The 230,686-nt window shown below is 33.7% G+C and carries 200 protein-coding genes; 130 read left to right on the forward strand and 70 right to left on the reverse strand.

Annotation, left to right across the window (positions count from 1 at the left end; all coding sequences use genetic code 11):
* Positions 1-106: 106 nt before the first annotated feature.
* The 5 genes from CHB80_RS14735 (at position 107) to CHB80_RS14755 (ending at position 4,759) form a co-directional block, all read left to right on the forward strand.
* Positions 107-613, forward strand: coding sequence for a hypothetical protein (locus tag CHB80_RS14735; RefSeq protein ID WP_089372261.1), 507 nt, complete (start codon positions 107-109; stop codon positions 611-613).
* 169 nt (positions 614-782) lie between these two features.
* Complete coding sequence (locus CHB80_RS14740; protein ID WP_089372262.1) at positions 783-1,598, forward strand: AraC family transcriptional regulator; 816 nt, start codon at positions 783-785, stop codon at positions 1,596-1,598.
* Between the two features lie 74 nt (positions 1,599-1,672).
* Positions 1,673-2,167, forward strand: coding sequence for a VOC family protein (locus CHB80_RS14745; protein ID WP_089372263.1), 495 nt, complete (start codon positions 1,673-1,675; stop codon positions 2,165-2,167).
* Positions 2,168-2,461: 294 nt separating this feature from the next.
* Complete coding sequence (locus tag CHB80_RS14750; RefSeq protein ID WP_179218180.1) at positions 2,462-3,202, forward strand: helix-turn-helix domain-containing protein; 741 nt, start codon at positions 2,462-2,464, stop codon at positions 3,200-3,202.
* Between the two features lie 72 nt (positions 3,203-3,274).
* Positions 3,275-4,759: a serine hydrolase domain-containing protein gene (locus tag CHB80_RS14755; RefSeq protein ID WP_179218181.1), complete on the forward strand. Its 1,485-nt coding sequence runs from the start codon at positions 3,275-3,277 to the stop codon at positions 4,757-4,759.
* Positions 4,760-4,944: 185 nt separating this feature from the next.
* On the opposite strand, the gene CHB80_RS14760 is transcribed toward CHB80_RS14755, so the two are convergent.
* The gene (locus CHB80_RS14760) at positions 4,945-5,784 is read right to left on the reverse strand and encodes an alpha/beta hydrolase (protein WP_089372266.1); all 840 of its coding nucleotides are present in this window, start codon (positions 5,782-5,784) and stop codon (positions 4,945-4,947) included.
* A gap of 333 nt (positions 5,785-6,117) precedes the next feature.
* Here CHB80_RS14760 and CHB80_RS14765 point away from each other — a divergent pair, with 333 nt between their 5' ends.
* The 42 genes from CHB80_RS14765 (at position 6,118) to CHB80_RS14965 (ending at position 45,097) form a co-directional block, all read left to right on the forward strand.
* Positions 6,118-6,639 carry a hypothetical protein gene (locus tag CHB80_RS14765; protein ID WP_089372267.1) on the forward strand — a complete coding sequence of 174 codons (522 nt, stop codon included), beginning with the start codon at positions 6,118-6,120 and terminating at the stop codon, positions 6,637-6,639.
* A 172-nt stretch (positions 6,640-6,811) separates the two neighbouring features.
* The gene (locus CHB80_RS14770; protein WP_089372268.1) at positions 6,812-7,636 is read left to right on the forward strand and encodes a class I SAM-dependent methyltransferase; all 825 of its coding nucleotides are present in this window, start codon (positions 6,812-6,814) and stop codon (positions 7,634-7,636) included.
* Positions 7,637-7,837: 201 nt separating this feature from the next.
* Positions 7,838-9,292, forward strand: a complete 1,455-nt coding sequence (locus tag CHB80_RS14775) for a serine hydrolase domain-containing protein (protein ID WP_089372269.1) — start codon at positions 7,838-7,840, stop codon at positions 9,290-9,292.
* A 260-nt stretch (positions 9,293-9,552) separates the two neighbouring features.
* Positions 9,553-10,242: a hypothetical protein gene (locus tag CHB80_RS14780; RefSeq protein WP_143337152.1), complete on the forward strand. Its 690-nt coding sequence runs from the start codon at positions 9,553-9,555 to the stop codon at positions 10,240-10,242.
* Positions 10,243-10,404: 162 nt separating this feature from the next.
* Positions 10,405-11,220 (forward strand): DUF4304 domain-containing protein, encoded by an 816-nt coding sequence (locus tag CHB80_RS14785; RefSeq protein ID WP_089372271.1) that lies wholly within the window; start codon positions 10,405-10,407, stop codon positions 11,218-11,220.
* 305 nt (positions 11,221-11,525) lie between these two features.
* On the forward strand, positions 11,526-12,692 hold the full coding sequence (locus CHB80_RS14790; RefSeq protein ID WP_089372272.1) for a helix-turn-helix domain-containing protein: 1,167 nt from the start codon (positions 11,526-11,528) through the stop codon (positions 12,690-12,692).
* Positions 12,693-12,777: 85 nt separating this feature from the next.
* A complete protein-coding gene (locus CHB80_RS14795; protein WP_089372273.1) occupies positions 12,778-14,277 on the forward strand; it encodes an alpha/beta hydrolase fold domain-containing protein in 1,500 nt (499 codons plus the stop codon).
* A 158-nt stretch (positions 14,278-14,435) separates the two neighbouring features.
* Entirely contained in the window at positions 14,436-15,074 is a 639-nt protein-coding gene (locus tag CHB80_RS14800; RefSeq protein ID WP_089372274.1) for an elongation factor Tu, read from the forward strand.
* Positions 15,075-15,231: 157 nt separating this feature from the next.
* Positions 15,232-15,747: a hypothetical protein gene (locus CHB80_RS14805; protein ID WP_089372275.1), complete on the forward strand. Its 516-nt coding sequence runs from the start codon at positions 15,232-15,234 to the stop codon at positions 15,745-15,747.
* Positions 15,748-16,052: 305 nt separating this feature from the next.
* Positions 16,053-16,889, forward strand: a complete 837-nt coding sequence (locus tag CHB80_RS14810; protein WP_089372276.1) for a LytR/AlgR family response regulator transcription factor — start codon at positions 16,053-16,055, stop codon at positions 16,887-16,889.
* Positions 16,890-17,013: 124 nt separating this feature from the next.
* Positions 17,014-17,676 (forward strand): CPBP family intramembrane glutamic endopeptidase, encoded by a 663-nt coding sequence (locus CHB80_RS14815; RefSeq protein WP_089372277.1) that lies wholly within the window; start codon positions 17,014-17,016, stop codon positions 17,674-17,676.
* Between the two features lie 247 nt (positions 17,677-17,923).
* The gene (locus CHB80_RS14820; protein WP_089372278.1) at positions 17,924-18,391 is read left to right on the forward strand and encodes a GNAT family N-acetyltransferase; all 468 of its coding nucleotides are present in this window, start codon (positions 17,924-17,926) and stop codon (positions 18,389-18,391) included.
* Between the two features lie 98 nt (positions 18,392-18,489).
* Positions 18,490-19,092, forward strand: a complete 603-nt coding sequence (locus tag CHB80_RS14825; protein WP_229746930.1) for a Crp/Fnr family transcriptional regulator — start codon at positions 18,490-18,492, stop codon at positions 19,090-19,092.
* A 75-nt stretch (positions 19,093-19,167) separates the two neighbouring features.
* Positions 19,168-19,707 carry an NADPH-dependent FMN reductase gene (locus CHB80_RS14830; protein WP_089372280.1) on the forward strand — a complete coding sequence of 180 codons (540 nt, stop codon included), beginning with the start codon at positions 19,168-19,170 and terminating at the stop codon, positions 19,705-19,707.
* Positions 19,708-19,876: 169 nt separating this feature from the next.
* Complete coding sequence (locus tag CHB80_RS25045) at positions 19,877-20,482, forward strand: endolytic transglycosylase MltG (RefSeq protein WP_089372281.1); 606 nt, start codon at positions 19,877-19,879, stop codon at positions 20,480-20,482.
* Positions 20,479-20,910: an endolytic transglycosylase MltG gene (gene mltG / locus CHB80_RS25050; protein WP_089372282.1), complete on the forward strand. Its 432-nt coding sequence runs from the start codon at positions 20,479-20,481 to the stop codon at positions 20,908-20,910. The genes CHB80_RS25045 and mltG overlap by 4 nt, the downstream gene beginning before the upstream one ends.
* Before the next feature lie 98 nt (positions 20,911-21,008).
* On the forward strand, positions 21,009-21,983 hold the full coding sequence (locus CHB80_RS14845; RefSeq protein ID WP_089372283.1) for a polysaccharide deacetylase family protein: 975 nt from the start codon (positions 21,009-21,011) through the stop codon (positions 21,981-21,983).
* A gap of 230 nt (positions 21,984-22,213) precedes the next feature.
* A complete protein-coding gene (locus tag CHB80_RS14850; protein WP_089372284.1) occupies positions 22,214-22,849 on the forward strand; it encodes a hypothetical protein in 636 nt (211 codons plus the stop codon).
* A 132-nt stretch (positions 22,850-22,981) separates the two neighbouring features.
* On the forward strand, positions 22,982-23,374 hold the full coding sequence (locus tag CHB80_RS14855; RefSeq protein WP_089372285.1) for a DUF5367 family protein: 393 nt from the start codon (positions 22,982-22,984) through the stop codon (positions 23,372-23,374).
* A gap of 129 nt (positions 23,375-23,503) precedes the next feature.
* Complete coding sequence (locus tag CHB80_RS14860; RefSeq protein WP_089372286.1) at positions 23,504-24,493, forward strand: hypothetical protein; 990 nt, start codon at positions 23,504-23,506, stop codon at positions 24,491-24,493.
* Between the two features lie 114 nt (positions 24,494-24,607).
* Positions 24,608-25,126: a GNAT family N-acetyltransferase gene (locus tag CHB80_RS14865; RefSeq protein WP_089372287.1), complete on the forward strand. Its 519-nt coding sequence runs from the start codon at positions 24,608-24,610 to the stop codon at positions 25,124-25,126.
* A 139-nt stretch (positions 25,127-25,265) separates the two neighbouring features.
* Complete coding sequence (locus CHB80_RS14870) at positions 25,266-25,595, forward strand: ArsR/SmtB family transcription factor (RefSeq protein WP_089372288.1); 330 nt, start codon at positions 25,266-25,268, stop codon at positions 25,593-25,595.
* Between the two features lie 13 nt (positions 25,596-25,608).
* Positions 25,609-26,049, forward strand: coding sequence for an SRPBCC family protein (locus CHB80_RS14875; protein ID WP_089372289.1), 441 nt, complete (start codon positions 25,609-25,611; stop codon positions 26,047-26,049).
* A 165-nt stretch (positions 26,050-26,214) separates the two neighbouring features.
* On the forward strand, positions 26,215-26,574 hold the full coding sequence (locus tag CHB80_RS14880) for a hypothetical protein (RefSeq protein ID WP_089372290.1): 360 nt from the start codon (positions 26,215-26,217) through the stop codon (positions 26,572-26,574).
* Positions 26,575-26,589: 15 nt separating this feature from the next.
* Entirely contained in the window at positions 26,590-26,766 is a 177-nt protein-coding gene (locus CHB80_RS24695; RefSeq protein ID WP_179218183.1) for a hypothetical protein, read from the forward strand.
* A gap of 136 nt (positions 26,767-26,902) precedes the next feature.
* Positions 26,903-27,748, forward strand: a complete 846-nt coding sequence (locus CHB80_RS14885; protein WP_089372291.1) for a hypothetical protein — start codon at positions 26,903-26,905, stop codon at positions 27,746-27,748.
* Positions 27,749-27,939: 191 nt separating this feature from the next.
* A complete protein-coding gene (locus CHB80_RS14890; protein WP_089372292.1) occupies positions 27,940-28,422 on the forward strand; it encodes a hypothetical protein in 483 nt (160 codons plus the stop codon).
* Positions 28,423-28,442: 20 nt separating this feature from the next.
* A complete protein-coding gene (locus CHB80_RS14895) occupies positions 28,443-29,363 on the forward strand; it encodes an AraC family transcriptional regulator (RefSeq protein ID WP_089372293.1) in 921 nt (306 codons plus the stop codon).
* A 60-nt stretch (positions 29,364-29,423) separates the two neighbouring features.
* On the forward strand, positions 29,424-30,518 hold the full coding sequence (locus CHB80_RS14900; protein ID WP_089372294.1) for a hypothetical protein: 1,095 nt from the start codon (positions 29,424-29,426) through the stop codon (positions 30,516-30,518).
* 51 nt (positions 30,519-30,569) lie between these two features.
* A complete protein-coding gene (locus CHB80_RS14905; RefSeq protein ID WP_143337153.1) occupies positions 30,570-31,295 on the forward strand; it encodes a hypothetical protein in 726 nt (241 codons plus the stop codon).
* 110 nt (positions 31,296-31,405) lie between these two features.
* Positions 31,406-32,077, forward strand: a complete 672-nt coding sequence (locus CHB80_RS14910) for a hypothetical protein (RefSeq protein ID WP_143337154.1) — start codon at positions 31,406-31,408, stop codon at positions 32,075-32,077.
* 43 nt (positions 32,078-32,120) lie between these two features.
* Positions 32,121-32,810: an alpha/beta fold hydrolase gene (locus tag CHB80_RS14915; RefSeq protein ID WP_089372297.1), complete on the forward strand. Its 690-nt coding sequence runs from the start codon at positions 32,121-32,123 to the stop codon at positions 32,808-32,810.
* 46 nt (positions 32,811-32,856) lie between these two features.
* Positions 32,857-33,618, forward strand: a complete 762-nt coding sequence (locus tag CHB80_RS14920; RefSeq protein WP_089372298.1) for a cyclase family protein — start codon at positions 32,857-32,859, stop codon at positions 33,616-33,618.
* Between the two features lie 188 nt (positions 33,619-33,806).
* Positions 33,807-34,892 (forward strand): tetratricopeptide repeat protein, encoded by a 1,086-nt coding sequence (locus tag CHB80_RS14925; protein WP_089372299.1) that lies wholly within the window; start codon positions 33,807-33,809, stop codon positions 34,890-34,892.
* Positions 34,893-34,958: 66 nt separating this feature from the next.
* Positions 34,959-35,657, forward strand: a complete 699-nt coding sequence (locus CHB80_RS14930; RefSeq protein WP_089372300.1) for a DsbA family oxidoreductase — start codon at positions 34,959-34,961, stop codon at positions 35,655-35,657.
* 272 nt (positions 35,658-35,929) lie between these two features.
* Complete coding sequence (locus tag CHB80_RS14935; RefSeq protein WP_089372301.1) at positions 35,930-36,721, forward strand: LytTR family DNA-binding domain-containing protein; 792 nt, start codon at positions 35,930-35,932, stop codon at positions 36,719-36,721.
* Between the two features lie 69 nt (positions 36,722-36,790).
* Complete coding sequence (locus tag CHB80_RS14940) at positions 36,791-37,876, forward strand: serine hydrolase domain-containing protein (protein ID WP_089372302.1); 1,086 nt, start codon at positions 36,791-36,793, stop codon at positions 37,874-37,876.
* A 268-nt stretch (positions 37,877-38,144) separates the two neighbouring features.
* Positions 38,145-40,238 (forward strand): hypothetical protein, encoded by a 2,094-nt coding sequence (locus CHB80_RS24700; RefSeq protein ID WP_089372303.1) that lies wholly within the window; start codon positions 38,145-38,147, stop codon positions 40,236-40,238.
* Between the two features lie 226 nt (positions 40,239-40,464).
* Entirely contained in the window at positions 40,465-41,259 is a 795-nt protein-coding gene (locus CHB80_RS14950) for a helix-turn-helix domain-containing protein (protein ID WP_089372304.1), read from the forward strand.
* 72 nt (positions 41,260-41,331) lie between these two features.
* Positions 41,332-42,669 carry a S41 family peptidase gene (locus CHB80_RS14955; RefSeq protein WP_089372305.1) on the forward strand — a complete coding sequence of 446 codons (1,338 nt, stop codon included), beginning with the start codon at positions 41,332-41,334 and terminating at the stop codon, positions 42,667-42,669.
* A 126-nt stretch (positions 42,670-42,795) separates the two neighbouring features.
* The gene (locus tag CHB80_RS14960; RefSeq protein ID WP_089372306.1) at positions 42,796-43,593 is read left to right on the forward strand and encodes an HNH endonuclease; all 798 of its coding nucleotides are present in this window, start codon (positions 42,796-42,798) and stop codon (positions 43,591-43,593) included.
* A gap of 76 nt (positions 43,594-43,669) precedes the next feature.
* Positions 43,670-45,097, forward strand: a complete 1,428-nt coding sequence (locus CHB80_RS14965; protein WP_089372307.1) for a S41 family peptidase — start codon at positions 43,670-43,672, stop codon at positions 45,095-45,097.
* An 8-nt stretch (positions 45,098-45,105) separates the two neighbouring features.
* Here the strand turns inward: CHB80_RS14965 and CHB80_RS14970 are convergent, their stop codons facing one another.
* On the reverse strand, positions 45,106-46,386 hold the full coding sequence (locus CHB80_RS14970; protein WP_089372308.1) for a DoxX family protein: 1,281 nt from the start codon (positions 46,384-46,386) through the stop codon (positions 45,106-45,108).
* A 132-nt stretch (positions 46,387-46,518) separates the two neighbouring features.
* Between CHB80_RS14970 and CHB80_RS14975 the strand changes: the two genes are divergently transcribed.
* The 4 genes from CHB80_RS14975 (at position 46,519) to CHB80_RS14990 (ending at position 50,249) form a co-directional block, all read left to right on the forward strand.
* Positions 46,519-47,844 carry an alpha/beta fold hydrolase gene (locus tag CHB80_RS14975; protein WP_089372309.1) on the forward strand — a complete coding sequence of 442 codons (1,326 nt, stop codon included), beginning with the start codon at positions 46,519-46,521 and terminating at the stop codon, positions 47,842-47,844.
* 95 nt (positions 47,845-47,939) lie between these two features.
* Entirely contained in the window at positions 47,940-48,668 is a 729-nt protein-coding gene (locus CHB80_RS14980; RefSeq protein ID WP_089372310.1) for a ribosome-inactivating family protein, read from the forward strand.
* 99 nt (positions 48,669-48,767) lie between these two features.
* Complete coding sequence (locus tag CHB80_RS14985) at positions 48,768-49,361, forward strand: aspartyl/asparaginyl beta-hydroxylase domain-containing protein (protein WP_089372311.1); 594 nt, start codon at positions 48,768-48,770, stop codon at positions 49,359-49,361.
* Between the two features lie 120 nt (positions 49,362-49,481).
* On the forward strand, positions 49,482-50,249 hold the full coding sequence (locus CHB80_RS14990) for a dienelactone hydrolase family protein (RefSeq protein ID WP_089372312.1): 768 nt from the start codon (positions 49,482-49,484) through the stop codon (positions 50,247-50,249).
* Positions 50,250-50,254: 5 nt separating this feature from the next.
* Here the strand turns inward: CHB80_RS14990 and CHB80_RS14995 are convergent, their stop codons facing one another.
* Positions 50,255-50,749 carry a YkgJ family cysteine cluster protein gene (locus CHB80_RS14995; RefSeq protein ID WP_089372313.1) on the reverse strand — a complete coding sequence of 165 codons (495 nt, stop codon included), beginning with the start codon at positions 50,747-50,749 and terminating at the stop codon, positions 50,255-50,257.
* A gap of 23 nt (positions 50,750-50,772) precedes the next feature.
* On the opposite strand from CHB80_RS14995, the gene CHB80_RS15000 reads away from it, so the two are divergent.
* Positions 50,773-51,477 (forward strand): class I SAM-dependent methyltransferase, encoded by a 705-nt coding sequence (locus CHB80_RS15000; protein WP_089372314.1) that lies wholly within the window; start codon positions 50,773-50,775, stop codon positions 51,475-51,477.
* On the opposite strand, the gene CHB80_RS15005 is transcribed toward CHB80_RS15000, so the two are convergent.
* Complete coding sequence (locus CHB80_RS15005) at positions 51,464-51,997, reverse strand: DUF2059 domain-containing protein (protein WP_188476206.1); 534 nt, start codon at positions 51,995-51,997, stop codon at positions 51,464-51,466. The genes CHB80_RS15000 and CHB80_RS15005 overlap by 14 nt on opposite strands.
* 38 nt (positions 51,998-52,035) lie before the next feature.
* On the opposite strand from CHB80_RS15005, the gene CHB80_RS15010 reads away from it, so the two are divergent.
* On the forward strand, positions 52,036-52,824 hold the full coding sequence (locus CHB80_RS15010) for a zinc metalloprotease (protein WP_089372316.1): 789 nt from the start codon (positions 52,036-52,038) through the stop codon (positions 52,822-52,824).
* Positions 52,825-52,897: 73 nt separating this feature from the next.
* Here the strand turns inward: CHB80_RS15010 and CHB80_RS15015 are convergent, their stop codons facing one another.
* Both CHB80_RS15015 and guaA read right to left on the reverse strand, forming a co-directional pair.
* Positions 52,898-54,973 carry a LysM peptidoglycan-binding domain-containing protein gene (locus CHB80_RS15015; protein WP_089372317.1) on the reverse strand — a complete coding sequence of 692 codons (2,076 nt, stop codon included), beginning with the start codon at positions 54,971-54,973 and terminating at the stop codon, positions 52,898-52,900.
* Positions 54,974-54,982: 9 nt separating this feature from the next.
* Positions 54,983-56,515, reverse strand: coding sequence for a glutamine-hydrolyzing GMP synthase (gene guaA / locus CHB80_RS15020; protein ID WP_089372318.1), 1,533 nt, complete (start codon positions 56,513-56,515; stop codon positions 54,983-54,985).
* A 145-nt stretch (positions 56,516-56,660) separates the two neighbouring features.
* Between guaA and CHB80_RS15025 the strand changes: the two genes are divergently transcribed.
* The 3 genes from CHB80_RS15025 to CHB80_RS15035 all read left to right on the forward strand — a co-directional run bounded on the left by CHB80_RS15025 (position 56,661) and on the right by CHB80_RS15035 (position 58,478).
* A complete protein-coding gene (locus tag CHB80_RS15025; protein WP_089372319.1) occupies positions 56,661-57,443 on the forward strand; it encodes a CPBP family intramembrane glutamic endopeptidase in 783 nt (260 codons plus the stop codon).
* Positions 57,444-57,534: 91 nt separating this feature from the next.
* Entirely contained in the window at positions 57,535-57,873 is a 339-nt protein-coding gene (locus tag CHB80_RS15030) for a PadR family transcriptional regulator (RefSeq protein WP_089372320.1), read from the forward strand.
* Positions 57,870-58,478: a hypothetical protein gene (locus CHB80_RS15035; protein WP_089372321.1), complete on the forward strand. Its 609-nt coding sequence runs from the start codon at positions 57,870-57,872 to the stop codon at positions 58,476-58,478. Before CHB80_RS15030 ends, CHB80_RS15035 begins: the two co-directional genes overlap by 4 nt.
* Before the next feature lie 2 nt (positions 58,479-58,480).
* Here CHB80_RS15035 and CHB80_RS15040 read toward each other — a convergent pair whose 3' ends face one another.
* Positions 58,481-58,870 (reverse strand): hypothetical protein, encoded by a 390-nt coding sequence (locus tag CHB80_RS15040; RefSeq protein WP_089372322.1) that lies wholly within the window; start codon positions 58,868-58,870, stop codon positions 58,481-58,483.
* Positions 58,871-58,968: 98 nt separating this feature from the next.
* Between CHB80_RS15040 and CHB80_RS15045 the strand changes: the two genes are divergently transcribed.
* Complete coding sequence (locus tag CHB80_RS15045; RefSeq protein WP_089372323.1) at positions 58,969-59,430, forward strand: DUF6265 family protein; 462 nt, start codon at positions 58,969-58,971, stop codon at positions 59,428-59,430.
* An 83-nt stretch (positions 59,431-59,513) separates the two neighbouring features.
* Positions 59,514-61,523, forward strand: coding sequence for a type I pullulanase (gene pulA / locus CHB80_RS15050; RefSeq protein WP_089372324.1), 2,010 nt, complete (start codon positions 59,514-59,516; stop codon positions 61,521-61,523).
* Positions 61,524-61,562: 39 nt separating this feature from the next.
* On the opposite strand, the gene CHB80_RS15055 is transcribed toward pulA, so the two are convergent.
* The 32 genes from CHB80_RS15055 to CHB80_RS15205 all read right to left on the reverse strand — a co-directional run bounded on the left by CHB80_RS15055 (position 61,563) and on the right by CHB80_RS15205 (position 104,851).
* Positions 61,563-62,720: a flavohemoglobin expression-modulating QEGLA motif protein gene (locus tag CHB80_RS15055; protein ID WP_089372325.1), complete on the reverse strand. Its 1,158-nt coding sequence runs from the start codon at positions 62,718-62,720 to the stop codon at positions 61,563-61,565.
* 45 nt (positions 62,721-62,765) lie between these two features.
* Complete coding sequence (locus CHB80_RS15060) at positions 62,766-63,617, reverse strand: N-formylglutamate amidohydrolase (protein WP_089372326.1); 852 nt, start codon at positions 63,615-63,617, stop codon at positions 62,766-62,768.
* A complete protein-coding gene (gene gshB, locus CHB80_RS15065) occupies positions 63,610-64,641 on the reverse strand; it encodes a glutathione synthase (protein ID WP_089372327.1) in 1,032 nt (343 codons plus the stop codon). Before gshB ends, CHB80_RS15060 begins: the two co-directional genes overlap by 8 nt.
* 98 nt (positions 64,642-64,739) lie before the next feature.
* Positions 64,740-65,537, reverse strand: coding sequence for a hypothetical protein (locus CHB80_RS15070; RefSeq protein WP_089372328.1), 798 nt, complete (start codon positions 65,535-65,537; stop codon positions 64,740-64,742).
* 116 nt (positions 65,538-65,653) lie between these two features.
* A complete protein-coding gene (locus tag CHB80_RS15075; protein ID WP_089372329.1) occupies positions 65,654-67,099 on the reverse strand; it encodes a dicarboxylate/amino acid:cation symporter in 1,446 nt (481 codons plus the stop codon).
* Positions 67,100-67,195: 96 nt separating this feature from the next.
* Entirely contained in the window at positions 67,196-68,260 is a 1,065-nt protein-coding gene (gene aroC / locus CHB80_RS15080) for a chorismate synthase (RefSeq protein WP_089372330.1), read from the reverse strand.
* Positions 68,261-68,360: 100 nt separating this feature from the next.
* Positions 68,361-70,973: an eCIS core domain-containing protein gene (locus CHB80_RS15085; RefSeq protein ID WP_089372331.1), complete on the reverse strand. Its 2,613-nt coding sequence runs from the start codon at positions 70,971-70,973 to the stop codon at positions 68,361-68,363.
* Between the two features lies 1 nt (position 70,974).
* Positions 70,975-71,481, reverse strand: coding sequence for a hypothetical protein (locus tag CHB80_RS15090; protein WP_089372332.1), 507 nt, complete (start codon positions 71,479-71,481; stop codon positions 70,975-70,977).
* A gap of 12 nt (positions 71,482-71,493) precedes the next feature.
* Positions 71,494-72,849, reverse strand: coding sequence for an ATP-binding protein (locus tag CHB80_RS15095; protein WP_089372333.1), 1,356 nt, complete (start codon positions 72,847-72,849; stop codon positions 71,494-71,496).
* Positions 72,839-73,762, reverse strand: a complete 924-nt coding sequence (locus tag CHB80_RS15100) for a hypothetical protein (protein ID WP_089372334.1) — start codon at positions 73,760-73,762, stop codon at positions 72,839-72,841. Before CHB80_RS15100 ends, CHB80_RS15095 begins: the two co-directional genes overlap by 11 nt.
* Before the next feature lie 159 nt (positions 73,763-73,921).
* On the reverse strand, positions 73,922-74,449 hold the full coding sequence (locus CHB80_RS15105) for a hypothetical protein (protein ID WP_089372335.1): 528 nt from the start codon (positions 74,447-74,449) through the stop codon (positions 73,922-73,924).
* A 158-nt stretch (positions 74,450-74,607) separates the two neighbouring features.
* The gene (locus CHB80_RS15110; RefSeq protein WP_089372336.1) at positions 74,608-75,429 is read right to left on the reverse strand and encodes a hypothetical protein; all 822 of its coding nucleotides are present in this window, start codon (positions 75,427-75,429) and stop codon (positions 74,608-74,610) included.
* A 22-nt stretch (positions 75,430-75,451) separates the two neighbouring features.
* The gene (locus tag CHB80_RS15115) at positions 75,452-77,449 is read right to left on the reverse strand and encodes a coiled-coil domain-containing protein (RefSeq protein WP_089372337.1); all 1,998 of its coding nucleotides are present in this window, start codon (positions 77,447-77,449) and stop codon (positions 75,452-75,454) included.
* Positions 77,450-77,585: 136 nt separating this feature from the next.
* Positions 77,586-81,779: a contractile injection system tape measure protein gene (locus CHB80_RS15120; RefSeq protein ID WP_089372338.1), complete on the reverse strand. Its 4,194-nt coding sequence runs from the start codon at positions 81,777-81,779 to the stop codon at positions 77,586-77,588.
* On the reverse strand, positions 81,763-84,504 hold the full coding sequence (locus CHB80_RS15125; protein WP_089372339.1) for a hypothetical protein: 2,742 nt from the start codon (positions 84,502-84,504) through the stop codon (positions 81,763-81,765). Before CHB80_RS15125 ends, CHB80_RS15120 begins: the two co-directional genes overlap by 17 nt.
* The gene (locus tag CHB80_RS15130) at positions 84,498-88,427 is read right to left on the reverse strand and encodes a hypothetical protein (RefSeq protein ID WP_089372340.1); all 3,930 of its coding nucleotides are present in this window, start codon (positions 88,425-88,427) and stop codon (positions 84,498-84,500) included. Before CHB80_RS15130 ends, CHB80_RS15125 begins: the two co-directional genes overlap by 7 nt.
* A 9-nt stretch (positions 88,428-88,436) precedes the next feature.
* Entirely contained in the window at positions 88,437-88,850 is a 414-nt protein-coding gene (locus CHB80_RS15135) for a GPW/gp25 family protein (protein WP_229746932.1), read from the reverse strand.
* Between the two features lie 4 nt (positions 88,851-88,854).
* Positions 88,855-89,157 carry a PAAR domain-containing protein gene (locus CHB80_RS15140; RefSeq protein WP_089372342.1) on the reverse strand — a complete coding sequence of 101 codons (303 nt, stop codon included), beginning with the start codon at positions 89,155-89,157 and terminating at the stop codon, positions 88,855-88,857.
* Between the two features lie 13 nt (positions 89,158-89,170).
* Positions 89,171-90,970, reverse strand: coding sequence for a type VI secretion system tip protein VgrG (gene vgrG, locus CHB80_RS15145; RefSeq protein WP_089372343.1), 1,800 nt, complete (start codon positions 90,968-90,970; stop codon positions 89,171-89,173).
* The gene (locus CHB80_RS15150) at positions 90,967-91,641 is read right to left on the reverse strand and encodes a CIS tube protein (RefSeq protein ID WP_089372344.1); all 675 of its coding nucleotides are present in this window, start codon (positions 91,639-91,641) and stop codon (positions 90,967-90,969) included. The genes vgrG and CHB80_RS15150 overlap by 4 nt, the downstream gene beginning before the upstream one ends.
* An 8-nt stretch (positions 91,642-91,649) precedes the next feature.
* A complete protein-coding gene (locus CHB80_RS24705) occupies positions 91,650-91,823 on the reverse strand; it encodes a DUF5908 family protein (protein ID WP_179218185.1) in 174 nt (57 codons plus the stop codon).
* Between the two features lie 19 nt (positions 91,824-91,842).
* Positions 91,843-92,319, reverse strand: a complete 477-nt coding sequence (locus CHB80_RS15155) for a phage tail protein (protein ID WP_089372345.1) — start codon at positions 92,317-92,319, stop codon at positions 91,843-91,845.
* Entirely contained in the window at positions 92,309-92,773 is a 465-nt protein-coding gene (locus CHB80_RS15160; protein ID WP_089372346.1) for a phage tail protein, read from the reverse strand. Before CHB80_RS15160 ends, CHB80_RS15155 begins: the two co-directional genes overlap by 11 nt.
* Positions 92,774-92,835: 62 nt before the next feature.
* Entirely contained in the window at positions 92,836-94,416 is a 1,581-nt protein-coding gene (locus tag CHB80_RS15165; protein WP_089372347.1) for a phage tail sheath family protein, read from the reverse strand.
* A 33-nt stretch (positions 94,417-94,449) separates the two neighbouring features.
* Complete coding sequence (locus CHB80_RS15170) at positions 94,450-95,265, reverse strand: hypothetical protein (RefSeq protein WP_089372348.1); 816 nt, start codon at positions 95,263-95,265, stop codon at positions 94,450-94,452.
* Positions 95,262-95,834: a DUF4255 domain-containing protein gene (locus tag CHB80_RS15175; protein ID WP_089372349.1), complete on the reverse strand. Its 573-nt coding sequence runs from the start codon at positions 95,832-95,834 to the stop codon at positions 95,262-95,264. The genes CHB80_RS15170 and CHB80_RS15175 overlap by 4 nt, the downstream gene beginning before the upstream one ends.
* A gap of 211 nt (positions 95,835-96,045) precedes the next feature.
* On the reverse strand, positions 96,046-96,906 hold the full coding sequence (locus tag CHB80_RS15180; protein WP_089372350.1) for a helix-turn-helix transcriptional regulator: 861 nt from the start codon (positions 96,904-96,906) through the stop codon (positions 96,046-96,048).
* A 270-nt stretch (positions 96,907-97,176) separates the two neighbouring features.
* Positions 97,177-101,451, reverse strand: coding sequence for a T9SS type A sorting domain-containing protein (locus CHB80_RS15185; RefSeq protein ID WP_089372351.1), 4,275 nt, complete (start codon positions 101,449-101,451; stop codon positions 97,177-97,179).
* A 343-nt stretch (positions 101,452-101,794) separates the two neighbouring features.
* Complete coding sequence (gene yajC / locus CHB80_RS15190) at positions 101,795-102,079, reverse strand: preprotein translocase subunit YajC (RefSeq protein ID WP_089372352.1); 285 nt, start codon at positions 102,077-102,079, stop codon at positions 101,795-101,797.
* Between the two features lie 3 nt (positions 102,080-102,082).
* The gene (locus CHB80_RS15195) at positions 102,083-102,544 is read right to left on the reverse strand and encodes a DUF1573 domain-containing protein (RefSeq protein ID WP_089372353.1); all 462 of its coding nucleotides are present in this window, start codon (positions 102,542-102,544) and stop codon (positions 102,083-102,085) included.
* A 161-nt stretch (positions 102,545-102,705) separates the two neighbouring features.
* Positions 102,706-103,650 (reverse strand): transcription antitermination protein NusB, encoded by a 945-nt coding sequence (locus CHB80_RS15200; RefSeq protein WP_089372354.1) that lies wholly within the window; start codon positions 103,648-103,650, stop codon positions 102,706-102,708.
* A 100-nt stretch (positions 103,651-103,750) separates the two neighbouring features.
* Positions 103,751-104,851: a Glu/Leu/Phe/Val family dehydrogenase gene (locus CHB80_RS15205; protein WP_089372355.1), complete on the reverse strand. Its 1,101-nt coding sequence runs from the start codon at positions 104,849-104,851 to the stop codon at positions 103,751-103,753.
* Between the two features lie 136 nt (positions 104,852-104,987).
* On the opposite strand from CHB80_RS15205, the gene CHB80_RS15210 reads away from it, so the two are divergent.
* The 14 genes from CHB80_RS15210 (at position 104,988) to CHB80_RS15275 (ending at position 123,903) form a co-directional block, all read left to right on the forward strand.
* Positions 104,988-106,739, forward strand: a complete 1,752-nt coding sequence (locus CHB80_RS15210) for an ABC transporter ATP-binding protein (protein WP_089372356.1) — start codon at positions 104,988-104,990, stop codon at positions 106,737-106,739.
* Between the two features lie 76 nt (positions 106,740-106,815).
* On the forward strand, positions 106,816-107,208 hold the full coding sequence (locus tag CHB80_RS15215; RefSeq protein ID WP_089372357.1) for a PUR family DNA/RNA-binding protein: 393 nt from the start codon (positions 106,816-106,818) through the stop codon (positions 107,206-107,208).
* Positions 107,209-107,410: 202 nt separating this feature from the next.
* The gene (locus tag CHB80_RS15220; protein WP_089372358.1) at positions 107,411-109,924 is read left to right on the forward strand and encodes a M14 family zinc carboxypeptidase; all 2,514 of its coding nucleotides are present in this window, start codon (positions 107,411-107,413) and stop codon (positions 109,922-109,924) included.
* 9 nt (positions 109,925-109,933) lie between these two features.
* The gene (locus tag CHB80_RS15225; protein WP_089372359.1) at positions 109,934-110,422 is read left to right on the forward strand and encodes a YdeI/OmpD-associated family protein; all 489 of its coding nucleotides are present in this window, start codon (positions 109,934-109,936) and stop codon (positions 110,420-110,422) included.
* Positions 110,423-110,503: 81 nt separating this feature from the next.
* The gene (locus CHB80_RS15230; RefSeq protein ID WP_089372360.1) at positions 110,504-111,094 is read left to right on the forward strand and encodes a superoxide dismutase family protein; all 591 of its coding nucleotides are present in this window, start codon (positions 110,504-110,506) and stop codon (positions 111,092-111,094) included.
* A 110-nt stretch (positions 111,095-111,204) separates the two neighbouring features.
* Entirely contained in the window at positions 111,205-111,705 is a 501-nt protein-coding gene (locus CHB80_RS15235) for a hypothetical protein (RefSeq protein ID WP_089372361.1), read from the forward strand.
* A gap of 6 nt (positions 111,706-111,711) precedes the next feature.
* Positions 111,712-112,305 (forward strand): YdeI/OmpD-associated family protein, encoded by a 594-nt coding sequence (locus tag CHB80_RS15240; protein WP_089372362.1) that lies wholly within the window; start codon positions 111,712-111,714, stop codon positions 112,303-112,305.
* 112 nt (positions 112,306-112,417) lie between these two features.
* A complete protein-coding gene (locus tag CHB80_RS15245; protein WP_089372363.1) occupies positions 112,418-113,668 on the forward strand; it encodes a metal-dependent hydrolase family protein in 1,251 nt (416 codons plus the stop codon).
* Positions 113,665-115,047, forward strand: a complete 1,383-nt coding sequence (locus CHB80_RS15250; protein ID WP_089372364.1) for an amidohydrolase family protein — start codon at positions 113,665-113,667, stop codon at positions 115,045-115,047. The genes CHB80_RS15245 and CHB80_RS15250 overlap by 4 nt, the downstream gene beginning before the upstream one ends.
* A 30-nt stretch (positions 115,048-115,077) precedes the next feature.
* A complete protein-coding gene (locus CHB80_RS15255; RefSeq protein ID WP_089372365.1) occupies positions 115,078-115,947 on the forward strand; it encodes a DUF2911 domain-containing protein in 870 nt (289 codons plus the stop codon).
* Positions 115,948-116,557: 610 nt separating this feature from the next.
* Positions 116,558-119,869, forward strand: a complete 3,312-nt coding sequence (locus CHB80_RS15260; RefSeq protein WP_089372366.1) for an amidohydrolase family protein — start codon at positions 116,558-116,560, stop codon at positions 119,867-119,869.
* A 704-nt stretch (positions 119,870-120,573) separates the two neighbouring features.
* On the forward strand, positions 120,574-120,963 hold the full coding sequence (locus tag CHB80_RS15265) for a nuclear transport factor 2 family protein (RefSeq protein ID WP_089372367.1): 390 nt from the start codon (positions 120,574-120,576) through the stop codon (positions 120,961-120,963).
* Positions 120,964-121,194: 231 nt separating this feature from the next.
* Positions 121,195-122,721: a S10 family peptidase gene (locus CHB80_RS15270; RefSeq protein ID WP_089372368.1), complete on the forward strand. Its 1,527-nt coding sequence runs from the start codon at positions 121,195-121,197 to the stop codon at positions 122,719-122,721.
* Positions 122,722-122,886: 165 nt separating this feature from the next.
* Positions 122,887-123,903, forward strand: coding sequence for a pirin family protein (locus CHB80_RS15275; protein ID WP_089372369.1), 1,017 nt, complete (start codon positions 122,887-122,889; stop codon positions 123,901-123,903).
* 75 nt (positions 123,904-123,978) lie between these two features.
* Here the strand turns inward: CHB80_RS15275 and CHB80_RS15280 are convergent, their stop codons facing one another.
* Both CHB80_RS15280 and CHB80_RS15285 read right to left on the reverse strand, forming a co-directional pair.
* A complete protein-coding gene (locus tag CHB80_RS15280; protein ID WP_089372370.1) occupies positions 123,979-124,887 on the reverse strand; it encodes a M57 family metalloprotease in 909 nt (302 codons plus the stop codon).
* A gap of 300 nt (positions 124,888-125,187) precedes the next feature.
* Entirely contained in the window at positions 125,188-125,826 is a 639-nt protein-coding gene (locus CHB80_RS15285) for an LON peptidase substrate-binding domain-containing protein (protein ID WP_089372371.1), read from the reverse strand.
* Positions 125,827-125,973: 147 nt separating this feature from the next.
* On the opposite strand from CHB80_RS15285, the gene lysA reads away from it, so the two are divergent.
* The 4 genes from lysA to CHB80_RS15305 all read left to right on the forward strand — a co-directional run bounded on the left by lysA (position 125,974) and on the right by CHB80_RS15305 (position 129,866).
* Positions 125,974-127,197, forward strand: coding sequence for a diaminopimelate decarboxylase (gene lysA / locus CHB80_RS15290; RefSeq protein ID WP_089372372.1), 1,224 nt, complete (start codon positions 125,974-125,976; stop codon positions 127,195-127,197).
* A gap of 61 nt (positions 127,198-127,258) precedes the next feature.
* Positions 127,259-128,056 (forward strand): M23 family metallopeptidase, encoded by a 798-nt coding sequence (locus CHB80_RS15295; RefSeq protein WP_179218186.1) that lies wholly within the window; start codon positions 127,259-127,261, stop codon positions 128,054-128,056.
* Between the two features lie 38 nt (positions 128,057-128,094).
* Positions 128,095-129,231 carry a serine hydrolase gene (locus CHB80_RS15300; RefSeq protein WP_089372374.1) on the forward strand — a complete coding sequence of 379 codons (1,137 nt, stop codon included), beginning with the start codon at positions 128,095-128,097 and terminating at the stop codon, positions 129,229-129,231.
* 68 nt (positions 129,232-129,299) lie between these two features.
* Positions 129,300-129,866 carry a PhnA domain-containing protein gene (locus CHB80_RS15305; RefSeq protein ID WP_089372375.1) on the forward strand — a complete coding sequence of 189 codons (567 nt, stop codon included), beginning with the start codon at positions 129,300-129,302 and terminating at the stop codon, positions 129,864-129,866.
* Here CHB80_RS15305 and CHB80_RS15310 read toward each other — a convergent pair.
* The gene (locus tag CHB80_RS15310) at positions 129,863-130,849 is read right to left on the reverse strand and encodes a T9SS type A sorting domain-containing protein (RefSeq protein ID WP_089372376.1); all 987 of its coding nucleotides are present in this window, start codon (positions 130,847-130,849) and stop codon (positions 129,863-129,865) included. The genes CHB80_RS15305 and CHB80_RS15310 overlap by 4 nt on opposite strands.
* Positions 130,850-131,301: 452 nt before the next feature.
* Between CHB80_RS15310 and CHB80_RS15315 the strand changes: the two genes are divergently transcribed.
* Positions 131,302-132,252: a T9SS type A sorting domain-containing protein gene (locus CHB80_RS15315; RefSeq protein ID WP_089372377.1), complete on the forward strand. Its 951-nt coding sequence runs from the start codon at positions 131,302-131,304 to the stop codon at positions 132,250-132,252.
* Between the two features lie 394 nt (positions 132,253-132,646).
* On the opposite strand, the gene CHB80_RS15320 is transcribed toward CHB80_RS15315, so the two are convergent.
* The 6 genes from CHB80_RS15320 to CHB80_RS15345 all read right to left on the reverse strand — a co-directional run bounded on the left by CHB80_RS15320 (position 132,647) and on the right by CHB80_RS15345 (position 139,108).
* Positions 132,647-133,555, reverse strand: coding sequence for a M57 family metalloprotease (locus CHB80_RS15320; protein ID WP_089372378.1), 909 nt, complete (start codon positions 133,553-133,555; stop codon positions 132,647-132,649).
* A 291-nt stretch (positions 133,556-133,846) separates the two neighbouring features.
* On the reverse strand, positions 133,847-136,105 hold the full coding sequence (locus CHB80_RS15325; protein ID WP_089372379.1) for an aminotransferase class III-fold pyridoxal phosphate-dependent enzyme: 2,259 nt from the start codon (positions 136,103-136,105) through the stop codon (positions 133,847-133,849).
* Positions 136,106-136,138: 33 nt separating this feature from the next.
* Positions 136,139-136,996, reverse strand: a complete 858-nt coding sequence (locus CHB80_RS15330) for a M43 family zinc metalloprotease (protein ID WP_089372380.1) — start codon at positions 136,994-136,996, stop codon at positions 136,139-136,141.
* Positions 136,997-137,117: 121 nt separating this feature from the next.
* Entirely contained in the window at positions 137,118-137,588 is a 471-nt protein-coding gene (locus CHB80_RS15335) for a RidA family protein (protein ID WP_089372381.1), read from the reverse strand.
* A 33-nt stretch (positions 137,589-137,621) separates the two neighbouring features.
* On the reverse strand, positions 137,622-138,422 hold the full coding sequence (locus tag CHB80_RS15340) for a Rid family hydrolase (protein ID WP_179218187.1): 801 nt from the start codon (positions 138,420-138,422) through the stop codon (positions 137,622-137,624).
* Between the two features lie 269 nt (positions 138,423-138,691).
* Positions 138,692-139,108, reverse strand: coding sequence for a VOC family protein (locus CHB80_RS15345; protein ID WP_089372383.1), 417 nt, complete (start codon positions 139,106-139,108; stop codon positions 138,692-138,694).
* Between the two features lie 167 nt (positions 139,109-139,275).
* On the opposite strand from CHB80_RS15345, the gene CHB80_RS15350 reads away from it, so the two are divergent.
* Positions 139,276-139,686: an Lrp/AsnC family transcriptional regulator gene (locus CHB80_RS15350; protein ID WP_089372384.1), complete on the forward strand. Its 411-nt coding sequence runs from the start codon at positions 139,276-139,278 to the stop codon at positions 139,684-139,686.
* 169 nt (positions 139,687-139,855) lie between these two features.
* On the opposite strand, the gene CHB80_RS15355 is transcribed toward CHB80_RS15350, so the two are convergent.
* Together CHB80_RS15355 and CHB80_RS15360 are read right to left on the reverse strand one after the other, a co-directional pair.
* Positions 139,856-142,537, reverse strand: coding sequence for a T9SS-dependent M36 family metallopeptidase (locus CHB80_RS15355; protein ID WP_089372385.1), 2,682 nt, complete (start codon positions 142,535-142,537; stop codon positions 139,856-139,858).
* Positions 142,538-143,224: 687 nt separating this feature from the next.
* Positions 143,225-145,879, reverse strand: a complete 2,655-nt coding sequence (locus CHB80_RS15360; protein ID WP_089372386.1) for a T9SS-dependent M36 family metallopeptidase — start codon at positions 145,877-145,879, stop codon at positions 143,225-143,227.
* Positions 145,880-146,429: 550 nt separating this feature from the next.
* Between CHB80_RS15360 and CHB80_RS15365 the strand changes: the two genes are divergently transcribed.
* Positions 146,430-146,633, forward strand: a complete 204-nt coding sequence (locus CHB80_RS15365; RefSeq protein ID WP_089372387.1) for a hypothetical protein — start codon at positions 146,430-146,432, stop codon at positions 146,631-146,633.
* Positions 146,634-146,695: 62 nt separating this feature from the next.
* Positions 146,696-147,364, forward strand: a complete 669-nt coding sequence (locus CHB80_RS15370) for a hypothetical protein (RefSeq protein WP_089372388.1) — start codon at positions 146,696-146,698, stop codon at positions 147,362-147,364.
* Positions 147,365-147,439: 75 nt separating this feature from the next.
* Here CHB80_RS15370 and CHB80_RS15375 read toward each other — a convergent pair whose 3' ends face one another.
* From CHB80_RS15375 to CHB80_RS15400, 6 genes are all read right to left on the reverse strand, one after another.
* Positions 147,440-147,814, reverse strand: coding sequence for a glyoxalase superfamily protein (locus tag CHB80_RS15375; protein WP_089372389.1), 375 nt, complete (start codon positions 147,812-147,814; stop codon positions 147,440-147,442).
* A 3-nt stretch (positions 147,815-147,817) separates the two neighbouring features.
* Positions 147,818-148,711, reverse strand: a complete 894-nt coding sequence (locus tag CHB80_RS15380) for an NAD(P)H-dependent flavin oxidoreductase (protein WP_371874995.1) — start codon at positions 148,709-148,711, stop codon at positions 147,818-147,820.
* 53 nt (positions 148,712-148,764) lie between these two features.
* Positions 148,765-150,381, reverse strand: a complete 1,617-nt coding sequence (locus CHB80_RS15385) for a S8 family serine peptidase (RefSeq protein ID WP_089372391.1) — start codon at positions 150,379-150,381, stop codon at positions 148,765-148,767.
* Between the two features lie 80 nt (positions 150,382-150,461).
* A complete protein-coding gene (gene mnmA / locus CHB80_RS15390) occupies positions 150,462-151,655 on the reverse strand; it encodes a tRNA 2-thiouridine(34) synthase MnmA (RefSeq protein ID WP_229746933.1) in 1,194 nt (397 codons plus the stop codon).
* A gap of 151 nt (positions 151,656-151,806) precedes the next feature.
* A complete protein-coding gene (locus CHB80_RS15395) occupies positions 151,807-153,192 on the reverse strand; it encodes a DUF3179 domain-containing protein (protein WP_089372393.1) in 1,386 nt (461 codons plus the stop codon).
* A 66-nt stretch (positions 153,193-153,258) separates the two neighbouring features.
* Positions 153,259-153,954, reverse strand: a complete 696-nt coding sequence (locus tag CHB80_RS15400) for a toxin-antitoxin system YwqK family antitoxin (protein WP_089372394.1) — start codon at positions 153,952-153,954, stop codon at positions 153,259-153,261.
* 68 nt (positions 153,955-154,022) lie between these two features.
* On the opposite strand from CHB80_RS15400, the gene CHB80_RS15405 reads away from it, so the two are divergent.
* The 3 genes from CHB80_RS15405 to CHB80_RS15415 all read left to right on the forward strand — a co-directional run bounded on the left by CHB80_RS15405 (position 154,023) and on the right by CHB80_RS15415 (position 157,892).
* A complete protein-coding gene (locus CHB80_RS15405) occupies positions 154,023-155,423 on the forward strand; it encodes a fasciclin domain-containing protein (RefSeq protein WP_089372395.1) in 1,401 nt (466 codons plus the stop codon).
* A gap of 350 nt (positions 155,424-155,773) precedes the next feature.
* Complete coding sequence (locus tag CHB80_RS15410) at positions 155,774-157,174, forward strand: fasciclin domain-containing protein (protein WP_089372396.1); 1,401 nt, start codon at positions 155,774-155,776, stop codon at positions 157,172-157,174.
* Positions 157,175-157,397: 223 nt separating this feature from the next.
* Positions 157,398-157,892, forward strand: a complete 495-nt coding sequence (locus tag CHB80_RS15415) for a hypothetical protein (protein ID WP_089372397.1) — start codon at positions 157,398-157,400, stop codon at positions 157,890-157,892.
* Between the two features lie 75 nt (positions 157,893-157,967).
* Here CHB80_RS15415 and yidC read toward each other — a convergent pair whose 3' ends face one another.
* Both yidC and CHB80_RS15425 read right to left on the reverse strand, forming a co-directional pair.
* The gene (yidC, locus tag CHB80_RS15420) at positions 157,968-159,872 is read right to left on the reverse strand and encodes a membrane protein insertase YidC (RefSeq protein WP_089372398.1); all 1,905 of its coding nucleotides are present in this window, start codon (positions 159,870-159,872) and stop codon (positions 157,968-157,970) included.
* Between the two features lie 95 nt (positions 159,873-159,967).
* Positions 159,968-161,584, reverse strand: coding sequence for a CTP synthase (locus tag CHB80_RS15425; protein ID WP_089372399.1), 1,617 nt, complete (start codon positions 161,582-161,584; stop codon positions 159,968-159,970).
* Between the two features lie 243 nt (positions 161,585-161,827).
* Here CHB80_RS15425 and CHB80_RS15430 point away from each other — a divergent pair, with 243 nt between their 5' ends.
* Positions 161,828-162,148 carry a hypothetical protein gene (locus tag CHB80_RS15430; protein ID WP_089372400.1) on the forward strand — a complete coding sequence of 107 codons (321 nt, stop codon included), beginning with the start codon at positions 161,828-161,830 and terminating at the stop codon, positions 162,146-162,148.
* A 61-nt stretch (positions 162,149-162,209) separates the two neighbouring features.
* On the opposite strand, the gene ychF is transcribed toward CHB80_RS15430, so the two are convergent.
* The 6 genes from ychF to CHB80_RS15460 all read right to left on the reverse strand — a co-directional run bounded on the left by ychF (position 162,210) and on the right by CHB80_RS15460 (position 167,588).
* A complete protein-coding gene (gene ychF / locus CHB80_RS15435; RefSeq protein WP_089372401.1) occupies positions 162,210-163,304 on the reverse strand; it encodes a redox-regulated ATPase YchF in 1,095 nt (364 codons plus the stop codon).
* A gap of 141 nt (positions 163,305-163,445) precedes the next feature.
* Positions 163,446-164,834: a glycoside hydrolase family 113 gene (locus CHB80_RS15440; RefSeq protein ID WP_089372402.1), complete on the reverse strand. Its 1,389-nt coding sequence runs from the start codon at positions 164,832-164,834 to the stop codon at positions 163,446-163,448.
* 62 nt (positions 164,835-164,896) lie between these two features.
* Positions 164,897-165,727 carry an alpha/beta hydrolase gene (locus tag CHB80_RS15445; protein ID WP_089372403.1) on the reverse strand — a complete coding sequence of 277 codons (831 nt, stop codon included), beginning with the start codon at positions 165,725-165,727 and terminating at the stop codon, positions 164,897-164,899.
* A gap of 155 nt (positions 165,728-165,882) precedes the next feature.
* Entirely contained in the window at positions 165,883-166,101 is a 219-nt protein-coding gene (locus CHB80_RS15450) for a hypothetical protein (protein ID WP_089372404.1), read from the reverse strand.
* A gap of 92 nt (positions 166,102-166,193) precedes the next feature.
* Positions 166,194-166,403 (reverse strand): hypothetical protein, encoded by a 210-nt coding sequence (locus CHB80_RS15455; RefSeq protein ID WP_089372405.1) that lies wholly within the window; start codon positions 166,401-166,403, stop codon positions 166,194-166,196.
* Between the two features lie 360 nt (positions 166,404-166,763).
* Positions 166,764-167,588: an alpha/beta hydrolase gene (locus CHB80_RS15460; RefSeq protein ID WP_317044278.1), complete on the reverse strand. Its 825-nt coding sequence runs from the start codon at positions 167,586-167,588 to the stop codon at positions 166,764-166,766.
* A gap of 262 nt (positions 167,589-167,850) precedes the next feature.
* Between CHB80_RS15460 and CHB80_RS15465 the strand changes: the two genes are divergently transcribed.
* The 17 genes from CHB80_RS15465 to CHB80_RS15545 all read left to right on the forward strand — a co-directional run bounded on the left by CHB80_RS15465 (position 167,851) and on the right by CHB80_RS15545 (position 184,824).
* Positions 167,851-170,727, forward strand: coding sequence for a M16 family metallopeptidase (locus CHB80_RS15465; RefSeq protein WP_089372407.1), 2,877 nt, complete (start codon positions 167,851-167,853; stop codon positions 170,725-170,727).
* A gap of 357 nt (positions 170,728-171,084) precedes the next feature.
* Entirely contained in the window at positions 171,085-172,548 is a 1,464-nt protein-coding gene (locus CHB80_RS15470) for a BCCT family transporter (RefSeq protein WP_262486187.1), read from the forward strand.
* 140 nt (positions 172,549-172,688) lie between these two features.
* Positions 172,689-173,114: a VOC family protein gene (locus CHB80_RS15475; RefSeq protein WP_089372409.1), complete on the forward strand. Its 426-nt coding sequence runs from the start codon at positions 172,689-172,691 to the stop codon at positions 173,112-173,114.
* A gap of 57 nt (positions 173,115-173,171) precedes the next feature.
* Entirely contained in the window at positions 173,172-173,543 is a 372-nt protein-coding gene (locus CHB80_RS15480; protein ID WP_089372410.1) for a hypothetical protein, read from the forward strand.
* A gap of 41 nt (positions 173,544-173,584) precedes the next feature.
* Positions 173,585-174,148: a Crp/Fnr family transcriptional regulator gene (locus CHB80_RS15485; protein ID WP_089372411.1), complete on the forward strand. Its 564-nt coding sequence runs from the start codon at positions 173,585-173,587 to the stop codon at positions 174,146-174,148.
* A gap of 307 nt (positions 174,149-174,455) precedes the next feature.
* Positions 174,456-174,659: a tautomerase family protein gene (locus tag CHB80_RS15490; RefSeq protein ID WP_089372412.1), complete on the forward strand. Its 204-nt coding sequence runs from the start codon at positions 174,456-174,458 to the stop codon at positions 174,657-174,659.
* Positions 174,656-175,399 carry an SDR family NAD(P)-dependent oxidoreductase gene (locus CHB80_RS15495; protein ID WP_089372413.1) on the forward strand — a complete coding sequence of 248 codons (744 nt, stop codon included), beginning with the start codon at positions 174,656-174,658 and terminating at the stop codon, positions 175,397-175,399. Before CHB80_RS15490 ends, CHB80_RS15495 begins: the two co-directional genes overlap by 4 nt.
* Positions 175,400-175,411: 12 nt before the next feature.
* On the forward strand, positions 175,412-175,783 hold the full coding sequence (locus CHB80_RS15500; protein WP_089372414.1) for a nuclear transport factor 2 family protein: 372 nt from the start codon (positions 175,412-175,414) through the stop codon (positions 175,781-175,783).
* A 66-nt stretch (positions 175,784-175,849) separates the two neighbouring features.
* Positions 175,850-177,412: an amidohydrolase family protein gene (locus tag CHB80_RS15505; RefSeq protein WP_089372415.1), complete on the forward strand. Its 1,563-nt coding sequence runs from the start codon at positions 175,850-175,852 to the stop codon at positions 177,410-177,412.
* A 175-nt stretch (positions 177,413-177,587) separates the two neighbouring features.
* Entirely contained in the window at positions 177,588-178,544 is a 957-nt protein-coding gene (locus CHB80_RS15510) for a CPBP family intramembrane glutamic endopeptidase (RefSeq protein WP_089372416.1), read from the forward strand.
* Between the two features lie 34 nt (positions 178,545-178,578).
* Entirely contained in the window at positions 178,579-178,869 is a 291-nt protein-coding gene (locus CHB80_RS15515; protein WP_089372417.1) for a hypothetical protein, read from the forward strand.
* Positions 178,870-178,947: 78 nt separating this feature from the next.
* Positions 178,948-179,895: a hypothetical protein gene (locus tag CHB80_RS15520; protein WP_089372418.1), complete on the forward strand. Its 948-nt coding sequence runs from the start codon at positions 178,948-178,950 to the stop codon at positions 179,893-179,895.
* 113 nt (positions 179,896-180,008) lie between these two features.
* A complete protein-coding gene (locus CHB80_RS15525) occupies positions 180,009-182,420 on the forward strand; it encodes a TonB-dependent receptor (RefSeq protein WP_089372419.1) in 2,412 nt (803 codons plus the stop codon).
* A gap of 156 nt (positions 182,421-182,576) precedes the next feature.
* The gene (locus CHB80_RS15530; protein ID WP_089372420.1) at positions 182,577-183,140 is read left to right on the forward strand and encodes a TetR/AcrR family transcriptional regulator; all 564 of its coding nucleotides are present in this window, start codon (positions 182,577-182,579) and stop codon (positions 183,138-183,140) included.
* 70 nt (positions 183,141-183,210) lie between these two features.
* On the forward strand, positions 183,211-183,759 hold the full coding sequence (locus tag CHB80_RS15535; RefSeq protein WP_089372421.1) for a carboxymuconolactone decarboxylase family protein: 549 nt from the start codon (positions 183,211-183,213) through the stop codon (positions 183,757-183,759).
* Positions 183,760-183,866: 107 nt separating this feature from the next.
* Entirely contained in the window at positions 183,867-184,280 is a 414-nt protein-coding gene (locus tag CHB80_RS15540; RefSeq protein ID WP_143337155.1) for a hypothetical protein, read from the forward strand.
* A gap of 154 nt (positions 184,281-184,434) precedes the next feature.
* On the forward strand, positions 184,435-184,824 hold the full coding sequence (locus tag CHB80_RS15545) for a group III truncated hemoglobin (protein ID WP_089372423.1): 390 nt from the start codon (positions 184,435-184,437) through the stop codon (positions 184,822-184,824).
* A gap of 2 nt (positions 184,825-184,826) precedes the next feature.
* On the opposite strand, the gene CHB80_RS15550 is transcribed toward CHB80_RS15545, so the two are convergent.
* The gene (locus CHB80_RS15550) at positions 184,827-186,992 is read right to left on the reverse strand and encodes an ATP-binding protein (RefSeq protein ID WP_089372424.1); all 2,166 of its coding nucleotides are present in this window, start codon (positions 186,990-186,992) and stop codon (positions 184,827-184,829) included.
* Between the two features lie 152 nt (positions 186,993-187,144).
* On the opposite strand from CHB80_RS15550, the gene CHB80_RS15555 reads away from it, so the two are divergent.
* A complete protein-coding gene (locus tag CHB80_RS15555) occupies positions 187,145-188,305 on the forward strand; it encodes an aspartyl protease family protein (RefSeq protein ID WP_089372425.1) in 1,161 nt (386 codons plus the stop codon).
* 122 nt (positions 188,306-188,427) lie between these two features.
* Here the strand turns inward: CHB80_RS15555 and CHB80_RS15560 are convergent, their stop codons facing one another.
* Entirely contained in the window at positions 188,428-189,750 is a 1,323-nt protein-coding gene (locus CHB80_RS15560; protein WP_089372426.1) for an amidohydrolase family protein, read from the reverse strand.
* A 323-nt stretch (positions 189,751-190,073) separates the two neighbouring features.
* On the opposite strand from CHB80_RS15560, the gene CHB80_RS15565 reads away from it, so the two are divergent.
* From CHB80_RS15565 to CHB80_RS15615, 12 genes are all read left to right on the forward strand, one after another.
* Entirely contained in the window at positions 190,074-193,271 is a 3,198-nt protein-coding gene (locus tag CHB80_RS15565) for an AsmA-like C-terminal region-containing protein (protein ID WP_089372427.1), read from the forward strand.
* Positions 193,272-193,324: 53 nt separating this feature from the next.
* The gene (locus CHB80_RS15570) at positions 193,325-193,915 is read left to right on the forward strand and encodes a hypothetical protein (RefSeq protein WP_143337156.1); all 591 of its coding nucleotides are present in this window, start codon (positions 193,325-193,327) and stop codon (positions 193,913-193,915) included.
* 1,004 nt (positions 193,916-194,919) lie between these two features.
* On the forward strand, positions 194,920-195,147 hold the full coding sequence (locus tag CHB80_RS24420; protein WP_143337157.1) for a hypothetical protein: 228 nt from the start codon (positions 194,920-194,922) through the stop codon (positions 195,145-195,147).
* A gap of 149 nt (positions 195,148-195,296) precedes the next feature.
* Positions 195,297-195,890, forward strand: coding sequence for a hypothetical protein (locus tag CHB80_RS15575; protein WP_089372429.1), 594 nt, complete (start codon positions 195,297-195,299; stop codon positions 195,888-195,890).
* A 4-nt stretch (positions 195,891-195,894) separates the two neighbouring features.
* Complete coding sequence (locus CHB80_RS15580; protein WP_089372430.1) at positions 195,895-196,935, forward strand: DUF262 domain-containing protein; 1,041 nt, start codon at positions 195,895-195,897, stop codon at positions 196,933-196,935.
* A 207-nt stretch (positions 196,936-197,142) separates the two neighbouring features.
* Complete coding sequence (locus CHB80_RS15585) at positions 197,143-197,742, forward strand: hypothetical protein (protein ID WP_089372431.1); 600 nt, start codon at positions 197,143-197,145, stop codon at positions 197,740-197,742.
* 79 nt (positions 197,743-197,821) lie between these two features.
* Positions 197,822-198,502: a hypothetical protein gene (locus tag CHB80_RS15590; protein ID WP_089372432.1), complete on the forward strand. Its 681-nt coding sequence runs from the start codon at positions 197,822-197,824 to the stop codon at positions 198,500-198,502.
* A 264-nt stretch (positions 198,503-198,766) separates the two neighbouring features.
* On the forward strand, positions 198,767-199,306 hold the full coding sequence (locus CHB80_RS15595) for an RNA polymerase sigma factor (RefSeq protein WP_089372433.1): 540 nt from the start codon (positions 198,767-198,769) through the stop codon (positions 199,304-199,306).
* The gene (locus CHB80_RS15600) at positions 199,303-199,929 is read left to right on the forward strand and encodes a HEAT repeat domain-containing protein (RefSeq protein WP_089372434.1); all 627 of its coding nucleotides are present in this window, start codon (positions 199,303-199,305) and stop codon (positions 199,927-199,929) included. Before CHB80_RS15595 ends, CHB80_RS15600 begins: the two co-directional genes overlap by 4 nt.
* 11 nt (positions 199,930-199,940) lie before the next feature.
* Entirely contained in the window at positions 199,941-200,867 is a 927-nt protein-coding gene (locus CHB80_RS15605; protein WP_089372435.1) for a DUF4097 family beta strand repeat-containing protein, read from the forward strand.
* Between the two features lie 77 nt (positions 200,868-200,944).
* Positions 200,945-202,390, forward strand: a complete 1,446-nt coding sequence (locus CHB80_RS15610; RefSeq protein WP_089372436.1) for a serine hydrolase — start codon at positions 200,945-200,947, stop codon at positions 202,388-202,390.
* Positions 202,391-202,788: 398 nt separating this feature from the next.
* Positions 202,789-206,019, forward strand: a complete 3,231-nt coding sequence (locus CHB80_RS15615; protein ID WP_089372437.1) for a VPS10 domain-containing protein — start codon at positions 202,789-202,791, stop codon at positions 206,017-206,019.
* A 708-nt stretch (positions 206,020-206,727) separates the two neighbouring features.
* Here the strand turns inward: CHB80_RS15615 and CHB80_RS15620 are convergent.
* Positions 206,728-207,081, reverse strand: a complete 354-nt coding sequence (locus CHB80_RS15620; RefSeq protein ID WP_089372438.1) for a 4Fe-4S dicluster domain-containing protein — start codon at positions 207,079-207,081, stop codon at positions 206,728-206,730.
* 62 nt (positions 207,082-207,143) lie between these two features.
* On the opposite strand from CHB80_RS15620, the gene CHB80_RS15625 reads away from it, so the two are divergent.
* The 3 genes from CHB80_RS15625 (at position 207,144) to CHB80_RS15635 (ending at position 210,382) form a co-directional block, all read left to right on the forward strand.
* Positions 207,144-208,211: an acyl-CoA reductase gene (locus CHB80_RS15625; RefSeq protein WP_089372439.1), complete on the forward strand. Its 1,068-nt coding sequence runs from the start codon at positions 207,144-207,146 to the stop codon at positions 208,209-208,211.
* A 79-nt stretch (positions 208,212-208,290) separates the two neighbouring features.
* Positions 208,291-209,355 carry a 3-phosphoserine/phosphohydroxythreonine transaminase gene (gene serC, locus CHB80_RS15630; protein ID WP_089372440.1) on the forward strand — a complete coding sequence of 355 codons (1,065 nt, stop codon included), beginning with the start codon at positions 208,291-208,293 and terminating at the stop codon, positions 209,353-209,355.
* A gap of 76 nt (positions 209,356-209,431) precedes the next feature.
* Positions 209,432-210,382 carry a D-2-hydroxyacid dehydrogenase gene (locus CHB80_RS15635; RefSeq protein ID WP_089372441.1) on the forward strand — a complete coding sequence of 317 codons (951 nt, stop codon included), beginning with the start codon at positions 209,432-209,434 and terminating at the stop codon, positions 210,380-210,382.
* A gap of 77 nt (positions 210,383-210,459) precedes the next feature.
* Here the strand turns inward: CHB80_RS15635 and CHB80_RS15640 are convergent, their stop codons facing one another.
* Positions 210,460-210,681 carry a hypothetical protein gene (locus tag CHB80_RS15640; RefSeq protein ID WP_089372442.1) on the reverse strand — a complete coding sequence of 74 codons (222 nt, stop codon included), beginning with the start codon at positions 210,679-210,681 and terminating at the stop codon, positions 210,460-210,462.
* 318 nt (positions 210,682-210,999) lie between these two features.
* On the opposite strand from CHB80_RS15640, the gene CHB80_RS15645 reads away from it, so the two are divergent.
* The 10 genes from CHB80_RS15645 (at position 211,000) to CHB80_RS15690 (ending at position 222,474) form a co-directional block, all read left to right on the forward strand.
* Positions 211,000-211,632, forward strand: a complete 633-nt coding sequence (locus tag CHB80_RS15645; protein ID WP_089372443.1) for a DUF937 domain-containing protein — start codon at positions 211,000-211,002, stop codon at positions 211,630-211,632.
* A 152-nt stretch (positions 211,633-211,784) separates the two neighbouring features.
* Positions 211,785-212,909, forward strand: a complete 1,125-nt coding sequence (locus tag CHB80_RS15650) for a helix-turn-helix domain-containing protein (protein WP_089372444.1) — start codon at positions 211,785-211,787, stop codon at positions 212,907-212,909.
* 110 nt (positions 212,910-213,019) lie between these two features.
* Positions 213,020-214,462, forward strand: a complete 1,443-nt coding sequence (locus CHB80_RS15655; protein WP_089372445.1) for a S41 family peptidase — start codon at positions 213,020-213,022, stop codon at positions 214,460-214,462.
* Complete coding sequence (locus CHB80_RS15660; RefSeq protein ID WP_089372446.1) at positions 214,459-216,366, forward strand: S9 family peptidase; 1,908 nt, start codon at positions 214,459-214,461, stop codon at positions 216,364-216,366. The genes CHB80_RS15655 and CHB80_RS15660 overlap by 4 nt, the downstream gene beginning before the upstream one ends.
* Positions 216,367-216,400: 34 nt before the next feature.
* Complete coding sequence (locus tag CHB80_RS15665; RefSeq protein ID WP_089372447.1) at positions 216,401-217,924, forward strand: serine hydrolase domain-containing protein; 1,524 nt, start codon at positions 216,401-216,403, stop codon at positions 217,922-217,924.
* Positions 217,925-218,148: 224 nt separating this feature from the next.
* Positions 218,149-218,556 carry a DUF6146 family protein gene (locus CHB80_RS15670; RefSeq protein WP_089372448.1) on the forward strand — a complete coding sequence of 136 codons (408 nt, stop codon included), beginning with the start codon at positions 218,149-218,151 and terminating at the stop codon, positions 218,554-218,556.
* A 15-nt stretch (positions 218,557-218,571) separates the two neighbouring features.
* Positions 218,572-219,093 carry a DUF6787 family protein gene (locus tag CHB80_RS15675; RefSeq protein WP_229746934.1) on the forward strand — a complete coding sequence of 174 codons (522 nt, stop codon included), beginning with the start codon at positions 218,572-218,574 and terminating at the stop codon, positions 219,091-219,093.
* A 2-nt stretch (positions 219,094-219,095) separates the two neighbouring features.
* Entirely contained in the window at positions 219,096-219,428 is a 333-nt protein-coding gene (locus CHB80_RS15680) for a hypothetical protein (protein ID WP_089372449.1), read from the forward strand.
* A 42-nt stretch (positions 219,429-219,470) separates the two neighbouring features.
* On the forward strand, positions 219,471-221,870 hold the full coding sequence (locus tag CHB80_RS15685) for a TonB-dependent receptor (protein ID WP_089372450.1): 2,400 nt from the start codon (positions 219,471-219,473) through the stop codon (positions 221,868-221,870).
* A 40-nt stretch (positions 221,871-221,910) separates the two neighbouring features.
* A complete protein-coding gene (locus CHB80_RS15690) occupies positions 221,911-222,474 on the forward strand; it encodes a type 1 periplasmic binding fold superfamily protein (RefSeq protein ID WP_179218188.1) in 564 nt (187 codons plus the stop codon).
* A gap of 351 nt (positions 222,475-222,825) precedes the next feature.
* On the opposite strand, the gene CHB80_RS15695 is transcribed toward CHB80_RS15690, so the two are convergent.
* Together CHB80_RS15695 and CHB80_RS15700 are read right to left on the reverse strand one after the other, a co-directional pair.
* Positions 222,826-223,656: a peroxiredoxin family protein gene (locus CHB80_RS15695; protein ID WP_089372452.1), complete on the reverse strand. Its 831-nt coding sequence runs from the start codon at positions 223,654-223,656 to the stop codon at positions 222,826-222,828.
* Between the two features lie 324 nt (positions 223,657-223,980).
* Complete coding sequence (locus CHB80_RS15700; protein WP_308489884.1) at positions 223,981-225,696, reverse strand: NAD(P)H-hydrate dehydratase; 1,716 nt, start codon at positions 225,694-225,696, stop codon at positions 223,981-223,983.
* An 83-nt stretch (positions 225,697-225,779) separates the two neighbouring features.
* Here CHB80_RS15700 and CHB80_RS15705 point away from each other — a divergent pair, with 83 nt between their 5' ends.
* From CHB80_RS15705 to CHB80_RS15715, 3 genes are all read left to right on the forward strand, one after another.
* On the forward strand, positions 225,780-226,943 hold the full coding sequence (locus CHB80_RS15705) for a PD40 domain-containing protein (RefSeq protein WP_089372453.1): 1,164 nt from the start codon (positions 225,780-225,782) through the stop codon (positions 226,941-226,943).
* The gene (locus tag CHB80_RS15710; RefSeq protein WP_089372454.1) at positions 226,940-227,395 is read left to right on the forward strand and encodes a DUF2750 domain-containing protein; all 456 of its coding nucleotides are present in this window, start codon (positions 226,940-226,942) and stop codon (positions 227,393-227,395) included. Before CHB80_RS15705 ends, CHB80_RS15710 begins: the two co-directional genes overlap by 4 nt.
* Positions 227,396-227,702: 307 nt before the next feature.
* Positions 227,703-230,558: a beta-mannosidase gene (locus CHB80_RS15715; RefSeq protein WP_089372455.1), complete on the forward strand. Its 2,856-nt coding sequence runs from the start codon at positions 227,703-227,705 to the stop codon at positions 230,556-230,558.
* The last annotated feature ends 128 nt before the right edge of the window (positions 230,559-230,686 follow it).

The following is a 230,686-nucleotide window of genomic DNA, read 5'->3' on the forward strand; positions in this document are numbered from 1 at the left end:
GAAAAAATAAAAAGCGGAATTTGTAAAAATCAGCTTGTGCACAACCGAATGGTAACAGCCATTTTCGCCCGCACTGCCCATATACAATTCCGTTGTACAACATTAGATGAAACGAGAAATCAAAATATCTGACTTTCTAAAAACAGGAAAATTTGGAACTGTAGAAATTAATGACTCAATTAAAACTGTTATTGAAAAACTTGGGGAGCCAGACGGAAATATAAATGTATCTAAACCTAATAAAGGAATTCATTACAGTATGTATGAACTGATTTTCAGCAATGACAAACTTGAATCAATTCAAAATGATCGATTTGACCCTAAATACCCTGAACTAACAGAGTTTGAAAATGATAAATTTAAACTCAATTCAGAGTTTTTAAAAGCAGATAGAATTCAGAGATTAGGTGAAATAGAATCTGAACTCGATAAATTAAATATTGAATATAATATTATTGATTATTGTGATAGAAAAGCAATTAAGACGATTGGAAATGTTGTAATTGACTTCAACGATGAAGTTTGGTCTGATAATCAAAATGGATTTGTAAAAATCGAGAATGTGAAGGATTATGTATTAATTGGAATTAGATACTATCCTAATAATGAATAAAAAACGTTGTACAACAATGTATAACTGCAATTACGGCGGATTCGACTACGCCCGAATCCACTCGGAATTGCTAACGTCAATGCCAAATCGAAAAATAGTACTTTAAAACCCTTAACTGGCGGTTATACGAGACCGTTGTGCGTCACTCTGAAAAAACTTCTGGACAATAATGAACTACCAAACATACGAACCACATTCTGACCTAAAACCACTTGTAGATTGCTATTGGACTTTGGAAATTCCTGAACAGTCCGAACCCCAAAAACAACGAATTGTACCTGATGGCTGTATTGAAATGGCATTTATTCTTGGAAATGACATAAAACGTTACACCTCCGAAAATGAATTTATACTTCAACCACGTGCAATGGTGCTCGGACAAACAATTGAACCTTTTTACATTGAGCCAACAGGGCTTGTCAAAACATTTGCTGTCCGATTTTATCCTTATGGGTTTGCAAATTTTGTTTCTGAACCAATCAGCAATTTGGCAAATAAGGAAACACCAATAGTTCAACTTTTTGGAACAGAAAATGCAGATGATTTGGAGCAAAAGATAATCAAGGCGGAGAATACGGAGCAACGAATAAGTATTATCGAAAAATTTCTTTTGGATAGGTTAAATGATGAAAAGACGATTAATATAATTGTAAAAAACACCGTTGATTCCCTTTTATTCACAAACGGAAGTGCCTCAATAAACTCGATTCTGAAAGACGATTTATCAAAGCGAAGACAACTTGAAAGAAACTTCAAAAAGCAAATTGGAGTAAGTCCAAAGCAATTAGGAAAAGTAATTCGATTACAGACAGCTTTAAAAATGATACTCGATCAAAAGTCGGAAAACCTGACGGATATTGCGTATGAAAATGAATATTTTGACCAAGCCCACTTTATAAAAGACTTTAGAGAATTTACAGGAATAAACCCAAAAGAGTTTCTTACTAACGAAAACTTAACCCTTTCTGCTCTTTTTTATAAATAATTCAGCGTGTCGCATTTTTACAATTTCAAACGACTTTCTACCGTTATTTTTGTTCCGTCAACAAAGAACATAAAATGAAAGGAAAAATATTTATTACAATTTTGGCTTTAACCTTAGGCATTACTTCCTGCAAAAACAAAGGAACTTCTTCCACCAATTTAAATCCTACCACAGAAACAACAATCAAAAACGATAAAAATATGAACAGTTTTATATCAATATTTGAGATTCCAGCAACAGACATTTCAAGAGCGATTAACTTTTATAGAGAAATTTTAGGTGTCGAAATTGAAAAAATGGAATTCCCAGGAATGGAATTGGGCTTATTTCCCTACCAAGACCAAATGGTAACAGGAGTAATTATGAAAGGTGAAGGTTACGAACCTTCTGCCAGCGGAGTTACAATATATCTGAATGGCGGAGAGAACTTGCAAACAATTCTTGATAAAGTAGAAGGAAATGGTGGAAAAATAATTATCCCTAAAACACCTCACGCTGACGAAATTGGATTTTTTGCAATTTTCCACGACTCGGAAGGGAACAAAATCGGACTTCATTCGCCTAATTAAAAAAAAGCGAACGCACAACAATGTATAAAAGCAATAGCGGTTCGGGAGTAAACTCGAATCGTTTTTGCGTTTAATTAAGTATATTACTTACCGAAAAGTAGATGCGTTTTAATCCGCTACTGCTCTTATACTAACCGTTGTAAGTAATAGAAGATGAAGAATATAATAGACTCAGTAGTTTCAAAAGTAAAAGGTATTATTGCAAACTAAATTTCATTCTATTTTAAAATGATAATTCAAGAATTTCAACCAATATCAGACTTGTTAAAAAAGCATATCAAGTCTTTTTACTTTATGAAATCTACAGATAATAAAAAAACAGAATTTGTTTATTATCCACATTTTATTGAAACCATAAATATTTTTTCTAATTCCATAGTTAAAATTAACGATCATACTTTTTGTGTTAAAAAGAGAAAAAATAGTAATTCTATTATTTTAACAGCAACAAAAACAAAATTTAGAACTGCGATTGTAAAAGACGAATATGATATAATAGGTATTCAATTTTTTCCTTTAGCCATCAATAACTTTTTCGATAAAAATACATTTTCGAAGATTGAAAATGGCCTATACAATATTAACTATCAAGATCTTAGTCGTATCACTTTAATTGGTAGTATTGAAGATAGGATTAACGAATTAGAACTATTGTTTATTAAAATTTTTAAGAATGGACAACTAGATTTACTTAATTCAATCATTCAATTAATTCATACCACAAAAGGAAATATTAAAATGAATGACCTTGAAAATCAAATTGGTTTAAGTAGACGAACTATTTTAAGGCAGTTTAAAAAATATTTGCATTGTTCTTTTGAAGAGTATAAAAACACATTGAGATTTAGATTGGCAATAGAAAATTGGTCAAGTCAAAACCAAAATACTTCAAATATTATAGGTGATATTGCCTATTATGATCAATCCGATTTCATCAATCATTTTAAGGCACTTTCAGGTGAATCTCCAAAAAAATTATTAAATAGAATCACAAATAATCCTGAATCCTTAAAATACTTCTGGAAAGTAAAATAAATTTTGAGGATGTCTCAATTCTCCAATCATAGGTCTTCTTTATCAATTAATTTTATAAAAAATTTAGAACCAATGAATACGCTCACATCAATCAATCAAAAATTTGCAACATGTTTATTATTAGCAATTACACTTCTTTTTTGTACGTCTTGCAATAGTCAAGAAAATTTTAAAAAAGAAGCCAGCTATCTATCTCTAATTGAGAATGGACTCCTACCGAAGGTCCAAATAGAAAACGACCCTGTTTATTACCAGCTTGAAGAAAGAATGAAACATTACGGAGCAATAGGCTTCTCATTAACCACTATAAAAGATTTTGAAATTGAAGACTCAAAAGGTTATGGTTTTTGTCAAAAGGAAAACAATATTAAGACCAATACAAATTCAGTTTTTAGAGTTGGGTCCATTAGTAAATCCTTAACTGCCATATTAATATTAAAGCTTCAAGACAAGGGTATTCTTGATATAGACACAGATATTAAAAACTATTTAAAATCATGGAAACTACCAAAGAGTACTTTTATTGAAAACACGCCCGTAACCTTGAGAGCGTTACTTACACATACTTCAGGTTTAAAAAAACAACAGCGTGTAAAGCTAGGAGATCATGGATTTGTTAAAGGTGAACGAATATATACACTCAATGAAATTTTAGATGGTAAAACTGTTTTACAGCCCATTACGTTTACCTCAAAACCAGGAGAAGAATTTAAATACTCCAATCAAGGTTATAACCTCATAGAAAAGGTGATTGAAGATGTTACCAATCAATCTTTTGAAGATTTAGCCCAAGAACTTATTTTAACACCATTCGAAATGACAAATAGTACTTTTAAAACAGTATATCCTGACAAAAGTAATACCACGTATTGCTATGCGTATAAGGATGAAATCGTACATGAAGGCTTTTATAAAAACATAGCGCAAAAATGTGGAGGAGGTCTGTTTTCTACATCGCAAGATTTAGCAAAATTCTCGATAAAAGTAGCAAACATAGTGAACGGGAAAGATGCATTCTTAAGCTCAAAACTAGCAAAGCAAATATTTTCGAAAGAAGATTACGGGTTGGGATTTGATCTTATAAAAAAAGAAGATTTATTTCTATTTTCACATTCGGGAAGGGTACCTGGATTTTATAGCTTTATGGCTATGGATCCTCAAAAAGGTAACGGATTCGTAATGATTGTAAACTCTGACGGCGTCGATGACTTATTCAGAGAAATGTTACGCTCGGTCTCAAAAACATTCGAATATGACCTTTGGAAACCAAAACAAATCACAAAAATTGATATTGATATAAGGGACTATAATAACTATGTGGGCAATTATAAATACGATGGTGCAGATGATAATGAAGTAATAACGGTTATTATTAAAAACAATCAACTATATTATCAAGAATTTGACGAAGATGAAGTTTATGAATACCCTTTAGTTCCCATTTCAAAAAATGTTTTTATTGATGGAATTGATGGTAATAAAATTGAATTCAAAACTAATGGAGATGCGATTTTGGGAGCTATTTATGATGACGAGTATAGCTACACTAAAATTTAAAGTCTGGGTGGCTCTTCTTTAAAGCCTCTAAATCTATAATTAGCATGTTAATTTCGGAGTCTACTACTTACAACAACGTTGTAGCCAATTTGAGAATGAGCTATCATGGTAACTCGAAAATATTTTGAATAGATATTGTATGAGATTTTCCTTGTCTTAACACAATCAGAGACATAAGATTTAAGTCATTTAGTATCATGAAAAAAATAATTAACACCAATACCAGCCGTTAAATAATGGTTCGTTTGATGTGTTGCTTTTGGCATATAGTATGATTTCCAAATTAGGTTATCAGGCGCTTTTTTTTCTAATAGATTAATTGATAAATCAAAAGCTGTTTTCATTTTATCAACTTCATTTTCTCCCATACTCATAAATAGATTAGAACTTAAAGTAGGATTATCTTTCAGAAAATCATCAAATTTCCTCACAAAAGTATTTTCCTCTCTCCAAAGAGCTGGGCTCAATGCAATTCTAGTATTAAAAAGATTAGGTTTTACAGTTAGCGAATAAAGGACCAATAACCCTTCACGAGAATGTCCAACGATAGTTCTTTGATTATTTGTGCTATAGTTTTTCTCAACTAATGATATTACTTCACGTTCTAGATACTCTAAAAAACTATCAGCCTTACCTGTTGGAGAATTAGTTTCATCTAAATCTTGCTTTAAGTAAGGTGGTGTTAAATCGCGTTGCCTTGTCTTTTGGTCAATACTTGGTATTCCAACGACTATGACTTCAGGAATATTGCCAACACGAGAAAGTAAATCAGTGTCTGCTGCAATAGTATAGGTTAGAGAATTACCTCCTAGTACATACACTACTGGATATTGTTTCTTATTTGTATAGTTTCTTGGTTTTTTTACTATTAACTCTCTCTTCTCTTGAAGCACTATTGATTCTATCTCGTAGGTGTCATATGTTGATGGTGTTTCTGATGTATCTAGAATAATGAATGTCGCAAAAGCTGACATTAATGATGCTATACATGCAATCAGTATTGTATAAATTGTTCTTTTTTTCATTTTTATTCATTTCTAATTACTTATTAGAAGACTCAAATAACAAAAAGGTTACAATTAATAGTACTTTTATTTAATGAATGTCATTTTTAGTTTGAAACAGTATCTTACCTAAGGACAAGACCTATTATAGAAAACAAAAAAACTGGCTGCAACAACGTGTATAATTAATTACTTAGTTGGTTAAGACAAGGAAAATCTCCTACAAATTACTATCTTGTCTAGCGGAAACATTTGAGCCCAACAGCTCGCGTCTTTCCTCGAAGCTTCAGTCGCACATGCGAGCTGCAATTCCACAACTAACCTTACACAAACACGTTGTGCCCAATTTCATAAATGAGAAATATTGAAAAATTAATAAAACAAATTATTCCGCCACCAACTCGCGAAGAACGGGAAGGCTTTACTAATGATAAAATCATTGCTGGACTTAATAAAGAAGAGTTTTTGTCAGTTGAAAAAAGATTAATTCAGGAACTTGAAGAAAATGACGACCTTTTAATTGGACAAACATTAGTCGAAATGAAATCCGAAAATGCTCTGCCAGTTCTTTCAAGAAGACTTAAGAAAAAAGATTCTCATTTTGAAAAAATTACTTGGGCTGCACTAATAAATGACTTAAAAAAGGGAGATCCCGAAATGGAAGAAATAGCCTTTGAAGCATTTGAAAAATTGGAATTCATTTATGCTGTACAAGGCAGTATTTTTATGGACTTAATAAAGTTTAACAGCCCAAGAATAAATAAACGAATTGAAAAATTTGTGGACCATAAGTATGACTTGGTAGCTATCCACGCTAAAGCGGTTTTGAATAATAATGGTTATGATTCCAAAAAATGGTGGGAAATTTGGAAATAAAAAAACTGAGTACAACAACGTGTATAATTCATTATTTGTTCTGTGACTATTCGGAAAACCCAACGGATTTACCTATGCTCTTGTTTTATTTATTAATTTAGTTCCTAACCAACACAACGAAATCATACACGAACACGTTGTATGCAATTATAACTCGCGTAAATCTGAAGAAATGGAAGATTTAAATCAAAATATAGAAGACCATTATCTGAAAGAAGATTTATATGAAGAAATTGTCCATCGTCTTAAAGCACAAAACATTGATTTAAATAATGTAAAAAGAGCTGATATTGCAGGTGTAGATGAATTTCATGTACGTGGAGCAACAGTTTCTAGAGAACTTGCCAATAGTATTAACATTAACGGATTAAAAGTTCTTGATGTAGGTTGTGGTTTAGGTGGGCCTTGCAGAATGCTTGCAGATGAATACAATTGTCAGACAACAGGAATAGACCTTAGTAATGAATATATTAGAACTGCAAATAAACTATCTGAACTTGTAAATCTAAAGAATAAGACCACCTTTATTCAAGGAAATGCAACTGAACTTCCATTTGAAGACAACCATTTTGATGTTGTTTGGACTCAACATGTTCAAATGAATATTCCGAATAAGAAAAAGTTCTATTCAGAAATTAATAGAGTATTGAAAACTGGTGGGCATTTTCTTTTTTATGACATCCTAAAAAAAGGAAATGGAGAAGTTAATTACCCAATGCCTTGGGCTAGTGATTCTAATCTCAGTTTCTTATTCAAATCAGAAGAAATGAATGACTTCTTGGAAGAGTTCGGCTTAACAAAGAAGCAATCTACAAATCATACCCAAGCAGGAATAGATTTTTTTGATGTACTTGTAGCTAAATTAAAAGAATTAGGACCACCAAAAATGGGGTTGAACGTCCTAATGGGAGAAACTACCAAACCAAAATTAATGAACCTTTTGACTCATTTAAGATCTGGAGATCTTGAATTGAAAAGCGGAGTCTATAGAAAATAACTATAGCCAACAACGTGTATAGTTAGTAATGTATAATAATGGTTCGGGAAATTCTACCGAATTTCCGCACTCTTCATTCTTTTTTGCTAATTTACTGCTTCAACACTACAAACCATACACGAATACGTTGGCATTAATTAAGAAATCGCAACGTTGTCTAATAATTATCGTCTTTATAAAATATAACTAACAATTAATATTATGAAGACGTTTAAAACTTTACTTATTCTATTACTTCTAATTTTTACTATTTCTTGTTCCAAACAAGAAAAAAAAACTACTTCTACTGAAATAAAAAACAAGATTGATAATTATCTTAATAAAACAATGGAATTACACAATATTCCTGGTATGGCATTGGCAGTAATAGAAGAAGATAAAGTAATCTATAAGAATTATTTAGGACAAGCCTCCTTAGAAAATAATAATCCTGTAGATAAAAATACTTTATTCAGAATTTTTTCTGCAACAAAATTAATCACATCAACAGGTGTATTTCAGTTAATACAAAATGGTAAACTAAATTTAGAAGATGAGATTTCAAAATATCTCGATAATTTACCTATTCAATGGCAAGAAATAAAAATTAAAAATCTATTAAGCCATTCTTCTGGTTTACCAGATATAATACGATATGAAAGTACTTTATCCGATAAAGAATTAATTGAAAAACTATCTGAAGATAAAATGGAATTCGTGACTGGAAATCAATTTAGGTATAACCAAACAAATTACTGGTTACTTACACAAATAATTGAAAATATTTCAGGTATGACATTTGACGAATACATTTTGGAAAATCAATTTGATAATTCTACAAATGGAGTTTTATTTTCTTCTAATTCACAAGAAATTATACCTAATCGAGCCAATAGATATTTCTATAATGGTAAATCAAAAGAATTTGAAAAAGACACTAACAATAGTGGAAAAAGAGGATATTCAGGTAATGGCTTAAATATTACACTTGACAGATTCATAGCATGGAATAAACTATTAGACAACAACAAACTATTGGATAGGCAAACCAAATCTAAAATGTGGACACCATTCAATTTCACAAATCAAAAGGATAACTTCTTATATGGTTGGGGCAGCTATACTGTGAGTGAATCAAATTCTTATGGTTTTTCTGGTGGAAATTTAGCTGGATTTAGAAAGTTCGTGAACAATAAAACAACCATCATTTTATTATCGAATGGCTACGAAATTCCTGCTTATGACATTATTATCAATGACATTGCAAGAATCGCAATTCCTGAATTAAAAGTCAAAGGGTTGACACTTGAAGAAGATGTTATGAGTTTTGTTTTAAATAGTCAATTTAATGAAGCAAAGCGATCATTCAAAAATCTTAAAGAGGAAAATCCAAATTCTGATTTTGATAATTTAAGATGGAATATAAATAGTCTTGGAAATTCATATTTGTATAATGACCAGAATAATGAAAAAGCATTTAAGGTTTTCAAATTTAATGCAGAAGCCAATCCAAATTGGTGGATATCATTAGCAGGTCTTGCGGAAATTTATGAAATAAAAAAAGATACTTTAAATGCACTTGATAATTATCAAAAGGCAATCTTATTGAATGAAAATAATGAGTGGAATTATAATGAACAAATGAAAAATAAAATTGTCAAAATGGAAAATAATTAATGCAAACAACGTGTATAATTAATTGCTTCGAAATTTCCTCGTAGGAAATTCACTTGAATTAATTAACTTGCTAATATGTTGGAAAAATCAGTTATGATTTTCGGCAATTAACTATACACAATACATTGTAGCACATTAAAGAAACTGTTTTCATATTAAACTTAATTTTCAGCACATTAATTTTTGCTCAAAATTCTGAATCGTCTACTCTTTATGAAAAAGAGTATTACGATTTAATAAATTATGTTCCGAAAAACTTGGTGTATGACTCAATTAACAAACCTGAAAGTCAACTATTACAGTCAGAATTAAATACAGTAAGTAGTATTCAAATTTACAGCGGATTTAGAAAAGATTTTAAACTGACCGAAAGTGACAACCAATGGTTGGACAATAAAATTGAGCAAATTGCAACTGCCCTATTTCTTGACGGAAAAAGAATTTTAGTTAGTGCTGTTGGAGGCTATTCAGGATGTCCCGATAAAATGATTGACACTATTCGATTAAACAATATCGAAATTGTCAATTTAAAATTTTGCCATACTTGTACAGATGGTTTTCGAGACGAAAAATTTATCAAAACTTTTAATGACAAAATGTATTCATTAATGCAAATTGAACCACCAAATAGGAAAACAAAACTATTTTATGGAGAATATAAAGAACAAACAAAAGACCGATTTGAAATTAAACTAGTTTTAAAAGAAGATAGAACTTTTAAATTTTGGATAAATAAAGGACATAGTTCAGATTTCACAGAAGGCTTGTGGAAAAACAAAAACGACACACTGATTTTGAATTCTAAAACTTTAGATAAATCTGATGACATAAGTTTTGCTTTATCAAGTGCAAAATGGATTGAATTTAATGATTTAGAATTTCAATTAAAAAAAGGAAAACTGTCTGAATTAAATAGCGGGAATTTGAAATTAAAACAAGCAGTCGAATAAAAAACGTGGGTAACACCGTGTATAAAAATTGCGTAGTTTAATGCTAAACCAAAATCAGTTTCAATTTTAATACGTCTGATTTTCCTGAGAAAAATCCTCGCACACAAAACCACAACTTTCCGTACAAAAACACGTTAGCCATAATATGAAAGCCAAAAACATATGCTCTTTAAAAGAAAAATAGATGAAGACATATTAAAATATCATTTTAGTAAGGACAAGAAACTTATTAGAAAAGAGATTGAAAGTACCAATCTTGGAATTGGCTGGATTCATGTACCAATTAATACTTGGCGAAAATCAAAAGAATTTACAAATGCTGATTTTAAAGAATGCATAAATGAATATTTCCAACCACTAATCGCTACCCAAGGATTTACTGGAAAGGATTATAAATTCTATAAAGAGGATGATAGTAAATTTTATTTAATCAACTTTTTCCCCGATAGAAATGGCGGTGGAACTCAAGTTGACTTATTAGTAAAAGTTAAAGGAATAACATATCCGCCAAAACATTTTAAATTCAATAAAAGTAAAAGCACAAAATATTGCGAATTCAGTAAAAGATTATCACCCATTAACACGTCTGTTTGGCATTGGGCATTTAAATCAAATAAAGACGATAATAAAGCTGTTTTAGAAGATATATATCGAATTATTTTAGAAAAAGGTATCCCCTATTTCAAACAATTTGAAAATCTTGATACAATCTTATCAAAAATTACAATCGGAACTTTTGAGAATTTAAAATACGGAATTCAAGATCCAAAGACTGGTTTTCCTTCATTCTATAGAGAATTTCATGAAGATATTTTCCCTTCAATTTACTTTGTGTTTAAACATGCTGACATAAATGATGATAAAGACAAGGCATTTAAACTTGCCAAATATGGAATTGGAAAACTTCACAAGCCCTATAAAAAGTATCAGAGACCATACACAGAAGAGTTTGAAAATTATATAAAAGAAAATAATTAATACTACAGCTACTATGGCTATGAGTAATTACTTATTCTCTCTCGCTTCTGAAAATCCTTACGAATTTTCAGTTTAGTGTGTGCTTGTAAAATTAAGAGCTAAAGTACATAACCACTCATAGCCGAAGCTGTTCTTTGTTAGTATAAAAAATAACATCATTAAACCTTTACATACTTTCATAGTCAATATGAAAACAAATATGCCTGAAAAAGAAGAAAAATCAACAAAAGAATAGGATTTACCATTTAAAAAAAGAAAACTGAGCACAACAGCATATATAATTTATTACAGTTACAGGATTATATATGGAAATCCTAAAAGGCACATATTCAATAGACCAAACATTAATGAAACTAGCCGTAGACTTTATACTAATAATAGGTATTTTATTGAATATAATAGCATTAATAGGCTTGCTACGTTTAAAACAAAAGAAATTACCGCAATATATATTAATTGTTTTTTGGTTTTTAATTCTCAGTATTTTTATTTTTTTCTATGCGAACTTACATGATTTAAAAACATTACGATTTATTGCCAACTATTTTCAAGGCGGCGCACGCTTTTTAATTCCTCCATTAATATTTCTTTACATAAAATCAATTTTTAGTAATAAACCAGATTTACTTAAAAAGTACTTAATTCATTTCGTTCCTTTTATCCTTTATTTTACATTTTATACGGTGCCTAATTCTTTGGATTTTCAATATGTTCAACTAATTGATGAGTATATAAACAGGGCATTAATAAAAGACATATATGGAATCGTATATCTTAGTCTTTCGCTAAAGCTTTTCTATGTAGTGAATAACACTATGAAACAGAATTATTCAAACATTAAAGAAAAAGATTTTCTATGGATTGAAAAATTTCTAATCTGCTTTCTACTTGTTCTTATCATTGACCTTCTTCTTACGATAAGTGAAATTTCATTTGGATACAATGTTTCTTGGGATGGTTATATTACTGTGTTTTTTATAGTAGTCGCAATGTCATACCTCGGTTATTATGGAGTCACGCAATCTGAAGTTTTCTTACCAGATTTTTTAATTCAAAAGCACATTACAAAAACTATTAAACTAGAAAACAAAACCTTTTACTTAAAAGATGAAGAAAAAGAAGTGTTGAAACAAAAGTTTTCCCAACATATGAATGAGGAAAAATTATATTTATCACCCGATTTGAATTTAAAGATGATTGCAGATAGAATGGAAGTTTCTGAACGTAAGTTATCAGCATTTTTTGGGGAGGTATTAAATAGTAGTTTTTATGATTCTATTAATTCATTTCGAGTAGAAGAAGCTAAAATTATTTTAAAATCTAATGCTGTTGAAAGTCATTCTATTACTGGAATTGGACTTTCTTGTGGTTTTAGCTCAAAAAGTAGCTTCTATAGAATCTTCAAAAATAAAACAGGAATGTCACCTTCAGTTTATAGAGCATTAGCTTTAAAAGAGTCTCATCGCACGTAGTAAGACCATATTCTTTTATTATTCTAAAATTTCTAGTTGCAAAAATTTAATATTTGACATTATTAACAAATCAAGAAATGATACTATGAATACGTTTTTTTTCGTCCCTGTACTTCTTTTATTGTCAAGTTTATTTCAATCCTGTGAGGAAAACCCTGAAAAAAATCCAATTGAAATAGTAGAGGCTCACAACAAACTCCTCAAAAAAAATGATGATTATGTGACTGTTAACCGCGGAAAGATATTCAGTCAAGAATTAGACGGCTTTAACACTACCATTGATTCTTTAGAGCAAACCGTGCTAAAATTGCTCAATAAATACAAAAGAAATTCTGAAGAAATAGATGCGAAAATATTAGATAGCTTATTGACTGAAACTACATTCAAACACAAACGCTATCGGTTGTTGTATCCAAATAACTATCATCGTTTTGCTAACTTTAAAAAAAACGCAGCCGTCTCCAAAGACTATTTTGAAAATGTGATGAAGGGAAGTTTTGAGAACCCTTCCTTAGTTCAATTTAAGGAGTATAAAAGATGTATGAATTTTTATTTTGATATTCTTTCCGCAGGAAAATACAAGTTTTCACATCTTGAATATGTTCCTTTAAAACGTTTAGACAATCGTTACAACGCTATCGTTGAGTTAGACGCTCATCAAAGCGTAAAAGATTTTTTTATTAAGAAACATTTTACTTCCAATATTTGGACCTACCGTGTCGAGGCTTTTGATTACGCTTTCGCGAAAGCTATTAAAGATGTCAAAAATGAAGAATATATCAAGAAAATTAAGGATACCTACCAAATGGGTAAAGATAGAAGGAATGCTGCCAGCGAAATAAAAGCTTTCAAAACGGTAGACGGTATCACGCTTAATGCTCATATTTTCTACCCAGAAAATCATGATAAAACTCAACCAAAACCTGTCCATCTATTTTTTAACGGGGGAGGTTGGGCGATTGGACTACCTGAATGGAGTTATGGAGCTTGTCAAGGTGCAGCAAAAGATGGAAGAGTTGCAATTGCTTTCGATTATCGAAAAAGAAATGTATACGGTACAGACGTAAAAGCTTCGGTAAGTGATGCGCTAACTGCCATAGCTTGGGTACGTGAAAATGCAAAGGAATTAGGCATTGACCCAGACAAGATTTTGGCAGATGGTTTTTCTGCAGGAGCTCATTTAGCCTTGGTTTCAAGTATGATTGAAAACAGAGAAGATTTTGGGGTGACGTCAAAATATAGTTCAAAACCAAATGCTATCATTTTAGGTTCTTGCCCATACGACATTGAAGGTAGAGATGTTTACAACGTTTCTTACGACACGAAAACGATCTCACCTCTTTATCTTATAAAGGACAACCTTCCTCCTATCCTTGCCTTTCATGGTGAGAATGATGATATGGTGGAATTTTCTGAATTTGAAAAATTCAGGGACGCCATTCAAAAAACCAAGAATAGTTTCACTTGGCGTTCCTATGCTGGTGCCGAACATTTTTATTTTGAAGGAAGTTCTCAAAAGGATTCAGATGAAAGAAGAAGACTTACGGAAGAATTTTTACTGAAAAATGGTTTTAAAGTAGAATAAAACCTGCAAAGAACAATGTCTATAAGTAATAGCGGTTTGAGTTCTAGCTCGAGCCGTTATCATTAAATTAAAGTATATTGTTATCCGAATAGCGGTCGCTTAAAATCTGCTACTACTCATACACTAAACCGTTACCCGAAAGCTGAACAAAAAATTACGTGAAACAACTTGATTTTATTGCAGAATTAGAATTTTTGACATCAGAACAAGGTGGCAGAAATACACCTGCACATTCAAATTATCGGCCACATATTGAATTTGAAAATTACCCAGAATACTTAACATCTGGAAACCAAACTTATATCGGAAAAGAAAACGTTGAACCTGGAGAAAAAGTAAAAGCAAAAATCGCAATTTTAGGAACGGAATATTTTTCAAAACGGCTTTATGATAATATGAAATTCAAATTTTGTGAAGGAAGTCGGATTATTGGTTTTGGAAAAATAATCGAGATTATAAATACTGACTTAAAATGCGAATCTGATATTGATCAAAAAACAATAAATCTGAATTTATATCCAACTGATATACTAAAAAGACTTGAATCTGATTTTGGAAAAAACTCTGGAGATGCAAAAAGAAAAATTCAAGAATTAATAAAATCTAATAAAGAATTTAGGAGTCACAGAATTGTTCGTTCATTAATATTTGCAGGAAATAAGGACATAAATCATCTAAAAAAAATGATTGAACTGACTAAAACTGACTGGAGAGACTTACTTATGAATGCTGAATATGAATATCCAGAAAAAAGAGTTCGTGATTTTAATAACGAATTTGGAAATGAAAAAATATAAAAGCCAACATACAACACTGTATCACCACAATTACGGCTGATTCGATTACCTCCAAATCTAATAGGAATTACTAACTATTCATACTAAACCGAAAATAATGGCTAATTTAACCCGTAACTAACGATTAAACGATCCATAACAAACATTTAAAGACAAAATGAAAACAGAGTTTAAGGTTGACTTAAAAAAATATAATTCAACTCGCGAAAAACATAAAAAATTCTTTAATTGGTTTTTTATACTAATTGCGATTATAATTTTTACAATCTATTACCATATTTTCGGAACTGAATCATTAAATACAATAATTTATCTTATCATTTCATTTTTAATAGTTGGATTTTTAATTTACTCTGCAATAAATAAAGGGCTTAAAGATTCGGAGAAACAATGGAAATCATACACTATTAAATTAACGGAAAAAAGCCTCATACGCGAATTTCTTGAGCCAATTCATCTTGAATTTCAAGAAACAAGTTGGAACAAAAAGATTACTGAAATTAAGTGGGAAAATATTGGAATCGAATTAAATCCAGGTTTTGTGATTTTCGACAAATCCATTCCCTCATTAAAAAGAAAATTATTCAATCAAGGGGAAATCCGAATTCCCAGTGAAATGGAAAACAAGAATGAACTAATTGAGTCAATAAAGACGTTTACTAACAATATATAACTGTAATTAAGGTGGATTCGACTACATCCATTTTGCTAGTAATTACGAACTTTAGTACTTACTTAGCCGAAAAAAGTAACTTTAAATCTGTAACTTACGATTAGATGAAGCCGTTACCAAAAACAAGAAATGTTTTTCATAGAAGCATTTTTACAGGATTAGACATTTCTTTTTTAATTTTATGCTAACATTTGATTGGATTTAATAAAAGCACCTACAATGAATCATGCATAATATCATTAGCGAAAATTCTATGGAAAATATATATTTTTACTTTTGAATCTGACAAAAAGAGCTTCTTATTCATGAGTGAAACACAACCATCCAAGAATGCAGTAAAGAAAGTATGGCATAAATTTATAGGTAATTCTAGAGGGGGTTTATTTCAGAAAGCAATTATATTGATCATTTTCTCTTTAGTCGCAAACCATATAGCAGCAAGTGATAATTTTTTAGGTAGTAAATCATATAGATTCCCCATAGAAGGTTTCTTGTTTACTATTGTTTTGTCTTTTTTAGTTGGAATTATAGCAGATCTTAACTTTAAATTTTACAAGAAAAAGTATTTCTCTAAAAAGATAGAAATTCACACTATCGTAAAGTTTATGGCTTCTACTTTAGGGTATATTACCATCCTGTATATTCCAGCAAATATTATTGTAGAAATGGTTGCAGGTGGCCAAATAGCGTTCTATTATATATTGATTGGTCTACTAATTACTTTATTAGTATGTTTTATTCTCATAGGTTTATTATACGCGCAAGACATCTATCATTTATACACATTGTCTATAAGAGATGCAGAAATCACTATTGAAAGTGGCGCAAAAATGACGAAGCTTACCTATGAAAATATTGCATGTTTTTATAGTGAAAATAAGATTGTATATACTGTTCAAAATGATGGAACTACTATTCATACGGATTTTACATTGAATGCGCTAGAAGAAAAAATAAACGATCAATTATTTTTTAGAGCCAATCGACAAATTATCATTCACAAAGATGCGGTAGACCAAATTGAAAAGATTGAAAATGGCAAGTTGCGTATTCGATTAAAAGCTCCTATTGAAAACGATGCGATTGCTGAAATTAACATTAGCCGTTATAAGCGAAAAGCATTTATGGATTGGTTTCAATAAAAGAAGCCAAAAAGGATCAACTATTCAGTTATAAATTTACGACCATTCAGTAAGAACATAGATATTTAAAGAATCTTTTAGAGATTTTGTTCATTATTTCGCTTTAAGCTTAAAATTAAAAAAAATGAACAAAATCAATTTACGACAACTAATAATCCCATTAATTACCGTTTCAGTTATCTGTTTTATATGGTTTAAACCGGTCCAACTAAGTTACCTAACAAATGTTATTGCTTCACTAATAATTATTATAGCAAATTATATAGAATACAAAGGAAAACCATTTTCAGCACTTGGGTTTCAACGTGAAAAATTCACATCTAAAAACATCTTCGTACTTGCTCCATTATTGGCACTTGGACTCTTTGTTTTTTATGTCTTTGCATTGGTTCCTGGAATTACAATACTCACAGGAGTTCCTATAGATTATTCAAGTTTTGATGAGTTAAAAGGTAATCTTCCAGCCTGTTTAATTACTTTGGTTGTTGTGTGGGCTACTGCAGGGTTTGGGGAGGAAATTATCTTTCGTGGTTATTTTATGCGACAATTTGTAAAATTCTTTGGAGAAAGCAAAATCAGTATCGTGCTTAATATTGTGCTGCTTGCTTGCTTTTTTGGCTTTATGCATAGTTATCAAGGGATCACTGGACAGCTTGTTGCAGGAATTGTAGGTGCTATCTTAGCCCTGATATTCTACTTGCGGAAATACGATTTGTGGTTTGTTATTGCGGTACATGGTTTTTTTGACACTATTGCCTTAGTGTGTGTTTATTATGGGTTGGTGTGATGATACACTTAAACCTTGAACTTACTGAATAAACACGTTCTTTCATCAGCTGAGTTAAAAGTTATTTATACACAAAAAATACAGGTTTGAAATTCTTATTTAAAAAGAGATCAAAGCATTATATTTATGGTTATTGAGTTTTTCCTACTCATCGAATTGAATAATATAACATCCAATAATGAGAAAAGAAAAACTCATAAAACGAAGCATAACACATCGCGAGTAAAGGATGTAATTAATTAGTAAGATGAAAAATAGTTTTAAAATTTCTAGAATTCAAGAAAATGATATCAAACTATTCATAGAACTTATAGAACTACTGAATGAGGTTTTTGAGGAGCCTAATCAAGTTGCCTCCGAAAGACAAATAAAGAAACTCTTAAATAAACCTGATTTTTATGCTATTGTAGCAATCAAGGAAGGTAGAATTCTTGGAGGACTGACTGCCTATGAACTAGAACGATATTATACAGATAAAAGTGAACTATACATTTATGATATAGCGGTTAAAACAGAATTTCAAAACCAAGGAATAGGGAAAGCGTTAATTCACTATCTAAAAGATTATTCAACGAATAATGACATTGAAACAATTTTTGTTGAAGCACACTCAGAAGATACACAAGCAGTTAAGTTTTACGAATCTACTTTTGGAAAAGCAGAAAAGGTAGATCACTTCAATTTTGAAGTAAAAACTATAAATAGTAATGTATAAATGCAATTACTACTACAATAGATTCGATTACGTCCTAATCTTATTAGAATTCATATAGTCAGTTAAAATGAAAATTATTTAACTTTAAATTCATTTTAATGAAAGAAACTATGTCGCCGTCTTCTTATGAATTAATTTTAAAAAACATTAGTCGTTTTATAGACTTAAATCTGGAAGAACAAAACTTATATGTTTCTTTATTGAAACAAAGAATCATTAGAAAAAAAGATTTTTTATTAAAACCTGGAGAGGTTATAAAAAATGAATATTTTATTGTTAAAGGTTGTTTAAAGGTGTATCGTATAGATGACAAAGGTACTGAGCGTATTTCTATGTTTGCTATTAAGGATTGGTGGACTGGAGATATGGCTAGCTTTATCACCCAACAACCATCAAACTATTTTATTCAAGCGCTTGAAGAATCTGAAGTTCTCCAAATTTCAAGAGAAAATTATGAACTGCTATTTAAAAAAATACCAAAATTTGAACGTTTTTATAGAATCTTATATCAAAAGTCTTTAGCAAATTATATTCGTAGATCTGATCAAAATATATCATTAAGTGCAGAAGATCGTTATTACAATTTCGTTCAAAAATATCCTTCTTTAGTACATCGAGTTTCTCAAAAAGACATTGCTTCTTATATAGGCGTTACGCCAGAGTTTTTAAGTTTATTACGAAAAAGAATATCATCTAGCTAATTTCTTAATCTAGATTATTTTTTCAGAGAATAAAGTTTCTGTCCTTTGTTTTATAAAACAATAACACTATATAAAATGAAAAAAATAATCGCATTAGGAGGAAGTAATAGTAAAAATTCTATAAATAAATTACTAGCTACTTATGTAGCAAATAAGGTTCAAAATGTAACCGTTAGTATCTTAGATTTAAATGATTTTGAGCTACCCATTTATGGAATAGATATAGAAGCAGAAAATGGAATTCCAGAAAATGCTAAAAAATTAAGTGACCTGATAGCATCAACAGATGGACTAGTGATTTCATTAGCAGAGCATAATGGCTCTTATACTTCCTCTTTCAAGAATACTATAGATTGGTTGTCTAGAATAGATATTAAAGTTTGGAAAGATAAACCCATATTACTATTAGCTACTTCTCCAGGCGCCAGAGGAGGCGCTACTGTATTACAATCTGCTAAATCATATTTTCCATATTTAGGTGGTGATGTAGTTGCAGATTTTTCACTCGCTAGTTTCTATGAAAATTTTTCAGAAAATAAAATTTCTAATCATGAGTTGAAAGAAGAATTACTTCAGAAAATTCGACTTTTTGAGCAAAAAATAACTCATATATAGTTTAAATACGTTAAGAACTAGTACAAACCATTTAAAAAACATAGGTCATTTTGCTAAAGCGAAAGGTGTTTATAATTGAAAGGATTTTCTATTCAGTTTGTATTTGGTAATTTAGTAGATGAAACATCCTATATTCATATACTAAAATCACCCAATAAACGAAAATGAAATGCTAAAAAAAATACTTTGGGGATTACTAGTTGTTGTTATCATTGGTGGCATTTTTGGTTATAATGCCTATGTAAAAATAATGGCGCCTAATGTCCCTGAAAAATTGGAGAGTACTACTGTCACTATTCCTACAAATTCATCATTCAACGACGTTGTTAAGATACTCTATAACAATAATCAAATTATAGATACCGTCTCATTTCGTAAAGTGTCAGAAATGATGAACTATAAAAAAGAGATCATGAGATCTGGAAGGTATAAAATTACTCCATCGTGGAGTAACCGTTCATTAATCAGTCATCTTCGAGCAGGAAAACAAGAAGCAGTAAATTTAGTTTTAACTCACGGTTGGTTATTAGAAGATGTTGCTGGCAAAGCTTCTAAATTTATAGAAAGTGATTCTACAGACTTGATTACCCTTTTTCGAAATAAAGATTATATAACTCAATACGGATACACTACTGAAACCCTTATGAGTTTATTTATTCCAAATACCTATGAATTTTATTGGAATACAAATGAAAAGGAATTCTTTGAAAGGATGATTAAAGAACATAAGCGTTTTTGGAATTCCAATAATAGGCTTGCAAAAGCAAAAAAATAGGGCTAACTCCAAAAGAGGTTTACAATCTAGCTTCCATTGTAGAAAGGGAAATATCAAAAGATGACGAAAAAAAACGCGTAGCAGGATTATACCTAAACCGAATTAAAATAGGTATGAAATTAGATGCAGACCCAACAGCAAAGTTTGCAACGAGAGATTTTAAAGCAACGAGAATTTTATATAAACATACTCGTTTTGAATCTCCATATAATACGTATTTGCACAGAGGACTCCCTCCTGGCCCTATAAGTATGGCCTCTATTACAAGTATTGATGCGGTTTTAAATTCGGAAGACCATAACTTTTATTATATGTGTGTTGACCCAGAAAATCTGGGATATCACCTTTTTGCAGCATCTATTACTGAACATAATAAAAATGCCAGAAAGTATCATCGCTGGTTAGATAGTCAAAGGAATAAGAAGTAGCGTTTAAAACTTAGTTCTATGCCAGAATAAAATATCCGTACCTTTCTTATGTGAAAAACTATAAACAAATACGTTAGCATACATTCCCAACAACAGAAATGAAGCCAGCTCAATTAATCATCTTATTTCTTCTCGCCATCTTTTTAGGGTGTAAAAATCCGACATCTGAAAAAGTGGAAAAAGCGCCAGAAAAATCAGAAAAAGCTATCCAATCAAAACCAGTCGTAAGTTTTACATTTGATGATGGGAATACGTCTAACTTAGCAGGTTTTCAATTTAAGAAATGGAATAGAATGATTTTGTCACATCTTGAAAAAGAAGATCTGAAAGCTGTATTTTTCATTACTGGAAAGAATAAATTAAACACAAAAGGACAATACTTACTTAAAAGTTGGAATGACGATGGACATACCATAGCTAATCATTCCTTTTCTCACCCAAATTTCAATTCCGAAAAAAACACCGCTCAAGTTTTTGAGAATGAACTTATCAAAACGGACATGATTATTTCAAAGTTTAGTAATCATACGAAGCTTTTTAGATTTCCTTACTTAAAAGAAGGACAGCATCAAGCTAAAGTTGACAGTATTAGAAACATACTTAGCAAACATAATTACTTGAACGGCTATGTCACCATAGATGCTTCAGACTGGTATGTTGACCAACGCTTAATTAGAAAGATAAAAGAAGTAGGGCTTGACGCTATAGATATTGATACGTTCAAAGACTTTTATGTACAACATATCTTAGAACGCGCTAGTTATTATGAAAAGCTTTCTTATGAAATGAATGGAAGACATATCAATCACACACTATTGCTTCATCATAATTTGACATCTGCATTATTTTTAGGAGATCTCATTAAAGAGTTTAAAGAACAAGGTTGGGACGTAATTGATGCTGACAAAGCTTTTCAGGATGAAATATTTAAAAGCATTCCAAAATCAAATTTTGCAGGAGAGAGTTTAATTTATTCAATGGCAAAACAGTCCGGCAAGTATGACCATGTATTGAGATATCCGGCAGAAGACAGCAGATATGAAAAGGAAGAAATGGATAAGCTCGATCTTTAATTTATAAGAAAATCATAAATTTTAAATTATGGTTTTATACGCTTTCGCGAAAGCGTACCCATGCATACACCCAAAATGAGATGTAATCTATTTTAAGTAATCATCATATCAGAGCTTGTTGTAATTCATTATCTTTAAAGTACAGTAAATGCATGTATACGTTGATTTTTAATATGCGTAATACATCATAAATAATGATGTTAGTAATCATTTTACAAAAGTAAAATCACATGAAAAATAGAACGTTTGCATTAGTAATTACTATTCTAATTTTAACTTTAATAGGTTGCTCAAATCCATTCATTCAATTTGAAAATGATCAATTGGAAGTCATCAATAGAGACATTGTATCCATAAGCGATTCCAAAAACACTTTGGTCCTAAACAATAAAAAAGGAGATGGAATGGCAATCATCAAAGACCTAGAATTTAAGAAAGGAGTTATTGAGTTAGAAATAAAAGGAGAGAATAACCCAGGGAAAAGTTTTGTTGGAATTGCATTTAATATTCAAAATGACTCTACATACGAAGCCGTTTACTTCAGGCCATTTAATTTTCAATCTACTGAGAAAATAAGAAGAAAGCATGCGGTTCAATATATTCATCATCCTACATATACTTGGCGGTTTTTGAGAACTAACCATGAAGGGCAATATGAAGCAGCATACCCACGTCAACCCTTACCAGATGAATGGTTTGGTATAGAAGTAAGAATTGATGATAAAAAAGTATATGTGTATGATCAAGAAACAAATACAGAATTACTTTCGGTTGAGCGATTAACAAAACAGGTTTCTAATAGAATAGGACTGTGGACAGGATTTGACTCAAAAGGTGCGTTTAGAAATCTTAAAGTAAAAGAATAGATAGCAAACTGGAAACAGCAACTACAGTTCCATTGAGCATTAAATTCTTTTCGAACAAATCATAGTACTTTTGAAGTAAGTGACACATCTAGTGTAACAATAGCTTTGTATCATAATTAAAAACAAAGGATTATGATAACAAATCGATTACTCAGTATTTTATGTGCCATTTTAGTATGGGGTATGGGCGTTACTTTTTACCTCATATCATTTTACATTCCCATTTTAGAAAATCTGGAACGACAAGCCAATATTACAGTAGCATTAGCAATTATCCCAAGTGCATGCTTAGGCACCTATTTATTTTACAGAAAAGGGAAAATGAAACCAACAACGTTAGCACTTACATTTATTATGACTGCTGTTGCATTGGATACATTAATCACTGTTCCTTTATTCATAATTCCAAATGGTGGTAGTTATTCAGATTTTTTTGGAGATCCAATGTTCTATACCATTATCGTTGAGTTTTACTTTATTGTAACATACTTCGGCAAACATCTTACGGAAAAAATCAGAGAATAAAATCCACCTTATTATTTTCATTTTATAAAATACTCCCATGATTATTAGTTTGGAACTAAATAAAAATAATCACTTGTTTTCTGCCCTACTTACCATATATTTAGAGCTGTAACACATTTGAAAAAATACATGAACAAGTACACATTACGTATTCTCACGCTTTTATTTTTAGTGCCAACCATTGCCATAGGACAAATTCCAAATGGATATTTTTTAGATGCAGATGATACTGCAACAAGTGGATATAAAGCAAAACCATATAAGCAAGAGAAAGAAGGCATTTATCATTATGCGGTCTTAACAGAATTACCATTTGAAAATAAGTGTAGTGAGGGGCTTTCAGAAAAAGATCAAAGTGATTGTGCAGAAGCGAGTTTAAGAAATTTAATCTACCCTAATATTCCTTCTGAACTTGACTTTAAAGGAAATGTATACGTGTATTTGACTGTAAAAAAAGATGCGCAAATAGCTAATGTTACTGTAAGTTCGTATCCTACTTCAAAAACAATAAACAGTTATATAAAAGAAGCGATTGAAGCAGTAACATTTAAACCTGGAAAGTTTAATGATAAAATAGTCACCTCAAGGCTTTGGACTTCATTTACGTTTCCGTCTTCATCAAAGGAGCTTTTTTCTGTGTCTTTGAAAAAGATGAAAGAAGATAAAAATCCAACATATGAAGATTATGAAAATTTAGTTTTCGACGCAAGTCAATATATATTTTCAAATCCTGTGTATCCAGATGGAACTGAATTTAAAGCTGCTACTCAGATCGTTGGGTTTTGGATGAATAAAAACACTGGTATGAATTTACCAACCTTTGGTGATTTTTTTACTTCACTCACAAATAGAAACCAACAACAATTTCTTTATACAGTTGCAATGATTAATTATGGGTTAGACCAAAAAATCAATCACGATCGAGTTTTAAAATGTGTAAAAATTGAAGGGCAAAAATATAGTGAACAAGAAGACGTCAAAGAAGTGCAGCTAGAAGGTGCAAAAATCTTATTAGCATTTATTGGAAATGAAAAAAACAATGTTCTTATGAGTTCAAAAGCAAGAAAGTTTTATAAGGCTTATGAAAAGGGAGTATTGGAAGAAAAATTATTTGATTAACAAATGGATGAATCACATGCAGCAATAATTGAATTAATTTTTTGAAATAAAAATACCTAAATAGTAAAAATTACTATTTCTCATATACTATACTGTTGTACTATATCTAAACTTATGAAATCAGATAACAAATTGATTCAACTGAGACCACTCAAACATTCAGATAGAACACAATTAGCAAAGCTTGCAAATAATAAAAATATTTGGGATAATTTGCGAGACTACATCCCCTACCCTTATGATGAAAATGATGCCGATTATTTCATAAATCTAACCCTACAGGAAGAACCAAAACAAAACTTCGGAATAACATATAACAACGAGCTTTGTGGGGTCATTGGAGTTATTCTTCAAAAAGATGTGTATAGGAAATCTGGTGAAATTGGGTATTGGATAGGTGAACCTTATTGGGGAAAAGGAATTGCAACAAAAGCGATAGAATTAATCACTACATATGGGTTTAACAAACTTCAGTTACATAGAATTTATGCTGGAGTATTTGACTATAATACGGCATCTATAAAAGTACTTGAAAAGAATGGATTTCAACCCGAAGGCATATTCAAAAATGCTATTTTCAAGAATGAAAAACTTTATGATGAGCATCGTTTTTATAAACTGAATAATCAATAACGTACAGCGATACTCATCGTTGCAATTTACTTCTCGATAAATACCGTATAATCAATTTCCATCACTGTAATATTTGACAAAAAATTGCGCAAGTGATTACTTTCGTATATATTTGCAAGCAATTACTTGCGTATTTAATATGAGACGAGATATATTTAATGCCATAGCAGATCCAACAAGAAGGAGTATACTTATGTCATTGACAAATGAATCACAGAATGTCAATGCATTGGCAGATAAATTTGATATGACTAGACAAGCGGTATCATTACACATCAAATACTTACAAGAATGTGGTGTTATTACTGTAAAAAAAGAAGGTAGAGAGCGTTACTGCAATCTTGAAGTTCAAAAGCTAGAAGAAATAGGTGATTGGTTAGAGCCCTTCAGAAAAATGTGGACTGGTAAATTAAATCAGCTTGATGAGTTATTAGGAGAATTACAATCAAAACCTATAAAAAAAACCTAAAAACACAATTCTTATGGAAAACCAACCATTACTAATAGAACAGGAATTTAATGCTCCAATAGATCTTGTTTGGAGAGCTATTACAGAAAAAGAGTTAATGAAAAAATGGTATTTTGATATCTCAGATTTCAAACCAGAAGTAGGTAACAAGTTTCAATTTGAAGGTGGTGAAGAAGGCAAACGGTATATGCACCTTTGTGAGGTTTTGGAAGTAGTTCCCTTAAAAAAACTCAAGTATTCATGGAAATATGAAGGGTACGAAGGGATTTCTTTTGTGACGTTTGAATTATCATCTATTGGTAAAAAAACCAAAGTAAAACTCATACATGAAGGTATTGAAACATTTACAAACCCAGATTTTAGAAAAGAGAATTTCGTAGGTGGATGGAAATACTTAATCCATGAGTCTTTAAAAGAATTTATAGAAAATGGAAAAGCCCTTAGATATTGGTAGCATAGAGGGTACATACCAGCATTCAGAATAAAGATGATTCTTAATGATCACTACAATGAATCGGTTTCAAATTTCTTAGTAAGAAAATAAGTAACTTACACATGAAAATTGTCACTAATTGAAGTTAGACCTTTTATCTTAAACATCACATTATAGTTGCAAGAAATGAGAAAAACACTCGTCTTAATCTTTATTTTTATAGGAATAGGTTGCTCCCAAAATTCTTCTGATTTTTTTATTGGAAAATGGCAAATTTTACGTGTAGTTGAAGATACTACGTCCATTGTATTAAATGATAACTGGATACATATAAAAAGTGATGGGACTTTTACTGGGTATGATGGGGAATCTAATACAAACGAAAATGGCAAATGGACGTATAAAATAAATAAAAAAGTATTGTATCTAGATGATGCTTCGGGGGATAGTATGAATAGTAAATGGATTTTATCTTTTAAAAATGACACTTTATTTTTTAAAAATAAAAAGAATAATTCCTACTTAATTTCGAAAAAAGTGAACTAAAACTATTTTACGGTAATGAACAATAAAACAAAAACTTACTTAATTCCAGGAGTCCTTCTCACATACTTTGGATTAAAGGATGATGATTTTTTAATTTGGTACCATGGGGTAGCATTGGCATTAGGAATTACAGCTTTCGTTTTTGCCTATTTGGAATATAATAAGACCAAAAATAAAAAGTCAAACAAATAGTTTAAGAAAAAGTACTTATAGGATTGATCAATAAATACACACCAAGCTTTTTACTTCCTACAACATTGAAAAACAGCACAATAACAAACATTCTAAAAAATATACTGTACTTTTAGTATATAAAACAATATAAATAATGAAGACGCAACTACTTCTTAAGCTGCTAGTAATTACAATTTTAGTATTCTCAATGATATCCTGTGGAGATGCACCTTCATCAGAAGCACAATATGAAGAGGCTGTAGAGACTGCTGAGGTTCCTTCTGATATAGAAGTAGGAACACCTCCACCACCTCCGCCTCCACCTCCAGGCATAGAAGTGGAACCTGGTGATCCAGAAATAGGAAACACCATAGACATTACAGATGAAGAAGTAGGAACTATTGGTAATACTACGGCTCCGGATCTAGAAAACTATAAGGTGGTCTTATCTGTAGATGGAACTATTAATATGAATGAAAATGGGGTCTTAGTCGTGTGGATTGGCGCCGATACAGTGGAGGTAACTTTTGAAGAAGGTACGGTACAAGATGAAACTACCATCCCGACAGAAATAGGGCAATATGCAAAAGTAACTCCCTTTGCTCCTGACTTTGATATCATAAATCCTATAGAAGATTCCTGTTATAAAATACACCCTAGTGGTTCTGAAATACGCTTTTCATTACAACCTAAATCAACAGGCACCTACAATGTGAGCGTTAACATTCAATTATATGAAACTGATGACTGTCAAGGCGCGTTTGTTCCTAAAACATCCGAAACCCTCTCTGTTATAGTAGATGTAAATACCCAAAAAGAAATAGAGAAAAAAGTAAATACTCTTGGAGAAATCGTTTGGGAACAATTTCTAAAATTCTGGGGTGCATTGGTTGCTTTAATTTTTGGGGCTATCCTATTTATTATCAGAAAGAAAATCAAGAAAAAAACGGGGTACGAAGAAAAAATAGATGAGCCTGAAAATGGAGGCGAAGAAGCATAAATAATTGCAAAACCTCCCTATCTAAATTGTACTGTTCGTAATTACGCTTTCGCGAAAGCAAAAACTTATATCTATATAGTATATTCACCATATAGTAATTATATGAGTGTATACTAAAAGAAATCGAAGTGATATTTGAAAAGGTAAACAATCATTTTAACACTTAACAATCCCAAAATGAGTACATCATCATGAAAAAAAATATACCCTATTGGTTATGTAATAAAGGAACCATATGTAGTAGTGATTATTTTGAAGATGGTACAACTATACATCATATAGCAGAAGTACAGCTCATTAAACTAAAAGATGGACGGTATCAATTTTCGCAAGATGGGGTCTTTAAAAGAATCCTTCATGGATATGATTATACACTTATAGATCGTAAAATTGGAGCTGTTTTAAAAACATATGTACCTGATCAAATTGAGATAGCTGATATTGTAATTTTTAGACGTGCAACTAATGAAGAATGGAGTAATTATTGTGAGTTGAAGATGAAACATAAAATTGATTACACACAATATCAATCTACAGAATCCTCAGGTTTAAAAATTTATAGTCTCTTAGATAATTTAATCTATATTTCACCCGATTTAAAACATAAGATCGAAGAAGCATTAGAAGATATCTCAGATATTGAATTTAAAAGAGGCGTACCCGCTATTGGATAAACTTTTTATAGTACTAAAGAATGAACACTGTAAACCCAGAAATAGAAAGCGATTATAAAAGTAGAATCAATAGAGTGTTTCAGTTTATTGATGAAAACTTAGATAGTGACTTATCATTACAACAGCTGTCAAAGATCGCATTCTTTTCTCCTTTTCATTTTCATCGCATCTTTAAATACATTACTCATGAAACTGTAAATGAATATGTAACCCGACGTAGATTGGAAAAAGCTGCAATTACATTATTACATACCCATACACCTATAAAAGACATCGCACTTTTGGTAGGCTTTAATGATATCACTGCATTTTCCAGGGCCTTTAAAAAGTTTTATGGAGTATCTCCTTCTCTTTTTAAAAAAGAACATCCTAATACCTTTAGCAAGATAAGACAACTTCAAAGCAAGAATGGTCAAGTATATCCCGACTATGAAAAATACATTTGTACCATTACAAATCTTAAAAAATGGATACACATGAATGCACACATTGAAGTAAAAGAAACCCCAACATTACAGCTAGCAGGCGTTACACACATTGGAATACAGGGTGTTGAAAATGCTTTTGGCAAACTCATACAATGGGCAAATTCAAAAAGCCTATTAAAAGCTCCCGAAGCAAAACTAGGTAGAGTTTTCTATGACAGCATAAAAGTAACGGCTCCAGACAAAGTACGTATGAGTATCTTTTTGATTACGAATACTCCATTTGAAGCCGAAGGAGAAATCCACAAACTAACCATTAATCAAGGAAGATGTATTGTGGGACGTTTTGAAATCACACCAGATGAATTTGAAAAATCATGGACAGGTCTTTTTATTTGGATGAATGAAAACGGATACAAAAAAAGTTCTGAAAACCCCTATGAAATCTATCATAATGACTACAGAGAGCATCCTGAAAATAAGTTTATCGTAGATTTATACATTCCTGTTGAGTAAGGGTTTCATTTGTAACGAATAGCCTTTTAGCAACACATATATAACAAAGACTACTCCGTTATGAAAAGAATCTTGCTCGTACTATTAATTGTAGTGTTTACACTTTTTTCTTGTAAAACGCATCGATTTTCAGATACGCATTGGATAGCTGTAAAATCTTCACCTATTCCTCTCGAAACAGGAAATAATGTTTATGATGGATTAACCATTCATTTCAAAAATAATAAAGCAATACTAAGTAATGTATATGAAACATACTCTATTGAGTTTCCAATAAATGTTGATAAGAATAAAATATTTTTAAATGACACCTTATTAGGTACTACTGTAACTGAATATAAGGATAGTATTTTTATAGATATTAAAGAAAGTGCACGTGTAAAATTTGTTAAGCTAGATAAGCAACATGCAATTGAAGAAAAAGAGCAACTTTGGAAACATAAGGATTGGATATTATCAAATAATAACTATGTAAGAAACCTCTATTTAAAAGATACAGTGTTTGCTGATTGGAGTGATTTAAGGATTTGTTTACAAAAAGATGTTACAAATAATAGAATGGTTAATAGATTTGATAAGTGGGAGATATTAAGTATAAATGATAATCAATTATTTGTTAAGACATTCAGACAATTTGAAGATGAATTCTACAGAATCAAAAGCTACGATGGGGACTCCATAATCCAATTAGAATCTCTTCGCTATCCTGAGGTAGTTGTTACCATGACTAAAAGACCCTATATCGATAGTGCTGAAAAACAAAACATTATCTCTAAAATTCAGAATACACATTGGAAGATGTCCTCTATTATCAAGCTTGATAGTATTTCAGAAAGTTTTAAGGGATGGAAAAACAAGATTACTAAATTTAAATCCTTAATAGATAAAAAGGTTTCTTTCAAATTTTCTGAAGATAGCTCTTATCAAATCTATGAATCTGATACTATTGTTTCTAAAGGAACTTGGAAATTATCACCTACAGGTAAAGAAATTATTCTAAATAAAGGAATTTCTCCATCTGACTATATAAGCCTTATACAAATGCACTCTGATAGTATTACCATTGGGCATTTAGAAAATTTTAGAGCATTAGATGAATATTCAGGTCTTAATATTCAAGAAATGTATTACGTAGTTACATTAACTAAACAGTAGAAACTTTACATTTGGAAATATAACAAAGCAAAAACCATCAAACACACCTATATGAAATTTAAAATTTGCATGCTCCTTTTTTTCTTTAGTGCTACTCATTTTTATGCTCAAACAGCAAAAGCAAAAATTACCACTTTGGTATGTGACTGTTTTGAAAATGCTCCAAAAACAGGTAAAATCCAATTAGATTTATTAAAAACGTGCTATGACTTTTCTAATAGTAAATATCAAGAATTATTTAAAGAAGTTGCAAAAGAAGAAGTAAATAGGTTAGGCATAGATACACTTAATACAGACGCAGACAATTATCAAAATGGTTATGAATTAGGATACGAATTAGGAAAAAGAATGTTTAATGAAATACAAGAACCTTTAGTAAGAAATTGTGACACCTATTTCTATTTTATGGAAGAAACTAAAAAAGAAATGATATCAAATCTTGATAAAGGTATAACTAAGAAAAGAGTAGATTCATTAAAACGCGTATTTAAAAAAGAAAATTGGGACCCTAATGTACAATGGGAAATAGGTGCCTATTATTTGTTAAAAGGAAAAACTAAAAAAGCTGAAAAAAGCTTAAAAAAATGCTTATCAAAAGACCCTGAACATATCCCATCTATATTCTTTCTAGCAATTATAGATGACATGCATGAGAATTACGAATCTGCTATCAATGGGTTTGACCGGGTTGATGATGATTTAACAAACCCGCTTTCATTTGTTGCAACTATATTCTTAGAAGCTTCAAAACGGAAAAAAAGAGAAAATCGTTCTTGACGCTTTTAAAGATTTACATAAATATTCTTTCAGTATACGCTTTCGCGAAAGCGTATAAAGAAATTGAAACTAGTATATTTACTTTTAAATCTGCAATACATTAATACACTATGAAAAATAATACCCTAATCATTATTTTAATGATGCTTATAAGTTCAACCGTTTTTTCTCAGAAAGAATTTGAAAGAGTTGCAAACAAGCTTTGTAAATGCATTGAAAAAGAAAAAGCAACTACTCAAGGCGACGTAGATTCTTGTTTAGAAAGAACATTTGCTAAAAATATGGACGTATTTTTTAAATATTATGATGCAAAAACTATAGATGACATTGATATGGAAGAAGTTGGAAATGTTATAGGAATTTACATTGCAGAAAATTGCACCTATGCTGCAGAAGCATTTATGGACGAAGCTGGGAAAGAGTCAAATTTTATAGAACCTGCAGAAGACCTTACGTGTTTAGATATTCATCAGGGAGAATACTATTATACAAATGAAGTAAAAGAGCTTAACTTTATTGATACTACGTACGTGAGCTTTAATGGCGATCTGTATTTAGAACGGATGAAAAATGGTAAAACATATTCAATATTAGACATAGAATGGATTAATGATTGTGATTTTGAATTAACGTTTAAAGCAAGTAATGATCCTATGAAAAAAAGGCTCAGTAAACCTGGTGATATATATAAATATCAAATTATAGACAAAACACCTACGTCTATTATTATAGAAACCTTTTGGAACAAAAGGAAGTATCAAGTCACTTTTCATAAAATCTAATCTTATAAAATTTGATTTATATTGTACTCAAAATGAAAACAATATGAATCCATCTTTACTATTACTTCATGGAGCTCTAGGATCTAAAGAACAATTTAATGACCTCAAAGATTCATTATCCAATGAATTTGATGTACATACCTTAGACTTTGAAGGACATGGCGGTAATGCGTCTTCGACTCCATTTAGTATGGAATTTTTCGCCTCCAATGTGAGGGATTATCTGAAAGAACATCATATTTCTAAGACGCATATATTTGGATATAGCATGGGTGGTTATGTGGCATTACAATTAGCCAAAACTCATCCTGAATTAGTAGAACATATTGTCACATTAGGAACTAAATTTGAATGGACTCCTGAAAGTGCTGCCCAAGAACTAAAAATGCTCAACCCTGAAAAAATTGAAGAGAAGGTACCGGCTTTCGCCAAAAAACTAGCAGCCGTACACACCCAGAACGATTGGAAAGAAGTCATGCGCAAAACGGCCCAGCTCATGCACGGTTTAGGAAATGGGAAAAAAATAACTGTGCAAGAATTAACCCAAATACAGCATAATGTACACATCGCAATTGGTCGCAAGGATCATATGGTGAGTATAGAAGAATCTAAAGAAAGTGCAAATGCGTTACCTAATGGTCAGCTACACATTTTAGAAGAGGTCAAACACATGATAGATACAATCCCTATAGAAAAACTGAAAACACTTATTTTGGATGCTATAAAACGTTAATTCAAAATTCATCGCTAAACACACAACAACTCATTAATCGCTCCTTATGAAAATAATAGATTTATCAAAGCCCATTCAATATAATAAAGAAGACCCATGGTTTATGAAGGTGAAGATAAAACATAAACCTCATAAAAAAGCAAAGTGGCTCATTCGTGCGTTAGGATTACCATTCAAATTATTTCCTAAGGGTTTTGAAGGCTGGGCTGATGACACCATTCAAAAAATGGGAGTACACTCTACTACTCACATAGATGCCCCGTGGCACTACTCTCCTACCACCAATGGTAAAAAATCAAAAACCATAGATGAAGTTCCATTAGAATGGTGTTACGGAGAAGGTATTGTAATAGATATGAAACACAAAGAAGATTTTGATGCGATTACTATAGAAGACATTGAAGACTTTTTAAAAGAACAAAACCTTACGATCAAAGAAGGCATGATTGTGTTGATCAAAACAGGTAGAGATATATACAATGGCACCAAAAATTTTCACGAAATAGGAACAGGTATGAGTGCAGCAGCTACAGAATGGCTGATTGACAAAGGAATTAAAGTCATGGGGATTGATTCTTGGGGTTGGGATTTACCACTTCCATACATGCTCAAAAAAGCAAAAGAAACAGGCAATTCAGAATTATTTTGGGAAGCGCATTTGGTGGGTCAAAAGAAGGAATACTGTCATATGGAACAATTGGTTAATCTTGATGCTTTACCCTATAGTGGGTTTAAAGTGGCTGTTTTTCCATTAAAGATTGTTGGTGCATCTGCTGCGCCTGCACGTGTTGTGGCAATGCTAGATTAAAACAAATATTTTCCTATTCTAACCAGCATTCGTTGCATTTTTAAATAGAATATACATCCGTTATATTTTAAGAAGTAAGCACAAAATAACATCTAAGAGTATTGTTATTTATTTAGCATATACTACTGCTAGATATTACAAAAGTTAATGTATTTTTAATTCCTATCACATCATTTGAAATATTATCTATGAGTTTATTTAAAAAGTTATTTGGGAAAAAACAAACGGTTTCAACTTCAAATACAAAACAAGAAAACCCTACACCTTCAAAGAAAGAATCAAATTCATCTATAAATCCTGGAGTTCAAGAAGAGTTAAAAAAAATGATGAATCAGATGCAAGGCCCTAAAAAAAGTGTTGAGCAATTTGAATTTGAATTATTAAATGACTCATTTGCTAGGTATCATAGTAATCCTGGGTATCGCACCGAAATAGAAATACAAAATGAAAAAGGAGAAGTAGTGCCTTTGCATGTTGCATTGCATGAATATTACCAAGAATGGCAAGGAATTTCCTCCTTTTGGGATAGGATGTCGTTATTGTATAAATATTGGGATACTCAGTATTATGAAAAACTAGAAAAATGGCAAATTGTAGAGCGATTAGTAAAAGACAGATATGCCATGAAAGCTATTAAATTTCACGAGTCAGCCATAACTCAAGAAGATTTTCAAGATATGCGATTGGTGGTAGCATTATCAAAGTTATATAGAGCAATGGATTCTTATGAAAATGCGCTCAACTATGCTAAAGGAGCCTATGAACTAAGACCTGACCTCGCTATTGTTAAAACAGAATATGCTACCGTATTACATCTATCAAAAAACCCTGATGATCAAGAGCTAGCACACAAGATGATACAAGAAGTGTTAGAAACTAAAATTAATGAACATATTAAAGACTCTGATGAAAAAGAAATCCCTTTATTAAATTGGTTTTTATTTTCTAATAATTACATTGACTCATCAATATTTGCTGCTGTTTATTTACAAATTGGCGAATGTGATTTAGATACTTGGAGCGCTATAGCAAATGATTATTACTGGTGTCCTGTTTTTAGATATCAACACTCTGTAGCCTTGAGTGATGCTGGAGAAGGAATGAAAGCTATTGCTAAATTAACATCACTTTCTGACGAATTTCCTTGGTATAAACCTGGAGTCCTCGCTTGTATTGATGGTATCAATCAAATAAGGAGTCAATTAAAAAGTGCGGATATGATGGAAGACGCTATGAAAAGAATGGAGCATTATAAAAGTGTATGGAAAAAGTAACCTATACTTCAAGTAAGGAATCATGCTACTACCCTACTAAGATTTCTATAACCATAAAAAAAGAATATGGATAGCGTAGCTCAGACTCCTATTAAAATTGATATTGTATCCGATGTAGCATGCCCGTGGTGTTATGTAGGTAAGCGTAGATTAGAAAAAGCCCTTGCGCAATGGGATGGTGCTGCTGTAGAAATAGAATGGCACCCTTATCAATTAGATCCTAATATGCCTGTAGATGGTCTCAATAGAGACACCTATCTGGGTAATAAATTTGGTGATATTGAACGTGCGCAACAAATGACAGATCATTTGACTACTATAGGAAAAGAAGAAGGCATTGATTTTGACTTTGGAGATACATGGCTTGCTGTAAATACATTGCCTTTACATCAAATGCTTGCCGTTGCTGGGCAAGAAGGTTTTAAAAATGAACTCAAAGAACGTTTCTTAAAAGCTTATTTTGTAGAAACACTACATCTTAATGATATACAAGTATTAGAAACTATTGGAGCTGAATTTGGTTGGACTCCAGAAAAAGTGCAAAGTATTATCCAAAACAAAGAATTAGGGAAAGCAATTCAGCAAAAAATTGCGCAATACCAAGAACGAGGCGTTTCTGGCGTTCCATTTTTTATTATCAATAACAAATACGGCATTAGTGGCGCACAACCGTCAGAAGTATTTTTAGATGCTTTTAAACAAATTACTACTTTAGAAAATACCACAGAGGGAGAAAGCTGTGATATCAACGGAGAGAACTGCTAAAAACCTTATATAACGTATAATATATACAACCACTTCTTTCTAGGAGTGGTTTTTTTGTTCGCTTTCGCGAAATCGAACCTGTGAGATTCACGACCATAGGGAGAGCGAAGTGATAAAAGGCGTAAAGAAATCTATAAAACAAAACAGTGTATTCATTCTATGTATATTTTCTGCTTTTGAAAAAAAATAATTTAAATTTGAAAGAAGATAGGTTACAAAAAAGCTAAAATGACTCTATTAAAAAATATCCTATAGTACATCGTATACAATCCATGGTGAAATCACTACCCCTATATACATCTTATAAATTCCATAGTATTATTGCTACCATTATAAGCATATGGCTGGTTGTCTTTTTAGTGCTTATTGCACCTTTTGATGCATCAGACTTATCCTTTATGATTAGACTGCAAATACTCCCTTTTTATGGTGTTATTTCATTTATAGGTTATATGCTACTCGTTCCTTTTCAGAACTGGGTGTTTAAAAGAATGAATCGTTGGACGATCATTTTTGAAGTGCTATTTATTTTCGTCTTTAATATTCTTGTGCTTTTAGGAAGTTTCTGGTATTATAAAACCGAAATTATTAATGGTATCTATTCCTTTTCTAAATTTTCCATAGAAGTCTATACACCTATTTGTTTTATTTTATTATCCATTTTGATTTTTTCAAGATGGTTTCTCAATAGAAAAGCACCCACAAAGCCTACCTCAAAAATTACATTAACCGGAGATAATAAGTTAGATATTTTACAAATCTATCCTTCCGATCTTGTTAGTATTTCTAGTGCCGACAATTATATAGAAGTAAGTTATCTCAAAGGAAATTTGCTACAAAAAAAATTATTGAGAAATACCTTAAAAAATATTCAAGAAGAAATCCCGAGTTTAGTAAGAGTACATCGTTCCCATCTTATGAACCCTATTCATTTTAAAGAATGGAAAAGTACTTCTGTATTAGGATTGACTCAAAGTGAAATTCCTATTTCAAAAAAATATAAGCAAGCAGTTTTAGACCTAAATCATTCATCCCTAAAAACTGATCATTCGCCCCAAACCTAATAAAATAGATGGTTTTGGTGTTTTTCAAACCTACATTTGAGGCATCGTTTAATTCTTAAAAATCAAACCATGCAAAAATATTTAATTCTTATAAGTGCTTTGTTTATTTTAAATAATGCATCTGCACAAACTCAAAATAAAACAGCAGATTCTTTAGTAGCATCACTCGTATCAGAAAACATTGTTGTAGGTGTTGTTGCGGGATATTCTGTAAATGGAGACGTCAAATGGCAATCGGCTCAAGGGGATGCAGATCGTGAAAATAATAAAAAGATGGAGCTAACCACCATCACAAGACCGGCTTCTATTGCAAAATCAATGACTGCCATTGCAATAATGCAACTTGTAGAAAAAGGACTTATAGACATTGACAAGCCTATACAGACTTATATTCCTGATTATCCTACACAAAAAAAGACACAAATCACGACGCGACATCTATTATCCCACACTTCTGGAATTGCGGGTTATAAAAACGGAAAAGAAGCGCAAAACACAAAAGAGTATGCAACAATGGCGGCCGCTGTAGATGTGTTTAAAGACAGGAAACTACTTTTTGAGCCAGGCGCTCGCTTTAGTTATACGACCTATGGATATGCTGTTTTAGGGCTCCTCATCGAAAAAGTCTCTGGCGTCACTTACGAAGAATACATGCAAAAGAATATTTGGGATAAAGCAGGTATGAAAAACACAGGGATCGAAAAATATGGTGTCAAAATATCTAATAAATCAATGTTATACCATCGTGATAAAAAGGGAAGAATAAAAGAGTCTACACAAAACAATTTGAGTAATAGAATTCCTGGAGGTGGTTTTTATATCACACTAGAAGATATGTTCCTATTTGGAAATGCTGTCCTAGAAAACAAGTTAATATCTGAAAGCACTTTAGATTTGATGAGGCAACATCACAGTTTAGAAAAAGAAGCAAACGCCTATGGTTTTGGTTGGTTTCTATACAATCCAAAGCCCAATGAAGGTGCTATTATTGGTCATAGCGGGGAGCAATCTGGCAGTGCATCACAACTCTTTATCATTCCAAGTACAAAAACAGTTGTCGTGGTATTAGCCAATACTGCTTTATCATGGAATGAAGTATTTGTAACTACGGCAAAACTGATGAATCTTTCACAAAAAGAAGTAAAAAAGGAGTAAGTTATATATCCATTCAGGGTTGTTGTATACGCTTTAACGCTTCGCTCTCTCTATGGTCGTGAATCTCACAAGTACGCTTTCGCGAAAGCGTACTCATTCAAAAGTTAATACTGAATGTCACACAGAGCCTGTCGAAGTGTTCTATCGAAATATGAAAGCGTATATAACCGTTCCCTCAATGAAATAAGGCATTACCTCATTATATGAAACATTCTTAAGCAAAATGAGTTAGGTTTGTGTATTGAATTACAAATCATAAGCTTTTACTTTGAAAAATATAGTTCTCGCACTTTGCATATTAACCTCGGGGCATTTACTAAGCCAACATGATAAATTAAACTTCTTAGACTGGCAACTTCGCAAAGGAGATATAGGTGCATTAACAGAAATTGCAACCTATTTTGATAGTAAAAAAGAAGTGATCACCCATTTAGGATATCATATAATTCATACAGATGAATCTTCTGAGGCTAAAAGAATTCTCAATGAGAACACAATGTTTTTAGATACTGAAATACGTATAGACACCACTACCACCGCAAGACAGTTTCAGGATTTTCTAAATAAAAACAGAGACAAAATTACCTTCTCGACACTCGCAGACGCCTTTATTATGACGCCGTTTGAAGAACGAGAAACCAAGTATGAGATAACTGGATTGACACGATTTAAATCTAATGAATTAGAAAAGAAACGAGCAGAGTTATTGCGTTTAGATTGGGTGATAGATCATAAAATAGATAAACTTATAGCTGCAAAAAATCCGCAGGCACTTCTTAAAATTGCATCCTTATTTGTAAAATCGAGATATCGATTTAATGAATATAAAGATACGCATGAGGAAATGATAGACCTCATTCGTTTATTAACGAATACAAACATTTCAGTTCCTAATATATATAATGAATTAAGTTTCCATCTTGAAAATGAATTTTATACCCCATCAAAAATTAACTTACTTACATTTTTTGTAAATCACTATAAAGAGTATACATGGGACGATACATCGCAGACCTTTAAAAATACTATGTTAGACATAAAGTTTATTGCCCCTGAAGAAAACCTCTTTGAAGAATTACAAAACGAAAATGACACTATAGCATTAAATGCATTTACAACATTATCTCAACTTAATGCGCTTAAGGCACAACCTCTCATTGATAAATACAGTAATTCTGGAGTATCTAATAATTATGAACTTCCAACTTTTGAGTATCGCTTTCTTAAACAATTAGTCCTATTAACAGACTATTGTGATGCAAAAAAGATAGATTATAAAGGAAGTACTCAATTACGAGATCAAATAGCACTTCTTAAAACAAACCTTACGTTTAAAGAACGTCACCAGTTAGAAAATAACATCATTGAAAACTTAACATTAGAAGATATTACAGCTTTTGAATATTGGTCATTAATTGATGAAAAATCCTGGGGCCTCACATACTCTGCTGGGAGAATTCTTGATGTTTTCTATTCTAGAAACTGGCAACAACTTATCAATAATCCAACATATTTAGAAACCTATTTACTAAAGTCTAAGCTTTTTGACGATCTCGGAATTATTGGTTTTTGTAATAGTTACCTAGTAAAATTTACAGGAGCTTCAGATGATATTACAAGTACCTTACAGGCATTTTCTTCTTCGTATCCTAAGGTTCAAAGCCAATTAAAAAAAGCTAAAGAAATAGCATTAAAGCCTCTTGTTTTTAAAGAAAAAGAAAAAAAGGATTGGACGGGTATCTCATCTAAAAAGGTAGCTGATTTTCAGAAAGAGTTTAAAAAAATCAAATTAGCAAACAATGATTCTACTAAATACGAAGAAGATATTGTTTCTCTTCTTTCTAAAATAAAGTATAGTCAGATAGGAGAAGCACTACAAGCCATTGAAAATATTCCTTTTAAGTATGAATACTCAAAATATTCATTTATGAATCGGGATTTTGGATTTTCCTATATCAAGAGTTTTTCAGATCAAAAAAATAGAGAGGAGTTTTTAAAAAAATATACTGAGCTTACAGAGATACAACTTCATACTCACTACGCAAAACAGGCAGGTATTGATTTTATGACTTCTAATAATGTTTTAGATTATGATAAAATCTATGATATTTTAAAATTTAATATAAACAATGCCTTTGTAGGTGGTGGCGGGAGCACAAAAGATAATGGGGCTTATTCTATTATTAAAATTCTCGAATTGACATTTACTACAAGGCTTGGATATCCTCACAAACTTTGTTCTTCTGATAATATGTATGGATGTGATTCTCGGGGTCGTGCTACAGCTTGGATGCACTATTTAGAAACTAATGGACTACTCAAAAAAAAGCATAAAGATCCTGTCTCTTTTGCCTATGAGTAAGTGTCTCTTACAATGCATTTTCTTGACATTTTATAAATATGCTTTAACGCTTCGCTTTCCCTATAGTTGTGAACCTGTCTGCCGGCAGGTGGGTCTTACAGGTTCGCTTTACCGTTTCACTCTTCCTACGGTCGTGAATCTCACAAGTTCGATTTCGCGAAAGCGTACATCAAAATTAAATCATGACCATACATAGGATATAATTTCAATTTAGTAGCTTTACCTAATGATTGTTTTAAACAAAGGAGAATATACCGGTGAAGTCGTACATAAAGCCCATATTGAGGGTAGTACGATTACCAATACGCTGTATTCTGAACGTAAAAACAATCCAGAATGGCATTATCACGAAAATCTCCATATCTGTTTTGTTTTTGAAGGAGGGAAAGCCGAAACGAAACAGCAAACTACCTATAGCAAAAAAGAAGGAAGCATCTTTTTTTATCATGCAGAAGAACAACACCGATGGATCGCTCCTAACCCTATATCCAAAAGTGCGAATATAGAAATCGAGCACTCATTTCTTAAAAAATACGACCTGACGGCACATGATATCAAAGAAGCGATTACGACCAATGTAAGTGCGAAAGCATTGATCTTAAAAATGCAAAAGGAATTGCTACATCTAGACACACAAGATTATCTACAACTCCAAACCCTTTTACTATCCTTAGTTTCTAATCAAAAAGAGCGTTTCTATAAAACCAAACCGCAATGGATCATTCTGCTTGAACAACTATTGCATGATAAATGGAATGATGAGTTGTCATTACAAGAAATTTCAATACTTGTAGGGGCACATCCCGTAACAATCTCTAAAAACTTCAGAAAATACTTTCATTGTACATTAGGTACGTATAGAAGAAGACTAAAAATTGAGAAAAGCATTGATTTGATAAAAAATCCTGAAGTATCATTATCTGAAATTGCTTTTTACTGTGGGTTTACAGATCAGAGTCATTTTATTAGAAATTTTAAAGAACTCACAGGTTTCCTTCCTAAAGATTATCGCAAGTTTTAACGAATTGGCTAATCTCATTCTATTTTAGATAGTACTGCCTATCTACATTTGTGGATATCAAAAAACGAATCCATGAAATCATACCCTAAAAAGAACCTTTTAGTAGTCATGTTATGTGTACTCTGTTTATTTTCAGAAGACATCTATGCACAAAAAGAAGATACAAAAGCAGTCTCTGCATCGGAGGTTAGTACTATTATTGACTCTATCACTTCCATTGTAAATCGATATTATATAGATCCAGAAATAGGAGATCAAATCACTACACGTATCCGTACTAAACATAAAAACGGAGCATATCAACAGCTCACACAACCTCAAGTCTTAGCAGACACACTTAAAAATGATTTAAGAGCGATTAATAATGATTTGCACATGAGTATGGTGTATCGTGCACCTAGAGAAAGAGCTACCACAAATACAGCCCCTATACAAGTAAGCGAGACAGGTCTCTGGACCAATTACGGACTCTCAGAAATCAACGTACTTGATGGTAATGTAGGGTATTTAAAAATTAAGCACTTTACACGTCATCAATACTTAGAGAACATTAAACCTATCGTTACAAGCGCTATTGAGTCTCTCAAAAACACCGAAGCTCTTATCGTAGATGTACGAGACAATGGCGGTGGTTTTGAAGATATGGTGGCTTATTATATCAGTTACTTCTTTGATAGTAAAGCCCCTATTCATCTTTCAGATTATCGCTGTACCTTACATGATCATACATATGGAATCTCTACAGATCCAAATGTGACAGGAACCAAGCTTCCAGATATCAAGTTATATGTTTTGGTCAATGCCAACACAGGATCGGCAGCGGAATCTTTTGCTTATATGTTGAAGCATTTAGGAAGAGCTACTATTATAGGAGAAGTGACTGCGGGAGCGGGTAATGGAGCTTCTGTACATCCTGTTAATGATCGTTTTAGTGTGCAGGTGTCTAGTGAAGAGACCATTAATGCCATTACCAAAACGAGTTTTGAACAGGTGGGTGTGATTCCGCATATAAAAGTGAATAGTCAACTGGCATTCGATGAAGGCTATCGATTAGCGCTTACCTACCTTAAGGAGCATAACAGACAGAATATTCATCCTTCTAATTATGATACCTTATTACAGTTTATTACAACTCCTGAAAAAACACCCGCTATTGATGAGGCATTGTATAAAAAATACATAGGCACTTATAAAGGAGGAGGGATTACCATCACAATTACCTTAGAAAATAATGTATTATACGGTCAGCCGAAATCTAAAGGTGGGAAGATGCGCTTAACGCCCTTAGAAGCACACATATTTAAGGTAGGAGAGATCAAAGAACGGGTTCAATTTACATTAGATCCTAATGGCAATGTGATACAATTGATAGGTCTCGATTCTCCAATGGAACTCACGAAAGTTGAATAACGTCATCGTACCGTTGTAACTATAGCACCACTTCTTTATAAGGAGTGGTTTTTTATACGCTTTCGCGAAAGAGTATATAGTTTTGAAATATGTTTAGTGCTGATAATAAATTAGTTAGATTTGTTCATGCAACAGTTTGCAACTATATGCAACAATACACATATATTGAAAAAAAGAAGTAAAGCATTTTTAGAGGTTGGTTTTTATTTATCCAAATTTGGTGTAATTAATGAAAATGATAAATATCCCTCTCCTCCCATTCGTTTAAAGGTTCATAAGTGGAATGATGCATATAGAGTATTTTATGAAAAAATACATGGAGATAGAACAGTTTTAGCATTCGAACGAAGCTTAAAGAATACGCGAGATGCATTTGACAGCCACTTTCCAAATTCTAAAAGGATCGGTTGGTTATCTGATAATAAATCTCCACATCCATTAGGAAAAGATATGCAAGCTGTCTTCGACTCTTTTATTAATAAATCTGAAGAAGAAGTTTGGATAGCTATTCAAAAGTATGCTGACTTAAAAGTCAAAGAATACAAACAAACTTACGATGATCTTATTAGTATTCAAGAAAGTGAGGCTGAATATATAATAGGTACTACAGAAGGAGGAAAAAAGGTTACAACATCGTATAGTTATGAAAGAAAGCCATCACTTAGGAGTGATGCTGTAAAAATTCATGGACTTGAATGTGTTGTCTGTGGTTTTAACTTTGAGGCATTTTATGGAGATTGGGGAAAAGGTTTCATTGAAGTCCATCATATTCAACCATTATCTGAAAACAAAGGCCAAGAAATAGAAACAAACCCAAAAACAGACTTAACAGTTTTATGTGCAAATTGTCATAGAATGGTTCATAGAAAAAAGAAGATTACATTATCTATTGAAGAACTAAAAAAGAAGATCAGAAAAAAATAAACTTATAAATTTTTAAAACATCTCCCCTACTGTAACGATATTCCATAAGCACGGTCTTTGAATAAACCTTCCATAAATGAAATCAAAGATCATTGCGATAATCATTACGATACTTTTTATTTCTTGTCAAAAGCAAATTCAAGAACCCATCTCTATAAATGGCGTCTGGGAATCTATAGGATCTGGTTGGGTCTTACAGATTCAGGATAGTACACAGTATACACTTTATGATGTAACTGATATTTCATGTCTTCCCAATAGACAGGCATCTTTAGAAGAAATTAGGAGTTCGCTTTCCCTTCAAAAGGATACACTATCATTACAAAAAGGCGTGATGACCTATCGATTTACACGAGCTACAGAAATACCAACACACTGTACAATACCAATATCGACGACCCAAAAACAAGATGTGTTATACAATTTTGAAGTCTTTGCACAGACTGTAAAAGAACATTATGTGTTTATGGAATTGAATCAAATAGATTGGCCCGAGCTTTACCAACAGCAAAAAGAAAAAATCCTCAACAATCCAACAGACCCACAGCTTTATAAAACCATCGAAGAAACCTTAGAACTCTTAGGTGATAATCATGCCTACCTAGAAGCTACTGATGCAGTATATGAAGCCTTAGAAGCACTAGAGGAAGAACAAGAAGAGCCCTCTGCCGAAGAAGCACTCGTTGAATATGGCGATTTCCAAATAGCCAATATGGTCGCCGATACCTACCTTACCGAAGACATGACCAAAGATTCTTGGTTGATCAAATGGGGAACCATGGAAAATAATGTGGGATATATGCAAGTGAAAGCCATGTGGCTGTATGCGGCTTTAGACATTCCACAAGCATTGATTGATGAAGTAGGTTATGTAGATGCCTATGTCACCACGTTTCACACCATGAATGAAGGTACATACATCCAAAAAGAAGTAGCGGGAATTGCCAAGACTATGGATCAAATTATGAATGATCTTAAGGACACACAAGCTATGATTATAGACGTACGCTTTAATGGAGGAGGTCAAGATGCCGTGAGCTTTGAAATATTAAAACGCTTTAATGATCAACGGCGACAAACCGTCAAAACGAAATTAAAACACAATAATGGGTTTTCTCCCGAGCTTCCCTTGTTTATGGATACAAGTCCTACGGCTTATAAAAAACCTGTGTATGTTTTGACTTCCCAACAAACAGGAAGTGCTGCTGAAGCTTTTGCCATTAGTTCAATGAGTATTCCCTATCATAAAAGAATAGGTGCGCATACCCAAGGAGCACTCTCAACTGCTTTAGAAAAAACATTGCCTAATGGATGGTCATTTTCTATTTCTAATGAAATTTATATGGATGTACACGGAAACTCCTATGAAAATAGAGGCGTTCCGGTAGATTATAAATTGGATTACCCAAAAGATAGACAGGATTTCTTTAGATATATCGCACATAATCTAACTGTCGATAAGCAGCAAGTATTGGAAGCGATGAAAGCGTTAGAAGTAAACTAAACAAGAACTTACTCCAAATCTGTGATCCATTTAATTCCTTTTGAAGTAAGCGGATAGTCTTTAAGTGTTTTGGCGGTTGTTTTGATCCAGAAGGTATCCTGACGATGTGTACCTTCAAAAATATAGGTCTTATCTGTTTCTTTCTTATATCTAAATTGATAAATGTCATTGGTATCTCCTCGCATGGGGTGAAACGTTATGGTGCGTGCTAGTGTATCGGCTTTAAAAGAAAAATAGTCATTAAAATTATTCCCTTTGCTCATAGTAAGGGTTTCTGGAAGATAAGAACTACCATTTATAATCATAGATTTCCAAACAGTATTACTTTTATCTAATGAGAGTGTATCTCCATTTTTAATAAGCATTTTAATCGTATGATGGCCTGTTAAAGAAGGGTATTGATTAGCAGTTTGGCTATCTATACGACCTGAAAGATGATAGCTAAACGAAATCAAAGCATACACGAGTAATACACCTTTAAAAACATATCCAATCCTTTTAGATTTTTGAGTAGTAAACAAGGAAGGAAGTACATTAGGCTGAGTTGATTGATTAAGAATCATAAAACGAACTAATCGCTTGTAATCATAGGCAAGAAGCAATAACGTCATTAAAAATAAATGTATCGCAAACATCTTGACACGTACATCATACCCTATATCTATCAAGACTACATTTGCCATCGCAATAAACAGAATAATCGCTCCTATAAAGGTGGTTTTTCTAAATAGTAAAAACAAACCTCCTATTACCTCTATCCATCCACTCGTCATGGTATAAAACTTAGAATAACTCATAAATGTCCATAGGTAACTCATCCCATTATGACTACCTATGGTTCCTTCTAATCGATTTAAATCCATCTCACCAAATTGGAGCATAAATACTTTTGCCAGACCATAAAGAATGAGGGTAAGTCCGACGTGATATCGCAATATCGTATACAGAAATACTTTCAGTTTTTGAGTATATGACACCTTGCGTTTTGCATCTATAAATAACCAAAGTGCCGTACCTAGTATTGAGAGTACGGTAATAAGACCAAAACGACTGTAATCATACTTAGAATCAAACCCATTCATGAGATTAGACCTGTTAAACTCCCAACCAAAAACGGTTTCTCCAAACCAAACTGTCATCCCTTCCCAAAAAGAAATATCACTGGTTGTTAATTCCTGAATATATTCAAATCCGTAGGGATAGATATACAAAACAACATATAGAAATAAGAAGCGATAACCCGCCTTTTTGAAAAGCGTTTCCTCTTGATGGATTATAGTATCAGTCATACAATATTCGTTTTTAATAGTACGAATGTACTAAATGATCTTATGCAAAAATGTTAATGCAGTATACGCTTTCGCGAAAGCGTATATAGTATATTTACAATTCATTAAACGGCTATTGAAACAAAGACAAACATGAATAAAAAAATCGTCCTCCTAGTTATTTTTTCTTTTGTAATGCTTTCTGTAACTACTGTATATTCTCAAGAAGAAAAAAGAGCCTCAGATTTTGCGCCTATGCATCAAAAGGTAGATATCTCTAAATATATAGGCAAAAAATTTAGAGTCTCTGCTCATATACGAAAGGAAACTTTTAATGGAAATGAATCTGTAACAATATGGACACGCATCAATTTAAAGGATTCTAAATCTGGTGTATTCAATCGTGATATGGGAGGTATTCCAGTATCTAAAAACTGGCAAAAATATTCAATTGAAGGAATTCTAGAAAACGAGAATGCACAAAGCCTATCATTTGGGCTAATGTGCACAGAAAATGGGGATTTCTTTTTTGATGATTTTACCCTAGAAATTGAAGAAACTCCAGAAAATTGGGTGTCAATCGCTATTCAGAATCCAGGTTTTGAAAAAGCTCCAGAAATACCAGAACAGATTTGGGGTGATACAGCGATCTCTAAATTAAAATTTTATACGGCAAGCAGAACTACACAAAATCCTTATAAAGGGACTTATGCATTACATATAAAAGGACGAGGGGTCTATGGCCAGAATGATAACCAAGGTGGTTTTATTGAAGTTAATGGTGTAAAAATATACCATGAAATATATGGAGAAGGTGAGCCTCTATTATTACTTCATGGTGCAGGACAGTCTATTGAAGCATTCAAAAATCAAATAGATGTGTTTGCAAAAAATTACAAAGTGATTGCCATAGATAGTCGTGGTAGAGGGAGATCTACAGATAATGAACAAGAGTTAACCTATATGAATCAAACAGAAGACATGAGGTTATTTATGGAAAAACTCAATATAAATAGTGCTCATATTGTAGGCTGGAGTGATGGTGGAATTATAGGACTTATCATGGCTATGAAATATCCAGAAAAGGTTAAAAAGCTAGTCGCAATGGGCGCCAATATTCATCCAGATGGTTTATTTCCAGATAGATTAGAAGAGCATAAAAAAACATTGAAGCGACTAGAAAGTCAAAATAATCCTGATTATAAAATCTATATCAAACTGTATAAACAACTTATCAATTATCCGCAATTACAATTTGAAGAATTAACTAAAATAATAGCCCCAACATTAATCATGGCGGGAGATCATGATGTGATTGAAGATGTACATACCGTAAAAATGTATCAAGCTATTCCAAATGCTTATTTAGCAATTTTACCGGGAGAGACCCATTGGTTACCTAGAGATAACCCTACGTTATTTAATACAACTACACTTGACTTTTTAATGAAAGAGTTTAAAGAACCAAAACGTTATTAATCATCCCTAAAATCAAGTACTTATACGGTAGTACAAATAAGAGTAACCTATTATATTGACCCTATTAATTAGGAACTCAATATAATAGATTCAGCATGACTAGTAATACAGACATCTTTAAAGGCATATCTACTTTACACGGAGAAGTATTAGAAATTCGACTTGATAATGATTTCCAGTTTTCATTAGACGGTTTTCGTAAGGCGACCTCTCGAATTCGATATATCAATAATGAAACCTATCCTGCAGTGTATCTGTCAGAGAATGATTTTGGAGGATTAACAATTACATTTGGCGACAACAAAAAATTACAACTCATTATAAATTTAGAGTTCTATTATGTCTATGGCTTCTTGATAGGTAATGATGTATACGGATTTCAAGGAGAAGGGATTACGGCTTTAGAAAAATTAGGCTTTAACGTTACTCCTATTTCCTACGGAGATGGTTATTCAGATATTAGACGTCAATCTCAAAAAGAACACTTACCAGATGTCACTACCATGAAGGTACGTTTAAGTACCTTACTCACAAGTATGGAAAACATTATCAATCCAACAATCTCTTTTGATCAAAAAAGCAACGATATCCTAGTTACTTTTTGGTCATTGATAGAAGGGATTCGTTTTGCCAAAATATCAAATACCATAGGAGATCTTTTAGAAAATCAACCCGTAACTGCTATTTATGATGACTTCTATAAACTAGCTGTTATATGGGCAAAACTATCGGTTGCGGCTGCAGATAAAGGAATTTTAAACCCTGATATCGCTGTCTATGAATTACACAGAATACATCGTCATACTGGAGAATTAAAAAGCTAAGTATCCTCACATATAAAATCAGGTAGATTTACGGGTATACAAATACTATTAAAATGAGTAATTTAATGCTTCACAATTAACCAAACGATTTTAGTAAACATGGATACTACCGCTACACAAACAAAAGACAGAATTAAACTTCCTTTTACATTTGACACAGCAAAGATGCTAGAGGAATTTAAAAATTTACAGTTTGGACAGTTTGAGTATTATAATGTCATTCCATTACGTGCACCTTCGCACGAAGTAGACACAACACTTCCTTTCCCACCTCCTGCAATGGATTATGCAGATGGTTCATGGACAGACTGGATGGATACACCTGCCTTAAATGCATCTCCATACTTACAAAATGTGATCAATACATTTAAAGAGCATACCAAAGTAACTTTAGTACGTTTACTTAGATTAGCTCCTAACTCAACGGTAAGAGAACATACAGATCCTACTTTAGGCCTAGAAATAGAACGATCAGTGATTAGACTTACGGTACCCATTCTCAATAATGATCAGGTAGAATTTTATCTTAATAATACTACAGTTCCTATGAAACCAGGAGAATGTTGGTATTTACGTCTTACAGATCCACATAGAGTTATCAATGCCGGTTCTGAAGAACGTATTAATCTTACTATCGATATGATTCCAAATGATTGGATTCGAAAAATAATTGCCGATAGCCAAGACGCATAACATCTACTTCACCAGCATCTATTTTTTTTAATTAAATGACTTATAAGATATTATAAGTATATTGAAGCAGGATTGCTTTGCCATAAAGCACCTAATTACTATACAAAAACTATCCAAATTATGAGTTCTATCACACAAATAGATGCCTATCAAAAAGAACCATTTACCAGCACATTACGCAATGGAAAAAAGGTAACTAATACGATTTATACACAAGGAAACGGACCTAAAGTAGTCATCATTATTCAAGAGTTGCCAGGTATAGGACAAGAGACTTTAGCACTTGCCGATCGTTTTGTGAATAAAGGATATACTGTGGTACTTCCACATCTCTTTGGAAAAATAGGAAAAACAGCCACGGCTGCAAATTTTGGAAAAGTACTCTTTTGTATGCGTCGTCAGTTTAGTGCTCTTGCTAGAAATCATTCAAGTCCAATCGTAGATTTTTTATCAGCACTTTGTACATACACCAAAGAAAAACATCAAGTACAAGGCGTTGCAGTGATTGGGATGTGCCTCACAGGCAATTTTGCAATCTCCCTTATGGCAAATGAAGCTGTTCTTGCAGGATTTGCTAGCCAACCATCACTTCCCTTTAAAAGAGGAGGTTTACATATGAGTCCCGAAGAAGTAACACATGTAAAAAACAGACTGGATGATATAGGGCCTATGCACTGTGCCCGTTTTAAAGGAGATAGTATGTGTCCAGCATCACGTTTTGATCTTTATAAGAAAACATTTAATACCGATAGAGAACGTATTATCCTTCATGAATTACCCGGTGATGGACATGCTATATTAACCTTAGACTTTGTAGATGAAGAAGGACATGCGACCAAAGATGCCCTCAACGATGTGATTACGTATTTTGATGGCCAGTTAAATTAATACTTCTATTTAGGAATTCTACGCTTCATTTCTTCTACAATATTAAACGCAGCTGGACACATCGCTACATTCTTAAGCGTAAGATTAGAAATTTGCTGAAATTTTTTACGATCTGTATGTGGGAATTCTCTACATGCTTTTGGACGAACCTCATAGATAGAACAGTAATTATCGGCTCCTAAAAATGTACAAGGAACACTTTGCAACACATAATCATTATCTTCATCAATACGTAAATAGGTATCTATAAACGCTTGTTCTTTCATTCTAAAGTGCTTAGAAATACGGGTAATATCTTTAGGAGTAAAAAGCGGACCTGTCGTTTTACAACAGTTGGCACATTCTAAACAGTCGGTACGTTCAAACTCAGCATCATGCAATTCCTGCATTAAATAATCCAACTTCTTAGGTGGTTTTTTACGCAATTTTGCAAAGAACTTTTTGTTCTCGTTATGTTTATCTTTGGCAAGCTGTGATAATGATTTAAGCAGGTCTTCCATAGCACAAATGTAAGCACTATTTTATGGATATAGACATATTTGGACAAGCCGTCAACGATTACTTTGATAAGCAATACGCTGAAGATATTATAGTTCATTCTTCTATCGCAGAAGACGATACGATTCCTATTCCTTATTTATTTCGCAAGTATCATGAAATGCCTGCCATAGAACAGAAAGCGCTTCAATTGTGTAAAGGAAAAACACTAGACATAGGAAGTGGAGCAGGCAGCCATAGTCTTTGGTTACAAGAACATGGAATTGAGGTAACCGCTCTGGATATTTCTGAGGGATGTGGTACGCTTTCGCGAAAGCGTATGATCAAAAACAGTATTACGAGTCATATTTTAGAACATCAAACTACCTATGACACCTTACTATTACTCATGAATGGTACTGGAATTTTTGAAGAAGTATCAAAAATTGATCTGTATTTACAACACTTAAAAAAGATGCTTACACCTGGCGGACAAATTTTAATAGACGGATCTGATATAAAGTATATGTTTGAAACTGATGATGGAGGCTACTGGATAGATATACATAGTGCCTATTACGGCGAAGTAACGATGGGAATGAGTTATAAAGGACAGCGTTCTCCTGATTTTAAATGGTTGTATTTAGATTTTGAAACACTGGCAGTGTATGCAAAAAAAAATGAGTTCGATTGCGAACTCATTTTAGAAGGTAATCATTATGACTATCTAGCACGACTTACTGTTGCATAACATAGCCTTTCTCTGCTAGTTTATCTACAAGATTTCTATACAAATCACGACTCCAAATTTCAGAGACCTCTCCTACTCTATGTGCAATTTGTTGTTCTGATGTTAATATTTTTTGACCAGTTGGTGAATTATAAAATACAGATGCTTCTTTTTGTTGTTCACTAGTTAATGCCGTTTTATCCGCCAGTAATTGTTTTCCTGTTGAAGTTTCATAAAAAGCGATCATATTCTTGATATCCTCATGCTCATAAATACCTCTGTATGCAGAAACCAACATATTTAAAATCTTATTCAATTCTGGTGTAGACTCCTTTTTAAGTTCACCCCAAACCTCATCAGAGATATTATGCTCTTGATATTGCTTGCCTAATAATTCAAATAGTTGATCTATTGCTGCACTATATTGATTTGCAGTTCCGTTCATAGTTAAATACCTCAAAACATCAGCACGATGTGAAGATTCTTGAGCATTAAAATGCAATGAACTTAAAAAAATTAGTGCAAAAAGTAATTTTTTCATCATTTTTACGATTAAATTAGAGGTTTAAAGATATAAAAATGATATTGAAAAGATTAAAACTTCCCTTTCTAACCCTTTTATGTGTTGCATTTACCGTTGTAGGGTGTGGAAATGACGATGAACAGACAACTACTCCACCTACAAATCCAAATGCTACTGCAAATCAGCAACCGTTGGGAACTTCTGCAAATGAATTATTAGCATCTACAGAATTTAGAAGTTTACGATTAGAACTTGCCTATGCCGAAGGTTTTAGACCTACGCAACAAACCATAGATCTTATTCAAAGTTTCCTTGAGGAACGTTTAGATAAACCCGATGGAATTACTATTGTAGAAAATTTGATTACACCTGATGAAGTAGCTCCTTATGATATCAATGAGATTGTAGCTATTGAAGATGCAAATCGTACCGTATTTAATGATGGTGACGAAATAGGTGTGTGGATGTTCTTCTCTGATGGAGTCTCTGCATCTAATTCTGGAAACTCATTTGTATTAGGGACTGCCTATCGTAACACTTCTATGGTTATTTATGAAAAGACCTTTATAGATCTAGCAAATAACTCTACAACACCTATCAATAGAACATTATTAGAAACATCTACACTTCGTCATGAATTTGGACATATATTTGGATTGGTAAATTCAGGTACGCCACTTACTTCTGATCATGAAGATGAAAATAATGAGAGACATTGTAATGTTGAAGGATGCCTTATGTTTTTCCAAACCGTAACTAGTATATTTAACTCAAGTGATATAGCAACCATTCCAGAGTTTGATCCGCTATGTATCGCAGATTTACAAGCAAATGGAGGTTTATAAAATCTAATAAAACATCAATAAAAAAGGCTGTTACAAAATGTAACAGCCTTTTTTATTTGATATCGATATATAATTAGTCTTCTACTTCTTCTGGAGCATCTTGAGAAATTTCTTCTAACATCAATCCTTCAGAATACTTTATAAGGTATATCGCATTATTATAAAATCCGCCAGCACTTTTTTGATGATAACGGAACTTATTTTCTACATAACTAGTTTCTATACCCGATTTAGCTGCATCATATAAATTTTCTGCGAAAGCAAGGCGTAATAAGGTGTCATACGCAATATCATACCCTCTTATGGCTTCTTTACTAGGCGTAATATCATAACGATCTTCATACGCATCTACAAACTCTTTTGTTGTACTATACGTATACTCTTTATTCATAGAAGGGTAATGAAAATTAAGATTCATTAAATGCATATGTTGTATAGCATCACTATCATATGCTCGCCCTCTGCTTGTAGTAAATAATGAGACTTTACGAGTTGTTATTATGGTATTAAGTTTTGTAGTTATAGAACTTATTAATGGTACATCATTCGTTTCTACAATCACCCAATTTTCTTGAAACTCTGAGATCTTATCTGTAATGTCATATTGCCCTAAATAGGGGCCATTATCCCCTTCTCGTATGGTAACAACTTTTGCACTAGGAAATAATGATTGTAGCCTTGCTTTTATTTTGCTGTTTTTCTTATCTGCTATAATGATGATATTTTTCCCTGCTACTCTAGGCTTTAAATAATCAAGCATGACCTCTCGCATTTGAGCTTCACTAGGCCTAGATTGAAAAACATTGGATCTAAAATCTACCGCTTGTGTTGTTAAAGGAGATATTAAAGGAATTCTTTGACGTGCTAAAAGACTAGAAGCCCTATTAAAATTACTAGCCAATAGAGGGCCTATTACCACATCTACATCAGAAAAATCATTAGCGGTAATAATACGTTCTACTTTTCTAGCATTGGTTGCGGCTCCATCAGATCGTATATATTCTGTATCGAAGATTTGCAAATCTGTAGAAATTCCTCGTTGTTTTGCATGATCCAATGCTAATAAAACACCACTATAAAAGTCTAATGAAATTCTAAGAGCTCTATCTTTCTTAATAATAGTTTCTGCATTAGAAAGTGAATCTGCTGTAGTACGATTCAAACCAAAGGGCAACATTAATACAACTTTCTTAGTAGAAAAGTTAGATAAACTATCTAGTAGACTTCCTCTAGTAGTATCTGAGGTCATTTCGATAGTAGTTCCTGCATCTGCAGTCGTATTTGTTATAGTGCCAGCAACACCCTTGGGAACTTTAAGAATCATTCCTTCTTTTAGTCCATCGGCTACGGTTGGGTTTAACTCGACTAATCTATCTGCGTTTATATTAAATTCTTTTAATAAGCTATAGATCGTATTTCCCTTTTTTACTTCATAAAAAGCATATACATCTTCATTAATGACAGCAGTGTCATCTTTTTCTATTGCAGTATTAGGTACTTTAATAGTCTGCCCAACTTTTAATCCATCTTTCATTTCTGGATTTACGGCTTCCAATTCGGCAATTGTAATCCCATATAAGCGTGCAATACCATATTTCGTTTCTTTTGCTTTTACAACATAAGGTACAAATGCAGCACCTGCATCTTTAGGTGCTTCTTCTTGAGATACCCCTCCACCTGTATTAGTGATGGTTACTTTCTCTTCTACAACACCCACATAATTTAAAGGGATTCTTATTTTATCACCTTTACGCAAGGTTTCGCTATACAGACGCTTATTATATTTTTTTATAGCCTCTTGTGTGACATTATACTTCTTAGAGATACTATATAATGTTTCTTTACGTCTTACTTTATGCGTTTTAAAACGAATATCTTCTTGTTCGGCAGCGGTATCATTTGAGGTCGAAGCAGATGACGGAAGAATCAGAACAAGTCCTTCATAGACTCTCTCTTTTGCATCTGGATTCAATTTAATAATATCTTTTTCTGTAAGCTTATACTTACGGGCGATACTATATAAAGTCTCTCCTTTGGCAACCTGATGTGAAATAAATTCTTGAAAAAATGTAGGTGTTACGGATTCCGCTTTCGCGAAAGCGAACGACACCACACATATACATACTAAAAAAAGATGTTTCAACTTCATAATTTTGGTTTATTCCCACTCAATAGTGGCTGGCGGTTTAGAGCTAATGTCATATACTACTCTATTAACGCCTTTTACTTTGTTTATTATATCATTAGATACTTTCTGCATAAATTCATACGGAAGATGTACCCAATCTGCCGTCATACCATCTGTACTTTCTACTGCTCTTAAAGCGACACATTTTTCATAGGTACGTTCATCTCCCATCACACCTACAGAGTTTACAGGCAGCAACATTGCACCTGCTTGCCACACACTATCATACAGTCCCCATTCTCTAAGACCATTAATAAATATATGGTCTACTTCTTGTAATATACGTACTTTTTCTGGAGTGATATCTCCGAGAATACGTATGGCCAATCCTGGTCCCGGAAATGGGTGTCTACCGAGTAATTCTGCCGATAATCCGATACTTGCTCCTACTCTACGCACTTCATCTTTAAAAATCATACGTAAGGGCTCCACTACTTTTAGCTTCATGTAATCCGGTAATCCTCCTACATTGTGATGTGATTTTATGGTAGCACTAGGTCCTCCTGTTGCACTCACAGATTCTATCACATCTGGATAAATGGTTCCTTGTGCTAGCCAAGTTGCATTTTCTACCAGTTTACTTTCGTCATCAAATACCTCTACAAAAACACGTCCAATAGCTTTACGTTTTGCTTCTGGATCACTTTCTCCTTCTAGCGCATCCAAGAAGCGTGCCGAAGCATCTACTCCTTTTACATTAAGGCCTAAACCTTCATATTGTTTTAATACGTCTGTATATTCATTTTTACGTAATAAACCGTTATTTACAAAAATACAGTGTAAGTTTTCTCCAATAGCTTTATGTAATAATGTTGCCGCCACTGTACTATCTACGCCGCCAGAGAGTCCAAGGATCACGCGATCGTCACCTATTTTTGATTTTAACGCTGCAACAGTAGTCTCTACAAACGCGTCAGGCGTCCATGTCTGGGCAACACCAGCGATTTTCACTAAAAAATTTTCTAATATTTTTTTTCCATCTGTAGAGTGATATACCTCTGGATGAAATTGTATTGCATAGGTATCTTCTCCCTCTATTTTATAACCTGCATTTTCTACATCGTGTGTAGATGCAATACGTATAGCTCCTTCTGGAAGCTTTTTTATCGTGTCACTATGACTCATCCATACTTGGCTATCACTAGAAACACCTTCTAAAAAAGGTTCTCCTTCTTTAACCATAGAAAGATTTGCTCTCCCGTATTCACGTGTATTAGACTGCCCTACTTCACCTCCATTAAAATGAGCTAAGTACTGTGCTCCATAGCATACTCCTAATAATGGTTTTTTACCTTTAATTTCAGAGAGATCTGGATGTGGTGGATTTTCTCCTCGTACCGAATGTGGTGATCCTGATAAAATCACTGCTTTATAGCTTGATAAATCTTTAGGAGGATTGTTATAGGGTTTAATTTCTGAGTAAATGTTAAGCTCGCGTACACGACGCGCTATTAACTGTGTGTACTGAGACCCGAAGTCTAAAATAAGGACGTTGTTTTGCATAGGCAAAAATACCAATTTTAAGATCAGTATTTCAAAATTATAAACCACAAAATAAAAGGAGTTTTTAACATCTTTTAATTACTAGATTCGTAACATTTTAAGTTCTAAATCTTCTATATTCATACAGAATAAACTAACCATACTTATGAAAGCTAAAACTTCCCTTATTCCTCTTGTTGCCTTTATCGCGATACTTATTCTTATCATTAGTAGTAGAGAGTGGACTACAGATCTTTTAATAACACAAGGGATCACTTCCTATACGAGCCATAGTTTATTTTCAACAGGAGTTAATATTGTAATGAGTATCATCGCATTTGTATTTATACGAAAATATCAGTTACAATCATTGGCTGGTATTCGTACTGGAAAAGTGCAGCATATGTGGTTGTTATTATATCCGCTTTATTTAATTCTCATCAATATATTGTTTATGGATGAAATTCCAACTGACAATTTATGGATGAACATCTTAGTACTTCTTATATATTGTATCAGTATTGGGTATTCTGAGGAGTTAAGCTTACGAGGATTTATGCAATCCTATCTTATAAAAGCATACGGTCATTCAAAAAAAGGGATTGTCTTTTCTGTATTTGGAGCTGCATTTATTTTTGGGGTTTTACACCTCTTTAAATTTGATAAAGGAATGTATGGGGAAGTATCTCAAGTATTCTTTGCTTTATTCATAGGCGTTTTATTTGGAGCACTATTACTACGTACCAAGCGACTCTATCCTCTTATTATCATACATGCACTTATTGACTTTTTTGCAAAACTAGATGGAATGGGAATTCCTAAAACAGCTACCGAAGTAACACCACAAAGCTCGTCGCTAATGAGTGCCCTCATCACTACATTAATAGTTGCTCCCTGTCTTGTTTTTGGAATCATTATGTTGCGAAAAGTAACCGTAAAGGAGTTATAGAAATATTCTTTCATAAAAAGAAAATGGAACAAAAATATATTTTTTAATACATAGAATTATGATGTATTGATATTTTATGTATATTTGAACTATGTATTCAAAAGAACTTTTAAAAGGAACCTTATCCGTTATTATATTAAAACTATTATCTGAGCATAAAAGAATGTATGGTTATGAAATTTTCAAACTCGTAAAGGAAAGGTCTGATGAGAAAATTTTACTTAAAGACGGCTCTCTATATCCAGCTTTACAAAAAATGAATCGAGATGGTCTTATTTCATTCGAAAAAGAATATATAGGGAAACGAGTGCGCAAGTATTATTACTTAACACCGGAAGGCGAAAGTGCAAAAACTACTCACATAGAAGAATTAAAAGACTTTATGAAAACACTTGACAAAATTATTTTTAACCAACTTAATCCTATATGAAGTTAACACCTGAACAAGAAGATATGATTAGTGTATCTGTAAAGAATCAGGGAATACAATTACCATCTTTACAAGATGACATCATTGATCATTTATGCTGTGTTATAGAAACTCAGCTTGGTAAAGGAAAAGAATTTGATAAACTTCTAGAAGAAGCTATTCATGACATTGCCCCAAATGGATTAAAAGATATACAACACCAAACATTATTTTTATTAAACGCTAAACGTATTTTTATTATGAAAAAACTTATCTATACTATTGGATTTTTAGGAGCTTTATCATTAACAGCAGGAATAGCTTTTAAATTATTTCGGTATCCTGGAGCAAATACTCTTTTTATAATAGGTATTGTGACCTTATTTCTATTATTTATTCCTTTAATAGCATTTGACCGTTATAAAGTAGCGATTTCTAAAGCTATATCTATTCGATTAAGAATAGTATTAGGCGCGCTTTCAGCAGTAACTGCTGGCTTATCTGTGATTTTTAAAATGTACCATTTGCAAGGAGCCGATATCCTATTAGGAGCAGCGGCTATTATATTTGGGTTTGGATTTTTACCCTTTTTATTCTTTACAATGTATAAAAAATCTATTGCGTAAAACTATAGTTCACTCAAAGAGAAGGATAGATTTTGTGTATCTAAAGTTTCGCATTCGTCATTAAGGCGTCCTACAGTAATGGCATCTGTAACTACCGTTTGAAAACCATCTAATTCAACTACAAGTACATAAGAACCTTCTCTTTCAAAAACACCTTGATATGTTCCTGGTGTTGCAGCTACTTCCGCAAGGACCTCTTCAAAGATATTTCCTTCCCTAGCGGTGATCATCACACCAGATAAAGGATTTCCATTGGTAGCGTTAACCACTCGAATTTCAAAACCTGCAAGAGTAACTGTTGGACATACCACTGGTTCTACTGTTTCTCCTCCATCATCACTTCCACAAGACATTAAAAAAGCACAACATACAATTGCAAATAAGATTCTCATAACTTTTATTTTTTGCTAATATAATAGATTACCACCTAAATTAAAGTTATAAAAATAGTAACTTTAGTTGCTATTGTTATCTTATTAAACAATATTTTATGAAATCCATCTTATATCTTGTTAGTTTTCTTTTCATTATATCTTGCCAGAAAACAAAAACACCTAATTTTCCAAAAGGAGACTTTGATTATCTCATAGGGAATTGGGAACGAACCAATGAGCAAGAAGGCAAAGAAACCTACGAAATTTGGGAGCAAACTGATAAAAATAAATATAATGGTATCGGGTATACCCTTCAAAATAATGACACCATTTGGAAAGAAAAGATGCGACTTACACAGCGTGATACAATCTGGATGTTAGAAATATATAATGGTACTGAACCTATAGTGCCTTTTACAATAGTAAAAAGAACTCCCACTAGTTTTGTAGCTCATAATCCTTCTAATGAGTTTCCTACCCATATTCAATATCGGTATTTTGATGATACGATCACTGCCATCGTTTCTTCTAAAGAAATGGAAATTCCATTTATTTTTTGGAGAGTAGAAGAAGAATAGATAAAAGATATCTTATATATTAGGAGTGTTCTAAAAAGTAACTTATTCTTGAGAACCTTTTGAAAAAACAAACAATCTATCTAATGCGCCGTATTCTATTTTTTTCGTGTATTCTTATGTCCATACTATCCTGCAAAGAACAGCCAAAACATATTCCAGAAATATATGAATCCTATACTGATTATAAAGGACCTGAAAATAAAGACTTATGGCTAGCCTATAGTAAGGAAGCTACTACGTTTAAAATGTGGTCTCCAGTTGCCGCAAAAGTGCAAGTACATTTGTATAAAAACGGCCATGATGGAAAACCTTATGAAACCTACCAGCTAGAACCATCTACAAATAGTATATGGACAAAAACGCTCAAAGGTGATTATGACGGAACCTATTATACCTATCAAATACACGTAGATGGGGCATGGTTAAAAGAGACGCCTGGCATTTATGCAAAAGCAGTTGGGGTAAATGGAAATAGAGCGATGGTTTTGGATCTGGAACGTACCAATCCAGAAGGATGGGCAACAGATAAAGGCCCTTCTTTAAAAAGCCCTAATGATGCTGTAATTTATGAATTACATATCCGAGATATGACTATACATCCTCAATCAGGATCGACGATGCCTGGTAAATATCTAGGATTGGTTGAAAATGGAACGAAAGGACCTAATGGCGAAGCGACAGGATTTGATCATATGCGTGACCTAGGCATTACACACGTACATCTTCTACCTACCTATGATCATTATTCTATAGACGAAACCAAATTAGACACGCCACAATTCAATTGGGGATATGATCCTCAGAATTATAATGTACCCGAAGGTTCTTTCTCTTCAGATCCTTACAACGCCGAAGTGCGCATCAAAGAATTTAAAGAGATGGTCTTACGTTTTCACGAAAGTGGAATTGGCGTTATCCTAGACGTTGTGTATAATCATACCGGAATGCCAAACGATAAAGGAGATACCAACGGCTCAAATTTTAGCTTAGAATTTCCAGGATATTATTATCGCCAAAATGAAGATGGTTCTTATGCAAATGCTTCGGCCTGTGGAAATGAAACAGCCTCTGATCGTGAGATGATGCGCGAGTTTATGGTGCAATCTGTCAAGTATTGGGCGGAAGAGTATCATCTAGACGGATTTCGTTTTGATCTCATGGGAATTCACGATATCGAAACCATGAATATCATTACCGAAACGCTAGAAGAAGTAAATCCTAACATTTTTGTGTATGGCGAAGGTTGGACGGCAGGAGATTCGCCACTCCCCCTTGAAGACAGAGCATTAAAAGCGCATATACAAGGAATGCCAGCTATAACTGCATTTAGTGATGATATCAGAGATGGATTAAAAGGTTCTGTATTTGATGACCAAAGTACGGGGTTTGTAAGTGGTGCAACAGCAACCGAAGAGTCTGTAAAATTTGGTGTTGTAGGTTCCATTCAACATCCGCAGATTGATTATAAAGCGGTTAACTATTCTGATGATCCATGGACAAATGAACCTTGGCAAGCTATTTCATATGTATCCTGCCATGATAATCATACACTCTATGATAAATTACATGTCTCTCGAAGAGATGCTACCGAAGAGGCAATTATTAAAATGGATAAACTAGCAAATGCGATTGTCCTTACATCACAAGGAATTCCTTTTATTCATGCTGGTGCAGAACTTTTGCGTACAAAAAATGAAGAGCATAACTCTTATAACTTACCCGATACCATCAACCAGATAGATTGGAATCGCAAAACTCAACATGCTGATGTTGTCAATTATTATAAAAATCTCATTGCATTACGTAAAGCACATCCTGCATTTAGAATGCCTACAGCAACAGAAGTTCGTAAGAATCTAACATTTAAAACGCAAAAAGAAGGTCTAGTGAGTTACCAACTAAGTAATCATGCAAACGGAGATACTTGGGCAACTATCTATGTGATTTATAATGCACAAACAAAACCCTATACATACCCACTAAAAGGAAATTGGAAAACAGCCGTGCTTGGTGATGATTTCAAAACTACTAAAACAGTTTCAGGAACGATTACTGTTCCAGACCTATCTATGGTTGTTTTGTATCAGGAGTAACTATTTGTGAAGGTCGTTATAGAAATACAGCACAACTCCCTACTTTAAATTCTTAAGTATAAAATCTAATTTGGTATTTGTATTTAGATTTTTAGCATAAGAATCGGTGATATGCTTACTAGGAATGGCTAATCCCATATCCATCATTTTCTTAATTACAGGAAGGTTTTCTAACGTCACTTTTCCTGTAAGTAATAAGGATAAGTCTTCCCCTTTTTGATAATAATCGTAAATCTTTTTAAGTCCTGTTAAGTACAAGAAATCTTTGGTAAACCCACCACCTCTATGAACACGTAGTGTAATCTGCCATGCTTTTTCTTTAGAAACTTTGTACTGATTAAAAAGTAAATCAAAGGTATCTACAAAGCTATACCCTTTTATAAGACTATCTGCTGCAATCACACGGTGCGCCAATTCTTTAAGACGGCTTAGTGTCAAATTACCACTCATGTACTCACTAAAAACGGCCAATCCTTCTTGGGTCTCTGTATTATTTACAAAACCATTAGAGAATATTTTTAATGGCTGTGATTTGCCATTATGAGTAGTCACTAAGTGAACACCTATCTCATGATTTGCCAGCACTTCAATTTGATTTTTACAGAAAGAATGATTCTTCTTTAACAGCATGGTATCTGAAGCATTCAAGACCATAGCCGCTGCAGAGATATGATTACTTTGTTTGATATTGAAATCAAAATCATATCGTTTTCCAAACTCTTCAAAATAAGCTTGTGCTTCTTTTACATTGTATTTTGGAATCATTGCTTCTCCCTCATTTTCATCTGCAAAATGAAGAATAAAACGTGCATTTTCTACATCGCGTTCTTTAGGAGTTCCAAATACTTTCAGATTGTTATAATAGAATTTTTTTCCTTTTCCTATCGTTTCTATACACGCAATAAGTCCCGAATACTCATAGATAATATCGCGGTATAAACGTCTGATATCATCATCTTCTATACGTTCTAGGCGTTGATTAAAAAACAAACGCTGCAACTTAAAAGGACTGAATTTTATTTTGCGATACTTAAACTGAGGTTCTACGGTATATTTACTCGCAAAAAAACGCTTCTTCTCTACCTCTATATTCAAAGGATTGAGATAGTTCAGTAATTCAATATTATGAACTAATCGATCAAGGTTTTGATCAATTTCAAAAATAGCGGCATTAGTGTCAACAGCTTGAAAGTGCATAGCAATATTTAGAACGTCAAAAATATAAAATTCTTACCGACTAGACTAGCTTGGTAGCAATCCATTTTTCAAGATAAAATCATTGTAAAAAGTAGTCGCATGATTGCGCAAGGTAAGTTTTAGTTGTTGTTCTATAGCATCTACCACTTCTGGATATAAAATATAGTCATACTCATCACAATAGATTTTTGAAAACTCTGTCGCAAGTACTAAAGTATTTTGGGTATTTTCAGTAATATATTTCAAGAAATATCCATTGCCTTGAAAGGTATCATTAATGGCAGCAGTGGTTTCTATATCATGAGGTAATGTAATATTTTTTAGTGCGTCGCACCACGCTTTCGCGAAAGCGGAAAAACGTTCATTATCAATATTCTTAGTACCTAGGTTTATAACAGGAACAGGTCTGTCCCATCGTTTCCAGTTATAGGAATGCATATCATATACAATAGCGCCTCCAAATTTTTCTTCCATTTTTGAGACCAATGCATGCACTACCTTGTAGAAAGTAGCATGTTTGGAAAGACTTTTTTGTTTTTGATCTTCTGGTAAGGGAGTTCTCCATAATTGTTTTCCCCAAGCGTCGTCATAAATGGCTGTTTCTGGCGCACGATTAAGGTCATACTCAAATCGGCTATCCATTCCTGCAATCACCATAGGGTTGGATTGAACCATTTGCTTGGTACATGGGTCTTCCTCATACCAACGATCATATTCAGAGTGCAAGCAATTGTCCCATAATTCTTTTCTAAACTGGTGTCCGTCATGTACGGCACCACAAAGAAAGTAAGTGTATTCTTCTATTTTAAGCGTAAATGAATAATCATCAGAAACGGCATGAAAAGGTTCTTCCATTTCAATTTTTGAAATCATGTCGTCACTTGAAAGTCTAAGCATCTGCTACCGTTTTTCTGAGTTTAGCTCTTCGTTCTATACGACTTACGCGTTCTAATACTTTATCTTCTACAAAATTGATCACCTTTTCTTGAAGCTTTGTTTTATAGACTTTATTGATATAGGTAATGCCCCCTGGGCTCATCACATTTACTTCTACAAGCATTCCATTAATCACATCAATACCTACAAAATAGAGTCCGTCTTTTACGAGTTTAGGACCGATGCGACGACATAATTCTTTTTCTTGCTTAGTAAGCGAATGCTTCTGTACACTTCCACCTGCCGATACATTAGATCTATGATCATCATTACCAGGAACACGCTTCATTGCGCCTATAGGTTTTCCATTTAATATTAAGATTCGAACATCCCCTTGGTCGGCACCAGGTATATAATCTTGAAGTATCACATAATTGGTCGTTCCATCTTTATTATCTATATAAAAATCTAATAAGGAACGGATACTTGACATGGCACGTTTTTCTATAAGAATAACACCCGAACCTCCAAAACCATTAAGTGGTTTTAAGATCATTTTATCTTCTTCAGACTCTTTAATCATTTTGATCAGATAGTCTTTATTTTTAGTCACATGCGTACGCGGAATAAAATCACGGGTATTATCTTCAAAGGCTGCTGTATATAATTTATTATTTGCACGTCGTATTCCATCTACATCGTTCATAATAAACACATCATCTTTTACAGAGTCTAAGAAGTTGAGCATGATCATATCCAACGGTGGGTTGCTACGTAGTATAATGACATCAAAACCTGCTAAGGGAAGCATCTCTTCTCGTAAAGTCGCTTTTTTATGAAAGGATTTTAAGTTGCTAGGGACTTTTTCCATTTTGTTGATAGCCCTACAAAACACAAAAGTTTCACTATCTCTAATGGTCAAATTTGCGGGTGTTGTAATCGCAACACCGTGATTACGCTTTACACACTCATGAATTAAAGAAAGGGTTGTATCATTATCTGGGTCCATTTCCTCCCATGGATACATTATGTAGCATACATTCATAAAGTCAAATTTTAGTGTACCTAAAATACTAAAATTGATGAAACAATAAATAAGTTTCCAAATTTTTATATTAAAAATAAATGCTATCCGTTCAAAATTTATTCAAATACACGAAAATTATCAAAACCCGCTTTATCTTCATTTCCATTTTGATTAACGATAATAGTTATACGAACATTAGTAACTGTTATAGGTATATTAATTGTTTCTGTTCCGCTTAAAGAGGCGTCTGCATTTCCTTCAAGAATCGTATATATGCCTTGACTTACATCATCATAAAATAATTGATAGGAAACACTATCTCCAGTATCAAATTCAAAAATGTCATAATCAAAACTTAGTTTAGGTGCTGTAGCAGATGAAATATCTACATTATCAAATACAATCATATGATCTACATTCATTCCTGCGATAGGGTTATCTAAATCACTACACCCTAGAAAATTGCCTGTAAAATCAGTAATATTATCTAATGATCCCACTACCGCCCATATATCTTCTAAAGCAGGAATAGTGTAGCTTGTTGGAGTTAGTGTGAAATTCCAAGAAGTAGTTGCATCAAAATCTTGCGCTGCAAATACAGTAAATCCCGGAAAAAAAGGATCATCTGTACACACCCATGTAGTTCCCGTAAAAAACTGTAAACACTGCACGCCTTCTACCGAATCATTAATAAAAACAAGTAATCCTACATCTGTAGTCGCTGTATTGATTAAGTTTCTTTGTGCTATGGTCATGACGGGAGGCATCAAGCCTCTATACGTAGCTCCTCCATCAGATGTTGAACTTACTTCTAACATAGAAGCTGCCGAAGGGGTTGTGGTTCCTATCCCCACTTGGGCATAAGAAATAGAAATAAAAAATAAGAAGATAAGGTGTGCTATATTTTTTTGCATGGCTATATACGATTAAGTAACGTCCACGCATATAGACATCTACATTTTAATTATTACAATTATACAACTATTTTTAAATCTCGCTTATTCTTTTAAAGTTTTTTTCTAGAAAGAGATTATTTCTCAGGATCAAAAGCGTCATCTGGATCTTTATTTGGATCATAGTTCATCATGCCTTCCCCTTTAGCAATGATAGAAGATACGGTAGCATCTCCTGTTACATTCACAACCGTACGACACATATCTAAAATACGATCTACAGGGAAGATAATAGCGATCCATGCTGGATTGAGTCCTACAGAACCTAAAACGACAATTAACATCACTAATCCTGCACTAGGCACTGCAGCAGAGCCTATAGAGGCTAGAGTTGCCGTAAGAACAATCGTAAGTTGTTGTCCTAAGGTCAAATCTATCATATGAAATTGTGCTAAAAACACCACTACAATTGCTTGGTACAATACTGTACCATCCATGTTTACGGTAGCACCAATAGGTAATACAAAGCTCGTTATCTTTTTATCTACACCAAGATTGTCTTCTACACATTCCATAGTAACAGGAAGTGTTGCAGCACTACTAGATGTAGAAAAAGCAGTAGTTTGCGCTAGTCCCATCGCCTTAAAGAATCCACCATAAGGCACCACACGAACAATTAATTTCATAATAAGCGGGTATACAATAAAGACCATTAATGCTAATCCTAACACAACCGTAAACGAATACCACGATAAACCTTTAAAGATTTCAATTACTTTTCCTACATCATTTCCGGCCATTTTACTAATGACACCTGCTAATAAGGCAAACACAAAAAACGGTGCTGCTTGCATTACAAAATCAATCATCTTTAAGAAAGCTTCCATCATTCCATCTACAAGCTTAATAACAGGTGCAGCTTTCTCTTTAGGAATAAATAATAAACTGATCCCAAAGAAAAGTGCAAAAAAGATCACTTGTAGCATCAAGCCATTATCTGTTAATGACTTAAAAATATTCTGAGGTACTAAATCAACTAAGGGTTTTAAAGGTCCATCCTTCTTATTTTTTTCTACAGTTTCAAGGCGTGAAGCAACGGCTTCGTCTATGGTTTTATTTTTTTCTACTTCAGTCACCGCAGCAACACGATCTTTATATTGCGGGTCTTGTAAAAAATTCAATCCATCTTTCACCTCAACGCCTGCATCTTGCGCCCATAATTCATAACTAATTCGGTTATCAATACGGCTCGATTCATCTACCATTTTACCAGGCATCATGACATTTACCAGTACTAGCCCTAAAGCAACTGCTAGTAGCGTAGTCGCTAAATAAGCAATAAGGGTCTTCCCTCCCATTCTTCCTAAACTAGAAGGGTCACCTATTCCAGTCACTCCATTGATAATAGAAAATAATACAAGTGGTACAGCAATCAATTTCAGAAGATTGATAAATATGGTTCCAAAAGGAGCAATCCAATTGTCTGTAAACGTGCTCCATCCTAGCGAACTAGAGACTAATGCCCATATAATTCCTAGTACTAAACCAATAATAATCTTCCAATGTAATGCTAGTTTTTTCATCTATGTATTTGTTTTCGCGAAAGCGGACAAAAAACCCACTTTGCTTTTAAATTTATGATATTTTCCCAACGTATTTTAGAGTCTTCTAAAGATACATTATAACTTGATTGATTTATCTCTCAACATAAAATCGGCAATGACCAATGCTGCCATGGCATCTACAATAGGCACAGCTCTAGGCACCACACAAGGATCATGTCTTCCTTTTCCTTGCATCTCGACCACATTCCCATTGGCATCTATGGTTTCTTGCTTTTGCATGATCGTAGCCACAGGTTTAAAGGCAACTTTAAAATAGATATCCATCCCATTACTGATCCCGCCTTGCACACCACCACTTAGATTGGTTTTTGTACTGCCATCTGCATTAAAGATATCATTATGATCGCTTCCTTTCATTTTTGCCCCTTCAAAACCACTTCCGTACTCAAATCCTTTGACGGCATTGATGGAAAGCATGGCTTTTCCGAGTTCGGCATGGAGTTTATCAAATACAGGTTCGCCCAATCCTACAGGTACGTTTTGGATCACACAGGTAATCACGCCTCCTATGGTATCACCTTCTTTTCTAATCTCTTTGATTCTGTCTATAAACGCTTTCGCGAAAGCGTCATCAGGACATCTCACATCATTACTATCAATCTTACTAAAGTCGAGGTCTTTGTAGGGAATATCCATTTCCAATTCCCCCACCGAAGAGGTATAGGAATGAATTTTAATATCTTTTAAAAACTGTTTTGCAATCGCACCTGCTACCACTCTACTGGCTGTCTCACGTGCCGAAGAACGTCCACCACCGCGATAATCACGCGTACCATACTTTTGATCATAGGTATAATCGGCATGGCTAGGGCGATAGGTGTCTTTGATATGTGAATAGTCTTTGGACTTCTGATTGGTATTTACAATTTCAAAACCAATAGGTGTTCCCGTGGTAGTCCCTTCAAAGATTCCTGAAAGGAAATCTACAGTATCGGGTTCTTTACGTTGGGTTACAATTTTGGATTGTCCAGGCTTGCGACGCTCTAATTCTTTTTGAATCGCTTCAAAATCAAGTTCTAGTCCCGCTGGGCATCCATCTATAATGCCTCCAATAGCTTTTCCGTGTGATTCTCCAAAAGTTGTGAGTTTAAAAAGGGTTCCGTAGGTATTTCCAGCCATAAAGTAAGAATCGTGCGTTTATTCTAGGTTTAAAAACAAATGTAATTTTAATATACGACACTTGAAAATGGATTTAGAGAGAAAATGAGTATTAAAGTTATTATATCTCCTCGTCTTCTTTTTTCTTTATTTCCCATAATGCGGTGATACTGTCTGCATCTCCCTTTTCTTTTAATTTCTTGTCTTCCACGAGTTTTTGATATCTTAGTTCTAACTCTTTCTGTACTGCATCTACAAATTCTTGATCATCAGGCTCCCATTCCCATTTTATTTCTACATTTTTAAGTTTGCTACTTGCTTCTTTTTCAGATTCAAATATTTGAACATGTCCATCTTCTGGAAACCAAGGATCTATTTCCTTTAAAATAGGTTTTTTATCTTCAGTCATATCTTTAACTAATACAGAACGATGTTTATTAAATTCTTCTGAAGGTGGTGTTATCTCATAATCTTTATCAGACTTTGGTTCATAACTAATCAATACTGGACTTTTCCCTTTATCTACAAGGTTTAAAAATGTAGCAGCCGAGATATGATCACAGGAACCACCTCCAGTTTTCCTTAATACAAAGTCTTTCCATACAATCTCTATGAGATTAGAAAAATCAAAATCAGTATACCTAATCTTTTTTAATTGATCTGCCCTATTTTTTCCTCCTGTATTTTCAGCAACATGTGCTGATACCATCTTTTCATCATCACCTTCCTCTGTCATAAAGTTCTTTCTATACAATGCATCCCTGCCTAGATAAGCCATACTCTGAACATCAATAGTAGAAGAATCCATTGAATTTTTTTGTTCTAATAGTAAACTTTCTAATTGTGACGCTTTAGCAAAACTTTCTTTTGCTTTTTTGGAACTTGTTGTTTGATTTCCTGGACCATCGGACATTTTTCCCCTCACTTCTTTAACAGTATCTTCTTCATCACTAAATTGTATTGGAGCATCACTTTGCAGTTGTGCGACTTGTTGTACTGGTTTACTTAATGCAAGAGTCATAGCATTAGGATATCGATCTACATTCTCACTATGAAAAGATTGTGCTTCTGGACCATACATTCTAAAGAAATAACGAGGATCCGAATCGGCAGGCTCATCAGTACTTGCTTCTTCTTTTTGCCTTACATAATTTTCCATAGTAATATAATCTGCGCCACTCCTAGCAATCACTGTCGCAAAATGATACGGTGCAGGATTATCAATATAATTTCCTGTACGATAATCCATCACACTTATTCCATCTCCTTCTTCATTTTTTATTGAATTTCCTGTTGAAAAAATAGCCATAGCATCTCCTGCATCTGGTGCAGCACTTTCATTAATTCCTAATTGGTCTATGATTGCATTGGCTCCAGGTTGATTTAAAAATTCCTCAGAATACTCCTGTCCAATTATATCTGGCATGTTAGGATCTGTAGATTTTGTTTTATTATCGTAACCAATAATTTTATATATAGATTCATTGGACGAATCTCTTGCCGTATTCATAAGCTGTTCTTCATCACTAGGATCAGTTGTACTAAATATACTAGACATCTTATTGTATGCTCTACTCATATATGAAGAAGCATCGTAATCATTTTTATCTTTAAGATATGCTGGTAGAAATCTCATAAGCCTGGGAACCAAATCTCGCCCTAGTACTCCAGAAGGGGCATTAATATCATTTGTATTATCATTATATTTTACATGGAACCCACCTTGATCACCATTCAATTTTGTAATTGAACAAGCAGCTTCATTACAATTTTCTGGAATTCTAATATTGGTTCCTGTAGCCTGATCTTCAGCGCCTTTATTTTTAATAGGAACAATAAGGTCTAACACATGTGCCAACCCATTTTCATCGTGTACTGTAATCGTAGCAGATCCCATATCAAACGATATAGGAGAGTTAATAGCTTCCATAGCATTATTAGCTTGTTGTAGAATATCTCCATCTGCATAGAAAAATTTTGCTTGCCGAGCTCCTAACTCAGAGTCTTCTATCGCCATCTTTCCAGTAACAGCTACACGTACTTTACTTGTCTCTTTTGTTTCAAGTTGAGCTCCATTTCCTGTATCATCTAAAAATGTTTTCCCTCCTCCTTCTTTATTTCTAGAGACCTGCGATGTAAAACTTCCATCGACCTCAGCATCTGGTACAATATATCGTTGGGTTGTGTTTTTTGAAATAGTAACAGTTTGTAGATTAGGTATTCTATCTATTGACTGTAATTGCAACGCCTTCTCCCCCATCTCATCGGCCTCTTTTTCTAGCCCTTCATCATCATTAATATTCACTTTACTTTTTAGTTGCTTAGTGGGTTGTACGCGTCCTTGCTTTTGTTGTACTACATGCCAAGCCTCATGAGGTAAGTGTTTTTCTTGTCCCGAAGCGAGATGGATATCGGTTCCTTGTGCATAGGCATGGGCATTGAGTTGTGTGGGTTTGTCTGAATTGTAATGCACTTTCACGTCGTCCATAGCATATCCAGAAAGGTTTTCAATACCCGATTTTAAATCATCAGGAAGTCCTGTATTGTTTTCCTTTTTTTGAATAGGAAGCGTACTTGTGCTATTTTCTACTGCACTTAAAGTTTTTTGCTGTATGGTAGTTGAAGGTCTATTATCTTCTAGAAACATGCCGTTTTCTCCAGCATCTCTGATAGTGGTTTCTTGAGAAGAATTTGCTTCTTTATCTTTACCTTGTATGTGATTGTGAAAACTCATCCTATTCTTTTATAGATACTTCTACGGGGCCTTGAACTCCTTTATAATTCATTACAGAACAATAATTATAATCATGTGTGAGTGCTTGCAATCTTTTAAGTTTAGGGCTATAATAGGGCAGCACTACGTCTTTGCCTATAAGCAATTGGATTAAGTATCTATTTTGTAATGTATGTTTTGTAAACATATGATACTTATCATGTAAGTACACCAACTTTTCTTCTTCTTTATCTAATTTCAAATAAGCATATACACCAGCTTCTATTTGTTCAGAAAGAACCGTAAGTATATGATGTATATCATGTTTATGGGAAGTCATAATAAGGCATACATGACTCCGCGTTATTAAATACCCAGTAATTTTAATTTTTTCGTGATATACACAATAATTAAGTGCAATACTAACAATCACCGGTACCTCATCCTTTGGAAGGTCTTCTATCCAAGGACCCAAATGTAAAAGCAAGCTATGCTTTTTATGGGTAGGTTTTTGTTTTGCTGTACTCATGGTGTTTATATACTACTGTAATCGTGTGATTGTTTTATTTTCTTTTTTGAATTCTCTTCGCAAACCTGCTAACAGCTCATGAGATGTAACCACGGTATCATTTCTTTTGATTGCTGCTAATGCGCAGAATCTTAAAATATTAATAATAGCGCCTCCTGCAAGTTCATAGTCTTGCGCGATTTTCCTTAGGTCTATATCAGGATGTAACGTGCAGGTATCTGAAAAGGCCTTTTGCCATAATGTATAACGCTCTTCCGGACTAGGTATACTAAAATGAATCATAGATTGAAAACGCCTTGTAAATGCTTCATCCATGTTTGCTTTTAAGTTGGATGCAAGAATAACAACGCCAGGAAAGTCTTCGATACGTTGCAATAAATAAGACGTTTGCTGATTGGCATGCCTATCATTGGAAGAGTTTGCTTCGGTACGCTTCCCAAACAAGGCATCGGCTTCATCAAAAAACAGAATCCAATCCTGATACTGAGCAATATCAAAAATTTTAGAAAGGTTTTTTTCTGTTTCTCCTATGTATTTTGAAACGATCATAGAGAGATCTACTCGATATACTTCCCTACCTGATGCTTTTCCTAATAGTGAAACAGTTAAGGTCTTTCCTGTACCTGGAGGTCCATAAAACAATGCTCTATACCCTGGTTTTATTTTTCTATATAATCCCCAATCATTCATTAATGTATGCCCATGTTCTAACCATGCATTAATCTCTGATACTTGATCCATTACAATATCATTAAGCACCAAGTCTTCCCAATGTAAATGGGTGTGTAATTGTGTAGCTGGGAAGGTGCTACTATGTTCTAACTTGGGTTTTTCTCCTTTTATAAAAAAATCTAACCAGCGGTTATTGAGTCGTAATACCCCATTATGCTGAGGCGTAAATGACACCATGTTTTCAAGACTTACTACTTGCTCTTTATAAAGAATAGAATCCCCTCCTAGCGCTTTCAGAACTTCCAGTCGTGCTTCTATATCGCTAGAGGTTGCAATAAATAACAAGGTTTGTCCAGTAGGTAAAAAACCACTGTGGTGTTTATCTATAATACCTCCAAACTCTGTAAATCCTCTGTCATAGAGTTTATTTTTACCAAAAAAGATATCTAATACTTCTGGACGTATATGTGGTGCTATTGCTAATGCGAGTGTAAGACGCTCATAGATGGTTAATTCCCATTTTTTAAGAATGTTTGCATATGGAGTATCTACATCTGTATACGCTGGGGCTTCAATTTCTTTCCAATCTGTATAGTTTCCATCTTGTTTTAAATAGATACCTATTGCATGATGTATTACTTCTTGTAACCATTCTATCTCTTGATATAGTGTATATAATGGTGTATTAGTATCCATAAACTGTAAATAGCTTTTCTATATCATCCAGATTTGCATCTTCCCATTTAAAATAAGATAATGCTGTATTAGGATTAAGCTGATTCGCTTGCAACATATCTAAAACACATCCTTGTGCAGTCATAGATACAGAGCTAGGAAAATGTACCGTATCATGGTAAAAATCATACTCATAAAAGTCAGTAGCCCAATTTACTTTTTGCGAATTTTCTTTGATCAAATCACTTATAAACACATCCAATTTCCCTTGTTGCACGACTAATTTTTTGGCTTTAAAAAAGGACGGTTTTTTCTTCGTTTCTTTATGATAGTATTCTATATCTCGTGCTTGAATGGTTTTGGAGTTAGCATCTATAAATAGATCTACCAATCCAAAGCTTTCTGATTCTGTAGCGATCTCCAATTCTGCTTTTTCCGCTCCAGCTATAGCCAGTGTCCAATCTGAAGCAACTGCACTTTCGGTAACAACATATACTTCTCTAAAAGAAAATAAGGTTTGTGTGAGCTTTATAATTAATTCATTTTCGATCTCATTCCAGTTTATCAATTTTACTGCTTCTGGATCTTGCGCACAAAAGAAAAAACTCCCCTTTTCTTCAAATGCTAGTACTTGTTTACTAAACTTAAACTCACCATCTATGATATTGGTACCTTGATCTCTCCCTGAATATGGTTTTGACACACCATCATTAAAATTCCAATTGGCACCATTTAATGCAATCCCATTTTGAAGGACAATATCTTCTTTTGCAATAATACCGTTACGAAATATATTTCCTAGCAAAATCATTTCTCCATTACGAATTTGGAAAAAATCACCTGGATAAATATTCTGGTTGATCGGTTTGGTAGGAATAAATCCAGAGGTTCTACTATAAAAAGATCTATAAAACTTCTTAAATACGTTTTTCATAAGTTGTTTATTAAGTTATTATCTAGAAAGTTAACAAATAAGTAATTATCAGAGTTAGTGCGTTTATTACAATTGACTGGATGCTTCACATGGTTTGTTATGCATCATTAAACGGGTATACGCTTTCGCGAAAGCGTATAAAAGAAACACCTAATTAATTTATAGTGTCGTAGGATCTGCAGGTGCGTTTACAACAACAGCATTAGGTGTGGTAAATTCATAAGCATCAATACCACTTACCCATCCATGACCAGCAACTTTTCTATACCCACCGTGTTGCGCTATATAATGTACATGAGCTCTTAGATTATACCCTAAAACACTCCATTGAAACGTTACGGTGTAATCTTGTGAATCTCCTACTTGAGCTGCAATAGCACTATTCCATGCCGTAGAAGGGTCCCAAGCTGTATAAATATCTGGTCCATCTAAATAGGTTTCATCTTCATCACTATAGTCATCTTCATACAACTGATCTTCATATTCTTCATCATAATAATCATCTACATAGTCTTGTGTTGTTTTTTTATACTTATCTCCTCTTTCAAATTGGATAGGAGTAGTATGCTCTTTTCGTTGAACAACAGCCTGTCGATTATCTTCTAGGAAAACGCCATTATTCTTTTTTTGAACAACTTCCCCTGACTGAGATGTTCTGGCACTTATATTTTTCTTATGTGTATACATATCACTAGCTATTTACGTAAGATATGAAGCTATCTAAAAGTATCATTTTGTCGAATCTGTTTATTTTTTATCGCATTACTATTTACATATTAATGAGATTCTAAAATAAATTAAGAATGACGTATCCAAAATTATTTTTAGATAGCTTCAAAAGAAATTTATGATGCTAATGCTGCTGCATTTGCTGCCGCAAGACCAGCTTCTAACGAACTCAAATTCATCTTTGCGCTGTCTAAAGCAGTAGTTGCGTTGCTCAACTGCTTTGTTGTATCATTTTTAGCATCTAATGCTAGTGCATATAACTCTAATGCATTATCATACATCGTGTCTATTAGTGTCTTGATATTTGTTTTCGGAAGATCTTCATGTGTATTACTTGGGTCTTCTTTAGTCATAAAATCATATAGCTTTTCTGCATGAAAATTTTCTAATATAATGGCAGAATCAGATTCTGTAGTATTAGCGCGTGCTGTAAATACAGAGTCCAATGCAACTAAAGTGAGAGCTACTGCATTGTTTGCATTTGTCCCTGCATTGCCTACCATAGTGACTAACTCATCTGAAATAAGTGGGTTTTTTGCTTTTTCTCTCACTATTAAATTAGAAAGATAGTTTATCTCTTCAGCCGAATAGATTAATAAATCGATCACTTTTTTAATATCAAGTGCAACGGCTCCTATTTTTTCACAAGAACTCTTTATTTCTTTATCAATAATCTTTGAGCTTTTTTCAAGATCTATTACTTGGTCAACTACTTTATCTACTAATTCTTTATTGTTTAAAGCTTTAGTTTTATTTGCATCTCTAGCGGCTAATTGCGCTTCTACTTTTGTTGACTTTTCTGCCAATGAAGTAACGACAGCTTGTAACTCTTCTACTTGATTTTGAGCAGCAAGCACTTGAGAGGTTAAGGCGTCTAGTTCTTTTTTCTTTTCTTCTGTAATGCTCTTTGTTGGCATTAATGTTTGTAATGTACTCATACTTATATTTTTAATACGTTAGTTATTGCTTTTTAAAAGGTGCTGTTTTCTTAAAATCTGACAATGCATTTGTGATGGTCTTATTATTTTTCTCTGAATCACTAGAAATGGCTAATATCACAGGGATATAACTGCTTCCTTTTTTAAGTCTATTTCCAAAATTGTCAGTCATATTTGATTTTAATTCTATAGAATAACCTCCAGTACCTGTAGATGACTCTCCTGCAGGGGTGTAACTTCCTGCTGGAATTTTTTCGGCAATAGAAAGATCAAAACAAAATCCAGGAATTTCATATTCTGTGTGATTATGTTCTGGAACTTCAATACCAGAAGGGTCTTGATGTAATTTTTCCTTTTTCTTTTCTAAGGCTTCAATTTCTATTATAAGTAAATTCAGTGCGTCATCTATTGATGCTTTTTCAGCTTTTAATTTTTCTATAGCTGCTGTTGATTTTGGCGTAGCCTTACCACCTGCTCCTTTTTCTATTTTCTTAATGATTTTCTCTACATCACTTTCAAAGCCTTTTACTTCTGTAGTAAGCTTTGTTATTGTTTCTTCTATATCTTGTATTTGAGATGCTGTAGAAACGGGAGCTTCTATGGCACATAGTTCTCCGATCGTTAACAAGCCTTTTGTTAACTCTTTATTATCTGGCAAGAATATACATCGGTAGTCTACTTTTGTTGTTACCACAGCCTGATTTACACTAAATGTAAGTTTTTGTGGTCCTTTGTCTTCTGAAGATGTATTAGCATCTGTTAGTTTTGTAGGTGGTATACCACTTGGAGTAACAGCTGTATTTGACGGTACATTTAAAAGATTTCTAACGGTAAATGTTGCAGACGGTGCTGTTAAATAATTATCAAATGTGTTGATTTTCTTTTTGTAATCAGCTTTTAAATTGGCATACATAAATACCACATAATTATCACCTAAAACAAATTCTTCACCATCAGAATCCAACAACTTATCTACTACAATTTCTTGTGAGTATGATGCTGCGTCATCTACAGCTGAGATTTCAATAAAAAACTTTTTATCAGTATCATTAGTTTTAGAAATAATATTTTCAGCATTAACGGTAGCAAATGTTTTTTTTGCGTCATTTTTCACCAAGAAGAGATAGTAATTGTCTACAGGTTGTATAGGTGTATATGTAGGAGGAACAGTCGTTTTATCTTCTTTAGGAAAAGGGCTTAAAAAAGCATTAAATGATACTGTATATTTCTCCTTCTCAGCAGATTTAGTGGGTGTTACTGTAGGTAATGCAACACTAAGATTTAAATTGAGTTCTTGGTTACTAACAACATATGAGGCTTCTGCAGCAATTTTTGTTGCGTTTACAGTTTCTAAATCTCCTTCGGCTTTCTTTTCGACATTATTTGCTGTTGCCAAATCTGTTGAAGAAGCTGTTACTGTATCTGTAGCTGCTGTAAGTTCGGCAGTAGCAGTATCTAACAGTGTTTTGATAGATGTATCTGTAGCTGTTGCTTTATCTGCTACAGTACTTGTTGCCACTTCGGCTATTGTTGCTGAAGCTTCCATACTATGTTGCGAAGCTAATTCGGCTTGATAAGCAGTGATATCCATGTTAGCTTTTACCGTCTGACTTTGGTCATAGATTTCTCCACCAAAGTTGGCCGCCTGAACAATACTATAGATACTCCCTGTATCACTAGCAAGTTTTACAATGGCATTGGTAGCTATTTGTACATTAGCAGCAGCTACAGCAGTATTGGTTACTGTAGTAGCCACTTGATCTTTTGCATTGGTAGCAGATCGTACTACATTGGTAGAAATATCACTATCAATTACAGCTTGTTCTGAGATATTTTCTTGGTCTTTGAGCTCGCTATTAGCATCGGCTAATTTTTCTGCAGCGGTCATGCGACTTCCTTCTGCATAATACAGAGATAATAAAGAGGCATCATATTGCCCTTTTAGTTTTTTAAGTTCTATTTCTTGATTGTTCAATGAAGTAACAATTTCAGAATGAAGATTTTCATTGTAAGAATTCATAGAAAATGATTTTTAGATTATTAATTATTTTATCCTCTTATGAGGTTTCGTTTTAGTAAAGAGTAGTATTCCTTTTTGACTTAACTCGTATCTATAAGAATACGCTCTATATATGGTGCTTTCATAAGTATTATTTTTAAAAAGACCAGGAGACATGTAATGGTTTAGTCATCCATGGTAATTTGATTATTGAAAATGAAAATGGTGATTTAAGCATGAGGATATCATATGCTTTTTTTTCTACTGTTAATGTCCAGCGATCTTCTTCTTCTCGTAAGATTCCATCTCTCACCAGCCAATTCCCTCTAAATCCTTCTATAGAAGTATCACCTATTGCCGGCCAGTATCCTATCACTGCTTCTATAAGCCCTTCTATTAATGTTTTATGCTCTTGAGAGATATCTATTCCATCTTTCACTGGTGTCTCTATAGGAATTCCACAGAGCAATTTATTAAGTACAAGGAATGACTCTTCAGTCTCCGTTAGTCCGGTTACGATATATTGTAAATAATGTACTGCGTCTTCTTGTGCTTCTCTAGAATTAAAAGCAGTATTGCTTACAAGGCCTAACCTCTCCATAAGCATTGTAAAATAAGTATTCATCATAACTAATCCTGCATTATGAATAGTAACTCCTTGGTCTAAAATGCTAGATAATTCATCTTGTGTACTCATAGTTTGTTCTTTAATTATAGTTTCTTGTATAGGGCTAGGTTGCGCTATTTTTCTTGTTGTTTGTAATTGCTGATATGTGATTTGAAGAGCGATAGGCATTTGTATTTTAACAGTATCAAAAGCTTTAAAAAAAGAAGTCTTAGATAGGTTTCTTTCTCCGCATAATTCCCATATTAATTCATTCCAAATCATACTATCTGAAATCAATTCCCAATTTGCATTCTTCCAAGCCTTCATGATTTTATAGAATAACAAGAAGGGTAACATGCCAGCTGAAATCCCTGATAGGTGTACAGTTTCTAAAACAACGTAGAGTTTTTTTAGTGTCTCAAATTGTTTTTGTTGTTTTGGGTATCGCTTACTTAATGTATCTACAAAAGAGTTGAAATTCAAAGCTTTATATAAGTATACATATTGAGCTTCTGTAATAGTGTTTCTTCTTAGAATTAATAACAACTGTAGCGGGTAGTGAATTGCTATATCATGTAATAATGCTCTTGCAGATTGATACTTTTTAGTATAAAACCAAGAAGGTATTTTACGATAATTGAATATATATAAACATAAGGCTTCCATTTTGCCCACAGTAATACAGTAATCAATATCTTGTGATATTGTTGTTTCTTCTGTTGTTACTAAGAGGTTTTCAAAAGCCTTATTCTCTTTCATCAAGGTGTTCTTTAAAACAACTGGAATTTCAATATGTCTATCTTTACTAAACTTGATTAAGAAGCTTGTACTTATTCCTTGCTCTTTAGATAATAGATCAAGGGTATATATGGTGAGTTCTTTTAAAACAATAGTAAATTTCTTTTTCCCATTAAACATCATTAATAATTGTTCCCAAAAATGATGTGTAATTCCTGTAAAAGAATGTGTTGGTTTTAGTTCATGTAATAAACGATACAATGCAGAAGTAGCTTTATAAAATTGAGCGATTGATTGATCTTGTATATCGCTAGAAATTAGTGCTACAAACTGCTCAAAATCAATAGATTTTATAAATACTTCTCGTTGTCTTTTTGCTAAGGTCTTAGCAGCAAGTAAGGTTCTTACTTTTTCTGGATTTTGTTCTAGATTTACAAACAATAATGTTTTAAAAGTAACCTCCTTGTTATCAATTGATATCGTTTCTTTTGAAGCAGCAAAACATCGTTCCATATACGTACACACTCCTTTTTCAGATAGCTTAAGAGTTTTATATACAGTCTTTACAGTTTCAATCTCTTCTTTTACACCCTTTGTACCCGCCATAGAAAAACGATATTTGATTGCTTTCTCATAAAGCATCTCAAATTGTTTTACACTTCCTCTGTAAGAGGAATAATCTGCTAAACATTTCCAGAAAAGAAATTCTAAAACGGTTGTTACTTTTTGTTGTTTGTGAGTATCTTTTTCAAAAGCATATAGTGCTATGTATTTTTTTGTATAATCAGCTAGTGTGGTTGTATTCTTAGGTAGTAAATAGTCATAAACAGTTGTTTTAATTTTTGTAAATGCAACGGTTGTTATGATAGTGTTTAGACGGAGAACTTTAAGCAATTTCCCAACATATACTTGCTGAGATTTTGATTGCTTCATGAGCTGTTCTATATGCTCTAAAGGGTCTATATCTTGTATATATATTTCCTGTTCTTCTCTTAGTAACTTTTGTAAAGAACTATTTTTAACACGTTGTTGAAGTATTGAAATGATTTCTGAGATCGCTTTCGCGAAATTTGATACTGTCCCTACTCCATCCCGTACTCGTAATTGTTTTACTATCTGAATCACAAATTGTTCTACTGTAAGGTTTTTAGAACTAAAAATGATTTCAAAAGCAATCATGGTCATACATGATTTTATGGCTTTAAGTGTTTCTGTAGTTGATACAGATTGCCCCATTGCTAACTCAATACTATCCTGAAAATCTTTTAATACAGATGCATACTTAGGATTGGTTTTTTCTAAAAATGCTTGGATTTTATACTCATTTACAAGTACAGGCATACTAGATAATAACTGCTCTTTATCAGGAAGTCCAAGTAATATGTTCCAAGTTTCTGTAGCACGATGATCTATCCATCTTAAAATGATAGATTGTAATTCTTCAATTATATGTTGATGTGAATCATGATTATTTATGATATTTTTTAATCTACGCAATGCAATAACAAATTGCTCTTTTGAGAAAAATGTATCTATCTGCTTGATCTCTTCCCTGTGCATTTTCTTTATAGCATTATACACAGGTATTGCATTTATTTTTTTAGCATCTTGAAGTATTTCTGTTTGCAATAGTATATCAAGCACTTGCATTTTGGATAACGCATGAGAGGTATATATCGATCTGACGACCTGTTTTACAAACGTTTCTTCTGCATATACTTCTGAATGACTCTCACGTAAATACTGAAGTCCTAAGCTCCAAAGTTTTTCTTCTTTAATACGAAATGTTTGTTTTGCTATTAAAACATGTATAAACTGAATTTGGTCAATGATACGTGTTGCATTTTGTGGTGCTATTACATGGGCTATTGCCTTTTTTGTTGTTATTTCTAATTCTTCTAAAATGTATACCCAATTATCAGGCTTTATTTCAGGTGAAATAAGCAGTTTTCTAAATCTAGATAGATCTGTTTTTATAAAATATTGAATCAGATCATTAATCCTAAGTGTATGATGCTGTGTAGCTTTTCGCGAAAGCGGATTTAAAAAGAACGCCTTTAATAATGCCCAACTATTATCTGTTTGTTTCTGAGTTACTGGAGTCTTATGATATTGGTTTTGCTCTTTTGAGAGTGCAATAAGAATGTGTATAAAATCATTCTTTATAGCGGTTTTCCCATGTACTTTATAAATAGCTTCTTCTATGAGTTCAAACAAGGCATAATACTCAACATTAAAATGATTTGCCATTTGTTTGATATTACTTTTTACAAATGACATCTTATTAAACATCGTACCTCTCTCCACAAATAAATAATTGAGAATCCAAAACCATAGATTCTTTTTAAAATCCTGAAGGCTTGTTTTTACAACTGTTTCTTGTTTTTGAATCTTAGTTAATTCATCTGAAAAACTAAATATCTGTTGATGATTACTAGGTTCTATACTCTCTATGATTGTTTTGATATGACGTTCTTTAAATTGCCATGCAATTCTTTTTCTTACATAATGATGTTTACCTATGGCAATAATCATATCCATAAGTATTGATCGATTATGAAGAGTTTGTTCATCAAATAATGTGTGTATACTTTTAGCTAGGGCTTTATAATTCCAAGGTAAGACTCCTTTTAATAGAAAGTATTTAAGAGATTCTATATATGATATATCGTCATGAACGACTTCTAGATATTGTGCATGCATATGAGGATACATAATGATATCTTGTAGTTTTTGATGGAGTTCTGCTTTTAGTTTTAGTGTTAATTCTTCTTCAAAATTATCATAGGAAATACACCCTAAATCGACCTCAAGTGTATTTATTTTAAGGGTTTGTCCTTCTGGGCATATGGTATTAAAAAGTGAGGATAACTCTCTTGACAAATGATGATGACTCCAGTAGCTCACTTTATTTTGTAATTGGACACCAAGTTCTTTTGAATCAAAAGTTGTGTTCCAATTACAATGTGCGATGATATGTTGTCTATGATCAATCATTAAGTTCATTAAGTTTGATAATTTCTATGGCGAGTTTATTAACATTTTCAAGGACTACTTGAGGATCTATTTTAGTAACCCCATTTTTAGGATGTTCAGGAAAGTGTACTAAACTATTATACCATATCACATATAGTGGAATCAATAGTTGTATAGTTTTAAGACAGGTAAAAAAGTTTTTTGGTGTTAAATGAATAGGTAATTCCTGAGCTAGGAAAAAGTCTAATCTCTCTTCAAAATGGGTTTTCTCTCTTCTTGTATGGTTTGCATTAACGTCTTCAATAGGTAGTTTTTCATCTTGCTCGTCTTGAAAAATATCAGGAAAGATGGATACAACAGTATTGCTAAACAAAGGGTCATTGATTCCGATGGTTATCTCATCATTTAAATGAGTGAAAACAGCCCATTCATACATGGTATTACTAGAAGGCGCAAAATAGTCTTCAGGGACAGTTGATGATTCAGATACTTCAAACTGTAAATCTTCTCCAAATACTTCTCTAAAATCATTTTTTATAGTATCAAAATCTTTGTTGTTTGTGTTTTGTAGCACCTCATTAACGATTAATACTTCTTGGTAATTCATCATTTTCTTTATGAGAATAAACTTTGTTGAAAAAGCTATCTTTTTTAGAACAATGGAATACTGAAAAGATTTTTTTAGTAGATCAGTTTCTATAAAGAAGAATCCTTTTCGATTATCTAGAAGCCATAACGCACTTTCATTATCCTGTATTTTTTCTTTGTCTTCTTCATCTACCCTATTATCTATCATGTAGTTGTGATAATATCCATTAATCACAAATAACAAATTAATTTTCAGCGCTATGGTAGGATAGTTTTGATAATCAACAGGAGTTATATATTGTTCTGTATCTATACGTTCTGTATCAAAAATAAAATCAGTTTGATTACCATTTAGTAACTGGTTTATATAGGCATCTGTTACTGGTTTTAGTTTAGCGTTTAATCGTGTTGCTCCAGAATAATTATAGGCTTTACATCTATAATAGGATAAGGTGCCATAGTTCTGTAACAATAAACTTTTAATGATGACTTGATTTTTTTTAGGGTTAGCTGTGTATTGGTGTACACTTATGACATTGTCAATCACAGCAGGAGATTCTCCATGTCTAGCTAAAAGATGATCAAGAATAGTATTACGCCTTTCAAGATTTACATCTTCATCTTCCATAAAAGACATAAGACCATGCATATAAGCATTATAAGGGTCATTTTTATATGCTATCCAACTATCTTCTAATAACTCTTTTTCAGATTTAGCTTCAAAACTATACTTATAAGTATCATTATTTTTAAGTAGGGGTCTTATATGTGGTACTGTATCATATAATGATTGATAGAAGTATGTAGATGAAAAGTTTTTATATGGAGCTGGGTACCTACTATTCTTTTTTTGATACTCATTTTTAATTTCATAAAAATGTTTTTCATCACTAGGAGTACCTGTCATAGGGTTTTTAAAAGAAAAAAGAGTGCCTATGTTTGCTAATTGCGCAAATTGATTACTTAATACCTGATCAAAAAGGGTTAAATATCCTTTTAATTGTCTGGATTGCGATATTTGAAATGAGCTAGCTCCAAGATCTAAACTGTTTAATCCTACTGCATAGATTTCTGGAAATGTATTTTGTATGGAGTAATAATTACTTATGTCTCTATATTTCCCTACAGGAATTTTTGGGGTTAATTGTATTGCTTCAACGGCTTCAAGTTGCGTCCCATGAAGTTTTGCTGGAGTCATACTTTTTATATGATCATTATTACTAATTGAGTCTACTATTTTTCCTTTTTTAGTAATTTTAAAAAGTCCATTACTCCCTATAGAATTGATAAGATCAAGCTCTATAATTTGATCTATTCCTGATCTAACTACATATAACATATCTGTTCCTTCCTTAGCTATAAAACAGATATCGGAAACGGCTACAACTCCTGAAACATTTTGAATTTCTTTTTGAATTTCAAAAGCTTCAATGGTATTTTTTTTTGAATCGGATTGTATATTATGAGTCCATCCTCTTTTAAGTTTTGGACCATTAAAAATTTCATTTATTGAATATCCTTCTGCTTCTAATCTATCATATCCCGTTTGAAGTATTCTAGGGAATATGTAATTATTGATTTTATAATTAATGTTAGTGATAATAACATCAAGATTATAGCCTTCTTCAATTTCTATGCTCCCAGATATGTTGTATTTTAAAGGAATTAAAAGTTTTGGAGTTAGAAAATATGCTCCCAGATTACGTACTTTATTGACTTCATTCAGTACTTCTTTACAAATATCACCAGAGGTATTGAATGATTTGTATGCGTGTACATATATTTGATATACATTAGATGTTACTACTTGTATATCACAATTAAGAGCATCTGGTATTCTATCTATAATATATTTATAATAATCATCCTTAGTGATTGGAGATGTTGTTAATATATCTTCTGGTAAATAAAATTGATTTTCTATTTCTAATACACCTCTATTATTTGTTAGAATATCTTTTATTGGAAAATTAGTACAGTACCCTAATTCAGTAAAAGCATAGCATAATTGGTCTAAGATTGTTACTCCTGGATCACTTGGGTTTAAATTTGTCCATTGATTTCCACTATGCTTTTGGATATAGGCCAATCCTTCCTCTTTAAGAGCTTTAAAGTCAAGTTCTACAGGCAATTTTGTATCTTCGATATAATTTTTTTCGTCTACCATAAATACTGAATTTTTGAAGCATCTAATGATGGAACGAATAAAGTGTTATCGCTATCTGAAGATTGATTTTTTATAGGATCGCTATAGTTTATTTTTTTTGTTATAGGGTCTATTTCACCAATCTCTATAAACACATTATCAATACTGGCAATTTCTTTTTGACTTTTTATAAATAATGCTATTTGAGCTGCACTTATACCATTACCTATCGTGATTTGTTGTTGAGTTGTATGAATCCAAGGTGATAGAAAAACATCAATCTTTGGATTCATTATTTTTTTTACCCCTGAAATTTCAAATCCACTCTTCACATAAATGTCAGCTACTACTCTTATATATTTAAATTCAAAATTGAGCACTTCGACTTTTGCGAAAATTGGAGTACGGTTTTTGAGAAAGTCTTTTATTTCTAATCGCTTACATATCGTTACATAAGGCCTAAAAGCATTTGCATCTGTATATTTATCTTCTTCTTTTGAAACATAAATTTTAATACGCTCCGTAATCCTATCATATGTAGATGTTACCTGATAAATTGAAGGGAAGTTTTCTTTGATTATTCTATAATAATCTGTTCGAGAAACTAATCTATCCTTTGTTTTTAATCGCGTGCTTACACGACAATCCATCTGTATATCTGTTTCTGCCGCTACACCACCAAAAGAAGAAAAAGGTTGTGTTATATTGGTTAATTCTGATATTCCATTAAAAGTAGTCTGAATACTATTTGCTTGTAAAAATGGTACTTCAGTATTGGAGAGATGTTTTGTATCTATTCTTGTAAGCTTTATGCCATTTGTTTTTAAAAATGTAGTTTCTGGGTAGGTATTTATATCGTCTTGAACTCCTATAGAAATGTAATAAGCATTACTTGATTCAGGCATTGTATGATGCCCTAGTGTAATATCATCTGGAATAGTAATGGTAACTATTCCTGAACAACTTAAGCCATACGTTTCATCAGATAATATTTGTAATGGCTTCCATCCTCTCTTTGATAAATAATTATATATAATTTTTGAAGAATCTACTACATTTTTGTTTGTAGTACTTGTTAGTTCAAAATAAAGACTTATTGCTGCTGGAGCGACAAGATTTGAGAGTGCAATAAATAGCTTTCCATTATCTGTAAAGTCATTATAAATAGGAATTTCATTCTCTTTATTCTCTAATGTATTATTCAATCTCCCTTGTGTATTATCATATATTTTATAATTACAAAACATATCATAATAAAAAAGTTCAACCGGGTATGATGTTCTTGATTCATCAAAAGTATATGTTACACAAGATGAATAACTCGCTGTAAATAGATTAACTGTAGGCGTGTATGGTTCATTAGGAGCTTCTACAATTTCTTCTTCACTATCATTATTTGCAAGTTTAGCAATAATGGCCGCATTATATAATGCAATAGCACTTATTACTTTTGGATATAATAAGAGACCAAATCCATCTAAAGGGGCTATTAACTGCATTTTAAAAAACCCTGAAGTGCTTTCATCTGAAAACTCTAAAACTTCTTTTTGAATCGTAGGGTCTATATCTGTTTGGTTATTATATCCAGGAGTATAATTAAAAATACTAGAGCCTTTCCCTTCTTGTATTTCTTGAAATAATGATAAGGAGATGGGTCCTTCTTCGATAATATCGTCCTCTATCACTACAACGATTGGACAAGGAACCTCATCGGGTTTGCTATGATCTTCGTTTGATTGAAAAGAATTCATAAAGACGGGTATCCAACCTCCAGATTGTAATAACTGAAATGTCACCTTAAAGCAATCATTTGTAAAAAGTCCTAAGCGAGACTTTTCATCTTCTTCATTAAATTCATTTCCATCTGTTACGGATTTCTTACCAAGTGAAAAACCTAAAAGAAATCCTTCAATAAAACTTTTTATGGATGATGCAATAGAAGCGTCTTTATTTATTTTTTTATAATCTCCCTTTAAGTAGTTATTATATTTTTCATAATACGTTTCAAAATTATCTAATAGTGTATCTAATCCTATTTGTGGTAAATTATCCCAATCTAGTTGAATAGTAAACGTATTTATTCTTTTACTAAAGATCTCATTACTGCCTATAATAAAACTTTGATCTTTTTCTGGGGTAGGTCCAAAAAGAGGAAACGGGTTTTTAGTTTCTAATTGCCCGAAATCATTATATAATTGAAACGTCTTTAATCCTTTTACATCTACTTTTATATATAGAGATGTAATCTTTGGAGCTTCTACGGCTGTTTTAAAATTAGAAAATTCCATCTTACAAATAGGCCAATCACTAGATATACTATTTATAGGTTCTATAAATGCTTCAATGGAAGGATCAGTATCCAGTATACAAATAGTTAGCGTAACCACATTATTATGTATACTAACTACTTTATCATCTGTATTTAGGCAGTTTTTAGTTGTCACATCAAGCCAACCAGATTGTGTACTCAAATAATAGTGTGCATTCTCAAATAATTCTTTATCTATAACATCATCATTTAGCGTATATTCAATAGTTATTGTGCGTGTACCTCCTTGCAAAAAAAGTATAGGTGAGGCAAATGCAAACCCCAACGTCACTAATTTAGTAGTATCATTTAGTGTAGTGCCAAAAGTTTTCCAGCTTTCAATGATATCATCTTCATTTTTCTTTACTGTATTAACATCTATATGTTCTGTTATATTTAGGTAATAATTATCTTGAATATTTGTCGATTCCTGATTATTCGTTTTTGAGACAGTATACACCTTTTCTATACTAGCAGGGTTAATAGATACTGGCATTTCATTATTAAATAAAATTGGAGTTGTATCCTCATAATTACCACCAAGAAACAACGTATTCTTAGGTAAGGTATAGGTAAGATCTTCTTCTATTAAATCTGTACTTACAAATACTTGATCAGCTTTAGCGCTATTATTCTGTTGTTTTAATATGTCTTTAAAATAAAAATCAAGATGCTTTGAAGAGAGCCCGTTTAATTGATTTTCATATATGGTTAGTAATTCTGTAAATGTGCGTAATAATAGAGTGTCGGGAAATTTATCTTTTTTATTTTTCAAAGATGCAAACTCAACAGAGGCATATTCAATAATATTATTTTGAAAAGAGAAAATTTGATCTCCTATTTCAATAAGTCTTCGATAATAGAGATAAATATTATTCTCATTGGGTTGTTGTTTTTCATTTTTAAATCCAAATAGAATCCAAAAAGGGGTATTATTCTTACCGAGTTGCCAAATCTCTTTATCAAAAGATTGAAAAAATGACCAATTTACTTCCTTCACTTCATCCTGTGTAAAATGAATGGATAAGTATTCTTTTAGAGATAAGATAGCCCATAAATACTTACTATACGTATTCTTAATCTCGTCGTATATATAATATTTTAAGTTATAGGTCTCATCTGATTTCCCAAGATAGTATGCCCATCGTTCTATAGTTATAAATACATTAAGTATTTGATCAAAAAGTACTTCAATTAAATTAATAGGGATTTTTATTAATATAATTTTTTTAAACTTTTTTTCTTTTATCTTATTAAGATTACTTATAACTTTTTTAAAATTTTCATTTTTTTCTAATACTGGAATTTCTATTCTATAAAGCTTAATTATGATATTTATTTCTCTAGGATCTATAATTTTTTTAGTACACTCGGTACTTACTTTAATGTATTTCAGGTACTTTTCATGAAAGGGCATTGTGGCTATTGATGCCATTAAAAAAATAGGGTCTTTTAATAAAAAAGGTGCCCAATTACCATTCACCTTATTTTTATGATCATAAAAATTAATAAGAGAAGCAAATTTTGTTAAAAAACTTAACCTATCTATTTCAGAACGACTATCTATTAAACAAGCACTTGGTTTTAAAGCCTTGTTTAAGGAGGTAATTGCACTATTTTGATCTATTGAAATCATAGGTTAGTATCATAAATTGGTTCCTTCTTTTATATAAAAAGGGTATACATAATTATGTCTTGTATTGGTTTGATTATATTCATAATCAATTGTTATTTCTATTCTTCCAGCTAACATATCTGCAAAAACGACAGCTATATTTAATACTGTTATTCTAGGCTCATTATCTAATAGGGCTGTTTCTACAGTTTTCTTTATTTCCCCTTTTAGAGTTTCATCCATTTTTTTAAAGAAATATTGTTGTAGACCAGAACCAAACTCTGACGCTAAAGGGCGTTCTCCAAATTTGGTTTGCATGATTACATCAATAGAATCTTCAATATTCTTTTCATATCGCGTTAGTACTAATTGGTGATTTCCTACAGAAAATGTCACAGGAAAGGACCATCCAGAGCCTAAAAATTCTTTTTGTCTATTTGTCAAACTATTATCCACCTATCATAACATTTAAAGCCCCCATTAGAATTTTACCGCCATGGGCAGTAGTATCCCCTAACCTAGCCGCTGGCATTCCTCCAATTTTTACAGTAGCCGATCCTTTAACAATACTATCTGGAGGGCCTACACAAACTAACATATCTCCAACTTTAGCTGCCGGTAGTCCTCCTATTAAAACATTAGGTTGTCCTGGGCCTATTATAGGACCTCCTACATGAGGAATAGGAGAAGGTACTGCAGGGGTTTGCATAGGGCATTGATGGAAATCTGTTAATCTAGCTGCTGGTGGCATATCCTTTATATTTTTAATTAATCATTACCATGGCACCTTTTATGGTTGTATTCATACCTCCGTTAATTTGCGCAGACATACTTGCCTTTGCATTAAGTTGTGCACTTGCCGTAAGTTTTACATTAGTTCCTTTTACAGTCACATCACCAGGTGAGGATTCTATATTTACACCTTGTTTTCCTTTTATAGTTACTTTTTGATTTGCTTCTATATTTATATTTTTAGGACTCTTTATATCAATACCAGATGAAGACATAACTATACTGTTATTGCTTTCATCTTTAACTGTAATTTTTTTGTCTTTATCACTTATAATAATGGTGTTTTTATGAGGTGTCTCAATCGTGAAAATTTTATTTTCATCATCAAATTCAATAAAGATTTTTGAATTTGACACAATAGCTTTTTTACTATTTTTCTTATTCGGAGTTAGTCCTTTAAATGGCTTATGTTTTGTATTACTATATACACTTCCAAGTATAATTGGATATCGAGGATCTTCATTTAAGAAACCTACTACTACCTCATCACCTACTTCCGGAAGAAAAAAGACACCTGCTCCATTTGTAGAATAAAAATTAGTCAATCGTGCCCATATTCCTTCTCCTTTCTTATCAAATAGAGGAATTTCAACTAAGATTCGATATTGATTATCTGGATCTTCATCAATCTTTTTTACAGTTGCATTAAACAAACCTTGAGCTCCTGGTAATAATCCTGAAGCTGGAGGAGCCATTACATCTGGTTCTTCTGTAAACCATACAGTAGAAAGTCCTATAGAAGCTTCTGTTATCCAATCTCCATTAGAGATTGTGTGTACAATTCCAGAAACTAAATGATCACCATTAAAACGCTCCCCTAATCCATCTAACGTAATATACTTTCCGGGCTCAACTACTTCTGTGCCTTGAAACTTCATTTCTCCTTGAATTTTGGAGTAACTACTTTTAACCAATTGTGCCTTTGACCAATCTGTTAAGGATTTAGCTTCTATAGGTGTTGAGCTTTGCAAGTCATATTCTGAAAGCCCTACCACCTCTGATAATTTTTTTGAAGAAATATTTCCAGCTCCTGCATAACTATTTGAAGCTTGTCCTATTGCTTTCTTTTGTGTTTTATAATCCCATCCAATTGCTTTTACATTAGATAATTGTGTAATTGCATTCAGGTCTGCATTAAACTCCATGAGATTATTCCCATACTCTATCTCTAATACAGGCTTTGTGTCTTTTGTAGGAGGAAAGACAGCTATCTTTCCATCAAGAGTAGTAACTATCATTCCATTTGCTTCTGCTCTAGCTAACATGAAGTCCCAATCTGTAGTATAATATTGTACTTGCTCTTCCCAAACGATAGAAGTTGCTGTTACACTAGAAGATAAGCCTGAATAATTTTTGATAATTGAACTTATAATATCACTATCCTTCTTTTTAAGGAAAACTTCGCTTTTTCTCCCAACAATCATTTTTATAGCCTCATCCCTACATTCTACTTCGAGTATCGTTCCTTTTGTTTCATCTATTCTAAGGCTTTGTTTTGTAACTATTCCTTTAAAAATGGTGTCATTTTTAGACTCATAGCCGGCTTCAATCGTGATTTTATTACCTGGAACAAATGTATTTGAAGAACTTACTGGAAACGTACCAATATCTACCTGTCCATCTAATATTATAATAGAAGCTTTAGATATCCTATTGAGATATTTCTCAACAGTAATACTTTCTATCAATAATTCATCAGAAATAGCTTTTCCTGAAACTTTGATTGAAAATGTAGCTAAGCCACCAAAGGGTATGTTTGTAGATGCACTCATTCGGGTTTTATTATTGGAGGAAAAATTAATTCCAGCCCTCCTCTTAGATTTCTAAATTTATTAAGATCATTATATTGAGCTACCTGAACATAATAGTATGGAGTATCCCAAATTTTATTTGATAGTTGAGGTAAATTCTCCCCTTCCTCTACATCGACAAGATGTGTTATATCTGGTGATGTTTTCTTTTCTTTCTTCTTTGCCTTTTTTGGAGCTATATATTCACCAAAACTTAAAGACACTTTGGCTCTTAATGGATCCCCATTAGGTTTAAATAGTGTATACTCAGTATTAAATGTTTTAAGTACACTATCAAATATTTGCCCTTGCCCCCATTGAATTCTCACATAATTAGGCCTATGGATTTTACCTTGATAAGTATAAACAACCGTTTCTAGATCTTTTATTTCTTTTATCATATCTAGACGACTCCTATCTACAACACCTGTACAATCTATAATAATATCAAAGTTCAATTCTATACTAGGCGTACTCCTATACTTTTGAGAAGAAGTACTAGAATCTAATGGTTGTTTATTACTGTAAGTGATCTTTCTATTCCATTTAATAGACTTGGGATTAATCATTACTGTGTATGGATTTATTCCAGCAGTAGGATTCATAAAACTCCCATCACTATATGGAGTCATTTTTAAATATTTTAATCCCATGACGTATACTATCTATTAAAGTGTGTCTTCTTATTTAAATCAGAAATCATACGTTTACAAGACTCTAGTAATTCTAGTTTCATAGCCATAAAATCTTCTGTTTTTTTATCATTTTCTATGGTAGAATCTATGGTTGTCCTTACTTCTGTTTTAATAATAAGTTCTCTTATTTCTATAGGCATACTATTATAAATTAAGGCATTAACTTACCGGAGAAATAGTAAAATAAGTATATGCTAGTTCTATGGATTCTATAAGAATTTCACTTTGCTGTGACTTAAGATCAGAAACCGAATACTTCACTGGATATGCTTTATAAAAAACCCATTTCATAGACACTATACCATTCTTGTCTAATAAATTAACAGATATATCTTTTGTAGTAATAGGTTTTGATAATCCTCCATCTATACTATCAACACACCATGTTAACAAGGACGATGTATCTAAAACCAACGCTCTTTTAAGCACTAAATTCTTACTAGAAGACCCTGTAGGAAGTCTATATTTATATTGGTTTTCACCACCTCCTACAATATCTTCTACATTTAGTTCTTTAGAGATACCAGACACTTCTTGAAAATCAACATTAAGTTCATCTCCAAGCGAAACAGAAAAGTAAAACCCTACAGGGTATTTACCTACCTTTTCCTCTTTAGATTTTTGATTATCCTCCATTTGTTATTACAAGTTCTTCATGGGCAATTTCTATCGTATCTATAGCAACTTCATTCCCGTCAGATTTTAAATCTGTACTAGAAATCTTTGTTGGCCATGCATTATTGAGTTGCCATTGCATTGTTACCTCTCCAGACTCATCCAATAGTTTTATAAGAACTGTTCTTCTTTTAATGGTATTCATCTTTATTTCTGCATGCCAATCCCAGAATTTATTATCATTTACAAAAACACCACGTTTCATAGTGACATTTCCATATTTGGCAATACCAGGCATTTTTTCTGTTGAAAAAAGAGGGCTATTACTCTTGCGATATTCAATGATTTGATTTTCGACATCCATTCCAGACACTTCCTGAAATGCAACTCCTTTTAATTCATCTCCTAAATCTACTTCAAATCGAAACTTTGGCATGGGCCACGTTGCGCCTTGTGCGCTTCCATCATCTGCCATAATTATATGTTTTTATATTAATTAATAAATATGTTTTAAAATTAAATTGGGCTAGAACCATTCTAACTAGATTTAGCCATTTGTTGCTGGAATGTCAATACAATAAATTCTGCAGGACGTACAACAGCTACTTTAATAGTTACATTCATAAACCCTTTTAGGATATCTTCAGAAGTCATTGTTGTTCCAAGACCGCACTCTACAGAAAAAGCATCTGCAGCACTAGCACCTTGAAGTCCTCCTTGTTTCCAGATATCATTCAAGAACCCACCTATCATAGCTTTTACTGCTTCCCAGGTATTCTTTGTATTAGGTTCAAATACATATGCATTTGCAGCGAGTTTACACGACTGTTCTAGGAAGTTCATTGTTCTTCGTACAGATAGGTATCTCCAGTCCAAACTATTGGCATCTAGTGTTCTTGCTCCCCATACTAATATTCCTAAACCATTAAAAAACCGAATAGCATTAATAGCTTTTCCTGAAATAGCATCTACATTAAGATCGCCTTGTTGCGCTTCAGATAATTTAATAGGTAATCCTACAGCACCTACAATAGATGTGTTGGCAGGTGCTTGCCAAGGTCCTACTTCATTATCAGTCTTGGTAATCACTCCAGCCATACCGCCACTAGGAGGTAATATATTGGCATCTGCCAGTACTGTATTAATAATCATACTATACTCTGGACTTGCTGTGATTAACGAATTATTATACTGACTCACGGTAAGCGGATCTCCCGGAGGATTTTCTATATTGGAAATAATTGTTTTTACCACCTCATTAGGACTTGAAGCGGGACTCAATAAGGGTTCTAATTGCTTGAGATCACCTCCAAATAAATTAGTGTAATCTATATCACTTCCCTGCATAATGGTCGTTCCTATAAAAGGATAATAAGAAGTTCCATAATCTAAGCCATTAGACCCTGTACCATTTCTAAATGCAGTAATATCATCCATATATTTAATAGGATCTGGATTACGTCCTCCTATAACATCAAATATGCTTACGGCTGTTTGCATCGTAGAACTTTGCAATAACATTTCTTGCATTAAAGCCGCATTATTATCTACAGATAATAAAGTCGCTTCTGGGCAGATATACATGGTAGGTTCTTGCTCATTCTTTAAATAGCCCAACCCATTTGTAAGATCATTTACCTGTACATTAGGATTTACAATTTGATCCCCTGGGGCCATTGGTGTTCCAGAAAGAGGTCCATACGTTCCTACAGAAACAATATAGGCATCTCCTCCTCCATTATTATAAAACAACTTCACACTATTATAGAGATAATAAATAGAGTTTGGGTCTGGAACTATAGAGTAATAGTCTCCAGCAATCATGAGATAATCCCCTTTTTCAGGTTTACTATCTTGTTTTACTAAGTAATACTGTGGTTTATATTGCTTTGCAGCATCTGCTGGTGGTGCTGGATTTGGATAACAAAATATAGTCTCAAAATCTGCGAATGACGTAATCTTTGTGGGTACATTCGTATACGATTTCCCTTCGTACATAGCTTGTGGTGTATATCCAATAAATGCCGGTACAGCTGTTGCAATAGGCACAACCGCATTTGGAAAAGCATTAATCTCATTGATATAAACCCCTGGAGATTTAATAGTTGATAAATTCATAGAACATTGTTGTTACATTGATATTTGTTTTAGTTATATATATATGTATAAAGGCGATGCAAGCTGAGTTATATCGCCTTCTGTATATGTTTCGACAGTAGTACTTGCAATAGGTAATCCATTTATAATAGTTTGTGTACGCGGGTTTCCTAAGTTGGTTGTAGTACCTATCAGATTAAATCTATGGATGACTTTTCTACTTATTGGTAATTTTAGAGTTCCAGAAGAAAACAAAAGTGCTTTTTCATTATTTGGCAATGTCACTTCTGTAGGCCCTTCAAATTGAATATCGGAATCACTTTGTATTTCTAGTTTTTCAAAATGTAGATTGCTCTTATTAATGATATAATAACGCCATTGCGTTTTCTGAGCATCAAATTTGATTTTGTAATCAGGGTTGTTTCCGCTTTCGCGAAAGCGTATAATAGCATCATACCCTATAGTAATTGAAAAAGAAATTGTAGCGGTATTTACAGGGGTGAATTTTGCATTTAAAACAGACACTTCTCCTTCACTGGAAACCTCTGAACTATTAAAAGAGAATATGCCAGTTTTCGAAATAGGATAGCTTGTAAAAACAGTAAAATATGGGTCTAAAGAGGTTACATCAAATGTAAATGATGTTTCATTATCTGTAGTGGTTAGGTAATCTAAAAAGTCTTTTATTGTTTGATCTGTTGTAGCATAAAATGAAAAACCAAGAGGTGTTTTTTGAAGAAGTAAACCATATTTATTCATTAAACGTTGGGTCGCTAAAGACGGCATATACACTAAATCTTGGCATATCCCATCTGCATAATACGTATGCTCAATGGTTATAGAAAACAATAAGGAAAAATGTGATGTCATGGAGTAGAATGATTTGAAATGTTAGTAATCTTAGGGACAAACTCATCTATACCTGTAGATGCAATCGTTATTAATCGCATTTTATAAATAACAGACGGTTGGTATTTTGCACCTAATGCGCTCCATAAGTTATGCATTTGCATATAATCTCCTCCTTTTTGAAAATCAAAATCTAATTTTTGAAGCCCTTTGGGAATATCAGAGTTTGTAGAAGCATCTAATATTTGATGCTCTTGAAAAAACTCTATAGATGCATTCAAAAACTTTAAAGTTTCATTATAATCATCAAAGTAAGAGGTGACTAACAAAAATATATTGTATCGTTCTGATGGTGGTGTTGCAACATAATTACCATCTGATAACTTTTGATTTTTAGCATAAAATGATTTTACCGTTTCTTGATCTACATGTATTAAGGAAAGAATAATTTTATTTTGATTTCCTACAGGTATTGCACCACTTTGATCTACAATAGTATTGATGACTACTTTATCTTCATCTACACCAAATTTATTTTTAATAAACTGATTAAAAACAGACTGTGTATATTGAAATGCTTCGTGTATCATATAATTATGCTTTCAAGTTGTATATACATACTATAAAACAACCAGCATAAAACTATGAATACTAAACAGATAGAAGCTATTTAATGCGTATACGTTTTATATACACAAGTATAGATTATGATATAAGCCGTAGACAAATCGTAGACAAACACTTCTAGAGCAAAAAAATAATTTAGTATACTTATGGGAAAATCAGATAACTAGCTAGTAACTAATTTGAAAAAGAACGTAAATAAAGGCGTAAATCTTGATTTTTTGATAAAGTCATTTTCTTTTTTAAACGATACTTATGTGTACGCACACTTTCTTGATTAATTCCTAACACATGAGTAATATCTTCATTAGACATATTCATTTTTAAATAGCAGCAATATTTTAAATCTTTATTGGTGAGATCTGGAAACTTACTTGATAATTTTTTCAAAAATTGAGGACTTATATTTTCAAAGTATAATTTAAAATCTTCCCAATGTTTTGTGTCTTTTATATTTAGTTTTATTGTGTTTACAATAGACATTAGTTTTGTTCTTACTGGATGATCTACATCGGGGTATATATCTTGAATACGGTCCTTAATCTTAGAAAGTGTAGTTGCTTTCTGATCTAATTCCATAATATACCTTGCTAAATTTTTATTTTCATGTACAAAACTAGTTTGATGTATTTTTGGAGCCCTATGTGTAGTAGTATTCTTTTTAATCTTAAGAGCTAAATTAAGAATGCTCTTTACATTAGTATTTAAAAGATGATCTCTTATTGCCGATTCGTAGGATTGTGTAAATAGTATCATATCTATATCCTGTACATCTATTGTTGTATGCGATCGCGTAAGGCATAGTATCGGAATTGACTTTAGGTCTTTATATTTATATAAAGTATGGATTAAATCTTGTGTATTTCTAAAGTAAAAAATAAGTAACGTTGGAGATAACGATTTTGATATATGTATACAGTCTGGTATTCTCGTTGCCGTGATAAATGAGTAATGACTAAATCCTTTTAAACTTCTTATGATAGAAGCCAAAGAAGAAGAGATATCACTTCCAATGAGGATATATTCACTTTTTTCCACGAGTATATTAGAATAACTTTATAGCGTATTATAACCTACGATTACTACTATAATTTTGGGTTGATTATACCGCTATAACTGTTAACATAGTATAGCGATACATTTTCTGTAAATGATTTGTTAAATATATTCTTGAAAATTATGAGAAATAAAAGTAGAATATATACGTAAAAACACCTATTTATAAAATTGATTACAAAGAGATTACATTTTTACATAAAAAAAAGCCCCTATATGAAGGGGCTTTCCTACTATATAAAATTATTGAAGTTATCTTACGATTAGTTTCTTTACAATAGTTTGATCTTCACTTACTATCTGCATAAAATATACCCCTTTAGAAAGGTCATTTATAGAGATTTGTTGTGATTGATTAAAATTAGTAAGGTCTAATTGTTTTACTATTTGACCGTTCACATTAATAATAGTTGCACTCTCTAATTGTTTGTTTCCAGTATATCCTAATGTAATTTCTGAAGAAGCTGGGTTAGGGAATATTGAAATTTCATTACTCTCAATAACCACTTCTTCTGTACTTAATACTTCTCTCTCTTCAAATACAACAATAAAGCGATCTGGTTGGATTCCTTTTGATGCTGTAAATGTATATGGGGCATCTTTAAGGTTTGTTATGGTATTAAGTGTATTATCTATGATATATACAGGCGCATTTTCAAGTCCAACACCTTCTAAATGATCTATACTAATAGTATATGTTTCTTCAGTGTCTACTGTCGTTGAAAAACCTACACTTAGTTCCATTTGTGTATTAAATGCTTCACGTCCTTGTATTGCTAAATACTCTCCTTCTAAGTTTGTAAATAAGGAGATAAATGTTCCTAATCGTTGTGTATCATATCCATCATCATAACCTGCTGTAGCATCTTCTGTAAATCCTATTCCAATTTGCGATGTAGCATTCTCATAGGCAGAAGTAGTTAAGTTTAACCAAAGCTTATCAGTATTAGAAATACTTTCATTACTTCTAAAGCCATCATTGTTTCCAGTAACTCTCATGCTATTTGTAAATACAACAGGTGTATTACTGGCTGCTTCAGATTGTAATGCTTTAATACCAAATCCTTGTGCAGAAGACATAAACTGTCCAGGTGCTATTGGTCCTCCCATATTTACCGCTGCAGTTCCCATCATAGCATTTCTGATAGAAATATCATTCATAGAGAAATTACTAGTTCCTGGTCCTGGTAAGGTTGAGTTTGGATTGGTAATATGATCCCAATAATAAACCGCAGAAACAGCATCATTTGCATTAATAAAAGCAGTAACATCTATGGCTGATGCATATGGGTTTCCTAATAGATTATAATTATTTACAGTGGCAGGGCCATTATAATTAATAGGTACTGTAATGGTTCCTGAATTTAACGTGCCAGGATTCATGGCATCTTGTGTATACGTAAGTGTATAAGAACCATCACCAACATTAGGTGCTGGTTGAGGGAACACTAACTGCCCTATACCTGCGGCTGGCAATGCGGTACTTCCTGTTACTGGTAATAAGTAATCATTATCATCATCTAAGAAGTTTTCTGCACCTGCAAACTCTGGAAATGCCATGAGATCAATATCAAAAGGTACAAAGTTACTAGGTATAATACTAAAGACAGCTCTTGAGTTCCCATAAACTCTATCTCTTGCTTCTGCAGTGACAGGACTACTCATGGCTACATAATTACGATCATCTATAACCGGTGTAATTTTCTCAACAGTAATCGTTCCATTATTAAAAGTTTCTGCAGCTTCATTTACTTGAACCAGACTACCTTCATTAGAAATATCTAAGGTACCATTTACGGTAACATCATTTAATACACTTACAAAATTACCATCTTCTACAGTCAGTGTAGCTCCTGCATTAATAGTTAGTGTACATGCTGTAATATCACCTAGTCCCATATCTGCTGTATCATAATCATCAGCTATAATCGCTCTTACAGATGCTGTAGGAGCTCCATTATCCCATCCACCTGCAGTTGTATATGTTGTAGTCGTAGGACAAGAATCTAAATTTACTTGATACATTCCGTTACCATGTGTTCCTATAAGCATTACACCATCATCTGGACGATATACCAAACTACTCACTATGGCAAGCGCTACTTGGTCTGGAGATTCTAATGTCCAATCTGTTGTCGCAGGATTTGTACTTGAGTACAACCCTCTTGCTGTACCTACAAAATATCTAGTTTCACCGTCTGCATCTGTAATGGCTGCAGATCGTATAGAATGTACTGACAAGTTACGTTCTGCAAGCGTCCATGTAGGATTTGCAGCTGTAAGATTTGAAGTTATATAAATATTATTTATTCCATAGTTTGAATATACTACCATTCCTATATCAGGATTTGTAGGATGGATTGCAACACCACTCACTACTGAATTTGCTGCAGTAGAAGCACCAGAAGGAGTAATATTAACCGCTGTATTTAAATCTGTATTACGAGGGTTTACGTGTTTAAATACACCGCCATTTTGTCCACCTATCAAAGTAAAACTACTTGTAGTATATGTTCCTCTTGTAGAGGCCATACTACGTATATTTTGACTCGTAGATAAGCTTCCTATGTCAACCCATGAAGCTGAAGAAACTGTTGAAGTAACCGTAGCAGCATTAAGCGCTCTATAAATAGTAGTACCATCTGCATAATACAATGTATTGGTATCTGGATCAAGGTAAAAGTATGTCACAAAAATACTACTAGTTGTTCCTGTAGGTCTAACATTTGCAAAAAAAGCACCAGAGTTTCTAAATGTAAACATATCTCCTCCTTGTGCGCCAAAATATAATTGAATATCATTTAAATTAAGAGCTCCGTTACCAGTTCTTCCTATCGCAGCTGAAACACCATCTCCTCCAAAAAAGTCAAGATGTTCTGTACTACTACCTACACCTGTAAGAGCTGCTGCACCACCAAGTGACGTACCATTATCCTGTGCACCTCCTATCACAAAATCTGTTCCTGCTAAAGGATCCATCCCCACGTGATAGTATTGATAGGTTTGATAGTTATTATTAAGTGTAGTCCAACGAACCGTACCTGAAGTGGCATCTGTCGTGTGTACACCACCATCAGTTCCTGAAAGTAATGTGTTTGCATTAAAAGGACTAAAAACTAGATCATGAATATCTGGATGGTGAGTATCTCCATCATTGGCAGCTGCATCTCCAGATCCATACGAAGCAAAACTAGTATTACTAATATATCCTCCTATACGTTCAAAAGTAGAACCTGTAACTATATCACTTATTCTATAAGCATTTGTTCCTCCTATAACGACAAAATCAGCATCATCGGGTTTTACACTTACTTCTAGATCATATCCTTGTTGTATAGAGAAAGGATCATTACCCCCTAAATCTCCTCCTGGTTCGTCAGGAAGTTTTCCTGAGAAATCTGTCCATGTGTCTGTTCCTAAATCATAGCGCCATAAATCTGCCTCTATTTGAATAGGTGGTAGACTTGTTGTTTGTCCGTTATTATAAAGTGCATACACTACATCTGTATCTGAAGGAGCTATTCCTAAAACAACTCTTCCAGTAGAGGCCCATCCTGTTGGTGATCCATTCTGCGCAATGCGTGTATAACTTCCTGTTCCTGTTGGCGAAGTATACACTCCGTTTTGAGCACTATTAATTCCTCCTACAGAAGCAAATACTCTACCTGTAGAAGTAATTTTAACATCTGTTTCTTGAGCAGAAGATGCATTTACTTCTAAATTAAAGTTAGTTCCATCATATCTGAATATCCCTTGAATCGCTGCAACAAATAAATCTCCTGTAGTTGGATGTACAGCTAACGAATTAATAATATCAAAATTAGAATCAAATACTTCAAAAGTTGAATCTGTTCCAGGTATTTGAGTCCAAGTTTGTCCACTATCTGTAGACCTCCAAATTCCCTGTCCTAAATAAAAGGCATCTCCTAAAGAAGCACTATTCCCAAAAACTTCTCCCGTTCCATAGTACCAGATGTTTTGAAATCCTACCCTAGGGTCTTGCGCAATAGCAGTCACATTATGGATCTCATCATTTGCAGATACTTTTGTCCAAGACGCTCCTCCATCTGTAGTTCTAAACATTCCACTACTTACACCACCTGCAAGCATTGTATTTCCTGTATTGTCACTGAGGTCTACCGCTAATGCTCTTGTACGTCCTCCTAAATTAGAAGGTCCTCTTGATTCATAAGGAATTGTAAAAGCTCTTGAATCTGAACTTCCAGACAAACTATTAGATTTTTCCCTCATTGCAGCTTCTAGCTCTAATGCTTTTTCTTCTCTTGGTATTAATCCGGTTGCAGGATTTTTTTGCATATCAAACTCAAACTGAGCTCTCTGCTCGATGGTACGTCTTTTTTCTTCTAGAGACTTCTTTTCTTTCTTCTTTTCTTCTAAAGATGTCAATGCCTCTTCCTGAGTTTTCTTATTGACTTCTGGTCTAGATTCCGTCTCTCCATCATAAAAAAACAGAAAACAAAATATCCCAAGAAGAATAACTGAAATGGTTAGTATTTTTTTATTCATAATTAAGTTAGTTTTAGAGTTTAGGGGGAGGTTTAAAAAAAATGATTTGATTTAAATTATATAAATCTATACCTAATACTAAAATGATATAGAGGTATGTAAAGTTTAACTGGCTAAAAATACATATTTTTTTCAAAAAAATATCGACAAAAAGCATTAAATACCGACAAAATACATAATTATATTTTGAATAAAACACCAAAAACATAAAAAATTTACACAATACGCTTAAAACCAATATTTTAAATAAATAATCAAAATCTTAATATAAATATAATTTTATAGCACAAAAAAAGAGCTATCTGTGACAGATAGCTCTTTTTTTATGTTGAGTAAAGTATACTTATTTTTTTGAGACTACAGGGGTATTTAACTTGCTACTCATTTCTATAGAAATAGCAGATCTTTCAAATTTCATTTTTCCAGCTCCAGTTTCTAAGACAAACGTAGTGTCATTTAATTCTAGAACTTTCCCGTGTAAACCACTTTTGGTAATTACTTTATCACCTTTTTTTAGGGCTTTATCAAAAGCCTTTTCTTGCTTATTTTTTTTCTGTTGAGGTAGTACTATAAAAAATATAATAAATACCGCAAATAGCAAGATGGGTCCTAATAATTCAGTGCTCATATATTATTTACTAACTCCAGCGTTTGGCGCATTTACAAAAGCTTTAATACGTAAAGTTTCTGTTCCTTTTTCTGTATTAGCTTTAATCGTAATTGTTTTAGTAATTGCGTTTGTACCACTAGCGTTATACTTTACTAATAACTCACCTTTTTCTCCTGGTGCAACTGGATTTTTAGAATACTCAGGAACTGTACATCCACAAGAACTCTTAGCATCAACAATTACTAAAGGAGCTTTTCCTGTATTTGTAAAAGTAAATTTATGCTCTACTGGGTTTCCTTTGTCTATAGTACCAAAATCGTATTCAGACTCATCAAAAGTCATTACAGGGAATTCAGTTGCTTGAGCATCACGTGCTGCAGCTACTTCTACATTGTCTTCTTTTACTTTACTTGTTGCATCTTCTTTACAAGATGTAAAGATCATAGCAGTTAGTACACCTAATACTAGAATACCTTTTTTCATTATTTTATAATTTTAATTAATATAGTTCAACCACAAAAGTACTAAAAATACTTATAAACTAAAGTTAAGATAATTAGTTTATGATTCTATTAAATATTGAAGCAAAAAACAAATTAAGTCACTAAATATCAATAATTTAAATTCTAATTTTATTAAAATAATTACTTTAGTCCTCTTCCTTCTTTCTTAAATTTATTGGTTTTTTCGTATTCTTTAACCAACTTATCTAATATTCCATTAATGAATATACTACTTTTAGGAGTAGAATATTCTTTGGCAATTTCTAGATATTCATTAATAGTAGCTTTGACTGGAATGGATGGAAATTTTAAAAATTCACATAATGCCATTTTAATAAGTACAAAGTCTACATCGGCGATACGTTCTTTATCCCAATTTGGTGTATTCTTTTCTATCTCTGCGCTTAAAAATGCGTTGTTACCAAAAGTTTGTTCCAATAATTCTATACTAAATCGTTTATCATCTTCATTTTTAAATAAACTAGGAAGAAATAGACTTTCTGGCGAATTTGGTTTTACTTTTTGTAATCGTTTTAAAACAGTCATATTTACAATAGGAAGGTCATCCAACCACGTTAACCTGCTGTCTTCTATATAATCGTACAGCTTATCGTTTGGTGCGATTAACTCTGTATACCATTGTATAATAAAATCTTTTGCACTTTTAAAATCAGTTGTAGGATCATTCATGTATTTCTCATAAAGATCACTTGCGATGAGTTCATTAAATATGACAGCTACATACTCATCATCCATGCGCCAATTTTTCAATTTGCGCTTATCTAGTTCGTCCTGTAACAAAGCATTTTCACTTAGTTTTACAAGAACTTCATTGGTAATAAATTTTTGGTTTGGATTCTTCTCTTCTTCGGTAGCAAGGATTTTTTTAGATAGTTTTTCTGAGTGCGCTTTCGCGAAAGCGTGTACCTCCACCATCATATCTAGCATCAAAAGATACAGGTTATATACCTGTGCTATACTTTCGTTTACAAATTTACCTTCTACTTGGAGATTGTTATTCTCCTTGCATCCCATTGCATAAATGGTTTGCATCACCTTCACTCGAATGTGTCTTCTATTAAGCATAGCTACAAAGAACTTTTTTCTTTTAAATAAATTAAAAAAGGGATTTTACCTTTTTTTGATAAAATCCCTGCGAAAATACATATTTTTAATAGTAGTATACCTACTTATTTTCATTTTTACGAGCCTCAATACGTTCTACTGCAATTTTAAGTGCAGCTTGATGTGTTGTAATGTGACTAGTTTCGGCAGTACGCAAGATTTCTAATGTAGTATCATAAATATTTTCTGTCTTACGCATGATCTCTTGTTTACCGTAATTTTCAAGCTCTGCATATACATTAATAATACCTCCTGCATTAATTAAGAAATCTGGAGCATATACAATGCCTTGTTTCTGTAATAAAGCACCGTGAAGATTTTCATCTGCAAGTTGGTTGTTTGCTGCTCCCGCAATAACTTTTGCTTGTAATTTTTGGATTGTATGATCATTAATAGTAGCTCCTAGTGCACATGGCGCATAGATATCTACTGGGGTATTATAAACATCATCTCCTCTATAAATTTCTGCTCCATATTTAGCACTTACTTCTTCTAAACGTGCTTCATTAATATCACTTATAATTACTTTTCCTCCTTCATTAGTGATATGCTCTACAAGTACTTCTCCTACATGCCCAATACCTTGTACAAGCACCGTACGTCCTTCTAGATTATCTGATCCATAAGCATATTTTGAAGCAGCTTTCATCCCCATAAAAACTCCATAGGCTGTTATAGGTGATGGATTTCCAGCGCCTCCTTTACTCTCAGAAATTCCAGTTACATAAGGAGTTACTTCACGTACTAGATCCATATCTGCTGTTTCCATTCCTACATCTTCTGCAGTAATATATTTTCCACTAAGAGAATGTACAAACTCTCCAAAACGCTTCATTAGTTCTGGTGTTTTTTGAGTTTTAGCATCTCCTATAATAACTGCTTTTCCACCTCCTAAGTTAAGGCCTGTAATAGCACTTTTAAAAGACATTCCTCTAGAGAGACGAAGTACGTCATTAAGAGCATCCCACTCAGTTGCATAATTCCACATACGTGTACCTCCAAGAGCAGGTCCTAGAACTGTATTATGAATCCCAATGATTGCTTTTAAACCTGTATCTTTGTCATTGCAAAAAACAATTTGTTCGTGATCATTGAAAGAAAGCTGTCCAAACACTGGATCTGCTTTTTTTAGTTCTTGAGGTGTAAGTATATCTGCAGTCATAACTATATGTATAAAATGAATATTTTATCTTTTTACTAAAAAGATCGTGCAAAAATAACGAATAGTTCAATTTGTTAATGCAAAATTGACGTTAAAATGAGAATTTGTTAATAAAATAAGTATAGCCTATCCATACATGAAAGCCCTTAAATCTTTAAACCACTACTTTTTACGTTATAAATGGAGGCTTATTATTGGTATTTTTACCATCATTGCTGCTCGTTTTTTTGCAGTTACAGTAGTCACACTTGTTGGGAAATCTGTAAAAGTGATTGAAGCATACCTAAAAACTGAGATTACAACTACTCAATTTGAAAATGATCTTCAATACTATTTACTCTTATTATTAGGTGCTGTTTTTCTTTCTGGTTTTTTTACTTTCTTAATGCGACAACTTATCATTGTTGTTTCTCGATATATTGAAGCAGATTTGAAAGATGATATATATGCACAATACCAAAGATTATCGTTAGGGTTCTATAAAAAAAATAGAACTGGAGATTTAATGAATCGGATCAGTGAAGATGTAGGAAAGGTTCGTATGTACATAGGACCTGCTATTATGTATATGCTTACTGCCTTAGTGCTTTTTGCCACAGTGATACCTTATATGTATACTACAGCCACTAGTTTGACGCTATATACCCTTATTCCATTACCAATATTATCTATTGCGATTTATAAATTAAGTAGGGAGATTCATAAAAGGAGTACCATTGTTCAAGAATATTTATCAAAACTCACCACATTTACACAAGAATCTTTTAGCGGCATATCCGTGATTAAAGCCTACACTTTAGAAGGATACACCCAGCAAGGATTTACAAAACTAAGTGACGATAGTAAAAATAAAAACTTAGATTTAGTAAAAGTACAGGCATTCTTCTTCCCTTTAATGATCGGATTAATTGGTTCTAGTAACCTATTGGTAATCTACATTGGAGGAAATCAATATATCAATGATCAAATAAAACTTGAAACATTAATAGAGTTTATCATGTTTGTAAATATGCTTACATGGCCAGTAGCAACTGTAGGATGGGTTACATCTATTATCAAAGCGGCAGAAGCATCGCAAATAAGAATAAATGAATTTTTGAAGATTGAGCCTGAAATTCAAAATACTATAGAGACGAAAACCCCTATTCAAGGAGAGATTACATTTGACAATGTAAGTTTCACGTATGAAGATACGAATATTACAGCGCTTAAAAATGTATCTTTCTCTATTCAAAAAGGGCAAACACTAGCTATTATAGGACGTACAGGTTCTGGAAAATCTACTATTCTTGAGCTTATTGGAAGATTGTATGAAGTGACATCTGGAGAAATTCGTATTGACAATACCCCTATTCAAGATCTTAATCTAGATAATTTGCGTGCATCTATAGGATATGTACCGCAGGATGCTTTTTTATTTTCCGACAGTATTAAAGAAAATATCAAATTTGGAGCTCCAAATGCTACCGATGAAGAAGTAATTTCTTATGCAAAGGCTGCTGTAGTACATCAAAACATCGCCGAATTTAAAGAAGGATATGATACTATTTTAGGAGAAAGAGGGATTACATTATCTGGTGGTCAAAAACAACGAGTATCTATTGCTAGAGCACTCATAAGTAAGCCAAAATTAATTTTATTAGACGATTCATTAAGTGCTGTAGATACAGAAACTGAAGAGCAAATTTTAGAAAATCTTGATCAAACAAGTAAAAATACAACCACGATAATTGTAAGTCATAGAATTTCATCTGCAAAAAATGCAGATCAAATTATAATTCTTAATGAAGGACAAATAACGCAACAAGGCACTCATAATCAGCTTATAAAAGAAGAAGGATATTATAAAGAATTATATTTAAAACAGCTAGATGAGAAAGAAATGTAAAAAAAAATTGGGCGACATTCTTTTTTTTATCATTTTTGAGCTAGGAATTACTAAAAACTAAAACTACAAATTGACTATGGGTGATTATGATTCGAGGGATAATGAAGAAATTTTCTCAAAAGTATTAAGAGCTGGTAGAAGAACATATTTTTTTGATGTGCGCTCTACAAAAGCAGGAGACTATTACTTAACCATTACTGAAAGTAAGAAGTTTACAAATGATGATGGTTCATTTCACTTCAAAAAACACAAAATTTATCTTTACAAAGAAGATTTTTCTGGATTTACAGATATTTTAGAGGAGATGACTACCTACATTCTTCAAGAAAAAGGAGAAGAAGTTATAAGTGATCGTCATCAGACTAATTATCAACGTCCCGAAGCAGTAGAAGATAATGACGGAACTACAGATGAAGCAGATGCGCCTAATGCAGAAAGCTTTACTAATGTAAATTTTGAAGATATATAATAGATATCTCTTAATGTATAAAATGAAAAGCTCATCAGAAATTGATGAGCTTTTTTATTTAAAAGTGTCAATATCTTTTTTATTGATAATATACTTGTTAAAAGCATTCTAAACTTTAGTATACACAGGAAATTTTAGCTTATTTTTAACGTCTCTGGAATAAACCAAACAGATAACTCACTAATAACAAACCAAATACGTCATGCGTTTACTTTACGTTTTTCTTTTTTTAACAATTACTTCATCCTTTGCTCAAACTGGCAAAGTAGATATGTCTTACTATTTACCACAAGATGTTTCATATAACAAAGCAATTCCTACACCAGAAAGCGTGATTGGATTTGTACCTGGAGAATGGCATGTAAGTCATGACAAATTATCTGAATATATGCGCACATTAGCAGCTGCTAGTGATCGTATTACTATAGAAAACAGAGGAACAACCTTTGAAGGAAGACCTATTTTATTACTTACCATTACATCACCTGCTAATCATAACCGTATTGAAGATATACGTAAAGAACATGTAAAACTTACGGAAAGCGGAAGTGCATCACTCAGTACTTCAAATATGCCTATTGTAGTATATCAAGGTCTATCTATACATGGTAATGAACCATCTGGTGCAAACGCTGGTTTAGTTGCTGCTTACTATTTGGCTGCAGCGCAAGGAGCAAAAATAGATGCCTTACTAGAAAATACTGTCATATTATTTGATCCGTCATTTAATCCTGATGGCTTACAGCGTTTTGCCTATTGGGCAAATACAAATAAGAGTATCAATATCAATGCAGACCCTCAAGACCGTGAATATAGTGAGGTTTGGCCTGGAGGCCGTACCAATCACTATTGGTTTGACATGAATCGTGATTGGTTACCTGTACAGTTACCAGAATCTAGAGCACGTATTAAAACATTTCATCATTGGTATCCTAATATCTTAACAGATCATCACGAAATGGGAAGTAATGCTACTTTCTTTTTTCAGCCAGGAATACAATCACGCACACACCCACTAACACCAAAATTGAATCAAGAACTCACAAAAAAGATTGGAAACTATCATGCAAAAGCATTAGACAAAATAGGAAGTCTGTATTATACAGAAGAGAGTTTTGATGACTTTTACTATGGTAAAGGTTCTACCTTTCCAGATATCAATGGAGGTATTGGAATTTTGTTTGAACAAGCAAGTTCTAGAGGTCATGCACAAGAAACTGATAATGGTTTATTAGAGTTCCCATTTACCATTAGAAATCAATTTACAGCTATTCTATCTACACTAGAAGCTGCTCAAGGAATGCGTACAGAATTATTAGACTATCAAAAAGATTTCTTTAATAAAGCGCGAAGCGAATCTAAAGGAGGAGCATATGCATTTGGAAGTGAAAAAGATGCCGCTAGTGCCTACCACCTTGCAGAAATATTGAAAAGACACAAAGTTGAAATTCATGAAGTGAGTAATAGCTTTCGCGAAAGCGGAAAAGAATACAAAAAAGGCTACAGTTACATCGTGCCAAAAAACCAACGTCAGAGCAGGCTAATCAAAGCAATGTTTGAAAAACGAACAAAGTTTCAAGACAGTTTATTTTATGATATCTCTGCTTGGTCATTTCCGCTAGCATTTGGACTAAATATTACTGAAAATGCGTCTACTTCTAATGCAGGACCTGCCATTCAAGAATTGCAAAAGCGTACTCCAAATGCAGTAAGCAGAAGTACGTATGGGTATTTAATGGAATGGCATGAATACTATACTCCAAAAGCACTTAACAAGATTCTAAATGCAGGGTTACGTGCTAAAGTAGGTATGAAACAATTTAGCTTAGAAGGTAATTCATATGATTACGGTACCATCCTAATTCCAGTACAAAATCAAAAAATGAATGCCCAAGAACTTGCAGCTTTCTTAAGTGATGTTTCTAAAGAAACTGCTGTAGATATTACTGCCGTTGGAACAGGTCTTACAGAAGGAATTGATTTAGGAAGTAACCAGTTTAGAGCTTTAGAACCTGCAAAAGTAGCCATCTTAGTAAGTGGAAGAATGAATCCATATGATGCTGGAGAAATATGGCACCTATTTGACACGCGTTATGATATGAAAATCACCAAACTTGATGTAGATAATCTAAATAGAGCAGACTTAAGTCGTTATACAGACATCATTGTACCAGCATCTTACGGTAACTCATTAGATAAACCAAAAACTGAAAAACTAAAAACTTGGGTAAGAAATGGTGGTACACTTATAGGATATCGTAATGCAGCAAACTGGTTAGAAAGAAACAAAATGCTTAACATTAGTTTTGAAAAAACTAAAAATCCTGCAAATAATATCAGTTTTGAACAACGCGGTGATTTTAATGGAGCGCAAGTAATAGGAGGTGCTATTTTTGAAGCAAAGCAAGATCGTTCACATCCTGTAAATTTTGGATATGAAGATGATCGCATTTCTATGTTTAGAAATACAACCATTTTTATAAAACCAGATTCTACGAGCTACAGAAATCCAATTCAGTATACTAAAAACCCATTGCAATCTGGATATATCAGTAAAATCAACTTAAAAGCAATTTCTGAAACAAGACCATTTGTACATCAAGGATCAGGAAGAGGAGAGATTATCTTATTTACGGATAATACCAATTTTAGAGCCTTTTGGTATGGAACTAATAAACTGCTCATGAATGCAATCTTCTTTGGAAGTGAAATGTAAGTAATCGTTATGGCCACTAAAACTCCGAAATTCCCAGTACACATTTCAGGAACTCATGGGGTTTCTATTCCAGAAGAACATGCCATAGTATTCTTAGAAGCTGGTCAAAAACGAGTACAGGTGAAAGCATTTTTCAAAGATCATAGTATTGACTTTCATGGAGCCATACATAAATACCAAGGACAATACCTTATTAGTTTTGGGAAACGCTATCAAAAAGAATTAGGAGTCTTTCCAACAGATTTTTTTGAATTTCAACTTGTTGAAAATACTACAGAATACGGTGTTGAAATTCCTGAAGCTATGAAAGCAGTAATGGAAAGTGACCCAGAAGGTTTATCCTATTTTAAGAACCTTACTGATGGAAGAAAAAGAGGACTTATCTATTATGTAAAGCGTTTTAAAACAGAACAAACACAAGTAGATAAGGCATTAGTAATTTTTGAAAACTTAAAACGAGGAATTACTGACCCGCGAGAATTAATCAAACCTATCTAATATGATCCTTTGGGATCAATAGAAAAACCTGTATATTAGAGTCTATTTTTTAACCGAACCATTAATTTCAAAAAAAATCGCATGAAAACAAAATATATAGCTACTGCTATGATCGCTATGGCTTTATTTGCAAGCTGTAAAAATGATACTAAAACTACCGAAAAAGAGGTAGTGAAAGAAGTTGAAAAAGAAGTAAAAAAGGTTGAGGAAGAAGTTGAAGTAAAGAAATTAAAATTAGCTTTAGAATCTAAAAGTGATAGTAAAGCTACTGGAAGCGTTCTTTTTGAAGAATCTAATGGTACTGTAAAAATGATTGCTGCTATACACGGCTTATCAGAAGGTACCCACGCTATTCATATTCACGCTAAAGCAGATTGTTCATCTGATGATGGAAAATCAACAGGAGGGCACTGGAATCCTACAGCACAACCACATGGAGCATGGGGAGCAGCAGAAGGATATCACAAAGGAGATATTGGAAACTTTGAAGCAGATGCAAATGGAAATGGTCAAAAAACATTTTCTACAGATGAGTGGTGTATCGGATGTGGTGATGAAAAGAAAGACATTATTGGAAAAGCGATTATTGTACACCAAGGAACAGATGATTTAACATCACAGCCTAGTGGAGCTGCCGGAAAACGCATAAGCTGTGGAGGAATTATTATGTAATTCATAAACCATAAACAAATAGAAAAGGCCTTAATACAAAAGTAGTGTTGAGGCCTTTTTATTTAACCCAGATTATGATGGTGTATTTTTATGTATATTGAAATCTGATTATGAAGCATTTATTTTTAATATGGTTAGGGCTGTTTACCTTTTTATACATACCAAACGAATCTTCTTCTCTTACTATTTCTAAAGGCAAACAACAACAATATTTTCCCAAAGAACTCAAAAAGAGAGGAGTCTATTTAGGAATGCCATTAGAAAAATTAAAAAGAAAAAAGAAAGAAACACTAACACTGGATACTACTTCAGCTTTTAAAATAGAAGCCTCTGAACCCTCTACAACTGATACTATTGTTTCATACACCTACCTGTTTACAAAATCAGAACGTCCACTACTCTATCAAATTATTATTACCTACGCTTCTATGGAAGGATTGCATGATAGCGCCATCGCATTACTTGGCGCTCCAAATCACAATGAAGAATGGCGAGTTGACGCATCAGATATAAAAGAAGATTTCACCATGGGAATATGGACATTTGGACAAAAATGGGTCTATAGTAGCACCCTTAAAGGAAGTGAATGGGAAAAAGGATTTTCAAATTAAAATGATATGAATACAATTCCTGAATTATATTTTCCACGGGATATAGAATGGCGAGAATGGTTGCATGAAAACTATGCAAATTATGGTGGCATTTACTTAATCTTTTATAAAGTAGATACAAAAGTCCCTAGCATGCGCTGGGAAGAAGCTGTCAAAGTAGCCCTATGCTATGGCTGGATTGATAGTACTGTTAAAAGTCTAGGAGATGGAAAAAGAAGGCAATACTTCTGCCCTCGTAAACCAAAAAGTGTCTGGAGTAAGCTCAATAAAACCTATATCATAGATCTCAAAAAACAAGGACTCATTCATGAAAGTGGAAAAAAAGTGATCACTGAAGCAAAAAAAAATGGCTCATGGACAACATTAGATGGTCCAGAAAATGGCATCATTCCAGAAAATTTACAAAAGGCTTTCGATCAAAACTCTGTTGCTTTTGAAAATTATCAAAACTTTGCACCAAGCTATCGCAAAAGTTATTTATACTGGTTAAATCAAGCAAAACGAGAAGAAACACAACAAAAAAGAATACAAGAAATTATTCGCCTCTGTGAAGCAAATGAGAAATCTCGTGACGGGGTTTGGGGGCGAAAAAAGAAATAACTACTTAATAAAAATTGAGATAATAATAAATGAGATTTCCGCTTTCGGCACAGCCGAAGTTTATACTGAACTTAGTCGAAGTACGAAAGCGTACACAAAACGAATACCAGCTATGAAAAAAATAGGTTTTTTACTATTCACGTTATACCTCACACAACTTTACGCACAAACCACCTTACAACCAGATGCTGTTTTTGATGGAGAAACCCTCCATAAAGATTGGGTCGTGGTCGTAACAGATAGTATTATTACCTATACAGGTGTTTCAACTCCTGAAACAGATCGTTATTTTAGAATTCCACTAGAAGGCATGACACTCATGCCTGGACTTATAGAAGGACATTCACATCTTTTACTACATCCTTATAATGAGACCAACTGGAATGACCAAGTACTCAAAGAATCCCATACAGAAAGAGCGATACGAGCTACTGTTCATGCTGAAAATTCCTTATTAGCAGGTGTAACAACCATGCGAGATTTAGGTTCTGAAGGTGCTGGATATAGTGATGTTTACCTAAAGAAAATGATTGATGAAGGTGTTATTCCTGGCCCTCGTTTACTTGTTGCAGGACCTGCTATTGTTGCAACTGGAGCCTATGGCCCCAAAGGGTTTCACGAAGGGGTTACCGTTCCATTAGGTGCCGAATCAGCTAGTGGCACCACCGAAGTTATCAAAGCCGTTCGTAGACAAATAGGCAATGGTGCTGACTTTATAAAAATTTATGCCGACTATCGTTGGCGATCTGGAGAACCCTCGCAAGCTACTTTTTTACAAGAAGAGTTAGACGCCATGATTGCAGCTACAGAAAGTGCTGGAAGATATGCCGTAGCACATGCAGGTACACCAGAAGGAATGAAAAGAGCGATTCTTGCAGGTGTAGAAACGATTGAGCATGGAGATGGAGGTACCTTAGAAACTTTCAAACTCATGAAAGAAAAAGGAGTCGCCTTCTACCCTACACTTGCCGCTGGAGATGCCATTTCTCGATACAAAGGGTGGCGAAAAGGCATTGATCCAGATCCAGATCGCATTCGTACCAAGAAAAAAACATTTGCACTCGCATTACAATCTGGAGTTATTATTGGTTTTGGTGGAGACGTAGGTGTATATACCCACGGAGAAAACTACCGCGAGTTAGAACTCATGGTCGAGTATGGAATGACGCCCCTACAAACCTTAAAAGCCGCAACCTCTATCAATGCAAACGTATTCCACTTAGATAAACTAGGAACGATTAAAGAGGGCTTCTGGGCAGATCTCATCGCCGTTACTGGTGATCCTACCAAAGATATTACCGTAATGAGAAATGTCACCTTTGTTATGAAAAACGGAAAAGTATATAAACAATCAACGCCATGAGAGCCCTATATAAAATGACTCTAATTACAACACTATGTATGTGTATAGGTTGTAAAAAGGAATCACCAAAAGAGCCGTTTGATCTTGTCATATCAAATGCAAATATCATTGATATTGAATCAGGTGATATTACAAAACAAACACTCTATATCAATAAAGGAGTAATTGTAGAAACTACACCTGAGATGAAATCTAATTATATTGCTTTAAAACACATGAATGTTAAAGGCAATTATGTAGTACCTGGCTTTTGGGATAACCACGTACATTTTCGCGGAGGCGAACAACTCATTTCTCAAAATGAGAAATTCTTAGAACAGTATATTAAGTATGGTATTACAACGGTACGCGATGCGGGTGGTGATCTCACACCACAAGTACAACAATGGAATCAAGAAATTCAAAACAACCATCGCATGGGTCCTACCATTTATACATCAGGTCCTAAATTAGACGGTCCCAATGCCCGTTGGGAAGGTTCACTTCCTGTAGATTCTCAAGAAAGTATTACAAACGCATTAGACTCCTTGCAATCCCTAAACACAGATTATGTGAAGATTTATGATAGTACGCTTTCGCGAAAGCAATACCTGGATATTATCAAAACAGCAGAAACTCGTGATATGATCACTTCGGGACATATGCCATTTACCGTCGAATTACAGGAGGCTATTGATGCTGGATTGGATAATATTGAGCATTTATATTATGTCTTAAAAGGTTGCTCTTCTCAGGAAGCAGAAATCACCCAACAGATTATTGATGGCACGCTTGGTTTTTGGGGAAGTATGGAGCAGCTCATCGCGACTTATGATGAAACCACTGCACAGCAAACATTTGCACGTCTAAAAGCAAGCAATACCTTCGTTACGCCTACACTGCATATTGGTGATGTATTGAGTTATTTGGATGAAGTAGATCATTCACAAGATGCTTACCTTTCCCATTTGGAAGATGCGTTTATTAAAACCTATGAAGGCCGTAATAAAAGGGCTATAAACGCTTCCGCGAAAGCGAAAAAAGATAGAAAAGAATTGCAAATATTCTTTATCCAACTCACGAAATCCTTACACGATGCCGGGGTGCAACTCTTGGCGGGCTCTGATTGTGGTGCTTTTAATTCCTATACCTATCCTGGGCCATCACTGCATAAAGAGCTAGAACAGTTAGTTGAAGCGGGCTTAACTCCGCTACAAGCCTTACAGACTTCAGGGTATAACGGAAGCCAATTTTTACAAAAAGAAGGCTATGGCATTGCCATAGGTAATAAAGCCGATTTGGTGATATTGGAAAAAAATCCGTTAGAAAACATTAGGAATACACAAAGTATACGACATACCATCAAAAATGGGGTTGTATACACCATCTCCGAAGATTAATGAATTTGTCTATTCTTTAAAAAAACACTCATGAATACCATCAAAACTCTTGTATGCAGCATACTATGTGTTGTATCAATGACCAGTACTGCGCAAATCACAAAACCAAGTTTAAGTCCCAAAATTGTGACCAAACAGCAGGTAGGATTGGCTAATTTCACCCTAGAATACGGGCAACCAAACAAACAAGGAAGAACCATATTTGGCGGATTAATTCCATATAACAAACTATGGCGTACAGGTGCTAATGCCTCTACAAAGATTACAGTAGATACTGGTGTTACGTTTGCTGGCCATCCAGTTCCTGCAGGTACTTATGGATTGTATAGTGTTCCTACAGATAAAGAATGGACGATCATTTTAAGTAACAATAGTAAACGTTGGGGTGCTGGTGGATATGATACATCGGAAGATTTGGTACGTTTTAAAGTTCCTTCTATTTCTTTAGAAGATACCTTGGAAACTTTTACCATCCATTTTGAAAACTTCAATACCAATGGTGGTGATTTGATCATTGCATGGGAAAATACAAAAGTAAAAATCCCTGTATATGTCGATTCTGACAAAGCCATTTTTTCAGAAATAGAAGCCAAAATCACTAACGCTACAGGCGAGATTACAGCGGCTACATATTTTGATGCTGCGCAGTTTTATTATCTTAAAGGAAAAGATCTAGATAAAGCCGTTACCTGGTTTGATAAAGCCATCGAATTGCGTCCGGGTGCGTTTTGGTATGTGTACTATAGAGCTGAATTGGCACTACAACTTAACGATACTAAAACAGCAAAAGCATACGCAACACGATGTCTAGAAGATGCTAAAAAAAGTACTGCGAGTGATTTTGGATATATCGCAAAAGCAACCTTATTACTAGAGAGGATAGAAGGCGCTGGGAAGTAGTTTATGACATTCTGAATTTATTTCAGAATCGCACCTGTTGTTTATCAGTGTCATGAGAAGCTAAAGCCAGTTCAGCTTGACGTAAGATTCGTTTATTAAACTGAGCATGTCAAGTCATTTCGACAAAGCGTAGCGTCGAGAAATCCCACAAGTGGCTCTATTCAATTTCCACTTCTAAGAACTTACTGTTATGTGATTTCTCGTCACTCGTTCCTCGCTCTGTCGAAATGACGGTTCTTTTGTCATTCTGAATTTATTTCAGAATCGCATTCTACTATTTATCAGCATTATAAGAATTTGAAACAAGTACAATACATGCAAGTTCAGCTTGACGTATTATGTATTCGTTTGTCAAACTGAGCCTGTCGAAGTTTTATACTTTTTAGTTATAAGAGCCCTTCGACAAGCTCAGGGTGACATTCAAAAAACTGCATCTTTTTAAAGATCATAGCACAAATCCCCTTAACACCTCTTTAACATTCCTACCCTACCCAATTCCGTACCTTAGAAACCTAGTAGTTCCTAATTAAAAAAATGAAATACCATCCATCATTTCTTCCTTTGGGAGAAATAGGAATGAGGGATTTGTATCTCAAGTAAAGCAACCATAATGACCAAAAAACTCATCATTGCATGTATTGCGTTAGCACTTGCCATTCCGGCAACGGCCCAAAAGAAAAAGAAGAAAAACAAAAAAGATAAAGACGAAAAAGAAGCCAAATGGGATGTCGCCAATCCCGGAGCTGGTTTTAACTACAAACCCCATTCCTTTACTACAGATGAAGGGACTTGGATGAATCTAGATGTCAGTCCTGATGGAAAAACCATTGTGTTTGACCTCATGGGAGATATTTATACCATGCCTATTACAGGAGGAAATGCCAAAGCACTCCGTACAGGAATTCCCTTTGAAGTTCAACCTCGATTCTCTCCAGACGGAACGAAAATCTCTTTTACAAGTGATGCTGGTGGTGGTGATAATATTTGGATGATGGATGCAGATGGTAGTAATGCCAAACAAGTCACTAAAGAAAAATTTCGACTCCTAAATAATGCCACTTGGACAGCCGATGGACAATATCTCATTGCACGTAAACATTTTACCTCTGGACGCTCACTCGGTGCTGGAGAGATGTGGCAATATCATCATACAGGTGGTAGTGGTTTACAACTCACCAAACGTAAAAACGATCAGCAGGATGTGAATGAACCTTCCGTATCTCCTGATGGGAAATATTTATACTATAGTGAAGATGTGTATCCAGGCGGATTCTTCCAATACAACAAAGATCCAAACAAGCAGATTTATGTGATTCAACGCTATCATTTTGAGGATGGGAAAATCCAAACCCTCACCAATGGTCCGGGAGGTGCTGCGCGCCCTACCGTATCACCAGATGGGAAGTTATTAGCATTCATCAAGCGTGTTCGTACCAAATCGGTATTGTATATTCATGATTTAACTACTGGTGAAGAATGGCCTGTGTATGATGCTTTAAATAAAGATCAGCAGGAGGCTTGGGCGATTTTTGGCGTGTATCCCAATTTTGATTGGATGCCTAATAACGAAGAACTCGTGTTCTGGTCAGGTGGAAAAATCAATAAAGTAAATATCAAAAACTACAATCATAACGTAATTCCATTTACAGCAGATGTAACACTTCAAATTGCAGAAACGGTGCATTTTAAATCACCTGTTGCTCCTGAGGAATTTGATGTGAAAGTGATCAGACATGCCACTACGTCTCCTGATGGAAAAACAGTAGTGTTTAGTGCGCTTGGGAAATTATACAAAAAAGCCTTACCGAATGGAACACCACAACGTATCACGACTCAAAACGACGATTTTGAGTTTGAGCCTTCTTTTTCGGCAGATGGACAACGATTAATTTATGTAACGTGGAATGATGAAAACTACGGAAGCATCCGCACGATTTCTATCAATGGTGGGACCTCACAGAAGCTTACGACAGAAAAAGGGATTTATAGGACTCCCGCTTTCGCGAAAGCGTATAATACCATCATCTATCGTAAAGAGTCACGCAACACAGATCAAGGATTGGCATTTGCTAAAAAACCAGGAATTTATACCTTGACGCAAGGACAACAGCCGAAACTCATTACGCAAAACGGAGAATACCCTATGTACAGTGCTGATGGGAAGCGTATCTTTTTACAGACAGGAGGTACCTATTTTGGAAATCTTACCAAGAGTTTGATTTCTGTAAATCTTGAAGGAAAAGATGAGCGTACACACGTAACATCAAAATATGCCAACAGATTAGTGCCGAGTCCAGATAACAAATGGATTGCCTATACCAATCTTCACAAGGCTTTTGTTGCGCCTTTAGTGATGAATGGACAGAAAATTGATTTGGATAACAATTCAAAATATGTTCCGGTATCTCAAATTGCAAAAGATGCAGGAATCAACTTGCATTGGTCACCAAACAGCCAGAAAGTAATGTGGACTTTAGGGGATCAGTATTTCTCTAACGAACTCAAAAACAGATTTACATTCCTACCGGGATCACCAGAGAAAGTACCCGAAATGGATGTGACGGGAATTCCTATTTCGCTTAAAGCGAAAACAGATAAACCTTCTGGTGTTACTGCATTTACAAATGCACGTATTATCACCATGGAAGGAGATGAAGTGATTGAAAACGGAACGATTGTCATTACAGATAATAAAATCACAGCCATTGGTCAGAATGTAACGATTCCTACAGGTGCAAAAACAATTGATGTCTCTGGAAAAACCATCATGCCAGGAATGGTAGATGCGCATGCACACGTAGGTGCTTTCCGTTATGGATTACCTTCTCAAAAACATTGGCCATTTTATGCTAATCTTGCGTTTGGAGTGACAACCTCACATGACCCAAGTGCGAATACAGAGACTATTTTCACGCTAAGTGAATTATTAAAAAGCGGGGATATGGTAGGGCCTCGCCTCTACTCTACGGGTTTTATCCTCTATGGAGCTGATGGTGATTTTAAAGCTGTAATTAATAATATAGACGATGCCCGATCGGCAATACGTCGTACGAAAGCTTTTGGCGCAAAATCAGTAAAGAGTTACAATCAACCACGACGTGAGCAACGTCAACAAGTAATGCAAGCGGCTCGCGAATTAGGAATTAATGTAGTACCGGAAGGTGGATCTACATTCTATACCAATATGACTATGATTATGGACGGACATACAGGGGTAGAACATAATATTCCTGTAGCGCCTGTGTATAAAGACGTATTGGAATTATGGAGTGCAAGTAATACCGGATACACTCCTACACTGATTGTAAATTATGGTGGTGTAAATGGAGAATTCTATTTCTATCAAAATGATCAGGTGTGGGAGAATGAAAAGCTTTTAAAATATACACCGCGTACGTTGGTAGATTCAAGAGCGCGTCACCGTACGATGATTCCTGATGAGGAATATAAAAACGGTCATATCTTAACGTCTGAAACGGTAACGGCTTTAGCTAATAAAGGTGTGAAAGTGAATATGGGAGCACATGGTCAATTACAAGGATTGGGAGCGCATTGGGAAACTTGGATGTTACAACAAGGTGGAATGACCAATTTACAAGCATTACAAGCCGCTACAATTAACGGTGCTGAGTATATCGGCGCTGGTGATGAAATTGGTTCGCTGAAAGTAGGTAAACTTGCCGATTTGATCATCATTGATGGGAATCCTCTTGAAAATATTAGAGATACAGAACAGGTAACGCATACGATGGTGAATGGTCGTTTATATGACACATCAACGATGAATGAAGTGGGAAATACCGCAAAGAATCGTGGAGAATTCTGGTGGGAAAATACCAAGCAAAGCGAAGCATTCCCTTGGCATGAGCAGAGTAATAGCTTTACTATTCCTGGGTGCGGATGTCATGTAGGGCATCAGTAAAAGTACGAACGACGAAGTTGGAAGTACGAAGGTTGAAATGAAAAAGTTCAAATAGCATCCATGGTGGTGGTGTATTCAAAATGATTTGTAGCTTTTGGTACAAATCAGTTTTGAATCTTCCGTTACTATAAAGTTAAAGGCATCAGTAAAGGTACGAATGACGAAGTTGGAAGTACGAAGGTTGAAATGAAAAAAGTTCAAATAGCATCCCCGGTGGTGGTGTATTCAAAATGATTTGTAGCTTTTGGTACAAATCAGTTTTGAATCTTCCGTTACTATAAAGTTAAAGGCATCAGTAAAAGTACGAACGACGAAGTTGGAAGTACGAAGGTTGAAATGAAAAAAGTTCAAATAGCATCCCCGGTGGTGGTGTATTATAATGATTTTGTAATTTTTTCTACAAAATCATTATAATCTTCCGTTACTATAAAAAATATATGATTTGTAGCTTTTGGTACAAATCAGTTTTGAATCTTCCGTTATTATAATGCTAAAAGCATCAGTAAAAGGAGGAAGTACAAGGTTTGAAGTACGAATCATGAAGTAAAAAACTTCTCTCCTAAGAAGGCGCTGCACTGAGCCTAGCCGAAGTTAGAGATTGAGGGAGGTGTGAAAAATAGCTATTGGCTATTAGTGTTAGCTTTTAAAACTTGAACTTAAAATAATGCAATACGTATTTCTGAATCATCATAAAATAGTGAGACATGAGTAATGTAGATAAACAAAAACTAGAGGTTATCAAAAGTTATATGACTGCATATAACAGTTTTGATGTGGAAGGAATGCTAAAGAACCTGTCTCCAAATGTTACATTTAAAAATAGTACTAATGAGGTTGTTGACTTAGTTACAAATGGAATTGATGAATTTAAAGCACAAGCAGAAAAAGCAACATCATATTTCAGTAATAGAGAGCAAAAAATAATAAATACTATACAAGAGAATGGTATTATAACAATTGATATTGATTATACTGGAACGCTAGCTATTGATTTACCTAATGGATTAAAAGAAGGAACTATACTTGAAATGCAAGGAAAATCAATCTTTAGATTCGTAGGATTACAGATCATTGAGATTAATGATTTTAGTTAAATATGTTGGAAAAATAAAAAAATACCATGATGTAGGAGACTGAGTGATTTTATTTCGCCGAAAGGCAGAAAGAAAATAGTATCGAAGTCCAATTTTATAACTATAAAAATAGAGTACTAATCTAAAATAGAATAATACTCTATTTTAGAATAACCATATAATAATGAGATTCTGCTTTCGCGAAAGCAATAACAAGACCTCCGTCTTCGCGGAGTTGAAAAATAAATAACCATGAAGAAAACACTATCCTTATTTGTATTAGTTAGTCTTTTATGCATGACGTCCTATGCACAAGACAAGATGATGTCTAAAGAAATGATGTCACAACAAGTGCGCGTTCCAGTAGATGAAACGGTGGTCACTAATCACACAACAACCATCAAAGGAAAAACAATTCCTTATAGTGCTACGGCAGGTTTTCAACCTGTATGGGATGACGAAGGAAATCCTGTAGCTTCACTATTGTATACCTATTACAAACGTAGCGATATCAAGAATGATGAAAACAGGCCTTTAGTGATCTCTTTTAATGGGGGTCCAGGATCTGCTTCGGTATGGATGCATATTGCATATACAGGTCCTCGCATTTTAAAAATAGATGATGAAGGGTTTCCTGTACAACCTTATGGCATAAAAAGTAATCCAAACTCTATTTTAGATGTTGCCGATATTGTTTTTGTAAATCCTGTAAATACAGGCTATAGTCGTATGCTACCTGGAAAGGATGGGAAGATGCCAGACAAAAAAATGTTCTTTGGAGTAAATGCAGATATCAAATATCTCGCTGACTGGGTAAATACATTCGTTACAAGAGTAAATCGTTGGCGTTCGCCAAAATATCTTATTGGAGAAAGCTATGGTACAACTCGTGTTTCTGGGCTTGCTGCTGCACTTCAAAACAGAAAATGGATGTATATCAATGGAGTAATTTTAGTATCTCCTACCGAAATTGGATTTGAATTTGATGGTCCTGTAGAAGTGGCAAATCGTCTTCCCTATTTTACAGCTGCTGCATGGTACCACAAAGCCTTACCACCAGCTTTACAAAGTAAAGATCTCACAGAAGTACTTGCCGAAAGTGAAGCCTATGCGGTAAATGAGTTACTTCCTGTAATGGTTAATACGGGATTTATAGATCCAGCTAGAAAAGACGCAGTAATCAAAAAAATGGCGTATTATTCTGGATTGTCAGAACGTACCATAAGACAACATAACTTAGAGGTTCCTAAAGCGTATTTCTGGAAAGATCTTTTGAGAGATCGCGACGGACTTACCATAGGTCGTTTAGATTCACGTTATAAAGGACTTGACGTAAAAGAGGCTGGTGATCGTCCGGACTATAATAGCGAACTCACCGCTTGGTTACATGCCTTTACACCGGCTATTAATTATTATTATCAGCAAGAACTTGACCTTAAAACAGATTTGAGTTATAATATGTTTGGTCCTGTGCGTCCTTGGGATCGTACTAATAACAATACGGGAGCTAGTTTAAGAGAAGCAATGGGGGTTAATAAAAATCTACACGTTATGATTCAAAGTGGTTATTTTGATGGTGCAACTACCTACTTTAATGCAAAGTATGTGATGTGGCAACTTAATGCTTCAGGAAAGCTTTCTGATCGCCTTAGTTTTAAAGGATATCGTAGCGGACATATGATGTATTTACGTAATGAAGATTTGATTCAGGCAAATGAAGATATACGTGATTTTATTCAAAAATCTTCTGCAAATATTAGCCAGGGAGCTCGCTACTAAGACTGTAAAAAAGATATACTAAATACGACTAATCTGGAGTGTTTATGGGTACGCTTTCGCGAAAGCGTATACAGGAATGATATCAAGAGCTAATAACATGAGATACTCACCTTCGTGGGTATTGAATTAAATGAGATTTCCGCCTTCGCGGAAATTTAAAAGAATATGAAAGCAATAAAAAAGATTAGACAATTAGGTGCGCAATGGGAAACACAAGATCCCTTTTTATTTTGTGCGTATCATTTAGACAACTACCCGAAAGGAAATGAAACTTTAGGTCCTGATGCTTCGCTTGCTGGACGTAACATAGGCATGGATTTTCACGGAAAAGATGGTTGGAATATGTACCATGGCACTACGGTTCCAGGTTTTCCTGCACATCCACATAGAGGATTTGAAACGATTACCGTTGTAGAAAAAGGACTCGCAGATCATAGCGATTCTTTAGGAGCGGCAGGTCGTTTTGGAGAAGGAGATGTACAATGGATGACCGCTGGAAAAGGAGTGCAACATAGTGAGATGTTTCCATTATTAAATCAAGAGGGAGAAAATCCGTTGTTACTATTTCAATTATGGCTAAATCTTCCTAGAGCTAGTAAAATGGTAGAACCACATTATAAAATGTTATGGAATGAAGATATTCCTATTGTGACACATCAAGATGAGGAAGGTCATGATATCCGTGTGAAAGTGATTGCAGGTTCTTATCAAGGCACAGAAGCACTGTCTCCTGCTCCAGATAGCTGGGCAGCTCAAAAAGAAAATGGTGTCGAGATTTGGTTAGTCACACTTGCGTCTAATGCAACATGGTCTGTTCCCAAAGGAGCAGCAGGACTTAATAGAACGCTCTATTTTTATGAAGGTCACGAAATAATAACTGAAGGATATCAAATTCCAAAAGAACACGGACTTGATCTTATTTCTGATGAAGAAATCACACTTCAAAATGGTAATCAGACTGGATCTTTCTTATTTATTCAAGGAAAACCTATTGGAGAGCCTGTGGCAAAACAAGGGCCATTTGTGATGAATAGTTATGAGGAAATAAATGAAGCTATTCAAGAGTATCGCCAAACAGAGTTTGGAGGTTGGCCATGGCCTAGTCATGATCATACGCACGATAGAGAAAAAGGGAGATTTGCTACTCATGCAGATGGCACCGAAGAAATAAAAAATGTATAAAAAAACGCTTCCTTTTCAGGAAGCGTTTCCATTTAAACTAAATAAATTATTTCAATTTAAAATAAACTGACTTTTTTAATACATATTACGAAGTGCCGTAATATCATTGTTGTTAAACTCTCCGTCTTCACTAGAGCTAAAACAAGCTTGCATTACTGAAGTTACATCTCTTCCAGTTGGTGTTCCTGCAACATGTACAGCACCATCAGAACCAGATCCTTCATTTCCTTGAGAAGAGGTTGGACAGCTTAAACGGTCAAACCAATCTGAGTGACGGAAACCAACTGCATGTCCAATCTCATGAGTAATTACATGCTCATTTACATTTGTAGAGAATCCATCAAGATTATATATCTGTATAAATTTATGTGGACGTCCTGCGCTTGTTGGGAATCCAGCTACACCTCCAGAACCACTATTATTAGTAGAGTTGTCATATACAACCATATCTGCAGCGTTAAAATTTGTACCATACGTTAAATTAAACTGTAATGTTACTCCACTTAAACGGTTGTAGTTGTTTACAGCCCATTGTAGTGCCGTTTGCCCTCTGTTAGAAAGTCCAAACTGATCATTTCCTGTGTACCCTAAAATATCAATAGTACGATTATTTCCAGTTACTAAATTAAATGTACGATACTGACGACTTTGTGCATCTATAGCTTGCATCGCATTTAATTCTGCCTCTGTAACAACAATATCATCTCCGATATAAATACGTTGCTCAATAGTTCCATCTGGTAAATGGAAATCACCTTTAGTAACAGCACCAGCATCTATATCTAAATTATTGATAAGGTCTAGTACTTTTTGGTCGGTAACAGGCTCTCTAGTGGTGACATCAGAGTTTACAATATCTGCTGCAGAAACTTCAGTTACAAGATTTGCATCATCTTCAATAGTAACTTCGTCACGTTCACAACTTGAGAACAATAACATCGTTCCTGCCATTAAAAGAAAAACTGATTTAAGATTTGTCTTCATTTTGATAAATATTTTGATTAGTAATGGTATAAATATACTAACAAAATGCTAAAACAATGAGGATTATTTAAAAAATTAACATAAATTATATTAAAATTTACGGTAAAACCATAAAAAAGACTGTTTTTAAGGTTTTTCCTTAAAGCGATTTTACAAGTAAATAAATGAATATTAAGTTGCTTACTGGCAACTATATGGAAGGGTTGTATTTAATATACGCTAGAAAAAGAAAAATAGATCATCAAAAAAAATATTTTTTTTTAAACGAACATTTTATAGGATATGTCAGTTAGGTACGACCTAGAGATTTTCAAAATCTAATGGATCAAAATTTTTAAAATGACCATTCATTTTTATAACTTCTTTTGTCCTATTTACAGATCGTATGGTTGGTAATACTATAGTAAGGTGTTGAATCAAATACTCATATCGTTCTTTTTCTGAAGAGATTTGGAGTAATTCATATTCTTGTGTTATAGTAAGTCCCATTTTATGAGATAATGTATACGAAGTTATTGTTTCCGGATCAACCACTGGAGTTGGTATCTCTAATTCTTTATAGAATGAGGTAAGTAACTGTACGAATTGTTTTCTTAATGCTTCAGTACCGTCTTTGATCTCATTATAAAATTGTACGGTACCGCCAGCATATAATCTATCATCCAATCTATTATAAAAATCGACCAATTTAAAAACACGAATTCCTTTACAAATAATATCACTTGCTCCTGTGGGATACCGCTTCACAACTTTTAGCAGTTCCATCTCTGTGCCATATTCAAGGCGTTTATTAATATAAGTAGGTATTCCAAATGTCACTTTTTCTTCTTCACAATCCTCTAGTAGTTGTTGATACCGTAGTTCAAAAATATGAAGCGGAAGCTCTTCTCCAGGAAAGGCAACTAATTCAAGAGGAAACATAGGCAATGTAGCGATCATTTCTTGTGGTTTTTATATGAAATTTACAAAAGAAGCTTATAATTGTTATCGAAATCCTAAATTTTAACCTTCTTGTTGAACTTTTTATGTTTTAGGCATTGTCCATTAAGAATAGTCTACTAATTTCGTAGGCAAAAAAATGTTGTTATGACAAACAAAGATCTTTTACGAGTAGTTCAGGAACATGACAGTCCTGTATATGTGTATAATGCCGAAACTATTACTAGGCAATATAAACGTTTGACTTCTGCTTTTAAAAAGGTCAAACAATTACGATTAAACTATGCTGTAAAGGCGTTAAGCAACATTTCTGTCTTGCAACACATACATGGTTTAGGGGCAGGATTGGATACTGTTTCTATACAAGAAGTACGTCTTGGTTTAGCATCTGGATGCCCAGCAGATCGTATTATTTTTACCCCTAATGGAGTCTCTCTAGAAGAGATTGAATCTGTGTCAAAAATGGGGGTTCAAATCAATATTGACAATTTATCAATACTTGAACAATTTGGAACCAAATATCCTAATATTCCAGTATGTATTCGTATAAATCCGCATGTGATGGCTGGAGGAAATACTAATATTTCTGTAGGACATATTGATAGTAAATTTGGTATTAGTATTCATCAAGTACCTCATATTTTACGTATTGTCGAGAATACCAATATGAACATTAATGGTATTCATATGCACACGGGAAGTGATATCCTAGATATTGATGTATTCTTATATGCTTCTGAAATTCTTTTTGACACAGCAAAAAACTTTCCAAATTTAGATTTTATAGATTTTGGTAGTGGTTTTAAAGTACCCTACAAGACTGGTGATATTGAGACCAACATAGAAGAGTTAGGTGATAAATTGGGAACGCGTTTTAACGCTTTCGCGAAAGCGTATGGAAAACCTTTAACATTAACCTTTGAGCCTGGAAAATTTCTAGTAAGTGAAGCAGGGAAATTCTTGGTAAATGTAAATGTGGTTAAGCAAACCACCTCAACCGTTTTTGCGCAAGTAGATAGTGGTTTTAACCATTTAATACGCCCAATGCTCTACGGAAGTCGTCATGAAATTCATAACATTAGCAATCCAAATGGCCGTGAACGCTTTTATAGTGTGGTAGGATACATTTGTGAGACAGATACATTTGCAAATAATAGACGTATTGCTGAGATAAGTGAAGGTGATATTCTTGCTTTTAGTAACGCAGGGGCTTATTGTTTTACAATGGCTAGTAACTATAATAGTCGCTACCGCCCTGCTGAAGTACTCTGGAAGGATGGAGAAGCGCATTTAATACGTAAACGAGAAACTTTTGAAGACCTTCTACATAATCAAATTCCATTAAAGGAACTTGCAGAGGTCACCCAATAAATAACACATCGTATAAACGTAACAAAGCGTATATTAGTTCGTCTTTTAAAAAATGACTCGTATGCGCTTTGTTATAATATTATGCTTATTTCCACTTTATTGCTTTGGGCAAATACAATTAGACTTCACCAAAGAATATAAAGAAGATTCTCTTTACCTAGGAATTAAAAACAATTCTATTATTCCAATTTGGTATAAAGAATTAAAAAGAGATACTATTGATTATAGTACACATCGCTATAAGCTTGCAGTCATGCAACCTAAGGACTCTCTATTTCCTATTGCCATTATTCCAATAAATGCTATAAAGGATACATCTGATATTGCTATCAAAGATTTCATTAATTATAGACTTGTGAAAGCAAATCCTGATGCAGTTCACGATGATTCATTTTTGTATGAGTTACCCTATGCAAAAGGAGCCCAATATGAGGTTATTCAGACATTTGGAAATTCGTTTAGTCATAACAAACCTACATCAAGATATGCCGTAGATTTTAAAATGCCAATTGGTACTCCCCTATTTGCAATAAGAGGAGGTATTGTAATGGGTGTCGTAGAAAAATATAAAGAACATGGTGGTGAAGACTTTATAGATAAAGGCAATAATATTCTCATCTTGCATGATGATGGCACCTATGCACAATATTCACATTTAGATTATAATGGCGCCGATGTAGAGATAGGTGACGTTGTAGAACAAGGAGATTATATAGGAAAATCTGGACATACTGGTTATTCTACAAGGCCACATCTGCATCTTGTCATTAAAAATGGTGATGGTATTTCCCTTCCATTTTATTTTAAAGTACGTCCAAAGAAAAAACTTAAAAACGGAAAGAAATACATAAGAAGGTAAATAGGTACATTGCATTTTAAAAATTAGTATTTTTAAGAATGCGTATTTCTCTTTTTATGCTCATTGCTAGTAGTTTATTTTTAGGTTCTTGTACGACACCTATAGACACTGTTTTAGAATCATCAGATCATCCAGCTATACAAAAAGTAATGGATAGCTTGGAAAACCATGAGATTCAAATCCTATATACACAGATAGATACTACAGATAAAGGTCTTATTGAGTTTACAGATTATACATTTCAAGAAAATAGAAAGCAATATTTCTATCCAGCTAGTACTGTCAAACTTCCTATTGCATTACTTGCTGCAGAATATGTAAATGAGCACCCTGAACTTCATTTAGACACACCATATATTTCTACTAGAGACTCTATATTACATAGTGTTGCAGACGATATACGGCAAATTTTCGCCGTGAGCGATAATGAAGCATATAATAGATTATATGATATGTTAGGGAGAGATTATATAAACAAACGTCTTAAAGAACTAGACCTCTCCCCTACACGTATTGCACATCGTCTTTCTACAGGTAATGCAGCTATTCCTGAAAGAGGTACTATCAAGTTTTTCCCGTCTTATGAAGGAGAAGTTGTTGCCTTAAAAGGGCTCACTGACCAACCTATTAAGAACGTATCTATTAAAAATCAACAGAAAGGAAAAGGATATATAAAGGATGGAAATCTGATTCAAACACCTTTTGACTTTACAGAGAAGAATTATTTTCCTCTCAAATCACAACACACATTGATGAAACGTTTCTTTTTTGAAGATCAATTTGATCCAGATGAACGTTTTGATATCTCCTATACCGATAAAGTACGTATTCAAAAATCAATGTATACGCTTCCGCGAAATGCAAAGTATGATGCTGAGACATATGATGATAGTTATGTAAAGTTCTTTATGTATGGAGATTCTAAAGATACAATTCCTGATCATATCAAAATATATAATAAAGTAGGGTATGCCTATGGCACTCTTACTGAAACTGCTTATGTCGTTGATGAAAAAGAAGAAATACAGTTTTTACTTTCTGCAACCATACTTGTAAATGAGAATGGTATTTTTAATGATGACACCTATGAATATGATACTATAGGCATTCCATTTTTAGCGCAATTAGGTAGAGAAATTTATGATTTAGAGAAAAGTAGAAAACAAGAAAAATGAGTGCTTTCGGTAAAGAGTTTAATTCCACTTTTTTTTGTTTCTTCGCGATCAGAACAACCTAAGGCACTATGAGTAATTTAAGAGAACTCCAAAAAAGAAGTACTGTATGTGAATTATGCGCTAGCGATGAAGGACTACAAGCGTATACAGTGACTCCAAAAGAAGCACAAATTCTTATCTGTGCTAATTGCGTTGGTCAAATAGAAGACTCAGAAACAATAGACTCCAATCACTGGAGGTGTCTTAATGATAGTATGTGGAGTGAAGTAGATACTGTAAAGGTTATTGCTTGGCGTATGCTACATCGTCTTAAAAAAGAAGGGTGGCCACAGGACTTACTAGATATGATGTATCTAGAAGAAGATGTCCAATCATGGGCAGAGGCTACAGGAGATCATATTGAAGAAGATGAGAACACCATTATCCATAAAGATTCCAATGGTGCACGCCTGTCACATGGTGATAGTGTCGTTCTTATAAAAGATCTAGATGTTAAGGGTGCTAACTTTACTGCAAAACGAGGTGCTTTTATGCGTAATATTACACTCGTACACGATAATGCTGAGCATATTGAAGGTAAAATCAATGGTCAACAAGTGGTGATTGTTACTAAGTATGTAAAAAAGAGTAATTAGTTCTTTATTATTTTATGAGTTTTGCCATTCAACTTTAAAAAGTATACACCTACTGATAAGCTGGAAATATCAATTTTAGTATCTTCAAGCCTAATGTAAGATGTATAATCCTGACCAAATATCGTATACAATTTAATGTCTTGAACTATTAATCCATTTGTTTCGATTTGAATGTATGTACTACTTGGATTTGGATATACTTTCAAATTTTCTGATTCAAAATTTTCGACACTCAACGCAGAGTCAAATGGATATAGATCAAAACCAATAGCATCAAAATAACTTAACCTGTTTGGAATTGTTTGAGTAATGGTATTATAATCTTGACTGGAAATCACATCAGCACGATACCTGGCAGCCAACCATGTCAAAAAACTCTCAGCTATATCTTCTGTGGTTGGGTTTGCTTCCGCATAGGTAGAAATAAATTCATCATCTAAATTTTGAGCACTTATCCATCCGTTAGATGCTGCATGTGTTGCATCTAGTGATGTATGACTAGCCTCATGTATTAATGTTTCTTCAAGGATTCCATCGTTTTCATATAGAACAGTTTGTCCAGTATGAATGAGTATAGAATTATTTCCTCCTCCAAAAAGTTCTGTTCCTTGATGAATCCATATTTCATCTACATCTACTCTCAAAGCTGTAGGTAATTGTCCAATTAAAAATGCATATTTTTCTGCTTCAATAGTAGCATTATCGACACTACCAAACTCACTATTAACTTGAGCAACACTTGTTAATCCATCATCCCAAACAACATCAAACAAAAAAGCATTCACGGTTACCCAATCGTTTACTCTTCTATCAAACATCACCACAACATCTTGTCCTATATATGTAGTACTTAAAATTGCAGAGGGATCTTCTGAAGTAATAATATCTGGATCAAAAAAAATAGTCCCATTATAAGGTGCTTGAGCCTTTAAGCAATTCGTAGAGATTACTATTAGAAAAAATATAAGTAGTTGTCTTACCATTTTATTAAATTATAGATATGAATAAAGGTAATTTATCCTTTAATAAAATGGAAAATGATATATGCTCATTTCTCTTAAAATAAAATGGATATAACGGTATTATGTATAATAAAAAATTGAATGTACTTTTCAAAGTAATTTACCTCACGATCATGCGTGTAACAAATTCTGTACAATAAATAGTCAAAATATCTATTGTATCTATTATACTTTTAGCATGTTATTTTCATTTTAATTGAAATCATAGTTTTTTAAGTAAAAAACCTCTTTTTCAATTGTTCTATATGAATTATTCCGCATAAACACTTTCACGACAGTAAATTTCTTATCTAATTTTGATTACATAGTATACTATATGTTTTTAAAAAATAATTTCTAGGCTTACAATTCTAAAACTAAAAAATCAAAGAGCCTAACAATCATTTATAATATCCTACAAATAAACTACAATTATGAAAAAAATTACACTTTTGGCATCTTTAACTGCCTTAACAGCATTTGGACAACAACCAACAACAGCATCTGAGTACGTACAAATAAATTTAGACAATACGCAATTACAGACAACTTCGATTAGATCTCACACTAGTGCTTCTAGATTTCAGACAGAAAATATAACATTATTTGAAACTAGAGAAGCATTTTTAGACAACTGTGCTGATGGTGAATTTCTAACTTTTGAGGATTTTGAAGGGTTTACAGGAGGTCCAGATGACTCTGTAGAAGCATGCAGTACTATAATTGATTCTTCTGGAGATAATTGTTTCCTTGAAGGAGAAATACAAGAAGGAGTTTCTTTTACTAGCAGTGCTGGCAATATGGTATTTTTTAATGAGGGATCATTTGGAGTAGAAAACCCAGGTGTAGGTGCAGATGTTTTCTCATCATTCACTATTATAAACTTTACTGCAGCTAGTTCTATTACTAGTGTAGGTTTTGATTTATACTCTCCTTTAGGAGATGGAGGACCTATTGAAGCTAGAGTATTTGGAGAAACTGGACTTATAGAAGCGGTTACCTTTGATGTTGGATCTACTGCATTTTTTGTAGGTATTGTTGCAGATGAACCGATTGTACAAATAGAATTAGAAAATCCTGAAGGTGTCATTATAGAGCTTGTTACTCAATTCTATTTTGGAAATTGTGAAGCTCTTAATATAGAAGAAAATACTTTTGGAAATTTTAATTTCTTTCCTAATCCAACTCAAAATGAAGTAACGATTAGTTCAACAATAGCAGTAGAAAAGATTTCCATCTATAACCTTTTAGGACAAAAGGTTAAATCACAAACGGTTAATTCAACCACCTCAAATATAGATGTTTCTAATTTAAAAACAGGAGTTTACATTCTTGAAGTGACTTCAAATGGCCAAATAGGTGCATTTAAAATGATTAAAGAATAATCATAGAAATTATTGATTCTTAAAAAAAAGAATTATTAAGGAAATAAAAATTATTTCAATATAAAAAGTGACTATCTAGACTTTTAGATAGTCACTTTTTATTTGAATACATACTTATTATTATTCTAACATATTTATTTTAAAGAGGAATCGTTTAAACAAAAATAAACTGACACCAAAATAAGTGTAAACTAATAGTTATAGAATAGTAACTTTTAATGACTTATTATTTATAGATTAGTGTAACTACAAAGTATACTGCCTGATATTATAATTCTAATATTGATCCCTAAGTTCAATAATTGTTTTAACGCTTTCGCGAAAGCATATACAAAAAACGCTTCCTTAATAGCAGAAAGCGTTTTATTATAACTTTTAAAAATACTAAACTGGCCTAGTAAATATTTCTAAGTGCGGTAATATCATTCCCATTAAACTCTCCATCAGTACCAGCTCTAACACACGCATTCATTACAGATGTAAAATCATTTCCAGTTGGTGTTCCTGAAATATGTACAGCACCATCAGATCCTGAACCTTCATTTCCTCTAAGAGGTCCCACTGGACAACTAATTCTATTAAAGAAGTCTGTATGTCTAAAGCCTACTGAATGCCCTATTTCATGTGCAATTACATGCTCTATGGTATTTAAAGGTGCATTTCCTATACCAAATATTTGTACCCACTTAAATGCACGTCCTGAGCTATCTGGAAAACCAGCTACACCACCTGATTCACCAGGTCTATTTGCTGTTATATCATACACTACCATATCTGCTGCTTGAAAATTAGATCCATACGTTAGATTAAATTGTAATGACACACCACTTAATCTATTATAATTATCAACTGCCCATTGCAATGCTGTTCTTTCATTATTATTAAGCGAAAATTGATCATTATTTACATATCCTAAAATATCAATAGTTCGATTATTACCTGTTACTAAGTTAAAAGTTCGATATTGACGACTTTGATCTTCTATAAACTGCATTGCTTGTAATTCAGCTTCAGTAATAGTAATATCATGACCAATGTAAATACGTTGTTCTACAGTCCCATCCGGTAAATGGAAATCTCCTTTTGTTACATCGCCTGAATCGATTTCAAGAGTTCTAATAAGGTCTAGTATTTTTTGATCTGTTACGGGTTCTTGAGGTATGAATTTGTCTACTACTTCTTGTGAAGATTCTGTTACAAGATTTGCATCTTCTTCAATAGAAATTTCATCTTGCTCACAGCTAAATAAAAAGAATGTAACACCTGTCAATAAAAGAAAAATTGATTTTAAATTTGTTTTCATTTTAATAAAGTTTTGATTAGTAAAAAATTAAGTTTATTAAAACTACATACTCTTAAATTTTTCTTAAAATAGAATCTTTGGTTTTTGTTCTATTTTAAAATTGAAACAAGTTTTTAATTATGAAAATAAAATCGATTTAACATTTTTAATTAATAATTGTTAATAAATCTAAAAAAAACATGTATGATTACTTATAATTTAACCATTTAAAACACCACTAAATAAAAGAGGATTGGGAATAGCAAAATCACACAATTCATTCAAGATAAACTAATTAACAATCTTCAAAAACTATGAGAGTAATATTTCATCTAGGACATGTATGACTGCATCTACATTTTCTTTGGTAAAACATAACGGAGGTTTTGATTTTAATACATTATTGTAAGGACCGTCCGTACTTATTAAAATGCCTTGATCACGTAATGTATTCTTAATCTCACTTGCTAATTCTGTGTTTGGTTTTGTTGTATTCTCAAATACAATTTCAATACCTAAAAACAATCCTGATCCTCGTACATCCCCTATACATTTATGCTTTTTTTGTAATTCTTCAATACAATTTTTATAATATGTTCCTACTTCTTTTGCATTTTCTTGTAACCCTTCTTCTTCTATGACATCTAAGACAGCTGTTCCTATAGCACAAGAAACGGGATTTCCTCCAAATGAACTAAAAAACTCTACTCCAGTGGCAAAAGATGCCGCAATTTCATCTGTACAGATTACAGCACCCATCGGGTGACCATTTGCAATAGGCTTTCCCATAATCACAATGTCTGGTACTACCGCTTGTGCTTCATATCCCCAAAAATGGTTTCCTAAACGTCCAAATCCTGTTTGCACCTCATCACTTATACAAACGCCTCCTTGCGCTCTAATAGCCTTATAAACTGGTTTTAAATAGCCCTTTGCTAAAGGAATCTGCCCAGCACAACCTACAATAGGTTCACATACAAAAGCAGCTATCATATTATCTGATTCTTCTATTTGATGTATGGCTTCTTCTGCATATCGCTCACCTACATTTTTAACTGCATTTGTATATTTTCCATTATACACATTGGGAATTTGCGTTTTAATAATGTATTCTTTCTGACCTTGCCCTTTTGGGTTATTAAATTTATAATCACTAATATCAATAGAGGCTTGCGTATTCCCATGATAACCAGATTCCATCACCATGATTTTTTCGCGTTTTGTATGTGCCTTTGCTAATCGAATAGCAAGATCACTCGCAGCGCTTCCAGAGTTTACAAGAAATACTTTATTTAAAGATGTAGGGAATTTAGCAGCTAATCGTTCTGCATATTGAGAAAGCCCATCATAAAGGTATCTTGTATTTGTATTTAGGGTAGCCATTTGTTTTTGACCAGCTATTACTACGTTAGGATGTGAATGCCCTACATGCGGAATATTATTATAGGCATCTAAAAAAGTGTTCCCATAGGCATCATACATATATTGAAAAGCGGATTTCACCATGTATATGGGTTTGTTATAGCTAACTGATACTATAGAACTTATGTGTTTATTTCGGTGAGCTAACACCTCACTACTCGTTAACACTTCTTTTATTGGAATTCCTATCGCTTTTCTAAATTCATTTTCAGCATAGATGGGGTTGATCTCTAATAAATGGTATAGCATTTGCCATGCATACTTCTCACTTACAGAAGCATAGGCGTTGTCTGGGTTTACTATTTTTGAATGTGCAGAATTACATACACTTATGCATAATCTTGAAGCAATGAGATAATATAAAACGGCTACTTCAATTTCTTGAATAGGTAATATATGATGATAGCTTTCTAGAACATAACAAGCCCATTGTATAGGATCGTCTTTATCATAACATGCATAGGTAATAGCAACAGCCAATTCATTGATAAGATAGGAATAGGCTACGTCACCAAAATCAATAATACCAGACACCTCGTTCTTTTGTACTAACACATTCCATTCATTAGCATCATTATGAATGATCTGTTTTCTTAATTTTTGAGAGAGAGGCCTCACATTCACTTCATATTGCTGAAAAAAATAATTTACAAGACTTCGATCTTTAGCATTTGGAATGTCTTGTATGTATTTTGTATTTAAATCCAGAGATGCAATATCCCATTCCCATTTTCTTGATTTAATCGTATAATTTGAAAAATTTTGAAGTGATAGATTTAGTCTTGCTAGAAAAGTTCCAAGTGATCTATATACTGTTTCAGAAGGGTTTGCATCTCCTAAAAAATCACCTTCTAAAAAAGATAACATTCTACAGATATGATCTTTTCCATTAAGTTGCAGCACCTTTACATATGACGTGTCTTTAAAAGGTATAGGTTGTGGGTAGCTTTCATTATTAATAGACTGAAGATGTCCCAACAATGCGTTTTCTGCCAAGACAAAATGATATATTTCTTCTTCCTTAGGATACGTTTTAAAAATATATTTTCCTAGTTTGCTTTTAACCAGATAATTTGAATTATCATATCCATCCAATCTTACTATATCTACATCTTCTAATTCGAACTCATCATTGAGTACTTCTTCCATAACTATATCAAAACATTTCTTTCAAATATAAGATTATTGCAAGTAAGGCCTCTCGGTATTTAACACGTCTATCATTTTTTCTACTTGTCCATCAGAAAATCTACGTCTACATAGTAATCCATTAGTATCTGTTCCTGCCCATTGTGTCATAAAATTAAATGTATCTGGTGTGTACAAATCACCATTACTATCTGTTTCAGTACCCACATAATTACATGTAGGTTCATTTATATTAGAATCATTTAAATCTGGCGATGCTGGAGTATCACATATAAAGTCTCCAGCAGTTTCACAATTTGAACCATTAACGAGTTCTAAATTACCATTAGCATCTGTAAAATCATCACTTGTATGGTATAATCCAAAATAATGACCCACTTCATGAGTAAGTGTTGCGGTATTTTCAGTAACAAATGCAGAAGTACTCAACTTAACATTATTTCCTTGATCAGGAAACAATGCAGTAGCACCAAGTGTTCCTGTAATTACACCATTTACCCTATTCCCTATTTCATTAAAGTAGAAAATATTTAAACTATTTGGATCTTCAAAAGGTTCTAGAACACGTTGCTCTATAAAATCATCTTGTTTGACAAATTGTATATTCCATTCAGTATTATCAAGAAAATTTATTTCTTTTGTTATAAAACGTATACCCCAAGCGTTAAAATTAGTATTCAAATAACTCATCATAAGGGCTACTCTCTCATTATTTATTACTGCATTTCCTCCATTGTCATCTCTTGATATATGATGAACTACAGCTATTTCTATAAAATTACTTGTATCTTCCATCTCAATATCAGTAGACGCATTCGTGTCATCATTACAACTAGGAAATGATATCATTAATATTAATGATATTAGCATATATTTTTTAATTAGTTTCATGTTTTTTTTAAAAATAATTAGTAAAAAATTTCTTTTGAGTGTGTAATTTTTTTTAACTCCAAAGAATTTTATTAAAGTTTAATGTGAATATAATTTATGTGATTTATTATATACTGCCATACTATTTAGCAGCAATAGCCTCAATTTCTAACAACCAATCTTGATTATAGATTCCAGTTATTATGATAGTCATAGCTGGTTTTATTTTCAGGAGCTTTTGTTCTCTTAATTGGCCTATTGCATGTAGATATTTTCTGTCAGATACAAAAAACGTAACTTTAACGAGATTTTCCGAAGTCATATCTGCCTTTTTTAACTGAGCTTCAATGTTTGACCAGGCAACATCACATTGATCTTTAATATTATCAGGCACTTTATCGTCAATAGTAACTGGAACTTGTCCGCTTATAAATAATAATTCAGAATAATCAGATATTTTTACTGCTTCCGAGTAATTCCAATTAGTCCCACCTCCAATATTTTGCTTTTTTAAAGTTTTAACTTCAGAGGTTTGGCTAAAAATTAAATTAGGCAACATTATAAAAGCGACTATGAACACGTAAACACGATAAATTTTTGTGTTATTTTTCATCTTACTATACTAATTAATAATGAGGTATTTTTTTTATTTGATAAGTACTGCTGTTCCCGATAATTCAATCAATTTCTCCCTGCTATAAAGTGAAGAGATTCCAATAAATACATTTGGTGGCATTTTCATGTCTCCATAGAGTCTTTCTCTTACTCTAAAAAACATATCCAAATCTTTATCTGGATCATAATCAACAATATAAATTTTCATTTCTACCAAATCAGAAAAGGAAGCACCAGCTTGTGCTAACCGCTTTTCAATGGCTTTATAAGCTGTTTCAAGCTGTGCTTCTTTAGTATCTCCAGTACCTACTTGACCAGCTATGTATATGCTTTTAAAATTTTCATATTCTACAGAAACTACATTTGTTAATGCAGTAATTGGATCTATATATTCTTTTGTGATTTTTTCTTTTTTTGCAGAAAAAAAATAATTAGAAGGAACTGGTTGTAAAATATCTTCAAAATATTTTTCCCAAACACCATCTTTCAATCTTTCTCCATATTCATGAAATTCACCATTTTTTGTCTTCTCAAAAGTGAGTCGACCTTTAGCATTAAATTGAACTACAAATTTACCATCTACATAATACCCTTTTGACTTCTTATAACTTTCGGTTTTACTTGTAGGTTGATAATAATAACAACTATCTTCTAAATTATATGTTATAAGTGTATGAAGTTGAACAGCTGAAGAGGTTACATCTAAAGTAATCGCATTTCCATCTAAAATATAATTTACACTTTCGTTAACTTTAATTTTTGTGGTGTCGCTTTTTTTTAATGAATAAGAAGCACCAGACCAATTTCCAATTAAGAAAGATAGCTTAGCCATATGTTGTTTTTCGGTTTCTTGACTATATATTAAGCTAGTTAAAGTTTGAAATACTAAGAAAACTATTATCACGTTGGTTTTCATTAATCTATTTATCATAATATTTATAATTATATTCTTGGTTTGTGTATAAGTGTTATATAAAAGCTAGCTTACAAACTATATCTATCCTATAAATCACATAAGGTATATGCTATTAATATAATTAAGAAATAGAAAAGAGATTAGTAAATTAACAGCTTAAGCCTTTGATTTTAAATGAATTTAATTCAATTAGCAAAAATTTCTTTTGAGTACTTATAACTTTTAAACTCTAAAGGATTATCGCTAAAATCTAATACAAACATGGTTTGCTGTTCTCCACTTAATCCTTTATATCTATCTTGAGGTTTTATAATAAAATCTAAACCATTATTTTGTAATCGTTCTTTTATAATTTCAAAATCCTTATGTTCTAAAACACATCCAAAATGAGGGATAGGAACTTTAAGCTTTTCTACAAAACCACAAAAGTCTAATGGAGGTCTATTGTTGGATACGTGAGCTGAAAGTTGATGTCCAAAGAAATTAAAATCTACCCAATTTTCTGTTTCTCTTCCTTTTTCACATCCCAATATATCTTGATAAAACTGTATAGTGCTTTGGATGTCTTTTACCTTAAATGCAAAGTGAAATGCAGTTTTCATTATATGTATTTACGTTTAAATTATTAAATTTTCTATGTGTTCAGTTATCCAAATCTGAATATTTTAAAATTACATGTAGTATATTGCATATAGAAATTGATTCATTAGATTTATTTAATCTTGACAAATGAATCAACTTTAATTTAACAATTTAAGTATAAAAACAAATGATAGATTCTATTGACAACAAGCTTTTAGCTATTTTAAAAGATAATTCACGATTATCTTTTGCAGATCTTGGTAGAAAGATAAATTTATCACCTTCAGCGGTTCGTGAGCGAGTTCAAAAAATGGAGGATAATGAAGTGATTGAAAAGTATAGCATACAGATAAATCAACGAAAACTAGGGTACGACATTGAAGCTTTTATTCTTCTCAAGGTATTTCAAGGACAATTAAAACATGTTATTCAACAAGTAGCAACACTTCCAGAAGTAGTTGAAGCACATAGAATTACGGGAAGTCAAAATATTCATTTAAAAGTACTGCTTAAAAGTCAACTTGATCTTCAAAAGTTAATAGATAAATTAATGAATTTTGGCGATACCAATACATTTCTTATTCTATCAAAAATTTAATAGTAATCAAGTGTTGCTTCATACAATGGGAGTTCTCTTTTGTACGCTTTCGCGAAAGCGTATACTCTAAAAATCAATACGTAATATGTTAGAACTTATAAAACTGAAAATAATTGCATAAAAAACTAGTTAATTAAAACTAGCTTTTTTATGCAATTATTTCTCTTAATTACTCAATAATGAGTTTAGATGTATAATTACTTACATCATTTTTAATATTCATGATATAAACTCCTTTAGCCAGACCTGTTGCATTTACAGAAATATTTCCTTCTAGATTAACGAAAGTATTGTATACCTCTCTTCCATTAATGTCATAAATCTGTATTTGCCCTTCTCCAAAGGTACCAGCAATCTGTACTGTAATGTCTCCATTTGACGGATTTGGGAACACACTAAAAACAGTATCTAAGTCGTTTTCATTTACACTAAGAGACGATCTAGATTCTTGACAAGAAATATCGCTAGGTAGATCAAATGCTTCTACATTATCAAATGGCGTGAAAGTATCATTTTGTTGCGCACTGAAACCTAAGCCTCGATTTGCAAATGCATTCCAGATAATACAAGACACAGCATCTCTCTGATTATCAGAAATCAATCTATTTATTTCTACTGCTGCTAAAATAGCGTCTCTTCCATCTACAAATCCAGGTCGGCACGGTTGTAATTTTAACCCATCTACCACCAATTGTAATGCTATATTATTACCACCTGTACCGTTATATAAATCTGAATCAAACCCATATTCATCTATAAGATCCCAAGTCATATCCCATAACATCGTTGTCCACACACTCCCAACATCATGTGTAATTATTAGGTTCTGAAGATCCCCGTGTGTTAAATCATTAACCGCAAAATCAGTACTATACTGTCTGGTTCTTCGTATTCCAGGTCCATCAACAGGCTGTCCTAAAATATAAGTCCCAACGCCTCTTGCATCTTCAGGAGCATCATTTGCTGTCATCGTCATCATTAAACCAAAATAATCAGACCATCCTTCATTCATATTTTCTCTATTACCAGAACATGCTATAGTGCTGGGACCTCCTGTTAATCTTACAGTTATTCCATGCCCATATTCATGAGCAACAACGCCATTATCTAAAGCGCTATCTCTCAAATAAGGACCTCTATTCTGTAGCTTGGCAATCATTGGGTTCCCATCTCCTAATAAGGATATAATATCTTCTCCATTAGCCTGTGAGATCATAATACTAGGTATCGTTATTGAATCTACATAGATAGCACCTGTAGGAGGAAAGGGATCTCCGGGCACATTATTCACTATTATAACAGCAGTAGCTCCAGCATTTTGAGCTGCAAATACTTTACTATCAAAAGTACAAGTCCCTCGCCTAATAACAGCTATATTCCCTTCTAAATCATCACTATTCATTAGAGAATCACAGGCATCATTAGCATCTGTAGAGCTACCTGAATTATCGTCTTCCACTACAACTAAAGAGCCTACGATTGGAGTTTCTAGAAGTGTAGGTAATCCTGGACCAAATGCTGCTTCTCTAGCGAGGTATGAACCTTCAAATGGTTCGTTTACAATATTTAGATGGAGTCTTGAAGCATTAGGGTCTCCCCATAAATTCATTCTCATGGTTGGGCTGGTACCATCTGGACTTATAAATATCCTTGCATCATTTACATCATTTCTACCACCTCGTTGAGCTTGCACTTCTACAGCGTCTTCTCCTAGGCCTGCGTTTCCATAGTTATTTACTTGAAAATTACCACTTTCTTCATCAAAGCCATATTGATAAAAAACATCATGCATGATATTATTCCAATAAAAAAGATTGGTCATATTTGCGTCAAGCGAATTTATTGGAGGCGCATTGAAATTATAATTTGAATAAAAAGATAAATCTTCTCCCCCATCTGCTGAAGCTCCTGGGATTGAATTACCATCACGATCTTCATATACGTATGTATTATTACCTCTAGTAATTGTAAATTCAGCACCTGCAATACCATCTGTATCATGCCAGCCTAATGGAGATGCAATTGGATCGTGAGGATTCATTACTAATCTGTTAATACCATGATTTGGGCTTTCAATAGGCATGGGAAATACGTTATACACCCCACCTCCTGAAATTTCGTTTACTCGCATAGGATTGTGAACTTGATCCAATTGTGAAGGCATTTTTGCGATATTATGGTTTGATAGTTCTACTGTTTGATCATGATGACTGTCAAATGTGCAATGCATAACTCCATCATATTGATCAAGAAGTTCACCTGTGATAGCATCTACACGAACACTGTACCAATGTTCTTCATCTAATGTATAGATACTTAAATCCCAAGCTAATTTAAGACTATTATCTTTTGTAACTTGATACACCAATTTAACAGGTACTTCTTCTAAAGAAACCCCTCCATTAGAAAGGGTAAACTCTTTTGTAGAAACTTTTTTATCTATAATAAAATTAGATCTTCCTAAACCTAGAGAAATTGATGCATTACTAGCAGCTTGTAAAGGAGTAATTCTTGGAGATACTTTAGCAGTTCTTGATGTAATACCCGTCTCTAAATTATGTGACAAATAAATAATCTCACCATCTTTAAAAGTAGCATTTACCATACTATTATAGATTTCTATATCATTTATTTTTTGAAACGCATATACATGTGTTACTCCTGTTTGCTTTGAGTAAACAATATCTTTAATTACTAAGTCAGAAATATCATCACTTTGAATATTTTGTAATGATTTATTCTTATTAGTGTTAATATAATCTTTAATAATCTTACTGTAGTCTTGTCCATTTACAAGTGTAGTAAAAGATAATACACATGCAAATACAATGATTCTGTATAATTTAAACATTTTGTAGTTTTTAGATTTTATTTGATTTTATTTTGAAAATTCAATAAAAAACGTTGCAACATTTTATATGGATATCTCTTTTCAAAGAGATGTCAAAACTACTTTCAATTCACACAAATAAAAAGTTTTTTCAATCAAAAAATGTTTATTTTTCAATTGAAAAAACTTACTAAACGCTAAAATTAAATTTTATCAATTCCAATACTAATAAAAAACAAATTATTCAACTTAATAAATTAATAATTACATAAAATACTGATATAATGAATAATAAGCTCTTTTATGCGCTTTCGTGAAAGCACATATTTTACAAATTTTAATATATACTACTATATATCAGAACTTATATAACTAAAAATAAAAGGTATTAAATCTCATGGCAAATTCTGGACTAAAAAGGAATCGACTCAAGGGTCGAGATATCAAACCAAGATTCCTCTAGATATTGAAAAGAGTTCAATAAACAGCTGGGTTAGCCTACCTACCAGCAGAGTCAGGTTTAATTATCTATTTTAGATGCGTCTTATAGACTTTACGGAATAAGGGTCACTAATAATAATACAATACACAATCTTTTTTTAATAAGACAATTATAAAATTCAATCAACTTAAACTTCATTATGAATATAAAAAAGAGGGTTTCGACAATGTTGAAACCCTCTTTTCTTTTAAAATAATATACTTCTTTTATTGTATGATAATTTTAGAAGTATACGTAGTGCTATCATTTACGATGTTCATAATATATACACCCCTGGCAAGTCCTGTAGCGTTTACAGATACCCTCCCTTGAAGCGTTGCAGGCTTATTATATACCTCTCTACCATTGATATCATAAATGCGAATGTTTCCTTCTCCGAATGTACCAGCTACATTCACAGTAATTTCACCATTTGAAGGATTAGGGAATATGTTAAATACAGTGTCTAAATCATTTTCATTGACACTTAATAAATCTTCGCAACTTTCAATAACATCACTAGGAAGATCAAAAGCCTCCGTTTGATCAAATCTGTTATTAGAACTTCCTTGCTCAGCACTAAAACCAACACCACGTGTAGCAAACACATTCCATATGGTACATGTTGCGAAATCTTTCTCATCTTCTGGAATTATTGTATTGATTTCTACTGCTGCTAAAATACCATCTCTACCATCAACAAAACCAGGGCTACACGATTGTAATTTCATACCATCTATTACTAATTGAAGAGCGATGTTATTACCACCTGTTCCATTATAAAAGTCGTCATCAAAACCATACTCATCTATAAAAGCCCAGGTCATGTCCCATAATATAGTAGACCAAATAGTACCTACGCCATGAGGTACTGAAATGTTAGCAGCATCAGACACATCTCCATATGTCAAATCATTAACTGCAAAATCTGTACTATAAGGTCTTGGTCTAATACCAGGACCATCTGCTGATTGTCCGAAGGCATATGTCCCTATTCCTCTTGCTTCCTCTGCAAAATCATCTGCTGTCATGGTTAAAACCATTCCAAAGTAATCAGACCATCCTTCTCCCATTTGTTCTTCATTTTGCAAACAACTTACATTTGTACCTCCACCAGTTAATCTATTAGATATACCATGAGCATACTCATGAGCTACTACAGCATTATCCAAACTCCCATCTATCTGAAAGCTTCCTGAATTTATTAAAGAACCATTTATAACCTCTCCTCCTTGAAGTGCCGCTATGATAGCTTCGCCATCACTTTGACTTACCATAATACTAGGTATAGAAACTTGATTACCTACAGCTCCAGGTCCCATTATCGTAGGAGGACCTTCTACATTATTTACCATAATAACAGCAATAGCACCTTCGTTTTCTGCTGCTAAAACTTTTACTCCAAACTCACATTCTCCTCTTCTAATAATCGCAATATTACCAGCTAAATCTGCCCCATTTATAATTGTATCACAAGCATCTATCGAGTCTGTTGAATTTCCAGCATTATCATCTTCAGTTAAAGCTAATTCACCTTCTAATGGTATATCATCTGGTAATGGATCACCAAAATTAGCTGGAGTACCTATATAGCCTCCATCTAAAGAACCCCCATCAATCGTAAGTACTTCTGTTGGGGCTGTAGAAGGATTAAAAAGGCCCACTCGCATTCTAGGATTTGCCCCATCTGGAGGTGTTCCAAAAAAAGCGCCCCCAAATGAATTTCCTTCTTGAGATTCAGCATTTACAGAATCACCCTGTCCGCCTCCGTTTCCATAATTATTTTCTTGAAAATTTCCACTTGCTTCATCAAAACCATATTGATATGTAATATCATGTAAAATATTATTCCAATAAAATAAATTTGTTGTCGTAGCGTCAACCATGTTCACAGGCTCTGTATTAAAATTGTACGCAAAATTAAAATCCAACGCGTCACCTCCATCTGGAGAAGCTCCAGGAGCATTATCTGGATTTATATCTTCATAGGCATACACATTATTTCCTCTAGTGATGGTAAATTCTGCACCTTCTACCCCATTAGTATCATGCCAACCAAAAGGAGATGCTATTGTATTTTGAGGATCTACTACTAATTGATTTATGCCATGATTTGGGCTTTCTACTGGAAGCGGGAATACATTATATTGTTCACCTGCTAAAAGTTCATTAGCAATAATTTCTTCTCGAACACCAAAGCCAGAAATAAATGTATTAGTAGTTACAGATGAACTTTCATGATCATGATTTTCGAATTTACAATTAACTACCCAGTCATGTTGTTGAAGAAGCGTTCCATTAAGTGCATCTACACGAACGCTGTACCAATGCTTAGCATCTGTAGTATGAATACTTAAGTCCCAAGCAAGTCTAATTGTATGATCTTCCATAGATTGATACACCAATTTTACAGGAACTTTTTCTAAAGACACACCACCTTGTGTTAAAACAAATTCTTGTGAAGAAATGGTTTGATCTAACGAGAAATTAGCATTTCCCAAACCTAAAGAAGTCGCTGCATTAGAAGCTGCTTGAATAGGCGACAATACCGGAGAGACTACATTTACTCTAGAAGCAATATCACTTTGCAAGTTATTTGCTACATGAATAATTATACCATCTTTGAAAGCAACATTTATAACACCATTAAAAATTTCGATGTTATTTATTTTTTGGATAGCATACACATGTGTTGTATTGCTTTTCTTGCTAAACACTTCATTTTGGATAGTTAACCCTGAAATATCTTGATCCGTAATTCCAAAGACATTTTTGTTGGTCTCTAAATGATTTTTAATAAGTATACCATAGTCTTGCGCACTTAAGGCAGAGGTAAAAATAACCACACACAAGGCAAGAAGTAGTTTGTAGGATTTTAACATTTTATTTACATTTTAAATTAACTATAAAAGTAATTTCCTATACATTGTTATTAAAATTGAATCAATTGTTTTTAAAGTGCATTTCAGAAGAAAGGTGTATTTAAATTCTAAAAAAAACACGAATACATAGTTATGTTTTTTTGTTGTCCAATACTTACTTCACAAGAGATTAATGAATAATTAAGTAATTTCTAGTTATTGATATAACAGTAAATAGTATACTAGTAAAGATGTTTGTGAACCTCTTTCTGAAAGTTATCTATCAAAATACTATTGGTGAACATAATTTATACGCTTTAACGCTATGCTCTCCCTTTTGGTCGTGAATCTCGCAAGCTCGATTTCGCGAAAGCGTACTTCTACATACATCAAAGTAAAAATAAAAAGCCAATCGAAATTGATTGGCTTTTAGTATCACTCACCTATAAAAAAGGAAACCTTTATCATTATGGCTAGAGTATCTGATTATATTTTTTGAAAGGGAAAGCGGTTAATTTCATTTTAACATTTTTTTAGTAAATTTAACATTCCTCAATATAAATTTCTAATTATGAAAAAATTAACCAATTTTTTAATTATTGCGCTTTTAATAGGAATTTTTTCTTGTACAAACAAGAAGAAAGAAAAAGCTGAAACGAAAGCAGCAGTAGAACAAATTGAAGCTGTAGAAAGTGAAATTGAAAACGTTTCTAAAGAAATAGAATCTAAAGCTGAAGAACTAGAAGATTCTTTAAAAGAACTGGACGACATTTAATTAAAAAACCTAACTACTCCTGTTTTACATTCTATTATTTAAATACATACACAAAATAAATTATGAAATATATTAAATTCATATTTATAGCATTATTCATATGTGCTATAAGCAATCAAGAGATCATTGCACAAGGAAAATCAAATGTTGCTAAAGAAAAAGCGCAACAATTAAAGAAGGAAGGTAAAGATAAAGCTGAAGAAGCAAAACAAAAAGCAAAGGATAAAGCAGAAGAGGCAAAACAAAAAGGACTAGGCAAAGCCGAAGAAGCAAAACAGAAAGGAAAGGACAAAGCCGAAGAAGTTAAAGATAAAGGCAAAGAGAAATTATCTGATGCCAAAGATGAAGGAAAAGAAAAGGCAAAAAAGGCTAAAGATAAAGGAAACGCTTATGGTAAAGATAAAAATGGTTTGTCTGGAAAAGAATTTGGATTAGCAAGAGCAGAAGAAGCTAAAAACAAAATAAAAGAAAAAGAGGAAATGCTAACCAAAGAAAGAGCGAGAATATCTAAGGGACGAGAGAAAATTGCAGCTGCTAAAGAAAGACTTATAAAATTAAAAGAAAAAACTGGAGAAGATGCATTAACTCCTGAGGAAATTGCTAAGAAAGAAGCTAAAATTGCAAAAGCAGAGGAAAAACTAAGTGCATTAGAAGCTTCTATACAAAATGGAAAAGAAAAGTTGCAAAGTGAAAAGCAAAAGTTGCAAAGTGTCTATAAAAAAGAAGAATAAGCACTTAAATATTACATATAGTTTACAATAAAAAACAGATAAGAATACTTATCTGTTTTTTATTATTTATTATAATTAAACATCCACATAAAACGTCAAGCCATTCATATCTGGATCATAAAAGGCAAACTCGCGTGTACCCCAAGATGTTTCTTTTAGGGAAGTTTGTTTATGGAAGACATCCTTTGTCTTATACTCATCATACAAAGCTTCTATATCTTGAATGACAAATCGTAGTGAAGAAGCATTCATTTGCTTCCAGTTAGAAGCATCATGCCATTGTATATGAATCTCGATACCATCACGCGTAATACCAGCATACATGGGGTTGTGTTGATCATCAGCAAAGGCAATCTGAAATCCTAGTTTTTCTACATAATACCGCAATGAGGCTACTACATCTCTTACAGGAAGTACAGGATGAATCGTTTTTATGTAGCCTTTTGTCATCGTTTATAAATTAGGAAGCGTACTAAGTTCAGTTTTCGCTTGATTATATTCGGTGATCATTTCTGAAACAATCTGACCAGCTGGTTTGATATCGTGAATCAATCCTGAAATCTGACCAATTTCTAATTCGCCATCTTCTAGATCTCCTTCAAACATTCCTCGTTTTGCACGTGCACGCCCTAAGAGTTCTTTCAATTGTTCTGGTGTAGGCGATGTTTGATATAACTGAGCCACTTGCTCATAAAATTTATTCTTGATTAAACGCACAGGAGCCAATTCTTTCAAAGTCAATACGGTATCTCCTTCTTTGGCATCTACAATCGCTTGTTTAAATAACTGATGTGCACTCGATTCTTCACTTGCGGCAAAACGACTTCCCACTTGCACCCCATCGGCACCTAGCACCATTGCTGCTAGCATCCCTCTTCCAGTACCTATTCCTCCCGCAGCAATCAACGGAATACCAAGTTGTTCTTTTACCATTGGAATTAAGGTAAGTGTAGTGGTTTCTTCACGTCCATTATGTCCTCCAGCTTCAAAACCTTCGGCAACTATAGCATCTACACCAGCATCTTGTGCCTTTAATGCAAACTTGACACTACTTACCACATGCACTACTTTAATATTATGCTTCTTGAGATGCGCTGTCCACAGTTTTGGATTACCTGCACTTGTAAATACAATAGGCACTTTATAATCCACAATAGTCTTCATATGCTCTTCAATATTTGGATAGAGCATTGGAATATTTACTCCAAAAGGCTTGTCGGTTGCTTTTTTGCATTTCTCTACGTGTTCTACTAACACTTCTGGATACATAGAAGCCGCTCCTATTAATCCTAATCCTCCTGCATTACTCACGGCACTTGCAAGGCGCCATCCACTATTCCATATCATTCCGCCTTGGATAAGCGGATATTCTATTCCAAATAAATCTGTGATTTTTCCCACTATTGTTTTATCAGCTTTTGTGTTGTAGATCGTTCTGAATCTTGTATCTGTATAATGTATACTCCTGAAGTAAGTGTGTGTACATCAATGCTATTATTAGTTTTAGATATTTCTTTTGATAGCACGCGTTTCCCTAATAAATCATAGACCAATATTCTTGCCTGTGAGCTTCCTTCTGGAAACTGTACTTGAAAAATACTATTGGCAGGATTAGGTGATACGGTATACGCTTTCGCGAAAGCGGACTCCTCTACACTTAATACAAATGCATTAAATGCATCTTCAAAATTAGGGATCCCATATCCCATCTGTGGTGTAGGAGCATTAAATAAATGTGCCGACTCACGTACAAATTGCATAATCTCTGCATTGGTACGTTCTGGAAAAGCTTGCCATAAACTGGTTACAGCACCAGCCATAATAGGCGAACTAAAGCTTGTACCATTACTAGTATCTATATTTCCGTTAGGTGTAATTACAGCACTACTCTGTCCTTTTGCCATCACATCTGGCTTTACACGGCCATCACTAGAAGGGCCAATACTGCTAAAACTTACATAGTTTCCATTACTGTTTACAGCCCCTACGGTAAGAACCCCTGGAGCATCAGCTGGAGCACCAATCATACCTGTACCTGAATTTCCTGCACTGGTTACGAGTAGCATTCCTTTTTCAAAAGCAATATTAGAGCCTCTAGAAATAAAAGCAGTTTGCCCATTCATATCCTCATACGTATAACTATATGCTGGATTATCATAACCTCGATAGCCTAATGATGTATTAATCACATCTACACCTAAACTATCGGCACGTTCGGCGGCTTCTACCCAGTACGATTCTTCTACAGGGTTTTCACTGTTAACATCTTCTGTTCGGAAACAGTATAAAAAAGCATCTGGAGCTGTTCCCACAAATTGATCTTCAATAAAACCAACAATATCACTAGCGGTACGTGTACCATGACTACTACTAGAAAATGCAAATTCATCATCTACACGATCTACAAAATCGTATCCATCTAATAAACGTCCATTATCACGTACTCTTGCAAAACCTGCATTGGTATCTATACCTGGAAAACCAGAATCTAATACTGCAACAATCATCCCTGCACCCGTAAAATCTTGTTGGTGTAAAAAATCTGCACTCAGCATAGTCACTTGATTTTCGGTAGCACCATAGGTATAATCTACACGTTGTTGATTAACATCTTCAGGATCACCTTTTACAAAACCAAACCCCTCTGAGGATCTAGTAAGACTATCATCTGCAAACTCAATACTATCTACAAATTGTAGCGCTTCTAATGCATCTATCGCTTCTTGTGAACCTCGTACATGTACACAATTAAACCATTTTGATTTGGCTAATACGATAATACCTGTTTGCGCTTTTACTTGAGAGATATACGATTCGTTTACAGGAACATCACGCTCATCTATTGCTACGCCATGCATTTCTTTTCTATCGATTGCTTCTTGTGTAAGAATGCTTATAGGATTTGCAATACTTTCGGATACGTTTTCTTTATCGACAAAAAATACCCACGCATCTTCGTCTTGTGCAAACGTAATAAAGGGAATTAGTAGGAATACCCAGTGTAGTCGTTTTTTCATAAGTTATGTTCTTTTTCATTTCCACACTTTGGCTATGCTCAGCATAAACTCTAGTGGAAATCTTGTAGTTTTCTATAAAGTTACGAAATAACTCCGGAACCTAAACAAGAATCTCCATCATACCAAGCTACAAATTGTCCTTCGGCGATAGCTGTTTGTGGATGATCAAAAATCACATACAGACCTCCTTCTACTCGATATAAAGTTGCCTTTTCTAGAGGTTGTCTATAACGTATACGCGCTTCAACCTCCATGGTTTCGTCTACCGCGAGTGTTAAATCTTCTCGTATCCAGTGGATTTCTTCTTCTCTCACAAAGAGTCCTTTACGATATAACCCAGGATGGCTTTTCCCTTGGCCTGTATAAATTACATTTTCTTTTACATCGGTTTCAATGACAAATAAAGGCTCAGCAGTTCCTCCTACAGCAAGTCCTTTACGTTGTCCTTTTGTGAAGTAATGGGCGCCTTGATGTTTTGCAACAACTTTACCATCTGTAATCGTATACACTGGTTTTTCTGCAAGTTGAGCTAAATCTGCTTTCGCGAAAGCATTGCTAGCTACATCTTCACCTACCATCTGTGGGACAGCTTCTTTAGGAATTTCAACAATTACCCCTTCTTTAGGGCGTAATTGCTGTTGTAAAAAATCAGGAAGACGCACTTTACCAATAAAACAAAGCCCTTGTGAATCTTTCTTTCCTGCCGTCACTAGGTCTTGCGCTAATGCAATCTCACGTACCTGCGGTTTTTGAAGGTGTCCAATAGGGAATAGTGTTTTTGCCAATTGATCTTGCGATAATTGACATAAGAAGTACGACTGATCTTTATTAGGGTCGGCTCCTGCTAGTAATTGATGTATTTCTTTACCATCTTTAGTAATGGTTTCTTTCTGGCAATAATGCCCCGTAGCCACATAATCTGCTCCTAAGCTTAAGGCAATTTTCATAAATACATCAAACTTAATCTCACGATTACAAAGCACATCGGGATTAGGTGTACGTCCCATTTCGTACTCCTTAAACATATAATTGACAATACGTTCTTTATACTCTTCACTTAGATCTACTGTTTGAAAAGGAATCCCTAGTTTATTAGCAACAAGCATCGCATCATTACTGTCATCTAGCCATGGACACTCATCTGAAATGGTCACTGAATCATCATGCCAATTTTTCATAAAAAGACCAATAACACGATACCCCTGCTCTTTTAATAAATAAGCGGCAACACTACTATCTACACCTCCACTAAGACCTACAACTACTGTTTTCATAATTCTCACCCGTAATTCACTTCCAAGAAGAGAACGTTTTAGGGTGTTCGTTTTATTATTATACATCATTTATACGCTTTCGCGAAAGCGTATAAACATTACTTTTAAATAGCCTACAAAATTACGCAATTATTTGAGGCAGAACTATTCCTTATTTAACAAGTTTTGTATCAGGGTATGCAGCTTGCCATCCAAACCAAAATGCATTAAATGTATGTATTCTAGGTCGTACTTCTCCTGATGCATTTTCTATACGATCTTCATACAGTGTCCAAGTTTCCCCACGTGCATCTGTAGCGGTACTTTGTTGATTGTATTTTTTGAAGTTCAAATTGGTTGCATCATACACTCTATTGGCGCCTGTTTTATCTGTAAATACTACAAATCGAGTATCCTCTATCGTAGATTGATATATAGGGTGTTTTTTGAGATATTTTACAGAAATCGCTAAGGGTTGCTCTGGATACTCTGGAAGTCGGATTGCGAGTATGGATTGTTTGTTTTTTAATTTCCCGTCTACAGATGGCACATTAAACATCAAATTGTCATCTGCAAAATAGGCTTGATACGCAACCCCTTCTCCATAATCACGTTGATACCCTGTATTTAATGAAAGCACTTGGGTTTCTGGGTGACGTTTTTTCCATTCGCCCCAAGTAGTTGTAACTACACTTAAATAATCCATTTGGATTCCTTTCCCAACGAGTGGTCCGACTACAGGTTTTCCTTCTAATGTACTCCACAATGACTGGGTAGCTTGATCATACATTAATTTATTAGATCGATATAAGAATCCGCTTGTTCCCATTTGATGTACTATTCCATTTACCTCGCTCTTATAGAGTATTACAGTACCACATAATGTACAATAAACGCCTGTCACAGGAATACCGCCTACTTCGTCTACAAACATTTCATGCCATGCTAATATTCGTTTGGGATAAGCTCTCGCATCTCCATTTACTTCAATTCCAAATACCACATGATCATCTTCAAGATACGAAGCTTGTTTTGCTGGAATCATCGCTGGATCTCTCAAAGGAGGAATTCCATCTTGTTGCACACCACCCCATCGTATTTCATCCATACGGATTAAGCTCGTTTCTTGCCTTCCTTGGAAATAATTCTCGAACTTGGCATCTAATGATTTGTGTAATTGTGATTTAAAATAGGCATATTCAGGAAGTATTTTTTGCTCTTTACTCCAAATATATTCATACCATTTATTGAAATCTAGCCCAAAATTCTGGCCCGTTTTTTTCTGTAGCAACAGTGCCATTTTTAAGCCCACATCTGTAGAATAGCCAAAATACATGACTTCCAGAGCCATAATTTCATATTCAGGCTTCCATTTTTTTTCAATAGTCTTTAACGCTTTTTCTTGCGTTGTTCTACTGGATGTAGTTACGATATCTAAAAAGTAATGTATATCACTATTGGGTGAAACTTCTTGTGCTCGCAATGGTAGATGGGTAGGAAGTACAACTAACACTCCTACAAAGAGCATCAGCGTAGCTTTTTTTATACTTTGCAACATAACTTTTCTTTTAAAAGTCGTTACAAATGTTAAGTTCTAACGTTTACTAACAGAATTTTAAGGAATTTAATGAACGCCGCCTAGTTTGTTAAGTGGAAATTTTAGTGTTTTATCTAGTTTTCCATTTTTATAGTATTTCCAAACACCATCTTTCTTATTGTCTTTATAATTTCCTTCACGCATGATGACTCCATTAAGCTCATATAGTTTTACAGGTCCATGTAACTTTCCATCTACATGAGTATATGTTTTAAGGACAACTCCTTTTTTTGAATAATGTGTTTCTACACCATTTTCTTTTCCTTGTGTATATGACATACGTTGTGCAACTGCACCTCCTTCATAATAAACAATGCGCTCTCCATCTAAGAGATTATTTTTATACATCTCTTCTGTCATAATAGTAGTTCCATCTTGATGATAGTATACCCACTTCCCTTCACGAGAACGCTGCTTCATCTTCCCTTCACTCACTTTTTTCCCATCTGTTGTATAAAAAATCACTTCAAAAAACTCTTCACCATCTGTATACTTTTTGATGGCTGTAGGGTGACCTCCTTTTTTATCATAAAATTTAAATTCACCTATTTCTTTACCATGATCAAAAGTCCCTTCATACCGCAGTTGTTTCGTCCCCTCGTAGAACTTATGCCAATTTCCGTGCTTTTTATTATTTGCATCTACACTGTTAAACTCTTGCGCATTTCCTAAAAAATAAATGAAAAAGCAGCATAGATAAAAAATTAAATTACGTTTGCTCATTTTATGAAAATTAAAACGTTTATTTATTGTTGATACACATATATTTGCAAAAACAATGAGTATCAATTATGAAAAAAATTTTACTAAATACTAAGATAATAATCCTAGTTATAACGGCAATAGGAATTATTTCTTGTGCAGATGATGATGATAATGGAAACATTATTGATAACACACCTAGTAATACTATTTTAGATATTGTTATTAGTAATCCAGATTATAGTTCTTTTCTTGCTGCGTTAAATCAAACAGGTGTAAATGCTACGGTTGCTGGTAATGGTAACTTTACCGTGTTTGCTCCAAACAACGCTGCTTTTGATGCATTATTAGGTGGTACGGCTATAGAAGATGTAGATAATGCAGTATTGACACAATTAGTATTAAATCATGTTATTAACGCAGAACTTTTTGCTGCCGACCTTACAACTGGATATCAAAAAACCCTTGCTACAGAAGATGCATCAAATGCAACTATAGATATGTATATCGATACAACAAATGGAGTTGTTATCAATAATCAGTCTACAGTGATTGCAACAGATACAGATGCAGATAATGGTGTATTACACGAAGTCGATACGGTTATTGATCTTCCTACTATTGCAACATTTGCAGTTATAGATCCTTCATTAGATTCACTTGAAGCTGCCTTAACAGATGAAGGAAATACAACATTCACAGATTTATTTTCGGATACAACATTAGATTTTACTGTATTTGCACCTACAAATGATGCGTTTACTACTTTTCTAGATGGCGCTACTATAGGTGATATTGATAATGATGTACTTGCACAAGTTCTTTCTAATCATGTACTACCTGAAACGGTAGCAATATCTACAGCGCTAACAAGTACCTATGTAAATACAGCTGCTGTATTTAATGGCGATGCAAACGCTCCTATTACTATGTATGTAAATACTGATAATGGCGTACAACTTAATGGAGCTTCTTCAGTAACCCTAGCAGATATTGTTACTTCAAACGGAGTTATTCACATTGTTGATACTGTAGTGCCTCTTCCAGATGTTACAACATTTATATTTGCAGATCCTAACTTCTCTACTTTATTAGAAGCCATTTTAGCAGATCCAAATGTAGATTATATTACTGCTTTACAAACTCCTTTTGGAGATGGTGCTACACCATTTACAGGTTTTGCACCTACAAATGATGCATTTACAAACTTATTTACTGACTTAAATGTGACAGGAATTTCTGAAATACCGCTTATGGATTTATCTACTATTGTAGAGTTACATAATATCGTAAATATGAATATTAGAGCAGAAGAGTTAACGACTATGGACGGAATGAGTTTTACAACTTTTTCTGGACTTGATATTACAATAGATGCTATGACACCTGCTGTAATAGGACCTGATGGAGAGCCAAGCCTTTTACTTATGACCGATTTACAAACTACAAATGGTGTCGTTCATACTATAGACAGAGTCTTAAGAAACTAAATAGACACAAATACCAATATTTTAAAGCCTTAATATGTAAAAACATACTGAGGATTTAATTACTAAAAATGAGTACGCTTTCTTAAGCGTACTCATTTTTTTTTATAAAAACATCCAAAAACATATTCCTGAACGTATGTATTATAAAGTAGAGAATTGTATAAATAATTTGACGCTTTTATTTCCAAATCACATTAATACTGATTTGCAAGTCCTAATACTCCATTATTAAAATATTGTCAAGTTTATTGTGAAAATTTTACATTTTGTTTAACGATTTTAACTTTATTTTAAACATTAAAATTGTTTAACGATTTTATATTTGCATTAAACAAACAAACACAATTTCTATGAAAACACTAAGTAAGTATTTAAAAATAGCGGTATTCGCTATAGCTTTTACAGGTATTATTTCTTGTGGTGACGACGATGATAGCGGAGTTATTATTGGAAGTACACCAAACACAATTGCCGATATTGTAACTAACAATCCTGATTTTAGTTCATTATTAGCTGCCTTACAACAAACTGGTCTTGATGCTACATTAGCAGGAACTGGTAATTTTACAGTATTTGCTCCTACCAATGCAGCTTTCGAAACATTTTTAAATGGTACTCCCCTAGAAGATGTAGATAATGACGCATTAACACAGATTTTATTAAATCATGTTCTTAATGTAGAGTTAGCATCTACAGATCTTTCTACTGGATATCAAAAAAATCTAGCAACAGAACCATCAAGTGGGGCTAATATAGATATGTACATAGACACTACCAGTGGCGTTGTTATTAATGGTCAATCTACAGTAACCACACCAGACGTAGATGCCGATAATGGTATTGTTCATATAGTGGATACTGTCATTGAACTTCCAACTATTGTAACATTTGCAACTACAAATCCTGCACTTAGCTCATTAGTTGCTGCACTTACAGACGATGGAAATACAACTTTTGTAAACTTGCTATCTGATACAAGTGGAGATTTCACAGTATTTGCGCCTACCAATGATGCTTTTACAACATTTTTAGATGGTGCTATGCTTAGTGACATCGATAATGATGTATTAGCTCAAGTATTATCTAATCACGTAATTCCAGGAACAGTAGCTATTTCTAGTGCTTTAAGTAACTCATATGTAAATACAGCTGCTGTATTTAATGGGGAAGCAGATGCACCTATCAATATGTATATCAATACAGATGATGGCGTAACACTTAATGGAGCATCAAATGTTGCGATAGCTGATATCGTAGCTGTAAATGGAGTTGTTCATGTAGTAGATGCCGTAATAGGTTTACCAGATGTGACAACATTTGCTACTGCAGATCCAACATTTTCATCATTAGTAGCTGCCTTAACAGCTGATGCTTCTTTTGGTTATGTAGCCGCTCTACAAACACCTAATGGAACTGATCCTGCACCTTTTACAGTATTTGCGCCTACCAATGATGCTTTCGGAGATTTATTAACCGATCTAGGGCTTATGACACTAAGCGAAGTACCTGTAGATGTTCTTGCAGCAACTCTAGAATTACACGTAGTTACAGGTGCAAATGTTAGAGCTGAAGATCTCTCAGGAATTGACGGTAATGCCGTAGAAACATTTGGAGGCGGCGATATTACTATAGATGCAGCAACGCCAGCTATTATAGATCCTGATGGAGGTTCTAATGGTATTGTCGTTACAAATGTACAAGCAGCAAACGGAGTTATTCATGCAATAAGCCGTGTAATAAGAGATTTATAATCCATAATTAGTCCCTTACTGGTACCCAACTTACACGATTAATGACCCACACCAGTACGGTAAAAGCTTCGATATTTTCAGTTATATCGAAGCTTTTTTAGTTTATATAACTATTACCAATAGAGGAAAATTTGTCTATAAAACAATACACACATAATCTCTAAATAACATTATAGAAACAAGTACGATCTACTTTTAGGTACTTCATTTAAAAGTAGTGTACATGAGGTATCAATTAATAATTAGCTATGCCGTTATATGCATCACATTGATCATTATAGTAGGTTTTCCTTCTCATCATATAGTAAACACTGGTGCCATTACGTTTAAAAATATGAATGCCTCTAAAGATGCATTTACCATAAAAACGCAATCTATATTACCCCCAAACACGCGTATATTCTTTACAGATACCGAATGGAATGGTTCACATTTTGGAATCGATGAACATACCTTACTTTGGAATTCTGGAAAAGATAGTATTCCTATAGGTAGTATTATTCACTTTAAGAGTTTAAAGTCACATACAATACCTTCTATTGGGCATGCCAAAGGAATACTAAAAATAGCATCTAAAAAGGAAGCCATTTTTGCATATCAAGGTACAGAAAGAATGCCTACGCATTTTATTGCAGGCATTGCATATCAACTATCAGATTATGGGACATTGGATCATACAGGGCTTATTATAGATAGTACAGCAGTAGTTTTACATTAAAATCATGCAAATCAAATAAGCATAAAAAAAGTGGTACATCCCTGTACCACTTTTTTAATATAATATTGTAAAGGATTATTTTCCTTTAGCATTTTTTTGTTTCTCAGCTTGCTCCATGATCTCGGCCATTTTCTTTTGAAAACGCCCTTGTTTTTTAGGTCTAGCTTTCTTTACTTCTATTTTAGCTTTGATTTTTTCTTCATCAATAATATATCCTTTAATTACTAAAATAATTCCAATAGTAATTAAGTTAGAAATAAAGTAGTATAAACTCAATCCACTAGCATAATTATTAAAGAAGAATAACATTAATAATGGAGAGAAATACATCATATACTTCATCATTTTACCCATATCTGGCATTCCTTCTTGAGTAGGCTGTTGCATTGCTTGATTTCCTGTAGTAAGTCTCATAGAAAAGAAAATTGTCACTGCGGCAAGGATTGGGAAAAGACTCACGTGATCTCCATAAAACGGAATATTGAATGGAAGTTTTGCAATCTCATCATAACTAGACAAATCATCAGCCCATAAAAAGCTTTCACCGCGTAGACCAAAAGCAGATGGGAAGAATGTAAATAATGCATAGAATACAGGAATTTGTAAAAAGGCCGGTAAACATCCAGCGGCGGGACTTGCCCCTGCTTTACTATATAACGCCATGGTCTCTTGTTGCTTCTTCATCGCATTATCCTTATACTTTTCTGAAATAGCAGCTATTTCAGGCTTCAATACTTTCATTTTTGCTTGAGATACATACTGTTTGTATTGTACAGGAGACAGCAATAACTTGATAGCTATAGTCATTAAGATAATAGCAATTCCTGCAGGTAAGAAACCTGATAAAAATCCAAAAAATGGAATTACTAAATACTTATTTAAGAATCCAAAGATTCCCCAACCTAATGGCATTGCTTCATCTAAGTTACGATCATATTCTTTTAGTATTTGATAGTCTGTAGGACCATAATACATATTCATTGCATAGTTTAACTCTCCATTTTTAGGAGTTAGTAAAAGATCTGCTTTATACTCTTTTGTAAACTCTGTATCCTGATCTGCATCTTGTGCTTTTTTCAAGAGGTCATTAGAGTATAATTTTGCTTCTTCAAATGGCGTATCTGTCAATAGCATAGAGCTAAAGAAATGCTGACGATAGTTCATCCAAGAAAGGTTTTCTCTAATTTCATCATCATCACCTACCTGTCCTAACTTATCTGTTTTTCCGTCTTCATATTCATAGGTAAGGCGTGTATAGCGATTTTCATACTCTTTACTTTTAGCATGGCGCATCCCTTTAAAATCCCACTGTAAACGCATAGGTTGACTTGTATTAAACACACGAGAAAGTCCCTGTGATTTTAATCCAAAATCAAGCATATAGTCGCCTTGCTTTAACTCATAACGATATTCTAAAAACTCATTAGGTGATACTTTAAGACGCATCGTTAGTACTTCATTATCCCCATTTTTAGAAAACTCAGGCTCAAAGAATAAATCTTTAGTATTCAGATTACGATTATCTGTAGTATTAAATGAGATATTGAATGTACTATTCCCATCTTTTATTAAGTATACAGGAATAGAATCATAGGTTTTATGTTGTAATAAGGTAGCTTTTACAATATGTCCTCCTTTATTACTTACCTCTAACTCTAAGACATCATTTTTTACAACAGTTACTCCTTCTCTTGCAGAAGGTAATGTTCCTGAATATCCAAAAGCTCCTAATTTACTATTTAAGAATTCACTTCTAAGAGAATCTGGTTGTTGAAGCGCTTCTTTTTGAAAATCAATAGCAGCCTCAAGACTCCCTTTATCAACCATTCCTTCTTCTGGTTTTTCACTATCAATTTGTTCTTGTTTTGCTTCTTCTCGAGCTTGAATCTCTTCTGGAGTAGGTCTCGTATACATAATGTATATAATAATAAGCCCCATTAAGAGCATTCCTATCACTGAAGTTCTATCAAATTTTTTCATTAATTGGTGTTATATAAATCGCTTTTGCGAAAGTAGTATTTCTTATAAGAGATAGCAATTCTATCTCCAAACGTTTATTTTATGCCATAGTGACACTATTTTTTTTCAGAATATGTTAATGCAGCCTTTACAAATGCCACAAATAATGGATGCGGATTTGCAACGGTACTTTTATATTCTGGGTGGTATTGTACTCCTACAAACCAAGGGTGATCTGGTAATTCAATAATTTCTACCAATCCTGTATTGGGATTTGTTCCTGTTATTTTCATACCTGCCTCTTCCAATTGGCTTCTATATGCTTCGTTAAACTCATAACGATGACGATGACGTTCTTCAATGACCGCTTTCCCATAGACATCTTTTACAATACTTCCTTCAGCAAGTGTACATTCCCAAGCTCCTAAACGCATCGTTCCGCCCATATCGGTAATGCTTTTTTGCTCTTCCATTAAATCAATGACTGGATATGGAGTATTTGCATCCATTTCGGTAGAGTTCGCTTTCGCGAAAGCGCACACATTCCTACCATATTCTATAACCGCCATTTGCATTCCTAAACAGATTCCTAAAAACGGAATCTTATGCTCTCTGGCATATTGTACTGCTTTAATTTTTCCTTCAATACCACGTTCTCCAAAGCCAGGAGCAACCAATACCCCATCTAATTTTGAGATTTGATTTTCAATTACCGTATCACTAATGTATTCACTGTGAATACTCTCTACCTTTACTTTTACTTCATTTTCGGCACCAGCATGAATAAAGGCTTCTAATATAGATTTATAGGAATCCTGAAGCTCTACATACTTCCCTATAAGTCCTATTGTAACTTGTGATTTTGGGTTTTTATGTTTTGTCAAAAACTCATTCCAACGCGTAAGTTTTGGAACTTTTGTGTCATCAAGGCCTAATTTCTTTAATGAAATCGTATCTAAGCCTTCCTTAAGCATCAAATTAGGTACATCATAAATGGTACTAGCATCTATAGATTCAATAACGGCTTCTTGTTCTACATTACAAAAACGAGCTAATTTAGAACGTAAATCATCATTTAATGTATGCTCTGTACGACATACGAGAATATCTGCCTGAATCCCACTTTCCATGAGCGTTTTTACACTATGTTGTGTAGGTTTTGTCTTTAGTTCTCCGGCTGCAGATAAATATGGAATTAAAGTTAAATGGATTACTAATGAATTATTTTTTCCTAATTCCCATTTCAATTGACGTATACTTTCAATATATGGCAGAGATTCAATATCACCTACGGTACCTCCTATCTCAGTAATTACAATATCATAATCGCCACTTTTACCTAATATTTGGATACGTTCCTTAATTTCATTGGTAATATGCGGAATCACCTGCACAGTCTTTCCTAAAAACTCACCTCTACGCTCTTTATCTATCACACTTTGATAGATACGTCCTGTGGTTACATTATTTGCTTGTGACGTAGGAACGTTTAAGAAACGCTCGTAATGTCCTAAATCTAAATCGGTTTCTGCGCCATCATCAGTCACATAACACTCTCCATGTTCATATGGATTTAGTGTACCAGGATCTATATTGATATAAGGATCTAGTTTTTGGATGGTTACTCGGTGTCCTCGTGCTTGTAGGAGTTTAGCAAGGGATGCGGCAATAATACCTTTACCCAAAGAAGATGATACTCCGCCCGTTACGAAGATGTATTTTGTAGCTGCCATTAATGGAAATCTATGATTCGTTTACGGGGCGTAAAGGTACATAATTTTATAGGTAGTATCAGTATTTTTAAAGGGGATTTTTAATGAGTTTTATAAATAATAGCAAGCTTATTTGCTGTCGTTTGAATTTTGAAGCTATAAATCTTAATGCTTTTAAAACAAGAACAATGATTACATAATTGATTACTTTTTAAGTATATGTTGTATTATAGCAGTTAATTAACAAGTGTAAAAAGAAATACTATGGACAGATTTGAAAATGGACCGTTGATTCAGAAACCATCATCCAACAGAGATATATTGATAATGATTGCCATTATTTGGATGGTTTTTTCAAGACTTTTTTACTTTATACTTTCAAAGTTAAACATCGACTTTTTCACATCTGATCTTTTTAGATTTGCAAATGCTTTATTTTCTATTGTTTGGGGAATCATTCCTCTTCTACTGGTGTTTTCTGTAAAAGATAAAAACAAACAAATATTTCTTTTTATACTTGCGGGTATCTATTTGTTAATGACAGTAGTTGACTTATTCGAAGAATTTATTGGAGCAATTATATAATAACAAAAAGCCTGAACAGATGTTCAGGCTTTTTGTATTGTTTTATGTAGTAAAGAAGTTATTACACATTAAAAAGGAAATGCATCACATCACCATCGGCTACGATATACCCTTTTCCTTCTACACCCAATTTTCCAGCTTCTTTCACTTTTGCTTCACTTCCGTATGAAACAAAATCATCGTATTTAATAACCTCAGCTCGGATAAATCCTTTTTCAAAGTCAGTATGAATCACTCCAGCGGCTTGTGGCGCTGTAGATCCTATATTAATAGTCCAAGCTCTTACTTCTTTTACACCTGCTGTAAAATAGGTTTGTTGATTTAATAATTTATAAGCACTACGTATCAATTTTGCGCTTCCTGGTTCGTCAAGACCTATATCGGCAAGAAACATCTGACGCTCTTCGTAATCATCTAATTCTGTAATATCTGCCTCTGTTCCTACTGCAAGTACTAATACTTCTGCATGTTCATCTTTTACAGTCTCACGTACCTGATCTACATATGCATTTCCATCTACAGCACTATTTTCATCTACATTACATACATACATTACTGGTTTATCCGTAATAAACTGCAAAGGCTTTACGTATTCTTCACGAGCGTCTTCATCTATATCTATAGCACGTACAGAGATTCCGGCTTCCAAGCCTTCTTTTAGTTTAATAAGTACAGCCTCTTCTGCTTGCGCTTCTTTATTTCCTGTTCGTGCAGCACGTTTTACTTTATCTATTTTTTTCTCTACCGTTTCAAGATCTTTTAATTGTAGTTCTATATCAATAGTTTCTTTATCTCGTATAGGATCTACACTTCCATCTACGTGTACAATGTTATCATTATCAAAACAACGTAATACGTGCAGAATCGCATCCGTCTCACGAATATTTCCTAAGAATTGATTTCCTAATCCTTCTCCTTTACTCGCCCCTTTTACAAGTCCAGCAATATCAACAATCTCTACAGTAGCAGGAACAACACGCTCTGGATTTACCAATTCTTCTAATTTTTCAAGACGCGGATCTGGTACATTTACTACACCTATATTAGGTTCGATCGTACAAAATGGAAAATTAGCACTTTGTGCTTTTGCATTAGATAAACAATTAAACAATGTTGATTTTCCAACATTAGGCAATCCTACGATTCCTGCTTTCATAATAGATACTTCAAATGATTATGTATACGCTTTCGCGAAAGCGGTATTAATCCGCCCTCTTTTTCAGCGTGCAAAGATACAAGGGAAGAATCAAAATACCATCATTTTATAGCTTTATACCTAATAAACCTTAAAATCTTCTTATTTATGAGCCTCAAGTGTTTTCTCTCCTAGGCTACCATACCAACGAGCAATCGTATTTTCGGCAGGTTTAAAACGGGGAGTAAAGTCTACATTTGTTTTTGCCCCTTCTGGAGTAGTACGTGTATGCCATTGCCAAATATAACAACCAGCAAACCAAGGCTCATTCCATAGTTTTTGAAACATTGCTTCAAAAGCGCGTTGTTGGGTTTGATCTGATTTTTTCTTAGTAAGTGCACCAGTTAAAGCACCCCATTCCCATGGAGCTATGGTTGCAGCTTCATCACTACGGTACCCTATTTCTGTAAATAAAATAGGCATCTTATAATCTGTTGACGCTTTTCTTAATGCAGCTATATGTGTATCCCAACCCATTTTGATTGTTTCTAAATCTGGGTTTGTAGCTGTAGTTAAAGGAAAATAAGCTTGCACTCCTATATAATCAAGCTCCTTCCAGAAAGGAATATCTTCTATAGGATCATCCCAATTTGAAGCATATGTTAACCTCCCTGAATAAATTGTTTTGATTTCTTTTATAAATGGAAGCCAAGCATCTGGTTGATGCTTAATGGCTGTTCGCAGTTCTGTACCTATACAAAATAAAGGTACGTCCATCTTTGCAGCCATACGTGCGTATTGTAGCATTCGTTCTTCATAACTTTTAAACCATGTTTCCCAATCTTCTTGAGAAAGTTGGAGATTAGAACGCCATCCTTCTCTCAACCAAATATGTGGTTTTAAATGCACACGTATATCACGTTCCAGTAATCTTTGTATGTAACGCATTGTTACAGAATCTCGACGAGACCAAACACCCGGAATCACTGTTCCTTCTATACGATTGGAGGTTTCATTTTCCTGATCTATAAAGGGAATCACAGTAGCCCATTCTATATTATCTTTTATAAGATCTTTAGTAGCCTTTTGATGATCTTCTTTATCATAAGACCAAAACACACTCATCCCTCTATGTTTTCCATCTATATCATAAAGGTTTGTAGCTTTTTCAGAAGTGTTCTCAATACTATAATCCCAGTCATAATTAAAAAACTCTGTACTATTAAAAGTAATCATCCCTTGAATACTTATATAGATGACAAAAAGAGGAATGACCAAAGAAAAACTAAATCGTTTTAATGCTAAACTCCATCCTTTTTTCTTAAAACCACGTACAGCATATCGTATAATAATAAACAGCCCATAAACAAGTAGAAATAAAACGTGAAAGGCTATAAGAAAACGTTGTGTAGGCACAAAGACTCCTAGCATTTTAATAGCCTCTACAAACGAGACTTCTGCTCTCCAAATACCAATACAATACAACACAAAAAAAAGCCCCCAAGTACTTAGATACAGTTTTAAAAGGGTACGAAGTGTTTTAGTATTCATGGGTGTTTTCTAAAAAAGACCTATTACTTCTTAGAAGCTTATTCTCTATAATTGTTACACAATTATTCTTTTTTAAGAACTCGGTCTATGGCATCTGTATATGCTGGAAATATAACTAGGTCATTATGACCCCCTTCAGGAATCGTAATAAATTCTTTTGATGAAGTCGTCACTTTCTCAAATAGTTTCTGCCCGTGTTCATAAGCTACAACGGCATCTTCAGTTCCATGAAATACTGTAATAGGACAAGAAACGGATCCTATAAATGTGTATGTCGGCATTTTATATTTTAATAACCGTTTTACAGGAAGCCATTTAAAACGCGAACTCGCCTCATCTTCTATACTGTAAAATGGGGTTTCTAATGTAAGGTTTTTAGGATTGTTTTTACTGGCTACATAAGTGGCAAATGTGGTTCCTAAGCTTCTACCGTACACATGAATTTGTGATTCTGGATAGTTCGCTTTCGCGAAAGCATACCATACCTCACTATCGGTATATAAAGCCTGTTCTGGGCTCGGAACCTTTTCCTTAGCATCCCCACTTTTACCATAATTGCGATAATCCATCACAATCACCGAATATCCTTTTTTTGTAAAAAAACTGGTAATTTCTCCCCAACGTCTTACACTACCGGCATTACCGTGATAATATAAAATGACACCTTTGGCATCTACTACAGGAAAATGGAGCCCGTGTAGTTGAGCACCTCCTTCTCCTTCTTGATATACTTCTTCAAAAGGAGCATCAAATTCAAAAACATAATCTTTAGGTAACTGCTCTGGGTGAAATAGCATACTCTCCTGAAAGAAGTAAAGACCACCACATAAAATTGCATAAATATTTCCCAAAACAAACAGCAGGATTGCTCCCCTTTTTAGTGTACGCTTCATCGCATAAGTTTATAATACACAAAGTAACTGTTTTTAATAGGAATAAAAAAGAACACCTAAGTGTATACGTCTATATACCTAAGTGTTTGTTTGGACAAAATAATAGAATTGGCAAACAGACTGTGGTGCTCGTCTATTTACCTTTTATTTAGAGTTTAGCCTCCAAAACCTCCAAAACAAGATCTATTATCATAAATGCACAGTTGTTGTCCGCTACTTGTGGTACCACAAGCAGAAATACAGAAAGGTGCTCCTGGAATTTGACAATCTGCATCTGTATTACAGAAAATAGGAACAGAACCTCCACTTATTAATAACTGTTGTTCTTTGCTCAATTTTTGAGCTCCTTTTACACTTGAAATCTTTTTTAACATAGTATTGTTTTTTAAAATTAATATGACTCTGAACTAAAAACCCAGAGAATTTCTCGCATCTAGTTCTAGAACTAGATACCTATGACTACTATTTAATCTCCGATTCCGCCACCAAAAATTAGGCATTGATGGGTTTCATAACTGCCTTTACAGCATCCATTAGCAAGAGGACCACCACCACAAGCAATACATTCACTTGCTGGATATGTAGGACAATTTGCTCTAAATCCACCACTAACATCTCGTTGTTCTGATGTATTTAATTTTTTAATTCCTTTTAATTTTAAAATGTTTTTTAACATAGCTTATAAATTTAAATGATACATACTCTGATCAGTTTAAGACATCCAGAGTTTCTGTCTAACAAACTAGTATTGTATGATTTAAATGTAGATTCGTTTATCAGGTTTTGCAAAAAAACTATTCCATTTTTCATGAATAATGATAACATCTAAAAAGCTCCCTACAAAAGTTTACTCACAGCGCTGATTACATCTGCAATGCATTGTAAGCAAACAACTTACAGTTACCATGTGGATTTACAATTATTTAAGAATTTGAATAAGCATATTAGACTACTTTTAAGAAAAGTAATCTATATTAAAGAATGTAACTACAGAATATATGAATAAAGGAAATACAGCGTGTTGTATCTAAAATACCTAAGCATTTTTGCGTTTTGTATTATGGATTACCTTAAAGCTAGAACCTTCTAAGTCAACTTTTTTAGGTGTAGAATGAAGAATTTCAGTAAGCATTTTATGATAGCTCTCAAAATTATTAAGGTTTTTATGTCCTCCGTCTATCACCGTATATAACTTCGTAAGTTTAGGTTTAATTTTAGAGAGTTTTACACTCGTTTTATAAGGAATTAATTTATCGTCAGTTCCATGAATAATATGAATAGGACACTGTACGTATTTAAGCCATTTATAGGTTGGTAACGGGTACTTGATTAATAAAGACAATGGCATAAAAGGCGCATACCGTGCCGTTACTTTTGTAAGACTATAATAAGGGGCATCTAAGATTAACATCCTTGGATTATTTACAGAAGCAATCTTGGTAGCAAGTCCTGAACCCAAACTTCTTCCATATAAAATGATATGCTTCTCATCTACATGCTCACGTAGTTTATTATAAATCACTTGTAAATCACGTTTAAGCGCTTTTTGATTACGGCGTCCAGTACTTTTCCCAAACCCTCTATAATCCATCATTACAACATCATAACCATTACGGGTAAAATCTACTGCAAATTTTCCCCATCCTTTGATACTCTTAGAGTTCCCTTTGAGATATAATACCACGCCTTTAGGTTTTTCAACTTTAAAATGAAGTCCGTTTAATTGAGCGCCATCTCTAGTTTCAATGGTGTATTCATCTACTTCTTGATTTTCATAAAAGAACTGAAAATCGGCAGGTAATTTTTCTGGCTTAAACAGGAAATAGTCTTGTAAGTAATACAGTAGTATACTTATAACCACATATATTACTAAGATAAATATTAAAGTTGAAACCCAATACGCCATGCTTAAAGGTAGGGAAAAAGCATAAATTACATAATACACATAGTGAATTGTTCTTTATACGCTTTCGCGAAAGCGTACTCAGTATCAATATCATTGCTATTTTAGAAAGACTAAAAAAGCTCGTAAACCCTTACAAACGTTAAATTCTTTAACATAAAAGCCCTTTTATAGACACTGATAGTGTTGTACATTGTACCTTTCTAATAAACAAAAAACTATGACTTTACAAAAATCTCTACAACTAGCGTTTATGGCCATCATATTCTCTGGTTTTTTTATTGCTTGTACAGAAGGTGGTATTTCAAGCGGTGGTGATGCCGAAGAAAGCTCTTCCTTATCTGTAGATTATGAAAAGTATGAACTTGAAAATGGACTTGATGTCATTTTACATCAAGATAAAAGTGATCCTATTGTTTCTTTAGCTATTCAATATGGTGTAGGGTCAAATCGTGAAAAAACTGGACGTACAGGATTTGCGCATCTTTTTGAGCATATGTTATTCCAAGAATCTGAAAATGTACCTCAAGATCAGTTTTTTAAAAAAATACAAGATGCAGGAGGAACCCTTAATGGAGGAACATGGAAAGATGGGACTATCTACTATGAAGTAGTACCTAACAATGCTATGGAAATGGTTATGTGGTTAGAAAGTGACCGCATGGGATACCTTATTAATACGGTAACTGAATCTGCTTTTTATAACCAACAAGAAGTAGTACAAAATGAAAAGCGTCAGCGTGTAGATAACAATCCATACGGACATACCAATTGGGTGCTGGATAAAAACATCTATCCAGAAGGACATCCATACAACTGGCAAGTTATTGGAGAACTAGTAGATCTTCAAAATGCTACTATTGATGATGTAAAAGAATTTTATGCAAAATACTACGGTCCTAATAATGCAACACTTGTATTAGCTGGAGACTTCGAAAAGGAAGAAGCAAAAGCAATGATCGAAAAGTATTTTGGAGAAATTAAAAGAGGTCAAGATGTTCCTAAATTAAAGCCTCAACGTGTTACGTTGGCTGAAACAAAGAAATTATATCATGAAGATAATTTTGCGCAAGCGCCACAATTACATATGGTATGGCCTACTCTAGAGCAATATACTGACGATGCATATGCGTTAGATTTCTTAGCAGAAATTCTTTCTGACGGAAAAGAGGCTCCTATTTATGAAGTACTTGTAAAAGAAAAAGAATTGACTTCAAATGCATTTGCCTATAGCAATGCGCAAGAGATTGCAGGTGAGTTCCATATTATTGTAACTGCTAGTGCAGGAAAAGATCTTGACGATGTAGAAGCTGGAATTTTTGAAGCGATGCAACGTTTTGAAACCAATGGAATTCCTGAAGGAGATGTAGATCGTATCAAAGCTAGTCTTGAAACAGATTTCTATAATGGAATTAGCAGTGTATTAGGAAAGTCTTTCCAAATGGCACAATACAATGTATTTGCTGGAGAGCCTAGCTTTATTGAAAAAGATATTGAAAATATCAAGAAGGTGACAGAAGCAGATATCATGCGTGTGTATAATACTTACATCAAAGACAAGCCATATGTATTAACTAGTTTTGTTCCTAAAGGACAACTAGATCTTATTGTTGAAAATTCTGAAAAAGCACCTATCGTAGAAGAAGCAATTACAGAAAATGTAGTTAAAGAAATAGAAGATGCAGCAACTGAAGTTGTAAAAACACCTTCAAACTTTGATCGCTCGGTAGAGCCTGCACAAGGACCTGCACCTGCACTTAACATTCCTGATAGCTGGACAGCAGAATTAGGAAATGGAATGAAAGTATATGGTATTGAGCAAAACGAAATCCCTACCGTAAACTTCAACTTAGTAATTGAAGGAGGACATTTATTAGATAGTAAAGACAAAAATGGTGTTGCCAACCTCATGACAGATATCATGATGGAAGGAACAGCTACCAAAACACCAGCTGAGCTAGAAAAAGCAATTCAAAGCCTTGGTGCTAGTATCAATATGTTTACAGGACGTGAGTCTATCGTTATACAAGGAAACACGCTTACACGTAACTTTGAAGCTACTATGGATCTCATTGAAGAGATTTTATTAGAACCACGTTGGGATGAAGAAGAGTTTGGACGTATTAAAATTGCTACAATCAACGGGATTAAGCGTTCTAGCGCAAATCCAAATGTAATTGCAAATAGAATTTATACAAAAACACTATACGGAGAAGATCATATTTTCTCATACCCATCTAGTGGTACAGAAGCTTCTGTAAATGCACTTACTATGGATGATTTAAAAGAGTTTTATAACAAAAACTTCTCTCCATCTATCAGTAGATTCCACATTGTAGGAAAGATCAAAAAAGAATCTGCATTAAATGCACTAAAAGACCTAGAAGAAAAATGGGCAGCAAAAGATGTTGAAATTCCTACTTATGAAATTCCAGAACAAAGAGGAAACTCTTCTTTATTATTTGTAGATGTGCCAAACGCAAAACAATCGGTGATTAATATTGGATACCTAGGTTTAGCACGTACAGATAAAGATTTTTATCCTGCTGAAGTAATGAATTATAAATTAGGAGGTACTTTTAATAGTGTTGTAAACTCTATACTTCGTGAAGAAAAAGGATACACCTATGGAGCGCGTACTAACTTTAGTGGTACAAAAATCCCAGGAACATTTACGGCTTCTTCTAGTGTACGTACAAATACAACAGGAGAATCTGTACAAATCTTTAAAGATGAAATTGCACGTTACAAAGAAGGTATCAATGCAGAAGACCTTGAGTTTACGAAAAATGCATTGATTAAATCAAATGCACGTCGTTTTGAAACGCAAGGAGCTCTTTTGGGAATGCTACGTGAGATGAGTGCCTATAACTTAGCACCTAATTATATAGAGGGTGAAGAAGCGATAGTACGTAATATGACGCTAGAACAGCACAAAGCACTTGCAAACAAATATCTTGATGAGTCAAGAATGGCATATTTAGTTGTAGGAGATGCTGCTACACAATATGCTCAGTTTACAAAAATGGGATTTGACGAGGTAAAATTACTAGACAAAGATGGTAATGAAACAGAATTAAAAGCTGTAAAACAGTAAACCGTTTATTAGAATTATAGAAAAGGGACATCACTATTGATGTCCTTTTTTTTATTCCCTTGAAGAAAGGAGTTTGTTTCTTTTTTTGGCGATGAAAAAAAGAAAAATTGGATATTGAGATCCTTATTTTTCGTTTTCCCGACCCTAAAGGGAGTGAAAAATAAACAGTCGTACTAATAAAAATATGCTCATCCATTTTAGAAATAATGAAAAGCATATTCAGCTTAATAAAATTAAATAACCAGCTGCCTATCTCCATAGGAATAAAAACATCTTTTTTAAGTACCTTAGTCTTTCCTATAAAAATCACCTATTCTGAATCTTTTTGAACATATCAAAAAATACCCTGTTCTTACCATTTCAATAGGACTCTTACTACTTTTTGCAGGATTTGTTTTTATAGATACTGCTGGATTTTACAATCATATAGAAAGTGCATCACTTTGGGTTAGAAAATGGTTTGGTCATTTTTATCTCTATTTAGGATTATTCTGTGTGCTTTTTATTCTAGGATTAGCACTCTCCCCTTTCGGGAAACAAAAATTAGGCAGTAAAGAAGATACGCCTGAATTTTCGCGTTGGGCATGGATTGCTATGTTATACAGTGCAGGAATGGGTGCAGGAATTTTACTCCGTGCTGTACAGGAGCCTGTATTTATGCAACAACATCCACCTATTCAAACGGGTGCTTCGCCAGATATCATTGCATTAGAATATACCTTTTACCAATGGGGTTTTACTGCTTGGGCATTTTATGGTCTCTTTGCACTAATTATAGGGTATTACCTATTTACACAAAAACGATCGGCGCTTGTAAGCGCTTCTATTCAAAGTATTACCAAACACAAACTTCCTAGGCACGGCATTGATATACTAGCTACGTTTACCACTGTTTTTGGACTTGTAGGTGCTGTTGGACTGGGAACTACACAAATTAATGGAGGCCTTAATCATATTACCCAAGGTGATTTTGGACTTTGGACTACTATTGGTATTACACTGTGTATTGCTATTCTTGCCTTTGTATCTGTTTGGAAAGGGATGCATAAAGGAATCAAACGCATCTCTACACTTAATATTTGGATGACACTCGCTATTCTTATCTATGTGTTTGTACAAAGTGATATGGTAGCAGTTGTATACGCTTTCGCGAAAGCGGTCACACATTACATCAAAGATTTTGTCCAACTGAGTCTTGCCGTTGGAGCCTATGACCCTGAAGAGGCTTTCTTAACTGATTGGACGTATTATTATTGGGCATTTTGGCTCGCATGGGCTCCGTTTACAGGGATTTTTATTGCTCGTATTTCTCGAGGACGCACCATACGCGAACTCTTACTGGGTGTCTTAATCATTCCGGCGATGGGTACATTTTTTTGGTTTAGTGTCTTTGGGGATAGTGCATTTACGATCATAGAAAATTGGGGCGCCTATAACAACGAGTTTGGGTATGTATTTTCTTCCATTTTTGTATTTTTTGAAAACTATCCGTTTGCAAGTATACTCAATGTGATTACGATAATTTTACTAGTGAGTTTTTTAGTCACTTCGGTAGACTCGGCTGTATTTGTATTAAGCATGTTTACCGATAAAGGAAACCCAAACCCTAAACGCAGACACCGATTGATTTGGTCTGTAGGCATTGCTTTATTTGCTATTGCAATGATTGTATTAGGTAATGCTCGTCCGGAAATCAATGTATTGGTAGCATTGCAAAAATTATTGATTATTACTTCCCTCCCATTTGCTTTATTTATGGTCGTGATGGTGATGGTGTTTGTGAGGGATATAGTTCGGAAGAAAAAAGTATCCTATCTTTAGAAAAACAAGTCATAACCTAGAGCATTACTTTCTATAATATAGAAACTAGTTATCACTACAAATAATTACGTATGATAACTTTCTAGAAGTACATTCATAATATAATTAGTAATTTTAAGATTGAATCAAATTTCAGAAAAATGAAAACAACGACATTTCTAACATTTGTAGGTGATCAATGCGGAAAGGCTAAAGAGGCCATAGACTTCTACACTTCTATTTTTCCTAATTCAGAAATTAAAAGCATTGTGAAGTATCAAGAAGGAGAAGCCGGAGGAACACCAGAACTTATTAAATATGGGGTTTTTACATTAAATGGCACAGCATATATGGTTTCTGAAAGCAATTATAATCACGCATGGTCATTTTCACCAGGAGTATCAATATTTGTTACGTGTACTTCTGAAGATGAGATAGATACTTTATTTGAAAAATTTGTGTCAAATGGAGGGCTAGTAATGGTCCCTCTTGACAATTATGAAACTGGTGATTATGGTTTTGGTAAAAAATTTGGATGGTGCCAAGATATGTTTGGTATTTCATGGCAATTTAATCTTTCTGAATAAATACTAAATGGTAGCATCTCCTGTTCAATATAGAGGAATAGAAAAACAAAAAATAACATGAAATCAATCGTTTTAAAATCACCTGAATATATAGTCTTGATCATGGTGTTTTTAGCTGGATATACTCCACCTTTTTATATCAACCCTATTTGTATTGGAATTATTGTTATGCTAATACTACAAATTCTATATAAAAATAGGATTCTAGGACTACTCATAGGAACACTTTATTTCCTTATTAATTTATATTTCTTAGGGGCTTTACTTTCTGAATTCAATGAGTTTACTACATTTAACCATAGTGCAAAACAGTTACTCATAGTTGGTGTATCTATTTGGATTATAAATATGATAGCCTCATCTCTCATGATCTATAAATACGCTATTCAAAACATTAAAAAAAAGCCATCCATAGCATTCAAAAACTGAAACGTATAAACGATTCTATAAAATCTCTAAGCACACTAAATATGACACATCCATTAAGGCAACATATTGAAGAAATAATTGACCTTACCGATGAAGAATTCGAGTACATTTTTAGCCATTTTGAAACTGTAAAAAAACGCAAACATCAATACCTAATTCAAGAAGGAGAAATTGCTCAAAAAGAATATTGGATTCTAAAAGGATGTGTAAAAAGTTATTTTTTAGATGAAAATGGCAAAGAACACATACTGCGATTTGCAATGGAGCATTGGTGGATTACTGATTATGAATCTTTTGTAATACAAACTCCCTCTAACATCTATATTGATTGTTTAGAAGATTGTGAGCTATTGTACATATCTTATGAAAATCGTGACAAGCTTACTTCAGAAATGCATAAAATGGAACGCTTCTGGGCTAAAAAAAGTAAACTAGGTCGTATTGCACTACAAAAAAGAATTCTTTCATTATTAAAAAATTCAGCTAAAGAGCGCTATGATTTACTTTTAGAGCAATACCCAAAACTTTTTCAACGTGTTCCTAAAAAAATGATTGCTTCTTACTTAGGTGTATCTAGAGAAACATTAAGTAGATTAAACTCATAACACCCTCTATTCCAACACATATTCTTATATAAAGTGATCTAGGTCACTTTATCTTAGTGATATATGTCCTGTTGAAAGGCATATATATACCACAACTTTGCATCATAAATTAATTACAAACAAAAGATTAAGACATGAATGCTCAAAGTAAAGAACAAAATAGTACTGCCCGATTACTAATATACTTTTTAGGTATCACTTAGATATCCTTGCCATGTATGTATCCAGAATCACAATACTAGTTTCCATAGATTCTAAAACGGATATCATTTCATACACAAACAATTATCAATTTAAACATGAAAACATGCCATATATCAATATTAAAATCACTGATGAACAAGTGACAAAAGAACAAAAACATCAATTAATTATTGGAGCCACTCAATTGGTCATTGATGTATTAAATAAAAATGCTAAAACCACACATGTGGTCATAGAAGAAATCCCTATTGATAATTGGGGAGTAGACGCAAAACAATATTCAAATTCAAACAAATTTAAATCATGAAAAACAAAACCGTAATTATTACTGGAGCCTCAACAGGAATAGGGAAAGCGATAGCCGCTTATTTTATTGAAAGAGGGAGCAATGTCGTTATGAATTCATCCAATAAGGAAAATTTACAAAAGACATATGAAGCACTCGGTGCTCCTAGCAATGCTGCCTATGTAGTAGGAGACATTAGCCAGCCAGAAACAGGACAGAAACTAGTAGAGACCGCTTTAGAAAAATTTACCTCTATAGACGTATTAATAAACAATGCTGGTATCTTTTCTCCAAAACCGTTCCTAGAAGTCGAGGCAGAAGACCTAGATCTATTTTGGAATGTAAATCTTAAAGGAACCTATTTTACAACACAAGCAGTCATCCCTCAAATGATACAACAAGAAGGTGGTGCTATTATAAACATAGGAACTGTACTCGTAGACCATGCGATTGATGGATTTCCAGCTACTGCTCCATTAACCAGTAAAGGAGCTATCCATGCATTAACGAGACAATTAGCTGCAGAATTTGGTAAAAAAAATATAAAAGTAAATACAATAGCTCCAGGAATAATTAGAAGTCCGCTACAAGGTAAAATGGGAATCCAAGATGCAGATAGTCTTGCAGGATTGCATTTATTAAACCGTATTGGAGAAGCAAATGAAATTGCCGAAGCTGCTTATTATCTAGCAACTTCAAATTTTATTACAGGAGAAACCATTAACGTAGCTGGTGGACACACCGTAGGCCATGCAATTTAAAACCTAAAGATCATGTATAAAGAAAATATCAAAGCAATAGAGAATCTTATAACCCATTATTTTGAAGGCATCTTCTATGGAGATATTGATACGCTTGAATCATGCTTTCACAATGATGTATATATCTATGGAGATATCAATGGTGATGCCTATATGAAAAGTATTCAAGCCTATTTGAATGGAGTAAAAGAAAGAAAAAGTCCTAAAGATTTAACTGAAAACTTTAAAATGGAAACCATTGGTATTGATATCATGGGAAACATTGCCATGGTAAAATTACACGTACCCATGTTAGGCTATAACTACTATGACTATTTATCACTCACCAAGATCAATGATGACTGGAAAATTGTAAATAAGATTTTTACGCACATCGCTTCGTAGTTACTAAAAAAACGAGTTACATTTTCTTATGTAAAACGTCATTATTGATAACGTACTCCAATTGCAATGAAAAAGAAACTATTTAAATTTCTAAAAATAATAGCAAGTCTATTATGCCTTCTAATACTATTAATTACTATAGGTATTTTTTGGCCTATGCCGACATTACAACCACCGCTAAAACACGATACAGTGATCATAGAGTCCATTAATATAATTGACGTGAAATCTGGTCATATTTTAGAAAAAAGAAATGTACTCATAAAAGGAAATACCATATCGGCTATTGATAGCATAGAAATTTTAAATAGAGACCCTAATTCATTAATAATTGATGGTACAGATAAATATTTAGTTCCCGGTTTTTGGGATATGCATACACATTCAAATCAGCATTCTGAATGGCTTCACCATCCGCTTTATATTGCAAATGGTGTCACCGGTATAAGAGATATGTCGGGACAACTAGATCGTAGAGATAGCTATTGGGCGGGTAGCAAAGAACGCTTAGTATGGAATGCTGAATTGAATGAAAATAAAAGAGTAATGCCTCGATACGTATTACAAAGCAGTTATCAAATAGATGGAGCTGCCAGTGTACCTGATGGTTTTCCAGAGTTTTTCAAACTTCAGAAACCAGAACATATTGATTCGCTGTTACTATTTTATAAAAATGAAAAGGTAGATTTTATCAAAGTATATCAGCAAATCATACCTGAATCCTATCAACAACTGGCAAAAAAAGCTCCAAAATATGGCCTCCATTTAGCAGGGCATAAGCCCGTATTCACAAGTCTTGAGGAAGCAATCTTATTAGGTCAAAGAAGTTTTGAACATGGGCGTGTTTTTATGTTTGAATCTTTTCCTGGTGCCGATAGTTTGCGTACCGCTACAGATTGGAAAAGCTTTTACTCTAAATCAAAAAAATCCATGATCGATGATTTTGATCCCGTAAAAGCTAAAAGATTGATGACGCTCATGAGTAAACATGATGCACATTGGGTCCCAACGCTTCAAACATTAAAATTTGAGGCATATGCACATGAAACTACATTTACAGAAAATCCGCATCTAAAATACATCACAGGCGTCAGAAAAAAACTATGGTGGAATATTGACCGTTCAAATAATGCAAAAAGAAATACCGCTGCATCTACAAAAGGGGTGAGTAAAGATTTTTATGAAGCATCAAAAAAACAAGTGCAAATGGCAAATCAATTGGGCGTACCAATTATGACGGGCACAGATGTTACAGACTCGTATACATTTGCTGGGTTTAGTATTCATCAAGAATTAGAAGAACTCACCAAAAGTGGACTTTCTAATCTAGAAGCTATCCAAAGCGCAACAATTATTCCTGCAAAGTATAGTAAAAAGGAACATAAGTATGGAAGTATTCAAGAAGGAAAAATAGCAGACCTACTTATTTTAAACCAGAATCCGCTTATGGATATTACACATACCAAAGACATTAATGGAGTGCTAATGAATGGCATTTATTATGATACTGATAAAATAAATGAATTAAAAAAGTTTACAGAATCAGTAGCGTCAAGTTATCACATGAACGTTAAAGTATTCTTCAGTCTTATAAACAGCCCATTAATCAGAGTTCAATTTGCCGATTAATCCTAGCGTATCGAGTACAATAATCTTTAGAATCCTACTGGTTAGAATGTGTTATACGCTTTCGCGAAAGCGTATACATTAAAAAACGAAACAGCATTCATGATTGAGATCATTGAGGTGTGTAACCAAACCTTCTTATGTGCCGTCTTAATAGAAATCAATCAAATAATCAATCATGACTTCTATTTTTTTAAATGCCAGTGAAAGCAGGCTCAAAACGGGTTGGCGCCTACTCATTTTCTTATGTGTTTTCTGGATATGTGCCTCTCTTATTTTTCTAATTAAACCTTTACTAGGCGACATCGGGAAAAAAGAGTTTTTACAAGATTACAGCCTGCTTATTGTTACTATACTTGCCTTTGCAGCAACTCTTTCTATATATTTTGCTAGAAAACATTTAGATAAAAAAACGTTTACTTCTCTTGGACTAAAAATGAATAAAAGAACGTTTCAAGATATCATATTTGGTTTTTTATTAAGCGGATTGATGGCAGGACTATTTTTTATGATATTAATAAGCTGTAATCTCATAGAATACAATGGTATTCAGATAGGAGCTTCAGATCTAAGCACTACAGATGGTTTTAATTTTGTAAGGTATATGAAAGTTATTTCCATAGGTTCATTATTATTACTCTTATTAGAGCATATTTTAGTAGGTTATTGGGAAGAAATCTTTTTTAGAGGATATCTATTTCAAAATATGATAGATGGGCTAGGATTAAAAGTAGCAATCATTATTTCCTGTATTTTATACGGTCTTATACATGCTATGAATCCTAATGCGGGTATTCTTTCTTCTTTGATTATACTACTTTTTGGGTTTCTAAGAATTTATGGATACCTCTCTACAAAACTATTATGGCTATCGATAGGAATGCACATAGGGTGGAACTTTTTTCAAGGGCCTATTTTTGGTTTTGCCGCAAGTGGACATCAGAAGGCAACATTATTGAATAGTACGTTTATCTCAGAGAAAGATTGGCTTACCGGTGGCGCCTTTGGTCCTGAAGGAAGTATCATTATCATTCCAATACTTATGCTAGCCTTATGGATAATGAGATGGTATTCAAAAAAGTATCACTCAGAAACAAGGAACCCGAATCGTGAACTGGTCATTACTAGTAATTAATTAGTATCTTTAAGTAGCCTTGATACTTATAAACATGGAAACTAAACATAAAAGAAGGTTAGGGATACTTGCTATTATAGGAACGATTTTACTCATTCCGCTTATTGCTATGCAGTTTACAAATGAAGTCCGTTGGACATTAGCAGATTTTGTGGTAGCAGGCGTATTATTGTTAGGAGTAGGAAGTATTGTAGAAGTCATTATTCTGAAAATACAAAACCGTAACTACAAAACACTTCTTTACATCGCTCTTATTATCGTATTTCTTTTGCTATGGGCAGAGCTTGCTGTTGGTATTTTTGACTCACCACTGGCAGGTAGTTAAAATTCAACCAATTAACAAAATATTGATTTTTTCAATCTTTTTTAAAAGCTACTTTAGGCGCTAGCTAAAACCAATCTCATGACCAAAGAACTATTGCTAAGTTATACGGTATACCTTCTTGTCATTACTTTTTCATTCGGTCAATCTAAGAATGATTATACCACATATCATCAAAGTGTATTAGACATAGAACAAGAAATCATTACTGAAAAATACAGTGACGCCCTTTTCATGTACGAACAATTATTTGAAACATATGACTTCATATTTTTGAGAGACTATAAGATTGCAAGTCAGCTAGCAGCGTACACAAAAAACAAAGAGAAAACACTTGCATATATTGAATTAGGGATACAAGGAGGATGGTCTTTAAAATCTATTAAGAAACATACACTTTTTAAAGAATACCTTTCAAAAGAAGATTGGAAAATCATCAAAAGGAAATCCCCTTCTCTTGTAGCTATATATGAACATAAACTCAACAAAGAAGTACAAGCGCAAGTCAAAAAAATGTCTGCTAAAGATCAGTGGAAAGCGTTGAAAGCGCTGTTTCGATTTAGTGACAAAGCGCAAACCCGATATTCCGAAAATAAATTTGCGCCTCATAGCGAGCAACAAATGGCAAAACTTATGGATATCATAGCTAATCATGGGTATCCTGGAGAAAAACTAGTTGGTAAAGGATATTGGATGTCTACAATTATTAGTCACCATAACTCTATATCTACTACTTATAATCAAAAGGATACACTGTATCTATCGTTAATTCCAAAACTTAAAGAAGCCATTCAAGATGGGAGTCTCTCTCCATATCAATTTGCTATTATAGATGATTGGTACTTGACATCTTTAAATGATGATTCAAAACCAAATTATGGAATTATAAGACCGCCTTCTCCAGAACATGTATCTAAGACAAATGCTCCAAGAGCTGCTATTGGTATACGTACAATAGCGCTAAGAGACTCATTACTAACTGTTGAAGATAAAACAGGAATTCGCCTATATATTACAGATATATGGTAAACAAAACATGCAAGACCTTGTTAATTATGTTAAATCAATCTAAATACGGCTCATAAAAGTTCATCTAGGCGCTATCTTTATAAGTAGAATTATAACGTAATAAAGTAATAGCTATGATGAAAACTAACTACCTATTCGCCGCGTTTTTTTTACTTTCCCTCTCTTTAAGTTTTACTAGTTTTTCTCAAAACATAACACAAAGAGGTCCAAATAATCCAGGAGTTCCAACAATAGTACAGGTATCTGCAAAAGACTCTCTATATGTAATGAGAGAACATGTTGTATTACAACTAGCGAATGAACAAATAAACAATGATCTCTTATTTTTCAAAGCATATCTTTTAACAGGGCCACAACAAAACAGATACAGTAACAGTCGTGTATTACATATTGAACTCCAAGATACAGATGGAACTACGGTTAAAAAGCAATTTCATGAAATTGTAAACGGAATGGTAGCGGGTAATATCATAGTACCTAAACGAACAAAAGAAGGAAATTATACGGTAAAAGCATACACACAGTGGATGAAGAATTATAGTGACACTCCGTATACCCAAAAGCACATACAAATTGGAGATGCATTTGATGATACTAACATTGCTCCCAAAAATACAATTACCATTCTTCCAGAGGGAGGGACCTTCTTACAAGGGTATAAAAATAAAATAGCATTTCAGATACCATCTCAACTTGTGAGCAATGATGGTACACTTGGAACAATCATAGATAGTCAGGATAATACGATTATCAAAGTACAGGACTATGATGCTGGTTCAGGTATTGCATTTTTAGAACCTAAAAATGGGGAACGCTATTTTTTAAAATTAGACAATGGCACCACCTATCCCTTACCTAACAGTGAAGACCAAGGTCATCTATTACGTATTAATAATATAGCACCTGCTATTGCTAGTATTCAAGTAGTACGTACTGAAAAAGCACAAAAAACACCACTCAAACTTGTGGGAACACTTCGAGGTGTACCCTATTTTGAGAAGAAAATCAATTTCACTAAAAATAGTGCAGATATAAAACTAGATAAAGAAAAAATACCAAGAGGTATCTTACAACTTCAATTGATTGATTTAGAAGGAAATTTAATAGCCAAAAGACCTATTTGGATAGAAGGACAATCCCTACAAATCACAATGGATCAAGTCGCTTCTACTGACAATGAAGTTACATATAAAGTAAAAGTGACCGATCAAAAAAATAAGCCTGTAAAAACTGAAGTAGCACTTAGTATTATTTCTGAAGGAGATAAAAGTACTAGCATAAAAGAAACCGATCTCTTTTCTTCACTATCCCAAGAACGCAATGCTACCACAGAAAGGAATAGACGCTTTTTACAAGATATGAGAGTGCTTATTGCACATCAAGATAATGGCACAGAAGCTTCTATAATGACAGATAATATAACATATCCTATTCAAAAAGGACTTCGTGTAATAGGATACGCTTATGATCTTAATAATAAACTATTAATCAATACACCCGTTCAAGTGATGTTTACCAATGAAAATGGTATTTCTATCGAAGAGACGACCACAGATGCAAACGGGGTTTTAAGAGTAGATAATATTCAGATTGATGGAGAAACAACACTCGTATGTAGAACCAAAGCTGATGATACAAAATCCAGATTGGTACAATTAGAACGTATTGAAGATGCTTTTTATGTAGATCCTGAAAAAGAAAAGGCAAGAATAAAAGAAGCAAAAAGAGGTTCAAAGAAAGAACGTAATGTATCTCAAGAAGAAAAAGAACTTGCTGTAAAACCATTTGATACTTCAGGAACGCTTGTTTTATATGAAGTACCATTAACTGGGAAAAAAACAAAAGAAGCACCTCCAACAGAAACACCTTCTGTGTATGGCGTAAAGCCACCTAAGCACCGAATAATATACCAAGATCCTGATAAACCAAAGCAAGTTGGCGAATTACTATTAAGAATTCCTGGCGTTATTGTTTCTGGCCTCGGTGATATATCTCCTACTGTTTCTATTCCTCGTGCATCTGGCTCTCCGTTATTTGTAGTAGACGGGTTTCCTATCACACAAGCAAGTAATGGTTTTGGCAATTCATTTACTGGCGGTATTTTATCAAGTGCCCCAAGATCAAATTTAAATGACCTTCTAGCCGTGGTAAATTATTCGGATATCCAACGTATTGAAGTGTTGATTGGTCCAGACGCTGCTATTTATGGCTCTAGAGGCGCTGGAGGAGTAATTGCTGTATATACGCGTTTTGCAGAAGATACTTTTATTCCTAGAAAAAATGCGCAACTTGAGTTTCAGGGATATGAACCTGTAGTTGCTTTTGAAGAATACCAACAAAACCTTTCTAAAAGAGAACGTGAAAATGCTGCTGTACTTTACTGGAATCCATCTATAGAAACCAATGAAAACGGCGAGGCAATGATTACCTTACCTATCACGGATACTACAAAACCACTGAAAGTAAAAGCCACCACCATTAATCAAAAAGGCAACGTGGGTATACTACAGACCTCACTTAACTAATATGTTTCTGGGTACGCTTTCGCGAAAGCGTAGATAGGAAATTCACGACCAAAAAGGGAGAATGAAATGGTAAAGCATACAGAAAAATCATAAATAAATAATATTATTTTTTTATTCCTAACCGATTGTTTAGTTTTGTATTGTTTTTGAAACCCTATGGCTAGAAAAAAAGAATATAACGAAGACGAAGTTATTGAAAAAGCAATGCGCCTATTCTGGCGTAATGGCTATGAAACGACTTCTATGCAGATGCTTGAAAAAGAAATGGGTATTAATAAATTTTCTATTTATTCTAGTTTCGGAAGTAAAAATGGAGTCTTTTTAGAGAGTATTAAATGCTACAAGAAAAAACTAAACGATATTTTAATTCCTTTAAAAAATACAACCAATGGCGTAGAAGGTTTAAAGCAATACTTTTATGATTTCATAGCTTTTTCTAAAGATGAGCATTTTGGAAAAGGGTGTTTAATTACGAATGCTGCCAATGAACTACAGGAAGATGCAGATCCAGAAATCAAAGCTGAACTCAGAAAGTTTACAGCCGAAATTAGAAATCAGTTTGCGCTAGCGCTACAAAAAGAGAAAAACCAAGATCCTAACACCATTGAAAAAAAGGCAGACTATTTTATTATCTCCATGTTTGGACTTGCCTCGGCATCTAGAGTATTTCAAAAAAGCCAATTAGACAACTATATCGAAAACATATTTACAAACAGTTAATATTTTTTTAACCCATAACTAAACGATTGTTTAGCTATTTTACAAACATAAATTACAAATAAAAAAAAGCATGAGTACATTAACAATTCACACTATCGAAACCGCTCCAGAAGAGAGCAAAGAATCTTTAAAAAATTCGGTTAAATCATTTGGGATGCTTCCTAATTTACACGGAGTTTTATCAGGATCACCCGCATTACTAGAGGTGTATAAAACTACACATCAGTTATTTTCAAACTCTTCATTTAATGCCGAAGAACTCACTGTAGTATGGCAAACCATAAATGTAGAACACGAATGTCATTACTGTGTTCCTGCACATACAGCTATCGCACATATGATGAAAGTAGACCCTGCCTTAACAGAAGCCTTACGTAATGGAGAGGCAATGCCTACCGAAAAATTACAGGTATTACAAGACACTGTATTGAGCATTGTTAGAAATCGCGGTCATATTAGCGATGCAGAATTAGAAACATTTTATGCGCAAGGGTATGGTCAAAGACAAGTATTAGATATCATTTTAGGTGTTTCTCAGAAGGTAATTAGTAATTACACCAATCATATTGCTAATACCCCTGTAGATGAACCTTTCCAAAAGTTTGCATGGACTAAATAATTTCCTCAAGTCATATTTTATATACAAAAGCAGTTGAAGAAATAATCTTCAACTGCTTTTTCTTTTAAATGTTTATCTTGAAAATGAATTAATAACTTTAGACTTTGTTGAAAGCCATATTTTTTACTTTATTGCTAGTGCTTTTTTTTAGTTGTCAATCAAGTGACACTAAGGGATTAAAATTCGTCGCATTAGAGGCTTCAGGTAAATCAATTAATACCAGTTATGACTTCTGTTCTGTCGTAGCGATAAAACATGAATACTCTTACAGAATAAATACATGGGAATTTATAGTCAATGATTCTATCAAAATAGCAGAAGGTCCTTATATAAATACATTAGTTACTATTGATGATCATGGCGGATGTCCATATTCTTTTTTCACAGATTCAATAGCTATCGAAAAATGGTCGTTTTGGGATTTAAAAGGAAATCGTATTCCACCTAATCAAAGACTAAAAAATATCATTACCTCTAAAGACACGCTATGGGCTATGATAGATTTAAGTGACTCGCTTTGAATAAAACTTTTCTGGGTACGCTTTCGCGAAAGCGTACTTACAAGACTCACAACTGGAGAGAGAATGAAATGGTAAAGCGTACTCAGTCTAAAAAAAATACAATCTGCTTATTTTAAAACCTCATATGCATAGAGTTACTATCTTGTGATCTCTTATGAAAAAAGAAATTACATCCAGAGAAGATATTCATCTTCTAGTCACTACGTTTTATAGTCGCATTCGTAAAGATGTATACCTCGCTCCTATTTTTGAACGTCATATCCATGATTGGAAAGAACACTTTGTACACCTTACCGATTTTTGGGAGGCACAGCTCTTTTTCAAGAAAAAATTTACTGGGAATCCATTAGCAAAACATCAACAAGTGGATGCTGCAGAAGGATACACTATTCATGAACAGCACTTTGGTATCTGGATCAATTACTGGATACAAACCATAGATGATTTATTTATAGGAGAGAAAGCGGCAACACTTAAAAACAGAGCAAGAAAAATAGGAACCTTCTTGCATGTGGGTATGTTTAATGCAAGACCAAAACAATAGATTTATACAATCTCTGTTGTAGCAATGGTATCATAGATTTTTTCAATAAAATCTGCAGTGACAAAGGGCTTTAAAATATACCCATCCATTAATTGTCTATTGATTTTATCTTCGATCTCTTCTGTAGAGGCGGCCGTTAAAGCAATGATAGGCGTTCTATTTCCATTATCTCTAATGATTTTTGTAGTTTCATATCCATCTAACTCAGGCATATGAATATCCATTAGGATACAGTCAAATGAGGTGTCTTCCAGTAGAGTGATTGCTTTCTCACCAGAATCTACTACTTGAGAAGTAATATCATACTGATCTAAAATCTTTTTAGTTACTAGTAAGTTAATTTTATTATCATCTACCACCAAAACCTTCTTATGCGCTAATCCTTTGGTCAAATCTTTAAGATCTTCATCTTTTATAATTGCTTTACTACTCTTAGATACTTTTAATTCAAAACTAAAGGTTGCTCCTTTGCCTTCTGCACTATCTATCGCAATCTCACTTTCCATAGCATCTAACATCCGCTTTACTATAGAAAGTCCTAAACCTGTCCCTTTAAAAGAATTTCCTGTTTTAGAATGTTCTTGATAAAACTCTTCAAATATTTTTTCCTGACCTTCTTTAGAAATACCAACTCCATCATCTTGAATAGCAAAATATAGGGTTACCTCATCCCCTATGGTTTCTACTAATTTTACACGAATTATAATCGTACCATTACTTGTAAACTTAATAGAATTAGAAATAAGATTGATTAATATTTGGGAAAGCTTTAGAGAATCTCCTACTAAGACTTCTGGAATAGTGGCATCATATACTAACTGTACTTTATTATTGCTATCGCGAATGGCATACTCTAAACTTTCTACAATATCTAAAATTAAAATCTTTGGTTTAAATTCTAAAAACTCTACGGTCATTTTTCCCGCTTCAACTTTATTTAATTGAAGGACATTATTAATGAGTGATAATAGATGATTTCCTGAAAAATTGAGAGACTCAAGATATTCTTTATGACTACTATTCACGTTTTCTTTTAGTAATAGTTTAGAGAGTTCAATCACGGCATATAATGGCGTACGAAGTTCATGACTAATTTCTGAGTAGAATTTACTCTTTACATTAGATAAGTATTCTGCTTCTTCTTTTGCTATTTTGAGTTGTTTGTTTTTATTAAATATTACATACACCGCTAGTAAAAGGATAACACTCACGATAATAAATATAATATTAGACACACGTGATTTCTTAAAAGCAATGGCTTGCTTTTCTTTTTCTTGATTTGCTAGAAATAACTTTTCTTCATTGTCTTTATTACGAAATTTCGTTTCTATTTCTTTAGCAATTTCTAATTCTCTAAACGTATAGATCGTATCGGCTACTTGCGTATATGACCGTAAGGCTAGAAAAGCATCTTGATAGTTTTCATCTTCAGAATAACGCTCGGATTGGGTTCTATAGAGCGTAGCTAGAATTCCATAAAAATCATATTGCTTTGCGTAAGCGACACTCTCATCAAAATAGAACATATAATTTTCAACATCACCTTTTTCAAAGTACACATCGCTCAACCTCATGTACAAATACCCAACAATAGATCTTCCTTTTACAAGTGTCGATTCTTTAGAGAGTCTATATGCTTCATTATAATAGATGAGCGCATTGTCATAATCCTTTTCAACATTATGTAAATACCTTGCATAATTATAGAGTGGATATATAAGTTCATCTTTATTCTGAGAAGCTCTTCCCAAACTTATCGCTTCTTTAAAATACACATTTGATGTTGAGATACTATCCAATTCCCGATAAGTGACACCAATATCACTGGTTACTTTGATAGCATTTCCTACATCATCAGATTTAAGAAAATAGTCTCTTGATTTAAATAAGAAATCAAAACACAAGTTGATATTACCCGTATTGTAATATGAGTTCCCAATAACATTATATGCTTTGGCTCTTAAATGATCATTTTCAGTTGCTGATGCATAGGCAATGACTTGATCTGAAATTTTTATCGCTTCTCCGTAATCAAATTGATCAAACAATTTATAAGCGCGTTCTACCTCTTTGTACATAGAATCTACGATAACACTGTCTTGCACTTGAGCATAGCTAAAGCTATAAATGCTCATAAGTAAAGTACAGAGTACATACGTATATTTCATTAATCAAGTTGGTTATAAGTCACTGTAATTTAAGTAAAAAACATTAGAAACCTTTTTTACTCCTTAAAATTATTACTTAATAAAAGAATGACGTTAACATTCGTTAACCCTTTTTTATTGCATTCTTAGTTACTTTTGAAAAAAACAATTTCATGAGAAGTTACCTTTTTCTACTCTTTTTAAGTAGTACAATACTCGCCAATAGTCAAGTCACAAGTATCCCATTTGAAAAAAGAGGTTTAGTGTATATACCTGTACAAGTACCTGGAAAAGACACGGCACTCACATTTGTTTTTGATACTGGAGCTTCTACGGCCGTTATGGATAAAGCAGTTGCAACACGTTTAGGAATAAAAGCAGATACCAAACAATATGCGACTGGAGCATCAGGTTCTCAAGAGTATGAAATTGCGATCAATAGAACACTTACCATTGCCGATGTAGATTTTAATAGATTAAACCTAGTACTGGTCGATCTTCAAGAATTAAGTAATCGTTCTGGTATGCAAATAGACGGTATTATAGGATATGATGTGATTAACGAGTTTGTGACTCAGTTTGATTTCGCTGAAAAGCAAATACACCTTTATAAGAACGCAAAAGATATTAAAGATACGACTGGATATACTGCTCATTCTATAAAAATGGATAGTTCCATTCCTAGAGTAACACTAGATTGCACTTTTAAAGATGGTTCTACAGTCTCTGGAAATTTTCTCTTTGATAGCGGTGCCAATCTAGGGATTCTTTTTAATACTCCTTTTGCAAAAAAACATCAACTAGAAGAGAAATTAGATAAAAAAATAACCATTTCTTCTCGAGGACTCACAGCAACATCTACCTCTATAGTAGGATTGACAAAACAGGTTTCTTTATTAGGAAATACCTTTTCTGATGTCCCTATTAGTCTTTCTCAATCCACACAAGGTGTAAGCTCTCAAAAAGGTTTTGCAGGCATCCTTGGCGCTGATATTATTAATCGTTTTGATATGATTTTAGACTACAATAAAAAGAAACTATATCTAAAACCTAACGGTTATTACAAAGACGCGTTTGATGTTCCTTTAGTAGGGTTTACTATCAAAAAATCAGGAGATTATATTGTGATAGGAGACGTTATTCAAGATACTGAAGCTGCCCAAAAAGGAATTCAGAGCAAAGACCAAATACTTGCTATAAATGGAACATCACATACCGATTTAAAAAGCTATAGAGAACTCTTAAAAAAAGAAGGACAGACCATACGTATACGACTTAAAAAGGCTTCTGGAAAAGAAGAAGAAATCGAATTAAAACTAGAGCGCTTATTATAAACCTATATAAAATTCAATAGCAACACCTTCTCCCTGAGGGAGAAGGCTGGGATGAGGGTTTTATCTAGCCTATATTATTCCTTCAATACCTAAGAGAAGGCCGGGATGAGGGAAACTAAAAGTTACTTATACCGTTTTCCATGTTTAATCACGATATCTACATCCTGTAAGAGACTTATATGACGTAGTACATCCCCTTTTACAGCAATAATATCGGCAAATTTCCCTTCGGTAACAGTGCCTACTTCGTCTGCAACTCCCATCCATAAAGAAGGCCAATACGTTGCACCACGAATGGCATACATAGGATCAATACCAAATTCATTTACCCAAACATCTAGCTCATTCCATGTAGACTGACTATGAAACTTCATAGGAATACCGCTATCTGTACCAATCATCAATACAACACCCGCATCCAGCAGTTGATTAATCTTAGTCTCTAAGGTAGGCTTACGCGCTGGTGTTAATTGGAAATAAGGTAATCTATCCTTATGCTTAAAGCTATTTTTAATATCAGCAACAATGGTGTCATGCAGTCCGCGATGCCAAGAATCATTATCCAGATGTTCACCATGATCACGTACATATTCATAATTATACAACCCTTCTACTGTTGGACACCAAAATAAAGGTCCCAGATTCATCTGTGCAGTACGCGCTCTAATAGCATCCATCACATCATCAGGATATCGCGGTGCAGATGAAAGCCCTGTATGCTCAAAACAATCGGCTCCTGCTTTTAAACCTGCTATAATTTCCATAGGACGGTGCCCGTGCGCCACCACTTTTAAGTTATGTTTATGTGCCTCATCTACTACTGCTTGAAGCTCGGCAGTAGTCATCTGATCTTGATCTATCAACTTGATACAATCTACTCCTGCATCGGCAAGGCGTTTTACTTTTTTACGCGCATCATCTGGCCCATTAATGCCCCATCGAAATGCTTCGGTACCTGGATAAGGCTTCTTCTGAATAAAAGGACCTGATACATATAAAGTCGCTCCAGGAATCTCTCCATTATTGATACGATCCCGCACCGAAATACTCTCTTCAAGAGGTGCTCCAAGATCACGCGCACTCGTGACACCCGCCATCAATAATTGCTCGGCAGAAGCTGGCATAATCGTATTTTCTAATAATGGCAAATAGGTTTTATCCCAATACGCATAATCTGCATGCCCATTAATCATGGTATGTACATGCATATCCCATAATCCAGGAAGTACAGACATTCCTTCGGTTGAGATGACTTCAGCGCCTTCAGGAATTGCTAAAGTGGCTACCGTTCCCACAGCTTTTATTTTATCACCTTCTATAAGAATCACGCTATTCTTTATAGGCGTAGCCCCATAACCATCTATAAGCGTCCCTCCTACCAATGCTTTTACTTGCGCTTGAAGCGAAACAGTTCCTATTAAAAATGCAAAGAGTAATTTTTTCATGGCGGTTATTTTTTCTTAAATATAAATAAATCAGACGTATTATAAAGAGATAATCTCTAGTAAACAAGCAAACATGATCCTTCTGAATGTACTACAAAACCATGCTATATAAGCCATCAAAACAATATCATGTGATAGGGTATCTTTGTAAGTACGCTTTCGCGAAAGCGTATACAAGAATCACACAGGTAGAAAATAAGATTCCTTAAAACAACACAATGCTGTTAATCAAAAACTAAATCGCATTTCTACACAAGATTTATTCCTATGAATTCGTTACTTTTAAAGTCGAACACTTTTTCTAACTATAAAGACCACTCCTTTTGAAGATTAAAAAATTCTGGAAACGAATTTTAATAGCGCTCATCGTAGTTCCTATAGTGATACTAGGAGCGCTCATACTCTATATTCAGAGTAACCAATCTGAAATTATTAAGAGTGAGATTGCCAAACTCAATAAAGAGCACAAAGGCCAAATTAATGTAGGGGAAAGTGAATTATCCCTTTTTGGCAACTTTCCGCATATTTCTATAAAAGTGTATGATGTGCAGGTTCTTGAAACAAAAGAAGAAAATGCGCCTATCATTATGGACGTAAAAGACATCTATATAGGGTTTAATCTATGGGATATTGTCAATGGAAACTATGACATCCAATCGTTATTACTAGAAGAAGGTGTTTTCAATATTGTCATTCACGAAAACAATACCACCAACATTCAAAACTCCTTAGCAAGTACTTCTGACACAGAAACACCCACGACTAATATCCATCTTAAAAAGATCAAGTTTAAAAATCTAGATATTCATACCTTAGATGAAGCCACCAATACCGATGTCGAAAAGTTTGTATATGCGGGCACCGGTGGGTTTAGCCGAAAAGATAGTATCATCGCTGGGCATATAGACACCTATTTTGAATTAAATGTGATAAAAGATAGTGATACCACCTTTTTTCGTAAAAAGCATTTTGAGATTAATACAAACCTCACATTTAATGAGCATACGGGTATTCTGAACATACAACCTTCAGGGATTTCGATGGAAAATGGCGATTTTGAATTAGAAGGATCGATAGATACCAAAAATGATGTAGACTTGGATCTGTCTATAAAAGGCACCAAGAATAATTTTGATATGTTTATCGCCTTTGCACCTACTGATATCATTCCTGTATTAGAAAAATATAATAATGCGGGTAAAATCTATTTTAATGCAACGATCAAAGGTGCTGCTAATAAAGGAAATCGACCGCTTATCAATGCCGATTTTGGCGCTGGAAAAGCCTTCCTCGAAAACACCAAACGCAAGAAAAAGATAGATGAAGTAGGTTTTAAAGGTCATTTTACCAATGGAGCCAATAGAGATGCCAGTACGATGGAGTTTTCACTTACGGATATGAAAGCCTCTTTGGAAAAAGGGGAATTTCAAGGCTCCGTATTTGTCAAGAACTTTGAATCTCCCGAAGTCGAAATGCAAATCGATTCCAATTTCAATCTCGATTTTATCGCAGACTTCTTCGAGCTAGAACAAGTACAAGACGCCTCTGGGCAGGTTTCTCTGAAAATGAATTTTCATGATATTATTGATGTAGACCATCCTGAAAAAGCATTACAAAAACTCAATCAAGCCTACTTTTCAGAACTGATTGTAAAAGACTTGAGTCTAGACGCCAAAGAACTTCCCGTTCCCTTAGATAGCCTGAATGTACATCTTGTCATGAATGGCAAAAAAGCAACCCTCAAACAATTTGAACTATTGATGGGCAATTCAGATCTATCCATTAGTGGTTTTCTTTCAGATTTACCTTCTATTGTACATCATACAGACATTCCGGTAGATGCCCATTTAGATATTACTTCCAAGTATTTAGATATTGCCGAACTCACAGGATTTACAAAACAAGACACCATCCAAATAGGTGTTGATGAACAAATAAAAGATCTGACTTTAGGGCTTTCTTTTAAAGCTTCCGCGAAAGATTTTACAGAATCTAACTATTTACCAAGAGGCGAATTCTTTATCGATAGCCTGTATGCCGACTTAAAGCATTATCCGCATACATTACATGATTTTAATGCCGATATGTTTATAGATGATGAAGATGTAGAAATCATAGACTTTACAGGCTATATAGATGATAGCGACTTTCATATAGATGGGCTCGTACATGATTATTCGTTTTGGATGCAACCCGAACTTCAAGGAGATGTGTATTTAGATATCAACCTATCTTCAGAAAAATTAAGACTCGAAGATGTCTTCTCTTACAAAGGAGAAAATTATGTTCCGGAAGACTATAGACATGAAGAATTTGATAATCTGGCATTGCATTTCGCGTCAAGCATGCATTATAAAGATTCTGTATTACATTCCATCGATCTCGCTTTAGACAAGCTAGATACAAAAATGAAAGTGCATCCGTTACCCTTTGAAAATTTTAGAGGGAACATTCATTATGAAGACGATCACATTGTTATCAAAGACTTTCATGGCGAGATAGGTACGACCAATTTCAATTTCGATCTCAATTATTATTTGGGAGAAGATCCACAAATAAAGAAAAGAGATAATTACCTCGAATTAAACGCAAATTATATTGACTTTGATGAGCTGTTTAATTTTGAAGAAAATACAACAACACCAACAGAAGTAGCCGTTTCAAAAACAGCAGATGTAAAAGCACATGCAGAAGCCTTCAATCTCTATGAGTTGCCATTTACAGACATGCAATTCAAAGCAAATATTGGGCATTTTATATATCATAAAATCGATCTTCAACAGATCAAAGCAGATATACGCACCACACCCAATCATTACATCTATATAGATACTCTCAATATGGATGCCGCAGGAGGAAACATCCGATTGAGCGGTTATTTTAATGGAAGCGATCCTAAGCATATCTATATGCAGCCTGATTTGGTGATGACCAATGTAGATTTGGATAAACTGCTCTTCAAATTTGAAAACTTTGGACAAGACCATCTCGTATCCGAAAACTTACAAGGCAAGCTCACCTCTAGAATCAAAGGGAAAGTACGAGTATACCCAGATATGACCCCAGATTTGGATCAGTCTACCCTAGAAATGGACGTAAAAGTATTAAACGGCCGATTAAAAAATTACGATCCTATGTTGGCACTTTCCGATTATATGGGCGATAAAAACCTCCAAAACATTCGATTTGATACGCTACAAAACAGCTTAGACATACAGAAAGGAAAAATCCATATTCCAATGATGACCATCGAATCTACCATAGGTCATATGGAATTATCCGGTACCCATGACAGCGATCAAAATATCGATTACTACCTACGTATTCCTTGGAAAGCCGCTAGAAAAGCTGCTTGGCAAAAGCTATTTAAAGGCAAGAGAGACACCCTTGTAAACCCAGAACAAGAAGATGCCATTGTAGCCATAGACACCACCAAAAGAATCAGATACCTCAACCTAAAGATCAAAGGAAATGTAGATGACTACAAAATCTCTTTAGGTAAGAAAAAAGAAAAGGAGTAAATACAGCAAAATGATGTCATAAAACTAATGCGAAAAGAATGCTAAAAAGGATTTTGAAAATAGTACTTTTCATTGTAATAGTGATCGCTATTGGAGCTGGGTATCTTTACATTCGATTACATAATAATATTGATAATGTTCTAATTGCAAATGATACTTGGAGGAGTGAAGTTCTGGAATTCCCATTAATTTTTGCTGGTGACTTAGACTATCAAGGAGAAGAACATATTCGGTTTGCTCCTGGATGGGGAGAAAAAAATAGTGAGGATTATTTTTCATATGTTTTTTTATGGATTCTTGAAGAAGATCCAAATATAAATGCCTCTGAATTGGAACGTATAATGGAAATCTATTTTGATGGTCTTATGGGTACTGGAGCCATTACTAATTTAAATTTCTTTAAAAAAATCCCCGAAACAAAATCTTCTATACAACAAACCGCTAATAACACTTTTGAAGGTTCTATTGAGATGTATGATGAATTTTTCAAAAAAGAGATCATTACGCTCAACGCAAAAATTAAAAGCGAGTATTGTCCACATCAGAAAAAATATTTGGTTTGGTATTATGTATCTCCACAAGAGAAAAATCATCCGATATGGAATCAATTAATGAATATACATACAAGTACTAAGTGTCATTAAACGAAAACAGTTGACAACAGTCCTGATACGAAAAAAAATTACCACTAGACGCAATATTCTATTTTCTCTTCTTTCTTCTCTCTTCTCTCTTCTCTCTTCTCTATTATATTCTATACTCTATACTCTATACTCTATATTCTATATTCTATATTCTCTCTTTCAAAAAATTCGCTTTCGCGAAAAAGTATAATGAAGCAGAAGTTTATACTGATTGTCACACTGAGCGTGTCGAAGTGCAAAAAGATATACTTCGTCACTTGAGCAACAAGCAGTCATCTCGACTGCAGGAGAGATCACACATCAAGCTAAGATTCCACAAATAAAATACTCACTGTTATGCGATTTCTCGTCGTTCACTCTTCACTCTGTCGAAATGACGAAGACAAAAGTTTATACTGAGTGTGTCGAAGTGCATAGTCGGAGTGCGGAAAGATAAACTTCATCACTTAAGCAACAAGCAGTCATCTCGACGACAGGAGAGATCACACATCAAGCTAAGGCACTCACTGTGATGCGATTTCTCGTCGTTCATTCTTCACTCTGTCGAAATGACGAAGACAAAAAGCAACTTTCTCCCCCATTTACGGGTTTCCGTAACGAAGGTTGTGGGGAATTGGGTAGGTTTAGGTTTAATTACAAACGTTTATAAATAGTTGTAGTCATTTGCACACAATAGCTATTCATGACAGTAAAACTGAAAACAACTCACAAACAAACAATTACAACTATATTTATAAAAAATTACACTACATTTGAGAAGAAACGTTTATATAAAATATATCGTACGTGTATGATATAAAGTAGTTGTAGTGCATTTAAAATTAAGATGCTAAGAAGATTATAATAGATGAGAACTTATTCGGAAAACACTGAAGAACTAGAAAAAAAACACAGTTTTAGTTTTCCTTTAGATAACAAAAATTAGAGCTTATACATAATAATATCATTTTACGTAATGATATTGCATACGTATTTTTCAAATCCAGAATCTTAAATTCACTAAAATGCAAAATCTATTTGAAAACGAATTATCTAGTGAGTCATTTTTGGACAAAAAAATTAACCAAACGGATAGACTTAAAATTTATAAAACAATAAAAAATCAGTTTCCCGTGCCAGTTAATGAGAGAAAGAAATTGAGTTTGTATTCTTTGTTTTATTTAAATGAAAAACCAAACATCAATAGTAGATTATTAACCATTAAAGATTTAATTTGTGATTTAATCAAGTAAAACAGATTGACGATTAAGAGAGATTTTGAAACATTTTTTAAACATGAGCTTGATAACTTAAAATACTAGAACGACACTACAACAATATGTGAAAATGTATTAAAAACGCATTTTACACTAACCGTTGTATGTAATTAACAAAAACGAATATGACAAAAGAAAATTTTCAGGCAGATATTGAAGTAAAGGGTAATAGCGAAATTTTCTTAAATTATCTTCAAGGAAATCAAATTTGGTATTTTACAGATTACTTGAAAGTAGAAAACCCTTCAGATACTTACGATAATTTTAAAAAATTTGTTTCTCAAAGTTTAGGAGTTAGTTTTAACAATGTTTGCATTGTTGGTAGCGGAAAATTAGGCTACAGTTTAGCTCCGGATAAAAATTTCAGCGATTTTAATGAAGAAGAATCAGATATTGATTTGGTAATAGTCTCGAGAAATTATTATTACAAATTTTGGAATGCATATTTAGATCTTTATGAAGACAAGGTTAATATCGGATATAGATATATAACTAGTAATATTTTCAGAAGGTTTATATCTGTAAAGGAACCAAAGCCAATTCACCCTTTTTTTAAAGATTGGATATCAAGAATTGAAAAATTCAATAAGGATTATCAACTTTTATTTGGAATAAAACACGATATTAATTATAGAATATACGATTCGTGGGAATCAGTTGAAAGGTATCATCTAAAAGGAATTCAAGAAATAAAAGAATTAAGTACACAAGAAAAATAGAAAAATGGCATCAATAACAGATTATATATATATTGAAAGAAAAGACGTTAAATGGTTAACTGACCAGATTAAAAATGAGCTTCTACACGTTGATAATACTTTTCAAAGACAATACATTTGGACAGTAAAAAATCAAATAAGACTTATTGAGACAATTTTATTGGGTTACGCAATACCTGAAATCTATTTATGGGAAAGAGATACAGAAAGTGAATCTGGCAATACAAATTTCAGCGTAATTGATGGACAGCAAAGATTGGGTTCAATTTTTAATTTTATTAATGGAGATTTTAAACTGAATGGTACTTATTTAGATTTTAGAGACGCTGGTTACACTGGTAAAACTTTTACAGAACTAACCGAAAGCGAGAGAAATCAAATTTGGAAATATCCAATATCTGTTAGGTTTATTAAAGACAACGTATCCAGAGAAGATATAGTTAATATGTTCTTAAGACTTAATAGTACAACTACTACATTAAATCCACAGGAATTAAGAAACGCTGAATATAGTGGGTTGTTTCTGAGACTAGCCAATGAACTGACGGAAAATCCAATATGGCTAGAAAGTTCATTATTCACAGGATTGGATTATCGTAGAATGAAGGATATCGAGTTTATCAGCAGCCTACTAATATTTATAAGACTAGGTATTGAAGAAGAGACAACTCAAAAAAGCATAAACAAAGTTTACGATACTTTCAACGAAGAATACCCAGATTATGAAGAGGATAAAAATCTGTTTGAAAATTTATTATCTATTGTTAAAAAGTTTTTAGACGCTTCGGATTCAAATAAAAAACTCATTTCAAGAAAAGTTCACTTTTATACTTTGTTTACAGTAGCTTATTACTTATTTCAAAAATATGGAGACGCTCAACAAAAGCATATTGATAACTTCAACGCTTTTGTAGAAGATTATGGAGATACAGAAAATCGAGTTGGACTAATTGAAGAATATTTTCAACTTGGACAAGAAGGAACTCAAAGAAAAAGTAACAGGATGAGAAGATTTGAAATTTTGAAAGAAATATTGGAAAAATAACTACTAAACACAACGTATACGACTTATAATCGGGTAGTTGTTTAATTGAAGTTAAGGCTTATTTGATAGTCCGCCAAATTTTTAAATTTAGCTTTTAGTAAAAAAAAGAAAAAATCAGAAATTCAGCTCGTGCATAATTTGAAAATTCAATGTCTTTGTACACGCTACGTTTCATATACAAGACCGTTATTAAACTAAAAAAATCAAATGTTTGGATTATTTACTAATAAGAAAAAGCAGAAAGAAAAGATTGATTCCCTATTAATCGAGAAGATGAGAGAATATTCAGATGTAACTGAAAAATCTTATCGAAACTTTATTTCATATATGAAAGAAGACTTTCCAAATGACCAAATAAGTTTATCAATCTATGGTATTTACAAAGCTCGATTTGGAACTAATTTAATGGTGGCAATTGGTGCTCAATTTAGCAAATCAAAGATTGGTTATGGAAGTGGACAAGAAATGTTTAATGATATACAAATAGCTTCTGCTTTAGCTCATGAACCATTTTCTCAACCACAAGAAATTGATTTTATAGACAAGTCAACTATTGCCAAACAAACTGAAGAAATTATTGAATATATAGTCAAAGCAATTAAACCATATCAAGAAGAACTATATAAATCAAATATTGACAACTCAGCGGAGTATTTTAGTAAATTAAAAATCTATTTTCATAATTGTATTGCTGAATGCATTTCTGAAAAAGAACTACAATCCAAAATCATTGATATTGAAGATATTTATTTCCAAAATATCACGAATCAAAATTTGAATATTTTAATTGACTTTATGAAGATATAAATAATTACAATAATGCATACCCTTCAGGATACGTACCATAGCTAGAGCGTTATATCTTCTACGAAATAAACTAATCAAAATGTCTAAAAAAGTTGCGCTAGAAACATTTACATTAAAAGAGATTTCAGGAATATTTCAAGAATCTCTCAAAATTGCCTTGCCAAAATCCAAAGGGGCAATTGCACATAAATTAAAGCAATTTAAAAAAATAGGAATAAGCAATTCCAAATGGATAAAAACTTATGAAGAATTTAAGGGAGCAAAATTGAGTTTCTATTGTGAAAAAATACCAACTGAATCTCAACCCATTGTAAGTATCGGAATGACACATAGAACAAGTAACGGATTATTACTAGTTACTGCTGACACTTCAAATGGAGGAATTTCACCTACTGGTTTTGTGCAAAATTCAAGTTGGAATAAATGGGTTCGAATATATACTGGACATTTTTGTAAAAGGTTTGCAGAACGAATTTTAAAAAGTGAAAATTCTACATTCCAAATTGGTTCTAAAGGAATTATGTTCTCTGATATGCAAGGACCAGTTCGAGTTACAGATACTATTGCAGAAGGAGTAGATGAAATTGAGTTTCAATTTAAAGAAGGACAAGCATATGGATACAGAGATAATAACAACAAGATCACATATTTTAGAACTACATATTCAAATGACATGCTAAAACACGATAGGTTGGAGTTTAGAAAAGAATGGGAGCAACCCTTAGAAGAACTTTATGAATTATTTAAATGGAAAAAATAAAAGTCAAGTTCACAATTATATATAGTTAAGAGATAAAATAAAAAGTAAAAGAGTTTGTTTTTTCTTACTACAAACTTAAAAGTAAATAATATAAACCCGTCCTATTGTCTAAAAAACATATAACCCAATCTCTAGCAATCTCAAAACAGCTCCCCCACTTTCCCAAAACATTTCCATAACTTTAATCGGTACCCATCACTTTTTTTTGCGACACTTTTAAAAAAAGTACGTTATTATAATAAACCAACACATCAAAACCGATTTTTGGAACAATCAGAGTTAATAGAAGCATGTAAAAACAATAACCTAAAAGCACAAATGCAGATCTATCTTAATTATAAAGATATGCTGTACAATGTGAGTTTTAGAATTGTAAAGAGCCAACAAGATGCACAAGACACCGTGCATGATGCTTTTATCAAAGCGTTCCAGAATATTTCTAAACTTGAAGACCACCATCACCTAGGGCCCTGGTTAAAACGTATTGTGATTAATTGCTCTTTAGATTTCTTACGAAAGAAAAAGAAATTAGATGGATTACAAGACTCGGTAACGCTTCAAGAAGAGGAAGAAGAAGACACAGATACCTTTGAAGAGACGTCTTTAAAAGTAGCACAAATTAAAAAAGCAATCCATGCATTAAAAGACAAATACCGAATCATTTTGGTACTGTACCTCATCGAAGACTATTCGCATAGAGAAATCGCAGAACAATTAGACTTAAATGAAAGTACTGTACGTAACCAATACAGACGAGGAAAGCGTCTTTTAATACAACAATTGCAAAAAAATGTAGAAGTATGAGTGTAGAAGATTTTATTAAGAAGCATAAAAAAGCATTTGACGATCAGGAAATGCCCAACAATGCAACGCTAGATTTTGAAGCGAGACTGAAAAAAGAGTTGCATACATCTAAGCCTTCAAAACCAGTGAGAATGATACGATACCTATCCATTGCGGCAAGTGTGGTGATCGTACTAACACTTGGATATTTCTATAACCAAAACAAAAAAGAACAATTAGAAATTAGAGATAATCTGGTGCTTGCTTTAGGAGAAGATCAAACCAATAGCACACGTTTACAAGCCATCTATGACATCGAAGATCAATACCAAAATCAAGAAGAAGATGAAAAAATACTCCATGCCTTTTTTAAAATTCTAAAAGAAGATTCCGATAGCAATTCTAAAATAGCTGTGATTGATGCCCTTTTAAAGTTTCCGAATAATCAACTAGTGCGAAACAACCTTATTGAAGCCTTGGAAACAGAGAAAGAACCCTTAGTACAGCTAAAACTTATAAAATCGGTTTCTATTTTAAGAGAACAACGAGCCAAGGAACCACTTAAAAAAATTATAGAAAACAAAGAATCATTACCCTTAGTAAAAGGGAACGCATCTGCCTCATTGGCGATGTTAAATCAATAAAAACGAACAAAATGAAACATATAATCACAGTAATGACCTTCCTTTTCATCATAGGAACTGGATACGCGCAAAAGAATGAAAAACGCATTGCCTTTACAAAAGGAACCTTAAAAATATGCACCACCTCTAATATGACCATTAGTGGTTATGACGGTGATGAAGTCATCATCAAAAGCCTTAATAGTAATGCAAACTATGCCTATTATAACCGTTACGGTGAAAAACTAAACAATATAAAATCATCAGACTCTTTGGTATTTAGATATAAAACTTTTTTTAATGAAGCAGAAAATAAAGAGCTGGAAGAAGGGCTGACACCACTAGGAAATAAATCAAACAATCCTGCTGACAATTTATATTTAGACATTACAGAAAAGCCAGGAGAGTTAATTATCAAAGATTATAATGCCACGTCTAATAACACGGGAATCATAAATGCAGTTCATTTTAATAACAAATATGAAATGCTCATCCCTAACTCGGTAAAACTATTATGGAATACAGATGGGTGTAAAAAAACCAATTCAAATACCTTTTTTATAACATCAGGCTCTAATGCTTGGGAACTATCCGATTTTAAAGGCGAAGCCGAAATATCTACTTCCTATCGTTCTATCAATCTAACCGATGTGAGTGGTCCTGTAATCGCTAATACGATAGGAGGAAATATAAAAGTGGTTTTTGATAAAGTATCACCTACAAATTTATATTCACTTATCAGTAATGACGGATACATCGATATGTCATTACCTCAAAATGCTAATGTACAACTAGATGCCACTGGAAATCGCATTTTAAGTGATATTGACTTTAAGGTTTTAAATGAAGATCTCACCGAATTTGATGGAAAACGAATGCGACTCCAATTAAATGGAGGCAAAACCAACATAAAACTAGATGCAAGCTCAGGAAGTATTTATCTTAGAAAGAGCAAATAGTACGTTCTAGAAAATAGCATCTTATCATTTTCAATAGAAGCTATATATACGATCATCAATCACTAAAAGCAAACAGCATGCGTATTCCATATATTCTTACGGCCCTATTCGTACTATTAAACAGTTATGTGAGTCAATCGCAAGAAGATCAAAAGCAATTAGAAGAGAGAATTGCTCGAATCGAAAATGGTCTTCAATCCAATTTACAAATACAGTATGGCGATAGTATAAGCATACAGTATTATACTATTGAAGATCGAATGAAGGAGTTAAACATTCCTGGATTGAGCATTGCCGTAATGAATAATGGCGTTATCGAATGGGCAAAAGGATATGGAATCGCAGATAGTACAGAAAATCGTAAAGTAACCACAGAAACTCTATTCCAAGCCGGCTCTATCAGTAAACCTGTAGCCGCCACAAGAATACATCAATTGGTAGAAAAAGGAGTCATCAATTTAGATACCGATGTAAATAAATATCTAAGCAGTTGGAAAGTACCCGATAATGAGTTTACAAAAACAAAAAAAGTAACCCCACGCGGACTCCTAACGCATGCTGCAGGACTCACCGTACATGGATTCCCCGGCTATACTAGAAGTGATGCCATCCCAAGTGTCGTTGATATTTTAGATGGTAAAGGAAATACAGGTCCTGTAGAAGTATTTAGAGTGCCTGGCGAAGGCTGGAAATACTCTGGAGGTGGTTATACCATTATGCAATTGATGATTACGGATATTGAGCAAACAGAATTTTCAGACATTATGCAAGAACAGGTGCTAGACCCATTAGGAATGACCAATAGCACGTATAGCAACCCATTACCCAAACAATATCATGCCCTAGCTGCCACAGGACACTATGCAGATGGAACATCTGTTGAAGGCAAGTGGCATGTATATCCGGAAATGGCTGCGGCAGGTCTTTGGACCACACCATCTCAATTGGTTTTATGGACCAAAGAAATACAAGAAACCTTACAAACACAAAAAGATGGATTCCTAAAAGCACAAACAATTAACGATATGCTCACAGAATACCGAGGAAATCAAGGACTAGGACCCTATGTTCTTGAACATACCTTCGGTCATGGTGGCGCAGATGAAGGGTTTCGCGCAGATCTAAGAGCTTGGAAAGAACAACCTATTTCTGTAGCAATGATGTCTAATTCTGATAATGGAAGTGCCATCATGCAAGAGATCTTTTTAAGTATCGCAAAAGAATATAACCTACCCGATGTATACCCTAGAAAGAGAGTATTTAATAAGCAATCACAGAAAGAATTAGAACGATTCATAGGAAATTATAACTTCCCCAATAATGGAGATGCTATCATTAAGATAAAAGATAATGGCTTAGAGTTTAATGGAGACATATTCCAAGGACCGGGGGTTTTCTTATTACCTGAAACAGATAGCTTATTCTTTAATCAAGAAACTGGCACCTATTATGAATTTGAATTTGAAAATGACACCGTCATAAGCGTACAATTTTCACGTTATAAAGCGAAAAAAATTAAGTAAAACAGATATCTATTTATGGATACTTTATACGCTCCTGCCTGCCGGTGAGGCAGGTTCGCGAAATGTCACTGTATACGCTTTCGCGAAAGCGTATACAACAATAATTCATTTCTACTCATTATAGCAGGAACACTTTAAGTAAGACATTTTCCCATCCATCATTCATCAAATACCAAAACTTCGTTAAAATTCAACCTTATTAACAAAAGCCTTCAACCCATTTTTGTAATTTTAGGAGTTATGAGATTGTTTTTAAAAGTCTTTACGACGTCATTCTGAAATGAATTCAGAATCTCACAGGTATGATTCACATAATGGGATCCTGAATCAATTTCAGGATGACAACCATAAAAGTTTTAGATGATCTCATAGAATAATCACTAAAACCACACCAAAAAATGAAGATTGCTTTCAACTATCTCATGCTATTCCTATGCGCGGTTAGCATGACGCTTCATGCGCAAGAAAAACCAAAAAATCCGTATAGCGGTTTAGAATTTAGAAACATTGGTCCAGCGATGACCTCTGGAAGAATTGCAGATATTGCTATTCATCCAGAAAATGAAAACGTATGGTACGTTGCCGTAGGATCTGGAGGTATCTGGAAAACAACGAATTCCGGAACGACTTGGAAATCACTATTTGATAATGAAAAAGTCTACTCCATGGGATGCATCACTATTGATCCTAACAATCCAAGTACCATCTGGGCAGGATCAGGAGAAAATGTAGGCGGACGCCATGCAGGATTTGGTGATGGGATTTATGTAAGTCATAATGATGGGAAATCATGGAAGAATATGGGGTTAGAAAACTCAGAACATCTTTCCAAAATTATTGTCCATCCAGAAAATTCAGATATTATATGGGTCGCTTCTCAAGGGCCGCTTTGGAGTAAAGGCGGTGATCGTGGGGTGTATAAAACGACTGACGGCGGTAAAAATTGGAAACGCACCTTAGGAGATGAGGCTTGGGTAGGCGCTACCGATTTACTTATAGATCCAAACAATTCAGATGTACTCTATGCTGCTACGTGGCAAAGACATCGTACGGTAGCAGGTTATTTAGGAGGTGGTCCTGGATCAGGATTACACAAAAGTACCGATGGAGGAGAAACCTGGAAACCATTAAAAAGTGGGATTCCAAAATCCAACCTTGGAAAAATAGGACTCGCTATGTCTCCTTTTAATTCTGAAGTGATTTATGCAGCTATCGAATTAGACAGAAGAAAAGGGGGTGTCTTTATGACTAAGAACGGAGGAACTACGTGGACCAAACAATCAAATGCAGTTTCTGGAGGAACAGGACCTCACTATTATCAAGAAATTATTGCATCACCTCATTATGAAGGGACCGTGTATATGATGAATAATGCGGCATTGATCTCTACCGATCATGGGAAGACCTTCACCAATATGAAAAGATCCAATCAGCATAGTGATAGCCATGCATTGGTATTTAAAAAATCTGACCCTAATTACTTATTAATCGGAACCGATGGAGGGCTCTATGAAAGTTTTGACAATACCAACAGCTGGAAATATGTACGCAACCTACCGATTACCCAATACTTCAAAATTGCAGTAGATGATGCCCTCCCCTTTTACAATGTATACGGAGGAACCCAAGATAACGGATCGCATTCAGGTCCTTCCAGAACCATTAGCTCTGATGGAATTGCTAGTGCCGACTGGTGGAAAACCTTAGGTGCCGATGGTGCACAAACCGCTACAGAGCCTGGGAATCCTGATATAAGTTATGGAGAATTCCAGCAAGGAGCTTTATGGAGAATCGATCATAAAACTAGAGAAACGGTGTTTATTCAACCACAAGCAAGAGAAGGAGATCCTTTTGAGCGTTTTAATTGGGATGCGCCTATTGTGGTGAGTTCACATAATCCGAAAAGACTCTATTTTGCATCACAACGCGTTTGGAAATCTGAAAACAGAGGTGATGGTTGGGAACCTATCTCTGGAGATTTAACCTTGAATCAAGAACGTGTGACCTTCCCGTATTATGACAAACCTCAAAGTTGGGATAATGCGTGGGATGTATATGCCATGTCAAATTACAATACGATTACCTCATTAGCCGAGTCGCCAAAACAAGAAGGACTGCTCTATGCAGGTACCGATGATGGTTTGATTCAAGTGACAGAAAATGGAGGTGCAACTTGGTCAAAATTTACACTAAATAATATCAAAGGCGTTCCAGAAACTCCTTTTGTAAATGATGTACGCGCCGATTTATTTGATGCCAATGTGGTCTATGCAGCTCTAGACAATCATAAATATGGAGATTATAAACCCTATATCATCAAGAGTACAGACAAAGGGAAAAGTTGGAAACTCATCAACGGGAATTTACCTGAAAAATTACTCATCTGGAGATTGGTGCAAGATCACGTAAAGAAGGATTTATTATTTGCAGCGACAGAATTTGGTGTATACTTCACTAATAATGGCGGCGGTAACTGGACAAAGTTAAAAGGCGGTATGCCTACCATTCCGATTAGAGATATTACCATTCAACGTCGTGAAAATGATTTGGTAGCAGGATCGTTTGGTAGAGGAATTTTTATACTGGATGATATCACCCCTTTAAGAAATTTCGCGCCAAGCATGAACAATACAGAAGCAACGCTATTTCCTGTAAAAACGGCACATTGGTACCGACAACACAATCGTGTAGGAAGTCAAGGAGATGCCGAGTGGAAAGCAAAAAATCCGCCATTTGGAGCCAACTTCACATATTATATGCCTAATAAATTGAAGTCGATTAAAGATGTACGTAAAGCAAAGGAAAAGAAAGGCGATGCAAAATTCCCAGGATGGGAAGCGCTGGAAGCAGAAAATAGACAAGACAAACCTGCGATACTCTTAGTAATAAAAGATGCCAATGGTAATGTAGTAAATACGGTAAAAGGAACGAATAAAAAAGGCTTTAACCGTGTGAGCTGGAACCTATCGTATCCTCGTAAAAATGGAGAGCGATTACAAGCACCAAGAGGTCGTCGTGGCTTTAGAGGTGGTGGTGTGATGGCAACGCCTGGCAACTATACTGTAACCCTTGTAAAGCAAATAGATGGTACACAAACCGTATTACAAGGTCCAGCATCATTTACTGTAGCACCATTATTTGATGAAACAGCTTTACCTAGAAAATCCTATCAGGAAATCGATCGTTTTAGAGAAGCTACGTTTGCTTTTCAACAAGATTTAACTGCTACCAATATTGCTTTATCTAAAAGTCAGCAAAAGGTAGATGCCATGTTACGTGCGTTGAGCAAAGCAACTTCACCATCTAATGATTTATATACTCGTTTACATGACGCTAAAAACGCTTTATTAGATATTGATAAAGAACTACACGGAAATCCTGTAAAAGATGAGATTGGAGAACGCAATAACCCAACCGCTAGTGATGGAAATTCGTTAGGAAGATTTTTAGGCAATACCTACGGTCCAACCGATGAGCATAAAGGTTTATTAAGTAGAGTGCAAAGCCAACTTAAAAAAGTAAAAGCAACCTTACGTCCTATTGTAGAAACAACACTCCCTGCATTAGAACGTGATTTAAAAAACGCTGGCGCTCCTTGGATAGAAGGACAAGGATTGATTCAGAATTAAATCAATAGTCATGCTGAATTTATTTCAGCATCTCATAAAATTGAAAACCATGCTATTGAGACGCTGAAACAAGTTCAGAGTGACAAGTCCAGAGTAGGCACTAGAATAAATAAAAATTATATGATAAAAACAAAAGCGCCTCTGTTTGGAGGCGCTTTTTCTATTTAAGTGTTTTCTATTCATTTTCTTTGCTTGTCCAAAGAAAACGAACCAAAAGAAAAGACACTTTTTCCAAGGTATTTTTTCGCTTAAAGCGAAAAACCACAAAACTTCACCTAAATTTTTTCCAAGGCTTCAAAAATTTTTAACGGTAAAGCCTTGTTATACTGAGTAAAAAGAACGCTATTTAACTTACTTATCAACTAAAAAATGTAAAATCAAAAAAACGTCTATAAATGGAGGTGTTTTTTTATTGATTTAGAAATAGGTCTCGACTGTTCTCGACCTGGTAAATTATTTAATCTTGTCCCATCGAGCGCAGTCGAGATGTTTTTGCAAAATCATAATGAATCATACTTCATATCTTTTTCTATGTGGTATCTAAAGAAAAAAACTTCATACTGAATTTAGTTCATCATCTCATAATTGAAAACCGTTCTAATGAGACTCTGAAATAAATTCAGAGTGACGTATTCAAATGGATACGTACTAGTAAAATAAAAAACACCTCCATTTGGAGGTGTTTTTTGTATACATTAAAAATGTTTTTTAGCCTTCAGGATGCATAAACGCTTGTTTTCCGAGAAGTTCTTCTTCTGTTTCTACATGGTCATCATCAGGAACACAACAGTCTACTGGGCATACTGCCGCACACTGAGGTTCATCATGAAATCCTTTACACTCCGTACATTTATCGGGAATGATGTAATAAATTTCGTCGCTTACTGGCTCTTGAGCATCGTCTGCATTGACCGCATTTCCATTAGGTAGTATGACATCTCCTGTCAAACTTGTTCCGTCAGAATAACGCCAGTCATCGGCTCCTTCATAAATCGCTGTGTTTGGGCATTCAGGTTCGCATGCTCCACAATTTATACATTCGTCTGTGATGATAATTGCCATAGGTTCTTTTTTCAATAACTTTGCACAAAAATAATGCCTAGCCGTAGATTAGACAAGCACATATGAAATTACTAGAAAGAATTAACGCTTTTGTTCAACTTGGAGACTTTTTATCTCAATTTTCTAGAGCAGAAATATCCCAAAAAGAAGGAGTTGCTTACAACGATCTTTTCTTTGATGGCTTTCAACATCAAATCAAATTGGCTAGCGAACATAATGGTTGGTTTACTAAGGAAAATATCTTGTATGCCATAGAAGGATGGGCGTCATCGCTTACAGAAAAGCATCTTTCAGAATGGTTGACTCCATATGAGTCCGCTTTCGCGAAAGCGTATACCTCCAAAACCATTGCCGTGATCATGGCAGGAAATATTCCGCTGGTGGGTTTTCATGATTTCTTATCGGTACTCATAACGGCACATCAAGTTATCGTTAAACAATCGAGTAATGATAAGCACCTTCTCCCCTTTCTTGCGAAGTATTTGGAATATATACATCCAGATTTAAAAGGAAAAATCACCTTTACAGAAGATAAATTACCTCCTCATGATGCAGTGATTGCGACTGGAAGTGATAATACGGCGCGTTACTTTGAGTACTATTTTGGTAAGAAACCTAATATTATTCGTAAAAACCGAAACTCTGTTGCGGTACTTACTGGAAATGAAACTCCTGAGCAATTAGAAGCGCTGGCTGAAGATATATTTCGTTATTACGGATTAGGGTGTCGTAATGTGTCAAAACTATATGTTCCTAAAGATTATAATTTTGATGGTTTCTTTAATGCTATTTATGCCTGGAAAGATATTATCAATCAAGCAAAGTATGCTAATAATTATGACTACAATAAAGCGGTATACTTAATGAGTCTTTTTGATTTATTAGAAAACGGATTTTTAATGCTTAAGGAAGATGCAAGTTTTGGATCTCCTATTGCGACTTTATTTTATGAGCGTTACGAATCTTTAGAAATTTTATATAAGACACTAGAGGATCACAAAGACAATATACAGTGTATTGTAGGTGAAACGCTAGATATAGAAACCATTGCGTTTGGGCAGACACAAAATCCCCAATTGCATGACTATGCTGATGGTGTAGACACCATTGCATTTTTGTTAAAAAAATAGTGTATAAATTATCATATTATCAATGCCATTGTAGGTCATTTTAGGCATCTTTGCATTGTATTTAAAAATCAAATACTCAATGAAAAAGCATAATTTTAGCGCAGGACCTTGTATTTTACCACAAGAGGTTTTTCAAGAAGCTTCTCAAGCTATTTTAGATTTTAATAACTCTGGATTATCCATTTTAGAGATTTCACACCGTAGCAAAGATTTTGTTGATGTGATGGATGAAGCTCGTAATCTTGCATTAGAGTTACTAGGTTTAGAAGGATTAGGATATAAAGCATTATTCTTACAAGGAGGTGCAAGTACGCAGTTTTTAATGACTGCATATAACTTATTACAGACAAAAGCTGGATACCTTAATACAGGTACTTGGAGTGATAAATCCATTAAAGAAGCAAAGCTTTTTGGAGATATTATCGAGGTGGCTTCGAGTAAAGATGCAAACTATAAATACATTCCTAAAGGATTTGTATTACCAGAAGGATTGGATTATTTACATCTTACAAGTAACAATACCATTTTTGGAACACAGATCAAAAATTTCCCTGAAGTAGATTGCCCATTGATTTGTGATATGAGTAGTGATATTTTTTCGCGAAAGCTAGATTTTTCAAAATTTGATTTGATTTATGCCGGAGCTCAGAAAAACATGGGACCTGCTGGTACTACTTTGGTCGTAATACGAGAAGATATATTAGGAAAAGTAACACGTGCTATTCCAAGTATGTTAGACTATAAAACACACATTAGTAAAGGAAGTATGTTCAATACACCTTCTGTATATGCAGTGTATGTATCTATGCTTACTATGAGATGGCTTAAAGCGAAAGGTGGTATAGATGCTATAGAAGAGATAAATGATCGCAAAGCAGGATTACTATATTCTGAAATAGAATTAAATCCATTATTCACTGGATTTGCTGCCAAAGAAGATCGTTCTTCTATGAATGCAACTTTCTCACTTACAGATGGTGATTTGAAGGAAACTTTTGATGCGATGTGGAAAGAAGCAGGTATCAATGGCTTAAATGGACACAGAAGTGTAGGTGGATATAGAGCTTCTATGTACAATGCAATGTCACTAGAAAGTGTTGGAACATTGGTAGATGTAATGAGTGAACTAGAGCGTAAAGCGTAAGCAAGATTAATATAAATTGATTAACAGATTCCCGTCTTCACGGGAATGTAAATTACCCGCTTATGCGGGCATTACTATGAAAGTATTAGCAAACGATGGTGTTTCTCAAACAGGAATTGATGCACTAGAAAAAGCCGGATTTGAAGTAATTACAACAAAAGTTGCGCAAGAACAACTTGCTAACTATATCAACTCAGAACAGATTGATGTCGTATTAGTACGTAGTGCAACTACAGTTCGTAAAGAAGTGATTGATGCATGCCCAAGCCTTAAAATTATAGGACGTGGTGGTGTAGGTATGGATAATATAGATGTTGCTTATGCACGTGAAAAAGGATTACACGTGATCAATACACCAGCAGCGTCATCTGCTTCGGTAGCAGAATTAGTATTTGCGCATTTATACGGAAGTGTACGTTTCTTATATGCTGCAAACAGAGATATGCCTTTAGATGGAGATTCAAAATTTAAAGATCTTAAAAAAGCATATGCTAAAGGAACTGAACTGAGAGGAAAGACATTAGGAATTATTGGTTTTGGACGTATTGGACAAGAAGTTGCAAAAATTGCTATTGGATGTGGTATGAATGTTATTGCTAGTGATCCATTTATGGAAAAAGCAAGCATCGATCTTTCATTCTTTGATGGACAATCATTATCATTTACCATTGAAACAATTGCTAAAGAAGAGATATTAAAGCAATCTGATTTTATAACACTTCATGTACCTGCTCAGAAAGAGTATGTAATTGGAAAAGATGAGCTTGCGCTTATGAAAAATGGCGCAGGTATTGTAAATGCTGCAAGAGGTGGTGTGATAGATGAAGTGGCTCTTATTGATGCTTTAGATAAAGGGAAGTTATCATTTGCTGCATTAGATGTATTTGAAAACGAACCAAAGCCAGCAATTCAAGTATTGATGAACCCAAGAGTATCATTGACACCTCATATTGGTGCTGCAACACAGCAGGCACAAGATCGTATTGGTACAGAACTGGCAGATCAGATTATAAGTATCTTAAAATAATAACCTATGTGTATAGGTAAAAGAAAAAGCCACCGATATCGGTGGCTTTTTTATGTTCTAAATGAATGAGAATGGATTTACATCATACAGCTATGAATTCCCCATCCTTCGCCATCTTTACCACATGAATTAGGAGCACAACAAAGAGATGAGTTATTTATAATGGCATTATGACAATCTCCTTGTGTATCAAAGCATCCTCCAAAAGGGACTTGAGGATTATGATCTATCCCTCCTTTGATAGTTTGTTGCTCACTTTTACTTAACTGTTTTCCAAGATTTGAAATGTTTTTTAACATGATGAATATATTTTAAGTTATATACTAAAGAGGCTATATTCTCATTTTGTTACCTAATCAAATATGTTAAAAAACTACATGAATGATACACGAATAATTACATATAACAACTATCACAAGCAAGATTATAAAGAATTGTATATAAATAAATTATGAGTGCTTTGCATTATTTTCCAAATGAGTTTTTATGTATTAAGAATATAAATACCGACAAAAAGCATCATTTTATCGATAAAACGCATTTTTAGAAGCATCATCCTACTTTCCCTTAAATATTTCGTAAATTGAAATCAATTAATAACTTAAAACAATAAAAGGATGTCAGGATTACTAGACTTATTAAATAGCCCAATGGGAAAGCAGATTATTAGTGGAGTGAGCGGGTCTACAGGTCAATCAGAAAGTGATACAGGTAATTTATTAAGTATGGCAATGCCAGTACTTATGGGTGCCATGAAAAAAAATGTACAAACACCAGACGGAGCAGCAGGACTAATGGGTGCGTTATCAGGAAAACATGATGGTAGTATATTAGACAATCTAGGTGGCCTTTTTCAAGGAGGCGTAGATGAAAGTGTAACAAAAGACGGAGAAGGAATATTAGGACATCTTTTAGGAGGCAACCGTCCTAATGTAGAAAATGCTTTAAGCCAAAAGTCAGGAATGGATGCTGGATCTGTAGGTCAAATTCTAAAGGTAGCAGCTCCTATACTAATGGGTGTACTAGGAAAGCAAACAAAACAAGCAGGTGTAAATGATGCAGGAGGAATGAATGCACTATTAGGTGGAATGCTAGGAGGACAACCTAAAGAAAATCAAAGCTTAATTTCTTCTTTACTAGATGCAGATGGAGATGGAAGTATCTTAGATGATGTAGCTGGTATGGTACTTAACAGTGGAGGCAAAAAAGGTGGTCTTGGAGGATTACTAGGAGGTCTCTTCGGAAAATAAATCACAAGTAACTTAGTTTGATATTTAAAATCACACACTACTTCGGTAGTGTGTGATTTTTTATTTTAAAAAGACTTGAAAATTACTTTTATTTCTTAGCTGTAAACATAGAGTATTCTTTTGTAATTTGCGTTCCAACAATATATCCATCTATGGATTTTAATATATACCTCACTGTCTGGAATATCCTAATTGCTATATCAACTATCGTTGGGTTGACATTTGGAATATTATTACTATTTACTAATAGAAAAAATAAAGCGGCTAATCAATTTATGGCTATTGTTGTCATCATTATGTCGCTTTGGTTAACATGGGTATATATTGCAGATACAAAAATATTAGACTATTATCCTAGATTCACCTGGTTTCCAATTACTTCTTATCTATTAATTGTCGGACCTGCATTATATTTCTATGTTAGAAAGTTAATTACACCAGATTTTAAACTTAAAAAATCAGATTATCTTCACTTTAGTCCGCTCCTACTCGATATTACATTTCATGGACTTCAAGTATTCGATAGTTATCATTCTGGAGTACCTATTCATCGCACAAAAACATTTGAACTATTAAGCCCCATTTTACAATTAATGGCAATTATCTCTGTTGCAGTTTATGTCATACTATCAATCAAAAAAATAAAAACATTTACTTTATTACTTATTGAAAACTATAGCAATAGTGAAAAGTACAAACTTACATGGCTAAAAAGGATCGTTTACTTTTTTGGTATTATGTGGTTACTCTGGTTACCCTATACTTTTATAGACTATTTCTTTTTTGAGTATCAGTTAAATTTCAAATACTACTATCCATTATACTTAATTATGGGAATTGTTTCTGTCTGGATGGGAATGGAAGCTTTCTTAAGGCCTGAGTATATTATTGTACACTTAAAAGAACCAAAAAATAAAAAAACAGTAGTCATTCATGACTTAGAAGAAAAAATAGCCTGGTTACAAGAACAAATGAATCAAAATTTATTTTTTCTTAATTCTGAATTAACATTAAACACGCTTGCAGAAAACCTACAAATACATCCTAATCTCCTTTCCCGAATAATTAATGAAGGAACCAAAAAAAACTTTTCTGATTTTATAAATGAATATAGAGTACATACGGTTATAGAAAAAATGAAAAGTAAGTCCTATGAAAATATTACCCTTATTGGAATGGCTCATGAAAGTGGATTTAACTCAAAAACCTCATTTTATAGAACCTTTAAAAAGTTTACGAATAAAACACCTTCTGATTATTTAAAGTCAATAAAATAAGTGAATACGCAAGTAATAAGTGCCAAATTTATAATCTGGCACTTATTTTTAAAATTTGAAACGAGGCTTCTAATTTTTATTTAGGAGTATTGTAATATCAATATGGTATTATGAAAACTACTATTCTTTCTTTAGTATTAATCATCTTATTTGCTTGCTCTGAAAAACTAGATGAGCAATTGAAAAGTTCTCCGCTAGAATATACAATTTCAAAGGATAAAAAAGGTGTCAATACTAAGATACTAGGTGTATGGAAGTCTATAGGAAATGGTTATTATCTTGAAGCCACAAAAGATCATATTTTAGTATATAGTTATACCGAAAACTTCTGTTACAAAGAAAAAAATGAGTATCTCGAAGGGTTACTAAACTCTCAAAGTCAATTTATCAAATCTAAAGATACGCTTAGTATATATCTGACAGATTATGGTGAAAAAACAAAAGAGCTACAAACTAAAAAGGATTTTGTACGTATTGAGAGACTCCCAAGTCACTGCTTGAAAATAGATGAAATAAAATCACTTAATGTAAATGATTTACATAAATTATATTTAGAATCGCTTAAAGAGAATTACGCATTCTCTCAAAAAAGAAATCTAAATTGGGATTCTATATACAATACTAAAAAACATCATACATTAACTAAAGATGAATTATTTGAAACTTTAGGAAACATAGCTATACTTACAAAAGATCAACACACTAAAGTCATAGCTAACGATAGCACATCTTTACAATATCGTATAACCCCAACAGCAGAATTAGTTAAAGAAGCTTTCTATGAGCAATCAAAAATAACTAACCTCAATAATTACTACAATCTATTTTTTAAAACAAATTATAAAAACATCACAGAAGATATTCTTCAAGGAAAAGGGAATAAAATAGCAAACAATAAAATTGAATGGGGTAGTGTACATCAAGATATTGGATATATACATATTCATTCTTTTGCTGGTTTTTTTGAAGAACCCATTTCAAGAAAGCAACAAATAGATAGTTTAAATATGTATATGAAACACATCATTACTTCTTTTCAAGAGAAAGAAGCTATTATTATAGACGTTAGTTTTAATTTTGGTGGTTATGATGCTTCAGCTCTTACTATAGCTAGTTATTTTACAGAAGAGCCTGTTTTTGCATATACAAGTCAAGTCTTTAATAATGGTGAGTTTTATAATGAAGATGGTGTAATAGTATATCCTGCAAAATCTATTTCATATACAAAGCCCGTATACATAGTAATGACCGACATTAGTAGAAGTGCAGCTGAAGGTTTTGTCATGATGATGAGAGAACTACCAAATGTCACAATTATAGGTACAAATACCTTAGGGACGTTGTCGGGCATGTTAGGTAAATCTATAGGGCCTTATTATACAACGGTATCAAATCAAAGATTAATGACTCATAAACAAGAATATTATGAGGTAACAGGAGTTCCTCCAGATATAAATAAGATTATATTCTCAAAAGAAACTATTTTAAACAGTCACAAAATAGCTATTCAAGATATCATTAAGTCAACACTAATAATCGAAACGAACAAATGAAAAAACACCTAGCTATAATTGGGTTAATTATCTACTCTATAGTTTCCTATGGACAAGATAATATTGTTTCTCAAGGAATTACTGATTCAATTTATTCAAAAGAATATACAAAAGTCAATAAATATGCAAGTCAAGTTAACTACCCCCCTTTTATTGGTTGGAGTTTGGATAGTAAAAAAATGTTATTCAATGGTGGAAAGGTTATTTATTCAATGAGAAAACATACGTCTGAAATTCAAGAATATAAAGAATTTAGCCAAAATTTCAGTTCTTACCTTTCGCCAAATCACAAGTACTTTCTCTACCAAGAAGATGAAAACGGTAATGAGGACTATCAGCTATTTTTATATAACATTTCTACTAACACGAATAGGCCTTTATCAAAAAAAGGAGACAAAACTTACGACCCATTTTGGAGTTCTAACAATAATAAAATTGCTTATAAATCTAATAAAGAAAACTCTTCCAGAGTCGACTTATATATACGAGATATTTCTATAAAGAATAAAGAAGACCTTATTTTTAAGGGCTTTTCGGATGATGGCCAAGTATATGATTGGTCTTCTAATAAAAATCAAATCTTAGCTGTTAAGGTTATATCTGAGAATGATAAATTGCTTTATTTAATCAATGACACTTCTTATGAAATTGAACAAATAAATCCTAATGATACTAAAATTGCTTACTCAGATGCTAAGTTTATCCCAAATCAAAATGCTTGTTTAATAGTTTCAGATGAATTTTCAGAGTTTTTACAGCTTCATCATTACGATTTAGTAAAGAAAGAGTTCACGACTATTACTACAAATATCCTATGGGATGTGGAATCTATAACAATTGATAAACAAGGTCAGAAGGCCGCATTTAGTGTTAATGAAAATGGACTGTCACAACTTTACATTCTTGATATACCTACTCTAAAGTATACAAAAGTGAATAATTTCCCTGAAGGTATTATCCGAGATTTAATAATAAATCCAAAAGGAACAGAGGTTGGATTTAACTTTTATTCTAGCACCTTTCGTAGAAAAGTTTATGGTTATTCTATTAAAAAGAATATTTTAAATCAATATACAAGAAAGGGGAAACCACAAACAGATTCAATCGTTTTTATAAAGGCTGTCCCTTTTACATTTAAAAGTATTGACATTAAAACAAACAAAGAATATGATATCCCTGCATTTATCTATAAATCCAAAAAAGAATCTTCACCTGTGTTCATAGATATTCACGGTGGTCCTGAATATCAGATTAGAGCATATTTTAACGGGTTCTATCAATACTTAGTCAATGAACTTGGCATTACAGTAATAGTTCCAAACATTAGAGGTTCCAATGGCTATGGAAAGTCCTATATGAAAATGGATGATGGACTTAACAGAGAAAATGCAATCCAAGATATTGGAGGTTTACTCAATTGGATTACTCTTCAAGGCAATTTGAATGGAAATCGTGTTGCCATTCACGGAGAATCTTATGGCGGTTACGTTGTTCTTGCTTCACTTGCAAAATTTCCGAACCGTATAAAATGCGGAATCGACATTGTTGGTATTTCAAATTGGATTACTTACCTAAACAACACAAGTGATTACCGAAGAGATTTGAGAAGGGTTGAATTTGGAGATGAACGTAATACTGAAACATATCAATATCTAAAAAAAATTTCACCCTTAAATATGGCCAATAAAATAAATTCCCCACTACTAATTTTTCAAGGACAAAATGACCCTAGAGTCAATTACCAAGAAGCTGAACAGATGTATGAATCACTAAATAAGCAAGAAAAGGAAGTTTGGTATATTTTAGCAAAAGATGAAGGGCACGGATTCCATAAATACAAAAATTACTTATTGCAAAAAAATCTTACTATCTCATTCCTTAAAAAATACTTATCAATAGAATAAATACTATAATGAATTAAAAAACATCACTCAATCAATGAAATCAAAAATCACTCTCATCCTACTTTTTACTCTTCTTTTAAATAGTTGTAAGGAAGAAAAAGAAGTTATAATCAATAATCCAACCGGTACATTTATATCAGAAATAGATCAATTAAAAGATTATTTTCAAATTCCAGGTCTAGCGGTTTTAATAAAAGAAGGAAATACGGTTATTCATGAAGACTATTTAGGGTATGCAACTATTGCAGATAGTATTCCACTAGATAAGACAACTACAATTCCAATGGCGTCCCTGACAAAAATATTTTCTGGAATTGTAATCATGCAATTGGAAGAAGAAGGGAAGCTATCACTTGATGAGGCCGTTAGTGATTATCTTCCAGAGATGGGAGTTCCTGATGATATTAAAATCAAACATATCCTCTCCCATACTTCTCAAGGAACTATAGGAAAGCATTTTTATTATAGTAGTCGTTTTGGCATCTTAACGCCTATCATTGAAAAAGCAGATGCGCAATCCTTTGAAGATGCTATTCAGAAAAGAATCATCAATAAACTTCAACTGACAAATACCTATTTACTTAAGGATTCGCTACAAATTAGTTCTCAAAACAGAAAAATAGCCGCTCCCTACTTTTTAGGAGGTGATATGAAAGATGGATTCCTTCTAAAAGAAACAAAAGATGGTTTTATAGATTATGGATTTTCTGCATCGGCAGGAATCACTTCTACCATTCAAGATTTAGGTATTCTAAGTAATGCATTAGATACCAATACACTCATTACTGAAGCATCCAAAGAAAAAATGATGACACCTTTTACCAATAATTCACCTTATGGTTTAGGCATCTTTACACAAACATTTTTAGGAGAGCAATTAATTTGGGGATATGGCCAATACGACTGTTACTCTAGTTTATTCCTTAAAGTTCCAAGCAAAAACCTAACCTATATTATAGCAGCAAATAATAATTTAATGAGTGATCCTGCACGTTTAATTAACGGAGATCTCACTACCTCTTTATTTGCGATGAGTTTTCTGAAAAATTATGTATTTCATTTTGATGAAATGCCACTTTTTGAAAAAACAGCTTCATTAACTACAATCAAAAATAATATCAATGACACTAATCGTGAGTTCTACCGTAAAAAACTAATAGCACAAGCATCTGCAGAAGCCTACATGATGCGATTTGATAATAGCTATGGTGATCATAGCAAAGCCATTTTAAAGGAATATTTCAACCTGTACTCTAATGATGAAACTAATACAGATCTGACACTTCTTTTTAATCTACAGTTTTTAAAAACAATGGCTACTATGCGTGAAGAACCTGAATTCACTGCATTTGATATGGAATATAAAAAAATAGGTACACAATTACTTTCTATAGATACTCATAATCCATATGCAAATTATTATATGGCTAATTATTATCAGACTAAAAATAGTATAGATAGTACGACCCATTTCTTTAAAAAAATAGTTGATGCAGAAAACTTCTCTCCATGGTGGTATACTAATGAAGCAAAACAATGGTTAGATAGTCAAGACTAAATAACCATTTTAAAATACCCCTATTCACTCAAGATTTTCATATCATCCTGAGTGATTTTCTTTAGGTAATATACAATCCACTCATTCAAACTACCCATTCCCTCATTTATCATTTTAGCAATCGCGTAAGTAGTATAGATTTGTTCACGACAAAAAGCAGGAATGATACTGCTTTACATTAACACAAATTTTGAACTAAAATCAGTACATTTAAGATTATTATTATGAAAAAGATACTTTACACTTTACTCCTAGCCGCCTTTATAATAGGATGTGCTACCACCAATACGAAAAATGATATTGCAAATACTGCTGGAAATGATTCCGATACCGTACGTATAGCAAATGACAGTTTAGAATTTGAAATTCTTATCATAGAACCTGGTTTTAATAATTGGTTAGTCACACAACAACCAAGAGGATATTACGAGCAGCCCTATTTAGAAAATAGAAACCTCATGCGTGTGATAGAGTATAATAATCGCGTACTTGAAAGTTCGCGATTTGATCCTAATATCTACTTACAACAAATAAATTACGAGCGAGGCGTAGATTATGGATATGAAGTGAATTATTTATTACATAATTGGTTTAATTTTTTTGAAAGACGCTATAAGCAAAAGCTACGATAGTTGTATTTTTGTTCTGTGATACAGAACATCAAAAATCGTTGGGAAATAACTCAAAATTGGCAATTCATCCATATTATTCTTGGTTTGATTGCCACTTTTTTTTCTGCATACCTCATCGCAAAAGGAATCATTACATCGTTTGCTATTCAAAATGAAACCTACTCACTAGTAGCGATTAGTATATGTACACTATTTGTAGCTTTTATTTTATTAAAAATCACATTTTGGCTATTTAAAAAACTTTATAAGCGTTGGAAAGTAACCCATCGTTGGCAATTAATTGCTATGTTTTTAGTCTTTGCTGTGACGGGATCTACAGCTGGTAAAATATCAGATCCGCTTATGGAGTTAATAGGGCTTTCAAGAGAAACTACCAATGGATGGATTTACTGGCCTGTTAGAATTGTGTTAATTTTTCCTATTTATCAAGTTTTATTAGTGATTTTTGGATGGATATTTGGTCAATACATTTTTTTTAAGGACTTTGCGATCAAAATGGCCTCAAGAATGGGGTTTGGTTTTTTATTTAAAAAATAGACTTGCGTACATTTCGTTCACATATCATAAAAAATATATCGGCAATTGCCCTTCTATTTTTCTTGTTACTACCTACAGTAGTTAACTTTTTGCATAGTGCAGAAGGACATGATCATGGTGACCGTTGCGAGAACAAATCAGACACACACGTACACGAAAAGAAGCTTGATTGCTGTCTTTGTGATGTTACACTTCAAAATAACGGCGTTTTTACTCCTACTAAAAATATCCTATTTATATCATATCAGGATATTCCTAAAAAAACTATTCATACACAAACGGTATATCTATCTGTATATCGTACTACAGAATCACGCGGTCCTCCCGCATGTTAACAATACGCTACACTACGCTTTAGATTAACAAATTTTTTATTCATGAAATTTTTCATTGTACTCTGTGCAGTTATGTACAGTAGTATGAGTATAGCACAAGACTGTACTTATACCCTTACCGGTTATGTTATTGATTTACACGACCAAGAAACACTAGCTGATGCAACACTCAGCATAGAAGAGCTAGGTAATACCATAAAAACAACTACTAAAGGAAAATACACATTTAGTAATTTATGTAATGGTGCTACCTATACGATACGTGTATCTCACCCTTTATGTAATACACAAACTATTAATGTAACCATTAATGGAAATACAGAGCGTACCATAAATATGGAACACCACTTAGAAGAATTAGGGGAAATTTCAATCACTGGAGAAGCTCAAAAAAATGGTGGAAAAACAGCTATCGAATCTCAAGTATCTAATGAAGCCATTCAAGTAAATAGTGCAGGTTCATTAGGGGATGCTTTAAACCAGTTAAGTGGTGTTTCTTCTTTAAATACAGGAAATACTGTTGTAAAACCTGTGATCCAAGGATTACATAGTAGCCGTGTCGTATTAATTACAGAAGGCACAAGACTACAAGATCAAGAATGGGGTGTAGAACACGCACCAAATGTAGATTTAAATAATGCAGGAAGTATCTCTGTAATTAAAGGAGCCGCTGGATTACAATATGGAGGTGACGCGGTGGGGGGCACCATTATTGTGAATCCAAAACGCATTCCTATTTCGGATAGTCTGTATGGAGAAACGCTTCTTACAGGAGTCACTAATGGACGTGGTGGTAGTGCCACAACTACGCTTACAAAATCTTACAATTCTGGATGGTATGCTAGTTTTCAAGGAACTTTAAAACGTTTTGGAGACTTTGAAGCACCAGATTATATTTTAAGTAATACAGGAGCCGATGAGCGTGATGCCGCAGTACGCATTGGAGTTAATAAATATTCATATGGAGTAGAAGCTAGTTATTCTATTTATAGTAATAAGTTAGGAATATTACGTTCTTCACATGTAGGAAGTGCTGCCGATCTTGCCAATGCGATCAATAGTGACAGACCTTTATTTATAGAAGACTTTACCTACGATATCAACCCTCCAAGACAAGAAGTAAAGCATCAAGTAGCAAGACTTAATGCTTATAAACGTTTTGATAATATTGGAAAGTTTAGTTTTCAATATGATTACCAACAAAACAATCGTTTGGAATTTGATATCAGACGCGATAGTGAAGATGTTCGCCCAGCTATAGATTTACAGTTACGCACGCACAGTACAACATTAGATTTTGAATATACAGCAGATAATACCGTAGAAGCCAAAGCTGGAGTATTAGCACGTACACAAACCAATTTCCCAGATCCACTCACAGGCGTACGAAGGTTAATCCCAGATTATGATCGCTTTGATTTTGGAATATACGCGCTAGCTGCAAAAACACTAGATGCATGGACAATTGAAGGAGGTATTCGCTATGATTATAACTTTATAGATGCACAAAAATTCTATCGTACGTCCTTTTGGGAAGCGAGAGGTTATGATGTGTTATTTCCAGAATTGGTTATAGAAGAAGTTGGGAATCAAATTTTAACCAATCCTGAATTTACCTTTCATAACGTATCGGCTACAGCGGGAGTTGGATATGAGTTTAATGATATCTATAATATCACAGCAAACTATTCACTAGCCAATAGAGCTCCTAACCCATCGGAATTATTTAGTGATGGGTTACATCAAAGCGCTGCTCGTATTGAGCTGGGTGATATTCGTTTTGATCAAGAAACCTCAAATAAAATTTCTGTTGCGCTTTCGCGAAAGCATAAAAATTGGTCATTTACGGTAGCTCCATTTGCCAACTTCATTTCAGACTTTATCTTGATAGAGCCTACTGGAAGTCAGCAATCCTTACGTGGTAATTTCCAAGTTTGGGAATACCGTCAGACCGATGCACGATTACTCGGGGTAGATATTGATAATGAATTTCGCGTAAGCGAGCATTTTAGTATAAATAATCAACTCTCTGTCGTAAAAGGACAGGATACTACCTTGGATGTACCATTGATTAATATCCCGCCTGTAAATACTACAAATCGCGTCACATATACCAATGAAAAATGGCACAATTTAAAAGTATGGGTAGAGAGCCAGTATGTCTTTAGACAAAATGAATTTCCTGATAATAATTTTGAAATTTTTATTGTCGAAACCGATAGCAATGTATTAGTAGATGTAAGCACACCTCCAGATGCCTATCACTTAATCAATTTAAGAGGGCAGCTTGATTTTGCAGTAAGTAACAAATCTACCTTACAAGTAGCATTAGCGGTCAATAATCTTTTTGATACTTCCTACCGAAACTATTTAAACAGACAACGCTTTTTTGCTGATGACCTTGGCAGAAATCTAAGTTTACAACTTAAAATAAACTATTAAAAATAAAACCTATTAAACAATTAAATTAAAAACAATTATTATGAAAACTATTAAATCAATGAAGACTTTTATAATCGCATTAGTAGCAGGAGTTATTGCAATTTCTTGTTCTAGCGATGATGATAATACACCAGTGGTAATTAATGAAGAAGAAGTAATTACTACGGTAAGAGTACAATTAGTAAGTACTGCTGGAAACGTAACCTTAGAAAGTGTAGACAGCGATGGTGATGACGGACCTAATGCTCCAATGATTACAATTACAGGTGATATCATGCCAAATACTACTTATGCAGGTACCGTAACTTTCTTAAATGAAACTGAAACACCTGCCGAAGATATTACTGAAGAAGTAGAAGAAGAAGATGATGAGCATCAAGTATTCTATACACCAGCTGCTGGTCTTAATATCACTACTGAGTACGGTAACTTTGATGGTGATGGAAACCCATTAGGAACGGTATTTACATTAACTACAGGTGATGCTAGTAATGGAAACTTTACGGTAACACTTCGTCATGAGCCTACAAAACCAAATACAGGTCTTGCTGATGCAGGTGGAGAAACTGATGTAGAAGTAACATTTGCCGTAACAGTGCAATAAAAATATATTTTAATAAGGAAGGCGGTTGCAAAATTAGGAACATTGTACATATCATAATTGATATATAATAACCGCCTCCTTTTAAAAATAAAATGCTCTTAGATAAAGCTATAAAACAAAAATCATTGTTAGTTATAGCATAAAAATAAATATTTTGATTAGCAAGGCGGTTACATTTGATTAGTAACCAAGAATACCGTAACCGCCTTCATTCAAAATAGCACACTATGCTATTTTTAGCTGAAATCAATTATACGCTTTCGCGAAATTTTATATCGAATTTACACTTCGGTTGAGTTGTAAAAATGACAAGTTAAGAATAATTTACTTGTTATTAATACTTCTTAATACTTACACATACTCCAAAAAGAAATCGGGTTCAGGACGTACTCTATAATTATCGGTTACATCTGCAAATTGAATAACGCCATTTCTATCTGTAATAATCACAGTAGGTAATACAGTATCACTATCATATCCCAATACTTGAAACCCAAAAGGAATGCCGTTTTTAGAAGCAATTCCTAATTGCTTAGCAGCAGTATTCTTTACATCCGTTAAAAATTGAAAGTGCAATCCATGCTTCTTTGCTAGTTTTTTTGAAAACCCATGTGGTTGCGGACTCACAAAAATCATATGTACTCCTTTTTCTTCTAACGTTTTATATTGATCTACAACTTCTTGAATTTGTGCCATACACAACGGACACCAATTCCCTCTGTAGAACAAAAAAATGGAAGGTTTTCCTATAAACGAAGTAGAAGACACCTCTTCTTTTTGATGAGTTTCTAATGTAAATGTAGGAAGTGTATTTCCTACTTGGACAACAGATGTATCTCGATTTCGAAACACCGAATACCACACGAGATATAACCACCACCCTACTATTAATAGGGATACATACACATATTCTTTAGATTCAAAAGCAGCCCTGCCAAGAATAGTCAACACAAGTCCAATCGTAATGGTTACTGTATATAAAATTAAAAACCTACCCGTGCGAGCACGTGGCATCACAAATAAACCTATAAAAAATACGACAATAGAAATTGCCATGATCATAAGACCTACAGTTCCTAATTGTGGTTCATTCTGTATAATCTCTAAATTATATCTTCCTGCCACATATAATGCGAATACTGGGAAAGCAGAAATAAAAATAGATTTAAGTAGATTTTGCATATAAGATGAATTTCAACACTAAGTAGTAGAAGTTATAGATTCATTACATTATTATTAAACACTTATATTTTTTTTGTATAAATAATATATACTACTTAGAGAATAAACTTACTCATTGTTCATTTTCTTTGCTTGTCCAAAGAAAACGAACCAAAAGAAAAGACACTTTTTCTTAGGTATTTTTTCGCATAAAGCGAAAAACCATAAATGATTTCCTGAATTTTTTCCAAGGCTTCAAAAATTCTTAACGAAAATCGTTTATTATACTTTAGAAAAAGATAATAACCCATTTAACAAGTCTTTGAGCAAACTTTTTAGTCTCTCCTACCCTTCTTCTTGTGGTGGTTGTTCTGGCTTAGCAAATAGATCCATATAAGCTCTTCCTAAAAACTCAGTAACATCACTAGCTATGAGTCCTTCAATACCATATTGGTTAATTGCAATATCGGCGGCTCTACCATGAAAATATACCCCCATCAATGCTGCTTCCATAGGGTGATATCCTTGCGCTAATAGTCCTGTAATTACCCCCGTTAATACATCACCACTTCCTGCTGTTGCCAGTCCTGGGTTTCCAGAATCATTGATGTATAGCTTCATATCATAGGTAGTAATAGTATGTGCGCCTTTCATGACAATAGCAATGTCATGCTTTTTAGCAAACTTAGCTGTCTTCTCTAATCTATCAAAATCATCTTCCCATTTCCCAATCAGGCGTTCTAATTCGCCAAAATGAGGTGTAAAAATAGACAGTGCTGGTACATCAGCTAGTAATTCAGGAATTGCCGCAATGATATTAATCGCATCGGCATCAATCACCAGTGGGTTTTTCTGTGTTTTCAAGAAATCCCCCATAGCTTTTGCCGTCTTAGAATCGGTACCCATTCCTGGTCCTATCCCAATAGCATTTGCCTTTGTTTGGAAATCTATCTCTTCAAATACTTTTCCATTAAAGTTATCGGTTTCTGTCATTACTTCTGGCAATGCCGTTTGTAAGATAGGCACCCCTATTTGTGGTATATAGGCAGTTACCATACCACTACCAGCACGCATTGCTGCTTTACTAGCAAGAATAATAGCACCCATTTTCCCATAACTTCCTCCTATAAGTAAACTATGTCCAAACATCCCTTTATGCGCAAATTGAGGACGACTACGATACATCTGAATCACCTCTTGCTTTCCAATCAATTCTACATCGGTAGCAGTAGTGGCTAGGTATTCAGGATCCAATCCAATATCTAGAATATCCCATGCCTGCATGATAGGAGCCGTATCTGGTAAAAAGAACGGTAATTTTGGCGCTTGAAAACTTAACGTAAAACGAGGCAGGATAATAACGTCCCCTTCTTGAGGCGCCATATCCATATACATTCCAGAAGGAATATCAATACTCAACACATAGGCATTAGAGTTATTAATGGCTGTAAAAAGTGCCTTCACCCAATCCTGAACTACTCTATTAAGACCAATGCCAAAAATAGCATCTACTACAATATCCTGTGGACTAATGGCTGGTAATTCATCTCCTTCATTAATCACGATAGGCCAATTTTTGGTTGCCGATTTTAATCGATCGTACGCGCCCAGAAAATCAGGAACTCTTTTGTTATTATAGTTGACCACATAGGTAGTCACATTGTAATTGTTTTCTATAAGGTAACGTGCCAGTACCATCCCATCGCCTCCATTATTTCCAATCCCACAGAATACTTTAATAGGTACTTGCCCCCCTTTAAGGCGTTCGTTCACCCATTCATAGATATATCCTCCTGCACGTTCCATCAAATTAATAGACGGAATTCCTTCCTTTTCTACCGTTACTTTATCGGCTTCGTATATCTGTGCTCTGCTATATATTTTCATGGAAATGTTCTTTCTTTTATAGATTAAAAAATCGCTACGATCTCTTTGTTGTAAAAATACTACTTTTTTGGAGCTCTCTGGGGGTTGTTTTCTATACGCTTTCGCGAAAGCGTATACAGATAGACATAAAAATAACCATAACTCAATAACATACACATTAGAAATTCCTAACAAAATATAGTATCTTTTTACCCAATCCATTTCAAATACAAAATCATTAAACACTATATCTCAAAACATAAAAAGAGAATTCCCTAATGACCAACCGTTTTCTAGCATTCATCTTCAGTATTCTATTGATAGCTTGTCAATCGCCTATTGAACCTGTTGACTATCTTGGGCAAACACAACCCGATACTATTCCTGTAATTTTTGCGCCCGATATCATTTCTGTAAAAGGGAGATTAGAACATGGTATTTCATTTACACCAGATACAAAAGAAGTTGCCTTTGGCATATTAGATAAAGACAATTTTAGTGGTGATATAATGTATGCTAAAAAAGAAGATAAGCATTGGCCTACTCCTACCATTTTTGAGCCGTTAAAAAACGAAAGTGTATTTCTTCCCTATTTTTCTCCAGATGGAACATCATTGATTTATGCAAAAAGTAAAGCAGATTCTATCAATTATGTCACTGATATTTGGAGGCTTACCAAGAATACAAATACATGGAATCACCCTCAAAAAATCAAAGGTCCTATAAACACCACAACGAGAGAGGCTTCAGCTTGTATGGCATTAAATAACACCCTATACTTTTCATCAAATAGAGATCAAAGCGGTCTCGCCGATCTCTATGTTACATCACTAGATAATGGCACCTACACACATGCCAAACGTATAGATGCGATATGCTCAGGAGGTGATGAAGAGAGTATTTATATCGCTCCAGATGAGCGTTATATTATTTTTAGTAGATACAGCAGCGTAGAAAAAGGACCCGATTTATGGATCAGTTATCAAGATGCTAAACATAATTGGACAAAACCCAAATTATTAGATACAACCATCAATACTACAAATTGGGAAAGAAGACCCTTTGTCTCCAATGACCAAAAATTTCTGTTTTATACTACACTCACTTTTAACGAATCCGTAATGACCGAATCGGATATTTATTGGGTAAGCACTCAAAATATCTTTACCCCTTATGTTTTTAATCCGATTAGAGAAAAAACGATCAAAGTTGGAGAGGAAACAAAAATAATACTACCGTCAGATTATTTTAAAGATATTGATGATGATCAATTAGAAATTCGTCTTAACAATGAACCTATAGATGGGATTACATTTGATTCGAAAAATAGAACATTGATCATAACGCCAAAAGAGGTAGGTGAATTAGAATTGATTTTGACTGCTACCGATTCATTTTCAAACAAAACAGATGATATCTTAAAAATTAGTGTTAAGGAATGATTCAAGATACTGCACACATCGAAAAACGATATCTACGATTTATAAAAACAATTAGTGAATCTGAAATTGTTTATGCCCTTAAAAACAAAAATGGGTTTGCTACTTCAAGTTCAATACATTTTGAAGATGACAAAGGGTTTCCCATTGGATTGATATGTTTTTGGGCTGAAAAAGCATTCGCAAAGTCCTGTATAAAAGAAGATTGGGCAACGTATAAAGTAATCAAAATTCATCTATCTGATTTTATGGAGAACTGGTGTATTGGAATGGAAAATGATGGACTTCTCATTGGAGTAGAGTTTGATCAAAACATGTTTGGATATGAAGCAGAACCTTTAGAAACAATTCTTGATATCACTACTACTTTAAAAACACTAGGAAAGGATTTAATCTTTAAAAAATTTACAAGTGTAACTGATTTAGACCAACAAGTAAAAGAAATTTTAGAATAAAAACGGACGGCTTCCTGTATACGCTTTCGCGAAAGCGAGTTTACGAGATTCACGACCAAAAGGGAGAGCGCAGCGGTAAAGCGTATAACATAACAATTAAAACATATCAACGCCCCATTACAGCCATAAATGAGTAACTAAATATCTTTTACTCAAATACTCAAAATCAATATTTTAATTTCATATTCCAAAATATTATAAGTACTCATCTAGAATACTTTTAAATACATTTCTTCTTTTCTTAGGTTGAGCATTTTATTTAGTGTACTTTCAAAATCCTTTAAAAAAACCATCCTAAAAATTCTTTATGCCAAATTCTATTATACGAGTTCAACCCAAAATAGGTCAGCCACAACTTTTAAATTCTGAAACTATACCTTGGCAACTCGTAAAAGATACCATTACTTCTTCTGAAACAGAAAAAACAGTAGCCATCAAAAAACAAGGGATTTCATATTCGTCACATGGAATTGAGTCCGAAAAAAGTATTCCTGTAGCTGTCCCTGGCACTATACTAAATGCTGTATTAAGGGATAAAGATTGGCTTAAAACCAATATACTAAACCAAGAACAGTTAGTAAAAGAAGGTAAAACTGTACATACTGATTTCTTCGATCCTTTTTTTGATACCAATCAGCAATTTATACCCGATATATTTGACAAAGGCATTGAATTTTACACCTATTGGTATTACGCAGAATTTTCTTTAAAAAATGTAGCATCAAATCAACGCTTTTGGTTGAATTTTAGGGGTCTTAATTATACCGCAGATGTATTTGTAAATGGGGTTCAAAAAGGAACCCACTTACAAGGGATGTTTTTACGAAATTCATTTGATATTACTGATTGTCCAAGTAAAGACGGTGTATATAGAGTTGCCGTTCGAATTGAACCACCATCCACCCCTGGAAAACCAACTTTAGCTAATAATGGAGGGGTTCTTAGTGTACCTAATATTGGAGAATGTGTTACTATGCGCCATACGGTAGGTTGGGATTGGACTATTTCTATTCCAGATAGAAGTACAGGAATTTGGGATCAGGTATCGCTTACTACGACCAAAACATTAGTGATCAAACATCCTAAAGTAACAACAAAAATTAAAGGAACGACAGCTATAGTGACTATTCAGACACAAGTATATAATCCAACTAACGAGCAACAAACAGGATTTATAAGCTATGAATTGGATGGAAAAACACATCAGAAATCAGTAACGGTTGGTGCTGGAAAAACATTACAAATTGACTTCCCGCCTCTTGATATAATCAATGCTCGTTTGTGGTGGCCTCATGGAACTGACCCTATAAACCCAGAAAACAAGCCTGAGTTATACGAGCTTAATATATATGCTAGTACAACAAAAGAAATGAATGCTGCGTCGCTTTCAGATCAACATACCATAAACATTGGAATGCGAGAGTTTTCAAATGAATTGGTCAAAGTTGCAGTTCCAAATGATACAACTGGCGAGAAGACAAGAAATAGTCGTCAATTTCTTGTAAATGGATTACCTGTCATGATTCGTGGTGGAAATTGGATGGGAATGGATACCTTATTTAGAAATAATGCAACGCGTTATAAGAATGAAGTCCGTATGCACAAAGAAATGAATTTAAACTTAATTCGTGTTTGGGGAGGTGGACATATTGAGCGTCCAGAATTTTATGAAGCTTGTGATGAATTAGGAATTATGGTGATGCAAGAATTCTGGTTTTCTAGTGAATTTATATATGAAGATTCTGAAATACCAGAAAACTATAAAACTACATGTACCCAATGCGCTATAGATACCATACAGATGTTAAGAAATCATACAAGCTTACTGTTTTGGTGTGCCGCTAATGAATCAAAACCTCCTACATCTTTACTTACAGAATTAGAAAGCTATATAGGAGAAAAAGAAGAGGCTTTATATGATACTACCCGACTGTTAGTTCATAATTCTTTAGATATAAATGGAAATGGATACCCTGGTACAGACGGACCATATGGGATTTTAGAACTGAACAATTATTTTAAATGGTTGCCTGACGGATATACCAATTCGTTCAATCCAGAAATAGGGTCTTTAGGAATCCCTACGGTAGAAAGTATTCAAAGAATGATTCGAGCAGAAAATTTAACATCAGTACCTGAAGAGTATGCAGTCTTTAAGAAAACAGGCAAAAACCATCCCATCGTAAATGAAAGTTGGAAACAATTAAAATATAGTCAGTATATGATTGATCATAATGTGCCAAAGCCTAGCGATCAAATCTACACATATGGAACCCCAAAAGATATCGAGGCCTATTGTGAACGCGCACAACTTGTTAATCACCTACATTATAAAGAACTATGGGAAGGTTATTTATTGCATATGAAGGAATGGTATACTGGATTAATTATTTGGAAATCTCAAGGTTGTTGGACGGGTGTAAGAGCGAAGTTATACGATTGGTTTTTAGAACAAAACGGAGGTTTTTGGGGAGTAAAAACCGCTTGCGAACCTATACACGTACAACTAAATTTAGAAAATTATCCTACAGCAACTAGTTATGACGTACATGTTGTAAACCAAACAACCCATGAGTATAAAAACCTCAATCTTCACTGGGAAATTTATGATGTAAAAGGCAGCATTGCATCAAAAACAGTTCCTGTAAAAACGGAAGATGGCACCAATACCGTGTGTAAAACTAGTACTACTAAAATTGCAACTTTAACAATTAAAGATCTACTTACTTCATTAGACCCTGACCTATACTTTGTTATTTTAAAATTGGTAAATGGACAGAAAACAATGTCTCGAAATTTTTATTGGTTGAGTAAAAGTGGAGACTATCTACCGTTGGATGCCTACAGTACAGCATCACTAACTTATACTGCAAAAGGTCAAAAAACAACCCAAGGTAATTATACATTGCAAACAACATTTAAAAACAATAATGATCAACTCTCTTTTTGGAATCGTTTGCAAGTTAGAAAACCAATTAAATCTAGTGAAGACATACGCGTATTACCTGTATTTTATGAAAAAAATTATTTCTCTCTATCAAGTCAAGAACAGCTATCCATTGGTATTGAATTTCAGCACGATCAAAAAGAAGGAATTCCAGAACTATGGATCAGAGAATGGAATCAAAAATGGGTACAAATACCTATCAATTGGGGGAAATAATAGTAAACGAATAGATTTTCTAGCGAAGTTCTGAAAAAAGGGGGTGAAAATGTAATACAAGGTTTATAGAGATATACGCTTTCGCGAAAGCGAGTTTACGAGATTCACGACCAAAAGGGAGAGCGCAG

This window comes from Dokdonia pacifica (assembly GCF_900188275.1).
GTDB classification, from domain to species: Bacteria; Bacteroidota; Bacteroidia; order Flavobacteriales; family Flavobacteriaceae; genus Dokdonia; species Dokdonia pacifica.

Excerpts from the sequence above, each read along its gene's own strand:
- CHB80_RS15380 (WP_371874995.1), bottom strand. The coding sequence starts at position 148,711 with ATGATATGGAATAGTGGATGGCGCCTTGCAAGTGCCGTGAGTAATGCA.
- CHB80_RS14860 (WP_089372286.1), top strand. The coding sequence starts at position 23,504 with ATGAACAAGTACACATTACGTATTCTCACGCTTTTATTTTTAGTGCCA.
- yajC (WP_089372352.1), bottom strand. The coding sequence starts at position 102,079 with ATGAGCACTGAATTATTAGGACCCATCTTGCTATTTGCGGTATTTATT.
- CHB80_RS15150 (WP_089372344.1), bottom strand. The coding sequence starts at position 91,641 with ATGGGATTAAAATATTTAAAAATGACTCCATATAGTGATGGGAGTTTT.
- CHB80_RS15480 (WP_089372410.1), top strand. The coding sequence starts at position 173,172 with ATGAAATCAATCGTTTTAAAATCACCTGAATATATAGTCTTGATCATG.
- CHB80_RS15520 (WP_089372418.1), top strand. The coding sequence starts at position 178,948 with ATGACCAAAGAACTATTGCTAAGTTATACGGTATACCTTCTTGTCATT.
- CHB80_RS15415 (WP_089372397.1), top strand. The coding sequence starts at position 157,398 with ATGAGGTATCAATTAATAATTAGCTATGCCGTTATATGCATCACATTG.
- CHB80_RS15335 (WP_089372381.1), bottom strand. The coding sequence starts at position 137,588 with ATGAAAAATAACACAAAAATTTATCGTGTTTACGTGTTCATAGTCGCT.
- CHB80_RS15375 (WP_089372389.1), bottom strand. The coding sequence starts at position 147,814 with ATGACAAAAGGCTACATAAAAACGATTCATCCTGTACTTCCTGTAAGA.
- CHB80_RS14965 (WP_089372307.1), top strand. The coding sequence starts at position 43,670 with ATGAAATCAAAGATCATTGCGATAATCATTACGATACTTTTTATTTCT.
- CHB80_RS15405 (WP_089372395.1), top strand. The coding sequence starts at position 154,023 with ATGAAAAAAATTTTACTAAATACTAAGATAATAATCCTAGTTATAACG.
- CHB80_RS15395 (WP_089372393.1), bottom strand. The coding sequence starts at position 153,192 with ATGTTGCAAAGTATAAAAAAAGCTACGCTGATGCTCTTTGTAGGAGTG.
- CHB80_RS15170 (WP_089372348.1), bottom strand. The coding sequence starts at position 95,265 with ATGACATCACATTTTTCCTTATTGTTTTCTATAACCATTGAGCATACG.
- CHB80_RS14915 (WP_089372297.1), top strand. The coding sequence starts at position 32,121 with ATGAATCCATCTTTACTATTACTTCATGGAGCTCTAGGATCTAAAGAA.
- CHB80_RS15645 (WP_089372443.1), top strand. The coding sequence starts at position 211,000 with ATGTCAGGATTACTAGACTTATTAAATAGCCCAATGGGAAAGCAGATT.
- serC (WP_089372440.1), top strand. The coding sequence starts at position 208,291 with ATGAAAAAGCATAATTTTAGCGCAGGACCTTGTATTTTACCACAAGAG.
- CHB80_RS15225 (WP_089372359.1), top strand. The coding sequence starts at position 109,934 with ATGGCCACTAAAACTCCGAAATTCCCAGTACACATTTCAGGAACTCAT.
- CHB80_RS15175 (WP_089372349.1), bottom strand. The coding sequence starts at position 95,834 with ATGATACACGAAGCATTTCAATATACACAGTCTGTTTTTAATCAGTTT.
- CHB80_RS14930 (WP_089372300.1), top strand. The coding sequence starts at position 34,959 with ATGGATAGCGTAGCTCAGACTCCTATTAAAATTGATATTGTATCCGAT.
- CHB80_RS15090 (WP_089372332.1), bottom strand. The coding sequence starts at position 71,481 with ATGAGTACAGCAAAACAAAAACCTACCCATAAAAAGCATAGCTTGCTT.
- CHB80_RS15245 (WP_089372363.1), top strand. The coding sequence starts at position 112,418 with ATGAAAAAAATAGGTTTTTTACTATTCACGTTATACCTCACACAACTT.
- CHB80_RS15610 (WP_089372436.1), top strand. The coding sequence starts at position 200,945 with ATGCGTATTCCATATATTCTTACGGCCCTATTCGTACTATTAAACAGT.
- CHB80_RS14750 (WP_179218180.1), top strand. The coding sequence starts at position 2,462 with ATGAAATCTACAGATAATAAAAAAACAGAATTTGTTTATTATCCACAT.
- CHB80_RS15200 (WP_089372354.1), bottom strand. The coding sequence starts at position 103,650 with ATGCTTAATAGAAGACACATTCGAGTGAAGGTGATGCAAACCATTTAT.
- CHB80_RS15100 (WP_089372334.1), bottom strand. The coding sequence starts at position 73,762 with ATGAAAAACGTATTTAAGAAGTTTTATAGATCTTTTTATAGTAGAACC.
- CHB80_RS24695 (WP_179218183.1), top strand. The coding sequence starts at position 26,590 with ATGAACAATAAAACAAAAACTTACTTAATTCCAGGAGTCCTTCTCACA.
- CHB80_RS15605 (WP_089372435.1), top strand. The coding sequence starts at position 199,941 with ATGAAACATATAATCACAGTAATGACCTTCCTTTTCATCATAGGAACT.
- CHB80_RS15185 (WP_089372351.1), bottom strand. The coding sequence starts at position 101,451 with ATGAATAAAAAAATACTAACCATTTCAGTTATTCTTCTTGGGATATTT.
- CHB80_RS15450 (WP_089372404.1), bottom strand. The coding sequence starts at position 166,101 with ATGTTAAAAAAGATTTCAAGTGTAAAAGGAGCTCAAAAATTGAGCAAA.
- CHB80_RS15515 (WP_089372417.1), top strand. The coding sequence starts at position 178,579 with ATGGAAACTAAACATAAAAGAAGGTTAGGGATACTTGCTATTATAGGA.
- CHB80_RS15085 (WP_089372331.1), bottom strand. The coding sequence starts at position 70,973 with ATGAGTTTTCACAATCACATACAAGGTAAAGATAAAGAAGCAAATTCT.
- CHB80_RS15655 (WP_089372445.1), top strand. The coding sequence starts at position 213,020 with ATGAAAACTACTATTCTTTCTTTAGTATTAATCATCTTATTTGCTTGC.
- CHB80_RS14975 (WP_089372309.1), top strand. The coding sequence starts at position 46,519 with ATGAATAAAAAAATCGTCCTCCTAGTTATTTTTTCTTTTGTAATGCTT.
- CHB80_RS15355 (WP_089372385.1), bottom strand. The coding sequence starts at position 142,537 with ATGTTTAAATTATACAGAATCATTGTATTTGCATGTGTATTATCTTTT.
- CHB80_RS15240 (WP_089372362.1), top strand. The coding sequence starts at position 111,712 with ATGAATACAATTCCTGAATTATATTTTCCACGGGATATAGAATGGCGA.
- CHB80_RS15495 (WP_089372413.1), top strand. The coding sequence starts at position 174,656 with ATGAAAAACAAAACCGTAATTATTACTGGAGCCTCAACAGGAATAGGG.
- CHB80_RS15220 (WP_089372358.1), top strand. The coding sequence starts at position 107,411 with ATGCGTTTACTTTACGTTTTTCTTTTTTTAACAATTACTTCATCCTTT.
- CHB80_RS15535 (WP_089372421.1), top strand. The coding sequence starts at position 183,211 with ATGAGTACATTAACAATTCACACTATCGAAACCGCTCCAGAAGAGAGC.
- CHB80_RS15260 (WP_089372366.1), top strand. The coding sequence starts at position 116,558 with ATGACCAAAAAACTCATCATTGCATGTATTGCGTTAGCACTTGCCATT.
- CHB80_RS15030 (WP_089372320.1), top strand. The coding sequence starts at position 57,535 with ATGTATTCAAAAGAACTTTTAAAAGGAACCTTATCCGTTATTATATTA.
- CHB80_RS15455 (WP_089372405.1), bottom strand. The coding sequence starts at position 166,403 with ATGTTAAAAAACATTTTAAAATTAAAAGGAATTAAAAAATTAAATACA.
- CHB80_RS24420 (WP_143337157.1), top strand. The coding sequence starts at position 194,920 with ATGCAAAATCTATTTGAAAACGAATTATCTAGTGAGTCATTTTTGGAC.
- CHB80_RS14995 (WP_089372313.1), bottom strand. The coding sequence starts at position 50,749 with ATGGAAGACCTGCTTAAATCATTATCACAGCTTGCCAAAGATAAACAT.
- CHB80_RS15425 (WP_089372399.1), bottom strand. The coding sequence starts at position 161,584 with ATGGCAGCTACAAAATACATCTTCGTAACGGGCGGAGTATCATCTTCT.
- CHB80_RS14885 (WP_089372291.1), top strand. The coding sequence starts at position 26,903 with ATGAAGACGCAACTACTTCTTAAGCTGCTAGTAATTACAATTTTAGTA.
- CHB80_RS14955 (WP_089372305.1), top strand. The coding sequence starts at position 41,332 with ATGAAATCATACCCTAAAAAGAACCTTTTAGTAGTCATGTTATGTGTA.
- CHB80_RS15270 (WP_089372368.1), top strand. The coding sequence starts at position 121,195 with ATGAAGAAAACACTATCCTTATTTGTATTAGTTAGTCTTTTATGCATG.
- CHB80_RS15070 (WP_089372328.1), bottom strand. The coding sequence starts at position 65,537 with ATGCAAAAAAATATAGCACACCTTATCTTCTTATTTTTTATTTCTATT.
- mnmA (WP_229746933.1), bottom strand. The coding sequence starts at position 151,655 with ATGAAAACAGTAGTTGTAGGTCTTAGTGGAGGTGTAGATAGTAGTGTT.
- CHB80_RS15665 (WP_089372447.1), top strand. The coding sequence starts at position 216,401 with ATGAAATCAAAAATCACTCTCATCCTACTTTTTACTCTTCTTTTAAAT.
- CHB80_RS15705 (WP_089372453.1), top strand. The coding sequence starts at position 225,780 with ATGACCAACCGTTTTCTAGCATTCATCTTCAGTATTCTATTGATAGCT.
- CHB80_RS15365 (WP_089372387.1), top strand. The coding sequence starts at position 146,430 with ATGAAAAAATTAACCAATTTTTTAATTATTGCGCTTTTAATAGGAATT.
- CHB80_RS15205 (WP_089372355.1), bottom strand. The coding sequence starts at position 104,851 with ATGACTGCAGATATACTTACACCTCAAGAACTAAAAAAAGCAGATCCA.
- CHB80_RS15285 (WP_089372371.1), bottom strand. The coding sequence starts at position 125,826 with ATGATCGCTACATTGCCTATGTTTCCTCTTGAATTAGTTGCCTTTCCT.
- CHB80_RS15590 (WP_089372432.1), top strand. The coding sequence starts at position 197,822 with ATGTCTAAAAAAGTTGCGCTAGAAACATTTACATTAAAAGAGATTTCA.
- CHB80_RS15640 (WP_089372442.1), bottom strand. The coding sequence starts at position 210,681 with ATGTTAAAAAACATTTCAAATCTTGGAAAACAGTTAAGTAAAAGTGAG.
- CHB80_RS14735 (WP_089372261.1), top strand. The coding sequence starts at position 107 with ATGAAACGAGAAATCAAAATATCTGACTTTCTAAAAACAGGAAAATTT.
- CHB80_RS14805 (WP_089372275.1), top strand. The coding sequence starts at position 15,232 with ATGAAAACAGAGTTTAAGGTTGACTTAAAAAAATATAATTCAACTCGC.
- CHB80_RS14970 (WP_089372308.1), bottom strand. The coding sequence starts at position 46,386 with ATGACTGATACTATAATCCATCAAGAGGAAACGCTTTTCAAAAAGGCG.
- CHB80_RS15345 (WP_089372383.1), bottom strand. The coding sequence starts at position 139,108 with ATGAAAACTGCATTTCACTTTGCATTTAAGGTAAAAGACATCCAAAGC.
- CHB80_RS15000 (WP_089372314.1), top strand. The coding sequence starts at position 50,773 with ATGGATATAGACATATTTGGACAAGCCGTCAACGATTACTTTGATAAG.
- CHB80_RS15545 (WP_089372423.1), top strand. The coding sequence starts at position 184,435 with ATGAAAAAAGAAATTACATCCAGAGAAGATATTCATCTTCTAGTCACT.
- CHB80_RS14980 (WP_089372310.1), top strand. The coding sequence starts at position 47,940 with ATGACTAGTAATACAGACATCTTTAAAGGCATATCTACTTTACACGGA.
- CHB80_RS15055 (WP_089372325.1), bottom strand. The coding sequence starts at position 62,720 with ATGCACTTTCAAGCTGTTGACACTAATGCCGCTATTTTTGAAATTGAT.
- CHB80_RS15600 (WP_089372434.1), top strand. The coding sequence starts at position 199,303 with ATGAGTGTAGAAGATTTTATTAAGAAGCATAAAAAAGCATTTGACGAT.
- CHB80_RS15575 (WP_089372429.1), top strand. The coding sequence starts at position 195,297 with ATGACAAAAGAAAATTTTCAGGCAGATATTGAAGTAAAGGGTAATAGC.
- CHB80_RS14925 (WP_089372299.1), top strand. The coding sequence starts at position 33,807 with ATGAGTTTATTTAAAAAGTTATTTGGGAAAAAACAAACGGTTTCAACT.
- yidC (WP_089372398.1), bottom strand. The coding sequence starts at position 159,872 with ATGAAAAAATTTGATAGAACTTCAGTGATAGGAATGCTCTTAATGGGG.
- CHB80_RS15485 (WP_089372411.1), top strand. The coding sequence starts at position 173,585 with ATGACACATCCATTAAGGCAACATATTGAAGAAATAATTGACCTTACC.
- CHB80_RS15300 (WP_089372374.1), top strand. The coding sequence starts at position 128,095 with ATGCGTATTTCTCTTTTTATGCTCATTGCTAGTAGTTTATTTTTAGGT.
- CHB80_RS15195 (WP_089372353.1), bottom strand. The coding sequence starts at position 102,544 with ATGAAAAAAGGTATTCTAGTATTAGGTGTACTAACTGCTATGATCTTT.
- CHB80_RS15155 (WP_089372345.1), bottom strand. The coding sequence starts at position 92,319 with ATGGAGGATAATCAAAAATCTAAAGAGGAAAAGGTAGGTAAATACCCT.
- ychF (WP_089372401.1), bottom strand. The coding sequence starts at position 163,304 with ATGAAAGCAGGAATCGTAGGATTGCCTAATGTTGGAAAATCAACATTG.
- CHB80_RS15015 (WP_089372317.1), bottom strand. The coding sequence starts at position 54,973 with ATGAAGTTGAAACATCTTTTTTTAGTATGTATATGTGTGGTGTCGTTC.
- CHB80_RS15530 (WP_089372420.1), top strand. The coding sequence starts at position 182,577 with ATGGCTAGAAAAAAAGAATATAACGAAGACGAAGTTATTGAAAAAGCA.
- CHB80_RS15585 (WP_089372431.1), top strand. The coding sequence starts at position 197,143 with ATGTTTGGATTATTTACTAATAAGAAAAAGCAGAAAGAAAAGATTGAT.
- CHB80_RS15035 (WP_089372321.1), top strand. The coding sequence starts at position 57,870 with ATGAAGTTAACACCTGAACAAGAAGATATGATTAGTGTATCTGTAAAG.
- CHB80_RS14950 (WP_089372304.1), top strand. The coding sequence starts at position 40,465 with ATGATTGTTTTAAACAAAGGAGAATATACCGGTGAAGTCGTACATAAA.
- CHB80_RS14910 (WP_143337154.1), top strand. The coding sequence starts at position 31,406 with ATGAAAAATAATACCCTAATCATTATTTTAATGATGCTTATAAGTTCA.
- CHB80_RS15115 (WP_089372337.1), bottom strand. The coding sequence starts at position 77,449 with ATGAATTCTTACAATGAAAATCTTCATTCTGAAATTGTTACTTCATTG.
- CHB80_RS15340 (WP_179218187.1), bottom strand. The coding sequence starts at position 138,422 with ATGGCTAAGCTATCTTTCTTAATTGGAAATTGGTCTGGTGCTTCTTAT.
- CHB80_RS15125 (WP_089372339.1), bottom strand. The coding sequence starts at position 84,504 with ATGGTAGACGAAAAAAATTATATCGAAGATACAAAATTGCCTGTAGAA.
- CHB80_RS15250 (WP_089372364.1), top strand. The coding sequence starts at position 113,665 with ATGAGAGCCCTATATAAAATGACTCTAATTACAACACTATGTATGTGT.
- CHB80_RS15330 (WP_089372380.1), bottom strand. The coding sequence starts at position 136,996 with ATGAAACTAATTAAAAAATATATGCTAATATCATTAATATTAATGATA.
- CHB80_RS14940 (WP_089372302.1), top strand. The coding sequence starts at position 36,791 with ATGCAAAAATATTTAATTCTTATAAGTGCTTTGTTTATTTTAAATAAT.
- CHB80_RS15525 (WP_089372419.1), top strand. The coding sequence starts at position 180,009 with ATGATGAAAACTAACTACCTATTCGCCGCGTTTTTTTTACTTTCCCTC.
- CHB80_RS15045 (WP_089372323.1), top strand. The coding sequence starts at position 58,969 with ATGAAATCCATCTTATATCTTGTTAGTTTTCTTTTCATTATATCTTGC.
- CHB80_RS14825 (WP_229746930.1), top strand. The coding sequence starts at position 18,490 with ATGAAAGAAACTATGTCGCCGTCTTCTTATGAATTAATTTTAAAAAAC.
- CHB80_RS15110 (WP_089372336.1), bottom strand. The coding sequence starts at position 75,429 with ATGAGTACATTACAAACATTAATGCCAACAAAGAGCATTACAGAAGAA.
- CHB80_RS14740 (WP_089372262.1), top strand. The coding sequence starts at position 783 with ATGAACTACCAAACATACGAACCACATTCTGACCTAAAACCACTTGTA.
- CHB80_RS14920 (WP_089372298.1), top strand. The coding sequence starts at position 32,857 with ATGAAAATAATAGATTTATCAAAGCCCATTCAATATAATAAAGAAGAC.
- CHB80_RS15625 (WP_089372439.1), top strand. The coding sequence starts at position 207,144 with ATGAAATTACTAGAAAGAATTAACGCTTTTGTTCAACTTGGAGACTTT.
- CHB80_RS14845 (WP_089372283.1), top strand. The coding sequence starts at position 21,009 with ATGAAGCCAGCTCAATTAATCATCTTATTTCTTCTCGCCATCTTTTTA.
- CHB80_RS15445 (WP_089372403.1), bottom strand. The coding sequence starts at position 165,727 with ATGAAGCGTACACTAAAAAGGGGAGCAATCCTGCTGTTTGTTTTGGGA.
- CHB80_RS15670 (WP_089372448.1), top strand. The coding sequence starts at position 218,149 with ATGAAAAAGATACTTTACACTTTACTCCTAGCCGCCTTTATAATAGGA.
- CHB80_RS15350 (WP_089372384.1), top strand. The coding sequence starts at position 139,276 with ATGATAGATTCTATTGACAACAAGCTTTTAGCTATTTTAAAAGATAAT.
- CHB80_RS15465 (WP_089372407.1), top strand. The coding sequence starts at position 167,851 with ATGACTTTACAAAAATCTCTACAACTAGCGTTTATGGCCATCATATTC.
- CHB80_RS15230 (WP_089372360.1), top strand. The coding sequence starts at position 110,504 with ATGAAAACAAAATATATAGCTACTGCTATGATCGCTATGGCTTTATTT.
- CHB80_RS15710 (WP_089372454.1), top strand. The coding sequence starts at position 226,940 with ATGATTCAAGATACTGCACACATCGAAAAACGATATCTACGATTTATA.
- CHB80_RS15635 (WP_089372441.1), top strand. The coding sequence starts at position 209,432 with ATGAAAGTATTAGCAAACGATGGTGTTTCTCAAACAGGAATTGATGCA.
- CHB80_RS15320 (WP_089372378.1), bottom strand. The coding sequence starts at position 133,555 with ATGAAAACAAATTTAAAATCAATTTTTCTTTTATTGACAGGTGTTACA.
- CHB80_RS15695 (WP_089372452.1), bottom strand. The coding sequence starts at position 223,656 with ATGCAAAATCTACTTAAATCTATTTTTATTTCTGCTTTCCCAGTATTC.
- CHB80_RS15440 (WP_089372402.1), bottom strand. The coding sequence starts at position 164,834 with ATGAATACTAAAACACTTCGTACCCTTTTAAAACTGTATCTAAGTACT.
- CHB80_RS14755 (WP_179218181.1), top strand. The coding sequence starts at position 3,275 with ATGAATACGCTCACATCAATCAATCAAAAATTTGCAACATGTTTATTA.
- CHB80_RS14855 (WP_089372285.1), top strand. The coding sequence starts at position 22,982 with ATGATAACAAATCGATTACTCAGTATTTTATGTGCCATTTTAGTATGG.
- CHB80_RS15475 (WP_089372409.1), top strand. The coding sequence starts at position 172,689 with ATGAAAACAACGACATTTCTAACATTTGTAGGTGATCAATGCGGAAAG.
- CHB80_RS15305 (WP_089372375.1), top strand. The coding sequence starts at position 129,300 with ATGAGTAATTTAAGAGAACTCCAAAAAAGAAGTACTGTATGTGAATTA.
- CHB80_RS15295 (WP_179218186.1), top strand. The coding sequence starts at position 127,259 with ATGCGCTTTGTTATAATATTATGCTTATTTCCACTTTATTGCTTTGGG.
- CHB80_RS14830 (WP_089372280.1), top strand. The coding sequence starts at position 19,168 with ATGAAAAAAATAATCGCATTAGGAGGAAGTAATAGTAAAAATTCTATA.
- aroC (WP_089372330.1), bottom strand. The coding sequence starts at position 68,260 with ATGGCTGGAAATACCTACGGAACCCTTTTTAAACTCACAACTTTTGGA.
- CHB80_RS14850 (WP_089372284.1), top strand. The coding sequence starts at position 22,214 with ATGAAAAATAGAACGTTTGCATTAGTAATTACTATTCTAATTTTAACT.
- CHB80_RS15095 (WP_089372333.1), bottom strand. The coding sequence starts at position 72,849 with ATGGATACTAATACACCATTATATACACTATATCAAGAGATAGAATGG.
- CHB80_RS15660 (WP_089372446.1), top strand. The coding sequence starts at position 214,459 with ATGAAAAAACACCTAGCTATAATTGGGTTAATTATCTACTCTATAGTT.
- CHB80_RS15105 (WP_089372335.1), bottom strand. The coding sequence starts at position 74,449 with ATGTATACACATAAGAAAAATATAAGTGCCAGAACATCTCAGTCAGGG.
- CHB80_RS14960 (WP_089372306.1), top strand. The coding sequence starts at position 42,796 with ATGCAACAGTTTGCAACTATATGCAACAATACACATATATTGAAAAAA.
- CHB80_RS15580 (WP_089372430.1), top strand. The coding sequence starts at position 195,895 with ATGGCATCAATAACAGATTATATATATATTGAAAGAAAAGACGTTAAA.
- CHB80_RS14875 (WP_089372289.1), top strand. The coding sequence starts at position 25,609 with ATGGAAAACCAACCATTACTAATAGAACAGGAATTTAATGCTCCAATA.
- CHB80_RS15550 (WP_089372424.1), bottom strand. The coding sequence starts at position 186,992 with ATGAAATATACGTATGTACTCTGTACTTTACTTATGAGCATTTATAGC.
- CHB80_RS15315 (WP_089372377.1), top strand. The coding sequence starts at position 131,302 with ATGAAAAAAATTACACTTTTGGCATCTTTAACTGCCTTAACAGCATTT.
- CHB80_RS14900 (WP_089372294.1), top strand. The coding sequence starts at position 29,424 with ATGAAAAGAATCTTGCTCGTACTATTAATTGTAGTGTTTACACTTTTT.
- CHB80_RS15690 (WP_179218188.1), top strand. The coding sequence starts at position 221,911 with ATGAAAACTATTAAATCAATGAAGACTTTTATAATCGCATTAGTAGCA.
- CHB80_RS14785 (WP_089372271.1), top strand. The coding sequence starts at position 10,405 with ATGCTCTTTAAAAGAAAAATAGATGAAGACATATTAAAATATCATTTT.
- gshB (WP_089372327.1), bottom strand. The coding sequence starts at position 64,641 with ATGAATGTATGCTACATAATGTATCCATGGGAGGAAATGGACCCAGAT.
- CHB80_RS14820 (WP_089372278.1), top strand. The coding sequence starts at position 17,924 with ATGAAAAATAGTTTTAAAATTTCTAGAATTCAAGAAAATGATATCAAA.
- CHB80_RS15255 (WP_089372365.1), top strand. The coding sequence starts at position 115,078 with ATGAATACCATCAAAACTCTTGTATGCAGCATACTATGTGTTGTATCA.
- CHB80_RS15325 (WP_089372379.1), bottom strand. The coding sequence starts at position 136,105 with ATGGAAGAAGTACTCAATGATGAGTTCGAATTAGAAGATGTAGATATA.
- CHB80_RS15310 (WP_089372376.1), bottom strand. The coding sequence starts at position 130,849 with ATGGTAAGACAACTACTTATATTTTTTCTAATAGTAATCTCTACGAAT.
- lysA (WP_089372372.1), top strand. The coding sequence starts at position 125,974 with ATGACAAACAAAGATCTTTTACGAGTAGTTCAGGAACATGACAGTCCT.
- CHB80_RS14895 (WP_089372293.1), top strand. The coding sequence starts at position 28,443 with ATGAACACTGTAAACCCAGAAATAGAAAGCGATTATAAAAGTAGAATC.
- CHB80_RS15715 (WP_089372455.1), top strand. The coding sequence starts at position 227,703 with ATGCCAAATTCTATTATACGAGTTCAACCCAAAATAGGTCAGCCACAA.
- CHB80_RS15275 (WP_089372369.1), top strand. The coding sequence starts at position 122,887 with ATGAAAGCAATAAAAAAGATTAGACAATTAGGTGCGCAATGGGAAACA.
- CHB80_RS14985 (WP_089372311.1), top strand. The coding sequence starts at position 48,768 with ATGGATACTACCGCTACACAAACAAAAGACAGAATTAAACTTCCTTTT.
- CHB80_RS15130 (WP_089372340.1), bottom strand. The coding sequence starts at position 88,427 with ATGATTTCAATAGATCAAAATAGTGCAATTACCTCCTTAAACAAGGCT.
- CHB80_RS15620 (WP_089372438.1), bottom strand. The coding sequence starts at position 207,081 with ATGGCAATTATCATCACAGACGAATGTATAAATTGTGGAGCATGCGAA.
- CHB80_RS15370 (WP_089372388.1), top strand. The coding sequence starts at position 146,696 with ATGAAATATATTAAATTCATATTTATAGCATTATTCATATGTGCTATA.
- CHB80_RS14765 (WP_089372267.1), top strand. The coding sequence starts at position 6,118 with ATGAGAAATATTGAAAAATTAATAAAACAAATTATTCCGCCACCAACT.
- CHB80_RS15430 (WP_089372400.1), top strand. The coding sequence starts at position 161,828 with ATGGACAGATTTGAAAATGGACCGTTGATTCAGAAACCATCATCCAAC.
- CHB80_RS15280 (WP_089372370.1), bottom strand. The coding sequence starts at position 124,887 with ATGAAGACAAATCTTAAATCAGTTTTTCTTTTAATGGCAGGAACGATG.
- CHB80_RS14775 (WP_089372269.1), top strand. The coding sequence starts at position 7,838 with ATGAAGACGTTTAAAACTTTACTTATTCTATTACTTCTAATTTTTACT.
- CHB80_RS15555 (WP_089372425.1), top strand. The coding sequence starts at position 187,145 with ATGAGAAGTTACCTTTTTCTACTCTTTTTAAGTAGTACAATACTCGCC.
- CHB80_RS15010 (WP_089372316.1), top strand. The coding sequence starts at position 52,036 with ATGATATTGAAAAGATTAAAACTTCCCTTTCTAACCCTTTTATGTGTT.
- CHB80_RS25045 (WP_089372281.1), top strand. The coding sequence starts at position 19,877 with ATGCTAAAAAAAATACTTTGGGGATTACTAGTTGTTGTTATCATTGGT.
- CHB80_RS15650 (WP_089372444.1), top strand. The coding sequence starts at position 211,785 with ATGGATTTTAATATATACCTCACTGTCTGGAATATCCTAATTGCTATA.
- CHB80_RS15615 (WP_089372437.1), top strand. The coding sequence starts at position 202,789 with ATGAAGATTGCTTTCAACTATCTCATGCTATTCCTATGCGCGGTTAGC.
- CHB80_RS14870 (WP_089372288.1), top strand. The coding sequence starts at position 25,266 with ATGAGACGAGATATATTTAATGCCATAGCAGATCCAACAAGAAGGAGT.
- CHB80_RS15060 (WP_089372326.1), bottom strand. The coding sequence starts at position 63,617 with ATGCTTAGACTTTCAAGTGACGACATGATTTCAAAAATTGAAATGGAA.
- CHB80_RS15500 (WP_089372414.1), top strand. The coding sequence starts at position 175,412 with ATGTATAAAGAAAATATCAAAGCAATAGAGAATCTTATAACCCATTAT.
- CHB80_RS15120 (WP_089372338.1), bottom strand. The coding sequence starts at position 81,779 with ATGAACTTAATGATTGATCATAGACAACATATCATCGCACATTGTAAT.
- CHB80_RS15510 (WP_089372416.1), top strand. The coding sequence starts at position 177,588 with ATGACTTCTATTTTTTTAAATGCCAGTGAAAGCAGGCTCAAAACGGGT.
- guaA (WP_089372318.1), bottom strand. The coding sequence starts at position 56,515 with ATGCAAAACAACGTCCTTATTTTAGACTTCGGGTCTCAGTACACACAG.
- CHB80_RS15075 (WP_089372329.1), bottom strand. The coding sequence starts at position 67,099 with ATGAAAAAACTAGCATTACATTGGAAGATTATTATTGGTTTAGTACTA.
- CHB80_RS15235 (WP_089372361.1), top strand. The coding sequence starts at position 111,205 with ATGAAGCATTTATTTTTAATATGGTTAGGGCTGTTTACCTTTTTATAC.
- CHB80_RS15400 (WP_089372394.1), bottom strand. The coding sequence starts at position 153,954 with ATGAGCAAACGTAATTTAATTTTTTATCTATGCTGCTTTTTCATTTAT.
- CHB80_RS14815 (WP_089372277.1), top strand. The coding sequence starts at position 17,014 with ATGAACAAAATCAATTTACGACAACTAATAATCCCATTAATTACCGTT.
- CHB80_RS14770 (WP_089372268.1), top strand. The coding sequence starts at position 6,812 with ATGGAAGATTTAAATCAAAATATAGAAGACCATTATCTGAAAGAAGAT.
- CHB80_RS24705 (WP_179218185.1), bottom strand. The coding sequence starts at position 91,823 with ATGCCTATAGAAATAAGAGAACTTATTATTAAAACAGAAGTAAGGACA.
- CHB80_RS15025 (WP_089372319.1), top strand. The coding sequence starts at position 56,661 with ATGAAAGCTAAAACTTCCCTTATTCCTCTTGTTGCCTTTATCGCGATA.
- CHB80_RS15360 (WP_089372386.1), bottom strand. The coding sequence starts at position 145,879 with ATGTTAAAATCCTACAAACTACTTCTTGCCTTGTGTGTGGTTATTTTT.
- CHB80_RS15265 (WP_089372367.1), top strand. The coding sequence starts at position 120,574 with ATGAGTAATGTAGATAAACAAAAACTAGAGGTTATCAAAAGTTATATG.
- CHB80_RS14890 (WP_089372292.1), top strand. The coding sequence starts at position 27,940 with ATGAAAAAAAATATACCCTATTGGTTATGTAATAAAGGAACCATATGT.
- pulA (WP_089372324.1), top strand. The coding sequence starts at position 59,514 with ATGCGCCGTATTCTATTTTTTTCGTGTATTCTTATGTCCATACTATCC.
- CHB80_RS15165 (WP_089372347.1), bottom strand. The coding sequence starts at position 94,416 with ATGAATTTATCAACTATTAAATCTCCAGGGGTTTATATCAATGAGATT.
- CHB80_RS15215 (WP_089372357.1), top strand. The coding sequence starts at position 106,816 with ATGGGTGATTATGATTCGAGGGATAATGAAGAAATTTTCTCAAAAGTA.
- CHB80_RS15385 (WP_089372391.1), bottom strand. The coding sequence starts at position 150,381 with ATGAAAAAACGACTACACTGGGTATTCCTACTAATTCCCTTTATTACG.
- CHB80_RS15160 (WP_089372346.1), bottom strand. The coding sequence starts at position 92,773 with ATGGCAGATGATGGAAGCGCACAAGGCGCAACGTGGCCCATGCCAAAG.
- CHB80_RS15140 (WP_089372342.1), bottom strand. The coding sequence starts at position 89,157 with ATGCCACCAGCAGCTAGATTAACAGATTTCCATCAATGCCCTATGCAA.
- CHB80_RS14760 (WP_089372266.1), bottom strand. The coding sequence starts at position 5,784 with ATGAAAAAAAGAACAATTTATACAATACTGATTGCATGTATAGCATCA.
- CHB80_RS14880 (WP_089372290.1), top strand. The coding sequence starts at position 26,215 with ATGAGAAAAACACTCGTCTTAATCTTTATTTTTATAGGAATAGGTTGC.
- CHB80_RS14905 (WP_143337153.1), top strand. The coding sequence starts at position 30,570 with ATGAAATTTAAAATTTGCATGCTCCTTTTTTTCTTTAGTGCTACTCAT.
- CHB80_RS14935 (WP_089372301.1), top strand. The coding sequence starts at position 35,930 with ATGGTGAAATCACTACCCCTATATACATCTTATAAATTCCATAGTATT.
- CHB80_RS14745 (WP_089372263.1), top strand. The coding sequence starts at position 1,673 with ATGAAAGGAAAAATATTTATTACAATTTTGGCTTTAACCTTAGGCATT.
- CHB80_RS15490 (WP_089372412.1), top strand. The coding sequence starts at position 174,456 with ATGCCATATATCAATATTAAAATCACTGATGAACAAGTGACAAAAGAA.
- CHB80_RS14790 (WP_089372272.1), top strand. The coding sequence starts at position 11,526 with ATGGAAATCCTAAAAGGCACATATTCAATAGACCAAACATTAATGAAA.
- CHB80_RS15005 (WP_188476206.1), bottom strand. The coding sequence starts at position 51,997 with ATGAAAAAATTACTTTTTGCACTAATTTTTTTAAGTTCATTGCATTTT.
- CHB80_RS14810 (WP_089372276.1), top strand. The coding sequence starts at position 16,053 with ATGAGTGAAACACAACCATCCAAGAATGCAGTAAAGAAAGTATGGCAT.
- vgrG (WP_089372343.1), bottom strand. The coding sequence starts at position 90,970 with ATGAGTGCATCTACAAACATACCCTTTGGTGGCTTAGCTACATTTTCA.
- CHB80_RS15505 (WP_089372415.1), top strand. The coding sequence starts at position 175,850 with ATGAAAAAGAAACTATTTAAATTTCTAAAAATAATAGCAAGTCTATTA.
- CHB80_RS15685 (WP_089372450.1), top strand. The coding sequence starts at position 219,471 with ATGAAATTTTTCATTGTACTCTGTGCAGTTATGTACAGTAGTATGAGT.
- CHB80_RS15210 (WP_089372356.1), top strand. The coding sequence starts at position 104,988 with ATGAAAGCCCTTAAATCTTTAAACCACTACTTTTTACGTTATAAATGG.
- CHB80_RS14990 (WP_089372312.1), top strand. The coding sequence starts at position 49,482 with ATGAGTTCTATCACACAAATAGATGCCTATCAAAAAGAACCATTTACC.
- CHB80_RS15560 (WP_089372426.1), bottom strand. The coding sequence starts at position 189,750 with ATGAAAAAATTACTCTTTGCATTTTTAATAGGAACTGTTTCGCTTCAA.
- CHB80_RS14795 (WP_089372273.1), top strand. The coding sequence starts at position 12,778 with ATGAATACGTTTTTTTTCGTCCCTGTACTTCTTTTATTGTCAAGTTTA.
- CHB80_RS15040 (WP_089372322.1), bottom strand. The coding sequence starts at position 58,870 with ATGAGAATCTTATTTGCAATTGTATGTTGTGCTTTTTTAATGTCTTGT.
- CHB80_RS15410 (WP_089372396.1), top strand. The coding sequence starts at position 155,774 with ATGAAAACACTAAGTAAGTATTTAAAAATAGCGGTATTCGCTATAGCT.
- CHB80_RS14865 (WP_089372287.1), top strand. The coding sequence starts at position 24,608 with ATGAAATCAGATAACAAATTGATTCAACTGAGACCACTCAAACATTCA.